Annotated in this window: 216 protein-coding genes, 1 pseudogene and 2 riboswitches (2 of these 219 only partly in view); of the genes and pseudogenes, 116 read left to right on the forward strand and 101 right to left on the reverse strand. The window is 68.7% G+C overall.

Translation table 11 applies throughout. The features are described 5' to 3' along the window. The 3 genes in view from ACFUCU_RS06135 to ACFUCU_RS06145 are tightly spaced (each overlapping or abutting the next) and all read right to left on the reverse strand, a layout consistent with a single transcriptional unit that may run on beyond the window. A protein-coding gene (locus ACFUCU_RS06135; protein ID WP_377971407.1) for an O-succinylhomoserine sulfhydrylase crosses the window boundary here: on the reverse strand, window positions 1–1076 show its 5' portion. Its footprint begins 136 nt before the window's first position; 1076 of the gene's 1212 nt are visible here — the first part of the coding sequence; the start codon lies at window positions 1074–1076; its stop codon lies off the left edge, out of view. Continuing rightward, a complete protein-coding gene (locus ACFUCU_RS06140) occupies window positions 1073–1480 on the reverse strand; it encodes a rhodanese-like domain-containing protein (protein ID WP_377971409.1) in 408 nt (135 codons plus the stop codon). The genes ACFUCU_RS06135 and ACFUCU_RS06140 overlap by 4 nt, the downstream gene beginning before the upstream one ends. Then, window positions 1477–1719: a DUF1737 domain-containing protein gene (locus ACFUCU_RS06145; protein WP_377971813.1), complete on the reverse strand. Its 243-nt coding sequence runs from the start codon at window positions 1717–1719 to the stop codon at window positions 1477–1479. The genes ACFUCU_RS06140 and ACFUCU_RS06145 overlap by 4 nt, the downstream gene beginning before the upstream one ends. 103 nt (window positions 1720–1822) lie before the next feature. Then, a riboswitch (SAM riboswitch) is annotated at window positions 1823–1935 on the reverse strand. Between the two features lie 466 nt (window positions 1936–2401). Between ACFUCU_RS06145 and ACFUCU_RS06150 the strand changes: the two genes are divergently transcribed. The 5 genes from ACFUCU_RS06150 (at window position 2402) to ACFUCU_RS06170 (ending at window position 7534) form a co-directional block, all read left to right on the forward strand. Beyond that, the gene (locus ACFUCU_RS06150; protein WP_290256410.1) at window positions 2402–3307 is read left to right on the forward strand and encodes a PIG-L deacetylase family protein; all 906 of its coding nucleotides are present in this window, start codon (window positions 2402–2404) and stop codon (window positions 3305–3307) included. After that, window positions 3304–4248 (forward strand): ATP-grasp domain-containing protein, encoded by a 945-nt coding sequence (locus ACFUCU_RS06155; protein WP_377971411.1) that lies wholly within the window; start codon window positions 3304–3306, stop codon window positions 4246–4248. Before ACFUCU_RS06150 ends, ACFUCU_RS06155 begins: the two co-directional genes overlap by 4 nt. Continuing rightward, complete coding sequence (locus ACFUCU_RS06160; protein WP_364134491.1) at window positions 4235–5530, forward strand: glycosyltransferase family 2 protein; 1296 nt, start codon at window positions 4235–4237, stop codon at window positions 5528–5530. Before ACFUCU_RS06155 ends, ACFUCU_RS06160 begins: the two co-directional genes overlap by 14 nt. After that, window positions 5527–6606, forward strand: a complete 1080-nt coding sequence (locus tag ACFUCU_RS06165) for a hypothetical protein (protein WP_377971414.1) — start codon at window positions 5527–5529, stop codon at window positions 6604–6606. The genes ACFUCU_RS06160 and ACFUCU_RS06165 overlap by 4 nt, the downstream gene beginning before the upstream one ends. A 142-nt stretch (window positions 6607–6748) precedes the next feature. Next, window positions 6749–7534 (forward strand): hypothetical protein, encoded by a 786-nt coding sequence (locus ACFUCU_RS06170; RefSeq protein WP_377971416.1) that lies wholly within the window; start codon window positions 6749–6751, stop codon window positions 7532–7534. 23 nt (window positions 7535–7557) lie between these two features. Here ACFUCU_RS06170 and ACFUCU_RS06175 read toward each other — a convergent pair whose 3' ends face one another. Next, a complete protein-coding gene (locus ACFUCU_RS06175) occupies window positions 7558–8511 on the reverse strand; it encodes an aminodeoxychorismate lyase (RefSeq protein WP_377971418.1) in 954 nt (317 codons plus the stop codon). 91 nt (window positions 8512–8602) lie between these two features. Here ACFUCU_RS06175 and cls point away from each other — a divergent pair, with 91 nt between their 5' ends. Continuing rightward, entirely contained in the window at window positions 8603–10078 is a 1476-nt protein-coding gene (gene cls / locus ACFUCU_RS06180; RefSeq protein ID WP_290256404.1) for a cardiolipin synthase, read from the forward strand. A gap of 41 nt (window positions 10079–10119) precedes the next feature. Here cls and pabB read toward each other — a convergent pair whose 3' ends face one another. The 4 genes from pabB to ACFUCU_RS06200 form a co-directional block, all read right to left on the reverse strand. Beyond that, entirely contained in the window at window positions 10120–12159 is a 2040-nt protein-coding gene (gene pabB / locus ACFUCU_RS06185; protein ID WP_377971420.1) for an aminodeoxychorismate synthase component I, read from the reverse strand. Next, on the reverse strand, window positions 12156–12737 hold the full coding sequence (locus ACFUCU_RS06190) for a low molecular weight protein-tyrosine-phosphatase (protein WP_377971422.1): 582 nt from the start codon (window positions 12735–12737) through the stop codon (window positions 12156–12158). Before ACFUCU_RS06190 ends, pabB begins: the two co-directional genes overlap by 4 nt. Window positions 12738–12831: 94 nt before the next feature. Next, window positions 12832–13182 carry a LysM peptidoglycan-binding domain-containing protein gene (locus ACFUCU_RS06195; protein ID WP_377971425.1) on the reverse strand — a complete coding sequence of 117 codons (351 nt, stop codon included), beginning with the start codon at window positions 13180–13182 and terminating at the stop codon, window positions 12832–12834. Between the two features lie 206 nt (window positions 13183–13388). Then, entirely contained in the window at window positions 13389–13919 is a 531-nt protein-coding gene (locus ACFUCU_RS06200; protein ID WP_377971426.1) for a GNAT family N-acetyltransferase, read from the reverse strand. A gap of 49 nt (window positions 13920–13968) precedes the next feature. Between ACFUCU_RS06200 and ACFUCU_RS06205 the strand changes: the two genes are divergently transcribed. Next, on the forward strand, window positions 13969–14373 hold the full coding sequence (locus tag ACFUCU_RS06205; protein WP_377971428.1) for a VOC family protein: 405 nt from the start codon (window positions 13969–13971) through the stop codon (window positions 14371–14373). A 915-nt stretch (window positions 14374–15288) separates the two neighbouring features. Continuing rightward, the gene (locus ACFUCU_RS06210) at window positions 15289–15723 is read left to right on the forward strand and encodes an NUDIX hydrolase (RefSeq protein ID WP_377971430.1); all 435 of its coding nucleotides are present in this window, start codon (window positions 15289–15291) and stop codon (window positions 15721–15723) included. Here ACFUCU_RS06210 and ACFUCU_RS06215 read toward each other — a convergent pair. From ACFUCU_RS06215 to ACFUCU_RS06225, 3 genes are all read right to left on the reverse strand, one after another. After that, window positions 15720–16394: a Type 1 glutamine amidotransferase-like domain-containing protein gene (locus ACFUCU_RS06215; protein WP_377971431.1), complete on the reverse strand. Its 675-nt coding sequence runs from the start codon at window positions 16392–16394 to the stop codon at window positions 15720–15722. The genes ACFUCU_RS06210 and ACFUCU_RS06215 overlap by 4 nt on opposite strands. Further along, on the reverse strand, window positions 16391–17068 hold the full coding sequence (locus ACFUCU_RS06220) for a M23 family metallopeptidase (protein ID WP_377971432.1): 678 nt from the start codon (window positions 17066–17068) through the stop codon (window positions 16391–16393). Before ACFUCU_RS06220 ends, ACFUCU_RS06215 begins: the two co-directional genes overlap by 4 nt. 70 nt (window positions 17069–17138) lie before the next feature. Beyond that, window positions 17139–17696 (reverse strand): hypothetical protein, encoded by a 558-nt coding sequence (locus ACFUCU_RS06225; protein ID WP_377971433.1) that lies wholly within the window; start codon window positions 17694–17696, stop codon window positions 17139–17141. Window positions 17697–17793: 97 nt separating this feature from the next. On the opposite strand from ACFUCU_RS06225, the gene ACFUCU_RS06230 reads away from it, so the two are divergent. After that, window positions 17794–18249 carry a cyclase gene (locus tag ACFUCU_RS06230; RefSeq protein WP_377971434.1) on the forward strand — a complete coding sequence of 152 codons (456 nt, stop codon included), beginning with the start codon at window positions 17794–17796 and terminating at the stop codon, window positions 18247–18249. A 5-nt stretch (window positions 18250–18254) separates the two neighbouring features. Here the strand turns inward: ACFUCU_RS06230 and ACFUCU_RS06235 are convergent, their stop codons facing one another. Continuing rightward, window positions 18255–18662 carry a MarR family winged helix-turn-helix transcriptional regulator gene (locus ACFUCU_RS06235; RefSeq protein WP_377971815.1) on the reverse strand — a complete coding sequence of 136 codons (408 nt, stop codon included), beginning with the start codon at window positions 18660–18662 and terminating at the stop codon, window positions 18255–18257. A gap of 184 nt (window positions 18663–18846) precedes the next feature. Here ACFUCU_RS06235 and ACFUCU_RS06240 point away from each other — a divergent pair, with 184 nt between their 5' ends. Genes ACFUCU_RS06240 through ACFUCU_RS06260 form a run of 5 tightly spaced genes read left to right on the forward strand, consistent with a single transcriptional unit; the run spans window position 18847 to window position 23957 of the window. Beyond that, window positions 18847–19782 carry an SDR family NAD(P)-dependent oxidoreductase gene (locus tag ACFUCU_RS06240; protein ID WP_377971435.1) on the forward strand — a complete coding sequence of 312 codons (936 nt, stop codon included), beginning with the start codon at window positions 18847–18849 and terminating at the stop codon, window positions 19780–19782. 1 nt (window position 19783) lies between these two features. Further along, window positions 19784–20677: an amidohydrolase family protein gene (locus ACFUCU_RS06245; protein ID WP_377971437.1), complete on the forward strand. Its 894-nt coding sequence runs from the start codon at window positions 19784–19786 to the stop codon at window positions 20675–20677. 1 nt (window position 20678) lies between these two features. Next, the gene (locus ACFUCU_RS06250) at window positions 20679–21887 is read left to right on the forward strand and encodes an acyl-CoA dehydrogenase family protein (protein ID WP_377971439.1); all 1209 of its coding nucleotides are present in this window, start codon (window positions 20679–20681) and stop codon (window positions 21885–21887) included. Window positions 21888–21913: 26 nt separating this feature from the next. After that, window positions 21914–22369, forward strand: coding sequence for a MaoC family dehydratase (locus ACFUCU_RS06255; RefSeq protein ID WP_290256389.1), 456 nt, complete (start codon window positions 21914–21916; stop codon window positions 22367–22369). Window positions 22370–22403: 34 nt separating this feature from the next. Beyond that, the gene (locus ACFUCU_RS06260) at window positions 22404–23957 is read left to right on the forward strand and encodes a long-chain fatty acid--CoA ligase (protein WP_377971440.1); all 1554 of its coding nucleotides are present in this window, start codon (window positions 22404–22406) and stop codon (window positions 23955–23957) included. Window positions 23958–23965: 8 nt separating this feature from the next. Here ACFUCU_RS06260 and rhtB read toward each other — a convergent pair whose 3' ends face one another. From rhtB to ACFUCU_RS06290, 6 genes are all read right to left on the reverse strand, one after another. Beyond that, window positions 23966–24589 (reverse strand): homoserine/homoserine lactone efflux protein, encoded by a 624-nt coding sequence (rhtB, locus tag ACFUCU_RS06265; RefSeq protein ID WP_377971442.1) that lies wholly within the window; start codon window positions 24587–24589, stop codon window positions 23966–23968. 50 nt (window positions 24590–24639) lie between these two features. Beyond that, the gene (locus ACFUCU_RS06270; RefSeq protein WP_377971444.1) at window positions 24640–25188 is read right to left on the reverse strand and encodes a dihydrofolate reductase family protein; all 549 of its coding nucleotides are present in this window, start codon (window positions 25186–25188) and stop codon (window positions 24640–24642) included. 135 nt (window positions 25189–25323) lie between these two features. Then, window positions 25324–25842: a hypothetical protein gene (locus tag ACFUCU_RS06275; protein WP_377971446.1), complete on the reverse strand. Its 519-nt coding sequence runs from the start codon at window positions 25840–25842 to the stop codon at window positions 25324–25326. Window positions 25843–26044: 202 nt separating this feature from the next. Further along, window positions 26045–26194: a hypothetical protein gene (locus ACFUCU_RS06280; protein WP_377971447.1), complete on the reverse strand. Its 150-nt coding sequence runs from the start codon at window positions 26192–26194 to the stop codon at window positions 26045–26047. An 868-nt stretch (window positions 26195–27062) separates the two neighbouring features. Further along, complete coding sequence (locus ACFUCU_RS06285) at window positions 27063–28463, reverse strand: hypothetical protein (RefSeq protein WP_377971449.1); 1401 nt, start codon at window positions 28461–28463, stop codon at window positions 27063–27065. Between the two features lie 139 nt (window positions 28464–28602). Then, on the reverse strand, window positions 28603–29799 hold the full coding sequence (locus tag ACFUCU_RS06290; protein WP_377971451.1) for a hypothetical protein: 1197 nt from the start codon (window positions 29797–29799) through the stop codon (window positions 28603–28605). A 288-nt stretch (window positions 29800–30087) separates the two neighbouring features. Here ACFUCU_RS06290 and ACFUCU_RS06295 point away from each other — a divergent pair, with 288 nt between their 5' ends. After that, complete coding sequence (locus tag ACFUCU_RS06295) at window positions 30088–30819, forward strand: SDR family NAD(P)-dependent oxidoreductase (RefSeq protein ID WP_377971452.1); 732 nt, start codon at window positions 30088–30090, stop codon at window positions 30817–30819. Window positions 30820–30998: 179 nt separating this feature from the next. Here ACFUCU_RS06295 and ACFUCU_RS06300 read toward each other — a convergent pair whose 3' ends face one another. Both ACFUCU_RS06300 and ACFUCU_RS06305 read right to left on the reverse strand, forming a co-directional pair. Then, window positions 30999–31814 carry a methyltransferase domain-containing protein gene (locus tag ACFUCU_RS06300; protein WP_377971454.1) on the reverse strand — a complete coding sequence of 272 codons (816 nt, stop codon included), beginning with the start codon at window positions 31812–31814 and terminating at the stop codon, window positions 30999–31001. Window positions 31815–31823: 9 nt separating this feature from the next. Then, window positions 31824–32315, reverse strand: a complete 492-nt coding sequence (locus tag ACFUCU_RS06305; RefSeq protein WP_377971456.1) for a MarR family winged helix-turn-helix transcriptional regulator — start codon at window positions 32313–32315, stop codon at window positions 31824–31826. Window positions 32316–32505: 190 nt separating this feature from the next. On the opposite strand from ACFUCU_RS06305, the gene ACFUCU_RS06310 reads away from it, so the two are divergent. From ACFUCU_RS06310 to ACFUCU_RS06340, 7 genes are all read left to right on the forward strand, one after another. After that, window positions 32506–34713: an MMPL family transporter gene (locus ACFUCU_RS06310; RefSeq protein ID WP_377971458.1), complete on the forward strand. Its 2208-nt coding sequence runs from the start codon at window positions 32506–32508 to the stop codon at window positions 34711–34713. Window positions 34714–34895: 182 nt separating this feature from the next. Next, window positions 34896–35312: a hypothetical protein gene (locus ACFUCU_RS06315; protein ID WP_290256375.1), complete on the forward strand. Its 417-nt coding sequence runs from the start codon at window positions 34896–34898 to the stop codon at window positions 35310–35312. A gap of 378 nt (window positions 35313–35690) precedes the next feature. Further along, window positions 35691–37547, forward strand: coding sequence for a molecular chaperone DnaK (gene dnaK, locus ACFUCU_RS06320; RefSeq protein ID WP_290256374.1), 1857 nt, complete (start codon window positions 35691–35693; stop codon window positions 37545–37547). 2 nt (window positions 37548–37549) lie between these two features. Next, entirely contained in the window at window positions 37550–38197 is a 648-nt protein-coding gene (locus ACFUCU_RS06325; protein ID WP_290256373.1) for a nucleotide exchange factor GrpE, read from the forward strand. 269 nt (window positions 38198–38466) lie between these two features. Beyond that, on the forward strand, window positions 38467–39447 hold the full coding sequence (locus ACFUCU_RS06330; RefSeq protein ID WP_290256372.1) for a DnaJ C-terminal domain-containing protein: 981 nt from the start codon (window positions 38467–38469) through the stop codon (window positions 39445–39447). Between the two features lie 9 nt (window positions 39448–39456). After that, window positions 39457–39879, forward strand: coding sequence for a heat shock protein transcriptional repressor HspR (locus ACFUCU_RS06335; RefSeq protein ID WP_377971461.1), 423 nt, complete (start codon window positions 39457–39459; stop codon window positions 39877–39879). A gap of 286 nt (window positions 39880–40165) precedes the next feature. Further along, on the forward strand, window positions 40166–40564 hold the full coding sequence (locus tag ACFUCU_RS06340; protein ID WP_290256370.1) for a hypothetical protein: 399 nt from the start codon (window positions 40166–40168) through the stop codon (window positions 40562–40564). 12 nt (window positions 40565–40576) lie between these two features. On the opposite strand, the gene ACFUCU_RS06345 is transcribed toward ACFUCU_RS06340, so the two are convergent. The 5 genes from ACFUCU_RS06345 to ACFUCU_RS06365 form a co-directional block, all read right to left on the reverse strand. Then, a complete protein-coding gene (locus tag ACFUCU_RS06345) occupies window positions 40577–44071 on the reverse strand; it encodes an SNF2-related protein (RefSeq protein ID WP_377971464.1) in 3495 nt (1164 codons plus the stop codon). A 107-nt stretch (window positions 44072–44178) separates the two neighbouring features. Further along, a complete protein-coding gene (locus tag ACFUCU_RS06350; protein WP_290256491.1) occupies window positions 44179–44985 on the reverse strand; it encodes a DUF1206 domain-containing protein in 807 nt (268 codons plus the stop codon). Window positions 44986–45076: 91 nt separating this feature from the next. Further along, the gene (gene trmB / locus ACFUCU_RS06355; RefSeq protein ID WP_377971466.1) at window positions 45077–46000 is read right to left on the reverse strand and encodes a tRNA (guanosine(46)-N7)-methyltransferase TrmB; all 924 of its coding nucleotides are present in this window, start codon (window positions 45998–46000) and stop codon (window positions 45077–45079) included. A 44-nt stretch (window positions 46001–46044) separates the two neighbouring features. Then, a complete protein-coding gene (locus ACFUCU_RS06360) occupies window positions 46045–47334 on the reverse strand; it encodes an MFS transporter (RefSeq protein WP_377971468.1) in 1290 nt (429 codons plus the stop codon). Window positions 47335–47385: 51 nt separating this feature from the next. Then, window positions 47386–48651 carry a M20 family metallopeptidase gene (locus tag ACFUCU_RS06365; protein ID WP_377971470.1) on the reverse strand — a complete coding sequence of 422 codons (1266 nt, stop codon included), beginning with the start codon at window positions 48649–48651 and terminating at the stop codon, window positions 47386–47388. 137 nt (window positions 48652–48788) lie between these two features. Here ACFUCU_RS06365 and ACFUCU_RS06370 point away from each other — a divergent pair, with 137 nt between their 5' ends. The 3 genes from ACFUCU_RS06370 to ACFUCU_RS06380 all read left to right on the forward strand — a co-directional run bounded on the left by ACFUCU_RS06370 (window position 48789) and on the right by ACFUCU_RS06380 (window position 53628). Further along, on the forward strand, window positions 48789–49823 hold the full coding sequence (locus ACFUCU_RS06370) for an Lrp/AsnC family transcriptional regulator (RefSeq protein WP_377971472.1): 1035 nt from the start codon (window positions 48789–48791) through the stop codon (window positions 49821–49823). Between the two features lie 9 nt (window positions 49824–49832). Beyond that, a complete protein-coding gene (locus ACFUCU_RS06375) occupies window positions 49833–51326 on the forward strand; it encodes an MFS transporter (RefSeq protein WP_377971474.1) in 1494 nt (497 codons plus the stop codon). Window positions 51327–51729: 403 nt separating this feature from the next. Further along, complete coding sequence (locus tag ACFUCU_RS06380; protein WP_377971476.1) at window positions 51730–53628, forward strand: DEAD/DEAH box helicase; 1899 nt, start codon at window positions 51730–51732, stop codon at window positions 53626–53628. Between the two features lie 109 nt (window positions 53629–53737). Here ACFUCU_RS06380 and ACFUCU_RS06385 read toward each other — a convergent pair whose 3' ends face one another. The 5 genes from ACFUCU_RS06385 to ACFUCU_RS06405 form a co-directional block, all read right to left on the reverse strand. Beyond that, window positions 53738–54388, reverse strand: coding sequence for an MBL fold metallo-hydrolase (locus ACFUCU_RS06385; RefSeq protein WP_377971478.1), 651 nt, complete (start codon window positions 54386–54388; stop codon window positions 53738–53740). 20 nt (window positions 54389–54408) lie between these two features. Next, window positions 54409–55416, reverse strand: coding sequence for an aldo/keto reductase (locus ACFUCU_RS06390; protein WP_377971480.1), 1008 nt, complete (start codon window positions 55414–55416; stop codon window positions 54409–54411). A gap of 200 nt (window positions 55417–55616) precedes the next feature. After that, entirely contained in the window at window positions 55617–56021 is a 405-nt protein-coding gene (locus ACFUCU_RS06395; RefSeq protein ID WP_377971482.1) for a DMT family transporter, read from the reverse strand. Next, window positions 56021–56344 (reverse strand): DMT family transporter, encoded by a 324-nt coding sequence (locus tag ACFUCU_RS06400; protein WP_377971484.1) that lies wholly within the window; start codon window positions 56342–56344, stop codon window positions 56021–56023. The genes ACFUCU_RS06395 and ACFUCU_RS06400 overlap by 1 nt, the downstream gene beginning before the upstream one ends. A gap of 11 nt (window positions 56345–56355) precedes the next feature. Then, window positions 56356–56419, reverse strand: a riboswitch (guanidine-III (ykkC-III) riboswitch). Window positions 56420–56465: 46 nt separating this feature from the next. After that, window positions 56466–57017 carry a HutD family protein gene (locus tag ACFUCU_RS06405; RefSeq protein ID WP_377971485.1) on the reverse strand — a complete coding sequence of 184 codons (552 nt, stop codon included), beginning with the start codon at window positions 57015–57017 and terminating at the stop codon, window positions 56466–56468. Between the two features lie 142 nt (window positions 57018–57159). Here ACFUCU_RS06405 and ACFUCU_RS06410 point away from each other — a divergent pair, with 142 nt between their 5' ends. Beyond that, window positions 57160–57759: a phosphoribosylanthranilate isomerase gene (locus tag ACFUCU_RS06410; RefSeq protein ID WP_377971486.1), complete on the forward strand. Its 600-nt coding sequence runs from the start codon at window positions 57160–57162 to the stop codon at window positions 57757–57759. A 30-nt stretch (window positions 57760–57789) separates the two neighbouring features. Here the strand turns inward: ACFUCU_RS06410 and ACFUCU_RS06415 are convergent, their stop codons facing one another. Next, window positions 57790–58836, reverse strand: a complete 1047-nt coding sequence (locus ACFUCU_RS06415) for a metallophosphoesterase (protein ID WP_377971488.1) — start codon at window positions 58834–58836, stop codon at window positions 57790–57792. Between the two features lie 218 nt (window positions 58837–59054). On the opposite strand from ACFUCU_RS06415, the gene ACFUCU_RS06420 reads away from it, so the two are divergent. Next, a complete protein-coding gene (locus ACFUCU_RS06420; protein WP_377971490.1) occupies window positions 59055–59456 on the forward strand; it encodes a YccF domain-containing protein in 402 nt (133 codons plus the stop codon). A 42-nt stretch (window positions 59457–59498) separates the two neighbouring features. After that, window positions 59499–60014, forward strand: a complete 516-nt coding sequence (locus ACFUCU_RS06425) for an SRPBCC domain-containing protein (RefSeq protein ID WP_377971492.1) — start codon at window positions 59499–59501, stop codon at window positions 60012–60014. 13 nt (window positions 60015–60027) lie between these two features. On the opposite strand, the gene ACFUCU_RS06430 is transcribed toward ACFUCU_RS06425, so the two are convergent. Then, entirely contained in the window at window positions 60028–60897 is an 870-nt protein-coding gene (locus ACFUCU_RS06430) for a DUF4031 domain-containing protein (RefSeq protein WP_377971494.1), read from the reverse strand. Between the two features lie 9 nt (window positions 60898–60906). After that, complete coding sequence (locus ACFUCU_RS06435; RefSeq protein WP_377971496.1) at window positions 60907–62241, reverse strand: FAD-binding oxidoreductase; 1335 nt, start codon at window positions 62239–62241, stop codon at window positions 60907–60909. 161 nt (window positions 62242–62402) lie between these two features. Here ACFUCU_RS06435 and ACFUCU_RS06440 point away from each other — a divergent pair, with 161 nt between their 5' ends. From ACFUCU_RS06440 to ACFUCU_RS06460, 5 genes are read left to right on the forward strand one after another with little or no spacing between them, the layout of a single operon-like run. Beyond that, window positions 62403–62813, forward strand: coding sequence for a molybdopterin-binding protein (locus ACFUCU_RS06440; protein ID WP_377971498.1), 411 nt, complete (start codon window positions 62403–62405; stop codon window positions 62811–62813). Continuing rightward, entirely contained in the window at window positions 62813–63574 is a 762-nt protein-coding gene (modA, locus tag ACFUCU_RS06445; protein ID WP_377971817.1) for a molybdate ABC transporter substrate-binding protein, read from the forward strand. Before ACFUCU_RS06440 ends, modA begins: the two co-directional genes overlap by 1 nt. Beyond that, complete coding sequence (locus ACFUCU_RS06450; protein WP_377971500.1) at window positions 63571–64425, forward strand: ABC transporter permease; 855 nt, start codon at window positions 63571–63573, stop codon at window positions 64423–64425. The genes modA and ACFUCU_RS06450 overlap by 4 nt, the downstream gene beginning before the upstream one ends. Further along, the gene (locus ACFUCU_RS06455; RefSeq protein WP_377971502.1) at window positions 64422–65513 is read left to right on the forward strand and encodes a sulfate/molybdate ABC transporter ATP-binding protein; all 1092 of its coding nucleotides are present in this window, start codon (window positions 64422–64424) and stop codon (window positions 65511–65513) included. The genes ACFUCU_RS06450 and ACFUCU_RS06455 overlap by 4 nt, the downstream gene beginning before the upstream one ends. A gap of 37 nt (window positions 65514–65550) precedes the next feature. Beyond that, window positions 65551–66630, forward strand: coding sequence for an SDR family oxidoreductase (locus ACFUCU_RS06460; protein WP_377971504.1), 1080 nt, complete (start codon window positions 65551–65553; stop codon window positions 66628–66630). On the opposite strand, the gene ACFUCU_RS06465 is transcribed toward ACFUCU_RS06460, so the two are convergent. The 7 genes from ACFUCU_RS06465 to ACFUCU_RS06495 form a co-directional block, all read right to left on the reverse strand. Continuing rightward, the gene (locus tag ACFUCU_RS06465; protein WP_377971506.1) at window positions 66627–67124 is read right to left on the reverse strand and encodes a carboxymuconolactone decarboxylase family protein; all 498 of its coding nucleotides are present in this window, start codon (window positions 67122–67124) and stop codon (window positions 66627–66629) included. The two genes, ACFUCU_RS06460 and ACFUCU_RS06465, sit on opposite strands and share 4 nt — an antisense overlap. Window positions 67125–67263: 139 nt before the next feature. Then, the gene (locus tag ACFUCU_RS06470) at window positions 67264–68283 is read right to left on the reverse strand and encodes a glycerate kinase (RefSeq protein ID WP_377971507.1); all 1020 of its coding nucleotides are present in this window, start codon (window positions 68281–68283) and stop codon (window positions 67264–67266) included. A gap of 4 nt (window positions 68284–68287) precedes the next feature. Next, on the reverse strand, window positions 68288–69220 hold the full coding sequence (locus ACFUCU_RS06475) for a 3-keto-5-aminohexanoate cleavage protein (RefSeq protein ID WP_364134321.1): 933 nt from the start codon (window positions 69218–69220) through the stop codon (window positions 68288–68290). 20 nt (window positions 69221–69240) lie between these two features. Then, window positions 69241–70005 carry an SDR family oxidoreductase gene (locus tag ACFUCU_RS06480; protein ID WP_290256343.1) on the reverse strand — a complete coding sequence of 255 codons (765 nt, stop codon included), beginning with the start codon at window positions 70003–70005 and terminating at the stop codon, window positions 69241–69243. A gap of 82 nt (window positions 70006–70087) precedes the next feature. Then, the gene (locus tag ACFUCU_RS06485; RefSeq protein WP_290256342.1) at window positions 70088–71407 is read right to left on the reverse strand and encodes an MFS transporter; all 1320 of its coding nucleotides are present in this window, start codon (window positions 71405–71407) and stop codon (window positions 70088–70090) included. A 100-nt stretch (window positions 71408–71507) separates the two neighbouring features. After that, complete coding sequence (locus ACFUCU_RS06490) at window positions 71508–72566, reverse strand: LacI family DNA-binding transcriptional regulator (protein ID WP_364134315.1); 1059 nt, start codon at window positions 72564–72566, stop codon at window positions 71508–71510. A gap of 108 nt (window positions 72567–72674) precedes the next feature. Beyond that, the gene (locus ACFUCU_RS06495) at window positions 72675–73373 is read right to left on the reverse strand and encodes a helix-turn-helix transcriptional regulator (RefSeq protein ID WP_290256340.1); all 699 of its coding nucleotides are present in this window, start codon (window positions 73371–73373) and stop codon (window positions 72675–72677) included. 64 nt (window positions 73374–73437) lie between these two features. On the opposite strand from ACFUCU_RS06495, the gene ACFUCU_RS06500 reads away from it, so the two are divergent. After that, a complete protein-coding gene (locus tag ACFUCU_RS06500) occupies window positions 73438–74085 on the forward strand; it encodes a flavin reductase family protein (RefSeq protein WP_377971511.1) in 648 nt (215 codons plus the stop codon). Window positions 74086–74189: 104 nt separating this feature from the next. Further along, on the forward strand, window positions 74190–76847 hold the full coding sequence (gene clpB / locus ACFUCU_RS06505) for an ATP-dependent chaperone ClpB (RefSeq protein ID WP_377971512.1): 2658 nt from the start codon (window positions 74190–74192) through the stop codon (window positions 76845–76847). A gap of 27 nt (window positions 76848–76874) precedes the next feature. Here clpB and ACFUCU_RS06510 read toward each other — a convergent pair whose 3' ends face one another. After that, on the reverse strand, window positions 76875–77738 hold the full coding sequence (locus ACFUCU_RS06510; protein ID WP_377971513.1) for a septum formation family protein: 864 nt from the start codon (window positions 77736–77738) through the stop codon (window positions 76875–76877). 287 nt (window positions 77739–78025) lie between these two features. Here ACFUCU_RS06510 and ACFUCU_RS06515 point away from each other — a divergent pair, with 287 nt between their 5' ends. Together ACFUCU_RS06515 and ACFUCU_RS06520 are read left to right on the forward strand one after the other, a co-directional pair. Continuing rightward, a complete protein-coding gene (locus ACFUCU_RS06515; protein ID WP_290256489.1) occupies window positions 78026–78259 on the forward strand; it encodes a DUF3073 domain-containing protein in 234 nt (77 codons plus the stop codon). A 138-nt stretch (window positions 78260–78397) separates the two neighbouring features. After that, a complete protein-coding gene (locus tag ACFUCU_RS06520; protein WP_377971515.1) occupies window positions 78398–79177 on the forward strand; it encodes a VOC family protein in 780 nt (259 codons plus the stop codon). 92 nt (window positions 79178–79269) lie between these two features. Here ACFUCU_RS06520 and purM read toward each other — a convergent pair whose 3' ends face one another. The 3 genes from purM to ACFUCU_RS06535 form a co-directional block, all read right to left on the reverse strand. Beyond that, the gene (gene purM, locus ACFUCU_RS06525) at window positions 79270–80433 is read right to left on the reverse strand and encodes a phosphoribosylformylglycinamidine cyclo-ligase (protein WP_290256335.1); all 1164 of its coding nucleotides are present in this window, start codon (window positions 80431–80433) and stop codon (window positions 79270–79272) included. Continuing rightward, window positions 80430–82118: an amidophosphoribosyltransferase gene (purF, locus tag ACFUCU_RS06530; RefSeq protein ID WP_290256334.1), complete on the reverse strand. Its 1689-nt coding sequence runs from the start codon at window positions 82116–82118 to the stop codon at window positions 80430–80432. The genes purM and purF overlap by 4 nt, the downstream gene beginning before the upstream one ends. A gap of 89 nt (window positions 82119–82207) precedes the next feature. Next, window positions 82208–82537: a hypothetical protein gene (locus ACFUCU_RS06535; RefSeq protein WP_377971516.1), complete on the reverse strand. Its 330-nt coding sequence runs from the start codon at window positions 82535–82537 to the stop codon at window positions 82208–82210. Window positions 82538–82719: 182 nt separating this feature from the next. On the opposite strand from ACFUCU_RS06535, the gene ACFUCU_RS06540 reads away from it, so the two are divergent. Beyond that, window positions 82720–83568, forward strand: coding sequence for a class I SAM-dependent methyltransferase (locus ACFUCU_RS06540; RefSeq protein ID WP_377971518.1), 849 nt, complete (start codon window positions 82720–82722; stop codon window positions 83566–83568). Window positions 83569–83637: 69 nt separating this feature from the next. Here ACFUCU_RS06540 and bcp read toward each other — a convergent pair whose 3' ends face one another. The 3 genes from bcp to ACFUCU_RS06555 all read right to left on the reverse strand — a co-directional run bounded on the left by bcp (window position 83638) and on the right by ACFUCU_RS06555 (window position 85178). Beyond that, entirely contained in the window at window positions 83638–84114 is a 477-nt protein-coding gene (bcp, locus tag ACFUCU_RS06545; protein WP_364134291.1) for a thioredoxin-dependent thiol peroxidase, read from the reverse strand. 82 nt (window positions 84115–84196) lie between these two features. Continuing rightward, entirely contained in the window at window positions 84197–85003 is an 807-nt protein-coding gene (locus tag ACFUCU_RS06550) for a hydroxypyruvate isomerase family protein (protein WP_377971520.1), read from the reverse strand. A gap of 10 nt (window positions 85004–85013) precedes the next feature. Further along, the gene (locus tag ACFUCU_RS06555) at window positions 85014–85178 is read right to left on the reverse strand and encodes a hypothetical protein (RefSeq protein WP_377971521.1); all 165 of its coding nucleotides are present in this window, start codon (window positions 85176–85178) and stop codon (window positions 85014–85016) included. Between the two features lie 73 nt (window positions 85179–85251). Here ACFUCU_RS06555 and ACFUCU_RS06560 point away from each other — a divergent pair, with 73 nt between their 5' ends. The 4 genes from ACFUCU_RS06560 to ACFUCU_RS06575 all read left to right on the forward strand — a co-directional run bounded on the left by ACFUCU_RS06560 (window position 85252) and on the right by ACFUCU_RS06575 (window position 88387). Next, window positions 85252–86235 (forward strand): aldo/keto reductase, encoded by a 984-nt coding sequence (locus ACFUCU_RS06560; protein WP_377971523.1) that lies wholly within the window; start codon window positions 85252–85254, stop codon window positions 86233–86235. A 54-nt stretch (window positions 86236–86289) separates the two neighbouring features. Further along, window positions 86290–87009: a uracil-DNA glycosylase gene (locus tag ACFUCU_RS06565; RefSeq protein WP_377971819.1), complete on the forward strand. Its 720-nt coding sequence runs from the start codon at window positions 86290–86292 to the stop codon at window positions 87007–87009. Beyond that, window positions 87006–87257 carry a hypothetical protein gene (locus tag ACFUCU_RS06570; protein ID WP_377971525.1) on the forward strand — a complete coding sequence of 84 codons (252 nt, stop codon included), beginning with the start codon at window positions 87006–87008 and terminating at the stop codon, window positions 87255–87257. Before ACFUCU_RS06565 ends, ACFUCU_RS06570 begins: the two co-directional genes overlap by 4 nt. Before the next feature lie 122 nt (window positions 87258–87379). After that, a complete protein-coding gene (locus ACFUCU_RS06575; RefSeq protein ID WP_377971527.1) occupies window positions 87380–88387 on the forward strand; it encodes a serine hydrolase in 1008 nt (335 codons plus the stop codon). Window positions 88388–88509: 122 nt separating this feature from the next. Here the strand turns inward: ACFUCU_RS06575 and ACFUCU_RS06580 are convergent, their stop codons facing one another. Next, window positions 88510–89346 carry an alpha/beta fold hydrolase gene (locus ACFUCU_RS06580; RefSeq protein WP_290256324.1) on the reverse strand — a complete coding sequence of 279 codons (837 nt, stop codon included), beginning with the start codon at window positions 89344–89346 and terminating at the stop codon, window positions 88510–88512. Window positions 89347–89550: 204 nt separating this feature from the next. On the opposite strand from ACFUCU_RS06580, the gene ACFUCU_RS06585 reads away from it, so the two are divergent. After that, window positions 89551–89700 (forward strand): hypothetical protein, encoded by a 150-nt coding sequence (locus ACFUCU_RS06585; RefSeq protein ID WP_290256497.1) that lies wholly within the window; start codon window positions 89551–89553, stop codon window positions 89698–89700. 65 nt (window positions 89701–89765) lie between these two features. Here the strand turns inward: ACFUCU_RS06585 and ACFUCU_RS06590 are convergent, their stop codons facing one another. Next, a complete protein-coding gene (locus ACFUCU_RS06590) occupies window positions 89766–90674 on the reverse strand; it encodes a serine hydrolase (protein WP_377971528.1) in 909 nt (302 codons plus the stop codon). Window positions 90675–90922: 248 nt separating this feature from the next. Between ACFUCU_RS06590 and ACFUCU_RS06595 the strand changes: the two genes are divergently transcribed. Next, window positions 90923–91843: a 2-hydroxyacid dehydrogenase gene (locus tag ACFUCU_RS06595; RefSeq protein WP_377971530.1), complete on the forward strand. Its 921-nt coding sequence runs from the start codon at window positions 90923–90925 to the stop codon at window positions 91841–91843. Window positions 91844–91878: 35 nt separating this feature from the next. On the opposite strand, the gene ACFUCU_RS06600 is transcribed toward ACFUCU_RS06595, so the two are convergent. Next, entirely contained in the window at window positions 91879–92484 is a 606-nt protein-coding gene (locus tag ACFUCU_RS06600) for a helix-turn-helix domain-containing protein (RefSeq protein ID WP_377971531.1), read from the reverse strand. Between the two features lie 121 nt (window positions 92485–92605). On the opposite strand from ACFUCU_RS06600, the gene ACFUCU_RS06605 reads away from it, so the two are divergent. Beyond that, the gene (locus ACFUCU_RS06605) at window positions 92606–93634 is read left to right on the forward strand and encodes an NAD(P)/FAD-dependent oxidoreductase (RefSeq protein WP_377971533.1); all 1029 of its coding nucleotides are present in this window, start codon (window positions 92606–92608) and stop codon (window positions 93632–93634) included. Between the two features lie 41 nt (window positions 93635–93675). Here ACFUCU_RS06605 and ACFUCU_RS06610 read toward each other — a convergent pair whose 3' ends face one another. From ACFUCU_RS06610 to ACFUCU_RS06620, 3 genes are read right to left on the reverse strand one after another with little or no spacing between them, the layout of a single operon-like run. Further along, the gene (locus tag ACFUCU_RS06610) at window positions 93676–94119 is read right to left on the reverse strand and encodes a YdeI/OmpD-associated family protein (protein ID WP_290256319.1); all 444 of its coding nucleotides are present in this window, start codon (window positions 94117–94119) and stop codon (window positions 93676–93678) included. 2 nt (window positions 94120–94121) lie between these two features. Continuing rightward, entirely contained in the window at window positions 94122–94811 is a 690-nt protein-coding gene (locus tag ACFUCU_RS06615) for a haloacid dehalogenase type II (protein ID WP_377971534.1), read from the reverse strand. Next, window positions 94808–95752, reverse strand: a complete 945-nt coding sequence (locus tag ACFUCU_RS06620) for a LysR family transcriptional regulator (RefSeq protein ID WP_290256317.1) — start codon at window positions 95750–95752, stop codon at window positions 94808–94810. The genes ACFUCU_RS06615 and ACFUCU_RS06620 overlap by 4 nt, the downstream gene beginning before the upstream one ends. Before the next feature lie 116 nt (window positions 95753–95868). Between ACFUCU_RS06620 and ACFUCU_RS06625 the strand changes: the two genes are divergently transcribed. From ACFUCU_RS06625 to ACFUCU_RS06640, 4 genes are all read left to right on the forward strand, one after another. After that, entirely contained in the window at window positions 95869–97026 is a 1158-nt protein-coding gene (locus tag ACFUCU_RS06625) for a PrpF domain-containing protein (RefSeq protein ID WP_377971820.1), read from the forward strand. A 59-nt stretch (window positions 97027–97085) separates the two neighbouring features. Then, window positions 97086–98477, forward strand: coding sequence for a C4-dicarboxylate transporter DctA (gene dctA, locus ACFUCU_RS06630; RefSeq protein WP_377971537.1), 1392 nt, complete (start codon window positions 97086–97088; stop codon window positions 98475–98477). A 181-nt stretch (window positions 98478–98658) separates the two neighbouring features. After that, entirely contained in the window at window positions 98659–99660 is a 1002-nt protein-coding gene (locus ACFUCU_RS06635) for an alcohol dehydrogenase (protein WP_377971539.1), read from the forward strand. A gap of 146 nt (window positions 99661–99806) precedes the next feature. Then, window positions 99807–100685, forward strand: a complete 879-nt coding sequence (locus ACFUCU_RS06640; protein ID WP_377971541.1) for an aldo/keto reductase — start codon at window positions 99807–99809, stop codon at window positions 100683–100685. A gap of 19 nt (window positions 100686–100704) precedes the next feature. Here ACFUCU_RS06640 and ACFUCU_RS06645 read toward each other — a convergent pair whose 3' ends face one another. Beyond that, a complete protein-coding gene (locus ACFUCU_RS06645) occupies window positions 100705–100857 on the reverse strand; it encodes a hypothetical protein (protein WP_290256312.1) in 153 nt (50 codons plus the stop codon). Between the two features lie 139 nt (window positions 100858–100996). Here ACFUCU_RS06645 and ACFUCU_RS06650 point away from each other — a divergent pair, with 139 nt between their 5' ends. The 3 genes from ACFUCU_RS06650 (at window position 100997) to ACFUCU_RS06660 (ending at window position 104910) form a co-directional block, all read left to right on the forward strand. Further along, window positions 100997–101737 (forward strand): potassium channel family protein, encoded by a 741-nt coding sequence (locus ACFUCU_RS06650; RefSeq protein WP_377971543.1) that lies wholly within the window; start codon window positions 100997–100999, stop codon window positions 101735–101737. A gap of 194 nt (window positions 101738–101931) precedes the next feature. Continuing rightward, complete coding sequence (locus ACFUCU_RS06655; RefSeq protein WP_377971822.1) at window positions 101932–103797, forward strand: amylosucrase; 1866 nt, start codon at window positions 101932–101934, stop codon at window positions 103795–103797. 96 nt (window positions 103798–103893) lie between these two features. Further along, complete coding sequence (locus ACFUCU_RS06660) at window positions 103894–104910, forward strand: DUF808 domain-containing protein (protein WP_377971544.1); 1017 nt, start codon at window positions 103894–103896, stop codon at window positions 104908–104910. Here ACFUCU_RS06660 and ACFUCU_RS06665 read toward each other — a convergent pair. Then, the gene (locus ACFUCU_RS06665) at window positions 104907–105644 is read right to left on the reverse strand and encodes an MBL fold metallo-hydrolase (protein WP_377971546.1); all 738 of its coding nucleotides are present in this window, start codon (window positions 105642–105644) and stop codon (window positions 104907–104909) included. The two genes, ACFUCU_RS06660 and ACFUCU_RS06665, sit on opposite strands and share 4 nt — an antisense overlap. Before the next feature lie 246 nt (window positions 105645–105890). Between ACFUCU_RS06665 and ACFUCU_RS06670 the strand changes: the two genes are divergently transcribed. From ACFUCU_RS06670 to ACFUCU_RS06685, 4 genes are all read left to right on the forward strand, one after another. After that, complete coding sequence (locus tag ACFUCU_RS06670) at window positions 105891–107627, forward strand: ABC transporter ATP-binding protein (protein WP_377971548.1); 1737 nt, start codon at window positions 105891–105893, stop codon at window positions 107625–107627. Beyond that, complete coding sequence (locus ACFUCU_RS06675) at window positions 107624–109738, forward strand: ABC transporter ATP-binding protein (RefSeq protein WP_377971550.1); 2115 nt, start codon at window positions 107624–107626, stop codon at window positions 109736–109738. Before ACFUCU_RS06670 ends, ACFUCU_RS06675 begins: the two co-directional genes overlap by 4 nt. A gap of 138 nt (window positions 109739–109876) precedes the next feature. Then, a complete protein-coding gene (locus tag ACFUCU_RS06680) occupies window positions 109877–110587 on the forward strand; it encodes a TIGR02391 family protein (protein WP_377971552.1) in 711 nt (236 codons plus the stop codon). A gap of 568 nt (window positions 110588–111155) precedes the next feature. Beyond that, window positions 111156–111860 (forward strand): hypothetical protein, encoded by a 705-nt coding sequence (locus ACFUCU_RS06685; protein WP_377971554.1) that lies wholly within the window; start codon window positions 111156–111158, stop codon window positions 111858–111860. A gap of 2861 nt (window positions 111861–114721) precedes the next feature. Here ACFUCU_RS06685 and ACFUCU_RS06690 read toward each other — a convergent pair. From ACFUCU_RS06690 to ACFUCU_RS06700, 3 genes are read right to left on the reverse strand one after another with little or no spacing between them, the layout of a single operon-like run. Then, window positions 114722–114886, reverse strand: a complete 165-nt coding sequence (locus ACFUCU_RS06690) for a hypothetical protein (RefSeq protein ID WP_377971556.1) — start codon at window positions 114884–114886, stop codon at window positions 114722–114724. Window positions 114887–114904: 18 nt separating this feature from the next. Then, window positions 114905–115243: a hypothetical protein gene (locus ACFUCU_RS06695; protein WP_377971558.1), complete on the reverse strand. Its 339-nt coding sequence runs from the start codon at window positions 115241–115243 to the stop codon at window positions 114905–114907. 23 nt (window positions 115244–115266) lie between these two features. Next, window positions 115267–115908 (reverse strand): GntR family transcriptional regulator, encoded by a 642-nt coding sequence (locus ACFUCU_RS06700; RefSeq protein ID WP_377971560.1) that lies wholly within the window; start codon window positions 115906–115908, stop codon window positions 115267–115269. A 140-nt stretch (window positions 115909–116048) separates the two neighbouring features. Between ACFUCU_RS06700 and ACFUCU_RS06705 the strand changes: the two genes are divergently transcribed. Continuing rightward, window positions 116049–116780 carry an alpha/beta fold hydrolase gene (locus ACFUCU_RS06705; protein ID WP_377971562.1) on the forward strand — a complete coding sequence of 244 codons (732 nt, stop codon included), beginning with the start codon at window positions 116049–116051 and terminating at the stop codon, window positions 116778–116780. A gap of 25 nt (window positions 116781–116805) precedes the next feature. On the opposite strand, the gene tcuA is transcribed toward ACFUCU_RS06705, so the two are convergent. The 3 genes from tcuA to ACFUCU_RS06720 all read right to left on the reverse strand — a co-directional run bounded on the left by tcuA (window position 116806) and on the right by ACFUCU_RS06720 (window position 119646). Then, window positions 116806–118272, reverse strand: a complete 1467-nt coding sequence (tcuA, locus tag ACFUCU_RS06710) for an FAD-dependent tricarballylate dehydrogenase TcuA (protein WP_377971564.1) — start codon at window positions 118270–118272, stop codon at window positions 116806–116808. Between the two features lie 216 nt (window positions 118273–118488). After that, window positions 118489–118911 (reverse strand): universal stress protein, encoded by a 423-nt coding sequence (locus ACFUCU_RS06715; RefSeq protein ID WP_290256301.1) that lies wholly within the window; start codon window positions 118909–118911, stop codon window positions 118489–118491. Window positions 118912–118986: 75 nt separating this feature from the next. After that, window positions 118987–119646, reverse strand: a complete 660-nt coding sequence (locus ACFUCU_RS06720; RefSeq protein ID WP_290256300.1) for a GntR family transcriptional regulator — start codon at window positions 119644–119646, stop codon at window positions 118987–118989. A 312-nt stretch (window positions 119647–119958) separates the two neighbouring features. Between ACFUCU_RS06720 and ACFUCU_RS06725 the strand changes: the two genes are divergently transcribed. From ACFUCU_RS06725 to ACFUCU_RS06740, 4 genes are read left to right on the forward strand one after another with little or no spacing between them, the layout of a single operon-like run. Continuing rightward, entirely contained in the window at window positions 119959–121101 is a 1143-nt protein-coding gene (locus tag ACFUCU_RS06725) for a PrpF domain-containing protein (protein ID WP_377971566.1), read from the forward strand. A 38-nt stretch (window positions 121102–121139) separates the two neighbouring features. Further along, entirely contained in the window at window positions 121140–122237 is a 1098-nt protein-coding gene (locus ACFUCU_RS06730) for an ABC transporter ATP-binding protein (RefSeq protein ID WP_377971568.1), read from the forward strand. After that, a complete protein-coding gene (locus ACFUCU_RS06735) occupies window positions 122234–124009 on the forward strand; it encodes an ABC transporter permease (protein ID WP_377971570.1) in 1776 nt (591 codons plus the stop codon). The genes ACFUCU_RS06730 and ACFUCU_RS06735 overlap by 4 nt, the downstream gene beginning before the upstream one ends. A gap of 37 nt (window positions 124010–124046) precedes the next feature. Further along, window positions 124047–125162 carry an ABC transporter substrate-binding protein gene (locus ACFUCU_RS06740; RefSeq protein ID WP_290256296.1) on the forward strand — a complete coding sequence of 372 codons (1116 nt, stop codon included), beginning with the start codon at window positions 124047–124049 and terminating at the stop codon, window positions 125160–125162. A 186-nt stretch (window positions 125163–125348) separates the two neighbouring features. Here ACFUCU_RS06740 and ACFUCU_RS06745 read toward each other — a convergent pair whose 3' ends face one another. From ACFUCU_RS06745 to ACFUCU_RS06760, 4 genes are all read right to left on the reverse strand, one after another. Further along, complete coding sequence (locus tag ACFUCU_RS06745; RefSeq protein ID WP_377971572.1) at window positions 125349–126551, reverse strand: glycerate kinase; 1203 nt, start codon at window positions 126549–126551, stop codon at window positions 125349–125351. Window positions 126552–126628: 77 nt separating this feature from the next. Then, window positions 126629–127486 (reverse strand): sugar phosphate isomerase/epimerase family protein, encoded by an 858-nt coding sequence (locus ACFUCU_RS06750; RefSeq protein WP_377971574.1) that lies wholly within the window; start codon window positions 127484–127486, stop codon window positions 126629–126631. Beyond that, window positions 127483–128697 carry a dihydrodipicolinate synthase family protein gene (locus ACFUCU_RS06755; RefSeq protein ID WP_377971575.1) on the reverse strand — a complete coding sequence of 405 codons (1215 nt, stop codon included), beginning with the start codon at window positions 128695–128697 and terminating at the stop codon, window positions 127483–127485. The genes ACFUCU_RS06750 and ACFUCU_RS06755 overlap by 4 nt, the downstream gene beginning before the upstream one ends. Beyond that, window positions 128697–129866 (reverse strand): Gfo/Idh/MocA family protein, encoded by a 1170-nt coding sequence (locus ACFUCU_RS06760; RefSeq protein ID WP_377971577.1) that lies wholly within the window; start codon window positions 129864–129866, stop codon window positions 128697–128699. The genes ACFUCU_RS06755 and ACFUCU_RS06760 overlap by 1 nt, the downstream gene beginning before the upstream one ends. Window positions 129867–130043: 177 nt before the next feature. Between ACFUCU_RS06760 and ACFUCU_RS06765 the strand changes: the two genes are divergently transcribed. The 6 genes from ACFUCU_RS06765 to ACFUCU_RS06790 all read left to right on the forward strand — a co-directional run bounded on the left by ACFUCU_RS06765 (window position 130044) and on the right by ACFUCU_RS06790 (window position 135736). Beyond that, window positions 130044–131165, forward strand: coding sequence for a LacI family DNA-binding transcriptional regulator (locus tag ACFUCU_RS06765; protein WP_377971579.1), 1122 nt, complete (start codon window positions 130044–130046; stop codon window positions 131163–131165). A gap of 455 nt (window positions 131166–131620) precedes the next feature. Continuing rightward, window positions 131621–132232: an ABC transporter permease gene (locus ACFUCU_RS06770; protein WP_377971581.1), complete on the forward strand. Its 612-nt coding sequence runs from the start codon at window positions 131621–131623 to the stop codon at window positions 132230–132232. Window positions 132233–132273: 41 nt separating this feature from the next. After that, complete coding sequence (locus ACFUCU_RS06775) at window positions 132274–133305, forward strand: ABC transporter substrate-binding protein (protein WP_377971583.1); 1032 nt, start codon at window positions 132274–132276, stop codon at window positions 133303–133305. An 11-nt stretch (window positions 133306–133316) separates the two neighbouring features. Beyond that, the gene (locus tag ACFUCU_RS06780) at window positions 133317–134126 is read left to right on the forward strand and encodes an ABC transporter ATP-binding protein (RefSeq protein ID WP_377971585.1); all 810 of its coding nucleotides are present in this window, start codon (window positions 133317–133319) and stop codon (window positions 134124–134126) included. A 120-nt stretch (window positions 134127–134246) separates the two neighbouring features. Beyond that, a complete protein-coding gene (locus ACFUCU_RS06785; RefSeq protein WP_377971586.1) occupies window positions 134247–134960 on the forward strand; it encodes a haloacid dehalogenase type II in 714 nt (237 codons plus the stop codon). 572 nt (window positions 134961–135532) lie between these two features. Then, the gene (locus tag ACFUCU_RS06790; RefSeq protein WP_377971587.1) at window positions 135533–135736 is read left to right on the forward strand and encodes a hypothetical protein; all 204 of its coding nucleotides are present in this window, start codon (window positions 135533–135535) and stop codon (window positions 135734–135736) included. A 10-nt stretch (window positions 135737–135746) separates the two neighbouring features. Here ACFUCU_RS06790 and ACFUCU_RS06795 read toward each other — a convergent pair whose 3' ends face one another. Both ACFUCU_RS06795 and ACFUCU_RS06800 read right to left on the reverse strand, forming a co-directional pair. Then, the gene (locus ACFUCU_RS06795; RefSeq protein WP_364134185.1) at window positions 135747–136211 is read right to left on the reverse strand and encodes a phage tail protein; all 465 of its coding nucleotides are present in this window, start codon (window positions 136209–136211) and stop codon (window positions 135747–135749) included. A 75-nt stretch (window positions 136212–136286) separates the two neighbouring features. Beyond that, window positions 136287–136778, reverse strand: a complete 492-nt coding sequence (locus tag ACFUCU_RS06800) for a hypothetical protein (RefSeq protein ID WP_377971589.1) — start codon at window positions 136776–136778, stop codon at window positions 136287–136289. A 255-nt stretch (window positions 136779–137033) separates the two neighbouring features. Here ACFUCU_RS06800 and ACFUCU_RS06805 point away from each other — a divergent pair, with 255 nt between their 5' ends. Continuing rightward, complete coding sequence (locus ACFUCU_RS06805; RefSeq protein WP_377971591.1) at window positions 137034–138014, forward strand: transporter substrate-binding domain-containing protein; 981 nt, start codon at window positions 137034–137036, stop codon at window positions 138012–138014. A 187-nt stretch (window positions 138015–138201) separates the two neighbouring features. On the opposite strand, the gene ACFUCU_RS06810 is transcribed toward ACFUCU_RS06805, so the two are convergent. The 7 genes and pseudogenes from ACFUCU_RS06810 to ACFUCU_RS06840 all read right to left on the reverse strand — a co-directional run. Next, entirely contained in the window at window positions 138202–139578 is a 1377-nt protein-coding gene (locus ACFUCU_RS06810) for an NtaA/DmoA family FMN-dependent monooxygenase (RefSeq protein ID WP_377971593.1), read from the reverse strand. Next, window positions 139575–140741 carry an LLM class flavin-dependent oxidoreductase gene (locus tag ACFUCU_RS06815; protein ID WP_377971595.1) on the reverse strand — a complete coding sequence of 389 codons (1167 nt, stop codon included), beginning with the start codon at window positions 140739–140741 and terminating at the stop codon, window positions 139575–139577. Before ACFUCU_RS06815 ends, ACFUCU_RS06810 begins: the two co-directional genes overlap by 4 nt. After that, window positions 140738–141622, reverse strand: a complete 885-nt coding sequence (locus ACFUCU_RS06820) for a DUF1684 domain-containing protein (protein WP_377971597.1) — start codon at window positions 141620–141622, stop codon at window positions 140738–140740. The genes ACFUCU_RS06815 and ACFUCU_RS06820 overlap by 4 nt, the downstream gene beginning before the upstream one ends. Next, on the reverse strand, window positions 141606–142766 hold the full coding sequence (locus tag ACFUCU_RS06825) for an LLM class flavin-dependent oxidoreductase (RefSeq protein ID WP_377971598.1): 1161 nt from the start codon (window positions 142764–142766) through the stop codon (window positions 141606–141608). The genes ACFUCU_RS06820 and ACFUCU_RS06825 overlap by 17 nt, the downstream gene beginning before the upstream one ends. Continuing rightward, a complete protein-coding gene (locus tag ACFUCU_RS06830; protein WP_377971600.1) occupies window positions 142763–143791 on the reverse strand; it encodes an ABC transporter substrate-binding protein in 1029 nt (342 codons plus the stop codon). Before ACFUCU_RS06830 ends, ACFUCU_RS06825 begins: the two co-directional genes overlap by 4 nt. A gap of 12 nt (window positions 143792–143803) precedes the next feature. After that, window positions 143804–144616: an amino acid ABC transporter ATP-binding protein gene (locus ACFUCU_RS06835; RefSeq protein ID WP_377971824.1), complete on the reverse strand. Its 813-nt coding sequence runs from the start codon at window positions 144614–144616 to the stop codon at window positions 143804–143806. 21 nt (window positions 144617–144637) lie between these two features. Continuing rightward, window positions 144638–145681: pseudogene (locus ACFUCU_RS06840) on the reverse strand (amino acid ABC transporter permease); the annotation flags it as partial. Between the two features lie 276 nt (window positions 145682–145957). Here ACFUCU_RS06840 and ACFUCU_RS06845 point away from each other — a divergent pair. From ACFUCU_RS06845 to ACFUCU_RS06870, 6 genes are all read left to right on the forward strand, one after another. Then, window positions 145958–147919: an FAD/NAD(P)-binding protein gene (locus ACFUCU_RS06845; protein WP_377971602.1), complete on the forward strand. Its 1962-nt coding sequence runs from the start codon at window positions 145958–145960 to the stop codon at window positions 147917–147919. 92 nt (window positions 147920–148011) lie between these two features. After that, entirely contained in the window at window positions 148012–148515 is a 504-nt protein-coding gene (locus ACFUCU_RS06850) for a GNAT family N-acetyltransferase (RefSeq protein ID WP_377971826.1), read from the forward strand. After that, complete coding sequence (locus ACFUCU_RS06855) at window positions 148512–149000, forward strand: flavin reductase family protein (RefSeq protein WP_377971604.1); 489 nt, start codon at window positions 148512–148514, stop codon at window positions 148998–149000. Before ACFUCU_RS06850 ends, ACFUCU_RS06855 begins: the two co-directional genes overlap by 4 nt. A 184-nt stretch (window positions 149001–149184) precedes the next feature. Beyond that, window positions 149185–150006, forward strand: coding sequence for an amino acid ABC transporter substrate-binding protein (locus ACFUCU_RS06860; protein WP_377971606.1), 822 nt, complete (start codon window positions 149185–149187; stop codon window positions 150004–150006). Window positions 150007–150042: 36 nt separating this feature from the next. Continuing rightward, window positions 150043–150708 carry an amino acid ABC transporter permease gene (locus ACFUCU_RS06865; RefSeq protein WP_377971608.1) on the forward strand — a complete coding sequence of 222 codons (666 nt, stop codon included), beginning with the start codon at window positions 150043–150045 and terminating at the stop codon, window positions 150706–150708. Beyond that, window positions 150695–151480: an amino acid ABC transporter ATP-binding protein gene (locus ACFUCU_RS06870; protein WP_377971610.1), complete on the forward strand. Its 786-nt coding sequence runs from the start codon at window positions 150695–150697 to the stop codon at window positions 151478–151480. Before ACFUCU_RS06865 ends, ACFUCU_RS06870 begins: the two co-directional genes overlap by 14 nt. Here the strand turns inward: ACFUCU_RS06870 and ftsW are convergent. The 3 genes from ftsW to ACFUCU_RS06885 all read right to left on the reverse strand — a co-directional run bounded on the left by ftsW (window position 151455) and on the right by ACFUCU_RS06885 (window position 154252). Next, window positions 151455–152660 (reverse strand): putative lipid II flippase FtsW, encoded by a 1206-nt coding sequence (gene ftsW, locus ACFUCU_RS06875; protein WP_377971612.1) that lies wholly within the window; start codon window positions 152658–152660, stop codon window positions 151455–151457. The two genes, ACFUCU_RS06870 and ftsW, sit on opposite strands and share 26 nt — an antisense overlap. Before the next feature lie 193 nt (window positions 152661–152853). After that, complete coding sequence (locus ACFUCU_RS06880) at window positions 152854–153555, reverse strand: SCO1664 family protein (RefSeq protein ID WP_377971613.1); 702 nt, start codon at window positions 153553–153555, stop codon at window positions 152854–152856. Between the two features lie 22 nt (window positions 153556–153577). After that, window positions 153578–154252, reverse strand: a complete 675-nt coding sequence (locus tag ACFUCU_RS06885; protein WP_364134173.1) for an MSMEG_4193 family putative phosphomutase — start codon at window positions 154250–154252, stop codon at window positions 153578–153580. A 93-nt stretch (window positions 154253–154345) separates the two neighbouring features. Here ACFUCU_RS06885 and ACFUCU_RS06890 point away from each other — a divergent pair, with 93 nt between their 5' ends. The 7 genes from ACFUCU_RS06890 (at window position 154346) to ACFUCU_RS06920 (ending at window position 161740) form a co-directional block, all read left to right on the forward strand. Next, on the forward strand, window positions 154346–155734 hold the full coding sequence (locus ACFUCU_RS06890) for a sigma 54-interacting transcriptional regulator (protein ID WP_377971615.1): 1389 nt from the start codon (window positions 154346–154348) through the stop codon (window positions 155732–155734). Window positions 155735–155758: 24 nt separating this feature from the next. Then, complete coding sequence (locus ACFUCU_RS06895) at window positions 155759–157762, forward strand: VWA domain-containing protein (protein ID WP_377971617.1); 2004 nt, start codon at window positions 155759–155761, stop codon at window positions 157760–157762. 23 nt (window positions 157763–157785) lie between these two features. Further along, the gene (locus ACFUCU_RS06900) at window positions 157786–158265 is read left to right on the forward strand and encodes a GNAT family N-acetyltransferase (RefSeq protein ID WP_377971619.1); all 480 of its coding nucleotides are present in this window, start codon (window positions 157786–157788) and stop codon (window positions 158263–158265) included. A gap of 19 nt (window positions 158266–158284) precedes the next feature. Beyond that, on the forward strand, window positions 158285–159169 hold the full coding sequence (locus ACFUCU_RS06905; protein ID WP_377971621.1) for an aminoglycoside phosphotransferase family protein: 885 nt from the start codon (window positions 158285–158287) through the stop codon (window positions 159167–159169). Between the two features lie 150 nt (window positions 159170–159319). Then, complete coding sequence (locus ACFUCU_RS06910; RefSeq protein WP_377971623.1) at window positions 159320–159643, forward strand: YciI family protein; 324 nt, start codon at window positions 159320–159322, stop codon at window positions 159641–159643. Then, the gene (locus tag ACFUCU_RS06915; protein WP_377971625.1) at window positions 159640–160875 is read left to right on the forward strand and encodes an RNA polymerase sigma factor; all 1236 of its coding nucleotides are present in this window, start codon (window positions 159640–159642) and stop codon (window positions 160873–160875) included. Before ACFUCU_RS06910 ends, ACFUCU_RS06915 begins: the two co-directional genes overlap by 4 nt. 64 nt (window positions 160876–160939) lie before the next feature. Continuing rightward, on the forward strand, window positions 160940–161740 hold the full coding sequence (locus ACFUCU_RS06920; RefSeq protein WP_377971627.1) for a MerR family transcriptional regulator: 801 nt from the start codon (window positions 160940–160942) through the stop codon (window positions 161738–161740). 79 nt (window positions 161741–161819) lie between these two features. On the opposite strand, the gene ACFUCU_RS06925 is transcribed toward ACFUCU_RS06920, so the two are convergent. From ACFUCU_RS06925 to ACFUCU_RS06945, 5 genes are all read right to left on the reverse strand, one after another. Further along, window positions 161820–163058: an NAD(P)/FAD-dependent oxidoreductase gene (locus tag ACFUCU_RS06925; protein WP_377971629.1), complete on the reverse strand. Its 1239-nt coding sequence runs from the start codon at window positions 163056–163058 to the stop codon at window positions 161820–161822. Window positions 163059–163221: 163 nt separating this feature from the next. Next, window positions 163222–164640 carry an MmgE/PrpD family protein gene (locus ACFUCU_RS06930; protein ID WP_377971631.1) on the reverse strand — a complete coding sequence of 473 codons (1419 nt, stop codon included), beginning with the start codon at window positions 164638–164640 and terminating at the stop codon, window positions 163222–163224. After that, window positions 164637–165473 carry a cyclase family protein gene (locus ACFUCU_RS06935; protein WP_377971632.1) on the reverse strand — a complete coding sequence of 279 codons (837 nt, stop codon included), beginning with the start codon at window positions 165471–165473 and terminating at the stop codon, window positions 164637–164639. The genes ACFUCU_RS06930 and ACFUCU_RS06935 overlap by 4 nt, the downstream gene beginning before the upstream one ends. 18 nt (window positions 165474–165491) lie before the next feature. Further along, window positions 165492–166313 (reverse strand): CoA ester lyase, encoded by an 822-nt coding sequence (locus tag ACFUCU_RS06940; protein ID WP_290256278.1) that lies wholly within the window; start codon window positions 166311–166313, stop codon window positions 165492–165494. Further along, window positions 166310–167104 (reverse strand): IclR family transcriptional regulator, encoded by a 795-nt coding sequence (locus tag ACFUCU_RS06945; protein ID WP_377971634.1) that lies wholly within the window; start codon window positions 167102–167104, stop codon window positions 166310–166312. Before ACFUCU_RS06945 ends, ACFUCU_RS06940 begins: the two co-directional genes overlap by 4 nt. Before the next feature lie 216 nt (window positions 167105–167320). On the opposite strand from ACFUCU_RS06945, the gene ACFUCU_RS06950 reads away from it, so the two are divergent. The 7 genes from ACFUCU_RS06950 to ACFUCU_RS06980 all read left to right on the forward strand — a co-directional run bounded on the left by ACFUCU_RS06950 (window position 167321) and on the right by ACFUCU_RS06980 (window position 174507). Continuing rightward, a complete protein-coding gene (locus ACFUCU_RS06950; protein ID WP_377971636.1) occupies window positions 167321–168688 on the forward strand; it encodes an FAD-binding protein in 1368 nt (455 codons plus the stop codon). Between the two features lie 52 nt (window positions 168689–168740). Next, window positions 168741–170204 (forward strand): dihydroorotase family protein, encoded by a 1464-nt coding sequence (locus ACFUCU_RS06955; RefSeq protein WP_377971637.1) that lies wholly within the window; start codon window positions 168741–168743, stop codon window positions 170202–170204. Continuing rightward, the gene (locus ACFUCU_RS06960) at window positions 170201–171427 is read left to right on the forward strand and encodes a CaiB/BaiF CoA-transferase family protein (RefSeq protein ID WP_290256274.1); all 1227 of its coding nucleotides are present in this window, start codon (window positions 170201–170203) and stop codon (window positions 171425–171427) included. Before ACFUCU_RS06955 ends, ACFUCU_RS06960 begins: the two co-directional genes overlap by 4 nt. 14 nt (window positions 171428–171441) lie before the next feature. After that, complete coding sequence (locus ACFUCU_RS06965; RefSeq protein ID WP_290256273.1) at window positions 171442–172725, forward strand: MFS transporter; 1284 nt, start codon at window positions 171442–171444, stop codon at window positions 172723–172725. Between the two features lie 135 nt (window positions 172726–172860). Then, window positions 172861–173727, forward strand: coding sequence for an SDR family NAD(P)-dependent oxidoreductase (locus ACFUCU_RS06970; protein WP_377971640.1), 867 nt, complete (start codon window positions 172861–172863; stop codon window positions 173725–173727). An 83-nt stretch (window positions 173728–173810) separates the two neighbouring features. After that, a complete protein-coding gene (locus ACFUCU_RS06975; protein WP_377971641.1) occupies window positions 173811–174152 on the forward strand; it encodes a YciI family protein in 342 nt (113 codons plus the stop codon). A 10-nt stretch (window positions 174153–174162) separates the two neighbouring features. Then, a complete protein-coding gene (locus ACFUCU_RS06980) occupies window positions 174163–174507 on the forward strand; it encodes a hypothetical protein (RefSeq protein ID WP_377971642.1) in 345 nt (114 codons plus the stop codon). Here ACFUCU_RS06980 and ACFUCU_RS06985 read toward each other — a convergent pair. The 8 genes from ACFUCU_RS06985 to ACFUCU_RS07020 form a co-directional block, all read right to left on the reverse strand. Continuing rightward, a complete protein-coding gene (locus tag ACFUCU_RS06985; protein ID WP_364134120.1) occupies window positions 174494–175570 on the reverse strand; it encodes a cytochrome b/b6 domain-containing protein in 1077 nt (358 codons plus the stop codon). The genes ACFUCU_RS06980 and ACFUCU_RS06985 overlap by 14 nt on opposite strands. A gap of 560 nt (window positions 175571–176130) precedes the next feature. Then, window positions 176131–177141: an electron transfer flavoprotein subunit alpha/FixB family protein gene (locus ACFUCU_RS06990; RefSeq protein ID WP_377971643.1), complete on the reverse strand. Its 1011-nt coding sequence runs from the start codon at window positions 177139–177141 to the stop codon at window positions 176131–176133. An 11-nt stretch (window positions 177142–177152) separates the two neighbouring features. Next, window positions 177153–177929, reverse strand: a complete 777-nt coding sequence (locus tag ACFUCU_RS06995) for an electron transfer flavoprotein subunit beta/FixA family protein (protein ID WP_377971645.1) — start codon at window positions 177927–177929, stop codon at window positions 177153–177155. 82 nt (window positions 177930–178011) lie between these two features. Next, window positions 178012–179088, reverse strand: coding sequence for a DUF2891 family protein (locus ACFUCU_RS07000; protein WP_377971647.1), 1077 nt, complete (start codon window positions 179086–179088; stop codon window positions 178012–178014). 30 nt (window positions 179089–179118) lie between these two features. Next, window positions 179119–180090, reverse strand: a complete 972-nt coding sequence (locus tag ACFUCU_RS07005) for a DUF979 domain-containing protein (RefSeq protein WP_377971649.1) — start codon at window positions 180088–180090, stop codon at window positions 179119–179121. After that, complete coding sequence (locus ACFUCU_RS07010; RefSeq protein WP_290256265.1) at window positions 180087–180803, reverse strand: DUF969 domain-containing protein; 717 nt, start codon at window positions 180801–180803, stop codon at window positions 180087–180089. Before ACFUCU_RS07010 ends, ACFUCU_RS07005 begins: the two co-directional genes overlap by 4 nt. 213 nt (window positions 180804–181016) lie before the next feature. Further along, on the reverse strand, window positions 181017–181703 hold the full coding sequence (locus ACFUCU_RS07015; protein ID WP_290256264.1) for a GntR family transcriptional regulator: 687 nt from the start codon (window positions 181701–181703) through the stop codon (window positions 181017–181019). Window positions 181704–181737: 34 nt separating this feature from the next. Further along, window positions 181738–182310, reverse strand: coding sequence for an MOSC domain-containing protein (locus tag ACFUCU_RS07020; protein WP_377971651.1), 573 nt, complete (start codon window positions 182308–182310; stop codon window positions 181738–181740). 83 nt (window positions 182311–182393) lie between these two features. On the opposite strand from ACFUCU_RS07020, the gene ACFUCU_RS07025 reads away from it, so the two are divergent. From ACFUCU_RS07025 to ACFUCU_RS07035, 3 genes are all read left to right on the forward strand, one after another. Beyond that, on the forward strand, window positions 182394–183008 hold the full coding sequence (locus ACFUCU_RS07025) for a helix-turn-helix domain-containing protein (RefSeq protein WP_377971653.1): 615 nt from the start codon (window positions 182394–182396) through the stop codon (window positions 183006–183008). Between the two features lie 183 nt (window positions 183009–183191). Then, a complete protein-coding gene (gene argE, locus ACFUCU_RS07030) occupies window positions 183192–184457 on the forward strand; it encodes an acetylornithine deacetylase (protein WP_377971654.1) in 1266 nt (421 codons plus the stop codon). Next, window positions 184454–185788 carry an MFS transporter gene (locus tag ACFUCU_RS07035; protein WP_377971656.1) on the forward strand — a complete coding sequence of 445 codons (1335 nt, stop codon included), beginning with the start codon at window positions 184454–184456 and terminating at the stop codon, window positions 185786–185788. The genes argE and ACFUCU_RS07035 overlap by 4 nt, the downstream gene beginning before the upstream one ends. 91 nt (window positions 185789–185879) lie before the next feature. Here ACFUCU_RS07035 and ACFUCU_RS07040 read toward each other — a convergent pair whose 3' ends face one another. The 3 genes from ACFUCU_RS07040 to ACFUCU_RS07050 all read right to left on the reverse strand — a co-directional run bounded on the left by ACFUCU_RS07040 (window position 185880) and on the right by ACFUCU_RS07050 (window position 189543). Further along, window positions 185880–186629, reverse strand: coding sequence for an ABC transporter permease (locus ACFUCU_RS07040; protein ID WP_377971657.1), 750 nt, complete (start codon window positions 186627–186629; stop codon window positions 185880–185882). A gap of 98 nt (window positions 186630–186727) precedes the next feature. Continuing rightward, the gene (locus ACFUCU_RS07045) at window positions 186728–188476 is read right to left on the reverse strand and encodes a phospholipase C (RefSeq protein ID WP_377971659.1); all 1749 of its coding nucleotides are present in this window, start codon (window positions 188474–188476) and stop codon (window positions 186728–186730) included. Between the two features lie 41 nt (window positions 188477–188517). Beyond that, complete coding sequence (locus tag ACFUCU_RS07050) at window positions 188518–189543, reverse strand: DUF6454 family protein (protein ID WP_377971660.1); 1026 nt, start codon at window positions 189541–189543, stop codon at window positions 188518–188520. A gap of 233 nt (window positions 189544–189776) precedes the next feature. Here ACFUCU_RS07050 and ACFUCU_RS07055 point away from each other — a divergent pair, with 233 nt between their 5' ends. From ACFUCU_RS07055 to ACFUCU_RS07095, 9 genes are all read left to right on the forward strand, one after another. Further along, entirely contained in the window at window positions 189777–190250 is a 474-nt protein-coding gene (locus ACFUCU_RS07055) for an Asp23/Gls24 family envelope stress response protein (protein ID WP_290256256.1), read from the forward strand. Continuing rightward, a complete protein-coding gene (locus tag ACFUCU_RS07060; protein WP_290256255.1) occupies window positions 190247–190438 on the forward strand; it encodes a DUF2273 domain-containing protein in 192 nt (63 codons plus the stop codon). The genes ACFUCU_RS07055 and ACFUCU_RS07060 overlap by 4 nt, the downstream gene beginning before the upstream one ends. Beyond that, window positions 190435–190776, forward strand: a complete 342-nt coding sequence (locus ACFUCU_RS07065; protein WP_364134076.1) for a hypothetical protein — start codon at window positions 190435–190437, stop codon at window positions 190774–190776. The genes ACFUCU_RS07060 and ACFUCU_RS07065 overlap by 4 nt, the downstream gene beginning before the upstream one ends. Next, the gene (locus ACFUCU_RS07070) at window positions 190773–191351 is read left to right on the forward strand and encodes a hypothetical protein (protein WP_377971662.1); all 579 of its coding nucleotides are present in this window, start codon (window positions 190773–190775) and stop codon (window positions 191349–191351) included. The genes ACFUCU_RS07065 and ACFUCU_RS07070 overlap by 4 nt, the downstream gene beginning before the upstream one ends. Beyond that, the gene (locus ACFUCU_RS07075; protein ID WP_377971664.1) at window positions 191348–191953 is read left to right on the forward strand and encodes a hypothetical protein; all 606 of its coding nucleotides are present in this window, start codon (window positions 191348–191350) and stop codon (window positions 191951–191953) included. Before ACFUCU_RS07070 ends, ACFUCU_RS07075 begins: the two co-directional genes overlap by 4 nt. Window positions 191954–192015: 62 nt before the next feature. Further along, the gene (locus ACFUCU_RS07080; RefSeq protein WP_377971666.1) at window positions 192016–192246 is read left to right on the forward strand and encodes a CsbD family protein; all 231 of its coding nucleotides are present in this window, start codon (window positions 192016–192018) and stop codon (window positions 192244–192246) included. 118 nt (window positions 192247–192364) lie between these two features. Then, window positions 192365–192955: an RNA polymerase sigma factor gene (locus ACFUCU_RS07085; protein WP_377971667.1), complete on the forward strand. Its 591-nt coding sequence runs from the start codon at window positions 192365–192367 to the stop codon at window positions 192953–192955. Continuing rightward, window positions 192952–193563 (forward strand): Asp23/Gls24 family envelope stress response protein, encoded by a 612-nt coding sequence (locus ACFUCU_RS07090; RefSeq protein ID WP_377971668.1) that lies wholly within the window; start codon window positions 192952–192954, stop codon window positions 193561–193563. The genes ACFUCU_RS07085 and ACFUCU_RS07090 overlap by 4 nt, the downstream gene beginning before the upstream one ends. After that, window positions 193560–193949 carry a hypothetical protein gene (locus tag ACFUCU_RS07095; protein ID WP_377971670.1) on the forward strand — a complete coding sequence of 130 codons (390 nt, stop codon included), beginning with the start codon at window positions 193560–193562 and terminating at the stop codon, window positions 193947–193949. Before ACFUCU_RS07090 ends, ACFUCU_RS07095 begins: the two co-directional genes overlap by 4 nt. A gap of 14 nt (window positions 193950–193963) precedes the next feature. On the opposite strand, the gene ACFUCU_RS07100 is transcribed toward ACFUCU_RS07095, so the two are convergent. Beyond that, window positions 193964–194974, reverse strand: coding sequence for a serine/threonine-protein kinase (locus tag ACFUCU_RS07100; RefSeq protein ID WP_377971671.1), 1011 nt, complete (start codon window positions 194972–194974; stop codon window positions 193964–193966). After that, a complete protein-coding gene (locus ACFUCU_RS07105; protein ID WP_377971672.1) occupies window positions 194971–195351 on the reverse strand; it encodes a hypothetical protein in 381 nt (126 codons plus the stop codon). The genes ACFUCU_RS07100 and ACFUCU_RS07105 overlap by 4 nt, the downstream gene beginning before the upstream one ends. A 188-nt stretch (window positions 195352–195539) precedes the next feature. On the opposite strand from ACFUCU_RS07105, the gene ACFUCU_RS07110 reads away from it, so the two are divergent. Both ACFUCU_RS07110 and ACFUCU_RS07115 read left to right on the forward strand, forming a co-directional pair. Continuing rightward, window positions 195540–196355: an alpha/beta fold hydrolase gene (locus tag ACFUCU_RS07110; protein WP_377971674.1), complete on the forward strand. Its 816-nt coding sequence runs from the start codon at window positions 195540–195542 to the stop codon at window positions 196353–196355. Continuing rightward, the gene (locus ACFUCU_RS07115) at window positions 196352–197311 is read left to right on the forward strand and encodes a diguanylate cyclase domain-containing protein (RefSeq protein WP_377971676.1); all 960 of its coding nucleotides are present in this window, start codon (window positions 196352–196354) and stop codon (window positions 197309–197311) included. Before ACFUCU_RS07110 ends, ACFUCU_RS07115 begins: the two co-directional genes overlap by 4 nt. Window positions 197312–197318: 7 nt before the next feature. Here ACFUCU_RS07115 and ACFUCU_RS07120 read toward each other — a convergent pair whose 3' ends face one another. The 3 genes from ACFUCU_RS07120 to ACFUCU_RS07130 form a co-directional block, all read right to left on the reverse strand. Beyond that, window positions 197319–197522, reverse strand: a complete 204-nt coding sequence (locus ACFUCU_RS07120) for a hypothetical protein (RefSeq protein WP_290256243.1) — start codon at window positions 197520–197522, stop codon at window positions 197319–197321. A gap of 234 nt (window positions 197523–197756) precedes the next feature. Next, window positions 197757–197963 (reverse strand): DUF2945 domain-containing protein, encoded by a 207-nt coding sequence (locus ACFUCU_RS07125; protein WP_290256242.1) that lies wholly within the window; start codon window positions 197961–197963, stop codon window positions 197757–197759. 54 nt (window positions 197964–198017) lie between these two features. Further along, the gene (locus ACFUCU_RS07130) at window positions 198018–199598 is read right to left on the reverse strand and encodes a carbohydrate-binding protein (protein WP_364134050.1); all 1581 of its coding nucleotides are present in this window, start codon (window positions 199596–199598) and stop codon (window positions 198018–198020) included. 214 nt (window positions 199599–199812) lie between these two features. On the opposite strand from ACFUCU_RS07130, the gene ACFUCU_RS07135 reads away from it, so the two are divergent. The 5 genes from ACFUCU_RS07135 (at window position 199813) to ACFUCU_RS07155 (ending at window position 205698) form a co-directional block, all read left to right on the forward strand. After that, a complete protein-coding gene (locus tag ACFUCU_RS07135; RefSeq protein ID WP_364134047.1) occupies window positions 199813–202128 on the forward strand; it encodes a glycosyltransferase family 2 protein in 2316 nt (771 codons plus the stop codon). A 49-nt stretch (window positions 202129–202177) separates the two neighbouring features. Then, the gene (locus ACFUCU_RS07140; RefSeq protein WP_377971679.1) at window positions 202178–202624 is read left to right on the forward strand and encodes an STAS/SEC14 domain-containing protein; all 447 of its coding nucleotides are present in this window, start codon (window positions 202178–202180) and stop codon (window positions 202622–202624) included. A gap of 116 nt (window positions 202625–202740) precedes the next feature. Then, the gene (locus tag ACFUCU_RS07145) at window positions 202741–204753 is read left to right on the forward strand and encodes an ATP-binding protein (protein WP_377971681.1); all 2013 of its coding nucleotides are present in this window, start codon (window positions 202741–202743) and stop codon (window positions 204751–204753) included. Window positions 204754–204799: 46 nt separating this feature from the next. Beyond that, on the forward strand, window positions 204800–205168 hold the full coding sequence (locus tag ACFUCU_RS07150; protein WP_377971683.1) for an ArsR/SmtB family transcription factor: 369 nt from the start codon (window positions 204800–204802) through the stop codon (window positions 205166–205168). 32 nt (window positions 205169–205200) lie between these two features. Next, the gene (locus tag ACFUCU_RS07155; RefSeq protein WP_377971684.1) at window positions 205201–205698 is read left to right on the forward strand and encodes an SRPBCC domain-containing protein; all 498 of its coding nucleotides are present in this window, start codon (window positions 205201–205203) and stop codon (window positions 205696–205698) included. 43 nt (window positions 205699–205741) lie between these two features. On the opposite strand, the gene ACFUCU_RS07160 is transcribed toward ACFUCU_RS07155, so the two are convergent. Then, window positions 205742–206284 (reverse strand): TspO/MBR family protein, encoded by a 543-nt coding sequence (locus ACFUCU_RS07160; protein WP_377971686.1) that lies wholly within the window; start codon window positions 206282–206284, stop codon window positions 205742–205744. Between the two features lie 112 nt (window positions 206285–206396). Here ACFUCU_RS07160 and ACFUCU_RS07165 point away from each other — a divergent pair, with 112 nt between their 5' ends. Further along, entirely contained in the window at window positions 206397–207176 is a 780-nt protein-coding gene (locus tag ACFUCU_RS07165) for an SDR family NAD(P)-dependent oxidoreductase (RefSeq protein ID WP_377971688.1), read from the forward strand. Between the two features lie 151 nt (window positions 207177–207327). Here the strand turns inward: ACFUCU_RS07165 and ACFUCU_RS07170 are convergent, their stop codons facing one another. After that, window positions 207328–209574: a PKD domain-containing protein gene (locus tag ACFUCU_RS07170; protein WP_377971689.1), complete on the reverse strand. Its 2247-nt coding sequence runs from the start codon at window positions 209572–209574 to the stop codon at window positions 207328–207330. Window positions 209575–210342: 768 nt separating this feature from the next. On the opposite strand from ACFUCU_RS07170, the gene ACFUCU_RS07175 reads away from it, so the two are divergent. From ACFUCU_RS07175 to ACFUCU_RS07210, 8 genes are all read left to right on the forward strand, one after another. After that, entirely contained in the window at window positions 210343–211122 is a 780-nt protein-coding gene (locus ACFUCU_RS07175; RefSeq protein WP_377971691.1) for a glycosyltransferase family 2 protein, read from the forward strand. Window position 211123: 1 nt separating this feature from the next. Further along, the gene (locus ACFUCU_RS07180) at window positions 211124–212125 is read left to right on the forward strand and encodes a glycosyltransferase family 2 protein (RefSeq protein ID WP_364134023.1); all 1002 of its coding nucleotides are present in this window, start codon (window positions 211124–211126) and stop codon (window positions 212123–212125) included. Further along, complete coding sequence (locus ACFUCU_RS07185; protein ID WP_377971692.1) at window positions 212122–213420, forward strand: glycosyltransferase family 2 protein; 1299 nt, start codon at window positions 212122–212124, stop codon at window positions 213418–213420. Before ACFUCU_RS07180 ends, ACFUCU_RS07185 begins: the two co-directional genes overlap by 4 nt. A gap of 107 nt (window positions 213421–213527) precedes the next feature. Further along, entirely contained in the window at window positions 213528–215735 is a 2208-nt protein-coding gene (locus tag ACFUCU_RS07190; protein WP_377971694.1) for a hypothetical protein, read from the forward strand. A 16-nt stretch (window positions 215736–215751) separates the two neighbouring features. Beyond that, the gene (locus tag ACFUCU_RS07195) at window positions 215752–216555 is read left to right on the forward strand and encodes a glycoside hydrolase family 16 protein (protein ID WP_364134014.1); all 804 of its coding nucleotides are present in this window, start codon (window positions 215752–215754) and stop codon (window positions 216553–216555) included. Then, entirely contained in the window at window positions 216539–217762 is a 1224-nt protein-coding gene (locus ACFUCU_RS07200; RefSeq protein ID WP_377971696.1) for an aminoglycoside phosphotransferase family protein, read from the forward strand. The genes ACFUCU_RS07195 and ACFUCU_RS07200 overlap by 17 nt, the downstream gene beginning before the upstream one ends. Window positions 217763–217842: 80 nt before the next feature. Further along, window positions 217843–219531, forward strand: coding sequence for a long-chain-fatty-acid--CoA ligase (locus ACFUCU_RS07205; protein ID WP_377971697.1), 1689 nt, complete (start codon window positions 217843–217845; stop codon window positions 219529–219531). A 284-nt stretch (window positions 219532–219815) separates the two neighbouring features. Then, entirely contained in the window at window positions 219816–221666 is a 1851-nt protein-coding gene (locus ACFUCU_RS07210; protein WP_377971698.1) for a hypothetical protein, read from the forward strand. Window positions 221667–221783: 117 nt separating this feature from the next. Here the strand turns inward: ACFUCU_RS07210 and ACFUCU_RS07215 are convergent, their stop codons facing one another. After that, window positions 221784–221871 carry the final stretch of a lipopolysaccharide biosynthesis protein gene (locus ACFUCU_RS07215; RefSeq protein ID WP_377971700.1) on the reverse strand. The gene runs 1367 nt beyond the window's last position, so the window shows 88 of its 1455 coding nt (coding positions 1368–1455); its start codon lies beyond the right edge, outside the window — the gene reads right to left on this strand; the stop codon is at window positions 221784–221786.

Here is a 221871-nt window from a genome sequence, read left to right on the forward strand (position 1 = left end):
GTGGTGGCAGGGTGCGTGATCAGAGACTTCGAGTCGCCCAGGTTGTTGGAGATGTCGATGATCCGCAGCCCGTCCAGCAGCTCGAAGGCGGCATCCTTGGCGGACCGGCCGGCCGGGGAAGCCAGCTCGAATGTCAGCACCGTCCCGCCGGACTTCATCTGCTTGGCGGCCAGCTCGTGCTGCGGGTGGGAGGCCAGGAGCGGGTACTTCACCCAGGTCACGGCCGGCTGCGCCTCAAGCCACTCTGCCAGCCGCAACGCCGAGGCGGAGGCGTGGTTGACCCGCAGCGACATGGTTTCCAGGCCCTTGGTCAGCACCCAGGCGTTGAAGGCGGACAGCGCGGGTCCGGTGTGGCGCATCAGTTGCCGGACCGGGCCCTCGATGAACTCCTTGCTGCCCAGGATCGCGCCGCCCAGCACCCGGCCCTGGCCGTCAATGTGCTTTGTGCCGGAGTAGACCACCACGTCCGCGCCGAAGTCCGTGCAGCGCTGCAGCAGCGGGGTGGCGAAGACGTTGTCCACCACCACGGTGGCGCCGGCGGCGTGCGCCAGCCCGCTCACGGCGGCGATGTCCACGATCTCCTGCATCGGGTTCGACGGCGACTCGAAAAACACGGCCGTGGCCGGCGTCGAGAGCGCGTCACGCCACTGGTCGAGGTCCGGGCCGTCGACGAAGACGGTCTCCACGCCCCAGCGCGGCAGGATCTCGTTCAGGATCACGAAGCAGGACCCGAACAGGGACCGGGCGGCGACCACCCGGTCACCGGCCCCAAGCAGCGCGCCGAGAGCGGTGAACACCGCGGACATGCCCGACGCCGTCGCGAAGCACGCCTCGGTGCCCTCGAGCAGGCGGAGCCGCTCCTGGAAGGTGGCCACCGAGGGGTTACCGTAGCGGGAGTAAACGAACCGCTCGTCCTCGCCGGTGAAGGCCCGCTCCGCGGCGGCGGCGGATTCGTAGACGAAGCCGGAGTTGAGGAAGATCGGCTCGGTGGTTTCCTGGAAGCCGGTCCGGTCCAGGCCGCCACGGACGGCCTGGGTGTCCGGGCTCCAGTCCGCGGCCTCGGGATTGAAACTCATGCGGTGCGGGTCCCGTCGGTCGGCAGGCCCACGTTTTTCCAGCCGTTGACGCGGCGGACGCCGGCCTCATCCGGCTGGCCCTCAAAGCCGTCCAGCACGTTGTAGACGGTGAACCCCGCCGCCGTCGCAGCCCCTGCCGCCGCGACGGAGCGGGCCCCGGACCGGCAGAGGAAGAGCAGCTCGGCGTCGGCCGGGACGCGCTGCCGGAGCTCGTCCAGGAAGTCCTCGTTCGGCACGCCGCCGGCCCGGGTCCACTCGATGAACACCGGCTCCGCGGCCGCCCCGCCGGTCGCCGGGATCCCGATCTGGGCCCACTCGGCCCGGGTGCGGACGTCCACCAGCACCGCGCCGGACTGCAGCCGTTCCCAGGCCGCCTGCGGGGTCAGGTCCCCGGCGTAGCTCATGCCCCCGCCTGCCCTTCGGATTCCAGACCGTCGAACTCCAGGGCGTCGACGGCGCGGGCCACCGCGGCGTCCGCCTCCGCGACGGCGGCCGGCAGCACCAGTGCCTGCGCCACGATCACCGATGTGCCATTGAAGGTTGCGGCCGGGCTGCCGTGCAGCACATACCCCTCGGCAAGGGCGGCCGAGATCCGCTCGCAGAAGCTGCGGTCGTCTGGGCCGGTCAGCAGCCGGTAGGCCAGCCGCTCCGCGGGCGCTGCGGCCTGCGCGGGAGGGTTGGCCGGGGTGCCGGCTCCGGGGGTGGGGACTGGGGGCGGGGTCGCGTCGGACACGACAAACTCCTTACGTTCACGCTTGCAGCTCGAATGGTCGATTGCCGAGTAGTCACCTGAGGCACCCCGCCGCAAAAGGAGGGTTGCCGACCGGCCAGTCAGGGCTTGGCACCGGTTCTCATTACTCTGCAAAAAACCTAACACCCCGGGGCCCGCGCCCGCGCGTCGGCCCCGTCATGTTCGGTCACGGGAGGCCGTCCGCCGTAGGCCGACCGAGTATCGCGCCCGTCGTGATCGAGTACAAAAAGCCGGTTCCGTCCGCGGTGGCCGAATGCTTTTCGGGTATTGCCTACTCGGGTTTTCCGATAGGGGCGTCACGTTTACTGAAGTGGCAGTCCAAGGTCTCAGCTGGGTCTCCACATACCGCATACGCCTTTTCAGCACCCGCTGCGCGGCCGCTTCCGGCCGTTTGCGCAGTGCCGCTGGCGCATGGGTTTTGACGTCTCCGCCGGGATACCGCGGACCGGTTCTTTGACAAGCAATCCTTCCCTCCAGAACCCGGCAGCCTCTGCCGGGCGGGTTGCAGATCCATCATTTTGTCCGGCGCAGCACTGGGGGCGGCCGGCACCTCGAAGAAGAACTGGAAAGATTCATGGTCTCGATTTACGTCTTGATAATCGTCTTGCTGATTGCGCTGCTGGTCGCAGCGGCGGTGGGGAAATCCTGGTTCCACCGCCGCCTGCGCCGTCCCGAACTTCTGCGCCGGATTTCCCTCGCCACCGGCGCGGTGCTGCTGCTGGCCAACGTCGCCGCCTTTGCCCTGGACGCCTCCGAGTTCTGGCAGACCGCTGACCTGACTGCCACCCTGGGCGGACTCACCGCCCTCGCCATCGCGCTGACCGCCCTGCGCACCGGTGGAAGCCCGGCCCGGCAGCCCCGCCGGGTGCTGGCCATCGGCGCCCACCCGGATGACCTGGAGCTGGCCTGCGGCGGAACGCTCGCCAAGTTCGTCGACTCCGGCCACGAGGTGCAGGGGCTGGTGATGAGCGACGGCAAGCGCGGCGGCAACGCCCTGGAGCGGTCGCTGGACGCACAGCGCGGCGCCACGTTCATGGGCCTGACCGGCATGATCCATCACAACTTCACGGACACCGAGTTGCACCGCCACAGCCAGGAAATGGTGGGCGCCATCGAGCACGCGATCGTGCGCTTCAACCCGGACATCATCCTCACCCACTCCAACCACGACCAGCACCAGGACCACCAGGCGGTGCACCAGGCCACCCTGCGGGCCGCGCGGCAGCACCACTCGATCCTTTGCTACGAGAGCCCCTCCGCCACCCGGGAATTCAATCCCAGCGTCTTCGTGGACATTGACGACTACGTCGACGCCAAGGTCCAGGCGGTGAAGATGCACAGCGACCAGCTCGCCAAGCCGTACATGACGCCCGAACGGGTCCGCGGCATCGCCTCCTTCCGCGGCGGCCAGGCCCGCCGCCGGGTGGCCGAGGCCTATGAACCCGTCCGCCTGCTGAGCACCGAAATGGAGAAGCTGTGAAGCCGCGCGTGCTGGTCACCGGCGTCGGCGGCCCCGCCGGCCGTGCCCTCGCCACGCAACTGACCGAACGAGGCATCCCGGTCCTCGGCACGGACATCCGCGACCTGCCCGAAGTCTCCGGGGTGCCGGTGGTCCGTGTCCCCGCGGCCACGGATCCCGAGCTGGTGTCCGCGCTGCGCAGGCTGGTCTCCTCCGAGGGCATCAACCTCGTGATCCCCACGGTCAGCGAGGAACTGCCCCGCCTGGCCGCCTTCCGGGCCGGATTCGGCCCGGACGTCCGCGTCATCATCGGGCCGCCCGGCGCCGTCGCGCTCGCCGATGACAAGCTCTACACCGCGTGGCAGCTGCATTCCGCCGGCGTTCCGGTTCCCGCCTTCGGGGTCCCCCGGGACTTCCGCTGCGCGGAGGAAGCCCTTGAGCTCCTGGGCGGACCCGTCGTCATCAAGCCCCGGGTGTCCCGCGGCGGCCGCGGCGTGACGGTGGTCCGGAGCGGCTCCGACGTCGACTGGGCCGGACTTCCCGGCGGCCTTATCGTCCAGGAATTCATCCCAGGCACCGAGTACGGGCCAATGGTCTTCGGAACCCCGGCGCACAACACCACCCCGCCGTTCGCAGTCGTCGTGGAGAAAACCGCGCTCGCGCAGGGCGAGGTCGGCAACGCCCTCAGCACCCGCCGGGTGGAGGCGGGGGAGGCGAACGACGTCGGCAACCTGGCGATGAACGCCGTCCGTGCCCTGTCCCTCACCGGGCCGGTGGACCTCGACGTCCGGCGCCGGGCCGACGGCACCCCGGTGGTGCTCGAAATCAATGCCCGATTCGGGGCGAACAGCCAGCGCGCGCCGGAACTGCTGGACGCCGTCCTCGCCTCGTTCGCGCTCCCGGCCTTCAACCCGGCGTCGTTCCGGCAGACGAGGGGAGCGTTCGCCCATGCCCTGGTATGAGAATCTCCTCGCCGGCCTGATGCCCGGCGCACAGCTGCTGCTGGTGGTGCTCGGCATTCCGGTGCTGGTCTTCGGCCTGCTGAAGCTGCTGGTCCTCCCCTTGGCCCTCTGGTTCCAGGTGCAGGTGACCCGCCGCCGCCGCACCGGCCAGGGGACCCTGCTGAACGAGTGGCCGACCGTCTCGATCATCGTCCCGGCCTATAACGAGGCCACCGTGATCGAGAACTGCGTCCGGTCCATCCAGCTCACCACCTACGACCGGTACGAGGTGGTCCTGGTGGACGACGGGTCCACGGACAACACCTTGGAACTGATGCACGAGCTCGCCGCCGGGGACCCGAGGATCACGGTCCTGACCCAGGAGAACGCCGGCAAGGGCGCCGCGCTGAACCGCGGCCTGAACTACTCGACCGGCGAGGTCCTGATGTTCGTCGACGCCGACGGCATCTTCTCCCGCAGCACGGTCAAGCGGATGCTCCAGGGCTTCACGGACCGCCGGGTGGGCGCCGTTTGCGGCGACGATCGGCCGGTCAACCTCAACCGCGTCCAGACCCGGATGCTCGCGTTCATCAGCCACGTGGGTACCGGCCTGGTCCGGCGGGCGCTGACGGTGATCGGTTGCCTGCCGATCGTCTCCGGCAACATCGGCGCGTTCCCGCGTTCGGTCCTGGCCGACGTCGGACCGTTCCGCGAGGACACCGTGGGGGAGGATCTTGAGCTGACCTGGCGGGTGCACCGGGCCGGGTACAACGTGGTGTTCGCGCCGAAGGCCCTGGTCTACGCCGAGTCGCCGTCCACGGTGCACGCACTCTGGCGGCAGCGGGTCCGGTGGGCCCGGGGGCTGCTGCAGACTATGCGGGTGCACAAGGACATGATCGGAAACCTTCGGCGCGGCCGGTTCGGCGCGTACCTGCTGTTCAACACCGTGACCATGGTGGCCCTTCCCGTCCTCCAGCTGTTCCTCCTGCTGGATTTGCTGCTGCTGGTGGCCGGCGGCCGGAGCCCGCTGGGCGCCGACGCGTGGGCCGTGCTCGGCTGGCTGGGACTGGTGGTCACGGCGGTCCTGACCCTGTTCGGGCTCTCCCTGAACCGGGCCTGGCCGGACCTGCGGCACGCCTGGACCCTGCCGCTGGTCCCCTTCTACTCCGTGTTCACCGGCCTGACCATGGCGGCGGCGCTGCTGCAGGAGACCCGAGGCAAGCAGGCGCACTGGAACAAGCTGAAGCGCACCGGAGTGGTCAGCGTCCCGACGGCGGCGGCCGTCACCGAGGTCAGGGTGTGAGGCTGCTGGCCGCAACGCTGGCCATGGCACTGCTGGCCCTGACGGGCTGCTCGACGCCGGTGCCTCCCCGGGCGGAGGCACCGGCGCCGGAGCGCACCGTGGGCGTCGGCTACGAAACCGTGGTCGAGGACCCCGGCGGTCTCCCGGCCTTGGCCAAGCGGCTCGACGAGGTCAACGCCAACAGCGTCACCATCAGCGTGGGCCGGCTGGACTGGACGGCGTTCCGGTGGGACAAGCACCCCGAGATTGAAGCCGCCGGCGGCCGCGACCACGTGGCGGAGGCCATCAAGGCCCTCGGCACCGCGGGCAACGGCAGCAAACGCCGGGTCACGCTCACCATCGACCTGCTGATCCCGGGCTGGATCGCCAAGAACCAGGGCCTGGCCGGAATCAACCTCGACGGCACCCGGTCCAAGGACTTCGCCAGCGTCACCGCCCTGACCACCGGACCCGTGGGCCAGCGGCTGGTGGACTTCGTGGACGAGGTGACCCGCCGCTACCACCCCGACGCCGTGGCGCTGACCGAGCTGATGTTCGACGACAACACCTACGGCGGGGACGACCGCGACTCCTACCTGCGCGCCACCGGCGCGAAGGACTGGCCGCGGACGGCCGACGGCGGGATCGACACCGGGGACGCCAGCATCGGCGCCTGGCGGTCCCAGGCCCTCGCCTCCGTGGTGGCCAAGGCGGCCGCCGCCGCGCACGCCAACGGCGCCAGCCTGGACATGGACGTCCGGGCGCCGTGGCAGGACCCGGCCGGGGACCGGCCAGAAAGCGGGCACGACTACGCCCTGCTGGCCAAGGCGGCGGACCGGCTGGTGCTCTGGAACTACTTCGCGCTCAACGGCAAGGGCCCGGACTACTCGCGGCAACTGGCCGCGGCCATGGCGGCGAGGCCCGGACGATTCGTCATCTCCACCGGGATGTGGGCCCGCTCCGGGACCGTGTCCGCCGCAGACCTGCAGACCGCGCTCGCCGACTCGGTGGCCGGCGGCGCGAACGCCGTCGCGGTCACCCCCTCGAGCATGCTGGACGACGCCGCGTGGGCGGCCCTGCGCAAGGCGTGGGCATGACACCGGCCGCGGGCTGTCCCGGAGGCCGGCAATGTCGTAGGCTCGCGCACAACACGCATCTCTCCACGCTCATCCGTAACGTTGGCATCCGCACCGCAACCATCCGCACCGCACTTATTGGCACAATCCTTTGGGGGACAACATGACCACGCACCGCCTCGTACCTTCCGCGCTGATCATCGCCGCGGGCCTGGCCCTGGCCGGGTGCTCCGGCGGCGGTTCCTCCGCCGCCCAATCCACCGCCGCCCAATCCACCGGCTCCGCGGAATCCTCGGCGGCCGGATCCCAGGCAACGTCAGCCGCCTCGTCGTCGGCGCCCAGCCCCAGTGCCACCGCCAGCCCCAAGGCCTACACCACCGCCGAACTCGGCACCATCCTGGCCGGCCTGAAGGACGGGGAGGGCCACCCCCTGACGGCGGTCCCGGCGGACCAGCTGGAGACGGGCATCGCCGCGGCCAAGCAGATGATTTCCGCGGCCGTCATCTCCCCGCAGGAATGCGCCGCCCTGGTGGACACCAGCGGCCAGATCCCGTCCGGCAGCACCTACACCGGCGGCGTGGCGAAGTCCTCCTCCGGCCAGGCGATGACCACGGTGACCCTGGTGTCCGTCTCGGACCCGTCCGTGCTGTCCAAGGGAGCCGCCGCCGCAAAGGACAACGCCGGCAAGTGCGCCAATTACACCATCGAACTGCAGGGCAAGAAGATCACCGGCAAGACCGAGGTCCTTCCCGTCGAGACCGGCGGGGACGCCTCCTTCGGGTCCCTGACCACGCAGGGGCTGCCGGACGGGCAGGCCACCCAGACCGCCGTCGTCACCGGCATCAAGGGTTCCCTGTCCGTCTCCGCCGTGGCCATCGGCCAGGGCGTGGGGCCGGAGTCGGCCACCACGCTGGCGAAGATCGTCAGCGACGCCCTGGCCCAGGGCTAAGCGGGAAAGCCTTCGCCTCGCAGCTACTGGACCGTGGCGAACAGTTCATTCAGTTCGGCGGTCAGCTGGCGGCGGACGTCGGCGGTGCCGATTTCCTTGCCGTCGATGTGGTTGACCGGCGCCAGCAGCCGGATGCTGGAGATCAGCCACACGGCGTCGGCGTCGTAGAGGTCCTCCGGCACCAGCGGGCCGTAGCCCAGCTCCCAGCCGGCGGCCTTCGCGGCGGCGAACAGGGCCCCCTGCGAGGTGCCGGGGAGAATGCCGCTGTCCAGCTGCGGGGTTATCAGCCGGCGCACCGTTCGGGTCCCGCCGTCGCCGTCGTCGGCGGTTTCCAGGTGCGCCAGCAGCACGGTCGACGTCGGGCCCTCCAGCACCCGTCCGTCGGAGGACGTGAAGATCACGTCGTCGGCGCCCTGGTGGTGGGCGTAGCGCAGCGCGGCCATGTTCACCGCGTAGGAGAGGGTCTTCGCGCCGAGCAGCAGCCACGGCGCGCGCTCGCCCACCTCGCTGTCATAGCCGCGGTCCAGCAGGATCACGTCGATGCCGCTCTCGCGCTGCTCGCGGCCGGCCGCGGGCGGGGTGGAGGCCTGCACCCAGCAGGTCGGAAGGGCGGAGCCCTCGACGCCGCGGGTGGCGATCAGCTTCACCACCACCTCGTCGTCGCCGTCCTCGGGGGCACCCGCACGGAACTCCCGGAGCGCCGTCCCGATGGCCTTCCGCCAGGCGTCCTCCGCCGGAATATCCAGCTCCAGCGTCCGCGCCGAACCGGCCAGTCGGGCCAGGTGCCGCGGCAGTTTGCGGGGCTGGCCGCCCACGGCCAGGAGGGATTCGAAGATGCCGTCGCCGCGGGTGGCACCCTGGTCCGTGGCCATCAGCTGTGGCTTGGAGGAGTCGGCGACGCGGCCGTCCTCGAAAGCGGGATCGAGGAAGACCAGCACCGTGGCGTTGGCGGGAGCGGATGCGGACGACGTAGTCATGCCTTCAGCTTAGTGCGGCGCGCCGGGATAGGATTTGGAAATTGCCCGTTCCGGAACTGTTCCGCGGGTCTGGAACTTGAGGGGTTCGCCTGTGCTCTGGCCTTTACCGTTCGTGGGGTCACTCCCGTCCTGGGCGATCCTGATCCTCACGCTGATCGACCTCGCCATCCGCGTGCTGGCGCTGGGCATCATCCCCGGCAACCGCCGCCCCACCACTGCCATGGCGTGGCTGCTCGGCATTTTCTTCGTCCCCTCCGTCGGGCTGGTGCTGTTCCTGCTGTTCGGCAACTTCCGGCTCTCCCGCCGCCGCCGTGCCCAGCAGGAGGCCGTGAACACCCGGATCCGCGCCGGCACCTCGGAACTGGCCGCCGTCGAGAGCCGCTACGACGGCCCGGAATGGGTGGCCTCCGCCGCGGAACTGAACAAGACCCTGGGCTCGCTCCCCATGGTCGACAACAACAGCGTGGAACTGCTGCCCGGCTACCCGGATTCAATCAAGGCGATGGCCGCCGCGGCCCGCGAGGCCAAGAGCTTCATCAACGCCGAGTTCTACATCCTCAGCTCGGACCACGTCACCGATGACCTGCTGACGGCGCTGGAGGAGGCCGCCGAGCGCGGCGTCGAGGTCCGGCTGCTGTTCGACCACCTCGGGACCTTGCGGATCAAGGGCTACAGCAAGCTGATCGCCCGGCTCAAGGCCAGCAAGATCCGCTGGCGGCCGATGCTGCCCCTGCAGCCGGTCCACGGCCAGTGGCGCCGCCCTGACCTGCGCAACCACCGGAAGATCATGGTGATCGACGGCGAGGTCGCCTTCACCGGCTCACAAAACCTGATCGAGCCGTCCTATAACAACCCGAAGCACCGCAAGGTGGGCCGCGAATGGGTGGAGCTGATGGCCTGCATGCGCGGCCAGATCGTCACCACCCTGAACGTCGTTTTCGCCACAGACTGGCTCAGCGAGACGGACGAGTCGCTTGAGCACCAACTGGGCCACCGGCCCGAGTCGGTGCCGGGCCACGTCACCGCGCAGGTGGTTCCCAGCGGTCCCGGGTTCATCACGGAGAACAACCTCCGCCTCTTCAACACGCTGATTTACTCCGCCCAGCACAAGCTCTCCATCTGCAGCCCCTACTTCGTCCCGGACGATTCGCTGCTGTACGCGGTGACCACTGCGGCCCAACGCGGCGTCGACGTCGAACTTTTCGTCTCCGAGAAGGGCGACCAATTCCTGGTCCACCACGCCCAGCAGTCCTATTACCAGGCGCTGCTGGAGGCCGGGGTGCGGATCTACCTCTACAAGGCCCCGTTCGTGCTCCACGCCAAACACTTCACCGTGGACAACGAGGTGGCCGTGCTGGGCTCGAGCAACATGGACATGCGCTCCTTCTCGCTGAACCTCGAAGTCTCCGTGATGATGCTCGGCGAGGACATCGTCAGCCGGATCCGCGAGGTCGAGGAGACCTACCGGGGCATCTCCCGCGAGCTGACGCTGGAGGAGTGGATGAAGCGCCCGCGCCGGATCAAGTACATCGACAACGTCGCCCGCCTGACCGCAACCCTGCAGTAAAGGGCTTTCAGCCGGGCTTCAGGAGGGCACCAGGCGGGGCTTCAGCCGGGCGGGAACACCGAACCGAGGGCCGAGAGCACGCCGAAGGCCTTGGTGCGGATCTCCTCGTATTCCTCGGCGGGGTCCGAGTCGGCGGTGATCGCGCCGCCGACGCCGAGGCTCAGGGTGGTGCCCGCCGCGCCGTCGTCGTGCATCACCAGGGTGCGGATGGCGACGGCGAGGTCCGTGCCGCCGTCGAGCGAGAAGTAGCCGACGGCGCCGGAGTAGACGCCGCGCGGGGCCGACTCAAGGTGGTCCAGAATGGCCATGGTGCTGACCTTGGGTGCGCCGGTCATGGAGCCTGCCGGGAAGCACGCCGCCACCGCCTCGGCCCGGGACGCGCCGGGCCGGAGCCGGGCATCGATGGTGCTCACCATCTGGTGCACGGTGGCGTAGCTCTCCACAGCGCAGAGCCGGCTGACGGAGACGGATCCGGTGACGGCGAAGTGGCTGAGGTCGTTGCGCAGCAGGTCCACGATCATGATGTTCTCGGCCCGGTCCTTTGGCGCGGCGGCCAGCTCGTCCCGCAGCGCCCGGTCCGCTGCCGGGTCCGCTGACCGGCGGCGTGTGCCCTTAATCGGTTCCGCCCGCATGGCGCCGTCGGCGGTGATCCGCAGGAACCTCTCCGGGGAGGTGCTGGCGACCGCGACGTTGTCCAGGCGCAGGAAGCTGGCGAACGGGGCGGGATTCCGGCGCCGCAGCGCCTGGTAGGTCTCCCATGGGTCGACGCCGCCGGCCGGAACCGCGGCGGTGAGGGCGGTGGTGAGGCAGACCTCGTAGCTGTTGCCCTCGGCGATCTGGTGCCCTGCCGCGGCGATCTTGGCCCGGTAGCCGGCCGCGGTGTCCCGGGCGGCGAACACCGGTGCTGCGGCGTCACCCCCGTTGTCCGCGCTTTCTAGCACGGTCGTGCTGTTAGCAATTGATGCCGCGCCCACCGCAGCGCGGGCCATATCCAGCCACCCGGCGGCGTCGGGGTCCGCCAGGGCCAGCAGCCAGACGGCACCCTCCGCATGGTCGAGAATCACGGCCCGGCCGGCGAAAATGAGCGCGGCGTCCGGGGTGTCCGCGCGCACGTCACTGCCCCCGGTTTCACGTTTGAGTTCGTAGCCGAGGTAGCCCAGCCAGCCCAGGGCGAAACCGCACCCGTATCCGTCGGGGGAGCGGAGCGGCCGCGCCTCCCACGCGGCGTCGAGCCAGCGGAAGAAGCCGCCCTCGATGGTGGCCGCGGCGCCGCCCGCGCGGATGCTGGTGCGGCCGGAGCGGTGCAGGACCGACTGGCCGTGGCTGCCGCCGTCGTCGGCCAGGATGCTGAAGCGGCCCCGGCCCGCCGGGTCGCTGGTGAGGGAGGAATCGAGCCACACGGCGCGCCCCGAGCCGCCGTAGAGAGCGTCGAAGAGGCGCGCGGGGTCCGGCACGGCGTCGATCCGCTCGGCGTGCAGGGGCACCGCGTGGCAGGCCTGTCGTTCCGGGTGCAGCAGCGTGGCCAGCGCGGGAAGGTGCAGGAGCGCCTGCAGCACCTGGCCGGGGGCGTCGCCGTCGGCGTGGTTGAGGACCCTGACGTCGGCCCGGGTGGGGACATCGTCGCCGGCCAGCCAGGCCTCTTCCTGCTCTGCCCACTGCTCCCAGTAGGGGGCGTAGGTGTCGCCGTCGCGCTCCAAGGCGCGGTCCTTGCGGGCGCCGTCGGGGGCGTCGGTCCAGATCACGGCGTCGAGGTATGGCGCGGCCGCGGCAGCCGCCGCCCCGACTCCCTCCACCAGGACGACGTCGGCCGGCCGGGTGGTGCGCGCATCGCCGTCATAGTGCCGCTCCCAGTCCCAGCTGGTCCAGTGCGCGGTGGCGCCGCGCCGGAGCGGGGCCAGGACGGTGGCGGCGTAGCGGTCGATCCCGGCGGCAAGTCCGTTCCAGCCCGGGTAGATGTCCTCAAGGTGGAAGAGCGAGACCGTGCGGTGCTCCCGCAGCCGGGCCGCGAGTTCAATGGCGAGGGTGGTTTTGCCTGCCCCGGAGCGTCCGTCGATGGCGATGATGACGGGTGCGGGGCTCATGAAATAGAGCGTACCCGCTGCTCCGTGTCGGCTTCTTCCGGGTCCGGGAGGGGACGGAGGTCGGCGGCGGCGTGGGCCAGCGCGGCCCGGACGTGGTCGAGGAGGCCGGGCAGGGATGCGTGGATCAGGTCCCAGGTGATGTCGAAGTCGGTGTGGCCGCCGTACCATGGGTCTTCGATGCCCTGGTCCAGAGGGTCCCTGCCCGCGACGGCGGGATCGAAGCTGCGGAGCATGCGGATTTTGGACAGGGAAGCGGCGTCGGGGGCCGCCTGCCGCAACCAGCCGTAGTGGTCAACGTCCATGGCAAGGATGAGATCCCGGGACTGGAACCAGTCGTTGCGCCATTCGCGCGCGATGTGGGCCGCCGAGGGAATCTGGTGGGCGGCGAGCTTACGGGCGGCCCGCGGATCGATGGGGCGTCCCACCTCGTAGGCGGTGATGCCGGCAGAGTCGACGTCCACGCCGGTCAGCTGTGCCGCGGCCAGGGCCTCGGCCAGCATCAGCTCGGCCATGGGCGACCGGCAAATGTTGCCGGTGCACACCGTGATAATCCGGTACTGGCTCCGCGTTGAGGTCATGACTAAGCATGAGGGATGCGCGGGCCCGTTGACCAGCAAAGGACGCTGTGTGACCGGTCACGCAGACAGAAGTGGCGCCGGCCCGCCGGCCGTGTCAGCGGCTGCTGGGAATGGTGATGGATTCGCCGGGCTCGACCGAAAGCACCCCATCCATGCCGCGGATGGAGGCGTTGGCCGCCCGAATGGCGTACTCGGGGACACCGAACCGGCTGGTGAGCCCCAGGAAGGAGTCCTCCGGTCGGACGGTGTAGGTTCCGGAGCCGTCGGCCTGCTCGTCAAAAGTCCCGTTGGCGCCCCGCTGCGGCAGGTTCCTGCCCCGGAGATCCAGGACAGCGCCGCTGGCGAGGGGTGCGTCGGGGTTGAAGGCCCGGAGATATGACGTCTTCATCCCGAAGGCCAGTGCGACGCCGTCCCACGTGTCTCCCTCCACGCTCGTGTAGCTCATGGGCAGATGGAACCTGTTGGTTTGGGTGGTGCCGCGCAGGGCGGAGGCCGTCGTCGACGCTTGGGCAGTCGCCGACGCCGTTGTCGGCGCTATTGCCGTTGGCCTGTCCGGCGCGGGCGCATAGTCGCAGCCGGTGAGCGCGAACAGGGCTGCGCACGCCGCAGCGATCACGCCGAGGGACGCCCGGGCGGCCCCGGAGGTGCGCGTCATTTGCTGCCGGCCGAAGACGGGATCGGGTATTTGAACCCGCGGTGGGATCCCACAAAGCCCAGGCGCTCGTAGAACCGGTGGGCATCCTTGCGGGCCTCGTCCGAGGTGAGCTGGACCAGGGACGCGCCGAGTTCCGGGGCGGCGGTGTCGGTGACCCAGCACATCATGGCCGTTCCAATACCTCCCGAACGGGTATCGCTCCGGACGCGGACGGCTTCCACCAGGAGCCGGGTGGAACCGCGCCGGGCCATGCCGGGGATCCTGGTGAGCTGCATCGTGCCCATCAGCTCACCGCCGTCGTCCGTCACGACGAGCAGCTCGTTGGCGGGGTCCGCGGTGATCTCCAGCAGCGCGGAGCGGTAGGCCTCGGTATCCGAGGCGTCGGCCTGGTCGCCCCTGGCTGCGCTGATCGGGTCGTCGGCGAGGAGCCGCATCAGGGCGGCGAGGTCATTCTCGGTGGCCCTGCGCAGGGTCAGCTCCCGGGCGGGGGTGTGCAGGGTCGCGGGCAGGGTGAGGGACGGGATCACACTGGCAGTCTGCCACGTCACCGCCGTCCTGCTGTGGGAGACTCGCACCGTGAATACACCTCCCACCGGGTCCCTGCACCACATCGAACTGTGGGTTCCCCACATCGGCCGGGCCCGGGAAGAGTGGGGCTGGATTCTCGGTCGGCTGGGATACGAGCCCTTCCAGAACTGGGATCTGGGGAGCAGCTGGCGGCTCGGCGGAACCTACATCGTGGCCGAAGAGTCCCCGGCTTTGAGCGGCCGTCTGCACGAGCGAACCTCTCCCGGCCTGAACCACCTGGCTTTCCACGCCGGACCCCGGGAGCAGGTGGACACCCTCATCAGGGAGGGGGCCGGCCACGGCTGGCAGCAGCTTTTCGCCGACAGATACCCGCACGCCGGCGGCCCCGACCACTACGCCGGGTACCTGGTGAACTCGGACGGCTTCGAAGTCGAACTCGTGGCGGCCGGGTAGTCGCGGGTCCGGTCAGGCCCGCTTTCGTCGCCACCACCGACCTCCGGATAGCCTCCAGAGCCGTCGATGTGCGCGGGCACGCGCCAGAAGCCGCCTCAACCGCTCCCGGAAGTACCATGCCAGGGCGATCCCCAGGACGGCGAACGGGAGCAGTTCGGGCGCCACGGCGAAGGTGCCGAAGAGGATGTCGAAGGCTTCGAATCCAATGGCCGAGCCGGCAGCGAGCCAGACCCAGCCCCCGAACGAGAGAGACCGCAGTGCCACGCGGCGGTAGAGGCGGCGGCCCAGGCGATACTGCAAGGCGAGGCGGCGGATGGTTCGGGAATTGAGCGGCCGGTGCATCGCAGGCACCGGGCGTACGGGGATGTGCGGGGACACGGCAATAAACTCCAGGCGGTGGTGGCGAATGACTCGGTTACGACGTCGCCCAGTGAGCCGGCGAGGAGCAGCAAGCCGGATCGGCTCTGCCCGCGAAGGGCCAGACCGTGGACTGCGGTTACTGAATGCTCAGGGGCGGTTTGCGTAACCGCCGGGAGCGCGCGGACCCGGGCCGCCGGCAGGCGGCGGCCACGCGGCTGAGAGGGGTGGCCGCCTGAGCGGCCTGTCGGTAACACCGACGACGGCGCCGCCACTGAAGACAACGCGGCGGTTGAGAAGTGCCTCAAAGGTGTGGGCCATGAGGATGGCCGTGGCAATGACCAGCGCCAAAAGCGCTACGGCCGCGATAGGAGGCAGTCCGGAAGCGAAGGTCGCGCGGACCGCGACATCCAGCTGTACAAAGCGTTCCAGCCCGTCCAAACCCGCCACAGCACCTCCCCCAATCGCCCCCACGCTAACACCGGCCGCACAGCCGGACAACGAACGCCGGGTGTGGCCAACGCGTTCCGGCATGCAGCGGCTCCTAGGATGGCGACCATGCACTCGATCCGAAACCTGGCAGTGGGACTGCCGGTCCGCAACGGATGTGTTCTCGTTTCGGATGGATCCGACTCCTCAACAGGAGAGGTTTTCCACCGAGCAATCGGGGGAGGAATCGAGTTTGGCGAAACCGCCGAAGAAGCCCTTCGCCGTGAATTCGTCGAGGAACTTGGGGTGAGTTTGGCGGCAGTGCACATGCTCGGCGTCCTGGAGAATATCTTCACCTTCGAGGGGATGACCGGTCACGAGATTGTCCATGTCTTCGCGGTTGACTCGGACTGTCTGGATGGCCTGCCGCTGGACGCAGAGCTGCGGGTACTGGATGAAGGCAGCCCCGTGGGCTGGAGGCGCATCAGGGCTCTTGACCGTCCGCTGTACCCGGCGGGAGCGATGCCAATGCTCCTGGACTGGCTTGCGGGGGTCCGGGACTAGCGGCCACAGCGTTGGCCGAACCTCCTCCACGTTCCCTCGGAAATCACGTCGACGGAGCCGTCGACCACTGCGATGGCAGTCTGCTCGTCGATGGCGTAGGCCGGGGTGCCCAGCTCCTCCGCCCACCGTTCGGCGTCGGCCATGGTGTTGGTCGGGAAGGCGTACAGGTGCGGGAAGATCGCAAAGTCCACCACTCCAAGGGTGCGGTCGTCCGGCGCGGGCGGCCAATGGACGAAGTCCTTCCCTATCCGCGGAGCCATGACCATACTCCCGGCGCTTACCCCGACCCAGACCGTTTCGGTGAGCGACGGCAGGATTTTGCCCAGCCCGGACTCGCGGATCCAGTGGGCCAGGTAGCTTGCGTCACCGCCGTCGACCAGGAGCACGTCGGCATCCCGGACCCACGGGACCCATCGTTCCTGCCCAATACTCGGCAGCGCGGTGAGTTCAAGGACGCCGACCGATGCCCAGCCCAGGCCGGACATGTGCGGCGAGCCGGCCCCCGCGGACACGAAACGCTGCGCCGACGCCGGTCCGCACGCGGGGTGCCCCCACTGCGCCGTGGGGATGGCCAGGGCGTGGCACTCCTCGATGGGCTTGTCCAGGAGGTCGAGCAGCGCGGAGCGGATGCTCGGATTCGTGACGCCGCCTGATGTCAGCAAGAGCTTCAAGAGCTACCTCCGGTGGTGGGGGATCGGATGATCTGGGACTCTCCGGGCAGTTCGATGCCGGTGGCAGTCCGGAACGCGAGGGGAAGTCCGTGCGCACGGGGCCAGTCGACGCTGTCCGTTACCTGGACATGGACATGCGGCTGGGTGCTGTTTCCTGAGTTTCCACACTGTCCGATCACCTGGCCCTGCTCGACGACGTCGCCCACGCCCACGCTGACGAACCCCTTCCGCAGGTGGGCAATCAAGACGTACGGCCCGTTGCCGTTGCCGCCCATAGCGACGACTACGTGGTTCCCCGCAATGGCGCCCGTCCCGCGCCGGATGCGCCGGGGCTGCCCTGCCATGTAGGCAAGCAGCGTCAGTTGCGACCGGCGTGCCGCGTGATCGTCCTCGCCGTCGTGGGCCACCACGACGCGCCCGGCGGCTGGCGCCATCACATCGGTCCCAAATCCCACGAAGGTTTCGGGCCGCTCCGTCGCAGCCACAGCCCGCCAGTTCAACGGCGCGGACCTCCCGTCCTCATCAACGGGGATGAAATCGATGGCGAACGTTGTCCCCATCAGGTCCGTGCCGTGGCTCGGAACCCTCCGCGCGGGGCTGTTCCGTGCCCGGAAGCTCCCGGCCAAGGGGTACCCCAGCACGACGGGAGGACCGTAGTTCGCAGCCAGGGCCATGCGGTTCATTCTGGTGTCTGCGATTCACGGAGATTAGGGTCCACACACATCCGGCCCCTGATCCGGGTGCTCACCGAACCCCGACGCGGTCCAGCGCCCTCAGCAGATCGCCAGGATCGGCGACGTCGTAAAAGGCGACGGCCTGGCCCATTCCCAGACCCATGAAGTCGAGACCGGTGTTCTGATACATGCCGACAACGCCCATCAAACCCTGTTGGCCGAACACCACATTCGCATGGCGGCCGTCGCGCGATCGGTCGATCTTGGTGGGCACATTGCCCAGCGGGGAATCCACGACGGTCCGGTCGCCGACGCAGACAATGGCCCTGCGGTCAGTAAGTCCATAGGCTGTGATCCGCTTCCTGCGCCCTTTCACGATGAACCGGCCGAAGATGAAATAAAGGCCCAGCAGGACGAACGGCACACCCCAGATCACGAAGAATGGCTGAGAGGCTGTGCGGATGGCCGTGAATTCCCAAAAGACCGCGAATCCTGCCCACAGAATGCTGAAGGGAACGAGGAATGCATCGGCACCGGTGAAACGAACCTTCGGATCAGGTTGGCCGGCCCACAACAGCTGCTCGCCTTGGCGGAGAAGGGGAAGGATGCGGCTTCGCGGATCGTCCATGCGGGCAGTCTTGCATAGGGACGGCCCGGGTGAAATAGCGGGAGCGGGATATCGAATGCGGATCAGGGCGGCGTCAAAACCCTGCAATACTCTGACGATGGCCGTCACTTTCGAATGCAGGACGCGGACCACCATGCCCCCGGCGGAAATGTTCGATCGTGCGCGGAACATCGATGTCCACAAAGATTCCCTCGCGCACTCCCGGGAAGAAGCCATCGGCGGGGTGACCTCGGGGCTCATTTCCCTCGGCGAGGAAGTGACCTGGCGGGCTCACCATTTCGGCGTTCCGCTGCGCATGACCAGCCGGATTACGGAGATGCACGCGCCCGACTACTTCGTCGACGAGCAGGTGAGGGGTCCGTTCCGGCGGTTCCGGCACGTTCATGAATTCAGGGCGGACGGGGCAGGAACCCTCATGCTGGACCGCATCGAGTTCTCGGCGCCGTTCGGCCCCCTCGGGCGTCTGGTCGAGAAAGCGGTGCTCGCCCGCTACCTCAAACAGCTGATCGAGACGCGCAACCGGCATCTTGCCGGCGGCACGCTCATTGAGTAGCCCGTTTAACCCCACAGCGCCTTCCGGAGCAGGGCCTTCAACTGACCGGACTCCTCGGCGCTGAGCCGGGCCAGGGCGGCGGCCTCGGCCTCCCGGGCGGCCGACGTCGCTTGCCGGAAGACGCCGTCGCCCTCCTCGGTGGTGGTGACCGTCTTGGCGCGCCGGTCCTGCTTGCCGGGCGCACGCATCACCAGCTCCCGGCCCTCCAGCTCATCGATCAACGCCACGATCTGGCTGGGATCCAGGCTGAGGAACTCCGCCATCTCGCGCTGGGTCGGCTCCAGCCCGGAGGCGGCAAGGGCCAGCACGGAGAAGGAGCGTTCCTTCAACCCGAACCCGGCCAGCGCCCGGTTGTTCAGGACGGAGCCGGCGACATGGAGCTTCGCCAGCAGGAACCCGGCGTCGCCAGCCATGGGCGCGGCCGTGAGCTTCTCCGCCCGGTCCGTGCCCGATGCGTCCGCGGCTTCGATCGTCATTCCGGCTCCAATGGTCGACAAAATAAATCATTGACTTTCTCAATTATCCATACTTTCATGGATCCAGAACAACGTCCCACGCCGCCGTGCAGGACGCGCGGCAGCTAGCAAAGGAGCGGCAATGAGCCTCGCAGGAAAAGTAGCGATCGTCACCGGCAGCGGTCGAGGGCTGGGCCTGGCCTACGCCCGGGAACTGGCCCGGCAGGGCGCCGCCGTCGTCGTCAACGACGTCGACGAGGCGGTTGCAGCCGACGCCGTCCGCACCATCGAGGCCGACGGCGGCCGCGCCACCGCCGTCGTCGCCCCCGTGGGCAGCTCCGGGGTGGCCAGGCAGCTGGTTCAGGCGGCGGTCGACACGTTCGGCCGGCTGGACATCCTGGTCACCAACGCCGGCATCCTGCGGGACAAGAGCCTACTGAAGATGACGGACGAGGACTTCGACGCCGTCATCAACGTGCACCTCAAGGGCACCTTCACCTGCGCCCGGGAGGCGTTCGGCTACTTCAAGGAAAACCAGGTTCCCGGCCGCATCATCACCATCGGTTCGCCCACCGGCCAGCGCGGCAACTTCGGCCAGACCAACTACGCTGCCGCCAAGGCCGGGATCGTGGGCATGGTCCGCACCTGGGCGCTGGAGATGAAGAAGGCCGGAGTCACCGCCAACGCCGTCATCCCCGTGGCCGCCACCGCCATGACCAAGACCGTCCCGTACTTCCAGAAGGCCGTAGAGGCGGACGAGCGCGGCGAGGCCATGCCGGCCTTCTTCCGCCACGAGCTGGGCTTCGGCACCGCCGACGACGTCGCCGGGCTGGTCGCGTTCCTGGCCTCCGACGCCGCCGCCGGGATCACCGGCCAGGCCATCGGCGCCGGCGGCGACCGGCTCCAGCTCTGGACCCACCCGGAGGCCGCCGCCACCGAATACCGCGAGGGCGGCTGGGGCTACCAGGACCTCGTGGAGAACTTCGACTCACTCTTCGGCGACAAGCTGCAGAGCGTGGGCGAGGAATTCCTGCCGCTGCCGGAGGAGCTGCAGCCCGAACCGGCCCAGGCCCGCTGAGATGGCCTCGACCCGGTACGAATCCGGCATCGACGCGGCCGCGCTCGACGCGATCGACATGCACGTCCACCTCGAGGTGGACAGCTGCGGCCACAACTCCCTGCCCGAAACCCTCACCGAGGCCTCTGCCAAGTACTTCAAGGCCGAGGACCGGACGCCGTCGCTGGACCGGATCGCGGAGCTCTACCGCCAACTGAACATGGCCGCCGTCGTCTTCACAGTGGACGCCCGCACCCAGCTCAAACACGAACCCAACAGCATTCCCGAGCTGATCGCCGGCGCCGCCCGCAACAATGACGTGCTGATTCCGTTCGGCAGCGTCGACCCGCGCACCGGCCCGGACGCCATCACCGGCGCCCGCCACCAGGCGGAGGAGCTCGGCGCCCGCGGTTTCAAGTTCCACCCCAGCCTGCAGGGCTTCGACCCCTCCGACGAGCAGTTCTACCCGCTGTGGGAGACGCTGCAGGAGCTGGGCCTGCCGGCGATTTTCCACACCGGCCAGAACGGCATGGGCGCGGGGCTGCCGGGCGGCTGCGGCATCAAGCTGGCGTATTCCAACCCGCTGCTGCTCGACGCCGTGGCCGCGGACTTCCCGGAACTGCAGATCATCATGGCCCACCCGTCCGTGCCCTGGCAGGATGAGGCGAACTCGATCGCCACGCACAAGTCCAACGTGTTCATCGACCTCTCCGGCTGGTCCCCGAAGTACTTCCCGGAGTCGCTGGTGCGGATGTCGAACTCGGTGTTGCAGGACAAGGTCCTCTTCGGCACCGATTTCCCGCTGATCACCCCGCAAAAATGGCTCGGCGCCTTCGCCGACCTGCCGCTCAAGGACGAGGTCCGGCCGAAGATCCTCAAGGCCAACGCCGTCCGCCTGCTCGGGCTCGGTGATTGAGATGGGCGCGGAAACCACGGGACGCCTCTACGGCGTCTGCGACTACTACGACGCCGAGGCACTGCTCACCGACGCGGAGCGGCGGGTGCTCGGCCGGCTGCGGACCTTCCTCGACAAGCAGGCACACCCGCTGCTGGCCGACTACTGGGAGCGCGGCGAGTTCCCGGACCAGCTGACCGGCCCGCTGATCGGCCTGGACCTGATGGAACCGGCCGATCTGACCGGTCCGCCCGGACCCGGCCACACCCCGGCCCGCGGGATCTACCACGGCTTCCGGATCTTCGAGCTGGCGCGCACGGACGCCTCGCTGGCCACCTTCTACACCGCCCAGGCCGGCCTCTTCCGGACGGCCATCACGGTGGGCGCCGCCCCGGAGCAGCGGGACGAATGGCTCCCAAGGGTGCTGGACTTCTCGCTCAAGGGCGTCTTCTCCCTGACCGAACCGGAGCACGGCTCGGACATCGCCGGCGGCCTGGCCACCCGCGCCCGCCGCGACGGCGGAGACTGGATCCTCAACGGGGCCAAACGCTGGATCGGGGGAGCCCTGACCGCCGACGTCTTGGCCGTCTTCGCCCGCGACGAGGCCGACGGGCAGGTCAAGGGCTTCCTGGTGGACCGGCAGGCCGAGGGCGTGACCCTGGAGAAAATCCACGGCAAGGCCTCGCTGCGGATGATGCAGAACGCCCACATCACGTTGGCGGATGTCCGCGTCCCCGAAGCGATGCGGCTGCACAACGTCAACTCGTTCCGCGACGTCGCCGCGATGCTGCGGATGATGCGCTCCGACGTCGCCTGGATTGCCACCGGCACCGCCGCCGGCGCGTTCGAGGCGGCCCTCCGCTACGTCACGGAGCGGCAGCAGTTCGGCCGGCCGCTGGGCTCGTTCCAGCTGGTCCAGGAGAAGCTCGCCCGGATGCTCGGCAACGTTACCTCCGCGCTCTCGCTGGTGGTCCGGTTGACCGACCAGCAGGACCGCGGCGTCTACCGGGACCAGGATTCGGCGCTGGCCAAGATGCAGACCTCCTTGCTGATGCGCGAGACCGTGGCGCTGGCGCGGGAGGTGGTCGGCGGCAACGGCATCACGCTGGAGGTCGACGTCGCCCGCTTCCACGCCGACGCCGAGGCGATCTATTCCTACGAGGGCACGCACGACATTAACGCCCTCATCATCGGCCGCGCCCTCACCGGCCACAGCGCCTTCACCCACTAACCACCCCGCAACCCTAGGAGCCCGCCATGCCCAACCTCGTCGTCGACTTCGACAAGCTGCTCACCCTCGCCGGAACCGACCTCGGCGTCACCGAATACCGCGAAATCACGCAGGAACAGATCAACAAGTTCGCCGACGCCACCGGGGATGATCAGTGGATCCACGTCGACGTCGAACGCGCCAAGGAAGGACCGTTTGGCGCCCCGATCGCGCACGGCTTCCTGACCCTGTCCCTGATCATCCCGTTCTGGGGCGAGCTGTTCGACGTCGAGGGCGTCACCACCAAGGTCAACTACGGCCTGGACAAGGTCCGCTTCACCTCCCCGGTGAAGGTGGGCTCGCGAATCCGGATGCAGGCCACCATCGCCGAGGTCACCGAGGTCAAGGGCGGCGCCCAGATCAAGGTCTCCAACACCATCGAGATCGAGGGCCAGGAACGGCCCGCCGTCGTCGCCGAGTTCCTCGCCCGCTTCTACAAGTAAGCCGCCCCGGCTCCGCCTCTCGAAAGGACCTGCCGTGGAGAATTTCGGCATCGGCTCATGGCTGCAACGGCGCAGCCCCAAGTCGGGCAGCAAAACCGCCGTGATCGCCGGCGAGCGGAACGTGACGTACGCGCAGCTGGCCGAGCGGGCCGCGCGGTTGGCCGACGCCCTGGGCCGCCGCGGCGTCACCAAGGGCCACCGAGTGGCCTACCTGGGCGAGAACGACCCGGCCTTCCTGGAGACGCTCTTCGCCGCCGGACTGCGGGGTGCCGTGTTCGTCCCGCTGAACACCCGCCTGGCCCCACCGGAGATCCAGTTCCAGCTGCAGGACTGCGGCGCCGCCGTCCTGGTCCACGCGGCCAGCCTGGCCGGGCTCGCCGGGCGCGGCGCGGCCGGCACCGGCGTCCGGACCCGCCTGGTGGTCGACGACGGCGGCACGACCGGCGCCGTGTCCGGCACCGTCGAGGACTACGAGCAGGCGCTCGCCGCCGGGTCTCCCCAGGCGCCGGACGTGCCCGTGACCCTCGACGACGGGGCCATGATCCTCTACACCTCCGGCACCACCGGCAGCCCCAAGGGGGCGCTGCTCACTCACGGCAACATCACCTGGAACTGCATCAACGTGCTGGTGGACTTCGACTTCTCCTCGACCGACGTGGCCCTGATGATCTCGCCGATGTTCCACGTGGCCTCGCTGGACATGGGCGTGCTGCCCACTCTGCTCAAGGGCGGCACCGTGGTCCTGGAGACCCGCTTCGACCCGCGGCGGACCCTGGAACTGATCCAGCGGCACCGGGCCACCACCCTCAGCGGGGTTCCCACCACGTTCCAGATGCTCTGCGAGCACCCGGACTGGGACGCCACGGAGCTGGGCTCGCTGAACAAGCTCACCTGCGGCGGCTCGGCCGTTCCCCTCCGGGTCCTGGACGCCTACGAACGACGCGGACTGCACTTCTCCAACGGCTACGGCATGACCGAGACCGCCCCCGGCGCCACCACGCTGCCGGCGGCACGGTCCCGGGAGAAGGCCGGTTCCTCCGGGCTGCCGCACTTCTTCACCGACGTCCGGGTGTCTGACCCGCTGGACCCGGACGCGGGCCCGGCCGCGCCCGGAACGGTGGGGGAGATCCAGATCAAGGGCCCCAACGTCATCCGTGAATACTCGAACCGGCCCGAAGCCACCGCCGAGTCGTACACCCCGGACGGCTGGTTCAGGTCGGGCGACATGGGCTACACGGACGACGACGGCTTCGTCTTCATCTCCGACCGGCTCAAGGACATGATCATCTCCGGCGGGGAGAACATTTACCCCGCCGAGGTCGAGCAGGTGATCGCCGAGCTCGACGCGGTCGGCAGCGTGGCGGTGATTGGCGTGGCCGACGAGAAGTGGGGCGAGGTGCCGCGGGCCGTGGTGTCGCTGCGGGACGGGGCGCGGCTGACCGAGGAGGAGCTGCGCGCGCACCTGGACGGGAAGCTGGCCCGGTACAAGATCCCGAAGTCCGTGGTGTTTGTGGACCAGATGCCCCGGACTGCCAGCGGTAAGATCCGCAAGGCAGAGCTGCGGAAGCTGACCCAGGGCGCGGTGTAGGGAGGCCCTTAGTGAATGAGGGCCAGCAGCACGCCGACGGCCATGAACAGCACACCGAAGACGCGGTTGAGGATCTTCTGGCCGTGAGCGTCGTGGGTGAACCGCTGGAAGGTCTTGGCGGCCGCGGCGAAGAAGAACCACATGACCAGGATGTCGATCACAATCACGGTCAGCGACAGCACCAGATACTGCGGCACCAGCGGCTGGTCGGGGCGGATGAACTGCGGCATGAACGCCAGGAAGAAGACGATCGCCTTCGGGTTCAGCAGGTTCACCCAGAGGCCGCGGCGGAACATGGAGAGCGCCGGCTCGTTCCGCAGGGCCGCGGCTTTCTCCTGGTCCAGGTCCGGCTTGTGGCGGAACTGCTGGATGCCCAGGTACACCAGGTACGCGGCGCCGGCGTAGCGGATGATGTTGAACGCCAGCGGCGAGCTGGCCACGAGGACGCCGACGCCGAGGGCCACGATCAGGATGTGCACCACCAGGGCCGCCTGCTGGCCCAGAATGCCCCAGATGGCGCGCCGGAAGCCGGAATTGAGCGAGTTGCTCATGGTGTTGATGGCGCCCGCGCCGGGCGTGAAACTGATCAGGACGCCGGCGCCGACCAGGGCCAGCCAGAGGGAAAATTGCACCCGCCAAGCTTACGGTTCGCCGGTGCCGGCGCCCGCATCCGGGCCGTTGTTCAGTCCCGGCGGCCGTAACTGAGGATCATGTTGCCCTTGCTGGTCTGCTCGGAGGACTGCAGTTCCAGCCGGCTGAGCGGGTCGCCGTCGTTGAAGAGCTTCCGGCCGCTGCCGGCCACCACCGGGTGGACGATCAGCATCAGGCTGTCCAGAAGCCCGGCGAAGAACAGCTGACGGACCAGGGAGATGCTGCTGAAGACGCCGATGTCGCCGCCATCGCCCTGCTTGAGCTCCCTGACGAAGTCCTCCAGCGGGCCCCGGATCAGCTGCGAGTTTTGCCAGGCCAGATCCCCGCTGAGGGTCCGGGAGGCCACGTATTTGGGCAGCGGATTGATGAAGGCGCCGAAGTCATCATCGGCCTGCGCGTTAGGCCAGTACTCGGCCCACTGCTGGTAGCCCACCCGGCCCAGCAACCCGGCGTCGATCCGGCCCATCATCTCGCCCATACCGGCCCCCAGTTCGGCGTCGAAGCTGTCGAACTGCCAGAGGAAAGGGTCCTCCACCACTCCGTCCACCGAGCTGAACAATCCGGCCGTTACCTTGCGCATCCGCTCTCCTTACATCGGGTCAATGCCTGCACCCTAGCGGCAGATCCGCGGCGAGGGAATGGTTTTTGGCGGCCGGGTTGCCTCCGGCTGCCGGTGGGTCGGGGTCCCGGGCCTGCGGCCGGGGACCCCGCCGCGTCAGCCGTTGGTGGCGGGAGCGCCGGCGTCGTTCTGACCCGTGCCGCCCTGGCCGCCGTCGCCGTCGCCGTCACCGGGGCCGCCGTGGCCACCCGGTCCACCCTGCCCCATGTCCTCGGTGCCGGTCACGGCGAAGTTGCCGTCCAGGAGCACCGTCGAGTGGGTGCCGTCGGACTTCGTGATGTGGGCCTCGTAGGTGGCGCCGTCGGCGTCGGTCTCCATCCGGTCGATCGTCGCACCCGGCTGGGCTGCCTTGACCGCTGCCTCCACCTTGGTTGCGGTGTCGCCGGTGAGGACCTCCTCGGTCTTCCCGTTCGCCTGGTGCGGTCCGCGCTGGCCGCCGTCGGATCCGGCAGCCCCGTAGCCGCCCGCCGATGAAGTGCCGCTGGTGGCGGTGCTCGAGGTCGCCGATCCGGTGCTGTCCGCAGCCATTGCAGGAACCGCGGCGGCGCCGACCGCGCCGCCGCCGATCACCGCTGCCAGCATGATGGCCGCCGTGGTTTTGTTGATCTTTGCCATGTGTTGCTCCTTTTCTGGAGCCCGGGGTCCGGGCCAGCCGACCTTTGCGGCTTAACCCAGCCTCGCCCGCGCAGATAGGGCAGGACTTTGGCAACACTGTGGCGTTCCTGTGCAGGTGCGGCCGCTCAGGCGCCGGGGGTTCCCTGCGCGCCCTGCGCTCGCGCGGGCGCAGACACACTAAGCGGCAGTTCAGGGAGGGACCCTAGATGGAGGTCTCCGCTTCCTGGTTCCGCTCTGCGTAGTAGGACCTCAGCCCGTGCTTTACGCCCATACGGATGATCCAGTACAAGGCAAAGATGATCACCGCCACCGGCACGACAAATACGACCACGGACATGACGATTGAAAGCATTGTTTCCCCCAGCTAGTTGCTGCAATTCATGTCAGCCTCTCATGGAACTTCCTTGCGGCCGCTGACCACAGTAAGGAGCGAAGTCGCCTGGTTAGGAATCCGGCTTTAGTAATGAGGCGAACACTGCACTGAGGCAGAGGCAGGGAGGGCCGATACGGGCAACGAGTACAGCATGACCGAGGAAGCCGGCTGGCCCGCGAACCCCTGCATGACTGAGTACGGGTGAGGTGTCGACGTCGCTCCCGCGAAGGTTCAGGATCCAGTGGCTGGCACCGCGGGTCCGGAGTGCGTCGGCGAAGGCAAACGTGTTCTGGGTGGAGCGTCGTGCCAGTCCTGAGTGGTGATGACGAGGGTGACGCCCTCGACCAGCGCGTCCAGTGCCCGGTCCAACTGAGGTGGCGACGCCTGACCCCGAGACGCCGTGGTCGACAAAAGGGTCATCCCGACGGGCGTCGGATGCCAGACGGTCTGCCTGTTGCCGGTCATTTGACTGCGGCCGCGCCGAAAAGCGCAGTAGCCGATCAGTCTCGCCTTACCTGACTACAAGGCGTCTCATAACTAACAATGGATACGCCGATTCGCCCAGACAGTTATGTGACGTAGTTATGAGAATCGCGGGCGCCGGGATGTTTCCTGAGAATCAGCGGAATTAGGGGCATCGCCGTTTCGGGACTGGTCGGCACCGGCGAGACGTCTCGTATCCCATGGGTTATGAGACGGTCAGGGTAGAGATTAGGGCACCGCACCGTGCCCAGCAGTGTGCGGTAAACGTGCAACTAAAGGCCAGGGACGGAAGGAAGAATCGGTGCTGGCTGCACTTTCAACGACCCGCTCTAATACTTCTTTGCGATGGGTGTCTGGTTACCGTCTAAGAGACGCCGATCTTGTGTTCCACGTATTTTTGTAGGATGGTCAGGCCCACGCCGAGCCCGCGGTTGCCGAGGTCCGCTAGGAAACGCTTAAGACGACCGCGCGCCGCCACACGATCGGTCCCTCGCGCACCGCTGTCCTCCAGCTCGTGAACCGCGGTTTCCAGTTGAGTGCGCTCGTGGCCGCCGAAGGTCGCTATGAGTTCTAGCAACTGTTTCGCTTCGATTCCAAGGTTGACAGTTCCGGCGATATTTTGGACAACCGGACCCATGACCTCGTTGACAAACTGAGGATTGAAATTATTGACAGTTAACGAAGGGCTTGGGTTGGTCCTTGGACCCTCTATAACCCCGATAGTCGCCGGCGGCGGAAGTAACTCGTCTAAAACAGCCTCTATTTTTCCACTGGTCAGCCCATCGACCTCAAGGACGATGTTCTCGAGTTCGTGCTTCAAGCTCAGCATCCGCTCCTCCCGTCGTTGCTTGAGGTCGAGGCTGAGACGGCGCGCCCGGGTCGCATAGCGCGACACAATGATTGTTGCTGCGTCCTCGGCTACGCCGTTCGCGATCAGCTGGGCGACAGCGGTCGCTGGCGTCGCCACGCAGTCCCCCAGGAAGGAGGAGAAATCCTTGAAGTAGCTGCTCAGTCCACCCTCAGGCTGGCCGTTGCCGCTGAAGAATTCGAACACCTGTCCGGCCGCGGTGCTGTAGCCTTCCTGGCGGACGCGGCTGTGGCCCGTTTGGCCAAGCCATTCGCGGAAGAGGCCGAGGAGAGCCTCCGCCTCTTGCGCGTAGAGACGGCCGCTGGGGACGTAGAAGCGGAAAAGGAGATGCCGCTCATTATCTTCCAAGAACCCGCTTGCGATGATCGAACGTTCGACGTTAGTGCGGTAAGGAAAGACGTTGAGTTGACGATCCCTCAACATAGCGTTCACCTGTTCCCGCGTAGCGTCGTCGATCGCTCTAAAGGGATCCTCCCATTCCTCCCTCAGAGATTCCAAGTAGACGTGGTCCTCATCGCTAAGCCCTGGGGGGACGACGTTCTCCCTCCCACGCTCGTTTGTCGGGACGTCGTTGGCCGCGCGTTGCGCGTCGGTAAGGAACACTGCTTCATGCACGAGAACCACGTGTGAACGGTGGGAGAGGGCATCCAAGAGTGCCCTAGATGCTTCTTCATACTCGGGCTTGCACATTGACTCGTAATCGTTGCGTCTCAGGACGACCACGGCACCACGACAGTGAGGCGAAGTAACCATGGTGACGATTCTTGCCCAATTTTCGGGCTTCGAGCTGAGCAGTTTCTGGTGATACAGGACACCGCTCGACCTCAATTTCGTTGTAGCTGATTCGCTGTCAGCGTCTCCGATGAAAAGGAAGTAGTCAGGCTCATCCGTGGTCATCAACTATTTCTACAGGCTTCGTGCACTGGGGCGAAGTCGAGGGGGCGTGTCCGCCATCGAGCTGCAAAATTGGTGTAGCCGACCCCTGGATGATTCCTCAGACTCGCGGCTGTGAATTTCGGATGGGCGGTGGATTGCGCTACTCGGGCCGGTATACGGTGGCGTACAGGAATTTGTCTCCCGAAGCGAGAGGCGGCCCATCTTGGCTATCAACAGCTGCCGTTTCTCGCTCCTTGACCAATGTCCGAGCGTAGTCAATGAGAGTTTCCCGCATCGCTGCTAAAGGCGTCGGAGTCCATAGACATAGCTCGGTGAGTTGGTGCGTCACCCTTGTGTACTCCGAGCCGTCTATATCGATTCGCAGCGTTTGGCGCCCCCCAGATCGCTCCGGCACTAAATTGATTACGGCACCCTCATGGACGAACTCTGCGGCGAACCCACTCATGTCAATAACCCTGATTAGGTATAGGTGGCCCTCGAGTAGCCGCCATCGTTGGTCTCCTCCTACCGGGTAACTCGAAGGGGCCATAAACCTGAAGCTGGCGGTATTTATCAGGTCCGAGTAGAAGGCAAGCGCTGGGCTCATCGACTCTATGGAATCGCGCATCAGCTCGCCCACTTGTTCCGGGGTCGCCTGCGACGTCGCAGCAACCAGAATGTCATCATGCCCGAGGGAATAGACGGCAACTCCGGAGCTCGAGTCATCACACCGGTTAAGCAGGTCGGCGACAGCGGCCCAGTCCGGAGACGGCAGAGACATCGTGTACGCCCGGCGAACAGAGTCGCCTTCGTCAACAGAGCTGGTAGTCAAATAAGTTTCGACCTGTTCGCCGCGTTGACGTTGCCGCGCCAATCGCCCGGTCGTAGCCTGGCGCGACGGGACCGGCCGGTTCTTGCATTCCAGCACCACAACGCCATCACCGTTCCAGCCCACGATGTCGCCGACACCAATAAGAGTCGTTAGGTCCGCAATAATCGGAATGAAGCCGAGGCTGCGGAGTCCTCTGGCTTGCTCGAAAACGAAATCGAAGTCGACTCCTTGCCCCGACAGAGACGCCGGCGGACCAGGATGGCGCGACAGCGATCGGATAGTGTGCTCGGGTAGTAATTGGTGCACCAACCCGTCAACGATCACGCGCAACAAATGCCGGTGCCGTTTCGCTTCTGCCTTGTCGGTGCCGATCCCTGGGCTTTCCGATGCGATGATCGCGTCAGCCAAGCGCCGCTGCCACTGAACGACATCGCCCTCGGACGGTAGCGCCGCTAATTCGAGCAATAGCTCCCTTCGGGTCTGCTCCCATGAGGCTGAGACTGACATGCTTTCCATGATCGCCAACTATCCCACTCGTACTCCTACCAACGCTATTTGCTGCTAATGAAGGGGAGTTGAGTGTGTCGACCTGATTCAGGACTTCCCATTTGGGTAAAAATCCTTCAGCCAGTGGCCAGGCTTAGCCGGCCTCGGGGAACGTGGATGTAGGCCTGCGATATTTCAATTCGACGCGATATGTCTCATAACCTCAGTGCCTCAAACCCTAGGGATTGGAGACACCGGGGAGTGGTTCTGGGAATCCGGAATTTCGAATAATTTTGGGCTTCTCTCCGCTGCGGTGAGAATGAGGTCATGGGTAGTTCTCGAGCAATCACCGCTGTGATTGGGGGTTCCCGCGGGATTGGCGCAGCCATCGTTGATCGACTGGCGGCCGACGGTCACGATGTCCTGATTGGTTTCCATACTGACGAGGCCGCGGCCCTGGAAGTGGCGCAGCGTGTTCGGGCACGAGGCCGGGATGCTGTTATCGCAGCTGTCGATGTCACCGATGAGGCCTCGATCGGCGATTTTTTCCGGGCGGGGCAGGCGCTCGGGGAGCTGACGGGAGTCGTTGCTGCGGCCGGCGCCGTACGCGCAGTGGGTCCTCTCGTCGATCTCAACACGTCTGCTATTCGCCGCGATCTTGAAGTGAACCTTCTCGGCGCCATCCTGACCAGTCATGCGGCGATTGGGTACCTCAGCGTTACGCAGGGCAGCCTCGTCCTCATTGGGTCAGCGGCGTCGACCTTGGGAAGCCCCGGCACGTACGTTCACTATGCCGCGGCGAAAGCAGGGGTCGCCGCCCTCAGCGTGGGTCTCTCCAAAGAGCTCGCCCCTTTGGGCATTCGTGTGAACTGCGTTGAGCCCGGCACCGTCTGGACCGACTTTCACCAGGACCGACAGCGTCCCGCGAAAATCGCAAAATCGGTTCCCTTGGGCCGCGCTGGTGTGCCTGAAGAAATTGCTGGGGCAGTCGCCTGGCTTATCTCTCCGGACGCGGCCTACACGACGGGCGCGACGCTGAGGGTCGCCGGCGGCCTGTAGTCGTCATCTGCCAAGCACAGTTCAGAAGCGTCGGAGACGCCCGCAGCACCGTCCGGCCAGACTGTTGCAAAGCCTTGATCCCCTAAAGCCTGGCCACGACAAGTAGTTTGTCGAGCATGCGATAGCCGTCGCCGGTCCCGGACTCGGTGCTTGGGTGAACGCGTCTGGCGCTGGCGACCTCAGGCGCGGGCGATGATCTCGCCGTTGGGGATCAGGAACCAGCCGTCGTCGGTGGATCCCCAGCGGTGCCAGCCCGCGGAGATCCGGGCCAGATCCGCGGGTGTGGCGAAGCCGTACTCCACCGCCTGCTCCGCGAAGGAGGAATGCAGCACCCGTTCGCCCCACACCCGGGCCTGCCAGCGCCGGGTCTGGCCGGTGGCGTAGAGCCAGTTGCTGCTGGAGGGCGCGACGTCGGTGAAGCCGGCGGACTGCGCCCAGGACACCAGCCGCCGCCCGGCGTCCGGTTCCGCGCCGTTCCGACGGGCTATCCGCTTATACAGCTCCATCCATTCGTCCAGTTCCGGGACGGCCGGGTACCAGCTCATGCCGTGGAAATCGGCGTCGCGGGCGGCGACGATGCCCCCGGCCTTGGCCACCCGCCGCATTTCCCGCAGCGCGGCCACCGGGTCGGTGAGGTGCTGCAAAACCTGGTGGGCGTGGACGACGTCGAAGCTTTCGTCGTCGAAGTCCAGGTCGTAGAGGTTGCCGGCCACGAAGCGGGCGTTGGCGGTGCCGCGTTCGGCGGCCAGGGCGGAGGCGTGGGCGATCACCTCGGCCGAGCGGTCCAGCCCGGTCACCTCCCCGGGCGCCACCAGTGCGGCAAAGTCGCACGTGATACTGCCCGGGCCGCAGCCGACGTCGAGCACCGAAACCCCCGGAGTCAGTTGCGGGAGTATGAACGCCGCGGAGTTCTCCGCCGTGCGCGACGCGTGGGCGCGGACCACGGATTCGTGATGGCCGTGTGTATAGACATCCTCGGGCTGTTCGGCGCTCATGGACACAGGCTACGCGCTTCCGGCCGCTTCCTCGCCTGCCCGGACCGTGGCGGCGATCATCGCGGTCAGGAACCGGGTGGCCACCTCCAGCTCCTCCGGGGTGAAGCGTTCCATTGCGGCCCCCATGTGGCGGGCCAGCGGCAGGAACATGGCGCCGCCGTCCTCGAAGGCCTTGGCCGTCATCCTCAACTGGACCTGCCGGCGGTCCGTGCCCTGACGTTCCCGCACCACGTGGCCGGAGCGGTCCAGCCGGTCGATGAGGGCCGTGGTGGCGGGGGAGCTGAGGTGCAGTTCCCGGCGCAGCACCCCGGGCGTGACCACCTGGTTCTTGGCGGTGTGCTCCATGATCACGGACAGGGCGTTGAGGTCCGTCCGGTGCATGTCGTTGCGGGCGCCGGCGGCGTCGACGTAGCGGTTGGCCTCCAGGCTGAACTCCTGGAGCAGCCGGACCAGCGGCGACGGCTCCCCGGGGCCGCCCTGCGGTGGAATCTCTGCTAACACTGGCCGCTCACCTCCTCCTGCGTTTCGTCCCCCGGCGCACCTGGCGCCCCACGGAGTTTACTCCAGGGGGCTGGACGGGTCCCGGGCAGGAAATCCGCACCAAGATATCTAGCCAGACACTTATATCCATCATGGAGATAATCTATGATTTACTGAAGTCTACTCCGTACCGCCCCCAGAGAAGGACGCCATGAAATCCAAGCGGCAAAACTCAACCCGTGTACCGTTCTGGCTCCGCTGGCTGGTGCCCGTCCTGCTGGTGGTCACTTGGCTGGCCATCGCCGGCATCGGCGGCCCCACCTTCGGCCGGCTAAGCGAAGTCTCCTCCAACGACCAAGCCTCCTTCCTTCCGGCCGGCGCCGAGGCCACGGAGGCGCAGGATTGGCAGGCCAAGTTCCGCGACTCCAAGGAGATCCCGGCCGTCGTCGTGATCGAAAGCGACGCTGCGTTCACCCCCGCCCAGCTCGGCCAGGCCGCCGCACTCAAGGGCAAGCTGGAGGAGCTGAAGGCCGGCAGCAGCGTGATCGGGCCGATCCCCTCCAAGGACGCCAAGGCTGTGCAGTTCGTGGTCCCGATCGCCTCCTCCGACGAGGTCAAGAACGTGATCAAGGAGGTCCGCGACGAGGTCAAGGCCTCCGCCCCGGAGGGCATGCAGACCTTCGTCACCGGACCGGCGGGTCTCACCGCTGACCTGGTCAGCGCCTTCGGTGGCATCGACGGCATCCTCCTGCTCGTGGCGCTCGGGGCCGTGTTCGTGATCCTCCTGGTGGTCTACCGGTCCCTGCTGCTGCCAATCGCGGTGCTGTTCACGTCCGTGTTCGCCCTCTGCGCCGCCATCCTGCTGGTCTTCGGCATGGCCAAACTGGGCTGGATCCAGCTCAACGGCCAGAGCCAGGGCATCCTGTCCATTCTGGTCATCGGCGCCGCGACGGACTACGCCCTGCTTTACGTGGCACGGTTCCGCGAGGCCCTGACGCACACCACCAACCGCACCGCCGCCGCCCTCACCGCGTGGAAGGCCGCGTGGGAGCCGATCCTGGCCTCCGGCGCCACGGTGATCATCGCCCTCCTGTGCCTGCTCTTCTCCGACTTGAATTCGAACAAGGCTCTGGGCCCGGTGGCAGCCGCGGGCATCCTCTGCTCGCTCTTCGCCGCCCTTACCCTGCTGCCGGCCATGATGGCGCTCCTCGGCCGCACCGCGTTCTGGCCATTCCGGCCCAAGGTGCTCCCCGAGGAGGAGCGCGAGCCGGAATTCGTCACCGGCCTCGAGGGCCAGAAGGGCCTGTGGCGGGCCACCGGCACGCTGGTTTCCCGGCGCCCGCGCACCGTCTGGGTGGCCTCGGTCCTGCTGCTGGTGGTCGCCGCCGCGGGCGTGCTCCAGCTCAAGGCCAACGGCGTCCCGCAGACCGCCGTCATCCTCTCCGCCTCCAACGCGGTGGACGGCCAGAAGGCTCTGGCACGCCACTTCGACGCCGGCAGCGGCAGCCCCGCGGTGATCGTCACCGACCAGGCCAAGGCCCAGGACGTGCTGGCCAAGACCAAGGACACCAACGGCGTCGGCGATGCCTACCTGGTGGCCGACGGGGGCGCCCCGGTGATCCCCGGCGCCCCCGGTGCCGCCACCGAACCGGCGGTCCGTGACGGCCGGGTCCTCATCAACGCCACCCTGAACGACGCGGCCGACTCCAACGAGGCCGAGAACGTCGTCGTCGAGCTCCGCAAGGAACTCAAGACCATCGACAGCGGCGCGCTCGTCGGCGGGGTCACGGCCACGGCGCTGGACACCAACACCACGGCCCAGCGCGACCTCGTCACCATCATCCCGGTGGTCCTGGCCGTCATCCTGGTCATCCTGATGCTGCTGCTCCGCTCCGTCCTGGCACCGGTGCTGCTGGTGGCCTCGGTGGTCCTCTCCTACGGCGCCGCGATGGGTGTCTCCGCGGTCGTGTTCAACCACGTCTTCGGCTTCCCCGGGGCGGATGCCACCGTGCCGCTCTTCGGTTTCGTGTTCCTCGTGGCCCTGGGCGTGGACTACAACATCTTCCTGATGAGTAGGGTTCGCGAGGAGTCCATCAAGCACGGCACCCGGCCGGGAATCCTGCGCGGCCTGGGCGTGACCGGCGGGGTCATCACCTCCGCCGGCGTGGTCCTCGCCGCCACCTTCGCCGCCCTGGGCGTCATCCCCATCATGTTCCTGGTGCAGCTGGCCTTCATCGTGGCCTTCGGCGTGCTGCTGGACACGGTCCTGGTCCGGTCCCTGCTGGTACCCGCCCTGGCGTACGACCTGGGACACCGGATCTGGTGGCCCAGCAAGCTGGGCCGGGCGGAGACGGACCGTGCGGCGCGGGCCCAGGTCTCCCAGCCCGAGCCGGAATCCGCAGAGGCGGGAGTCCGCTAAGACCCCCCCCGGCCGCAGCCGCCGTCTCCGCTCCTGGTTCCCCCCGCCAGGCAGCCGTGGCGGCGGCTGCCTGGTTAAGGGCATCCCCGGCGCAGGGAAACGGCCCTGTCGCCGCCCGGGGTCCCTCGATAGACTGCCCCTGCGCCCGAGCGGGCGCGCACGCCTGCAGGAGGGATCCACCCATGTCTGACAATCACGGTGAGTTTGATCGAACGGCAGCAGAAGAAGCGCGGCATGATGCGGCCGCCCCTGCCGCCGAGGAGACGGGCCTTGAGGCCGACGCCGGCCAGTACGTCGAGGGCGACTACGGCAACGCCGGCGTGACCGGGGAGAACCCGGCCGGCGCCCCGGAGGGCGAATACGCCGAGGGTGACTACGGCAAGGCCGGCGTTGCCACCGGCTCCGCGGTCGGCGCCGAGGAAGGCGACTACCCCGAGGGTGACTACGGCCGCGCCGGCGCCACGGGCCCCGATGCCGTCGCCGGCGTCGAGGGCGAATACGAAGAGGGCGACTACGGCGCAGCGGGCGCCACCGGCCACCGGGCAGCGGGCGAAGCGGCCCGCGGCGACGAGCGTCGCGACGACGAAACCGGACGTTAGGCGCGCAGAAGGACTTTTCAAGCGGGCCCGGCGGGACCGTTCTCGCAGAGCGAAACATCCGCCGGGGCACCCGCCCTGCGCACAGGCGAAATCGCAGTGGCGACGAAATCCGCGGAATCCCGGGGTTTGGCGGGACAAAACCGCCGACCTCAGCGCCGCCGTCGCGGTCGAAATCCGCACCGTTGTCCAAAGTTGAGCGGATGCGACTCAACTTTGGATTGACATCGGAATGAGCCTGCGTAGACTTGAGTGCAGAGCGCTCAACAAGTGGGCGCGCCTCGACAATCGACGGGCTCGATCCCGGGTTCACTCCCGGTCGCCGGGCCTCCGCCCGATGGCCGGGGGCAGCACGTTTCCAAGGAAAGAAGGAAGCCACACATGTCACGAGCAGTAGGTATTGACCTCGGAACCACCAACTCCGTTGTTTCCGTTCTCGAAGGTGGCGAGCCCACCGTCATTGCCAACGCCGAGGGCGGCCGCACCACGCCGTCGGTCGTTGCGTTCTCCAAGTCCGGCGAGGTCCTGGTCGGCGAAATCGCCAAGCGCCAGGCCGTCAACAACATCGACCGCACCATCTCGTCGGTCAAGCGCCACATGGGCACCGACTGGACCATGAGCATCGATGACAAGAAGTACACGGCGCAGGAAATCTCCGCCCGTATCCTCATGAAGCTCAAGAACGACGCCGAGTCCTACCTGGGCGAAAAGGTCACCGACGCGGTCATCACCGTTCCGGCCTACTTCAACGACGCCGAGCGCCAGGCCACCAAGGAAGCCGGCGAGATCGCCGGCCTGAAGGTCCTGCGCATCGTCAACGAGCCCACCGCGGCCGCCCTGGCCTACGGCCTGGACAAGGGCAAGGAAGACGAACTCATCCTCGTCTTCGACCTCGGCGGCGGCACCTTCGACGTCTCCCTGCTCGAAGTTGGCAAGGACGAGGACGACTTCTCCACCATCCAGGTCCGCGCCACCGCCGGTGACAACCGCCTAGGCGGCGACGACTGGGACCAGCGCGTCGTTGACTACCTGCTGAACCAGCTCAAGGTCAAGGGCATCGACCTCTCCAAGGACAAGATCGCCCTGCAGCGCCTCCGCGAGGCTGCCGAGCAGGCCAAGAAGGAACTGTCCTCCTCCTCCAGCACCAACGTCTCCCTTCAGTACCTCTCCGTCACCCCCGACGGCCCGGTCCACCTGGACGAGCAGCTGACCCGCGCCAAGTTCCAGGACCTGACCAAGGACCTGCTGGAGCGCACCAAGAAGCCGTTCCACGACGTCATCAAGGAAGCCGGCATTAAGCTCTCCGACATCGACCACATCGTGCTCGTCGGCGGCTCCACCCGTATGCCCGCCGTCTCCGAGCTGGTCAAGGAACTGGCCGGCGGCAAGGAGCCCAACAAGGGCGTCAACCCGGACGAGGTCGTCGCCGTCGGCGCCGCACTGCAGGCCGGCGTCCTCAAGGGCGAACGCAAGGACGTGCTGCTGATCGACGTCACCCCGCTCTCCCTCGGTATCGAAACCAAGGGCGGCGTCATGACGCACCTGATCGAGCGCAACACCGCCATCCCCACCAAGCGGTCCGAGACCTTCACCACGGCTGATGACAACCAGCCGTCCGTGGCCATCCAGGTCTTCCAGGGCGAGCGTGAATTCACCCGCGACAACAAGCCGCTGGGCACGTTCGAACTGACCGGCATCGCACCGGCCCCGCGCGGTGTGCCGCAGGTCGAGGTCACCTTCGACATCGACGCCAACGGCATCGTCCACGTCTCCGCCAAGGACAAGGGCACCGGCAAGGAGCAGTCGATGACCATCACCGGCGGTTCCAGCCTCTCCAAGGAAGACATCGACCGCATGGTCCGTGACGCCGAGGAGCACGCAGCCGAGGACAAGGCCCGCCGCGAGGCGACCGACACCCGCAACACCGCCGAGCAGCTCGCCTACTCCGTGGACAAGCTGATCGCCGACAACGCGGACAAGCTGCCCGAAGAGGTCAAGACCGAGGTCCAGGGCGACGTCGACGAGCTGAAGAAGGCGCTTGAAGGCACGGACGACGCCGCCGTCAAGGCCGCGTTTGAGAAGCTGCAGGCTTCCCAGACCAAGCTCGGCGAGGCCATCTACGCCCAGGCAGGTGCCGCTGAGGGTGCCGCCGGTGCCGAAGGTGCCCCGGCCGGCGAGAAGGCTTCCGACGAGGACATCGTCGACGCCGAGATCGTTGACGAAGACGAGAAGAAGTAATCATGCCGCACCACGGTAACGAAGCAGAGCACGGCGGCGAGGGCCCGGACGAGAGCCAGAAGCCGGTGGTCCACGACAACCGCAAGGTTGATCCGAAGACCGGACAGGCCCGGCACCCGGACCAGGAACATGCCGCGGCGGAGTCCGGATCCGGGGACGCACTGTCCCAGGCCGAGGACATCCTCAACAGCGTGGACGTCCCGGCCGCGGAATCCGTGGCGCAGGGCGTCGACGCCGGGGAGGCGGAGGAATTGAAGAACGACCTCCGCCGCCTGCAGGCCGAGTACGTCAACTACCGCAAGCGCGTCGAACGCGACCGCGCCGTAGCAGGGGAGATGGCCGTCATCGGCGTCCTGAACTCCCTGCTCCCGGTGCTGGACGACGTCGACGCCGCCCGGCAGCACGGCGACCTGGCCGACGGCCCGTTCGCCGCGATCGCCGCGAAGCTGGAGAACGCGCTCAAGACCTACGGTCTGGTGCGCATCGATGAGACCGGCGTGGAGTTCGACCCCACGATCCACGAGGCCCTCATCCAGCAGCCCGGCGCCGACGTCGAAACCGACACGGTCAGCCAGGTCCTCCGCTCGGGCTACAAGTCCGGCGACCGGGTCCTGCGTGCCGCCCAAGTGATCGTGTCCGTCCCGGCGTAGTTGGGAACCTGGCGCTACGCCGGATATGGGGCGGTGCCCGCTTCGCGGTGCCCTCCACACCGCCGCCCCATATCCGGCCTCCGCGCCCGCGGTCTTCTCGCCTAAGGTGAGTGGACACAAAGCGCGCAGCAGACGATGGGCCCCGGGAGTGGCTTCGGGCCTGTCGGAGCCGGGTGGCTGGGGATCGCAGATCCCCAGCCACCCGGCGAAGGGGCGGGGGCCCATCGTTTGCGAAGCGCACTCTGTACGACTTTTGAAAGGAAACGCCAGTGGCCAGCCAGGACTGGGTCGACAAGGACTTTTACAAGATCCTTGGTGTCGCCAAGGACGCTTCCGACGCCGACATTAAGAAGGCCTACCGGAAGCTCGCCCGGCAGCACCACCCGGATACCAACGCCGGGGATACCGCGTCGGAGAAGAAGTTCAAGGACATCTCCGAGGCCTATTCCGTGCTCTCCGACGCCGATGAGCGCCAGCAGTACGACGCTATCCGCGCGATGGGCGGCGGCGCCCGGTTCGCCCCCGGCGGTGCGGGACAGCCCGGCGGCGGGGCCGGCTTCGAGGACCTCTTCGGCGGCCTCTTCACCGGCGGTGGCGGCCGCCACTCCGGCGGCTACAGCACCGCCGGCGGCATCCCGCCCGAATTCGCCGACCTGTTCGGCGGCGGCGGTTTCGGCGGTGGCCAGTCCTTCCAGCGCGGCCCGCAGAAGGGCGCGGACCGGACCGCGTCCACCAGCATCTCCTTCGCCGGTTCCATCCGCGGCACCACCATCGGCCTGCGCGAACCCGACGGCGAGGTCATCGACGTCCGCATCCCCGCCGGCATCAAGGACGGCCAGAAGGTCCGGGTCCGCGGCAAGGGCCAGTACGGCCCCGCCGGCAACGGCGACCTGATGGTCACCGTCTCGGTCAAGCCGCACGATTTCTACACCCGCGACGGCGACAACCTGCGCATCCACGTCCCGGTCACCTTCCCCGAGGCGGCCCTGGGCGCGGACATTGAGGTTCCGACGCTCGACGGCGACAAGGTCCGGGTCCGGGTTCCCGCGGGAACCCCCACCGGCCGGACGCTCCGGGTCAAGGGCCGCGGCGTCAAGCACAGCAAGGCCACCGGCGACCTGCTCGTCACCATCGACGTCGCCGTCCCCAAGAAGCTGACCAAGGAGGCCGAGGACGCCGTCAAGGCGTTCGCCGCGGCCACCGCCGGCGAGGACGTCCGCGCGGGCCTGGCAGCCAAGGCCCGGCTGTAGGGTCCAGCCATGGACATCGAGTTCGATCAGCCGATCTTCGTCATCTCGGTCGCCGCTGAGCTGGCGGACATGCACCCGCAGACGCTGCGCCAGTACGACCGGCTCGGCATCGTCTCGCCCAGCCGCGCCCCCGGGAAGTCCCGCCGGTACTCGCAGCGGGACGTGAACATGCTCCGCGAGGTGCAGCGGCTTTCCCAGGAAGGCGTCTCGCTCGAGGGCATCAAGCGGATCCTGCAGCTGGAGAACCAGGTCGCGGCCCTGCAACACCGGGTCGCCGAACTCACCGAGGAACTCAGCCGCCGCCGGCAGCCGCTGGATTCCCGGATCTTCGCCGCCGGCGCTGCGGGCGATGTGGTCACGCTCGCCCGTGGCCAGCGGCCCCGCCCCCGCTCCCAGGCCCTCGTCGTCTGGCGCCCCCGCGACAACTCCTGACCCGCCTAGGTAGTCCGCCCGGCGGGACTGAGTAGCCGTCCGCAAAGACGGGTGGTGAAACCGCAAAGTCGAGTACCGAGACCCCCTGACGGGCCGCTTGCCCTCCCGGTTAGATGGTCTCGGCGGCGCACTGCCGCCACCGGTCGACGCCCTCGGGCGGACCGGTCACGTGCACAAGCCGGGGGGCAGCACCGATGATTCAGCACACCCGTGGTTTAGGGGATTCCACCACTTCCCGACGTATGCCCGCAACGGCGCCGGCGTCCGCACTGAGCGCGGGCCGGCCATGAACTCCGGACTGAACGCCCTGGCCCTCTTCGGCAACTCCCTGCCCGGCCTGCTGCTGCTCACCTTCGGCCAGACGATCGTCGTCGTGTGCGTCTGCACCGACATGGTCCGGGCCGTCTCGGTGCCGCGCTCCCAGCGCCGCTACCTGGCCAACACCGTCTTCCTGACCCTCGTCCCGCCGTCGATCCTGGCGTTGAGCCTGGCCGTGCTGGTGTACGCGGCGTCCGGGGCGTGGGCGCAGACCGCCGGCGGCGTCTTCGTCCTGGTGACGGTGATCTTCCGCTGGCACACGGACCCGGACGAGGACAGCTGGTGGAAGGGCAAGGGCAAGCAGCTCCGCCGCTGGTTCAAGCGGCGGCTGGCCACCGGGCGTATCACCGCGCCGGCCGCCGCCTGAGGCCCGCTCCGGCTAGTCGTCGAAGAGCCCGGCCAGGTCCTCTGCCGTCAGCGCACCGCCGGCCAGCGCGTCGCCCTCCACCACGTCGGCGAACAGCTGGGACTTCTTCGCCTTCAGGGCCATGACCTTCTCCTCGATGGTGTCCTTGGCCACCAGCCGGTAGACCATCACGTTCCGGGCCTGGCCGATCCGGTGCGTCCGGTCCACGGCCTGCGCCTCGGACGCCGGGTTCCACCACGGGTCCAGCAGGAACACGTAATCCGCCTCGGTCAGGTTCAGGCCGAAGCCGCCGGCCTTGAGGCTGATCAGGAACACCGGGGCGGCGCCGTTCTTGAACTCGCTGACCACGTCTGCGCGGTTCCGGGTGCTGCCGTCGAGGTAGCAGAACTCGATGTTCTCCTCGATCAGCCGCTCCCGGACCTTGCCGAGGAAACCGGTGAACTGGCTGAAGATCAGCGCCCGGTGGCCTTCCGCCACGAGGTCCTGGAGTTGTTCGAAGAGCACGTCCAGCTTGCTGGCCCGGATCCCGGAGAGGGACGGGTCGATCAGGGACGGGTCCAGGCTGAGCTGCCGGAGCAGGGTCAACGACTGGAAGATCGTGAAGCGGTTCTTGTTCACGTCCTCGATCAGGCCCAGGATCTTCTGCCGTTCGCGTTGCAGGTGGGTCTGGTAGACCTTCTGGTGGCGCGGATTCAGCACCACCTCGAGCACCTGTTCCTGCTTGGGCGGCAGGTCACGGATCACCTGCTCCTTGGTGCGGCGCAGCATCAGCGGGCGGACCCGGCGGCGCAGCTTGTCCAGCCGTGCCCGGTCCCCGTTCTTCTCCACCGGCCGCTGGTAGTTCTCCGCGAAGCGCTTGGGGCTGGCGAACAGCCCGGGCGCCACGATCGAGGTCAGCGCCCAGAACTCCATCAGGTTGTTCTCCAGCGGCGTGCCGGTCACCGCCAGCTTGAAGTCCGCGGGCAGCTTCCGGGCGCACTGGTAGGCCTTGGACTGGTGGTTCTTCACGAACTGCGCCTCGTCCAGCACCAGGCCGGCCCAGCGGCGGGACGCGTACGCGTCGTAGTCGATGCGGAAGAGCGCGTAGGAGGTGATGACGACGTCGGCGCCGGCCAGCGCGTCGGCGGGGTCGGAGCCGCTCTTTGCGAAGGTCTCGCCGATGGCCCGCACGGTCAGGCCGGGGGCAAACCGGGCGGTTTCGGCCAGCCAGTTGCCCACCACGGACGTGGGTGCCACCACCAGGAACGGGGCGCCACCCGCCGCGTCGCCGGAGGCCCCGTCGTCGCCGTCGTTGTCTTCCGCCCCGGGAGAAGCGGCCGCCTCCGCCGCAGCGATCTTCGCCGCGCAGATCAGCGCGAGCGTCTGGACGGTCTTGCCCAGGCCCATGTCGTCGGCCAGCACCCCGCCCAGGCCGTGGCGGTAGAGGAAGCTCAGCCAGTTGAAGCCCTCCAGCTGGTAGGGCCGCAGCTCCGCGTCCAGTGTGCCCGGCAGCGGCAGGCCCTTCACGCCGCCCTCCAGCAGGCCGCCGACGGCATCGCGCCAGGCGGAAGCCTGTTCGTCCACGATCCCCAGCTGCGCCAGCTCGTCCCAGAGCCCGGCCTGGAAGCGGCTGATCTGAAGCGGGGCGTCCTTGTTGTCCTGCAGCTCCCGGGCCTCCTCGATCAGGGCGCGCAGTTGGTGCAGCTCGGGCAAGTCCAGCGAGAAGTAGGCGCCGCTGGGCAGCAGCATCTTCGTCTGGCCGGCAGCGAGGGCGGAGAAGACGGCGGCAAAGGACACCGGCTGGCCCTCCAGCGAGATCTGGATGCCCAGGTCGAACCAGTCCCGCTGCTCGGTGGCCTTGGTGGAGATGGAGACCACCGGGGCCTCCTCCGCCTCGCGGTAGTCGGCGATCTCTCCGGCGGTATCCACGGTGACCTCGGGCAGCTCACGCAGCCGGGGGAGCACCTCCTCGGTGAACGCGAGCGTGTCCAGGCCGCTGAGCTCGGCGGAGTCCGCGAGCCGGGGCGTGCCCCAGCCGCCGGTGGCGGATTCGCCGAGCTTGGGCACCACCTCCCAGGGCTGGCCCACGGTTTCGAGGATCCGCGCCTCGGCGGTGTCGTCCCGGTAGCCGTGGTCGCCGGGGTGGCGCCAGAGCGGCTGCGCGGTGACCAGGGTGCCGGAGGTGTAATGCCACTCCCAGTGCAGCCGGACCCGGTGGTCCGCGCCGTAGTTTGCCAGCAGGGACAGTGTGGGGACGGCCAGCGTCGGCAGCTCCACCGATTCGTCCGAGGCGGTGACCCGGGCCGTCTGCTTCAGCTTCGGGTAGAAACCGGTGAGGAAGCGGGTCTCGTCCCGGGATGGGATGTGCAGCGTGGTGCCGGCGGTGACGAACGCCAGCAGTTCCTCGCTCAGCCCGGCCTCGAGCGGCGCGAGCGTGATCGTGGCGGCCTCGGGTGCCAGGCCCGGGAGGGTTCCCGCGCCCCCGGTGACGAAGATGCCGTGCGCGGGGCGGCCGATGGTGCCCACCGCCGCGGGGTCCACCTCGGTGCCCTCGACGGTGATGGTGGGGGCGAGGGCCAGACCGCCGTCGTCATTGCCGCCGGTTCCGGGGACGCTGTCAGCGCCGTTGTCGGTGCCGGCGCCCGCGCCGGCCGGGGTGCCGAAACGGGTGAGGTTGAGGCCGACGGCGGCGGGGCTGGCCGCCAGGTGCACTGGCTCGTCCGCCTTGCCGTGGACCAGGGCCAGCCCGATCTTGCGGGCCTCCTCGAGCAGGCTCCAGAGGTTCCGGCCGGCGTAGGTGTTCAGGCCCAGCCAGAGCCCGGTCCCGGCGTGCTGGCGGTTTGCCACGGAGGTGTGGGAGGCCAGGAACTCCAGCATCCACTCCACGTGGGCCTCGTTGCATTCCCGGCGGTAGTTCAGGTAGCTCAGGGTGCTCCACGAGACGTCGCCGCGGATCCATTTGCCCTTCGCGCCCATGATGACGGGCCGGGCCTTGAGCTGGCGGACGCTGCGCAGCGGGTCCCGGCGGCCGGTGTAGGAGAAGTGCGGTGCCGGTTCCTCGATCTCGAACTGCAGCGCCAGGGGCACCCCGGCGGAGGGCTGGGTGGACGCCTGCCGGGAGAGCAGCGGGCTGAGGGCCTGCTCCCAGTCCGGCAGGTCCACGGGGGCCGGCTGGCGGGAGAGCCGGGAGGTTTCTGCGGGGGCGAGCAGCTGCACGCGGGTGGCCGGGTTGTCCTCCGCCGCGAAGAGCAGCGCCGCGACGTGCTTGCAGTCCTTGCGGACCGGGCAGCTGCAGACCCCCACGGTGCAGCTCCAGCCCCCGCCCTTGCGGACCAGCTTCGCCGTCGTCGAATACGGCACGGGGGACCCGCCGCGGACCTTGCCCAGCATCAGCCCGGTGGCGGCGTCGAAGGAAATCCCGGAGACGCGGCTCCCCATGGCGTAGGCGAGCCCGGCCGCGAGGGAGCGGTCGTTGATCGCGGGGGTCTGGATCGCCAGTGCCGCATTCTCATCCGGATTCGAAGGCATGGAGGCACTACTTTCGGCAGTTGGTCATCTGATCCATCTTAGCCAGCCGGCGGTGACCCCGGACCGCGGGCGCCGCCGTGCGTGCCCGGGCCGGTTCCGGAGACGGGCTACATGCGTGCCAGGCGGGCGCGGACGGCCATGAAGATGCCGTAGCAGATTAGTCCGGCGCCGACGGCGGCGAGCATGTACATGCCCAGCGGCTGATCGCGCAGGGCCTTGAGGCCGCCGTCGAGCCCGGTCGATTCGTCCGGGTCCGCCTTGATGGTGGCGATCACGATCAGCATCCCGGTCAGCAGCAGCGCCACGCCCTTGGCCGCGTAGCCGGCGATGCCGGTGATTTTCACGGCCAGGGAGGCGTGCTCGTTGGCGGGCATGCGCAGGTACTTCACGAAGGACTTCCGGAAGCCTCGGATGGCGTAGACGACGCCGGTGACGGCGACGGCGACGCCGATCAGGATCAGCAGCAGGGTCCCGCCGGGGGTGGCCATCAGGTGCAGGGTCAGGTCGCTGGTGGACTGGCGGTGGTCGGCGTGCGCGCCCATGGCCACGGACGCGAGGGTCAGCGCGAAGCCGGTGTAGACGACGGCCTGCAGGGCGGCCTTGAGCTTCTTGGCGACCTTCTTCTTCGTCTCCAGGTGCTCGAAGTCGAACACCGCGTCGCTGGTCTGCCAGATCGCCAGGGCCACGCACGCGGTGAAGGCGCTCCAGAGCAGGTACGGTCCGACGGGCTGCTGGGCCATCTCGGCCACGGCGCCGCTGACGTCCGCCTGGCCCTGGCCGCCCATCGCGAGCCGGATCGCGACCAGGCCGATCAGGAAGTGCAGCAACCCTGAGACGGCGAACCCGGCGCGGGCCGCGATTTCAAGCGGCCGGGAGTTGGTGACATCCTCCGCAACTTCTGCCGCGTCTTTCAATTCCATGCTGCTGGTCCGTTCTTGCACTGTTGAGCTTTGCCGTAATCCTGCCACGCGGACGGCCCCCGCGGCCGCAGGCGATGGGCCCGGATCAGCGGCGACGGTAGCTGAGGTCGAAGATCAGCCGGCCGGCCTCGTGGGCCTTGTTCTCGAAGCTGGTCAGGATCCGGCCGTCGAACCGCGGTGCCCAGCCGCCGACGTCGTCGACGCCCTCGTTGGGGCCGGTGTGCTCGGTGCTGACCGGGGCGCGGCCCTCCTTGACCGGGGCGCCGCCCACCACGGACTCCACACCGGATTCCCAGACCTGGGTCAGCGGGCTGTCCGGGCCGCTGCGTTCGCCCTCGTGCAGGTTCTCGAAGTCGGTGGCGCCGGCCATGACCTCCCGGACGTGCACGGCGTAGTTGGACCAGTCCGTGGCGATCCGGAAGATTCCGCCGGGCTTGAGCGCCCTTGCGGCGAGTTCCGCGAACGCCGGCTGGATCAGGCGGCGCTTGTGGTGCCGGGACTTGTGCCACGGGTCCGGGAAGAAGACCCAGAGCTCGGTGACGGAGCTGGCGGGGAGCATGCTGGCCAGGACCTCGGGAGCGTTGGCCTCCACGACGCGGACGTTGGTCAGGCCGCGGCTGTTGATCTTGATCAGGGTGTTGGCGAGGCCGGGGGTGTAGACCTCCACGGCCAGGAAGTCGGTGTCCGGGTTCTGTTCGGCCGCGTGGCAGACCGCGTCGCCCAGGCCGGAACCGATCTCCACGATCAGCGGAGCCTTGCGGCCGAACTCTTCCTCGGCGTCGAAGACGTACTCCGGGTGGACGGAGGTGTTGGCGACGTGCCGGGGCACGTCCACGGCCCAGCGGTCCGAATGCTCGTCCCAGGCGGCCTGGCGGCGGCCCTGCAGCCGGGTGCCGCGGCGCACGAAGCTCACCGGGCGGCCGCCGTAGGTGCCGAAGGAGGCCTGGCTGCCGGGGGTCACCGGGCGCGGGGAAGGCGCCGGCTGCGGGGATTCTGGGGTTTCACTCATCCCCTCCAGAATAGTGGAGCCCCGCACCCGGCGCCGGGTCCCGGTCAGGCGGTGAGGTCCTTGCCCTTGGTCTCCGGGATGGTGAAGACGAACAGGGCCGAGACTGCCAGCAGCGCCACGGCGTAGACGTTGAACAGCTGCGGGGACTGCAGGCTGGTGCCCAGCCACTGCTGCAGGTACGGGGCGGTGCCGCCGAAGAGTGCCACGCAGATCGAATAGGGCACGCCCACGCCCACCGTGCGGATGCTGGTGGGGAACAGTTCTGCGTACACGGCCGGGACGATCGCGGCGCTCGCGGCGATGAAGATCAGCATCACGGACATGCTGACGGCCAGCTGCCACGCCGAATCCTTCAGCAGGGCGGTCATCGGGAAGTGCAGCAGGCCCGCGCCGATCGCGCCGGCCCAGAGCACCTTCTTGCGGCCGATCCGGTCCGCGAGCTTGCCCCAGAACGGCAGCGCGGCGATGAAGACGATGTTGCCTACGACGCCGGCCCAGAGCGCCTCGCCGCGGTCGATCTTCAGGGCGGTGGTGGCGTAGCTGGGGGCGACGACGCCCCAGATGTAGTAGATGACCGTCAGGCCCACGGTCAGGCCGATGACCTGCAGCGCCTGCTTGCGGTGGCGGACGATCTGCGGCCAGATCGCGGCCTTCTTCTCGGCCAGCGCCTCACCGGCGAAGACGTCGGTCTCGTGCAGCCGGGACCGCATGATCAGGGCGTACAGGCCCATCGCGGCGCCGATCAGGAACGGGATCCGCCAGCCCCAGGCATTCATCGCCTCGGTGGAGAGAGCCATGTTCAGGACCGCGCCCAGCAGGGTTCCGAACAGGATGCCGACCGTGCCGGAGGTGTAGATCAGGGTGGCCCAGAAGCCGCGGTGTTCCTTCGGGGCCATCTCCGATAGGTAGGTCTGGGAGGAGGGCAGCTCGCCGCCGTGCGCCAGGCCCTGGACCAGCCGGGCAACCAGCAGCATCAGGGACGCAAAGGCGCCCACCGCCGCGAAGGTCGGGGCGATGCCGATCATCAGGCTGCCCACCGAGGCCAGGCCCACGGCGAGGGTCATGGATGCCTTGCGGCCGATCCGGTCGCCGATCCAGCCGAAGAGGAAGCCCCCGAAGGGCCGGGCGACGAAGCCGACGGCGAAGATCGCCAGGGTGGAGAGCACCGCCGAGGCGGGGTCAGATTTGCTGAAGAGTTGGCTGGCGATGAACGGGGTAAACGTGGCGTAGATGGCCCAGTCGTACCATTCGACGGCGTTGCCAATGCCGGTGCCGATCAAGGTCTTGCGGGTGGATGTCCGGGGAGCCGTCGGCTGGGACACGGTTGCTGTCATGGGAATCTCCGGGTGGTTCTGGGTGGGGGTGCTGCTGGACGGGGGTGCCGGTTAGGAGCGGCCGGCGGGGACTGCGGCCGCCGTGGCTGTGGCGGTCGAGAGGGTGGCGAGCCGGGACAGGGCGAGTTCGGCGTAGAGCGCGGCGCCGTCGGCCAGGACGGCGTCGTCGAACGTGGCGTACGGGGAGTGGTTGAACGCCGACGTCGTGTGGTCGCCGCCGTGCGGGACGGCGGAGAGGCCGATGAAGGTCCCGGGGACCTCGGCCAGGACGCGGGAGAAGTCCTCGGAGCCGCTCAGCGGCGTGGCCCAGCGGGCCAGCCGGCCGTCGCCGAAGAGGTCCCCGATGACGTTTTCCGCGGTGCGGGTCTCGTCCTCGTCGGTGATGGTGAGCGGGTATTCCTGCTGGTAGTCGACGTCGACGTCGAGCCCGTGGGCCGTCGCGATGCCGCGCAGGAGGCGGGGGACGGCGTCCATCATCTTCTGCCGGGACTCCTCGGAGAAGGTCCGCACGGTCGCCTCGATCCGGGCGGATTCGGGGATGATGTTCCGCTTGGTGCCGGCCTGGAGTACGCCCACGGAGAGGACCACCGGGTCGAACATGTTGAACTGGCGGGTGACCATGACCTGCAGGGCCGTGACCATCTCCGCGGCGACCGTGACCGGATCCTTGGCCGCATGCGGGGCCGAGCCGTGGCCGCCGGCGCCCAGCACGGTGACGGTGAGCCCGTCGGAGGAGCTGAGCATCACACCGGGCTTGGTGCAGAAGGTGCCGTGCGGTTCCAGTGCGGAGAACACGTGCATGCCGTAGGCGGCATCCACGCGCCGGCCCGGGGCGTCAAGGACGCCCTCGCGGATCATGTAGCTGGCACCGTCGAAGCCCTCCTCGCCGGGCTGGAACATGAGGACGACGTCGCCGGCCAGACGGTGCCGCTGCTCCGCCAGCAGGGTGGCGGCCCCGGCGAGCATGGAGGTATGCAGGTCGTGGCCGCAGGCGTGCATTGCCCCGTCCACGGTGGAGGAGTAGTCGACGCCGGTCTTCTCCTGGACCGGGAGGCCGTCCATGTCGGCGCGCAGGAGCACGGCGGGCCGGCTGGCGGCATCGCTACCAGAGCCGGCGTTCCCCTGGCCGCGGAGCACCGCCGTGACGGAGGTGGTGTCCGTACCCAGGATGATCTCGTACCCCAGCCCGTCGAGTTCCTGCAGGACCTTCTCCTGCGTGCGGGGCAGGTCCAGGCCGATCTCCGGCTCGCGGTGCAGGGCGTGGCGGAAACGGGCCAGCTCCGGCTGGAGTTCCCGGGCGTCGTCGGTAATGGTCACAAACTCTCCTGGCGGTTGATTGGGGTGGTGCGTTCGGGTCTATTCTGGAGTGACCTGCGCCACAGAGGCCTGAAGGGCAGGAAATATGCATTCTTTGCCGTGTAACGCAGGATTCATGCACGAGAGGGGAGTGGGCCGTGGAGCTGAGCGAGGATGATCTGGCGCTGATCAACGTGCTGCAGATGGCGCCGCGGCTGAGTTGGGGCGACGCGGCGGAGATCCTGGGCGTCCACGCCACCACGCTGGCAGCGCGCTGGGACCGGCTGCGGGCCTCCGGGGTTTCGTGGATCACGGCCCACCTGATCGGTGACCCGCACCAGATGTGCCTGGCCTTCATCGCCGTCGACTGCGAGATGCACCGCCGCGACGAGGTCACCGCGCAGCTGGCCCTGATGCCGGAGGTGGTGACCGTCGAGGAGGCCGCCAGCAAGCGCAACCTGATGCTGACGGTCATCACCCGGTCCCTGGATGACCTGAGCGACCAGGTGATGTCCCGGCTGAAGGAGATCGAGGGCCTGACCAAGTACGAGACCGCCCTGTGCACCCGGCTGCATTCCAGCGGCGGCGCGTGGCGGCTCAACGTGCTGGACCGGGCACAGCAGGCGGCCGTGCGGGCCTTGGCCGGCGCCGACGGCGGGACCGCGGCAGCGGCGGCCGCAGCCGCTTCCGCGCGGGAACTGCCGGAAAGCCACCTGGCCCTGCTGCCGTTCCTGGCCCGGGATGGGCGGGCCACGGCCGCGGAGATCGCCCGGAGCCTGGGCCGCCACCCGGCCACCGTCCAGCGCCAGCTGAACCGGGTGCTGGCCAGCGGCATGCTGTCCTTCCGCTGCGAGGTGGCCCAGCGCTATTCGTCCTTCCCGGTCACGTGCCAGTGGTTCGTCAACGTCCCCGCCGGCCAGCACGAGGCGGCCGCGGCCGAGCTGAAGACCATGCGCAACGTCCGGCTGAGTGCCTCCACCACGGGGCCCACCAACTTTGTGATCATCATGTGGCTGCAGTCCCTGGCTGACGTGATGACGATCGAACTGGCGCTGCAGCAGAAGGTACCGGGCATCGAGCTGGTCGAAAGCGTGGTGATGCTGCGGACCGTCAAGCGGGTGGGGTGGATGCTCGACGCCGACTCCCGGGCCAGCGGCGCCGTCGTCGTCCCCGCCCAGGGGCTCGCGCCGTAGGCTACAGGTATGTCGAACGCCGCCAGTCCGCGAACCCGCCCGGACCAGGGGCCCGGGGCCGGCGGCATCTTCCAGCGCCGGTACGTCCTGGTGACCCTCGGCGCCTGCGCGCTGGTGTTCCTGGCGGCCTTCGAATCGCTGGCGGTGACCACCATCATGCCGCTGGTCAGCCGCGAACTCGACGGCGCCGGCCTCTACGCCCTGGCCTTCGCCGGGCCGCTGGCCACCGGCGTGATCGGCATGGTGGCCTCCGGCAGCTGGGCCGACCGGAGGGGGCCGGTGGCGCCACTGCTCTCCGCCGTTGGCATGTTCGTCGTGGGGCTGCTGATTGCCGGGACCGCCGCCTCCATGCCGGTCCTGGTCGCCGGGCGGCTGGTGCAGGGTCTCGGTGGCGGTGGCCTGACCGTGGCGCTGTATGTCGTGGTGGCCCGCGTCTACCCGCCGCCGCTGCACCCGAAGATCTTCGCCGCGTTCTCCGCCGCGTGGGTGGTCCCCTCGCTGGTGGGCCCGTTCACCGCCGGGCTGGTGGCGGAGGTGGCGGGCTGGCCGTGGGTCTTCCTGGGCGTGGTGGGCCTGGTGGTGCCGGCGCTGCTGCTGACCGCCCCGGCGTTGCGCGGGCTGCCGAAAAACGAGCCTGCCCCGGACGGAGCGGCCGCACCGGCGGACCCGGCGGGCCAGTCGGAACCTGGCAAGTCGGAACCCGCTCAGGCAGACCGCCAGCCCTCCCGCGTCCCCGGGGCGCTGGCCAAGCTGGGCCTGGCCGCGCTCGCCGCCGCCGCGGTCCTTGCCCTGAACCTCTCCTCGACCCTCCCGGGGATCGGCGGCCTGCTGGCCGGGGCCGCCGTCGCCGTCGCGCTGCTGGCCGTCCGCCCGCTGATGCCGCGCGGCACGCTGACCGCCCGGCGCGGGCTGCCCAGCGTCATCCTCACCCGCGGGCTGGCGTCTGCGGCGTTCTTCGGCGCAGAGGTGTACCTGCCGTATCTGCTGGTGGAGCGGTACGCCTTCGCGCCCACCTTTGCCGGGCTGACTCTTACCGCCGGTGCCGTGGCGTGGGCCTCTGCGTCCGCTGTGCAGGGCCGGCTGGGTCCGCGGCTGGAGCACCGCCGCGCCATCCGGATCGGGGCGGCAATGGTGCTCGCCGCCGTCGTCCTGGCCCTGGCCACCACCGTTCTCGGCTGGCCCGCGGCCGTCGCGATCGCGGGCTGGGTGTTCGCCGGCGCGGGCATGGGCCTGATGTACGCGCGGCTCAGCGTCATGACGCTGGCACTCTCAACCCGCGAAAATGAGGGTTTCAACAGCTCCGCGATGTCCATCTCGGACTCCCTCGGCGGCGCGCTTTCGCTGGCCACCACGGGCATCATCTTCGCTGCGTTCACGACGGCGGGAGCCGGCCCGGCCGGCGCCGCCGCACCGTTCGCCGGGGCCTTCGCGCTCACCGCCGCGATCGGCGTCGCGGGCGTCCTGGTGGCGCCGCGCGTCGCCCGCCGCGGCGCACCCAACTAACTGGCAGTTGAAGCCGTTTTGAGCCGCGATAACGGCCTTAGCTGCGAGTCAGTTGGGATGGGACCTACGGGAGGGTCGGGACCGGCCGGAAACGGGAGGAGGGTCCCGGATGATAGACTGGATGAACTTGATGTGCAGTGATGCCCACTCCTGATCCGGCTGGAAAGCCTCGGCAGACCGCCGGATCGCCCGCGTATTCCTCGGAATGTCCCCGCGGGAGTGGGTTTTTTCATGTGAGAGGCACATCCTGCGTCGATGAACGCGTTCCATTTGGTCCCGGCAATGAGCGGCTACCCGCAGACGGCCCGGTCGACCACCTGACTTTTCTTCGGCGAACCCCTGGTCCAACCGGCGCCGGGGGCCGATATCCGCACGGATACCGCCTGAAAGACCTTTGATACTTATGACTACTTTTGCTGCCCTCGGCACGCCCAAGGCCCTTGCCGACACCCTGACCGCCCAGGGAATCACCGAGCCGTTCCCCATCCAGGTCAAGACCCTCCCGGACACCCTGGCCGGACGCGACGTCCTGGGCCGCGGCCGCACCGGCTCCGGCAAGACCATCGCCTTCGCCATCCCGCTGGTGGCCCGTCTCGCCGAGCGCGAGGCCGCGCATTTCCGCAAGCCCGGCCGCCCCATGGCCCTGGTCCTTGCCCCCACCCGTGAGCTGGCCACCCAGATCAACGCCACGGTGGAGCCGCTGGCCAAGGCCGTCGGCCTGAACACCACCGTGATCTACGGCGGCATCTCCCAGGCCCGCCAGGAAAAGGCCCTCCGCGCCGGCGTCGACATCGTCATCGCCTGCCCCGGCCGCCTGGAGGACCTGATCCGCCAGCGCATCCTGACCCTCGAGTCGGTCGAGATCACCGTCCTGGACGAGGCCGACCACATGGCCGACCTCGGCTTCCTCCCGGTGGTCAAGAAGCTCATGGACATGACCCCCACCCAGGGTCAGCGCCTGCTCTTCTCCGCCACCCTGGACAACGGCGTGGACAAGATTGTCCAGCGCTACCTCTCCAACCCGCTGACCCACTCCGTGGACGACCCGCAGGCCGCGGTCACCACCATGGAGCACCACGTTTTGGTGGTCAACGACCAGACCGTCAAGAAGCAGCTGATCGTGGAGCTCGCGTCCGGCGCCGGCCGCCGCGTGCTGTTCATGCGCACCAAGCACCACGCCCGCAAGCTGGCCAAGACCCTGACCGACGCCGGCATCCCCGCCGTCGACCTGCACGGCAACCTCTCGCAGAACGCCCGTGACCGCAACCTCGCCGAGTTCTCCTCCGGCGACGTCCGCGTCCTGGTCGCCACCGACGTCGCCGCCCGCGGCGTGCACGTCGACGACGTCGAACTCGTCATCCACGTGGACCCGCCCACCGAGCACAAGGCCTACCTGCACCGCTCGGGCCGTACCGCCCGCGCCGGTTCCGACGGCACCGTGGTGACGCTGACCCTGCCGGAGCAGCAGTCCGACGTGAAGAAGCTGATGAAGGCCGCCGGCGTGGATGTCAGCTTCGAGCGCGTCACCGCCAGTTCGCCGATCGTGGCCGAGCTCGTCGGCGACATCGCCGAGAAGGTTGACCCCCGCACCCGCGCCGCGCTGCTGGCCGCCAAGGCTCCGCAGCAGGGCGGCGGCAGCTCCACCGGCGCCAACGCCGAGCGCAAGCGGGCCCGCCGCCAGGCAGCCCCCACCGCGGGTGGCCGCGGCGGCCGTGGTGGGCGCGGCAAGGTGTCCGCCGAGGCTCCGCGCACCGACCTGCCGCGTGCCGAGCGCCGCGCCGTGGCCTACGAGGGCCAGGCCGCTGCCCGCAGCGCCGCCGAGCGCATCGCCGAGCAGAACCAGGACCGGTCCGACGCCGAGCGTTCCGAGCGCCGCAATGCCCGGGGCCGTGGCCGTGCCACCGCTTACGCGCACCACAACGATGTTCCGTCCGCCGGTGGCCGTCCGGCCGCGGGTCGGGGTTCCGACGGCCGTGCAGCCGAGGGCCGGAATGACTCCCGCGGCGGGGCACCCCGTGGCGGATCGGCCGCGGGCCGGGGCGGCGCCCCGCGTACCGGCGGCTCCACCGGCGGCCAGCGCAGCGGACGTCCGGCCTCCGGCCAGCGTGCCGCGGCAGGCCCCAAGTCGGGCGGTCGCTCCGGCGGCGGTTCGGCTCCGGTCTGGTCCTCCAACACGGGCGGCACGTCCGGCGGTTCCTACGCGGGCGGCGGCAACGGCCGCTCCGGTGAAGGCCGTCCGGCCCGCAGCGGCGGTCCCCGCCGCGCGTCAGCCCCGGCGTCGAACGACCGCCGCAGCCGCTAAGGTTTTCCGCTACGCAAAGTAGCTGGCGAAGCGCAAAATGCCGGTCGCTATGGGTATTCCCGCAGCGACCGGCATTATGCGCAGCGCAAGTCTCAGGGCCTAGCGCCAGCTACCAGCCGCGGGCGCGCCACTCCTCAAGGTGCGGGCGTTCCGCGCCCAGGGTGGTCGGCTTGCCGTGGCCCGGATGAACGACCGTGTCGTCCGGGTAGACATCGAACAGCCGTGCGGACACATCGTCCAGCAGCTGGGTGAAGCGTTCCGGATCCTTGTCCGTGTTGCCTACCCCGCCCGGGAACAGCGAGTCGCCGGAGAAGATGTGCGCGGGCCCTGCCGGGTCCTGGTACACCAGCGCCACCGAACCCGGGGTGTGGCCGCGCAGGTGCACCGCCGTCACGTCGAACCCGTCGAAGTTGCCGACGTCGCCGTGGTCCAGCAGCACATCCACGGGCACCGGCAGCGCGGGGGCGTCGTCGGTTCCGGCGGCGGTCTTCGCGCCGGTCGCCTTGACCACCTCGGGCAGCGCACGGACGTGGTCCCAGTGCTGGTGCGTGGTGGCGATCAGCGCCAGCTTCGGCGTCGCCTCGGTGTCCACGGCGGCGTCGGCCAGCAGCGCCTCGATGGCGGCCGCATCATCGGCCGCATCGATCAGGAGCTGCGCGCCGGAAGCCTTCGCGGTGAGCAGGTACACGTTGTTGTCCATCTCGCTGACCGAAATCCTGCGGATGGTGACGTCGCGGAGCGAATGAATGAGTGAGTCCATGGGCATCAGTCTAGGACCGCCTATTCCCGGCCCTCGGAGACCCAGCCCGGGTTCGCCGCGCGGGAGCCGACGACGGCGTCCGCGGCGGTGTTGAGCCGGTCAAGTTGCGCCGGGCTCAGCTCCAGGGACAGGGCGCCGAGGTTTTCATCGATCCGGGCGGCCTTGCGGGTGCCTGGAATCGGGACGACGGGCAGGCCCAGCGCCTCGCCCCGGGCCAGCAGCCAGGCCAGGGCAACCTGCGCCGGCGTGGCGGGACCGTTGGCGGTCTGCAGCTCGGCGGCGACCTCGCGGACCGTAGCCACCACGGCCTGGTTGGCGTCCACGGCATCCGCGGCGAAGCGGGGGATGTTGCGGCGGAAGTCGTTGCTGCCCAGCTTCGAGGCATCCACGGTGCCGGTCAGGAACCCCCGGCCCAGCGGCGAATAGGGCACGAAGCCGACACCCAGTTCGGCGGCCGCGGGCACCACGTTGCGCTCCACGTCCCGGCTCCAGATGGACCATTCGCTCTGGACGGCGGCGATCGGGTGCACGGCATGGGCCTCCCTGAGTTCCGCCGCCGTCACCTCGGACAGGCCCAGGTGCCTGACCTTTCCGGCCTTGACCAGCTCCGCCATGGCCTCCACGGTTTCCACAATCGGAACGCGGAGGTCACGGCGGTGCATGTAATACAGGTCGATGCTGTCGGTGCCGAGGCGGGACAGGCTGCGGTCCACGGCCTCGCGGACGTAGGCGGCGTCGCCCCGGATGTCCGTGTAGCCCTCCGCCGGGTTCCCCACCAGGCCGAACTTCGTGGCCAACTGCACCTCGGAGCGCCGGTCCTTGAGCAATTGGGCGAAGAGTTCTTCATTGCTGCCGCTGCCGTAAATGTCCGCGGTGTCCAGGAAGGTCACCCCGGCGTCGACGGCGTGGTGCAGGGTGGCCAGCGCCTCGGCCGGGTCAACGTCGCCGTAGACCGGGGTCAGGGCCATTCCGCCGAATCCGAGGGGGCTGACGCTGAGGCTGTCGCCGAGCTGAACTGTGGCTGTCATCTGGAGTCTCCTGTCATTGCCGGAACCGCTGTCCCAGCCAAGAACCTCCCGCCCGGTCCCGGTATTCCGGGCGGGTTCCCGGGGGTTGCCAGCGTTCGTCCGGGCCCGGCAGCAAGCCTGCGTGCGATTCTCCCCGGTTACCTCCCGTACCCGAGCCCGCGACACGGCGTGTCCGGCCGGATCGGGGGTTGCCGGCGGGACTAACCGGGCGGGAGCGTACGGGACGACGGCTCGGGAACGGGCGGTTCGGAGTCCTCGGAACCGCCCGGCAGCAGTTTCAGCCCGGCCGCGCAGCCGACGATCCCCGCTATGAACAGCAGTTTCAGCGGGTTGGCGGGTTCGACGCCGGTGGCCATCGCCCAGCCCACGGTCAGGGCGGCGCCGATTCCTACCCACACGGCATACGCAGTGCCAAGCGGGATGCGCCGCACGGCCATGCCCAGTCCGGCCATGCTCAATGCCGCGGCCACGGCGAAGATCAGGGTAGGCACGGGACGGCTGAACCCGTCGGAGAGACCCAGAGCCGTGGCCCACACCGCCTCGAGGACGGCGGAGCCGAGCAGGATCAGCCAGGAAACACCCGATCCGCGAGTGCCGGCGCGCATTACGCCACCAGCTTCAGGCCGGCCACGCACGCCACGATCCCGCCGAGCAGCATGATCCGGGCGGCGCTGGCGGGTTCAACACGGGTGGCCATCGCATAAGCGGAGGTAAGGACGACGCCGACTCCCACCCAGACGGCGTAGGCGGTCCCGGTGGGTATGGTCTGCATGGCGATCGCGAGTCCGCCGGTGCTTGCGAGGACGGAGACCAGGAACAGTGCGCCCCGCAGGAGTCGGCGGCGGCCGGTGGCCTGCGACGTGCGGTGCAACGCGGCGGCCCACACGGCTTCTAGGGATCCGGCGGCAATGAGGATGATCCACGACATGACAACAATCCTTTGGCCAGTCTTGTCGCGTGCCGGGTACTGAACCGTCGTCCGGAGGCCGGGATCCGGCCTTGCCTTCAGCCTAGCAAAATCCGGGGGCTAGGCCTCCGGCCGGGATCAATCAGTCGACCGGGTCGATCGAGACGACGGCCAGGAAGCCGCGGCCCAGGATCTCGGGCGTCGCCGTGTCCGAGCCGACGACGGCGTCGTACCGGCCCAGCGCCTCGCCGTCCGCCGTCGCCTGGCCCTGCAGCAGGATGCCGAACTGCCCCTCGAAGACCGGGTGTGCCCGCTTCTTGGACAGTTCGATGATGGAGGTGAAGCCCTTGAAGGCGCCCCGCCGGCAGATGACGTTCAGGTCCCGGATGTCACCGGTGGGCAGGGCTCCGGCCGCGTCGGCGTCGCCGGAGAACCGGAACGGGCGGTACTTTTCCAGCGGGTGCTCGGCGCCGTCGACCGTGAGGAACAGCAGGTCGCCGTCCACCACGGTGAGGACCCGCTCCATCCCGGGGAACGCGGAGAAGTCTCCGGCCTTGCCGACCTCCGCGATGCTCACCCGCCAGTCCCAGCCGCCGTCGGCCGCGTCGAGCGGGAAGCGGGCCAGTTCACGGGTGGTGCCGCCGCCGTTGCGCCAGGGGGCGGGCTTGAGGTCGGCGTAACGGATGATGTCCATGGGGATCAGCCTAGCCGCGGCGCCGGTGGCCGGGCGCGGGACTTGCTAACGTCGAAGCAACACAGCAACACAGCAACACAGCAACACAGCAGCACAGCAGCACAGCAGTCAAAGCGACACAGCACAGCGGTAGGGAGCCGGAATGTTCGTCAAGGTATGCGGTCTCAGCACCAGCGAGGCCGTCCGGGCCGCCGTCGACGCCGGGGCGGACGCGGTGGGCTTCGTCCTGACCGCCAGCCCCCGTCAGGTGGCGCCGGACCGGGTCCGCGAACTGCTGCCCGGCGTGCCGTCAGGGGTTCCCGCGGTGGGCGTCTTCCGGCACGAACCGGCGGCCGACGCCGTCGCCGCGGCACGGGACGCCGGGCTGGACTGGGTCCAGCTGCACGGCGACCGGACCCGGGAGGACGTCCGGGTGGTCCACGACGCCGGGATGAGGCTGATCCGGGCGATCACGATGTCCGCGGCACCGGAAGCCTTCGCCGACTGGGGCGAGGACCTGCTGCTGGTCGACGCCGCCGTGCCCGGCTCCGGCGAGGCCTGGGACTATGCCTCGGTCCGCGCCCGTGGGCTGGGGGACCGGCACTGGCTGCTGGCCGGCGGCCTGGACCCGGCGAACGTGGCAGACGCTGCCGCGGCGGCCGGTGCGTGGGGCGTGGACGTCTCCTCCGGCGTCGAGGTTTCCCGTGGGGTCAAGGACCCGGCCCGGGTCACGGCCTTCGTCACCGCCGCCAAGGGGCACTGACCGCCGCCCCGGGGGCCACCCAAGGCGCGGTCACCGCGTGATGGTGAAGGTGTCCGTGAAGCTGCCCTCGGCCGGGACCAGTGCGGCGGTCAGCGCGTCCTCTCCCACGGACACCTTCAGCGTGCCGTAGGTGGGCTTGACGTTCTTGCCGGACCACTCGGCGAAGTAGCCGGCCTCGGGATCTTCCTCGCGGACGTCGTGCAGCCCCACCCCGCCGATCCCGACGCCGGCAAACACCGTCCCGCGGCCCTGGTTGAGCGTGCCGCCGGTGCCACCCAGGCACTGTTTCGAGAATTCATCCGGGACCAGGGCGGGGCAGTCCGGACTGTGGCCCAGTTGGTGCGTGCGCTGGTACAGGTGCTGATGGCCGGTGAGGACCAGGTCCACCTTCTTCTCGATCAGCAGGTTGTTGAAGTCCGCGCCGGGCTGGCAGGAGTAGGCGCCCAGGTTGAAACACGGGGTGTGCATGCCCACCACCGTCCAGGGGATGTTCCGTTCCTTCGCCCCGTCCAGCGCGTCCGCGGTCCACTTCCAGCGCTCGCTGTCGCGGCCGTAGTCCAGGGTTTTGCCGTCCCGGAACCTGATCCCGGGGGAGACCATGACGATGCGGACCAGTGGGTTCTCTTGGGGCACGTCGGCGTACCACTGCGTGCCGTACTCACCCACCAGCCCGGGCAGCCGGTTCGGCAGGCACTGGGCGAAGGTGGCGATGTCGCCGTCGTGCCCGTCGCTCTCGTGGTTGCCGGTGACGAGTTCATAGGGGAAGCCGGTGCCCAGGACGCCGGTGACCATGTCGCAGAACTGCTGTTCGAGGCCGGCCTGGTAGCTGAAGTCGCCCAGCGCCAGATTCAGTGCCGGCTTGATCTTCGCGACCGCTTCGAGCACCTTGCGGGCCTTGGAGCCGACGCCGATGTCCCCCTGGGCGGTGAACACGACGGGCGCCTGCGCCGGGGTGGAGCGGGGCGCCTTGGTCCCGGATGCCGTCCCCGACGGCGTGCCGGACGACGGCGGCTGCGGACTGCCGCCGGTGCAGCCAGCCAGCAGCCCCAGCGCCAGGAGGGCGGAGAGTGCGGCCACGGGGGATCGCCGGCGGCTCACTCCCAGCCACGAACCCACGCGTTCCGCCCTTCAGCAGGCCGTTTCCGGGCAGCAGCCCGGCCTGCCCCTAGGGTAAACCGGGGCACGCGTCCCCGGACAGTGCCCGGCGCCGGCGTCCATACCGGGGCCACGGATTCAGGGGCGGTTCAGGGCCATCCCCGAGGACAGATCGACCGTCGGCGGGGGAGAATGGTGCCATGAAGACTCTGCTCAACATCATCTGGCTGCTGTTCGGGGGACTGTGGCTCGCGCTGGGCTACTTCGCGGCCGGCGTCGTCTGCTGCCTGCTGATCGTCACCATCCCCTGGGGCCTGGCCTCCTTCCGGATCGCGTCCTACGCCCTGTGGCCCTTCGGCCGCGCCGTGGTGGACCGGCCCGGCGGCGGCGGTGCCCTGTCCCTGCTGGGCAACGTCATCTGGCTGCTGGTGGCCGGCATCTGGATCGCCGTGGGCCACGTGGTGACCGCGTTCGCCATGGCCGTGACCATCATCGGGATCCCGCTGGCCATCGCCAACCTCAAGCTGATCCCGGTGTCCCTGATGCCGTTGGGCAAGCAGATCGTCACGACGGACCGGCCGTTCGCCGGCGTCTACCGCTAGGAAACAGGCTCAACCGTCGCCGCAGCGCGGAGGGAGAGGGCAATGCTGGAGAATGCAGAATCCGCCGGTGCGGAGGCCGTGCCGGAACAGGACGAGCTCACGCTGGTGATCACCCGCGAGTTCCAGGTGCCCGCCAGCGCGGTTTGGGCGGCGCTGGTCGATCCGGACCAGGCGGCCCTCTGGTGGGGGCCGCGGGGCTTCCGGGCACTGCGCGAAACCATCGACGCGGACCTGGAAATCGGCACCCCGTACAGGGCTTGCCTCCTTGAGGACGCGACCGGCCAGGAACACTGGTTCAGCGGTGTCCTGACCGATCTCGAGCCGCCCACACTGTTCGTCTTCACCCATGCCTGGGAGAAGGTGGACGGAACCCGCGGCTTCGAAACCGAGGGCGCCTTCCGGCTCGAGGAGATCGATGGCGGCACCCGGCTGGTCTTCACCCAGGGCCCCTTCGATACCGCCGACCACCGGGACGCCCACGGTTCCGGCTGGCGCGAATCCTTCGACCGGCTCGCCGATCATCTCCGCCGCGCGGCCGGCGGGTCCGGGGACCGGTGAGGCGGCCCGGCGCCTAAGCCAGTTCGCCCGCGAGGTTCCGCCGCGCGGTGTCTTCCCAGAGGGAACGACCGCGCCCGGTGTGGAAGAGCGGCTCCTGTGCCAGCAGTTGCCGGACGACGGCGGCGCGGCCGGCGGCGAAGTCGGCGTCGCCGATGTGCGCGAAGTCCTTCCGCACGGCTGCGAGGTAGCGGGCGTACTCTGCGGGGTGGCTCCCGAGGATGGCGAGGTCGGCGTCGCTGAGGAGGGCCGCGGCGTCGTCGCCCGGCTCGGGCCGGTGGTCCGCCGTCATCCGTACCAGCCGCGCCACCTCTTCCGCCTCGCCGTCGGGCAGGCCGGTGTGGGCCAGCCGTTCCTCGGCCAGGCGAGCGGACTCCTCCTCGTCCTCGCCCGCGATCCCGTGGTAAACCGCGTCATGGAACCAGGCCGCCAGGCGCACCGTCCGGGACGGCAGGCCGGGAGCGGCCAGCCGGTCCAGCGCCTCCAGCACCGCGAGCAGGTGGGTGCGGCCGTGGTAGTTCCGGTGCTCCTCGCCCCACCGGTCCAGCAAGTCCAGGAAGAGCGCGTCGTGGCCGGGCAGGGTCTCATTCCAGCGCGTCAGGAGCGGCAGCTTCAGGGAGCCGTTGCGCCTCCGGGCGGGAATCCGGAGCCCGCTGGCGATCAGCTTGCGCACCAGGACCCGGCCCTCCACCGGGATGGCACCGGCGGCCACCAGCGCGTCGAAGCGGGCCTCGGCGACGTCGTAGTGATCGCCGTCGAACGCCCGCTCCGGGATTCCCGCCGCCCCCGCGAACGCGTGCAACTCCTCAAGGGAGCTGTCGGACACCAGGTGCGAGAAGACTGTGCCGTGGGCGGGCCAGAGCGGGGGATCGATGTAGATGGCCATTCCGGCAGTTTACGAGGCGGCCGGCAGGATGTTCTGGTTGCCGCGGAAGACGTTCTCCGGATCGAACTCGCGTTTCACCAGGGCCAGCCGCCCGTAGTTCTCCTCGCCAAAGGCGGCACGGACCCGGTCCCGGCCCTCGTCACCGACGAAGTTCAGCCAGACTCCGCCGTTGGCGTAGGGGGCGATGTCCCGGCGGAACTGCTTGACCCAGGCCTTGGCCTCCTCCGCGGCCGCCGCCGACGCCTCCATGCCGTACGGGTGGGTGACCCACTGGGCGCCGCGGTTCTGCAGCGGAGTCTGAGCCGCCGCGGGGCCGGCCACGGCGCCGCCCCACCGGGCCACGAGGTGCTGGGAGTGGGGTCCGGGAAGGCGGCTCGCCGCATCCACGATCACGTCCAGCGCGGCGTCCGGCAACTCGTCGTGGTACTCGGCGCTCCAGTAGTGGTAGAGGTCGGGCGGGTCATCGATCATGCACTGGAAGGCGGTGTAGTCCATGTCGCCCACCAGGTCGACGGCGGGCCCCAGCGCACGGAACGGGGCGGCCTCCTCGGCCCCGGCAGCCGGGGCGCCGGCGTAGAGGTATGCCAGGCCGACGGCGGGTTTGTCCACCATATCCTCGGGAACGAAGGGTTCCGGGGGCGCCGTGAGGAACACCAGTGCCGTGCCGACGGCGTCCGGTGCCTTCAGGGAGATCTCACGGTAGGCGCGGGCCAGGTCGGGTGCGTCTTCGCCACGGAAGAGCATGATGCCGGCGTGCACGGTGGGCCCCAGGTCGTGCAGCCCAAAGGTGAAGCCGGTGGCCACGCCGAAATTGCCGCCGCCCCCGTGCAGGGCCCAGAACAGCTCCGGATTCTCGGCGGCGCTCGCCGTGACCCGGTCTCCGTCCGCGGTGACCAGGTCCACCGACTGCAGGTTGTCGCAGGCGAAGCCGTACGAACGCTCCAGCCACCCCGATCCGCCGCCCAGGGTGAAGCCGGCCACGCCCGTGGTGGAGGCCCGTCCGCCGGTGCTGGCCAGCCCGTGCTCCTGGGTGGCCCGGTCGAATTCGCCCCAGGTGACCCCGGCGCCGACCGTGACGGTGCGGTTGTCCGGGTCCACCGTGATGGACTTCATCGGCCGGACGTCCACCACCAGTCCGCCGTCGTTCGTGGACATTCCCGCCACCGAGTGCCCGCCGGCCCGGACGGCGACGTCGAGCCTGTTGGCTTTGGCGTGGGCCAGGGCCTCGGCCACGTCCGCGGCGTTGGCGCAGCGGGCGATGACGGCCGGGCGCCGGTTGATCATGGCGTTGAAGAGTTTTCGCGTTTCGTCGTAGGCCGTGTCCTGCGGCCGGACCCATTCCATGGCTGTGCTCCTAGCCGACCGGAGCCCACCCCACCCTCCCATGGTAGGCCGGATGGTCCGGCGGAACCATGGTCGGGCGGGTCCCCGCGGCGCCTTTAGAAAAGGCTCAGATGCGGTCCTAACGGGTCGTGGAGTCCGTATATGCGGACTATAGTGGCGGCATGCCTACTTTTCGCGTCTCCGAAGCGGCCCGGTTCCTTGGAGTCAGTGACGACACCGTCCGCCGCTGGACCGAGAGCGGAACCCTGACCCCGCACCGGGACGACGCCGGCCGGCTGGTGGTGGACGGGCTGGAGCTCGCCGGCGTCGCCCGGGACCAGGCCAGGCTCCCCGAGGACCCGTCCCGCGGCGGCAGTTCGGCCCGCAACCGGTTCGTCGGCCTGGTCACCGGCATCACCGCGGACACGGTCATGGCGCAGGTGGAGCTGCAGTGCGGACCGTTCCGGGTGGTGTCGCTGATGAGCAGCGAGGCCGTCCGGGACCTTGGGCTGGAACTCGGCTCCGTCGCCACCGCCGTCGTCAAAGCCACCACGGTGATCATCGAGAGCCCGCACGGGAAGACCCTGTCGTGATCCGCCGCGCCGCCGCCATCCTCCTGGCCGCCGCCCTGGCCGCGGGCACCGCCGGCTGCGGCGCCACTGGCGGCTCCGGTTCCGGGGCCCGGGTCCTCACGGTCTTCGCCGCCGCCTCCCTCAAGGCTCCCTTCACGGCGCTAGCCCAGAGCTTCGAAGCCAGCCACCCCGGCACCAGGGTGAGCCTCAGCTTCGCCGGGTCCTCGGACCTCGCCACCCAGCTGGGCCAGGGCGCCCCGGCGGACGTCTTCGCCTCCGCCGACCCCGCGAACATGGCCAAGGTGACCGGAGCCGGGCTCGCCGAGGGCAGCCCGCGGAACTTCGCCAGCAACACCCTCACCATCGCGGTGCCGCCGGCCAACCCCGCCGGCATCGGCTCCTTCGCCGACCTGGCCAAACCCGGCGTCCGCGTGGTGGTCTGCGCGCGGCAGGTGCCCTGCGGCGCGGCCGCCGCCGCCCTCCAGAGCCGGAACGGGGTGATCCTGGCGCCGGTGAGCGAGGAATCCGCCGTCACCGACGTCCTCGGCAAGGTGGCATCGGGGGAGGCCGACGCCGGACTGGTCTACGTCACGGACGTTAAAGGCGCGGCGGGCAAGGTCAAGGGCGTGCCCTTCCCGGAGGCCGCATCCGCCGTCAACACCTATCCGATCGCGGCCCTGCGGGGCGGCCGTGAGAAGAACCTGGCGCAGGCCTTCCTCGACGAGGTCACCGGCGCCGAGGGCCAGAAGGTGCTGGCCGACGCCGGGTTCGGGCGTCCGTGAGGCGTCCCCGGAGGGGCCGTCGCGGCTACCATGGCATCCCCCGCTGGGTGGCCGCGCTCGCCGTCGTCGCCGCCGCGTTCATCCTGCTGCCCCTGGCGGCCGTGGTGGCCCGCGTCGACTGGCCCAACTTCCTGCCGCTGGTGACCTCGGATGCGTCCCTCACCGCGCTGGGCCTGAGCCTGCGGACAGCGGCGGCGAGCACCGTCCTCTGCATCCTGCTGGGGGTGCCGCTGGCGCTGGTGCTGGCCCGCGGAGAGTTCCCCGGGCAGCGACTGCTCCGGTCTTTCGTGCTGTTGCCCCTGGTGCTGCCGCCGGTGGTGGGCGGCATCGCCCTGCTGTACACATTCGGGCGGCAGGGGCTGTTGGGCCGTGGCCTGGAGGTGGCGGGCATCCAGATTGCCTTCTCCACGACGGCGGTGGTCCTGGCGCAGACGTTTGTCGCCCTGCCGTTCCTGGTGGTCAGCATGGAGGGGGCGCTGCGGGCCGGCGGCCAGCGCTACGAGGCCGTGGCCGCGACGCTCGGCGCCCGGCCCGGAACCGTGCTCCGGCGGGTCACGCTGCCGCTGGTGCTGCCCGGCCTGGCCTCCGGGGCGGTCCTCTCCTTCGCCCGCAGCCTGGGCGAGTTTGGCGCCACTCTCACCTTCGCCGGCAGCCTGCAAGGCATCACCCGGACCCTGCCGCTGGAGATCTACCTGCAACGGGAGACCGATGCGGATGCCGCCGTCGCGCTGTCGCTGCTCCTGGTGGCCGTGGCGGTCATCGTCGTCGGGGTCAGCTACCGCGGGCCCGGTACGCCGTCCGCCGCTCCGTCCCGCAACGCGAACGCCGAACCGGCGGAGGCGAGGCAATGACGTTCACCCTCGATGCCGTGGTCTCGGACCGGGGCCTGGACGTCTCGCTGACCCTGGGCGCTGCGGACACCGTCGCCATCCTGGGTCCCAACGGCGCCGGAAAATCCACCCTGCTTTCCGTTATCGCCGGCCTGATCCGCCCGGACTCGGGCGCGGCCGCGCTCGACGGCCGGCCGCTGTTCCGCCTCGGCGGCGGCCGCACGGTGTGGACTCCGCCGCACCGCCGCGGAACCGCGCTGCTGGCCCAGGAAGCCCTTCTTTTCCCACACCTGACCGCCCTGGACAACGTGGCCTTCGGCCCCCGCAGCGCCGGCGCCGGACGCGCCGCGGCCAGGGATGCGGCCGCGCACTGGCTGGCCGAGGTCGAAGCCACGGACCTGGCGGACCGCCGACCCGGCGACCTCTCCGGCGGCCAGGCCCAGCGGGTGGCGGTGGCGCGCGCGCTCGCGGTCGACCCGGGCCTGCTGCTGCTGGACGAGCCGATGGCCGCGCTGGACGTCCACGCCGCGCCCCTGCTGCGGCGCCTGCTGAAACGGGTCCTGACCGGCCGCCGCGCCATCATCGTCACCCACGACGTCCTGGACGCCTACATGCTCGCGGACACGGTCGTGGTGCTCGAGGCGGGCCGGATCGTGGAGCAGGGGCCCACCCGCGAGGTGCTCACGCGGCCACGGAGCAGGTTCGCCGCCGGACTGGCCGGGCTCAACCTGGTCCCCGGCACCGTGACGGCTGCCGGACTGCTGCCGGACCCGGCCGGCGGAGGGCCGGGAGGCCCGGGTGCCCAGGGTTCCCCGGTGACAGAGCTTGCTGGCCGGCACGAGGACACTCCGATCCCGGGCCAGGCAGGCGTGGCGGCATTCCCGCCGTCGGCCGTCTCCGTCTTCCCGGAGCAGCCGCACGGCAGCCCGCGCAACGCCTTCGCCGTCACCGTCACGGACCTGGAGCCGCACGGGGACCAGATCAGGGTCCGTGCGGGCGACCTCGCCGCGGACATCACCCCCGCCGCATCGGCGGACCTGGCCCTGGCGCCGGGGGTTCGGGCCTACTTCGTGGTCAAGGCGGCGGCGGTCGCGATTTATCCGGCCTAGGGTGGAGGGAGCCCCACCCGCAACCAGGAGGAATACCGTGCAGCACTCTGAAACAGGCCAAGGACAGACCGCGCTGGTGGTTGGCGCCAGCGGGATCGCCGGATCGGCCCTGGTCGACCTCCTCGCCGGCACCGGCTGGGACGTCCTGGCCCTGACCCGCAGCGGTGCCGTCCTCCCCGGTGCCCGCTCCATCGCGGCGGACCTCGGCTCCCCGGAAAGCCTTGCCGCGGCCCTGGCCGGCGAGCGGCCCACCCACGTGTTCTTCACCGCCTGGTCCAGGCAGGACACGGAACAGGACAACATCCGGGTCAACGCCGCGCTGCTGAGGAACCTGCTGGGCGCCGTCTCCCACAGTCCCGTCCGCCACGTCGCCCTCATGACCGGCCTGAAGCACTACCTCGGCCCGTTCGAGGCCTACGGCGAGGGCGACATGCCGGACACGCCGTTCCACGAGGAGGAGCCCCGGCTGCCTGTCGCCAACTTCTACTACAACCAGGAGGACGAGCTCTGGACCGCCGCGGAGCGGCAGGGCTTCACCTGGTCCGTGCACCGCGCCCACACCGTGATCGGCCACGCCGTGGGCAACGCGATGAACATGGGCCTCACCCTCGCCGTGCAGGCCTCGCTCTGCAAGGAACTCGGCAGGCCGTTCATCTTCCCGGGCTCCGAAACGCAGTGGAACAGCCTGACGGACATGACGGACAGCGGCCTGCTGGCCGAGCACATGGTCTGGGCGGCGACCGATGACGGCGCGGCGAACCAGGCGTACAACGTGGTCAACGGCGATGTCTTCCGCTGGCGCTGGATGTGGCCGCGGCTGGCCGCCTACTTCGGCGTCGAATCCGTCGGCTTCGAGGGCGCACCCCGGCCGCTGGAGGTCCAGATGCAGGGCATGGAGCAGACCTGGGCGGACCTCGCGGCCCGGAACGGCCTTGCGGAGGCGGACCTGGGCCGGGTCTCGTCCTGGTGGCACACCGACGGCGACCTCGGCCGCAATATCGAGGTGCTGGCGGATATGAGTAAGAGCCGGGTGGCCGGGTTCACCGGGTACCGCCGCACCCTCGACTCGTTCACGGATCTGTTCGAAAGGTTCCAGGCGGACCGGCTGATTCCCTAGCGGGCGCGGACCGGGTGCTGGCTGACGATCGAGACCCGGTTGAAGGCGTTCATGGCGATCGCCAGCCAGCTGATCGCGGAGAACTCGGCCTCGCTCAGCTGCTGCCGGGCCGCCCTCCCCTCGTGCTCCCGGGCCGCCTGGTCCGAAATGTCGGTGATCGCCTCGGCGAGGGTCAGGGCGGCCCGCTCCTTGGCGCTGAACAAATCCGTGTCCCGCCAGGCCGGTAGGACCGCCAGTCGCTGAGCGGTTTCACCGTTCTTGACGGCGTCGTGGACGTGCAGGTCCAGGCAGAACGCACAGCCGTTAATCTGCGAGATCCGCACGTTCAACAGTTCGATCAGTGCCTGGTCCAGGCCGGCCTCGGTCGCGGCCTCCTTGGCCTTCAGGCCCAGGCCGTTGAGGGCCCGCCACGCGGCGGGGTGCTCCTTGTCCAGAAACAGGCGGCCGGGGGAACTCTTGCGATCGCCGTGCTCTGCGGCGGAAGTCTCTTTCATGACCCCAGCGTACCGACACGCCAGACGGACCCGCAGAGCAGCATGTGACAACTTTGTCATATGTGTGACACACTCTGTGTGTAGCACTTATCCGATCCGGTCGTCGGTTCCTTGGGGGAACCGACAGCCGGATCGTTTGCTATGCGGGGGTGGACGGGGAAACGCCAGCCTGCGGGGCGCCCGCCGAACCGGCCCTGACCAATGACGCCCCGGCCGCCACGAGGTCCTTGCCGGTGCTGGCGACAGTGATCCCGGCGAAGTTCTCCGCGTAGGTGCCCAGGTCCTCGTGGAGGGAGCCGACGACGGCGTGGACCGGGGTGGCGCCGCTCCGGGCCAGGATGGCGGCGATGATCTTGCCCTGCCCGGTCTGGGAGTCCAGCCGGCCCTCGCCGACCACCACCGCCTCGCTGGCGGCGGCCAGGGCGTCGAAGCCGAGCAGGTCAAGGACATGGTCCGCGCCGGAGACCAGCCGGGCCCCGTACCGGGCCCACATCCCGCCAGAGAATCCCCCGGCGGCGCCCGTACGGTCCACGGCCCGCGGGTCGCGGCCCAGGTCCCGGGAGAACCGGTCCGCCAGGGCCTCAAGCCGCAGCGTCAACGTCTCGACCTCGGCCGGTCCGGCTCCCTTCTGGGGCCCGAAAACCCGGGCCGCGTCGCCGAAACGGGTGGTCACGTCGCTGAGGACCACCACCTCGGCGCCGTCCAGGCCGCCGCGTTCCTCAATCGCCGCGATGGCACCCGCCCCGCCGTCGGTGGTGGCGGAACCGCCGGCGGCCACCAGCAGGCGCCGCGCCCCGTGCCGGACGGCCTCGGCCATCATCACCCCGGTGCCGTACGTGCTGGCCCGGACGGGATCCCGGTCGCCGGCGGTGGGCAGGTTCAATCCGCTGGCGAACGCGAGTTCGACGACGGCGGTGCCGTCGGGGGCCAGCGCAACGACCGTCTCGACGTCGTCGCCCCAGGGACCCACGGTGCGGACCCGGACCGGCCGGGCGTCCAGGCCGCGGGCCAGCACCTCGAAGGTTCCCTCGCCGCCGTCGGCCACCGGCAGCTCGACGGCGGTTCCTCCCGCTGAACGGATTCCGGCGGCGATGTGGCCGGCGACCTCGCCGGCGGCGAAGGTGCCCTTGAAGCTGTCCGGGGCGACGAGGATGGCCACGGCCCTAGAATCCGACCTGGTCGCGGCCCTTGAGCTGCAGCATCTCGCGGGCCTCGTCCGGGGTCGCCACCTCGAAGTTGAGCGCCTCCAGGATGGTGCGGATCCGGGTGACCTGCTCGGCGTTGGAGGCGGCGAGCTGGCCGGGGCCGATCCACAGCGAGTCCTCCAGGCCGACGCGGACGTGGGATCCCATGGCCGCGCCGATCGTGGCCAGGGGCATCTGGTTCTTGCCGGCGCCCAGGATGGACCACTGGTAGTCCTCGCCCAGGAGTCGGTCCGCCGTGCGGCGCATGTGCATCAGGTCCTCGGGGTGAGCCCCGATGCCGCCGAGCAGGCCGAAGACGGACTGCACGAACAGCGGTCCGCGGGCCAGCCCGCGGGCGTGGAAGTGGGCCAGGTTGTTCAGGTGCGAGATGTCGTAGCACTCGAATTCGAACCGGGTGCCGTTGTCGTTGCCGATGCCGAGGATGGTCTCGATGTCCTGGAAGGTGTTCTTGAAGACCAGGTCGCGGCTCTTCTCAAGACCCTCCCGTTCCCACTCGTGGCCGAACTCGGTGAAACGGTCCAGCATCGGGTAGAGGCCGAAGTTCATCGACCCCATGTTCAGCGAGGCGAGTTCCGGCTTGAACAGCGCGGCCGGCTGCATCCGCTCCTCCACGCTCATGTGGGGCGAGCCGCCGGTGGTGATGTTGATGACGGCGTCGGTGTTGCGCTTGAGCTTGTCCAGGATTGGCGCGAAGTGCTCCGGGTCCTGGGAGGGCCGGCCGTCCTTCGGGTCGCGGGCGTGCATGTGCACGATCGCGGCGCCGGCCGCCGCGGCGCCGATCGCGGCGTCGGCGATCTCGTCCGGGGTGACCGGCAGGTGCGGGGACATGGAGGGGGTGTGGATGGCGCCGGTGACGGCGCTGGTGATGATGACTTTGCGTGCAGCAGCCATGGGAATCGCTCCTTCGGGACTCAGTACAGCTTCTCGGTGTTGCCGTCGACCGCGAGGGCCTGGCCGTTGACGTTGCGGGCCAGGTCGCTCGCGGCGAAGGCGGCCATGTTGGCGATGTCCTCGGCCTCGATCAGCCGTCCCAGCGAGGACTGGTTGTGGTACAGCTCGGAGACCTGTTCCTCGGGCAGGTCGAGCATCTGCGCCTTGGCGGCGATGACGGCGTCGATCCGGGGGCCGTTGACGGCGCCCGGGCAGATGGCGTTGACCCGGATCCGGTCCGGGCCCAGCTCGATCGCGAGGGTCTTGGTCAGCCCTACGACGGCCCACTTGGACGCCGAATACGCGCTGCGGCCGGCCATGCCGAGCCGGCCGGCGGCGGAGGAGAGGTTCACGATCGAGGCGTCGGTGCCCTGCCGGAGCAGCGGAAGCGCGTGCTTGATGCAGTAGAACTGGCCGTGGATGTTGACGTCGAAGGTGGCCTTCCAGGCGCCGGCGTCGAGGGTCTCCAGCGGGCCGGTGGGCCCGGCGATCCCGGCGTTGTTGACCAGCACGTCCAGGCCGCCGAGTTCCGCGGCCACCGTGTCCATGAGTTCGCGGACCTGCGCTTCGTCGGAGACGTCGCTGACGGCGGCCGAGAGCCCGTTGACCTGCGCTTTCTCGACGGCGTCGGGGTCAATGTCGGTGACGAAGACGCTGGCTCCGAGGTCCTTGAACTTGGTGGCGATGGCCAGGCCGATGCCGTTGGCACCGGCGGTGACCAGAACGCGTTTGGCGGTGAAATCCATGACTTTTTCCTTGCGGTGGGGAGTGGGACCGTTCCGCCGGCCCTTGGGGGCGGTACCGGCGGAACGGAGTGTGGGAGGCCGGCTAGTGGGCGGCGGGGACGGTGTCCGGGGTTTCGGTGCCCCGCTTGAGCAGCAGGGACAGCAGTGCCCCGACGATGCACACGGCCACGATGAACCACAGGCCCGAGAGCTTGGAGCCGGTGGCGTCCTGCATGAAGCCCATGACGTAGGGGCCGAGGAACCCGCCGAGCAGGCCGATGGTGTTGACGAAGGCGATGCCGCCGGCCAGGGCGGAGCCGCTGAGGCGCGTTGCCGGGTAGGTGAAGAGGATCGGCTGCAGGGCGAAGAAGTTGAATGCGGCCAGGCAGAAGCCGATCATGCCCAGCAGCGGACCGCCCACGGCGCCGAGGGCAAAGCCGGCGATGATGCCGGTCATGGTTCCGGTGACCAGGAGCCGGGAACGCTTGGCGTCGGTGGCGAACCGGGGCAGCAGCAGGGCTCCGGCGGCGGAGAAGATCCACGGAATGGACGTCAGCAGGCCGATCTGCAGCGGGTTGAGCTTTCCGTAGGTGCCGATGATGGACGGCAGGAAATAGGACAGGGCGTAGACGGCGATCTGGTGGGCGAAGTAGACGCCGACGACCAGCAGGATCTGCTTGTCCTTCATGGCGTCGAGGAGCCGGTGGTTGCCGGAGGCTTCCGCGCCGGCCTTCTCCTCGGCTGCGATCCGGGCCTCGAGGTCGGCGGCTTCTTCGGCGGTGAGGAAGGTGGATTTGCTGGGCCGGTCCGGCAGCTTCTTCCAGACGACGTAGGCGAGGACGCAGGCGGGAAGGCCCTCCACCAGGAACATCCACTGCCAGCCGTGCAGGCCGGCGAAGCCGTCCATGGTCAGGAGCAGGCCGCCGAGCGGGGCGCCCACGATGTTGGCGATCGAGACGCCGAGCAGGAACATGCCGTTGGCCTTGGCGCGGTCCTTGACCACGAACCACTGGGTGAGGAAGTACATGACGCCGGGGAAGAGCCCGGCCTCGGCGATGCCGAGCAGCATCCGCATGATGTAGAACGACCATTCGCCTTGGACGAAGGCCATTCCGGCGGAGATCAGGCCCCAGGTGATCATGATCCGCATGATCCAGAAGCGTGCGCCAACCTTGTGCATGATGAGGTTGGACGGAATCTCGGAGAGGGCGTAGGTCAGGAAGAACAGGCCCGCTCCGATGCCGTACGCGGTAGCGGAGATCCCGAGATCGATCTCGAGGCGGTCCTTGGCCATGCCGATGTTGGTGCGGTCCAGGAACGCCATGATGTAGGCGCCGATGAGCAGCGGCATGACCCTGCGGAGGATGACGCCGTTGATTTGTTGCGGTGTACGCATCGTCGTTGGTGCGGAAACAACTGACATGGTTCTTCGTCCTTGAATTGGGGTCAGGTTGATGGGACGCCGGGCAGCCGGAGGGCAGCCCGGATACTGGCTGGTGGTGCGGGGTGAACGGGAAGGAAGGTCAGACACCCGCCGGTGGGCAGCCGCAGGTGCGGCCGACGTGGAGCCGGTGGGGGCAGACCAGGGAGGTGTAGCTGCGGGACGGGGCGTCGATGCGCTGCAGCAGCATGGCGAAGGCCTCCTGCGCCATGTCCTGCTGCGGCTGGACGATGCTGGTGAGGTTGATCAGTCCGGAGCGGCTGTGCGGCAGCCCGTCGCAGCCGGCCACCGCCACATCCTCCGGGATGCGCAGGCCGCGTGCCATCGCATACTCCATGACGCCAATGGCGAGTTCGTCGCTGCCGCAGACCACGGCGCGCGGCGGGTTGCCGCCGGCGAAGAGCCGTTCGGCGGCCAGGCGGCCGCCTTCGTTGTTGACGCGGGTGCTGATTTTCCGGTCCCCGCTGATGACGACGCCGGCGGCGGCCGCCGTGCGGACGAACGCCTGCTCCCGGGCCAGCGACGCCGTCGAGACGCGCGGTCCGATCACGGTGGCGATTTCCGTGTAACCGTGGCCCAGCATGTGCTGCATCAGCTCGGTCGCGGCCGCGTCGTCGTCGATGCCGACGAAGTCGGCGTCGAGGAAGTCGGCCCGCCGGGACAGGCAGACGTAGGGGATGCGTGCGGCCCTCAGGGTTCGGAGGGCGCGGGCATCGTCCCGGAGTGAGGCGGCGAGGATGACGCCGTCCACCGCGCGGTTGGCGAGGGTCGCCGTAACCTGGGCCAGGATCTCGGGGTCGTCCTGGGTGGTGGCCACGAAGACTTCATAGCCGGAGTCGGCCGCGGAGGAGATGACCCCCTGGGCCCAGCGCGGGAACATCGGGTTGATGATGTTCGGAAGGATGAGTCCCACCACCCGGCTGCGCTGCAGGTCCGTGGACTGCGAGGACTTACGGGGTCTGAAGCCCAGCTCGTTGGCCACGTGGATGATGTGGCGGCGGGTTTCGGGGGAAACCCCGGCCTTGCCGTTCAAGACGTAGGACACCGACGCGGCGGACACGCCGGCGGCCCTGGCCACCGCCGCCGCGGATACCGGCGAAAGAGGGCGATCCGCGGATGCTGTGAGAGTGCGGTCCTGCATCACGGGCCTCCTTCACTGGTGTTGGCGTGATGTGACGTCAGTTACGCTATTTTGCCGCTTGAGCGTTAAGCAACGTTAAGTTGCCCCCGGCACTCCTCAGCGCCCGGCCTACAAGCCGGGGAGGGTCGTTAGCAGCCCCTCCCGGGCGAAGACCTGCGCACCCTCGGCCGTCAGGCGGATCGAGCGCGGATGGGATCCCCGCCTCAGCCACCCGTGCTCCAGCGCCGTCGTCACCAGGAGGTCGGGCAGGATTCCGGCGGCGTGGTCGAGCCGCTCGGTCCAGTCGAGGCAGGGCCGGACGAGCGGGCGGGACGGGCGTGCCGGGAGTTCGATCCCCAACGAGCGGGCCCACGCGTGTCCGGCGTCCGTGAGATCCCATCCAGTGGGAGTGACCAGCCCCGCGCGCCGCCAGTCCAGGGCCAGCGCAACCCCCAGGGCTCCCGCGAGATGGCCGTAGCAGGTCCGGCCGTGCTGCAGTTCGGCGTCGTTCTTGTGCTCCCGGTAACCCGAGGCGGCCGGGCGGCTCGCCGGGGCCAGGGCGATCAGCGCCTCAATCGACCCGGCGACGGCGGAGTTCTTGAGGCGTACGTAGCGGTGCCTCCCCTGCCGGACCTCCTCGAGCAGGCCGGCGTCCACCAACTGATTGAGGTGCGCCGTGGCCGTGCCCCGGCTGATGCCGGCGCTCGCGGCCATCTCGGCCGCGGTCCGGGCGCGGGTGTCCATCAGGGCCACGAGCATGGTTGCCCGCGACGCGTTTCCCATGGCCTGGGCAATCGACGCGAGATCCTCGGCCCACTGTGACGGCATCCTTCGATCTAATCACGGGCACGGTTTGGCCGGCGGCGAACTGTCCAGCGGTGAGGATTGACCCATGTTCAGCACCATTACGCCCGGCGCCCATTACTTCGGCTCGCTGGTGGCCCTCCTGACCACCGAGAATCCCGACGGCAGCACCAACATCACGCCCATGTCATCGGCGTGGTCGCTGGGGGACCACTTCGTCCTCGGCCTGAGTTCGCTGCACCAGGGGTTCGCCAACCTCATCCGGACGGGCGAGGTGGTTCTGAACCTCCCGGACGAGGCCATGGCCGGCAGCATCGAGCGCATCGCCATGACCACGGGCTCGCCGGAGGTCCCCCGGGAAAAGGCCGGGATGTACCGGTCGGAACCGGATAAGTGGTCCCTGGCAGGGTGGACGCCGATGCCAAGCGAGACAATGGCAGCGCAGCGCATCTCCGAAGCCCCCGTCCACATCGAGGCGGGCCTGGAGAACGCCTGGCCGCTGGATGAGGGCCTGCACGCGGTCCAAGTCCGGGTCCGCCGGGTCCATGCCCGGCATGACCTGGTGCTCGATTCCGGCCGCGTCGATGTCGCGGCATGGTCGCCGGTGTTCTATACCTTCCGGCACTACTTCGGGCAGGGCAGACACCTCGGGGAAAACCGCCGGGCCGAGCAGCGGTTTCCCGGCCGGGGCCGCCCCCGCGCGGTAGGCGGGGGTGCGGGGATCCTGCGCCCCTAGACAGCGGTTTCGCCGTGGGCAAACATGGAGCCACAGAGGGTCTGGAAAAAGTTGAGCGGGGTACACTCAACTTAACAATCAGTCCCACCCGGAAGGAGCTCTCTTTGGACGCCAAATTCACCACCAAGAGCCAGGAGGCTCTTTCGGCTGCAGCCATGAACGCCTCGACGGCCGGCAACCCGCAGCTGGAGCCGGCGCACCTGCTCAAGGCCCTCATGGACCAGCGCGAGGGCGTCGCCGTCGCGCTGTTGCGCGCCACCGGCACCGATCCGGATGCCGTCAGCGTCCAGGCGAGCTCCGCCATCAAGGCCCTCCCGTCCACCTCGGGCAGCTCGGTGCAGCAGGCCCAGCTGTCCCGCACCGCCATGCAGGCGATCAAGAACGCGCAGAACGAGGCCGAGCGCCTCGGCGACACCTTCGTCTCCACCGAGCACCTGCTGCTGGGCCTCGCGTCCGGCAACGACGACGTCGGCCGGCTGCTGCGTGAGGCCGGCGCCTCGCACGAGGCGCTGCTCGCCGCCCTGCCCGGGGTCCGCGGCGACCGCAGGGTGGACAACGCCGACCCGGAGAACACCTTCCAGGCCCTGGAGAAGTTCGGCACGGACCTCACCGCCGTCGCCCGCTCCGGCAAGCTGGACCCGGTGATCGGCCGCGACGCCGAGATCCGCCGCATCATCCAGGTCCTCAGCCGACGCACCAAGAACAACCCCGTGATCATCGGCGAGCCCGGCGTCGGCAAGACCGCCGTCGTCGAGGGCCTCGCCCAGCGCATCGTCGCCGGCGACGTGCCCGAAAGCCTGCGCGGCAAGACCCTGATCGCCCTGGACCTGGCCTCCATGGTGGCCGGGGCCAAGTACCGCGGCGAATTCGAGGAACGGCTGAAGGCGGTCCTGGAGGAGATCAAGAATTCCGAGGGCCAGATCGTCACCTTCATCGACGAACTGCACACCGTGGTGGGCGCCGGCGCCTCCGGTGACAGCTCGATGGACGCCGGCAACATGCTCAAGCCCATGCTGGCCCGCGGCGAACTGCGCCTGATCGGTGCCACCACGCTGGACGAATACCGCGAGAACATCGAGAAGGACCCGGCCCTGGAGCGCCGCTTCCAGCAGGTCTTTGTCGGCGAGCCGAGCGTCGAGGACACCATCGGCATCCTCCGCGGCCTCAAGGAACGCTACGAGGCCCACCACAAGGTCTCCATCGCCGACTCCGCCCTGGTGGCCGCCGCGACCCTCTCCAACCGGTACATCTCCGGCCGCCAGTTGCCGGACAAGGCCATCGACCTGGTGGACGAGGCCGCCTCCCGGCTCCGGATGGAGATCGACTCCGCGCCGGAGGAAATCGACCAGCTGCAGCGCCAGGTGGACCGGCTGACCATGGAGGAACTGGCCCTGACCGGTGAGACCGACCCGGCGTCGGTGGAACGGCTGGAGGCCCTGCGCGCGGACATGGCGGACAAGAAGGAAGAGCTGGCCGCCCTGAACGCGCGGTGGGAGTCGGAGAAGGCCGGCCTGAACCGCGTGGGTGACCTGCGCGCCCGGCTCGATGAGCTGCGGTCCGCCGCGGACAAGGCCCAGCGCGAGGGTGACCTGGAGGCCGCCTCCCGGATCCTCTACGGTGAGATTCCCGCGCTGGAACGGGAACTGACGGCCGCCGCCGAGGCGGAGGCCGCCGTGCCGGACAAGTCCGGGCAGATGGTGGCCGATGAGGTGACCGCCGACGACATCGCCGAGGTCATCTCCGCCTGGACCGGCATCCCCGCCGGCCGCATGCTGCAGGGCGAGAGCCAGAAGCTGCTGGAGATGGAGCATGTCCTGGGCGAGCGGCTGATCGGCCAGGCCAAGGCCGTCACCGCAGTGTCCGACGCCGTCCGCCGCGCCCGCGCCGGCATCAGCGACCCCAATCGGCCCACCGGCTCGTTCCTCTTCCTGGGCCCCACCGGGGTCGGCAAGACCGAGCTGGCCAAATCCCTGGCCGACTTCCTCTTCGATGACGAGCGCGCCATGGTCCGGATTGACATGTCCGAGTACTCGGAGAAGCACTCCGTGGCCCGGCTGGTGGGTGCCCCTCCGGGCTACGTCGGCTACGAGGAAGGCGGCCAGCTGACCGAGGCCGTCCGCCGCCGGCCGTATTCCGTGCTGCTGCTCGACGAGGTGGAGAAGGCCCACCCGGAGGTCTTCGACATCCTCCTGCAGGTGCTCGACGACGGCCGTCTCACCGATGGGCAGGGCCGCACGGTGGACTTCCGCAACGTGATTCTGGTGCTGACGTCCAACCTTGGCAGCCAGTTCCTGGTGGATCCGACCCTGGACGCCGCCGCCAAGCGGGACGCCGTCATGGCCACCGTGCACGCCTCCTTCAAGCCGGAGTTCCTGAACCGGCTTGACGAGGTGGTGCTGTTCGACCCGCTGACCGTGGAGGAACTCGCCCACATCGTGGAACTGCAGGTCAAGGAGCTGGGCGAACGGCTCAAGGGCCGGCGCCTGACCCTGGAGGTCTCCGAGGGGGCCCGCGCCTGGCTGGCCGTCACCGGCTACGATCCGGCCTACGGCGCCCGCCCGCTGCGCCGGCTGGTGCAGCGCGAGATCGGCGACCGGCTGGCCAAGGCCATCCTCGCCGGGGAGATCGCCGACGGCGACACCGTGGTGGTGGACACCGCCCCGGACCTGATGGAGCTCACGATGGGCGGCCCGGACGTCTCGGCCCGGCCCGACGGCGGCGCCTCCACCGGCAGCGGGCTCTCGGTCCGCCGCAAGGACTAGTGTCGTGGGACCAACCCGGCCGGACCGCTACGGTAGCAGGGACTCCATGATGACGTTCCCGGCGTCCGAGGCGGCGTAGCAGTCCACCCGCCGGTCTCCCGTACCCCAGCTCGATGAGCTGGGGTACGCGAGTTTGTAGCTCAGGGCGTAGTTGCCGGACTTCTCGGTCAGCTGCGCGGCCTTGCAGGCGTCCAGCGCTTTCTGCTTCAGCACGTCCCGGCCGGGGTAGGCGTCCGAGGCGGCGTAGGACTCGACCTGGATCAGCTGCGCCGAATGCGCGGTGTCGCACGCGACCACGGTGGATTTGGCGGCGTTGGCGTCGAAGTCCTTGAAGCAGTCGCCCAGCCGGTAGTCCAGCGGGCTGACGTTCTCCAGCGGCAGCGCTCCCCGCTCGGCGGTGGGGGACGCGGAGCTGCCGGCGGGCGCGGGCGCACCCGAGTCCCGGGAGCCGCCCGCCAGCGCGGCGATCCACCAGATGAGCAGTGCCAGGACGACGACGGCGGCGACGCCGGCGATCAGCTTCCCCCGGCCGGAGCGGCGCACCGCGGCCGTGGCCCGGCCCGCGAGGCCGCGGGCCTTGGCGCCGGCGCCCGAGGCGCGGAGCTGGCCCATCCGGTCGGAGAGCACCTGCCCCACCTGTCCCGTGGGGGATGAGCGGCGGGTGCGGTTCGTTGCGGTCTGCGGGTCCGGTTCGCCGGAGGGGGAAGCCGCGGGAGGGACCCTGGCGAAGGACGACGTCGGCGGGGCGGCGGGCCGGGGCGGAATGACGGTGCCGAAGGGCGCGCGGGGCGCCTGGGGTGCCCCGTCGCCGTCGGCGTTCACCGGCGGAACCGCGGGGTTACGGGTATTGCCGTCCCCGGCCGTAGCGTCGCTGTCCGGCTTTTCGCTCACTCGGAACCCACCTTTTCAGTGCATCTGGCCAGCCTGACGGTCCGGCTGGGCCCCGCTGGTGGGAGGCCCATCAGGAGACTCTATCGAATATGCCACGAAGGTTACGTTCCGGTAACCTCGCGCGTGCGCGGCGGAGAAGGCCGGGGAAGTGCCTTTAGCCTCCGCCGGCAAGCGGTACCTGCCGAAAGCATGTAATCTAGGTGTACGACAAATTGACCAATCATTCCGGGGCCTCACCGATCGCCAAGGTGACCACCTCCGGTCCAAGTACAAAAGGGGGTCACGCCATGGGGCGCGGCCGTCAAAAGGCAAAAGCTACCAAGCAGGCTCGGGACATCAAGTACTACTCCCCGAACACTGACTATTCCGCCCTGCAGCGCGAGCTGACGGGCCCGGGAAGTCGTCCCTCGAGCCACTTCGCGGATGAACCGGTTGAACCGGATTATTCGGCTTACGTGGATAAGTACGCGGACGATGTGGAAGAAGACGACGACGAGGTTGACACCCGTCGCATCGGCTAGTCGTTCCCTTTCCGGCGCGGTCCTTGAGCGCCGGACGTGATTTTCAGCCCGCCGGGCGCACCCTTACTGGGTGTGCCCGGCGGGCTTTCGCATGCCCTCACCGATTCCCGTTGCCGGGACCGTTTGAAAGGAGCCAGCATGGCGTTTCACAAGGCCTACGCCCCGGGCGAGGTGTGCTGGGCGGATCTCCAGACCCCTGACGTCGCGGCGGCCAAGGAGTTCTATGGCGCGCTGTTCGGCTGGCGCTTCGAGGACCTGCCCACCCCGGACGGCCGCAGCTATGCTCAGGCGTTCCTCGGCGGGGACCTGGTGTCCGTGATTGCCCCGCAGAACCCGGCGCAGGGCCAGTCCGGTACCCCGGCCCAGTGGAACGTGTACTTCGCCGTGGACGACGCGGCCGGGCTCGCCGCGGACGTGCCGCACACCGGAGGTGCGGTGGACTTCGGCCCGGAAGCGGTGGGTGACACCGGCACCATGGTCTTCTTCACCCCTCCCGGCGGAGGCGCCACCGGAGCCTGGCAGCCGGGCACGCACATCGGGGCCGCCCGCGCCGGTGAGGCCGGGGCACTGTCCTGGGTGGAGCTCCTCACACCTGAACCGCAGCGCGCCGTCGGGTGCTTCCAGACGCTCTTCGGCCACGAGGTCACCGAGTACCCGCAGGACGACGGCGGCACCTACACCACCCTGATGGTCGACGGCGTCGAGGTGGCCGGAATCGCCACCGTCCCGGCCGCCGAGAAGCACCTGGACCCGGGCTGGCAGGTGTACTTCGGCGTCGACAGCGTCCCCGCGGCCGTGGAAGCGGCCCGCGCCGCCGGCGCCACCGTCCTGGTCGAGCCTGAGGACGTCGAGGAAGCCGGCACCATCGCGACCATCCGGGACCCCCAGGGCGGCGTGATCAGCCTGCTGGAGGTCTAGGCACCTTCCGACGCGGACCTCACGGCCTCCACGCTTAAACGCCGCGGGCGCTCCCCACGATCTTGGGAAGCGCCCGGACGGTGGTTCAGTAACTAGCCGGCGTACGCGTTGACCATCCGCACGGCGCCGCCGTCGACGCCCTTGGCGCCCTGGACGTAATCCGGGCCGGACTTGTCGATCGAGTCGGAGTTCTCCCCGACGGTGCCCATGACCCAGGACGGCAGGCCGCGGGCGTTCAGGTGGGCCACGGCGGCGTCGGCGGCCTCAGGCGAGACGATCGCGACCATGCCGACGCCCACGTTGAGGGTCCGCTCCAGGTCGGCCAGCGGGACGTTGCCCAGCTCGGAGACCAGCTTGAAGATGGCCGGCAGCTGCCAGGTGGAGCGGTCCACGGTGGCCAGCAGGCCCTGCGGGAGGACGCGGGCCAGGTTGGCGGCCAGGCCGCCGCCGGTGACGTGGCTGAAGCCGTGGACACCCTTGGGACCATTGACCGGGAAGGTGCGGGCCAGGTCCAGGCAGTCCGCGGCGTAGACACGGGTGGGCTCCAGCAGTTCCTCACCCAGGGTGCGTTCGAACTCGGAGACCTCGCGGTCCAGCGCCCAGCCGGCGTGGTTGATGACGCGGCGGACCAGGGAGTAGCCGTTGGAGTGCAGGCCGGAGGAGGCCATGCCGATCACCACGTCGCCGGAGCGGACGCGGTCCGGGCCCAGCAGGGAGTCGGCCTCGACCACGCCGGTGGCGGCGCCGGCGACGTCGTATTCGTGCTCGCCCAGCAGGCCCGGGTGCTCGGCGGTTTCGCCGCCCACCAGGGCGGTGCCGGCCACCGAGCAGGCGGCGGCGATGCCGCGGACGATGTCCGCGATGCGCTCGGGGACCACCTTGCCGCAGGCGATGTAGTCGGTCATGTAGAGCGGTTCGGCGCCCACGACGACGATGTCGTCCACCACCATGCCCACCAGGTCGAAGCCGATGGTGTCGTGGATGTCCATGGCCTGGGCGATGGCGACCTTGGTGCCGACGCCGTCGGTGGAGGTGGCCAGCAGGGGACGCTGGTAGGTCAGCAGCCGGGAGACATCGAACAGGCCGGCGAAGCCGCCCACCCCGCCGATCACGGAGGAGTTGTGCGTGGCCTTGACGGCGTCCTTCATGAGTTCGACGGCGCGGTCGCCCGCTTCGACGTCGACGCCGGCGGAGGCGTAGGTGATGCCGGGGGTTCCGGCGTCGTTGGTGTCAGCGGCCGGGGAGGCGGAAGTCATACTGGCTCTTTCTTGTCGGCATCAAGCTGGTCGGCGGGGACGCGGTCGGCGTCGGTGAGCAGTCCTTCGAATTCGGCATCCGGGCCCGGGTCGCAGCCGGTGGCGCCGGCCTTCTCCGCCGGGTCCTCGCCGACCGGGATGGCGGCGTCGGCGTCGGCCGTGGCTCCGGAGGTGGCGCCCGGGGTCCCGGGGGTCGCGGCCATGGCGGGCAGGCTCTTGGCTTCCGTGCGCTCGAGCAGGTTCTTGCCGAGCTTCTCCGCGCCGGGGAGTTCGATCGGGTACTTGCCGGTGAAGCAGGCGGTGCACAGGCGTTCGCGCGGCTGCCGGGTGGCGCCAATCATGCCGTCCTCGGAGATGTAGGCCAGCGAGTCCGCGCCGATGGCCTGGGAAATCTCCTCGATGGTGGCGCCGTTGGCGATCAGCTCGGCGCGGGAGGCGAAGTCGATGCCGTAGAAGCAGGGCCACTTGACCGGCGGGGAGGAGATCTTCACGTGCACGGCGGCGGCGCCGGCCTCGCGGAGCATCCGGACGATCGCGCGCTGGGTATTGCCGCGGACGATCGAGTCGTCCACCACCACCACGCGCTTGCCGCGGATCACGGATTCGAGGGCGTTGAGCTTGAGCCGGATGCCGAGCTGGCGCAGGGTCTGCGACGGCTGGATGAACGTGCGGCCCACGTAGGCGTTCTTGACGAAGCCGTGCGCGAAGGGGATGCCGGATTCCTCGGCGTAGCCGACGGCGGCGGGGGTACCGGATTCCGGCACCGGGATGACGATGTCCGCTTCCTGGGTGTTCTCGCGGGCCAACTGGCGGCCCATCTCCACACGGGATTCGTAGACCGAGCGGCCGGCAATCGCGGCGTCGGGACGGGCCAGGTAGACGTATTCGAAGACGCAACCTGCCGGCGTCGCCTCAGCGAAGCGCTGGGAGCGGACGCCCTGTTCGTCGATGGCGATGAATTCGCCCGGCTCGATCTCGCGGATGAAGCTCGCACCCACCGTGGCGAGGGCGGACTGCTCGGAGGCGACTACCCAGCCGCGTTCCAGCCGGCCGAGGACCAGCGGGCGGATGCCGTAGGTGTCGCGGGCGGCGTAGAGGGTGCCCTCGTCCATGAAGACGAAGCAGAAGCCGCCCTTGATCTTAGGCAGCAGTTCCAGGGCGGTCTCTTCGAGGGACTTGCCCTCCTCACCCTCCAGCAGGGCGGTGACCAGGGCGGTGTCCGAGGTGTTGCCCTGCTTCATCTCACCGGTCAGCTGGCCGCCGTTGCGGTCCATAATCATGGCCTTGAGCTCGGCCGTGTTGGTCAGGTTGCCGTTGTGGGCCAGGGCCACCGTGCCGGTGGCAGTCGCACCCAGGGTGGGCTGGGCGTTGGCCCAGTGGCTCGCGCCGGTGGTGGAGTACCGGCAGTGGCCGACGGCGAGGTGCCCGGTCAGGGTGTTCAGCGTGGTCTCATCGAAGACCTGGGACACGAGGCCCATGTCCTTGTAGACGTTGATCCGCTTGCCGTCGCTGGTCGCAATGCCAGCCGACTCCTGGCCACGGTGCTGCAACGCGTACAGCCCGTAATAGGTGAGTTTTGCTACCTCTTCGCCGGGAGCCCAGACGCCGAAGACGCCACATGCGTCCTGCGGGCCTTTTTCGCCAGAGAGAAGGTCATGAGAAAGTTTTCCGTCGCCGCGTGCCACTGGTCGATTATCTCACGTTGAGTGGCGGTGCCGCTCCGAGGGGACCGAATGTGACCCCTCGGGGCATGAGGGGCCCTTTCGTTGCCTGCCTAGGAGCGGTCTTCGTCCTCGGTGTCCGGCACCGAATCGGGGACGGATTCGACGACGGCGCGCTCGGACCGGCGCACGCTGACCCGGTCCAGGATCAGCGCGACGATGGCGCCGACAATCGCTCCGCCGGCGATGCAGAAGGTCAGGAAGAACCCGAAGACGGCGTTGGCGTCGTAGCTCTGGTCGCTGGTGGGGATCCCGTAGGCGATCACCGCGGCCACGACGATGCCCAGCAGGCCGCCCGCGATCAGGAACGGGACGTACTTCGGAGCGCGGCGGACGGTGACGGATCGGCGTTCGGGCGCTACGGGGGTGTCTTCGGGAGCCATGCCTTTAAGCCTACTGTCCTCCGGCCGGTGCGGATCCCGCGCCGATACCGGACCGGCGCGGCCCGGACCCGGGGTGCGCCCGTCCGTTTCGGCAGCGGGAAAAGGGACCCTAGCGTGCGACGGTCCCGGGGAGCAGACTGGTCTGCGGGGGAGGGTGCGGTCCGGACTGTGAGGAAAGCACCATGTCAGTCTCCGCGGAGAACCTCCGGGATCAGCAGCGGGTCATCTGGGACTCCTTCGCCGCCGGTTGGAAGAAGTGGGACGCGGAGGTGCTCGGCTGGCAGGGTCCATTCGGCGACGCCGTCCTCGACGACGCCCGTTTGGGCCCGGACTTTGCGGTGCTGGACGTGGCCGCCGGAACGGGTGAACCCGGCCTGACCGCCGCCTCCCTTGTTCCGCGGGGCACCGTGGCGCTGACGGATATTTCCGCCGGGATGCTGCACGTAGCGGAGGAGAAGGCCGCGGCTGCGCGGCTGGGAAATGTCAGTTTCACGGTCTGCGCCGCGGTGGACCTCCCGTTTCCGGATGCCTCGTTCGACGCCGTCCTCTGCCGCTTTGGGTTCCTGTACTTCCCGGACCTTCGGGCAGCCCTGGCCCGGATGGTGCGGACGGCCCGGCCCGGTGCCCGGATCAGCGCGGCGGTGTGGGGCCGGGCAGCGCAGAACCCCTGGGCGACCCTGGTCCTGGGCTCCCTCGCCCAGCATGCCGGCCTGATGCCGCCCCCGGTCTGGATGCCGGGAGTGTTCCGTTGCTCCGCCCCGGGCTTCCTGCCGGCCCTGTTTCGGGAAGCGGGCCTGGCGGACGTGACGGAGCGGTCCGTCAGCGCCGACCTGATCCACGAGTCCCCGGAGAGCTACTGGCAGTTCATGACGGACATCGCCACCACGGTGTGCCTCGGCCTCGCCCAGGCCGACCCGGAAGCGCAGTCCCTGATCCGGTCCGACGTCTTCCAGATGCTCGGCCGTTACGAACACGAGGGCGCCATCCGCCTGCGCTCGACGGCCACCATCGTCTCCGGCACCCGGCCGTAGCCGGCGGGTGCCTGGCACGAGGCAGCTTGGGTGGGTGCCGAGCCGAACCGCCGGACACAAACCCGCGCCCTAGACCCCCAGTTCGGCCTTCAGCGCGGCGACGTGGCCGTCGGCCTTGACCTGGTACTGCGCCAGCGTGACCTTGCCCTCCGGGTCCAGGACCACGGTGGAGCGGACGATTCCCTCGGTGATCTCGCCGCGGACCAGCTTCTCGCCCCAGGCACCGTAGGCCAGCGCCACGGCGTGGTCCTCGTCGGAGAGCAGCGGGAAGGTCAGGGCGAAGTCGCCGGTGAAGTGGGCCAGGGCGTCCGGGGCGTCGGGGGAAATGCCCAGGACCTCGTAGCCGGAGCCCTGCAGCGAGGCGAGGTTGTCGCGGAAGTCGCAGGCCTCGGTGGTGCATCCGGGGGTCGCAGCCTGCGGGTAGAAGTACACGATGACGTTCTTGCCGCGGTAATCGGCCAGCGAGACGGGCTTTCCCTCGGCGTCGGGCAGGGTGAATTCGGGGGCCGGGGTTCCGGGCTGAAGCTTGACGGGGGCCTGGCTCATGGGAGCTCCTTTGGTCGGGTGGGCCTGATCTGTGGTGCACAACGCCGGCCGCCGGGACCCTATTCCGCGGGGCCGAACAGCCTCACCGAGCGTGCCGGTCCGGTTGCCGTCGCGCCCAGTCGAAGGCGGATTCGGCGGGGGCTATGTACTCCAGTCCCACCCGGCCGGCGTAGCCGAGTTCGCGGCTGCGGCCGATCCACCGTTCCAGTGGCAGCTCGCCGGTTCCCGGGGCGCCCCGGCCGGGGGCGTCGGCGATCTGGACGTGGCCGAAGTCCGCCGCGTGCGCCTCTATGACGGCGTCGACGTCGTCGCCGTTGACGGCGAGGTGGTAGAAATCGGCCAGCAGCCGGACGTTTTCGGCGCCGGTTTCCTGCTGCACCCGGCCGATCACGTCCAGCGCGTCCGCCGCGCGGCGTAGCGGGTAGTGCGGGGCGTTGCTGACCGGTTCGAGCAGCACGGTCCCGCCGATCCGGCCCACCGCCGCGGCCGCCGCGGCGAGGTTCGAGACCGCCAGCTCGTCCTGGGATTCGGGTGTGTGGCCGTCCTGCCGGTTGCCGTACAACGCGTTGAAGAGCGTGCAGCCGAGCCGCCCGCCGATGCCGGCGACGACGTCGGCGTTGTCCCGGAATTCCGCTTCCCGGCCCGGCCACGAGACCAGGCCCCGGTCCCCACCGGGCATGTCCCCGGCATTGAAGTTCAGCCCCGTCAGCTGCACCCCGGCGTCGGTGATGGCGCGCTCGAACCGGGTCACCTCGGCGTCGCCGGGCACGGACGTGGCGAACGGCCACCAGAATTCGACGGCGTCGAAGCCGGCGGCCCGCGCCGCGGCCGGGCGTTCCAGCAGCGGGAGTTCGGTGGGGAGAATCGAGCAGTTCACGGTGAACGTCATGACGGTGCTCCTAGCGCCGCTTGCGCGGGTCGCGGCGCGCGGCCAGGCCCACCAGGGCCCCGACGGCGATGCCGATAAGCAGCCCGGTGAAGGGCTTGTCCGCGGTGGCCACCCCGACCGCATAGCCGATGGCCGCACCGATGAGCATCCCGATCCACAGCGACTCGTATTTCACAGGCTCAGGCTAGCAAGCCCGGTGGCTGTCCCCGCCATGTTCCGTTGTCGGTGGCCGGGCCTATAGTCGGACCATGGAACAGCGACTCTTAGGCAAGACCGGCAGGAATGTCTCCGTGATCGGGCTGGGGACCTGGCAGCTCGGTGCGGACTGGGGCACCGTTGACGCGGCGGAGGCGCAGGCCATTCTCGCCGCCTCGGCGGAGGCCGGCGTGACGTTCTTCGACACCGCGGACGTCTACGGGGACGGCCGGAGCGAGCAGGCCATCGGCGCCTTCCTCGCGGCGAACCCGGACCTGGACATCACCGTGGCCACCAAAATGGGCCGCCGGGTGGAGCAGCGGCCGGAAAATTACACCCTGGAGAATTTCCGCGCGTGGACGGACCGCTCCCGCCGCAACCTCGGCGTTGACCAGCTCGATCTGGTCCAGCTGCACTGCCCGCCCACGGCCGTCTACAGCAACGCCGAGGTTTACGATGCGCTGGACACGCTCGTGGCGGAGGGCGCCATCCGTCACTACGGCGTCAGCGTGGAGCGGGTGGATGAGGCCATGGAGGCGCTCCGGCACGAGGGCACGGCCACGGTGCAGATCATCCTGAACGCGTTCCGGCTCAAGCCGCTGGACGAGTTGCTGCCGGCGGCGCAGGCGGCGGGCGTAGGCATCATCACCCGCGTGCCGCTCGCCTCCGGGCTGCTCTCGGGCAAGTACACGCCGGAGACCACGTTCGCCCCGGACGATCACCGCAATTACAATCGGAGCGGCTCGGCGTTCGACGTCGGCGAGACGTTCTCCGGCGTGGATTTCGAAGAGGGGCTGAAGGCGGTGGCGGAGTTCGAGCAGTTGGTGCCCGACGGCGTCAGCACCGCCCAGGCGGCGCTCGCCTGGGTGGCGGCGCAGGACGGCGTCAGCACGGTGATCCCGGGCGCCCGCAGCGTAGAACAGGCCCGAGCCAACGCGGAGGCGGCATCCGTTGGGGGCATCGACGCCACGTTCGACGTCGGCGTCCACGAAATTTACGACCGCTACTTCCGGGCGGCGATCCACCCGCGCTGGTAGCGGCTCATCCCGCTGGCACTTCCCATGACGACGCAGCCGAAGACGACGGTGGCGATGACGACGGCGGCGATCCACGGTTTCGTGCGGCGGCTGGCCGCCGCGGAAACAGGCCCTGCCTGCAACAACTTCTTCGCCGACACCGTTCCCGCGAACGCCGTCCGGCGCCGGAACCTAGAGCTCTACCTGCAGGCGCTGTTGGACCGGCGGCCACCGGTGTTGCTGCTGGGTGAGGCGCCGGGTTTCCGCGGCATGCGGCTCACCGGCGTGCCGTTCACCAACCGCTCGATGTTCACCGGAGCGCCCAACCACTTCGGCCTGTTCGGCAAGGACCAGGGCTACGAACTCCCGCCGGAGGCCGTGGGGGTTGCCGCGGAGCCGACCGCCACCGTGATGTGGGAGGTCCTGGCCGAGCTCGACTTCCTGCCCCTGCTCTGGAGCGCCTGCCCCTGGCACACCCACAAGCCGGGCCAGCCGCAGTCCAACCGCACCCCGTCGGCGGCCGAAGCGGCGGCGGGCATCCCCTTCAGGGAGGACCTCGTGGCACTGTTCGGAATCTCCACCGTGGTGGCCGTCGGCAACATCGCCCACCGGAGCCTGCTTCGCAGCGGCGTCCACGCCCCGAAGATCCGTCACCCCGCGCACGGCGGCCGGGCGGAGTTCAAGCGCGGGCTGGAGGAACTGTTCGACGCCGGAATGCCCCGGGAGCCGGCCGCCCCGGGGCCCACGGGACTAGGGTGGGGTAAACGCCCGCCGCGGACGAAAGGCACACCATGAGCGACCCCAACCAGCCCGAAACTGAGCCCGCCGACCTGCGCGGTCCCGGCGACCCGGACGCCGCCCCCAACGAACAGCCGCAGCCGCAGCCGCACCCGGAAGCGGGAACCGCCGGGAACATCCGCGAGGAGCAGATGACCCAGGCCGCGGGCACCGTCCCGGCAGCCTATGTCGGCCCGGAAGACGAGCAAGCGGGAGGCCAGCCCGAGGACGCCGCGGCCGAGGGCACGTGGGACGACGAGGTCTAGCCGCGGGGCATTGCGGGTCCAGCCACCCGGCCCGCGAGTGGGCTCGAAGCGCCGCGGTGACAGGCGGCCAAGCTCCAGCCGTTTCATAGCTCCGGCATAGCTTCGAGGGCTAGCTTGTCCCCATGGAAAACAGCACGTCCCGGCAGGGCCGCACCACCACGTCGGCCCGCAGACCCGGGACGCTGCCCTCCCGGACTTTCCGGCGCCGACGGGCTGTCGTCCTGGCGGGCTCGACCCTCCTGCTGGGCGCGCTGCTGACCACCGGCATCCATGCCCTCGCCAACTCCGGCGTGGCGCCGTCGTCGCCCGTGGCTGCGGCCGCCCCGACGGTGAACGCCCCGGCCCCCGCGTCCCCGGCAACTCCGGCGCCCGCCTCCGCCGTCGCCGCCCCTTCAGTCGCTCCCGCAGCAGCCGCTTCCACCGCCACCCCTGCTGGCACGATCGACGCCGGCCTCGATGCGAAGATCAACGCCATTATCGATGCCAACCCGCAGTACCAGATCGGCGTCGCGCTGCAGGACATCACGGCCGGCGACGCGGTGCACCAATACGGCGTGGAAGAGCAGTTCGAAGCCGCCAGCACCGCCAAGGTCCTGGCCGCGGCCGCCTACTACCATCTGGTGGAAACCGGCGAGGCGACCCTGACCGGAACACTCGGCGCCTACTCCGCCGGCTTCCAGCTCCAGGCCATGATCCAGCAAAGCGACAACGACTCCTGGTCGCTGATCATGGACGCGATCGGCCACAGCAACCTCTCCGACTACGCGTCCGCCCTGGGAATCCAGTACACACCGGAGAGCAACACCCTGGCGCCGGCGGACACGGCCCGCATCCTGACCGACCTCTACTCCGGCAAGCTCCTGGAGCCTGCCGACACCTCCCAGCTGCTGTCAACCATGCAGGACACCAACGACGAGACCCTCATCCCGGCCGCCGTCCCCGCCGGCATCACCGTGTTTCACAAGTACGGCCTGCTCGGCGGCGAACTGCACGACGCCGGCATCCTCGCCAAGGACGGCCGCGCCTACGCCCTGGTGGTTTACACCAAGGGCGATGACCTGGACAGCGTTCCCGAACGGACCGACATCATCCACCAGATCACCGGCGCGGTGACCGGCGCCTTGTTCTGACCGCGGTTGTGGTCCCTAACCGCGCCGGAAACGGAAAACCGCGCCGGTTCCGGACCGGCGCACCCCGGGTCAGGGGCGCACCGGTCCGGAATCGGTGCGGAATGCGGGAATCGGCGCGGAAGTTACTTCGCCAGGAAGCCCAGCAGCGCCTCGTTGACCTCGGCGGCGTGGGTCCAGAGCATGCCGTGCGGCGCGCCCTCGATCTCGACGTACTCCGCGCTCGGCAGGGCCTTGGCGAAGCGCCGGCCGGTGGCATCGATCGGCAGGATGTTGTCGGCGGTGCCGTGCACAATCAGGGAAGGCACGTCGATCTTGGCGACGTCGGCGCGGAAGTCTGTCAGCCAGGTCGGCTGGGCGGCGACGGACGCGGTGGGGCTGGCCGAGCTGGCCAGGTTCCAGCCGGCACGCATGACCTCCTCGCTGAGCCGCGGGGTGCCCAGGAAGGAGTCGCTGTTATAGAAGTTCTTGAAGAAGTCGGTGAAGAACGCGTACCGGTCCGCGGTGACCGCTTCGAGCAGGCCGTCGAACACAGACTGCGGGACACCGTCGGGGTTGTCGTCCGCCTGCAGCAGGTAGGGCTCCAGCGAGCCGAGGAAAACGGCCTTCGCCACCCGGGAGGAGCCGTAGCGGCCCAGGTACCGGCCTACCTCGCCGGTGCCCATTGAGAAGCCGACCAGGACGGCATCGTTCAGGTCCAGCCCGTTCATCAGGGTGTCCAGATCGGCGGCGAACGTGTCGTAGTCATAGCCGTCGGTGGGCTTGCTGGACTTGCCGAAGCCGCGGCGGTCATAGGTGATTACACGGTAGCCTGCGGAGAGCAGCGCAGTGGTCTGCTTCTCCCAGGATGAGCCATCCAACGGGTAGCCGTGGATCAGGATGACGGGCTGGCCGCTGCCGTGATCCTCGTAGTAAAGCTCGACGTCGGTGGTGTTCTCGGTGCCAACCTTGATGTAAGCCATGGAGCGGTCCTCTCGGTACTGTCGTGCTCTGATCTGTTCGGTCTGACGTCTCTGCGGGCAGCTGCGCCGCTGAAGGGAAGCGCCCACTGAAGGGAACCAACGACCGGTGGCTGCCGGCCGTTCCGTCACCTTGCAGAAAATACCCCTGGGGGTATACTGAAGCTACGAAGACCATCAACAAGGGAGTAGCGAATGTGCCGTGCAGTGACCTGCAGGAAGTGCGGAAAGACCACTTGGGCCGGCTGTGGCCAGCACGTTGACCAGGTGATGCGCGGCGTCAAGGCCGCGGACCGCTGCAAGGGCCACGAGAACGAGCCCAAGACCGGCTTCTTCGCCAAGCTCTTCGGCCGCTGATCCCTCGGTGCGGGCGCCCCTGAGGGCGCCCGCAGCGTAGCGACGCCGGGGCCAGCTAGCTCGCCCTACCGCCGGAACAGCGCCCCGGTGACCGCCGTCGTCAGTTCGTGGAAGACCTCGATCCGCTCCGGACTGTCGGCGTCGGACCCGCCCCAGGTGTAAATCGCCACGGCGTAGGCGGCGTTCCCGGAGCTGAGCACGGCGGCGTCGTGCACGAACCCCTCCAGCAGCCCGTACTTGTGGCTCACCGTCACGCCCTCCGGGACCGCGGCGGGGATGAGCTCCTCGTCGTTGGTGTGCTGCATGAAGCCCAGCAGTTCCTCGGTGTGCTCGGGGCTGAGCAACTGCCCGGCGTAGAGCTGCTTGAGCAGTGACGCCATCTCGACGGGGGTCAGCAGGTTCTGTTTCGGGTCGTAGCTGATGCCGATCGACGCCGCGTACGTGATCAGCTCCGGGTAGCCGATGTCCTTCATCAGCAGCAACCAGGAGTCGTCGCTGCTGGTGTTGACCATCGCCTGGATCTGGAAGCCGGCGTCGTAGCTGCCCAGCCGGGTCTCCAGCGAGCGTTCGCCCCGCTCCACCAGTGCGTAGTACGCCACCGCGGTCAGGATTTTCGCGGTGCTGGCGGCGGTGTAATCGGCGGTGTCGCCGAAGCGCTGCGGCTCGCCGCCCCGGGTGTCCTGCACGACGACGCCGATCCGGTAGTCGGGATTCTCGGCCAGGATCCGCTTGATCTCGCTGGAGAGGTCGACGGCGGCGGGCGGCGGCGTGCTCACCTTGACGTCCCGGGCGGGCAGGGGCTGCAGCTGGCTCTTCAGCGTGGCCCAGAAGTCTGTCTTTGGATCCGGCCCGGTGCGCACCGTTCCCACCGTGATCGCCCCGGCCAGGACCAGCGCCGTCGTGGACCACACCGCCAAAATCCGGCGCCGTGCCTGGACCCGCGGGCTGACCCGCGGCCCACCGGATGGCGCCATTCCGGCACCCCGGGTGCCCGCCCGTGAGCTTTCCGGAGCGGGCTTGCCGGGGGCGGGGGAGTCCATGGTGCGGGGCCTTTCACGTGCTGGCCTGGGCGGCAGGCCGGGGGATGCCTCGAATCTAGGCCCGGGTGGCGGCGAAGTCCACGCCCCACGCGGCCCGGACCGGCGGGTGTGGGCTAACTCCCAGCTTCCCGTCTGGCGGACGCTGCGCGCCGTGGTCGGACCGTACGGTTAGGCTGGCTGCCATGCCTAGGAAAATCACTGTCTCCCTGCCGGATGCCACCCTGCGCGACTACCTCACCCCGGACCCGAACGTCACGGTCCTGGAGTGGGACCTCTCGGGCGAACCGCCCGCGCCGCGGCTCGACATTGTGGTGCCGCCGTACATGGGCGGCCCGGCGGTGCTGCGCGGCCTGGAGGGCGTGGAGACGGGGCTGGTGCAGAGCCAGTCGATCGGGTACGACGGCGTGGCGGAGTTCCTGCCGGACGGTCACGTCTTCGCCAACGCCGCCAGCGTGCACGAGACCTCCACCGCGGAGCTGACCCTGGCGCTGGTCCTGGCCAGCCAGCGCGAGTTCCCCCGCATCCTGCAGAACCAGCGCGAACGCCGTTGGGAGGGCCGGGCCACCGCCAGTCTGGCGGACCAGCGCGTGATGATCGTGGGCTACGGCGGCGTGGGCAAGGCCATCGAGGACCGGCTCCTGCCCTTTGAGACCATGGTGACCCGCGTGGCCAGCCGCGCCCGGACCGATGACCGCGGGCACATCCACGGCATCGACGAACTCCACGCCCTGCTGCCGGAACACGACATAGTGATCGTGGGCGTCCCGCTCAGCGACTCCACCCGGCACCTGATCGACGACGCGTTCCTCTCCGCAATGCCCGAGGGCGCCCTGCTGGTCAACATCGCCCGTGGCCCGGTGGCTGACACCGACGCACTGGTCAAGCACACCTCCGCCGGCCGTATCCGCGCCGCCGTCGACGTCACCGACCCCGAACCGCTGCCCGCCGACCACCCGCTCTGGGAGATTCCCGGCGTCATCATCACTCCGCACGTGGGCGGCGCCTCTGCCGCGATGCGTCCCCGCATGGGCAGGCTGCTGCAGCGCCAGATCGACCTCATGCTGGCCGGCGAATCGCCCGTCAACGTGGTGCTGAACGGCTAGGCCCCACCGGAAACCATCAGGAGCCCCCTGCCGGGTTAGTCCCGCCCGTGCCCGGGTGAACCGGCCTTCGGCCGGGCACGGACGTGCATCCGCTCGCCCTGCTGGCCGAACAGGCTGATCAACTCGACCGGCCGGCCGTCGGCGCTGGCAAACCAGTGCGGTGTGTGGGTGTCGAACTCGGCGGCCTCGCCCGGGCGCAGGACGAAGTCCTTGTCGCCCAGGACCAGACGCAGCCTCCCGTTGAGCACGTAGAGCCACTCGTAGCCCTCGTGGACGCGCGGATCCGGTTCCTCCCCCCGGGCGTCGCCTTCCAGGACCATCTTGAAGGCCTGCAGACCGCCCGGCCGGCGGGTGAGCGGGACGGCCGTCATCCCGGCGTGGGTAATGGGCTTGAGATGGATTCTCGGATCCCCGGTGGACGGGGCGTCAACCATGTCATCGAGGGGCACCCCGTAGAGCCGCGCGAGGGGGAGCAGGAGTTCCAGGTTGGGCCGCCGCTGGCCCGCCTCGAGGCGTGACAGGGTGCTGGCGGACACCCCGGAGGCGGCGGCAACCTCGGTGAGGGTGAGGTTTCGTTCGACGCGGAGTGCCTTGAGCCGCGGGCCCACCGCTCCGAGGACGGCGTCGAGGTCGTTTGTCATGCGCCTATTTTGCCAGAATGGCAAACTTCTTTGCCAGTTTATGCGCAGGAGTATCAGGCTGTTGCTATGCCCCGCCCGCGGAGGCGGGGAGGTTTAGCGACAGATCGAGAGGCTCAGCAGTATGGAAAACACGCGATGTGACGTTGTGATTGTGGGCGGCGGCGCGGCCGGCCTTAGCGCCGCCACCACCCTGGCCCGGGCGCTGCGCTCGGTGGTGGTCATTGATTCCGGTGCACCCCGCAATGCGCCGGCGGCGGGCGTGCACGGGTTCCTCTCCCGGGACGGGATCAGGCCCGGCGAGCTGCTGGCCGCCGGCCGGCGGGAAGTGCTTTCCTACGGGGGCACGATGATCGACGGCGAGGCGGTCTCGGCCCGGCGCACCCCCGACGGTTTCGATGTGACGACCGGCGACGGGCGCCGGATTTCGGGGCGGCGGCTTCTGGTCACCACCGGCCTGACCGACGAGCTGCCCCCGATCGAAGGGCTCCGGGAGCAGTGGGGCAAGGGCGTGGTGCACTGTCCCTACTGCCACGGCTGGGAAATCCGCGGGCAACGGATCGGGGTGCTGGGTACGGGGCCGCTATCCATGCATCAGGCCTTGCTGTTCCGCCAGTGGTCGCCGGAAATTACCTTGTTCCTCAACGACACGGTGGAACCCACCGACGAGGAATGGGAAAAGCTGGCGGCACGCTCCATCACGGTGGTGGATGGTGCGGTGGCCTCGGTCGACGCCGCGGACGGCGTGCTGCGGGGCGTCACCCTCCGCTCGGGACACGCCTTCGACGTCCAGGCGGTGGCGGTCGCGTCCCGGCTGGAGGCCCGGTCCCACCTTCTTGAATCCCTCGGGCTGGTGCCCCAGCCGCACCCGTCGGGGGCAGGCCGGTTTGTGGCGGTTGATCCCATGGGTGGCGCCACGGCCGTCCGCGGCGTGTACGCGGCCGGCAACGTCTCGAACCCGATGGCGCAGGTGGTCACCGCCGCAGCCGATGGTGTGATGAGCGGTGCCCGGATCAACGCGGACCTCATCGACGAAGAAACCCGCTGGGCCGTGGAGGGGCGCTTCGGCCCCTTCTCCGCCGCCTCGGAGGACGCGGTCTTCAAAGCCGTGCTGGGGCAGCGGCGCTATGGCCTGGAGGTTAGCGACCGGTAGGAAAGCGGGAACCACGCCGGGGAACGCCACCGAGGAAGAAGCTACTTCTTTCCCGCCCGGAGGTCGGCGACTACCTTCGCCACCCGGCGCGCCCGCGTCTCCGCGGTCTTCGCGTCGGCCAGCGGCTCCACGTACCGGCGCTGGCTGCTGTAGTTGAGCGTCGCGTAGAACGCCTTCGCCTCCGGGTCCGCCTCCAGCGCGGCGGCCAGGTCCTCCGGGACCTCGACGACGCGGGGCTGGGTATCCACCTCGACGTCGACCTCCACGGTGTCGCCGCCGGCCACGCCCGTCAGGGCCCGGTTGGCGGCGCTGACGCCGATCATGTTTTGCCCGCCCATCACCGCGATGCTGCTGCGGTAGCTGGCGCCGTTGATGGTGACCACCACGGGCGGTTTCCGTCCGGCGCCCAGTGCGTCGACCACTTCCTGCGGCACGACGATGCCTGTCTTGGTGCCGCTGCCCTGGATTGTGGTGGTGAATTTCATGCTCACAGTATGCCCCGGGCGGGCGCCAGCGCGGAGGGAAGTTCGGTCAGAGCCGCCACGGTGATGTCCGGCGCCTCGAAGTGGGCGGGGTAGCCGCCGCCGGACCGGTTCAACCACGCGGTCCGGAGGCCGGCCCGGGCGGCGCCGTGGATGTCCCACGGGTGCACGGCCACCAGCAGCATTTCTCCCGGCTCCACGCCTAACCTGGAGGCCGCGTACTCGTAGGACGCCCGCGCAGGCTTCCAGGCGGGCGCGTCCTCCACCGAGAGCAGCGCCTCGAACGACTCCCGGATCCCGGCGTCGTCCAGCAGTTTCCCGGCGATCCGCGCCGAACCGTTGCTGAGCGTGACCAGCCGGTACCCGGCGTCGGCCAGAGACCGGATCCCGTCGGGGACGTCGGAGTGGACATCCAGGCTGCCGAAACCGTCCATCACGTGTAGCACCGCGTCGTCCAGCGGACGGTTCAACTCAGCACGGGCGAACAACTCGCGGAGGACGGCCGCGCCGATCGCGGCGAAGCCCTGGTTGCTACCGGCCGCGGCCAGTGCGAAGCCGTCGCGCAGCAGGGAGGCGAACCAGAGCTTTGCCAGCTCCACCGGCGCTCCCACCTCCTCGAAGCGACCGCCCATCGGCGACATGTCGGACAGGGTTTCGTTGACGTCAAAGACGATGACGGAAGGCGTTGCGGTCATGCCTGCTCCTCGGTTGCCGGTATCTCCGTTATACGCCCCGCGGCCCGGCGCTTCGCCGTCGACCGGAAGACCGCGGCCGCCTGCTGCGCCGCCGGGCTCAGTCTGCGGTTGGCCAGCTGGGCCAGGAGGATCCGGCGTTTCGGGGCGCCGGCGAGGGGAACGGCGACGACGTCGGGCCGCAGGGCGCTGAGCGCGAGCTGTGGGGCCAGAGCGATTCCGATCCCCGCCGCCACCATGCCCTGGGTCTCCTGGTAGTCGTTGGCGTCGAAGGCGATCCGGGGCTCGAACCCGGCCTCGCGGCAGACGCGCCGGAGCACGTCCGCCACAGGGTGCTCATCCCGGACAATCCACTCCTGGTCCCGCAGGGCCTCGATCCGCACCGACTTCTTCCCGGCCAGGGGGTGGTCGCGCTGCACCAGCAGCATGGTGGGGTCGTTCATCAGCCGGACCAGGGAGAGGTCCTCGTCCGCGATCTCCTGCCACGGGTAGTCCCAGAGCAGGGTCAGCTCGACGTCGCGCCGGCGCAGCGACTCCAGCAGCCCCTCGCGCCGGGCGCTGATCACCGTCACTGCCACGTCCGGGTGCCGGGCCCGGAACGCCAGCACCACATCCGGCATCAGCGAGGCGCCCACCGTGGGGAAGGTGCCCATCCGCAGCTGTCCCCGGCGGAGTCCGGCGAACTCGTCCATTTCCGCCCGGGCCGCCTCAATGGTGCGGTCGATGCTGTCCGCGTAGCCCACGAGCGCCAGCCCTGCCTCGGTCAGGACAACGCCGCGCGGCTGCCGGTCCACCAGGGAGACGCCCACCTCGTGTTCGAGCTTCGCGATCTGCTGCGAGACGGCGGAAGTGGTGAAGGACAGGGCCGCCGCCGCGGAGGTCAGGGACCCGGAACGGTGCACTTCGCGGAGCAGGTGGAGCCGGTGAAGATCAAGCTTTGCCATTCCCTGACTTTAGCAAAAGTGAATAGGTGTGGAATTTATCGTGATTGTGCTGAAGCCTCCGCTGCCGGATCGTAGAGAGGGAAGCGCAGGGATGCGCGATGAACCATCTGCACCACATGAAGGAGAACACCGTGGGACTGCGAGGCCACTGGTATCGGGGCGGGACCAGCAAATGCTGGTTGTTTGACGCGAAAGACGTCGCCCCGTTCGCCACCAACCGGGAAGAGATCCGCGAACTGCTCGCTGACGCGTTCGGCGCGGCGGACGCCCGGCAGCTCGACGGCGTCGGCGGCGGCACCTCCACCACCTCCAAGGCGGCCGTCATCTGGGCCACCCCGGGGGAGGACACGGACCTGGACTACCTGTTCGCCCAAGTGGGGATCGGTGACCGGACCGTGGAGCTCGGCTCCAACTGCGGCAATTGCGCCACCGCTATCGCCCTGTTCGCCGTGCAGACGGGCATCGTCCCCGCCGCGGACGGACTCACCCGGGTCCGGATGCGCAACCTCAACACCGGCGCCGTGCTCAGCGGCACCGTCCCCACCCCGGGCGAGACCGTCCCGAAGTCCGGACTGGCCCGGGTTCCCGGCAGCTCCGCTGTCGGCGTCCCCGTCAGCTTGTCCTTCCACGGCCCCTGGGGCCGCAGCACCGGCGCCGTCCTGCCCACCGACGCCCCGGCGGACAGTATCGACCTCGGCCCACGCTCCGTGGCGGCCACTCTGGTGGACGCCGGTGCCCCCGCGGTCCTGATTCCGGCGGACCAGGCCGGCGTGGACCTCTCCGACATGACCGGCAACCTCGCCGGGCAGCTCGGAACCCTGGTGGCGGCCCGGGCCGCGGCGGGCCTGATGATGGGCCTGCGGAGGCCCGAGGACCCGCCGCAGAACGCCGTACCCAAGGTCGGCGTCGTCGACGAACCGGGCGACTACACCGCCGCGGACGGCACCCTCGTCCCCGCGGACGCGCATGACCTGCGGGTCCGCATGCTGTCCATGCTCGCCCCGCACCCGGCCATCGGCCTCACCTCCGCGGTGGCCGTCTCCCTGGCCGCGGCCCTGCCCGGCTCCGTTCCGGCCGGGCTGCTCCGCCAGGCCACGGAACTCGCCCCGGGCACCTCCCGCCTGCTGCGCATCGGCACTCCCGCCGGCGTGGTCACCACGGAAGTCGTCGCCGGGGACGACGGCTCCATCACCGAAGTCGCTCTGCACCGAGCGGCTCGGCACCTCGCTACGGCCGATATTGACGTCGCCAGGTCATCTGGCATCTCCGCCTAGCACCCGTACCTGTTGCCCTGTCATCATGAGAGGGCCGCATTCAGCAAGGAAGTTGTTCAATGAAGATCAAATTCATCCTCGGGCACCTCTACGTCCAGGTCCTCATCGGCGTCGCCCTCGGCGTCCTGGTGGGCTCCCTCTGGCCGGACCTCGGCGCCGGCCTCAAACCGATCGGCGACGGCTTCGTCAAGCTGGTGAAGTTCATGATCGCCCCGATCGTCTTCTGCACCATCGTGGGCGGCATCACCTCCCTGACGGACACCAAGAAGGTCCGGCCTACCCTGCTCCGCTCCCTCGGCCTGTTCTACGCGCTGACCGCGGTGGCCCTGGCCCTGGGCCTCGCCGCTGTGATGATCATCCAGCCCGGCACCGGCATGCACATCAACCCGGCGCACCTGGACTCCTCGGTGGCCGCGAAGTACACCAGCCAGCTGCCCAGCAGCAACCCCGTGGACTTCTTCCTGAACATCATCCCCACCACGTTCGTGGGTGCCTTCGCCGACGGTGAGGTGCTGCCCGTCCTGGTCATCGCGATGCTCTGCGGCTTCGCGTTCAGCAAGCTCGGCGCCCCCGGCCAGGTGGCCCTGACCGTGGTGAACAGCTTCAACAAGATGCTGTTCGTGGTCTTCGGCTACATCATGAAGGTCGCCCCGCTGGGTGCCTTCGGTGCCATGGCCTTCACCGTCGGAAAGTACGGCGCGCACTCCATCGGCAACCTGGGCATGCTGATCGTGGCCTTCTACGCTGCCTGCATCGTGTTCGTCGTCGTCGGCCTGGGCCTGCTCGCCCGGATCTCCGGCTTCAGCCTCTGGCAGACCCTGCGCTACTTCAAGGACGAGTTCTTCATCGTCCTGGCCACCTCCTCCAGCGAGCCGGTGCTGCCGCGGCTGCTCTCGAAGCTGGAGCGGATCGGCTGCGACCGGAGCGTCGTGGGCCTGGTGGTCCCCACCGGCTACAGCTTCAACCTCTCCGGCACGGCCATCTACCTGACCCTCGCCTCCATGTTCATAGCCCAGGCGTGCGACATCCAGCTCAGCTGGGGCCAGATCCTGGTGATGCTCGGCATGATGCTCCTGACCTCCAAGGGCGCGGCCGGCGTGACCGGCAGCGGTTTCGTGGCCCTGGTGGCGACCCTGACCGTCATGCCCACCCTGCCCGTGGCCGGCGTGGCGCTGATTGTCGGCATCGACCGCTTCATGAGCGAGGCCCGCGCCCTGACCAGCACGGTCTGCAACATCGTCTCCTGCATCGCCGTCGCCAAGTGGCAGAAGTCGCTGGACACCGCGACCCTGCACCGCGAGCTCAAGGCCGGGTTTGTTCCCACCGAGGCCGATGCCGACGCGGCCCACGCCGAGCACGTCACCGAAGCTCCGGCGGGCGCCGTCGCGACCCCCGCCGCCGGACACCCGGCGGAGCCGGTCAAGGCGCCGCAGCCGGCGCTGGTGCACTAGGACAAATTTCACCCTGCCCACGCCCAGCCTCCGGTCGTAAACTGACGGTCGGACGCGCGGTTTCCGCGGTGCCGGTTGGCCATGACGGCCGGCCGGCACCGTTGCCGTGTGCCCCCGCATGACTGAACGGCCCGGCTCTCCCCACCCGGGCCGCCACCGAGAACTATGGAAAGGCACCCCCATGAAAGCCATCCAGTTTGCAGCCCCCGGCTCCTCCTTCGAAACCGTCGACCGTGACATCCCCGAGGTTCCCCGCGGCCACGTCCTGGTCAAGGTCCACGCCAGCGGTATCTGCCACTCCGACGCCATGGCCGCGGCCGGTTTCGCGTCCTCCTACCCCCGCGTCCCCGGCCACGAGGTTGCCGGCACGGTCGAGTCCGTGGGCGAGGGCGTCACCCGCTGGGAAGCCGGCCAGCGCGTGGGCGTCGGCTGGTTCGGCGGCGCCTGCTTCGAGTGCGATTCCTGCCGCCGCGGCGACTTCATCACCTGCTCGGTGGGCAAGACCACCGGCCTGAGCGCCGACGGCGGCTACGCCGAGTACCTCGTGGCCCCGGCCGACGCCCTGGCCGCCATCCCGGAGGGACTGAGCTTCGAGGAGGCCGCGCCCCTGATGTGCGCCGGCGTCACCACCTTCAACGGCCTGCGGCACAGCGGCGCCCGCGCGGGCGACGTCGTCGCCGTCCTGGGCCTCGGCGGCCTGGGCCACCTGGGCGTGCAGTTCGCCGCGAAGATGGGCTTCGAGGTCGTTGCGATCGCCCGCGGTTCGGAAAAGGAGACGTTCGCCAAGGAGCTCGGCGCGCACCACTATATCGACAGCACCTCATCCGACGTCGCCGAGGAACTGAAGAAGCTCGGCGGCGCCAAGGTGGTCCTCGCCACCGTCACGGACGCCGCGGCGATGTCCGGCACCGTCGGCGGCCTGGCACCGCGCGGGCGCCTGGTGGTCCTTGGTGTCCCGCACGAGAACCTGGAGGTTTCCGCGGCCAGCCTGGTGATGGGCAGCAGCTCCGTCAACGGCCACGCCTCCGGCACCGCGAAGGACTCCGAGGACACCCTCCGCTTCTCCGCACTCACCGGCGTCCGCCCGATGATCGAGACCTACCCGCTGGAGAAGGCGGCGGAGGGCTTCGACCACATGATGTCCGGCAAGGCCCGCTTCCGCGTGGTCCTCACCACCAACTAGGACGGGCGTCCCTCAGGCTGTCCGCCGTGCCCGGTCCGCGGTGCACGGCGGATAGCCTGAGGGCGGGGAGCGTCAACGCTTCCCCAAGAGACTGATGACCGGCCCACCCCGCGAGGGTGGGCATGGCCGGAGACAAGGGAGCAACAATGCTGGAGACTAGGCCGTTCGGCGATACCGGATTGAACGTTTCCATCGTGGGGCTCGGTGCCGGCCAGATCGGAGAATCCGACGTCACCGAGCGCGATGCCGCTGACGTGCTCAACGGGGCACTGGATCTGGGTGTCACGCTGATCGACACGGCGGCCAGCTACGGGCTCAGCGAGGAGCGCATCGGCAGGCACCTCGGCCACCGGCGGGACGAGTTCGTCCTCTCCACCAAGGGCGGCCCAAAGATCAACGGCCAACGGGACTGGTCGCCGGGCAGCGTGCGGGAGAGCATTGAACGGTCGCTGCGACTGACCCAGTCCGAACGCCTGGACATCTTCTACCTGCACTCCTGCCCGCTCGAGGTCCTGCGGCGCGGAGACCTGCAGGACACCCTGGACCAGGCCGTCGCGGACGGCAAGATCGGCGTCGCCGGCTACAGCGGGGACAACGAGGCGCTGGCCTTCGCAGCGGAGTCGGGCCGGTTCGGCGCGATCGAAACCAGCGTCAACATCGCCGATCAGTGGAACCTGCGCAACGTCGTGGGCCAGCGGCCCGAGCTGGGGGTCATCGCCAAGCGTCCGATCGCGAACGCACCCTGGCGGTTCCCCGAGCGGCCGTTGGGAAACTACGCCGAGCTGTACTGGGAACGGCTTCGGGCCCTCAAGCTGGACCCCGGGGCCCTGGACTGGGCCGAATTAGCCCTGCGGTTTACGGTGTACGCGCCCGGCGTGCACACCGCCATCGCGGGGACGGCCAAGCTGGAGCACCTGCGGCACAACATCGCTGCGGTGGCCGGCGGACCACTGGACGCTGACACCCTGGCGGGCATCGACCGTGCGTGGCTCGCCGTGGGGTCCGACTGGCCGGCTTCGACCTAGGAAGCCCGCCAGGCGCAGGCTACAGCGGGTCGGAGAACTGCGCGGCGACCTTGGACGGATCCAGGCCGGGAACGACGACGGCGGTGACGACCTCGGGTTCGGAAAAGAGCGCTGCGTGGGCGGAAGCCGCGGCCGGGGTTTCCAGCGGAGACGGTGTCTGGGTAGAGGTCATGGTCCTCATGTCTACGCCATCGGGGAGGCTGGGTCGAACCGGCGCGCGGTGGAGGTAGTAATCAGGCTGATTATTCCCGCCTCTCGACGCAGGATCCCGGGCCGTGGGGCGAACCCATCCGTCGCCCTAAACTTCAGGAATGACCCAACAGGAGTGGAACCGGCGTTCGGAATGGCCGTTGATCGTTGCCTCATTGATTTTCCTGGCGGCCTACTCCGCCCAAGTCATTTCCAACACTGAGTCCATTGTCTTCGAGGTCATAATCTGGGCCACGTGGGCAGTGTTCGTCCTGGACTATGCGGTGAATCTGTATTTGGCGCCGCAGCGCGGGCGTTGGTTCGTCCGAAACCTCCATGAGCTGGCCATCGTGGCCCTTCCTGCCCTGCGACCCCTTCGGTTGCTGCGGCTGGTCACCCTGCTGCGGGTCATGCACCGGGTCGGCGGAAATGCGCTCCGGGGGAGGGTGCTCACCTACGTCTTGGGCGCGGCCACTCTCCTGATCTACGCCGGAGCCCTGGCCGTGCTCGACGTTGAGGAAAATGCTCCGGGCTCCAACCTGGCCTCCTTTGGCGATGCGCTCTGGTGGGCCATGACTACCATCACCACGGTCGGCTACGGCGACCACTACCCGGTCACCGTCATGGGACGGTGTGTCGCCGCAGGACTCATGATCGGCGGTGTCGCCGTCTTGGGCGTGGTCACTGCGTCGGTCGCCTCGTGGATGGTCGAGACGGTGGCGGAGGAAGCCCAAGCTGAGATCGACGCCGCTGAGGCGCCCGTCCACCTGGAACTTCAACGGCTCTCCGAGCAGGTGCAGCGACTGACCGCACTGTTGGAGGCCGCCGACCGCGGCCGCACGGAGCCTCCGGCGACGGAGTGAGCCGTATCGGCCACAGCCAGAGGCGGGTGCCTTTTGCGTGCCCGGCCCGCGGTCCGGGATGGACAACGCCGCCCCGCAGGCCACAGCCTTATCTCCAGGGCCGCACACGCCGTCGGCCGCCACCGCAGCGAAGGAGCACCGTGCCGCCCACCACCTCCCCCGGAACCGTGCCCGGGGACGGCATCCGCGCAAACTTGGCCCCCAAATTGGCCTCCGCCCGCCGGCCCGGCACCACGGACCGGGACTGGGCAGCCTTCCAGGAGCGGTTCGACGCCGAGTTCCCGCGGCTGGAGTCCCTGTTCCGGCGGCTCTACGGCCCGGACGGCGACGCCGAACTGCGGCAGCTGGTCCTCGACGCGGCGGCGTCCTGGCAGGAGCGGCCGGCTGACCTGAAGGCGTTGGACGCGGCCCGCGCGGCGAACCCGGACTGGTTCCAGTCCAACGGGATGCTGGGCGGCGTCTGCTACGTGGACCTCTACGCCGGCGACCTCTCCGGCCTGCGCGCCCGCATCCCGTACTTCCGGGAGCTGGGCCTGACGTACCTGCACCTGATGCCGCTGTTCCGCGCCCCGGAGGAGAACTCGGACGGCGGCTACGCCGTCTCCAGCTACCGCGAAGTGAACCCGGCGCTGGGCACCATGGCCGAGCTCGCCGCCGTCGCCCGCGAACTCCGCGAGAACGGCATCGCGCTGGTGGTGGACTTCATCTTCAACCACACCTCCAACGAACATGAGTGGGCGCGCAAGGCTGTGGCGGGGGAACCCGGCTTCGAGGACTTTTACCTGATCTTCCCGGACCGGACCATGCCTGACGCGTACGAAGAGACCGTCCGGGAGATCTTCCCGGATGACCACCCCGGCTCCTTCATCCAGCTGGAGGACGGGCGCTGGATCTGGGCCACCTTCCACTCCTTCCAGTGGGACCTGAATTACCGCAACCCGCGGGTGTTCCGCGCCATGGCCGGGGAAATGCTCTACCTGGCCAACCAGGGCGTGGACATCGTGCGGATGGACGCGGTGGCGTTCATCTGGAAGCAGCTGGGCACCCCGTGCGAGAGCCTGCCGGAGGCGCACCTGCTGCTGCAGGCGTTCAACGCCGTGTGCAGGCTCGCGGCGCCGTCGCTGTTGTTCAAGTCCGAGGCGATCGTGCACCCGGACGAGGTGGTGCAGTACATCAGCCCGGGGGAGTGCCAGCTCAGCTACAACCCGCTGCAGATGGCCCTGATCTGGAACACCCTGGCCACCCGCGAGGTGAACCTGCTGGCCCAGGCCCTGGAACGCCGCCACCACATTCCGGAGGGGACCGCGTGGGTGAACTACGTCCGCAGCCACGACGACATCGGCTGGACCTTCTCCGACGAGGACGCCGCGGAATTCGGCATCAACGGGCACGATCATCGCAGCTTCCTCAACGCCTTCTTCGTCAACCGGTTCCGGGGCAGCTTCGCCCGCGGCGTGCCGTTCCAGGACAACCCCCGCACCGGGGACTGCCGCGTTTCGGGCACGACGGCGTCCCTCGCCGGGCTCGAGGCGGGCGACGGTTCCGCCGTGGCGCGGATCCTGCTGGCCCACTCGATCGTCCTCAGCACCGGCGGCATCCCGCTGCTGTACCTCGGCGACGAGGTGGGGCAGCTGAACGACTACGCCTACCGGCAAGACCCGGCCAAGGCCGAGGACAGCCGCTGGGTGGGACGTCCGGAGTACCCGGTGGAGCGGTACGCGGATCGCACGGACCCTTCAACGGACGCCGGGAAGATCTTCGCCGGGCTGACCCACCTGATCGACGTGCGACGGCGGACCCCCGAGTTCGCGGGCGGCCGGCTGGTCCCGTTCCACACCCACAACCCGCACGTGCTGGGCTACCAGCGCCCGGGGACTTCCAAAGGCGGGGAATCCATTATCCTGGTGCTCGCCAACTTCGGCGACACCGCCCAGCACCTCGAGGCCGCGACGCTCGGCGGGATGCCGGACACCGCGGAGGACCTCATCAACGGCGGACGGGTCCCGCTCCGGGACGGCCTGACCCTAGAGCCGCACGGCCTCCGCTGGCTCCGCGTCTGAGGAGACGCCCGCATATACTTCGGAGATGCCGACAACGTGCCTGGACAGAGGCTGCCGCGACCTTCCTTCTGACTCTCAACAGCCCGGAAGCGCCCGGTGAGCGGCGGCCTGGTCGCCCTGCTGGACGACATCGCCGCCCTGGCCCGGATCGCCGCCGCCTCCGTTGACGACGTCGCCGCCGGCGCGGCCAAGGCCGGTGCCAAGGCCGCCGGCGTCGTGATTGACGACGCCGCCGTCACCCCGCAGTACGTGTCCGGCGCGGACCCGTCCCGCGAACTGCCGATGATCTGGAAGATTTTCCGGGGTTCGCTGCGCAACAAGCTCCTGATCATCCTGCCGGCCCTGCTGCTCATCAGCGCCTTCATCCCGTGGATCATCCCGTTCATCCTCATGGCCGGCGGCACCTACCTCTGCTACGAGGGCGCCGAGAAGATCTGGCACAAGCTCCGCGGCCAGCACGAGGCGGACGAGGACACCCCGGCGGTGGACCGGGGCCCGGAGGCCGAAGCAAAGGTCACCAAGGGCGCCATCACCACCGACTTCATCCTGTCCTGCGAGATCATGGTCATCGCCATGAACGAGGTGGCGGCCGAATCGCTGTGGGTCCGCGCCGTCGTTCTGGTGGCCGTCGCAATCGGCATCACCGCGGCCGTGTACGGCGCCGTCGCGCTCATCGTCAAGATGGACGATATCGGCCTGCACCTGACCACCAAGGACTCCGCAGGCACCAAGCGCTTCGGGGAGCTCCTGGTCCGGGGGATGCCGAAGGTGCTGACCACCATCACCGTCATCGGGACGGGCGCCATGCTGTGGGTGGGCGGGCACATCATGCTGCAGGGCGCCCACGACCTCGGCTGGCATGGCCCCTACGACCTGGTCCACGCCCTCGAGCACCCCGTCGCCGGCGTCGCCGTGGTGGGCGGGTTCCTTGCCTGGCTGGTGAATACGCTGTGTTCGGCCGTGCTCGGACTCGCCTGGGGCCTGGTGGTCATGGCCGTCCTGACCCCGCTGCTCAAGGTGCTGCCCTTTGGGAAGAAGCACGACGGCGGCCACGAAGGCGACGGCGCCGGCGGCCGTCAGCCTGCACAACAGGACGCCGACCCCGCCTCCTAGCCCGTACCGCCGGCCGACCCGGGCGCGCCGCCGGTGCGAAGGCCCTCCACGAAGGCGCGGTCCCGGCTGATCCGTTCCCGCAGTTGCCCGGCCCCGCCCACCGAGCCGTGCCCGGGGATGACCGCATCGACCTCGTCGGCCACGCCGTCGAACAGCTGCAGCGCCGCGAAGTAGTCGGCGATCGGATCCTCGGCGTTGAGGTCGAGGAACGGCGTCAGCACGTCGGAGACCATGTCGCCTGCAACCAGGACGCGGCGGTCCTCGATGAGCAGCGCCGCATGGCCCCGGGCGTGGGCCCGATGCTCGACGATGCGGATGGAGGGGCCGTCCCAGGGAATGTGCGATGCGTCGCCAGGCAGGCCGGTGATGAGCCCGAACAGCTCCATCGGGATCTCGTCGGCGAACTCGGGCGGCAGGACGCCGGCAACGCGGTCCTGCCAGTCCCGCGTGGACAGCAAGGCCTGCAGCGAAGCCGCGCACCGGGCCGTGCCGTAGCGGGGCGCGTCGCCGAAGGCCTCGTGCCAGAGGACATGGTCCCAGTGCGGGTGCGTGGCGAAGCCTGCCACGACGGGCTGGCCCAGGTCACGCACGTCATGCGCGAGGCCGGCCAGTTCGGTGCGCGTGATGCCGGGGTCGATCAGCAGAACCCCCTCGCGGCCCTGGACGACCACGCAGTTGCTTTGAAGGAACTCGCTCCCGTGCACCAGAACGCCCTCCGCGACCTGCTTCAGCATGGACTGCCTCCCGTGTGGTGGTGAACCGCTGGTTGGGAGGCTATTCCTGGCCCGCGTGGAGCACAAGCACCCGGGGGCCCTGCTCATTCCACGGGGGCGACGGCGGCTCCCTGATCGGGGGCAGTTCCAGCGGTACGTCCGCCCAGAGAATAACCCGGTTCACGCCCAGCATCCGGACGTAAACTGGCGTTCGAACCAGCAGCGCGTGGGGACGCTGCGAGTGGCGCTTTCAGAAGTGGAGACCGGATGCTCTGGAAACTGCTCGTCCAATACCTGCGGCCGCAGCGCGCGCTGCTGCTCGCCGTCGTCGTCTTCCAGCTGGCCGCCTCCATCGCCTCGCTGTACCTGCCCACCCTGAACGCGGACATCATCGACCAGGGCGTGGCGCGCGGGGACACGGACTACATCCTGCGCACCGGCGGCCAGATGCTGATGATCACGCTGCTGCAGATCGCCTGCACCATCGCCGCCGTCTACTTCGGCGCGAAGGCAGCGATGGCGCTGGGCCGCGACGTGCGGGGGGCGATCTTCACCCGGGTGGCCGAATTCTCCGAACAGGAGGTCACCCGGTTCGGCGCGCCCAGCCTGATCACCCGCTCCACCAACGACGTCCAGCAGGTCCAGCAACTGGTGCTGATGTCCGCCACCCTGATGGTCACCGCTCCCATGCTCAGCATCGGCGGCGTCATCATGGCCATCCGGCAGGACGTGCAGCTGTCCTGGCTGATCGCCGTCAGCGTCCCGGTGCTGCTGCTGGCGGTGGGCCTGATCGTGAGCCGGATGGTGCCGCTGTTCCGGCTGATGCAGACCCGCATCGACACGGTGAACCGGGTGCTGCGCGAACAACTCACCGGCATCCGGGTGGTGCGCGCGTTCGTCCGGGAGGACATCGAGACGGAGCGCTTCGGCCGCGCCAACGCGGACGTCACGGACACCGCCCTGCGCGCCGGCCGGCTGATGGCGCTGGCGTTCCCGTCGGTGATGCTGGTCCTCAACGTCTCCTCCGTGGCGGTGATCTGGTTCGGCGCGTACCGGATCGAGGACGGGTCCATGCAGGTGGGCACCATGATCGCGTTCCTGAGCTACCTCATGCAGATCCTGATGTCCGTCATGATGGCCACGTTCATGGCCGTGATGATCCCGCGCGCCGCCGTCTCCGCGGACCGGATCGGGCAGGTGCTGGGCACCAAATCCAGCGTCCGGCCGCCCGCGCAGCCGGTCAGCCTCGCCGGCGCCGCCCGCGGCGAGCTGGAAATGCGCGACGTCGGGTTCGCCTACCCAGGTGCCGAGGCTCCGGTCCTCTCCGACGTCAGTTTCACCGCCCGTGCGGGGCAGACGACGGCGATCATCGGCTCCACCGGTTCGGGCAAGACCACCCTGGTGAACCTGATGCCGCGGCTCTTCGACGCCACCTCCGGCTCGGTCCTGATCGACGGCGTGGACGTCCGCGAACTGCACCCGGACCTGCTCTGGGGGCACATCGGCCTGGTCCCGCAGAAGCCGTACCTGTTCTCCGGCACGGTCCGCAGCAACCTGCTCTACGGCAAGCCCGACGCCACCGAGGACGAGCTCTGGCAGGCCCTCGCCATCGCCCAGGCCGAGGACTTCGTCCGCGAGATGGAGGGCGGCCTGGACGCGCCCATCTCCCAGGGCGGCACCAACGTCTCCGGCGGGCAGCGGCAGCGGATCGCGATCGCCCGGGCGCTGGTGAAACGGCCCGAGCTGTACATCTTTGACGACTCCTTCTCCTCGCTGGACACCGCCACGGACGCCCGGCTGCGGCAGGCGCTCAAGCAGCACACCGCCGGGGCCACCCTGGTGATCATCGCCCAGCGGGTCTCCAGCATCGCGGACGCGGACCGGATCCTGGTGCTCGACGACGGCCGGATCGTCGCGCAGGGCACGCATGAGGAGCTGCTGGAGACCTCGGAGACGTACAACGAGATTGTGAACTCCCAGCTCGCGGCGGAGGAGGCGGTATGAGCAAGGTCGAATCGCAGACGCCGACAGCGGGCGGCGGGGCAGGCGGGCCCGGCGGCAGCGCTGGCGGCGGCAACGCGGGCGGGCACGGCGCGGGCGGTCCGCGACCCGGCGGCGCCCCTTCCCCCGACGGTTCCGGAGGTCCCGGCGCCGGCAAGGACGCCCCGCTCCGGATTCCCCGCCCCGCCGGCGGACCCGGCCGCGGCGGCCCGTTCGCCGGGATGAACGTCCCCGCGGAGAAGGCGATGAACTTCGGCCCGTCCGCGAAGCGGCTGCTGGGCGAACTCCGCCCCGAACGGCTCTGGCTCACGCTGGTGCTGCTCCTCGCCGTCGTCAGCGTAACGTTCTCCGTGATCGGCCCGCGGCTCCTGGGCGAGGGCACCAACCTGATTTTCGCCGGCGTCGTCTCCAAGCAGCTACCCGCCGGGGTGACGAAGGACCAGCTGATCGACCGGCTGCGCGCCGCGGGGGAGAACCAGAAGGCGGACATGCTCGGCGCCATGAACCTGACGCCGGGCACCGGGATCGACTTCACGGCGCTGTCCTCGGTGCTGCTGTGGGCGCTGGCGCTGTACGTGCTGGCGTCCGCGTTCATGTGGATGCAAGCCTATATCCTCAACGGCGTGGTGCAGCGGACCGTATACCGGCTGCGCGAGCGGATCGAGGCGAAGATCAACCGGCTGCCGCTGCGCTACTTCGACACCGTGCAGCGCGGCGAGCTGCTCAGCCGCGTCACCAACGACGTGGACAACATCTCCCAAAGCCTGCAGCAGTCCATCAGCCAGGCGGTGACCTCGCTGCTGACCGTGGCCGGGGTGCTGGTGATGATGGTGATCCTCTCGCCCACGCTGGCGATTATCGCGCTGGTGACCATTCCGCTGACCCTGGTGACGACGGCGCTGATCGCCAAGCGCTCGCAGAAGCTGTTCGTGGCGCAGTGGAAGAACACCGGCGAACTGAACGGCCAGATCGAGGAGACGTACACCGGGCACGCGCTGGTGAAGGTGTTCGGCCGGCAGCGCGAGGTGGAGGAGACGTTCCGGCAGAAGAACGCGGAGCTGTACCAGGCGAGCTTCGGCGCGCAGTTCATTTCCGGGCTGATCATGCCGGCCATGACGTTCATCGGTAACCTGGTGTACGTGGGGATCGCCGTGGTGGGCGGCCTGCAGGTGGCGTCCGGGGCGATGCAGCTGGGCGACGTGCAGGCGTTCATCCAGTACTCGCGGCAGTTCACCCAGCCGCTGGCCCAGCTGGGCTCAATGGCGAACCTGCTGCAGTCCGGGGTGGCCTCGGCGGAGCGGGTCTTCGAGCTGCTGGACACCGAGGAACAGCTGACCGACCCGGACGCGCCGGTCACGCCGGAGTCGACGCGCGGACGGCTGGTGTTCGAGGACGTGTCCTTCGCGTACTCGCCGGACAAGCCGCTGATCTCTGACCTGTCCCTAGTGGCTGAGCCGGGGCAGACGGTGGCGATCGTGGGGCCCACCGGGGCGGGCAAGACCACGCTGGTGAACCTGATGATGCGCTTCTACGAGCTCGACGCCGGCCGGATCACTTTGGACGGGGTGGACGTGGCGCTGATGTCCCGGCACGAGCTGCGCTCGCGGATGGGCATGGTGCTGCAGGACACCTGGCTGTTCGGCGGGACCATCCGGGACAACATCGCCTACGGCCGGCCTTCGGCCACGGAAGCGGAGATCCTTGAGGCGGCGAAGGCGACGTACGTGGACCGGTTCGTCCGGTCCCTGCCGCAGGGTTACGACACTGTGCTCGACGACGAGGGTTCTAACGTGTCCGCGGGGGAGAAGCAGCTGCTGACCATCGCCCGCGCGTTCCTGGCCCGGCCGTCGGTGCTGATCCTGGACGAGGCAACATCGTCGGTGGACACCCGCACGGAGGTGCTGGTGCAGAAGGCCATGAGCGCCCTGCGGTCCGACCGGACCTCATTCGTCATCGCCCACCGGCTCTCCACCATCCGCGACGCCGACCTCATCCTGGTGATGGAGGCCGGCCAGATCGTGGAACAGGGCACGCACGCCTCGCTGCTGGAGGCCGGCGGGGCGTACGCGCGGCTGTACGAGGCCCAGTTTGCTGCTCCGGTGGCGGAGGTTTAGGGCAAATGGTGCTCCGATCCAGTGGGGGCGCGTTGTTGACAGAATTTTCTGGGAGCTGGTGGCCGTGGTCATGGCGCTCCCGTGAGCACGCTGCTGGGGGCTGGCCAGCCTTGTCTTCCTTACGCATATTCTTGTCTCATGGATTTAGTCTGGGCCGAGAAAAAGCTTGAGGAATATCTGCAATTGTGCGAGGCGGTCCGCAACGCTGTCCCGCGAGGAGAGATGTGGAACGATCGTGCGACAAGCTTCAATCAGCAGGCAGAACTGATGCTGCACACGATAGAGCAAATCGTCCGCTGGATCGACCCGTCTGACACGGAAAAGCTGCTGCCTCCCTCATACAGCGGATCCTCGAACGGAGAACAACGAGTACGCAGAGCTTTGGGGGCGGTCCGCGACCTTGAAGAAGTCGAGATGCGAATGACCCCAACGGCGCCGCGACTTGCTGCCGACACCCTGCATCCCGTTGTCTGGCAGTCAGCAGCCGTCATATGGGGCACGGGCCAGTATCGCGTGGCCATCGGCCAGGCATCGCTAGCACTGGCCACACACATCAAAGCGCGAGCCACGTCGAAACTGAGCGATCGCAGGCTCGTGCAGGACGTGTTCAGCCCGTCATTGCCAACCGCTGACCGGGTAAGGCTCCACTTTCCAGGTGACAAGGCTGAGGACACTTGGCGGTCACGGCAGGAGGGGCTTCACCTGTTGGCGCAGGGAGCCTACGCCGGAATTCGCAACATATCCGCACATGAAGACGAGGAATGGACCGAGCAGCAAGCACTGGAGTACCTCGCTGTGCTTTCGGTCTGTGCACGCTGGGCAGAGGAAACTGAGCTCGTCGGAGGGTAGGCGAGGGCCACTAATTTCCCTCGGCAGAGTCGGCTTCGCATTTGGGCGAGCAGGGACTCGTAATCCGTCGGGACTGCGAGCATTGCCTCAGACATCGGTAGCTGAGGGAAAGCATCAGCGACTAGACAATGATGACCTTCTAACCGTCAGGGATCAGCAAATCCAGAACCCGTACTGCGGCCCCGATCCGGCTCCATGCCGCCCCAGACGGCTTCGGCTTTGCTGGGAAAGTAGCGGTCCAGGCTCTTGCGTCCGATGCCGGCCTCGCGTGCAATGTCCCCCCACGGAGGTCTGCTCAGAACCGCGGTCCGCGAAACTCGTAAGCCTTGCCGTCGAGTTCCGGAGCTGGGACTTGGAACTGTCAGCATTGTGGGTCGAACGTACCCATCTACTGAGAGAGAACAACACCCATCTGCCGGCGTAATGCTCAGCCTGTTCCGGAACCTCCGACGGGTATCAACCATCTTTGATGTTGCCACCGGCTACACGGGTCCCCGTCTTATTGCTTCGCTCTAAAGACCTCACGCCCGGACTCTGTGTCCCGCCCCTATATGCTTTGACGGTGCCATTGAAGGACTTCGTAACTCAGCCCAGCATCAAACGAGACCTCGTGCTCTACGGCACGCTCCTCGTCGCTCCGTTTACATTTCAGGCCGGGGTCGCTGCTCTGTTATTTGAACACAGCCAATTCTTCGCTGAAAAGGGTGTGTGGAAATCGTTGAGCGCGGAGCAGCAGGGGACTATGGCCCTTCAGGTCGTAGCTGCTTGGGCCGCACTTGTGACAAGTATGGCACTTGTATTCACCTTCTTCCTGAGACGGTGGCAAGAAATCATTTGGCTCCCAATTGGCAGAGCGCTGAGGTGGGTCAGAACTTGGATTGGAAAAAAGCTTGTCGGTAGGAATGAACTCAGCAGATTGGCCGACGAGGAGATAAAAGACCGAGCCCGAAAGAGGGTCGAGTCCGGGCCTCCAAAAGGGAGGCAAGGTCGCCGACCGCTGGAGATGGTGTACGGCGAGATCAGAACGATCGGCAACTTGTATGATCCGAACCTTTCGGTCGAGTGGCGCAACTCCGGAGTGCAGTTCGGGTTGCTCACTCCTTCTCCGGGCAACCTTTGGGAGGTTCATCACGGCCATGAGCGATACGCTGGAATACCAGGGTTTGTGCCGGTAGAGGACCTCGGCCGCGTCGAAGAAGAATGGCAGGGTGTTGAAAAACTTCGGCAGCGCGAGCAACGTGAGAGGCAACGACTTCTGAAGGCCGACTCATAGCAAGGCGCTACAGCTGGGTTTAGAATCCGCGGAAACTTTCGGGCCGTGTACGCCGGCTCCAGCGTGAGGCAAGCTGGCTCAAAGTACTGGGCTGCTTCCGCCGCGATGCCAACCTGGCCACGGAACCTCACGCGATCGTTTAGGCCGACGATGATGATGCGCTGCACCCAACGGTGAAGTGCGGGCGGGTGCCCCGGAATGACTTGACACGCGTGCAGTGACGTAACCCGAATTGACCGGCATCTACTGCGCCGTGACGAACACCTGATTCATCCCTGTCCTTAATCCGCACTTCGTAGGCATGGCACCGCGGCTCGGTCTTCTGGACCTGGACGCCGCAACCCTTAGGGTGTCCGGCCACGCGAACTGACCCAGACGGTCGCCGGCTGCTTCTACGAGGGAACAGGCCTCGAGGGGGTTACCTTTGCGTCCCGGCGTTGCGACGAGGTGAGGCTCTGGGCAATCTTCGAACGGCCATGCGACCCGTGCATCAGTCCTATGCTGAGGCACTCCAAGCCCGAGGCGTTGCGCAGTGACAGTGGTGTGTTCGAGGACGCCTTCCCGATGCTGGGCCTGACGCTGATCAGTGAGTTGGCAGCTCCCCCGCTACTCCGTGCCCCAGCTTGACAGAACCTCCATTATCGGCGCTTTAGTAACGGAAGTAGTCGAGCTTTGAGAGCTCCGCTGAAGACCTTGTCTACGCGGGCGTTCTTCGTACCGCAGATTAGGATGCCGACAAATAAGCCTGACGCCGGCGGCGGAGATCAGGGGTTGCCGACTTAAAAGAAGTAGGGAGTGGCCCCTGAGGGCGACTCCCGTACTTTAGACTCTGGATCGCCGAAGCGATGACACCACTGTAAGGCATCATGGACGCAATGAGCAACTTTTCGGCCACGGCCGCCCCCCTTGTCTCCAGGCCGGCCAATTCTCAAGGTGTAATCGGCCAGGCCTGGTTCGCAACCCACGTTGCAGTGCGGTTGCAGGATTTCTTCTTTGAGACGGCGCCCTGGCAAAGACGGCTTTGGGATGCTGGTACCTTATCGGCCCTCAAGGAACTTCTAGACGCGTCTTACTGGCAGAGCCAGAATGTGCTGAGTCCGGGGGCTGTTTCTTGGCTAGCCAAAGAGCTTGAAAGAATCGTCGGCCGTGATCACGGCCTTGGCGGACGTGAAATGAAGAAGAAGTTCACAGTAGAACTCGCGTCCTCAGTGCCGTATGACAGCAGGCATTGGCGTACTCTGCAGCAGCTGACTTTGCAGGCAGAGAAGCATTACTTGGGTAGGTGGTTGAAGGCTGTTGATCTGGAAAATTTCCCCGGCGCAGAGCGTACGGCTCGGGCAATCGCAGGTCTCCTCCTTGATTCGGGACTTAGCATGCCATTCCTCCACTCTTGGATAGGAAGGCATATCAGCGCAGGTAGTCGATTGGAAGAAGTTTTTCACGATGCAGAAGTGCTGCGAACTCAAGGTATATATTCGTTTGAGGCGGTAATTCCGTTCGCAGTCATGCCAAACATGCCAGTAGCAGAGGCGCACGAGCGGTGGCTTTCGGCTCCAGACGTGAGCAAGTGGCTGGCGGGCGGTAGCCCCAACCCTAAGAACGGTGTCAGACAGGTAGGCGGGTTCAAGTACACGATTGAGGCCAAGGATCCATATGCGGCAGCCCGGACAGCCGCTGGGATCGTCGACCGTCTAATCGCCCGAGCTAGCTATGCTCCCAGGTATAAGAGAATGTCCCCGTCGGGAAATGTCTGGGTGCGCTCTCCGACTGAGTCGGTGGCGCGAGAATACCCGTTGACACAACCCCACAGGGGCACTTACGTGCGCTCTCTCGTCTCAGAATTCAAGGTGCATGATGTTGGTGTGACGTCTACGTCACTTGACGATGCTCTTGAGCTTGCGGCGTCCCTAAACAACAGCAGCTCTGCTGGACCCGCCCTCGCTAGCGGTTGGTCGGCCCTTGAGTCGCTGCTCTTTTCGCCAGGGGATCCTCAAGATTCCAAGGATGGGAGAGGCGTCATTGTCGCTTCCCGGGCTGCGTCACTGGCGGCCTGCTCGTGGCCGAGGGCAGAGTTGACCAGCTTGGCGCACGCACACAACCGCAAGCCTGCCCACCAGAGCCACGCTGGCCAATATGCCCAAGCTCTGAAGCCTTCTGGCGCCGGCATCACTGGTGTCCCGGATAGGACTGCAGTGGAAACAATGATTCGCAACGCAGCTGGCAACAAGGAACGCTGTGATATCGTCTTGGCGCATTTCGATGCTGGCCACAGGCTTCACTTACCCGCGGCCAGCGATGCGGCAGCGCAAGAGAGGATGTTAGGGCTACTTGCCGACGCGGCCGGGACCCTGGGAGACGTCCGGACCCAGGTTAATCATGCATTCCGTCGTATGTACAGAAACCGGAACATGGTCGTCCATGGAGGCGCCGCTAATGCGGGCACTCTTGAGGTGGCACTAAGGACATCAGCACCGCTTGTTGGTGCTGTCTTGGACCGCATTGCTCATGCGCAACTGGTGGATAGCGTGTCCCCGTTGGATCTTGCCGCCTTAGGCGACATTAGCTTGGAGTCGGTCCGCCTACCTGAGGGACCTAAGCTAACGCAACTACTGGAGTGAACTCGCTGAACATGTAGTTCGCCCGGTCGGCGGAAGATTGACGAACAGGTCCCTTATCGGTGACGAAGGCGTGGGGGTTGAATTGCCAGCTGGCGTTCATGGTCGCCGTGGTCCGGCCGGTGGGGGCCACCCCAGCGGTAGGTGCTAAGCCATTGGTAGCGTGGGCGGGGTGAGAGCTTGGGGGAAAACCAAACATCAACCTATGCCGGTGGGTAAAAGGTCCACTGTCGGCATTCAGGCTGGCTATACCAGCGGCCGGGGGTACCGCATGCCGGTGCGGTCTACCGGCATGGACCCGGCGAGCATCATCCGCTGACCTCGGCGCTGCGGTGCGGTGACCTCGTCGGCCTCCAGAAGTTTCGCCATCTCGGCGGGGTCGGCCTCGGCAAGCGGGGCGATGTCCGCCAAAAAGGGCTCGAAATGGGGTCACCGGCGAAATCCCAGATCACGATGCGGAGCTTGAAGGCTGCTGAGAAGCACGGCCCGTGGTCGATGCCCGAAGATGCGGCCGTCGTCGCCGCGGAGGACGTGGCCGCTCTTGCGGTCGGTGTTGGTGGCGACGAAGTCGAACAGGGCGATCCGGGCAAGCTCGGTGTGGGATTCGGGGGCGTCCTCGAACAGGGTGAAGTAGTGCTTCTGGAAGTCGCACCGGACAAACCACTGCAGCGACCCGACGCCCAGGGGCGCGTCCTCGCGGATCACCGTCGGCGGGACGAAGCTCCAGCCCAGCGATTCACTGAGCAGGTAGGCGGCGCGTTCGCACATACGCAGCCACGGCTTAAAAGCCCCTACAACCGATGCGGGTCCTCGGCGTACATCTGCAGGCGGATCTCGAGTGCCTCGGTCATGTGGCGGGCGGCGATGTCGCCGGCTGTGGTCGCGTCGCCGGCTTCGATGGTGGCAACCAGGGCCTCGTAATCGGCCAGTACCGCGTCCCAGCGACCCGGGTGGGTGAGGGTGGTCAGGGTATAGCGGCGGACCTGCTGATCCAGGCCGGTCAGCAGCCGCATCAGCGACGGGCTGTGCGCCGCGGTCCAGATCAGGCCATGGAACTCCCGGTTCGCCTCGGCCAGCGCCGGCCCATCGGCCGGATCCAGCGCCCGCATGCTTTGGTACTTGGCCCGCAGCAGCCGGACGTCCAGGTCCGTCCGCTTCCGCGCCGCCTTGGCCGCCGCCGCCTCTTCGAGCACGATCCGCGACTCGTAGATATCCACGATCTCCTCGGCCGTGTGGGTCCGGACGGCCAGGATCTTGCCGCGGCGCTCGAGCAGCCCGTCCTGCTCCAGCCGTTGCAGTGCCTCGCGGACGGGCGTGCGTGAAGCGCCGTACCGCTCCGTCAGTTTGACCTCGGTGAGGGTCTCCTCCGGCGTGATCGCCGAGCTCAGGATGTCCTCCCGCAGGCGGCTGTAGACGGACTTCTCCAACACCATGCACGCTCCTAGCCGGGCCCGGACCGGACGTCCGGAGGTGATCATCCGGGTTCCCATCACCCAGCCTGCAGTATACATTTGCATTCAATCGTGGCGCCGGAGCCCAGGCGGCCGCACCCAGCCCCACCGAAGGAGCGACCATGCCCGCCGAAATCCTGCTGGTCCACGGAAGCATGCTTGGCGCGTGGTGCTGGGAGGACACCATCGCCGAACTCACCGCCCTCGGCACGGAGGCCGCCGCCTTCGACCTCCCCGGCCACGGAGAGGACGCCACCCCGCGGGGCTCCGTGACAGTCGCGGACTACGTGGCCGCCGTCGTCGAGCGCCTGGACGCCGCCCCGGAACCCGTGGTCCTCGCCGGGCACAGCATGGCCGGGTACCCAATCGCCGCCGCGGCCCTGCAGCGCCCGGACAAAGTCCGGCACTTGGTCTACTTCAGCGCCCAGGCCCGGAAACCCGGCCAGTCCTGGGCGGACACCCTGGACCCCGCCATCCGCGAGACCTACGAGCGGGAGGCCGCCGAGCGCGGGGACGGCAGCTACGTGGTCCCCGCCGAGGTGGTGGCCTCCCGCTGGCTCTCCTCGCTGGACCCGGAAGACCAAAGGATCGAGGCGATCCGCTCCCGCCTCACGCCGCAGCCCGCCGGGCCGCTCTTCGAACCATGGACCCTGCCCGCCGGCGCCCTGGACGGCATCCCCGTGACCTACATCTGGCCCGAGGAGGACCGGCAGAACACCGAGCGGCGGATGCGGATGTCCCTCTCCAACCTGCCGGCCGCCACCCGGCTGCTCACCATGGGCGGGGACCACTGCGCCATGCTCACGGACCCCGCGGGAACCGCCGCCGCCCTCCACGCCGTCGTCGACGGGTAAGGAAGCACATGGAGCCGGAGAGAACTTAGGCGACGGACCCGGCCCGCCGGCCGAACACCGCGCCGGCCGCCAGCCCGCTGCCGCCCGGGTAGTTGCCGCTGAAGAGGCCGCCGAGGGCCTCGCCGCAGGCCAGCAGGCCCGGGATGGGCGCGCCGTCGTTATCCAAAACCCGGCCGAAGGTGTCCGTCTTCAGCCCGCCGAACGTGAACGTCACGCCGCAGGTGACGGGGAAGGCGTAGAAGGGGGCCGTCTCCAGCGCCAGCGCCCAGTTACTCTTGGGCGGGACCACGGCGGCGGCGCGCCCGTCCTTGACGTTCGGGTCGAAGGACCGGCCGGTGTCGAGGCCGGCGTTGAACTCCGCCACCGTGTGCTCCAGCCCGGCCGGGTCGATGCCCGCCCGCTCGGCCAGGGTGGCCAGGTCATCGGCCTCGATCACCGAGACGCCGGGCATCTGGTACTCCTCGGCGCGGAGCATGGGCCGGGTGGTGGCGTCGAAGAGCTGGTACGCCACGGCGCCGGGTTGCTGCAGGATGTCCCGGCCGTAGCGGGCGTAGGTGTAGTTGCGGAAGTCCGCGCCCTCGTCCACGAACCGCGCGCCGTTCCGGTTCACCACGATCCCCAGCGGGTAGCCGCCGCGGGTGAGCTGGTTGGTCAGCTGGTAGTTGCTCTCGTTCTCCGCGAATCCCGCGTCCCAGGCGACGCTGTGGCAGGTGGACCAGTCGCCGCCCTGCGCCGCGCCCGCGTCCAGGGCGGCGCGGATCATCTCGCCGGTGTTCCCCGGGGTGCCGCGGACCTTCGCGTTCTGCCAGCCCTCGCCCAGGTAGCGCTGCCGCATCTCCGGATTCGCCTCGAAGCCGCCCGAGGCCAGGATCACGGACTCCGCCCGTACCTCCCCGGTGCCGCCGTCGGCGTCGTGGAACCGCACGCCGGCCACGCGCCCGTCCTCGACGATCAATTCGGTGACGGCGTGGCCGTAGCGGACGCTGACGCCGGCGCGTACGGCTGCCGACGCGTGGTCCGCCATGAGGCCCTTGCCGCCGCCGACGTTGCCGATGTGCAGGCCGCCCCAGAACAGGTACGACCCGTCCGGCTGGCTGTACGCCTGGCGCTCATACATGAGCCGGTACTTCAGTCCCTGCCGCTGCAGCCAGCGCAGCGTCCCGTGGCTCTCCTCCACCAGCACCCGGGACAGCTCCGGATCGTTCCGGCCGCCGGAGACCTTCGCCAGGTCCGCGAGGTAGTCCTCCTGCGTGTACGGCGGCACCTCGGTGACGGCGTGCCGCTCGTCGGGTTCGACGACGTCGGCCAGGTCTTCCAGCCCGCCGTGCGGGATGCGGGTGGCGCCGGCCGTGTAGTAGCTGTTGCCGCCGGCGCGGTCCTTGTCCGCCTTCTCCAGCAGCAGCACCGAGCGGCCGTTCTCCGCCGCCGCCAGCGCCGCCGTAAACCCGGCGTTGCCGCCGCCCACCACCAGAACGTCTATGTTCTCCACCATTGTCTAAGCTCCTCAGTCGATGTTGAATACGAATGTATACAACAGAATGCAATCCGACAAGAGGTGGTCCAAAGTGTTGCGGGGGAGCGGCGTTAGAAGCACGGAACGCAGCAGGGAGCCCGGCCGCGGTCTGGATTTCTCCAGTCCGGCCGGACTCCCTGCTTGATGCGCTGCGCCCGTGAGGGGCGCGCTTGGTCGGTTCTAGTTGGCGTTGCTCTAGTTCGTCTTGGCGATGTAGACGTCGCACGGCGCGTTGTGGGCCACCGTGTTGGCCACGCTGCCCAGGACGCGGCCCAGGCCCTGCATGCGCCGGTTGCCCACCACGATCACCTTCGCCTCGAGGCGCTCGGCCTCGCTGATAAGCACCTCGTGCGGCTTGCCGCGCGCCGCGGTGTAGGTGGTGCTGACGCCGGAGGCGCCGAGCAGGGCCGCCACGCGCTGGGCCACCTTGTGGGCCTGCTCCGAGTCGGAGACGGTCCAGTCCTCGCCCGCGATCTCCACCACCTCGGTCTTGTCGCTGGCGTACGCGGTGACCACGTTGAGTGTGGCGCCCATGGCTTGGGCCAGGTCCGCCGCGGTGCGCGCTGCCTTCATGGCTGTTTCTGATCCGTCGACGCCGACGATGACAATGCCTGACACTGGTCGATCTCCTTCGTTAGTTCCTCATGGCTGTGCTCCCGGTGCCCCGCGGGCACCGGGTGACGTGCGTGGGTCTTACGGCGCAGGGATCTCCTGGGCGTCGATGTACATCTCGATGCGGATGTTCTTGGCCACTTCCAGGTGGGCGCTGGCGATCTTGCCGGCGCGTTCGGCGTCCCGGTCCCGGATGGCGGCGACGAGTTCCTCGTGTTCCTTCAGCACCTGGCTCCAGCGCGCCGGCGTGGCCAGTGTGGTGCCGGGGTAGCGGATGAAGTGGACCAGGATCCGGTCCAGCAGATCCAGGAGGGCAGCGCTGTGGCTCGCGGCCCAGATGCGCTCGTGGAAGGTGCGGTTCACGGCCGCCAGCTGCGCCGCGGTGGCCTCCTCAAACTTCAGGTCCACCATGCTCTGGTGCGCGCGCTCGATCAGCATGAGGTCCATGTCCGTGTGGCGCAGCGCGGCGGTCTTCGCCGCGGCCTCCTCCAGGAAGGAGCGCACCTCGTACAGGTCCAGCATCTCCTCGGGCCGGTACTCCCGGACCTGCATGCGCGAGCCGATCCGCTCCACCAGGCCCTCGGTTTCCAGGCGGCGCAGGGCCTCGCGGATGGGGGTGCGGGAGACGTTGTACTTCTTGGCCAGGGCGGTCTCCACCAGCTGGGCCTTGGGCGGGAGCTCCTGGGCAATGATCGCGTTGCGGATCATCAGGTACGGGCTCATCAGGGCCGGATTGCTCATCGCTGGTCTCTTCCTCGTGGCAGCAACGGTGTGAACATCAGGCGGGCCTGATGCAACTCACCATACAGTCGAAGGCCATTTTAACACACGGTATACAGCTGGCCCTTTTCGTGAACAGCAAGCCCGGATGACAGCGAGACGGCCGTCACATTTCGGTAACGGGTGTGTGCCAACACACATTTTTGTTGCTCGCTTCTTTCAAACGGTATACATTCGACCGAAAGCGAGGACAGTTTCTTAAAACTGTACCGAAAGTGCTTCAAAGATCGACCGGTACCAACGACGGTACGCAGGCACCATTGAGGAGACACCATGACCAGCCCCACCGGCACGGTCCAACTGGGGGAATCGGACTCCCCGCGAACGTCAGTCATTCAGGTCCCGGCCGCTCTGGTCCGCGGCGGGACGAGCAAGTGCTGGATCTTCCGCCAGAGTGACCTGCCGGCGGACACCGCGGACATCGAACGCCTGTTGATCCGTACCTTCGGCTCCCCGGACCTCCGCCAGATCGACGGCGTCGGCGGCGCGTCCTCCACCACCAGCAAGGCGATCATCGTGGACGATCTCGGCTCGGCGGACGGCGTGGTGAACTACCGCTTCGCGCAGGTGGCCATCGATACGCCCTCCGTGGAATGGGACAGCAACTGCGGCAACTGCGCCACCGGCCTGGGCCTGTACGCGCTCCACGCCCGGCTGGTGCCGCCAGCCGACGGCGTCTCCCGGGTCACGATCGTCAACACGGTCACCGGGTTGAGCCTGGTCTGCGAGGTCCCCACCCCCGGCGGCGAGGTCCCCACCTACGGCTCGCGCCAGATCCCGGGCCAGTACTATCCGGGCGTCCCTGTGGACATCATCTTCGAGAGCAGCAGCTGGACCAGCTTCGAGACGGAAATGCCCACCGGCCACGCCGTCGACGAGGTCACCGTCCAGGGCCGCACCTTCCACGCCACGCTGATCGACGCCGGCGCCCCGGCGGCGATCTTCGATCCGCGGGACTTCGGCTTCACCGGCAGTGAAGACGCGGAAGAGCTGGAGGAACTGGTGGCCCTGGCGCCGGAGCTGCGGGCCGCCGCCGCCAAGGTCATGGGCATCCCCAGCCACCTGACCTCCATCCCGAAGGTGGGCATCGTGGGCCCGCCGCCGGCAGGGGAGACCGGCGTCTCCGCGCGGATGATCTCGATGGGCGCCCTGCACCCGGCCATCGGACTCACCAGCGCCGTCGCGATCGCCGCCGCCTCCGGACGCGCCGGCTCCATCGTCGCCAACGCCGCCGTCGGCACCTCCGGTAACTCCGGCGACGCCGAAAGCGCAAACGACGGCGGGGACACCCTGGCGATCCACCTCCTCAACGGCGCCACCAGGACAGCCCTGGACGCGCCCGTTCCCAGCAAGGTCGCCTTCCAGCGGTCGGCCCGGGTCATCAGCGAAGGAACCGTGCTCGTCCCCGGCGACTGACCGGGCGGCAGGCAAACCACCATTCACAAGGACGTGTCATGAAAATCAGCATCCAGAATCTGCAGCTCAAATACGGTGACTTCGTCGCCATCGAAAACCTCAACCTCGAGATCGGCGACGGCGAGGCCCTGGTCCTGCTGGGCCAGTCCGGCTGCGGCAAGACCAGCACCATGCGCTGCCTGGCCGGGCTGGAGGAGCCCAGCTCCGGCCGGATCATCATCGACGACGTCGTGGTGTTCGACTCGGAAAAGGGCATCAACCTGCCGCCGAACAAGCGCAACGTGGGCATGGTCTTCCAGTCCTACGCCGTCTGGCCGCACATGACCGTCTTCCAGAACGTGGCCTACTCCCTGAAGCTGCAGAAGCTCTCCAAGTCCGAAACCCGGGACCGGGTGATGGAGGTCCTGACCCTGGTGGGCCTGGAGAAGTTCGCCGACCGGGGTGCCAGCCTCCTTAGCGGCGGGCAGATGCAGCGCGTGGCCCTGGCCCGCAGCCTGGTGATGCGCCCCAGCGTCCTGATGCTCGACGAGCCGCTGTCCAACCTGGACGCCCGGCTCCGTGACCGGCTCCGCGTGGAGCTCCGTGAAATCCAGCTCCGTCTGGGCCTGACCTGCGTCTACGTCACCCATGACCAGCATGAGGCCTTCGCCCTGGCGGACCGGATCGCGCTGCTGCAGGGCGGAAAGATCGTCCAGATCGGCGGCCCCCGCGAGATGTACGAGACCCCCGCCAGCGCCTCGATCGCGCACTTCCTCGGCGTCTCCAACGTCATGGACTGCGAGTCGGTGCCCGCCCCGGACGGCTCCGCCACCGCCAAGGTGACCGACCACGGCCTCACCATCCACTCCGCCCAGCGCGCCGCCCCGGCCCCCCAGCAGATGAAGGTCTGCATGCGCGCCGAGGACCTGCAGCTGTCCGCCCAGCCCACCTCGGCCGCCAACGCCTGGAAGGGCAAGGTCCGGGTGGCCGGCTTCCAGGGCAACGACGTCCGCTACGCCGTGGAGCTCGACGGCGGCCTGGAACTGGACGCGCTGGGCACCATCAAGCGCGGCGAACAGCACGAGGTGGGCGACTCCGTCTGGGTCAGCATTGATCCCGCCCAGGTCCAGATCCTCCCGGCGGAGGTGCTGGTATGAGTCTCAAGACCCCGCTGGCGGATCCCGCCGTCGCGGCTTCCCCCGTTCCGGCGTCCTCCCGCGGCACCAAGGCCCTCGGGAACCTGCGCAAGAGCACCCCCGCCATGATCATCATCGCGATCTTGGCCGTCCTGGTGCTCCTGCCGCTGGCCCTGGTGCTGCTCGCCGCGTTCTCCGACGCCGTGCCCCGGCCGGGCAATATCTCCCTGGGCGGCCTGACCCTGGACAACCTGATGCTCCTGGCCAGCCCGGAGGCCCTGGGCGCGCTGGGCAACTCGCTCATGGTGGGTGCCGGGTCCGCCGTCGTCGCCCTGGTGATCGGCGCGTTCCTGGCCTTCGTCTGCGCCCGCACGGACGCGCCGATGCGCAAGTTCATCTTCTTCATCGGCATGGCCCCCATGTTCATCCCCGCCCTGGTGGGTGCGCTGGCCTGGTCCCTGCTGTCCTCCCCGAGCGCCGGCTACCTGAACATCCTGCTCCGCGATCTCGGCATCGACTTCGTCATCAACATCTACAGCCTGCCGGGCCTGATCTTCGTCCTCGGGATCTTCTACGCCCCGTACGCGTTCCTGCTGATGCACAGCTCGCTGTCGATGATGAACGCCGACCTCGAAGAGGCCGCCACCGTCCACGGCGCCACCCTGAAGACCATGCTCCGCACCGTCACCCTGCCGCTGGCCCTGCCGGCCGTGCTGGGCTCGGCGATCCTGGTGTTCGCCCTGACCATGGAGAACTTCCCGGTGGCGCAGGTGATTGGCAACCCCGCCGGCATCGACACCCTGCCCACCTACATCTACCGCCTGATGAGCGCGACGCCGGCCAAGAGCAACCAGGCCGCCAGCATCGCGATCGTCCTGACCGCGGCCCTGCTGGTCATCACCGTGATCCAGCAGCGCATCATCAACAAGCGCAAGTTCACCACCGTCACCGGCAAGGGCAACCGGCCCCGCCAGGTGCCGCTGCGGAAGCTGCGCTGGCCGTTCACCATCATTGCCCTGGCGTACTTCGCCGTCGCCGTCGTCCTGCCGATGCTCGCGCTGCTGGCCGCCTCCATGCAGGCCACCCCGTTCGTCGCCTCCATCTCCCAGCTCTTCGAGACCGGGGCCATGAGCTTCGCCAAGCTGGCCGACGTCCTCGCCTCGCACGACTTCCAGCTGGCGCTGCGCAACAGCGTGATGGTGGCACTGCTGGCCGCGATCGCCGGCACCACGCTCAGCTTCATCGCCTCCTACGTCCGCTACCGGACCAAGACCCGCGGCGGCCAGCTGATTGAACTGATCGCCATGACGCCGCTGGCGGTCCCCGCGATCGTCATGGGCATCGGCCTGCTCTGGACCTGGCTGCTGCTGCCGGTCCCGGTCTACGGCACCCTCCTGATCCTGGCGATCGCCTGCGTGGCCGTGTTCCTGCCGCAGGGCTACCGGGGCATCTCGGCGTCGATGCTGCAGATGGACCAGGACCTGGAAGACAGCGCCGTCATGCTCGGCGCCCGCCGCTCCAAGGCGATCGTGAACGTGACCCTGCCGCTGATGCGGGTGGGCATCACATCCTCATTCCTGCTGTTCCTGATGCTCTCGATGCGTGAACTGAGCGCCTCGATCTTCCTGTTCACCTCGAACACCCGGATCCTCTCGATCCTGGTTTTCGACAACTTCGACAACGGCCAGAGCCAGTCGGCCGCGGCCGTCAGCGTCCTGTACATCGTCGTGATCGCGGTGCTGGCGGTGATCGCCCAGAAGGTGGGCGCCGACCGCAAGCTCGAGACCAAGTAACTCTTCCCGCACCACACCATTTGAAAGGGTCTAAACAATGAAGTTAGCGTCCAAAATCCCCCTGCTCGGCCTCGGCGTCGTCCTCTCCCTGAGCATGGCTGCCTGCGGCGGCGCCGCCGCAAGCAACAGCGTGGTCACCGCCACGGCAGAGGTCAAGACCGACGACGGGCTGGTGATCAACGGCGAGAACATCGCGGACAAGGCCACGTATGACAAGGCCAAGACCCAGACCCTGAGCCTGTACTCCGGCTACACCGAATCGTCCGAGAGCGCCCTGGTGGCCGCCTTCACCAAGGACACCGGTATTAAGGTCAACGTGGTCCGCCTGACCCCGAACAAGCTGGCCGAGCGCGTCCAGTCCGAACAGGGTGCCGGCAAGCTGGGCGCCGACGTCATCCGCACCTCCGACTACCGGATCGCCAAGACCCTGGAGGACGCAAAGGTCTGGAAGGCCTACGACGTGCCGGGCGCCTCGCAGTTCAAGGACGTCTCGGTGGACGGCGGGCAGTTCACCCGCATGTTCAACTCCGTCTACACGCTGGGCTACAACACCCAGCTGGTCAAGGAAGCGGACGCGCCGAAGTCCTGGAACGACGCCGTCAGCGGCAAGTGGCAGGGCAAGCTGGGCATCGTCCAGGGTGGCTCCGGCGGTAGCACCGCCTCGCTGAACCGCTTCATGGAATCGAAGCTGGGCGCCGACTACTTCGCCAAGTACGCCGCGCAGAAGCCCACCATCTACGACTCCCTGGGCGCCGAGGCCACCGCGCTGGCCCGCGGCGAGGTGGCGGTGGGAACCGTGACCATCAGCGGCACCAACATCTCCGCCGTGCAGGACAAGGCTCCGGTGAAGTTCATCGTCCCGGACGAGGGCCTGGTGGCGTACGACTACTACCTGGGTATGGCCGGGTCCGCCACGAACGTTGAGGCGGCCAAGGTGTTCATGAACTACAACCTGTCCAAGCAGGGCCAGAAGGTTTTCGCACAGCTGGGCGAATACCCGGCCCGCACCGACGTTGAGCCGCCCACCATCATGGGTATCAAGCTGCCGGCCGCCGACTCCGGCAAGGTCTACCGTATGGCCAACACCGATGCGATCAGCTTCGGCAAGGACGACCTGGCCAAGTGGAACAAGGTCTTCGGCTACAGCAAGTAACCCGCAAGCTGCCCGGGCCTCTACGGGGGCCCGGGCTACGAACCGCAGTGGGGCGGCGAATGATGGTCACCGGGACCATCGCCTATTCGCAACGTGCGCCGCCCCGCTGCGGCTTCTTTGTGCCGTTTTGCTGTCCCCCGTTCGAAGTCGCTGCCGGGGGCGGACCAGAGAATGGCGACGGAGTGCCTATCGTCCCGCGGGGAGGCCTTCGCGGCCCCTTTGAGGAAGCGGCCAGAGGCCGGATGCATCGAGCTTGGTAAGTAGCCGTTGTGTCGCGACTTCCAAGTACCAGTTCGCGTTCGCCATGGCATCTGCCGGATCAGGCTTACCGTGCGTATCGCTAGCCAGATCTAGTAGCTGGGCCGACATGGTTACGCCGTGATGTGCCAACTGCCCCGTCGTCACCGAAATGCGTCCGGCCACCACTGCCACGGGGATTCCACATTCCGCGGCAGCTTGGGCCAGGGCGATTGGTGCTTTGCCCTCCAACGACTGAAGATCGAGGGAGCCTTCTCCCGTTATAACCAGGTCGGTCCCGGGCAGCCGCGTGTTCAATCCCGTCATGGCAGCCACCAGTTCGTATCCGCTTTCGAGGGTGGCGTTGGTGAAGGCGAGGAAAGGCGCCGGGAATCCGCCCGCAGCGCCTGCCCCGGGAACATCGGTGCTTCCCCCACCCGCCTCGGTCAGTGCAGCCGCCCACTGTCTCAGCCCGGCGTCGAGGAGTTCAACGGCCGCTCGATCTGCACCCTTTTGCGGCCCAAAAATGTGCGCGGCACCGTTAGGCCCATGCAGGGGATTGCGGACGTCAACAGCCAAGCGCAGGCGGACCCGGCTTAGCCGCGGATCCACTTTGGAAGCGTCCACCGCTGCCACCGCTCCGAGTGCCTCCCCGCCGAGCGTCACATCGTTGCCATCGGTATCCAGGGCCCGGAGGCCTAGGGCCATCATTGCTCCAAGGCCTCCGTCTGTCATGGCAGATCCGCCCAACCCGACGATGATTTCGGATGCACCTGCGTCGAGGGCCGCATGGATCAGCTGCCCGCAGCCAAAACTATGCGCCCGCAAGGCAGAGTGCGGAGACTTCCGGACGTAACGCAGTCCTGATGCCTCGGCCGTTTCGATGACGGCGCTGACGGTGCCCACGGCATCACTCCGCAATGCCCAGCGGGCCGCGACCGATTCTCCGGTAGGCCCAGATACCAGGGCAACCTTCTCCTCGTACCCCGCGCTGTACGCTGCTTCCAGGGTTCCCTCGCCGCCGTCCGCCAACGGCAACTCGGAGATTGCAGCGTTCGGAAAGACTCGCAGGACGCCCTCGGCCATGGCTGCGGCGGCTTGGCCCGCGGTGAGTGAACCTTTGAACTTGTCGGGTGCGATCAAAATGCGCATGGCCTGTCCTCTTGTCATTGCGTTCCGGCTGCCATCGGCGTCCTGGGTCTTACCCCGGGTGCTCTATGACGCCTCGCCTATGCGAAAGGCTGCACGAGTGCGGCGTAGCGGTCCTTCATGGCGGCCAGGACCGTGTCTCCGGCGGCGTCCCAGATGTCCTGGTTGAAGATCTCGACCTCGATGTCGCCGGTGTAGCCGGCGTCCCGGATCCACGTGCCGATCGTGGCGAAGTCAATGACGCCGTCGCCCATCATGCCCCGGGACAGCAGGGCGTCCGCGGCGATCGGTAGGTTGAAGTCGCACACCTGGTATGAGGCGATCCGCTGTTCCCGGCCTGCGCGTTCGATCTGCGTCTTCAAGTCAGGGTCCCACCAGACGTGGAAGGTGTCGACGGCGACGCCTACCGCCTTGGCGTCGTAGGGCGCGGCCAGGTCCAGGGCCTGCCCCAAGGTCGAGATCAGTGCCCGGTCCGCGGCGTACATCGGATGCAGGGGTTCGAGCACGAGCCGGATGCCATTCTCCACGGCGAACGGTACCAAGTCATCGAGACGGTCGGCGACGCGCTGGCGGGCGGCAACAACGTCCCTCTCTCCAGGTGCGAGACCGCCGACTACCAGGAATAGTTCCCGCGTGTCCAGGGTAACCGCTTCGAGGATGGCGGCCCGGTTATCGGCCAGGGCCGAGGCCTGCCCGGCGGCGTCCGGAGAGGTGAGGAACCCGCCCCGGCACAGCGAGGAAACGCGCAGGCCGGCATCCTTGATCAGGCGGGCGGCCTTATCCAGGCCGGCGTCGTGCACGATGTCCCGCCACGGACCGATGGCGGGGATCCCGGCGCGGACGCACCCGTCGACGGCCTCGCTGAGGGTCCATTTCTTGGTTGTGGCGCTGTTCAGTGACAGACGTGAAAAGTCCGGGACGCGGGGAAAATCGCTCATGCCCCCACCCCGTTGATCCGTAGGAAGTCTGACATCCGGAAAGCGGCCAGGGCAGGGTTGGTGATCAACCCGGCCCGGTCTGCCAGTTCGAAAGTCCTGGCCAGGTGCACCACGGACCGGCCGGAGTGCAAGCCGCCGACCATCTGGAAGCCGGGCTGCCTGCCGTTGAGCCAGGACAGGAAGGCAATGCCGGTCTTGTAGTAGAAGGTCGGGGCACTGAAGATGTGCTTGCCCAAGTCCCGCGTGGAGTCCAGGATGGCGCGCGCCCGAACGGGATCACCCGCATCGTAGCTTTGCAGGGCTGCCGACGCTGCCGGGTAGATGGCGGCGAAGATGCCCAGCAGGGCGTCCGAATGGTGCGCGCCATCGCCGTCGATCAGTTCGGGATAGTTGAAGTCGTCGCCGGTATAGAGGCACACACCTGCCGGCAGGGCGGCCCGCAGGGCGACCTCGTGGGCTGCGTCCAAGAGTGAGACCTTGACCCCATCGACTTTGTCCGCGTGGGCCTGAATCAGGGACAGAAACGTGTCCGTCGCCGCGGCGACGTCGTCTGAGCCCCAGTAGCCGGCGAGGGCCGGATCAAACATGGTGCCGAGCCAGTGCAGAATGACCGGGCGGTCGGCCTCCTGCAACAGGGTGGAGTAGACGTGTAGGTAGTCATCGGGTCCGTCGGCCACGGCGGCCAGCGCCCGCGACGCCATGAGGATGACCTTCGGCCCCGCTTCGGTGACGACGGCGATTTGCTCGCGGTAGGCGTCAAGGACGGCCTGAAGGCCGCCCGGACCCGAGGGGAGGGTTTCCAGATCCAGCTGGTCGGTCCCGGCGCCGCACGCGACGAGGTCCCGGACGGTCTTGCCGGCAATGGCGGCGGCACCGGAGGAGACCACGGAGGCAGCTTCGACTCCGGTTCGTTTGATGAGCTGCTGGGTGGCGTCCCAGTCCAGGCCCATGCCGCGCTGGGCGGTGTCCATGGCGTCCGCCACGCCAAGCCCGTAGGACCACAGCTCGTGCCGATAGGCCAGAGTGGCATCCCAGTCCAACCGGGCCGGAGCTCCCGAGGTGTTGTCGGCGGTGACTTCGGGAATGACGTGGGCCGCGGCGTAGGCCCGACGCGAGGTGAGCGGCGCAGCGGGCCGGTTCCAGCGGGGGGCGTCACCGAGGCTGTATTCGCGGGTGCCGCCGTCGTAGTTGGGAAGAATCAGGGACGTCATCAGAGCGTGATCTCCGGGATATCGATGGTGCGGCGTTCGTCGTTCGATTGGAGACCCAGTTCGGCGAGCTGGACGCCGCGGGCGGCCGAGAGTAGGCCGAAGCGGTGTTCGCGGCGGGCGACGACGTCGCGCAGGAATTCCTCCCACTGGAGCTTGAATCCATTGTCCAGCTCGGCGTTGGCGGGGACGTCCTGCCACTGGCTGCGGAAGGATTCGGTTACCGGCAGGTCCGGGTTCCACACCGGCTTGGGCGTGTGGGCGCGCTGCTGGGCGACGCACTTGTTGAGACCGGCGACGGCGGATCCGTGCGTGCCGTCGACCTGGAACTCCACAAGTTCGTCGCGGTAGACCCGGACTGCCCAGGAGGAGTTGATCTGGCCAATCACCGGATCACCGTCCGGGGTCTCAAGTTCGAACATGCCGTAGGAGGCGTCGTCCGCTGTGGCGGCGTATTCTTTGCCCGCCTCGTCCCAGCGGGTCGGGATGTGGGTGGCAGTCTTGGCGTTGACGCTCTTGACCGTTCCGATGATGTTTTCCAGGACGTAGTTCCAGTGGCAGAACATGTCCGTGGTCATGCCGCCGCCGTCCTCCTTGCGGTAGTTCCAGGATGGCCGTTGGGCCGCCTGGACGTCACCCTCGAACACCCAGTAGCCGAACTCGCCGCGAATCGAGAGGATCCGGCCGAAAAAGCCCTCCTCCACGAGCCGGCGTAGTTTGACCAGGCCCGGTAGGTACAACTTGTCGTGCACAACTCCGGCGGTGACCCCGGCCTCCTTGCCGATCCGGGCCAGCTCGATCGCCTCCGACAGAGTTTCCGCCGTTGGCTTCTCGGTAAAGACGTGCTTTCCGGCGGACATCGCCTTCTTCAGCGTCGCGGCCCTGAGACTGGTCATGGAAGCGTCAAAGACGACGTCGACACTGGGATCATTGATCACCGCGTCCAGGTCCGTGGTCCATTCGGAGACCTTGTGCAGCTCGGCCAATTCCCGGATTTTCGCCTCGCTGCGCCCTACCAGGATTGGCTCTACCTGTACCTTGGTGCCGTCCTCGAGCGTGAAGCCCCCGGCGTCGCGGATCGGAAGGATGGAGCGCAGCAGGTGCTGGCGGTAGCCCATGCGGCCGGTGATGCCGTTCATGGCGATGCGGATCGTCTTCGTTTCGAAACCCATGAGTCCTCTTCACGTTGTGTGGTCGGGGTGGCCCCGACATCGGGAAAGCGCATTCCCGCTGCACTCATGATGCAGTGTGCGGAGTGTCATGGCAAGCGCTTTCCGGCATTTTGTAAGCTGTCAGGCGGAGGGGCAGGTCTGAGCCCTCTGCCGAAGATGTCAGGACAGGAGCTTTCCGTGACCGCTAGCACTCTCGCCGAGGTGGCCCGACTTGCCGGGGTATCGCCCGCCACAGCCTCCCGGGTACTCAACGGTTCAGACCGGAAGCCGGGCCAGGAAATTGCAGACCGTGTCCGGCAGGCGGCCGCTTCGTTGGGCTACGTCCCCAACGCCCAGGCGCAAGGGCTGGCGAAGGCCAGCTCCGGCCTGATCGGCCTGATCGTGCACGACATCGCCGACCCCTACTTCGCCGCGATTGCCCGCGGCGTGCAGGCCGCCGCTCGGGAGCAGCGCAAGATGGTCCTGCTCGCGACCACCGAGGGAACGCCCGCCGATGAGCTTGCGGCCGTGGCGGCCTTCGCTGCCCGCCGCGCCGACTCCATCGTGATTGCCGGGTCGCGTTCCGTCCGGCCGGAGGACGCTGAGACCAATGCCGAGCTGGCCGCGGAGCTGGACCGCTACTGCCGAAATGGCGGCCGGGTTAGCGTCATGGGACACCCCGTCGTCGATGCGACGGAGGTTGGCTGTTTTCACGTGGTGGCAGTTCCGAACGAGGAGCTCGCCGCAGACCTGGCTCGTGCACTAGCGCTAGCGCGCGCCGGCAACTTCGTAGTACTGGGCGGCCCGGAGGGCTTGCTCACCTCGGACGACCGGATCCGGGGTTTTCAGCGCGGACTGGTCGCGGCCGGGCTGCCGCCGGCCGAAGTCGTGCGCACTGGCTTCGATCGCGCCGGTGGCTACGAAGCGGGACTCGCGCTGGCCCGGCGGATCCTGGAAGGCCGGCAGCGGAGCGGTGCGGCAACGGGTGCTGCGATCGGCGCGGCAGCGAATGACAGTCCCCGCCCGTGCATCTTCGCGGTGAACGACGTCATGGCAATTGGCGCGGTAGCGGCGCTCCGCTCGAAGGGGTTGCGGATTCCCCGTGACGTACTGATCGCGGGATTCGACGACATTGAGACGCTGCGGGACTTCCGCCCGGCGCTCACTACGGTCCATCTTCCGCTGGAGGAGTGCGGCCGGCTTGCCGCAATGGGTTCCACGGGAACCGCGTCGGACAACGAATCCGACTCCTCATCCCCGGTGGGCGGCCGGATCATGTTGCGTAGGAGCACCGCCGCGCGGGCCAAGGCCCGGAAGTAGGCGGTCGGCCAGGCGCCTGGCCCCGCAGGGCGCCCGGTCCTGTCGGCCGCTACGGCATCCCGGCAGTGAACCGGGGTTGACATGTGATGCATGACACCCTAGTTTTATCGGAATTGGAAAGCGCATTCCCAAATCCGGAATGGCCATTCCCTTACGACCTCAATCCAGCAATGATGCGGAGAAGCAGCATGACAGTCGTTGTTAACGAGACTCAGCGGAGCGCCGGGTCATCAGGCCGGCCGACGCGTCAGTCCCGACCCCCTCGCAGTGCCTCGGCGGTCGCGGTCAAGTGGCTGGGCGAGCTCTGGCGGCCGGCCTTGTTCGTCGTCGTACTCCTTGCCGCATGGTGGTTCGTAACCGCCCGGGAACTTGTGCCGCCCTTCATCCTCCCAAGCCCCCAAGAGACAGTAAAAACGGCCCAAGAGCATGCGGCCTATCTCCTTCAGCACACCGGCGTGACCACCCTTGAAACGGTACTCGGCTTTGCTATCGCCTTCATCGTCGGTGAACTGGTGGCGGTCCTGATGATCTACTCCAGCTCCCTGGAAAAGACCATGTATCCCCTGATCCTCTTCGCACAGGTGATCCCCAAAATCGCCATCGCCCCGCTGTTCGTCGTATGGCTCGGCTTCGGGCTGGAACCCAAGGTGGTTGTCGCCGTCCTGATGGCCTTCTTCCCCATCGTCATCTCCGGCGTCGCAGGGCTGAAATCCGTTGATCCGGAGATCTTGGAGCTGACCTCCACCATGGGCGCCAACCCGTTCAAGACTTTCTGGAAGATCCGGCTCCCGGCATCCCTGCCGCAGCTGCTGTCTGGCCTCAAAGTCGCCGCCACCCTGGCTGTCACCGGCGCCGTCGTCGGCGAGTTTGTGGGCGCCAACGAAGGACTCGGCTACGTGATTCTGCAGGCAAACGGCAACGTCGACACCGCAATGCTTTTTGCCGCCCTCATCATCATGTCGCTGCTCGGGGTGCTCCTGTTCGCCCTGATCCAGATCGCGGAATGGTTCCTCATCCCCTGGCACGCCTCGCGGCGCAGGCTCGGCTCCGCCACCGTTACCTCCTAATCAGCCCAGCTATTGCTTGCCTCCAGCATTAAGGACCCGACATGAAAATTGTTCGCAGATCGATTCTGACCGCCGGCATCGCCGCCGCGGCACTAGCACTGTCCGCCTGTGGAGGTGGTGCCGGCGCGGCAAACAACGCGCCGGGCGGCGCCGGCGGAGACGCCAAGCCCGTCACCCTCATGCTCAACTGGTACCCATATGGCGAACATGCCCCGTTCTACTACGGCGTGGAACAGGGCATCTTCAAAAAGCACGGCATCGACCTCACCATCAAGGCCGGGCAGGGATCCACTAAAACGGTGCAGGCCACGGGACAGGGCCAAGTGGACTTCGGCTGGGCGGATACGCCCGCCGTGTTGGCCAACATCGACAAGGGCGTGAAGGTCAAGAGTCTGGGCGTCTACCTGCAGACCACCCCGTCGGCGGTCCAGGTGTTCAGCGACTCCGGGATTAAGACCGCGGCGGACCTCAAGGGCAAGACCATCGCCGTTTCCGCCGGCGACGCTCCCACCGTCACGTTCCCGGCCTTCCTGAAGGCCGCAGGCCTAGCCCCCGAAGACGTGAAGCAGCAGAACCTGGATGCGGCGGGCAAGATAGCCGCCGTCATGTCGCACAAGGTTGACGGGCTCATCGGGTTCGCCCACGACCAGGGCCCGACCATCGCCAATAAGAGCGGCAAGGAGATGACCTACCTGCGGTACGCCGACGCTGGCGTTAACTTCTACTCCAACGGTCTGATCTCCTCCGAGTCGTACCTGTCAAAGAACAAGGATTTGGCCACGCAAATGATGGCTGCCGTGTCGGAGTCCTTCGAGGCCGCGGTCAAGAACCCGGAAGCCGCAGCCAAAGCGATGGACGGAAAGGACCCACAAATTCCGCCGGCCTCGGTTGTCTTGGCCCAATGGACGGAAACCATCAAACTGCTCCACACCACCGCCACGGTGGACAAGAAACCGGGCGTGAACGATCCCGCCGACTGGGACGCAACGATCAAGACGCTCAACGGTGCCGGACTGCTCGGTTCCGCCGGCGACGTCGCCAAGTACTACGACTCCCAGTACCAGCCGAAGTAGGAGAGGACGCTATGACCGCGACAATGCCGGAACTCCGCAGCACGGGCACTCAGCCGGTGGTCGGGATCGAGAACATGAATGTCACGTTTTCCTCCAAGCGCGGAACCGTGACCGCCCTTGAGGGGATCAACTTGTCCGTGGCGCCGGGGGAGTTTCTCTCGATCGCCGGCCCCTCCGGATGCGGAAAGTCGACGCTGCTGAAGGTCGTTGCCGGCCTGACCAGGGCCAGCAACGGCTCGGTTCAGCTCCGCGGCCAGCAGGTCAAAGGCCCCCGGAGGGACATCGGCTACGTGTTCCAGCGGGCCGCCCTGCTGGAATGGCGGAATGTGCGGGGGAACATCCTGCTCCAGGCCGAGATGCGGGGGATGGACAGGGCGAAGGCAGCCCGACGCGCGGATGAATTGATCGAGATGACCGGCCTGGCCGGATTTGAACATTCGATGCCGCATGAACTGTCCGGCGGCATGCAGCAGCGGGTTTCGCTGTGCCGCGCACTGCTCCATGAACCGGACGTGCTGCTCATGGACGAACCATTCGGCGCCCTCGATGCCCTTACTCGCGAGCGGATGAATATCGAGCTACACCGGATCTGGCGCGAAACCGGGACCACGGTGATTCTTGTGACCCATTCGGTCGCCGAGGCTGTCTTCCTCGCCAACCGGGTGGTGGTCATGAGCCCCCGCCCGGGCCGCATCCTGGAGACGCTTGAGGTGCCGCTGGGAAACGACCGGGACTACGGCGAAACTATGGAAAGCCCGGAATTCGTGCAGATTGCTGCGCGCGTCCGGGACCTCCTCGGAGCCACCCACACCGGGGACTAGGCCCGGCCGTACTTCTCCGAGTCAGCACATCTAAAAATAGCACTGAGGTGGCCGGCGGTCGATTAAGCTCAGGACATCCGCGGCGCAGCCGAGGAGTCGCCCGTCCGTGAAGGAGCATTGATGCCCCGCGAGCACTACAAAGCCGTCCTGTTTGATGTCCAGGGCACCCTCACGGACTTCCGGACCACCCTGCTGGACCATGGCCGGTCCGTCCTGGACGGCAGGTCCGCGGCGCTCGACTGGCCGTCGGTGGTGGACGAGTGGCGGGCGGTCTACCGGACCGTGGTGGCGGAGCTCTCCGAGGCGGGGGAGTGGCGGTCGGTCCGGTCCATCTATGCCGACGGGCTGGCGGACATCCTTCGACGGCGTGGGCTCGAGGATGTGGTGACGGCCGACGAGATCGCTCTCCTCACGGACGGGTGGGAGCAGTTGGGTCCCTGGCCGGACGCGGCCGCAGGACTGCGGCGGTTACGGCGGTCGCATCTCGTTGCCGCCCTGTCCAATGCCGACCTCTCCGCCGTCATCTCAACCTCACGAACCTGCGGCTTCGACTGGGACGCGGTCCTTTCGGCGCAGCAGTTCAGCGCCTTCAAGCCGCACCGGTCAACCTACCTGGGTGCGGCGGGCCTGCTGGGAGCGAAGCCGGCAGAGATCCTCATGGTGGCCTCGCACCGGTATGACCTGGATGCCGCTGCGGTGTTGGGTCTGGGAACGGCCTTCGTCTCCCGGCCCGATGAATACGGGCCAGACGGGCACGCGGACCACGCGTCCGACGGCGACTACGACGTCGTCGTGGATTCGATCGAGGAACTCGCCGGGAAGCTCAACGCGTGAGGCTAATTAGCGCCCCCTAGTACTCCCCTTGATCACGAAGTACGAGCCGCGGATGGTGCTCCGCGGCGGTCTGATCATTGACCGGGCGGCTGGCGGCCGCCCGGTCAACGATCAGATGCCTCTCATGAACTGGCGGTCAGCTATGCTGCGGCGGATTTGTTGCACCGGCCATTGCGGCGCAGCCAAAAATAAAGCACGATCGAGGCGCCAACGGACAGCAAGGGAACAGCCCACAGCGCGGAAGTCTTACCACGCAGCAGGACGGCACAGGCAACGACGGTAGCCGCCCCGATACCTACGCCCGGTGACGCCGTCGAAAGGCTGCCTACGACATCTTTCCTGAACTGTCCGTGCACGGACGTCAAGATAACAATGGCCGTCAGGAGCGCCAGCGACGCCCCGAGGAGAATGAACCCCTCGGCAAGGCCGATGATAGCGACTCCTGCTGCGAAAAAATGCTGAGAAGAACCCAGTAAGAGTCTCTTGCTGGACCTTTTCGATTTCTTTGGTTCATTGATTCGATCCTAACAACCGCGGTTGAAGTCGAGGGCTGTTCCGCCTGCCTGCTGGGAGTGGACCCGGCAGAGATCCTCATGGTGGCCTCCCACCGCTATGACCTGGACGCCGCCGCGGCACTGGGCCTGGGGACGGCCTTCGTCTCCCGGCCAGACGAATACGGGCCAGACGGGCACGCGGACCAGGCGTCCGACGGCGACTATGACGTCGTCGTGGATTCGATCGAGGACCTCGCCGGGACGCTCGGGGCCCGAGGCTAATTAGCGCCCGTTAGTACTCCCCCTTGATCACGAAGTACGAGCCGCGGATGGTGCCGGCCAGCTTGGACTTCTGCCGGGCGAACTTGAACTTGTCCGCCAGTTCCTCCGGAACCTCCATGCCGTCCGAGAGCTTGAACCCGACGGCCCGCTTGCCGCCGTCCTCGATGCTGTACATGACGTTGATGGACAGGCCCGACTCGTAGAACACGTAGTCCATCCGCAGCCCGTCCACCTCGAAGCTGGTGGCCTCCAGCGGCCGGGACCCGATGACCAGGTCCCGCTCCTCCTTGAGGATCCGGGCGACCCGGTCCACGGTGTCCTGAGCCTCCCCGGCGGGGCTGACCGTGAAGGCGTGGCCGTACTTGGTGTTGTAGTAGCGGGCCTCGTTGGCGCGCAGCCCGGCCAGTGCCTCCGCCACCGGGGAGGACTCGAGCCCTGCGGTGGACACGTCCTTGAAGTCGACGACGTACGGCATGGGGTTCCTCCCGGGTTTGTCCTGTAGTGGGACTAGGGTAGCGCCGCTTGGTGCCCGCGCGGCACCCGGCCCGGCTCACCTGCCGAAGTGCCGCTGAAGCAACTGAAGGCGTTCGCAGCTGCGCCGAAGCGCGGCCAGCTCCCGCCGGGCGTACTCGTCGAAGATTTCCTCGGCCCACACTTCCTCGGAGCCTTCCTCGATGAGGTACTCGTGCACCAGGGTGACGACGGAGGCGCCCGGCCCGGGCGTTGGGTCGTCGGCGGCCAGATCCACATGCCAGCTGCCGGACACCTGGTAAGGGGTCGTGTCCGGCCCGGAATGCTGGAACCGGATGCTGCGTTCCTCGGCGTCGATCAGGCGTCGGAAGTGTGTGGACATGAGGGCGCCGTCGACCGCGAAGGAGATCCGGACTTCGTTGTCCCGCTCGTCGCCGCCGATCTGCTCGGCGTAGACGGTGACGCCGTCGAGATCCGGCCAATGGGACGCGGCGCTGAGCAGGCTGAAGACCAACTCGGCGGGGGCGTCGACCACCAATTGGTGGGTGGTCGTCCGCGTGGCGTGAGACAAGGCCTGCCCTCCTCCTGCTGTCGGTGTTATTGCAGGCTATGCGACTGAGGGGACACCGCGGCCGTGCTCCCGTCGCGGTGCGTCACCGTAGGCAACGGGAGGTAACACTGGGACCCGGGAGGCTACCGCCGGTGACGCGGCGTGTCCGCGTGTATCGCCGGGTTTCCCTTGGTTTCACGGGGTTTTGACCGGCCCGGCACCCGGCCGGATAGTTGCTGGCACCAGCACAGAATCCGAATCTTCCGAGGGGTATCCATGTCCAAACGTTCGTTCAATCCCGGTCCGGCAGCGGCCGTCGCCGCCATCGCTCTGTTGGGCCTGACCGCCTGCTCCGACCCCGGCGCGGCGGCGGCGTCCAACGTCGGGGCGACGTCGTCGGCCGCGGGAACCAAACAGTTCAATCTCTCGCCACAGCAGGACCGGGTGGCCGTGACCGTGGACAAGGACGCGGCAGCCCTGGTGCCGGAGGCCGTCAAGAAGGACGGAAAGCTGACCGTGGCTGTCAGCCCGTTTGCCGCGCCGCTGGCCGTCTACGCCACGGATAACAAGACGCCGGTGGGCAACGAGGTGGACCTGGCCGTCGCCCTGGCCCAGACACTGGGTCTCGAGCCGGAGATTGTGCCGACGGCTTGGGCCGACTGGCCTCTGGGTGTGGAATCCGGCAAGTATGAGGCCGTACTCTCCAACGTCACGGTGACGGAGGAGCGCAAGCTCAAGTTTGATTTCGCGAGCTACCGGGAAGACAAGCTGGGCTTCTACGCCAAGGCGGACAGCGCCATCACCACGGTGGAGTCCGCTCCCGACGTCGCCGGCAAGCGCGTGATTGTCGGCTCCGGAACCAACCAGGAGTCCATCCTGCTGCGGTGGGATGCGGAGAACAAGAAGAACGGCCTGAAGCCGGTGGAGTTCCAGTACTTCGACGACGACTCGGCCTCCCAGCTGGCACTCCAGTCCGGCAGGGCCGACCTGACCTTCGGCCCGAACGCGACGTCCTCGTTCAAGGCGGCCACGGACGGCAAGACCAAGCTGGTGGGACTGGTCGACGGCGGGTGGCCGCTGAAGGCGAGTATCGCCGCCACCACGAAGAGGGGGAACGGGCTCGCGGCGGCAGCGCAGGCCGGGCTTAACCACCTGATCCAGGACGGCAGCTACGCCAAGATCCTGGAACGGTGGGGCTTGTCCTCCGAAGCGGTGGCCAAGTCAGAGCTGAATCCCGCCGGGCTGCCTAAGAGCTAGCGTCCAGGCACACAAAAGATCCCCGCCAGGCGATTCGCCTGGCGGGGATCTTTTGTGTGCCGTATGGGCGGGAAGGCCTCGTGGGTTTAGAGCAACTGCGCCCAGACCGTGAGCTGGAGCCGGATCAGCCCCGAGCTGTCTGCTTCCCCGCCGTGGTCCGCGTGCCCGGACGTGGACTGGGTTTCCTTCATCGGCCCGCCCCCGCCGTGGCTTCGGATGCCGCCGGTTCCGGCGAACGGGTGGGGGTGCCCAGGCCCAGGTTTTCCCGGAGCGTGGATCCCGCATAGTCGGTAGGGTATACCCCGCGGTCCTGAAGCGCCGGCACCAGGTGGTTGACGATGTCGTCGAGGCCGGAGGGGATGAGCCACGGCGAGATGTTGAACCCGTCGACGGCGCCGGTGCGGGCGTACTCGGCCAGCCGGTCCGCGACCTCGGAGTAGGATCCGGTGAAGCTGGAGTCGCCGCGGCTGGTCTTGGCCGACACGAACTGGCGGATGGACAGTCCCTTGTCCCGCGCCTCGGCCCCCCACTGGTCCGCCAGCTGACGGGCCTTGGCGCCGTGGAAGCCGCTGCCGCGGGTTTCGGAGGTTTCCTCGACCACCGGGTCAATGTCGGGGAGGGGTCCGTCCGGGTCGTAGCCGGACAGCTCCCGGCCCCAGAACTGTTCGAGGTACGCGATGGCCTGCTGCGGCCCGATCTGCAGGTCCCGGACCCACTCCTTCTTCTCGATGGCCTCCCGCGGGGTGGCGGCGAGGATAAATTCACTGGCGGGCATGATTTTGACGTCGTTCGCGCCGCGGCCGGCCCGGACGGTGCGTTCGACGATGTCCTTACGGAAGGCCAGGGCGTCGTCGAGCTGGGGGTGGGCAGAGAAAATGACGTCCGCCTGGCGGGCGGCGAAGTCGCGGCCCTCGGGGGAGTCGCCTGCCTGGAACAGCACCGGCCGGTATTGGGCGCTGCGCGGCAGCCGGGGCGTGACGTCAACGGAGTAATGCTTGCCGTCGTGGCGGACCCGGCGGACCGTTCCGTCCCCGTGGGAGTCCCAGATGCGCTTGGCGGTCTCGACGAACGCCTCGGCGTGCGTGTACCGGTCGGCGTGGTCGAGGTAGCCGCCGCGGCGGAAGTTGGCCCCGGTCCAGGCGTTGTCCGTGGTGACGATGTTCCAGGCGGCCCGGCCGGCGGAGAGCAGGTCCAGGCTGGAGAGCCGGTGGGCCAGGTCCGCGGGGTCGTTGTAGGTGGTGTTCTGGGTGGCGACGAGGCCGATGTGGGTGGTGATGGCGGCCAGCGCGGCCAGGGCGGTCTGCGCGTCGGGGCGGCCGGCGACGTCAAGGGCGTGGGGCCGGCCGAGGTGCTCGCGCAGCCGCAGGCCCTCGCCGAGGAAGAAGGCGGCAAAGAGCCCGCGCTCGGCCGTCTGCGCGACCCGGCGGAAGGATTCGAAGTCCGTCTGGGACCCCGAGGCCTCCGTTTTCCAGATGGTTCCGGAGTTGACGCCTTGGAAGAAGACGCCCAGCTGCAGTTGGCCGGAGGGAGTGAATTCGGTGGCCGGAACGGTGGGATGGCTCATGAGGTTGCTCCTTGGATTGCTGCGGCTGCGTAGCGGCTCGCGGGCCGGGACAGGCCCAGCCGGTCGCGGAACGTGGCGTCCGGGGTGGTGGGGGCCAGGAGGTCCCGGCGGCGCAGCCCGGGAAGGACCACCCGGCTGAGTTCTTCGACGTCGGTGTCCAGGACGGCGGGGTGGAGACGGATGCCGTCCGCGACGGTCAGCAGCTCGGCGAGCAGGCCGGTGAGTTCCGCTGCGGTGCCGGCAAAGCGTGCATGCGGGCTCACCCACGTGGCGTGTTCCTCCAGGGCGGCCAACCGCTCCGCCGCGGTTTGCCCCCGGGAATCCAGAATGACGTCGAGTTCGACGATCAGCGCCGGGCCGGCACCGCCGGACGGAAGCGATGCAGCCAGCCCTGCCCGGGTGGCGGAGACTTCGGAGGCGAGAAGTTCCGGCGTGGGAGCGGAAACCAAGAGGGCATCCGCGGCGCCGGTGGCGAGAGCCTCGGCCTCCAGCAGCCCTGCGGGAACCAGCACGGGAAGCTGGCCCTGGGGTGGGCGGGGGATGATCGAGGGCCCCTTGACCGAGTAGTTTTCGCCCTCGAAGTCGGCGTAGTGCAGCTTGTCGACGTCGAGGTACCGGCCGGTCGGGACGTCACGGATGACCGCATCGTCTTCCCACGAGTCCCAGAGCCTCCGCCCAACCTCGATGGCATCGGCGGCTTCCCGGGCAAGCCTGTCGCCGCTTACGGGCTCCCGTCCTACGGCCGCGGCGTCAGCGGCGTGTGGAGATGCGGTGACGAGCCATCCCGCTCGGCCGGCGCTGACGTAATCGAGACTGGCGAGCTGGGTGGCGATGTGGAAGGGCTCGGTGTAGACGGTGTCCACTTCAGGGATCAGGGCGAGGGACCGGGTGAGGGGACCGGCGAAGGCTGCGCGATGCAGGGCGTTGAGGCGCCCGATTTTTTCGGGCTCCCGGTCTTCCGGCAGTCCGGGGTCGGGGAAGGTCACGGCATGGAAGCCCGCCGATTCCGCGGCCTGGACGGCTTGGCGCAGGTAGCCCGGGGTCAGGGCTGCGGCGACGTTTGCGGCCGGTGCCCGGTCCGCGCCGGGGTGACTTCCGGGTCCGTCGATGTCCAGCAGCAGGAGGCCGCGGTTGCCTGGGTGGGTGGAGGAGTTGGAGGTCATGAAGCGGCCTGACGTTCGTAGGGAATCTTTTCGCCGGCTTCGACCGGAACGGGGAGGCGGTTCCCGGCCGGAGGCAGGGGGCAGGTTGCGAGGTCCGTATAGGCGCAGGGCAGGTTCACCGCCCGGTTGAAGTCGAGCAGGACCGTCCCATCGGCGCCGGGTGCCGGAACGGTGAGCGAGCGGTTGGCCCCGTAGGTGGTCTGGCCCGACGTCGCGTCGGTGAAGAGGACGGTCAGCGTTCCAGGGGTGTAGCCGTTGAAGGCGATGAGGCCCAGGTCCCGTCCGTGGAGGCGGAATCGGATCTCCCCGGGTGCCTCGTAGACGTGGTGGATGCCCTCGACGGCCGCGCCCACGGTGGTGGCGCGGGGTTCGGGAAAGGGAACGAAGACCCCGGAAACGGAATAGGCCGGGTCGGGGGCGTAGGCCGGCGTGCCGCGGTAGCGGGCCAGCAGGGGATTCAGCGGGTGCCGCGGCCGCACCACGTAGCGGCCGCCGCGCTTGGCGACTTCGATCACCGTGTGACCGGCCCCCGCGTCCGGGACGCGCAGGGACAGGCCGGCGCGCTCCGCGATCGGGCCCAGAACTGCCGTGGTTCCTTTCCCGTCCGGGTTCAGGTCCTGCCCATCGTGCAGGACGCGGTCGCCGGGTCCCAGGACGAGGCGGACGACGTCGTCGTCCACGCTCCATGTGCCGGGTGCGCCGTCCAAACGTGCCGGTGTCTGTTCCAGCCAGTGAAGGTGGGTGACGGCGAGGAAGCCGTGCGGGTCGGCCCGGTGACGTTCGTGGGCTGAATGCCAGTCCGCCCAGTCGGCGGCGAACGCTGCTGCATCCGTGTCGAAGGTGCGCTGGATCGGGGCGGGGCGATCAATGTGTGTAGACATGGGACCTCCTGTGGTTGCTGTGATCGGCAGTGACGCGGGCGGCGGCGTCGGGTTCGGTACCGCCTGATACCTGCGGGCGGTTCGCGTACGGGTCCCCGGCGGACCAGAGCGTGGTGGGTGCGGCCGCCCGGACAGCGGGAATGATGTCCAGGGCGAATCGCTCGAGAATCTCCAGCTGCTGTTCGAACGGCAGCGTGGTGGGCAGCGAGATTGACTGGAGATCGTGGCCGTAGAGCGCGTGGTAGCTGAGGATCTTGTCGATCACCTGCTCCGGGCTTCCCACCAGGGCCGGACCTTCGGCGACGGCGTGGTCGATGTCCCGGTAGGGGGAGTTGTTGCCGGGAACGTTCCTGCCCTTGGTGAGCGCCTCATAGACCGGTCCGAACTGCCGCTTGGCTTCCTGGGTGGTGTTGGCGATGAAGATGCCGCCCGCACCGGAGCCGGACCCCAAGTACTGGTGCCGGGGGTCGTGGCCGTGGCGTTCGTATTCTTCGCGGTAGTGGTCGATCAGGACCTTGTAGTTCTCCCGGGGCTGGATCGCGTTGGCGGTGAACAACGGGTCCCCCCACCGGGCTGCCAGCGCCGCGGATGCCAGGCTGGTGGCCGACCCGTGCCATACCCTGGGCGCGCCGGCGTAGGGACGCGGCGTGGTGGTGACCGGCTCTGCCAGCGCGGGCCGGAATCGTCCCGACCAGGTGACGTTCTCCTCGGTCCAGAGCCTGCGCAGGAGTCCGTATTTCTCGGCGAGCAACTCCCACTGGTCTGCGAGGTCCAGCCCGAAGAGCGGGTATTGGAGCACCTCGTTGCCTTTGCCGATGACCAGTTCCAGCCGTCCGCGGCTGAGCTGGTCGATGGTGGCGTAGTCCTCGGCCACCCGTACGGGGTCCAGGACCGACAGGACGGTCACGCCGCTCTGCAATCGGATCCGGGTCGTGACCGCGGCGATCGCCGCCAGGACGGTGGTGGGCGATGAGGAGATGAACTCGCCGGCGTGGCGCTCGCCGACTGAAAAGCTGTCGAAGCCGAGCTCTTCGGCCCGGCGTGCCGTGTCGATGACCTGGTTGAGCCGGTCCGCCGTGGAGACGATCCCGCCGGTGAGCGGGTTCTTCAGGTGCGGGATGATGTCGAGGACCTGGAATTTCATGGTGTTTTCCCTGCCGGCGCAGCCCCGAAGTTGGCCTCGGTAACGGTCTTGGACTCGGGAAGGGCTTCCTCAGTGAGTCCCCAGCGCTGTAGGACCTTGGCGTAGGAGCCATCCTTGATGACCGCGTTCAGCGCGTCCGTGATGGCGGGGGCCAGTCCGTTGCCCTTGAGCGTGGTGGCGGCGACCAGGGTTTCGGAGGGCCAGCCGGCATTGACCTTGCCGACCACCTTGAGATCGTCGCGGGTGTTTTCGCGGTAGGTCACGGATGGATACGGTGCGAGGTTCAGGTCGGTCCGTCCGGAAGAGAGCGCCAGGATGGTGTCGGCGTCGGAGGAGTAGTACTGCAGCACGGCCGGTGCCTTGCCCTTGGCTTCGAGCTCCTTGTTCCAGGCGAGGAGGATCTTTTCCTGGTTGGTTCCGGAGCCCACCGAAATTTTCAGGCCGGAGATGTCGTCCGATCCCTTGATGGTGTAGTTGGAGCTCTTCTTCGCCTCAAATCCCATGAACGCGGCGCGGTAGGTGGAGAAATCAAAGAGCTTTACCCTGGCGGCGTTGATGCCGACATTCGAAAACACGGCTTCGAAATCTCCGGACTGCGTCTTGAGCGGCCAGTTTTCCCATGAGGTGACCTGGACGTCGAGGGCGAGGCCCAGCTTGTCTGCGACGAGCTGGGCGAGGTCCACCTCGACGCCGATGGGCGTCTTGTCGTCCGTGGCGTGGAAGGACAGCGGGATGGAACCGGCCGTCGTGGCCACCGTGAGTTTGCCGTCCTTGCTGATCAGGGCGGGGACCTCGGCCGCCAGGGCAGGGTCCTTTTCGACGCGGATGCGTTGCTGGTCCGGTGAGGTGTTGTAGACGACGCCGTTGCGGGCGGGGGTGCTCTGCTGACCGCCGGGGGCGGCTGCGGCTCCCGGATCGGAGCAACCGGCCAAGGCCAGCGCGCCGGCGAGGGTGCCCAGCACGATGGCGGCCGGCAGCCTGGGGCCGGTGCGGGGCCGGGCGGGGACGAGGGAGGAGTGGGCCATGGGAGTGCTTCCTTAGATGTTGAAGGCGGGTTCGATCACCTTGGAGAAGAAGCTCCTGGTGCGTTCTTCGCGCGGGCTGGTGAAAATCTGCTGGGGTGTTCCGTGCTCGACGATCTGGCCCTGGTCCATGAAAACGACCGTGTCTGCCACATCGCGCGCGAAACCCATCTCGTGGGTGACGATCACGAGAGTGGTTCCGGAGGTGGCCAGTTCCCGGATGACGTCCAGGACTTCGTTGACCAGCTCCGGATCCAGCGCGGAGGTTGGCTCGTCGAAGAGCAGGATTTTAGGGTCGAGGGCCAGGGCCCGGGCGATGGCGACGCGTTGCTGCTGGCCGCCGGAGAGCTGCCGCGGGTAGGCGCCGGCCCGGTCTTTGAGCCCCACCCGGTCCAGGAGTTCCAGCCCCCGTTCCCGGGCGGCTGCCTTGGAGCGGCGCTGGGCGACGATGGGGGCTTCGATGACGTTCTCCAGGGCGGTCAGGTGCGGGAAGAGGTTGAAGTTCTGAAAGACCATCCCCACCTCGGTGCGCTGCTTGAGGATGTCTTTTTCGCGCAGTTCGTGCAGCCGTTGTCCGCGGACTGCATACCCGACCAGCTGGCCGTCAATGGCGATGTATCCGCCGTCGACCTTTTCGAGGTGGTTGATGGTGCGCAGCAGGGTCGACTTGCCGGAACCCGAAGGGCCGACGATGACGGCGACGCCGCCTGGTTCTACCGTCAGGCTGATGCCCTTCAGGACTTCCACCGCGCCGAAGCTCTTCCTGACGTCGGTGACTTCGATCAGGCCGCGGGTTACGGGCGGCACGGCCTCGAGTGCGGTGGTCATCGGTTTCCCTCCTTGGGGATGCGGTTGGCGGGGGGTGTGCAGCGACAGATACTTGCGTGCCCTCTGCAGCGGGGTCAGGGGCAGGGTGCGGACGGCGCCCTTCGCGTAATGCCGCTCGATGTAGTACTGGAAGACGCTGAGGACGGAGGTAATCACCACGTACCAGAGGGTGGCCACGAGCAGCAGCGGCAGGACCTGCTGGGTCCGGTTGTAGATGACCTGGACGGTGTAAAAAAGCTCCGAATAGGCCAGGACGTAGACGATCGAGGTGCCCTTGACCAGGCCGATGATCTCGTTGAAAGCCGTCGGCAGAATCGCCCGCATCGCCTGGGGCAGCACGATCCGGGTTGAACGGCGCCATGCCGGGATGCCCAGCGCGGCCGCTGCCTCCAGTTGGCCCTGGTCCACGGACAGGATGCCGCCCCGGATGATCTCGGCAGAGTAGGCCGCCTGGTTCAGCGTCAGACCGAGCACGGCCGCCGCGAACTGGCTGATCAGAGTGGTGGTCTGGGCTTCGAAGAAGCGGACGTCCGTAAAGGGAATGCCGAGGCTGATCTTTTCGTAGAGGTAGCCCAGGTTGTACCAAAGGAGCATCTGAACGAGCAGCGGTGTGGAGCGGAAGATCCAGGAGAACGTCCATGAGACCGAGACCAGCAGCGGGGATGCGGACAGGCGCATGAGGGCCAGGACGAAGCCCAGCACGAAGCCGAGGACGCCGGCGATGGCAGTGAGTTTGAGAGTCTCGACCAGTCCGTTGACGATCGACTGCGCGGTGAACCACTGCGCGACGACGCCCCATTCCCAGCGCGGGTTGGTGGCCAGAGACCACGCCACGCCGAGCACTCCAAGGGCAACGACGGCGGTGCCGACCCAGCGCCACGGGTGGCGGGCCGGGACAACCCGGTACCCGGTGTAGTCGGGGGCCTGGCCGGGCCGTGCCGCGGCGCTTCCGTGGTCCGAACGTCGGCCGGACGCCGCGGCAGTTGTTGCGGTGCGGGTTCCGGCGGCGGATACCTCTTCCGGGGGTGAAGCGGGGGCTGTCTTTCCGGGTGCAGACTGGGCCACCTCGGTTGCTGGAGAACTCACGGGACACCTCACTTTTCGGGTCGGTCGGGGGTTGAATTCCTGCAAATCTAGGGGCGTCGGATGAGGGCTTCAAGGCGCCCGGTTGCATTGCTTCACGGGGCTTCGCACGGCGTCACACGACGTTTCATTGCGCCGTTTTACGTCCCGTGACGCGCGGTGAACGGCGGTGACTCGCCCGTCGCCCCGGGCCCTTTCCGGTGCCTAGCATGAGGGCCACAACGAGTCCGAAGCAGGTCGTCCCGATCAGGAGTTCCGATGCCAGCGAATGTTCCCGCCGTGGTGATCATCGGCGGCGGTCCGCGCGCGGCCGGTGTCTTGGAACGGCTTGCGGTCAACCGTGCCGGGCTCTTCGCCGGCCGCTTCGACGTCCATGTCATCGAGCCCTACCAGCCGGGGTCCGGCAGGATCTGGCGCTACGACCAGCACCCCGGCCTGCGGCTCAACTCAACGGCGGCCGACGTCACGATGTTCACCGACTCCTCGGTGCAGTGCGAGGGGCCGGCGGCGCCCGGACCGGGGCTGGCCGAATGGGCCGCCGGCGTCCTGGACGGGAGCATCACCGACGTCCCGGCAATGGCACCGGCGTTGCACCGCCAGCTGAGGTCGTTGACTCCGGGCACCTTTCCCACCCGGCAGCTTCACAGCCAGTACCTGGAATGGTTCTTCCGCCGGGCGGTCTCCGCGCTCGGGACGGACGCCGCCGTCACGGTTCACCGGGACGTGGCGGTCAGCATCGACGCCAGGAGCGGCGAAGGCCATCGCGTCTCGCTTGCCGGCGGCGCCAAGATCGAGGCCGACGTCGTGCTCGCCGCCCTCGGCCACACCGACGCCGTTCCCGACGGGCAATCGGCGGCGTGGTCCGCGTTCGCTGTCCGCCACGGCGGTTTCCACGCACCCCCCAGCTACACCGCCGACGTCGACTACTCGCGCCTCGGCCAGGGACAGGACGTGATTGTGTCCGGCATGGGACTGGCCTTCGTCGACCTGCTGGTCCTGCTGACAGAGGGCCGCGGCGGACGGTTCGAGGACGTGCCCGGCGGCGGGCTGCGCTACCATCCCTCCGGCCGGGAACCCAGGTTCTGGGCCGGATCGAGGCGCGGAGTTCCCTACCACTCCAAGATTTCCACGACCCTGCGGGGGACTCCCGCCGGGGAGCTCCGGTTCCTCACCGCGGATGCCGTGGACGCGCTGCTGGCCGTCACGGAGGAACTCGACTTCTGGACCCAGCTCTGGCCGCTCATCGCCAAGGAGGCCGGCTACGCGTATTACCGTGAGCTGATTACCGGGTACCCCGAGCTGGTCAGCTCGGGGTGGGAGGACTTCGCGGCGCGCTATGCGGAGCTCGACTGGTACAGCCCGGAACGCATCGCCCTGGTCGCGCAGGCCGTGCCGGATGAGGGCCTTCACCTGGATTTCGAACGGTTGGACCGGCCCTTCGAGGGCCGCCGCTTCGCCTCGGACCGTGAGGTTCAGGCAGCCATGGCCGACTACATCGAGGCCGACCTGCGGCTCCGCACCGGCCCGGACCATTCCGAGACGCTCGCACTGTTCACCGCGCTGCTGAGAATCTACATGGACCTCGGCCGGCTGCTCCCGCCGGAGCGGCTGAACTCACGCTCCCAGCAAACCATCCACGGATGGTGGCACGGCTTCTTCAGTTTCGTGGACTCCGGTCCGCCGCCCCGGCGTCTACATGAGATCCTGGCGCTCCACCGGGCCGGTGTCCTGCAGTTCATCGGCCCCGGACTGGTGGTCTCCGCCGACGAGGCGACCGGTCAGTTCGAGGCCCGCTCGACCCAGTCCGGCATCACGGTCCGCGCCAGGGCCTTGGTGGAAGCCCGGCTGCCGCCACCCGCAGTGGCGGCGTCGGCGAATCCGTTGCTGCGGGCACTGCACCGCTCCGGACTTGGCACGGAACAACAACTGATCAGCGCGGACGGATTGAACTCCACCGGACGGCTGCTGATCTCGGCGCGCAACGAAGTGCTCAACACCGACGGCCTTGCCGTGCCGGGCCTCTTCGGCATCGGGCCCGGCACCTCCGGATGGGGCGCCGGGGCTTTCGCCCGGCCCGGCACCAATGCAGCCCCGTTCCGGGAAAACGACGCCGTCGCCCGCCGCATCCTTCACGCGCTGGCGGACAGTGCCGGCGCACGGCCGCTTGCGGCCGCGGCATCCACCCAAACAGCCACCGACCGCGGAAAGGACCAGCAATGACCCTGCCCACAGCCGCACCCGACCACCCAACACCTCCGGCGCCCTCCGCAGGGCCCGGAGCCACGGGGGAGTGGAGAGTGCTCGAGCTGCCCATGCACGACCACAGGGTCCAGCCCCTCCTCGAGGAACTGGCCGTCGAATACGACACCAGGTACGGGACGCTCTTTGGCCACAAAGCCGCGTCCGAGGAACTCAACCGGTACCCGGCCGAAGTGTTCGCGGCCCCCGAGGGGGCACTGCTCATCGTCCAGGAACGGGGCGAATCGATCGCCGGCGATGCCTTCCGGCGACACGATGCGGAAACGGCCGAATTCAAACGCATCTGGACCCATTCGGCCCACCGGCGCCGCGGCCTGGGCCGCTTCGTGCTGGACAGGCTGGAGACCCTCGCCGCGGAGCGCGGATACCGGTCGATCTACCTGACTACCGGTCCGCGGCAGCCCGAGGCGAAGCACCTCTACCTCAACACCGGCTACCGGCCCCAGTTTGACCTGAACGCCGACCCCGAAACCATCGGCGCCCTGGCCTTCACGAAGGACCTCCGGCAGGACCCTGAAGCCACCAGCCGCCGCCCACTGACCAAGGAGCAGCCATGACCGAACACTCGGACCTCAGCCCCCTCAGACTCCGATCGATCCTGGGGCACTTCGCCACGGGACTCACCGTGATCACCTCCCACACCGACGAGGGCCCGGCAGGGTTCACCTGCCAGTCGTTTTCGTCCCTATCGCTGGAACCGGCATTGGTGACCTTCAGCCCGTCTCGGACCTCCAGTACCTGGCCGCGGCTTCGCCAGGCCGGGCAGTTCACCATCAACATCCTCCCCACCGAGCACCGGCACCTGGCCGCCCAGTTCGCGCGGTCCGGGACCGATAAATTCGAGGGCGTCGCCCACACGCCGTCGCCCTTGGGCCACCCCATCCTCGAGGACGCCCTGGCCTGGATTGACTGCGAGCTGTACCAGGAGCACGACGGTGGTGACCACACCATCGTCGTCGCCGCGATACGGGCCTTGGGCGCCCGATCGGACGGAGATCCATTGCTCTTCTTCAGGGGAGATTACGTCGGCCTGTCGGCGTGAGGGGAGTGCTCCGGAGGGTCGCCGCTTACCGCGAAGTTACCCTCGAAGCAACACGTTGCATGGGACGGCGTCACAAGCCGTCACCCGGGCTCTTCCGTCCTCCGCAGGTCTTGCTATCGTCGCAAGTACGAAGCCGGCCATTTGGCTAAGATAGCTGCCCCCGGCGCCTGGACGAAGGACCACCATGAAGCGCACACGAATTTCCCTCATCGGTCTGATCGCAGCTGCGGGGCTGGCGTTGGCCGGCTGCGGGTCTGCCTCCACGACCCCCGCAGGTTCGGCGCCGGCGGGCGGCGCTGACACCTCGTTGAGTGACGTCAAGAATGCCGGCGTGCTCAAGGTCGGCACCGAGGGCACGTACAAGCCCTTTACCTTCCATGCCAACGGCAACGGTGAGCTCACCGGCTACGACGTCGAGATCATCACCGCCGTCGCCGGCAAGCTTGGCGTCAAGCCGGCGTTCCAGGAGACGCAGTTCGACGCGATCTTCGCCGGCCTCGAAGCCAAGCGGTTCGACGTCGTCGCGAACCAGGTCTCGATCACGGACGAGCGCAAGGCAAAGTACGAATTCTCGACCCCGTACACGGTGAGCACCGGCGTCATCGTCACCAAGTCCGACAATTCCAGCATCACCTCCTTCGACGGGCTCAAGGGCAAAACCACGGCCCAGTCGCTGACCAGCAACTGGTACAAGCTGGCCCAGCAGAGCGGCGCCAACGTGCAGTCGGTGGAGGGTTGGGCGCAGGCGATCACCCTGCTGAAGCAGGGCCGCGTCGACGCGACCATCAACGACAAGCTGACCTACCTGGACCAGCAGAAGACGGCCAAGGACGACGGCATCAAGATCGCGGCCGAGACCACCGATAAGTCCCTGAGCGCGTTCGCCTTCCGCAAGGGCTCCAGCAGCCTCACCGAAGCCGTCAACAAGGCCCTGTCCGAGCTCCAGGCCGACGGGACCCTGACGAAGATCTCACAGAAGTACTTCGACGCCGACGTCACCAAGTAACGGCATGGGTACCCTCGGCGTAGATCGGGTCAGGCCATGACTGTGAACTGGGAGCTGGTCTGGAGTTCGCTCGGACCGATCCTCATGGGCGCCGTCACCGGAACAATCCCGGTGGCGCTGGCCTCGTTCGGCCTGGGCCTGGTGCTGGCCCTGCTGGTCGCCTTGATGAGGCTCAGCCGCAACGTGGTCCTCTCATCGATCGCCCGCGTCTACATTTCGGTGATCCGCGGGACCCCGCTGCTGGTCCAGCTCTTCGTCATTTTCTACGGACTGCCGTCCGTCGGCATCACCATCAGTCCCTGGCCCAGCGCAATCATCGCCTTCTCCCTCAACGTGGGCGGCTACGCGGCGGAGGTCATCCGGGCTGCCATCCTGTCCGTGCCGAAGGGACAGTGGGAGGCCGGTCACACGATCGGCATGTCCCGCCGGCAGGCCCTGGTGCGGATCATCCTGCCGCAGGCGGCAAGGGTCTCGGTCCCGCCCCTGTCCAATACCTTCATCAGCCTGATCAAAGACACCTCCCTGGCGTCGTTGATCCTGGTGACGGAGCTGTTCCGGCAGGCGCAGCAGGTGGCGGCCTTCAGCCAGGAGTTCATGCTGCTGTACCTGGAAGCCGCCGTGATCTACTGGGTCATCTGCCTTGTCCTCGCCGGCGGACAGTCGGCCCTCGAGAAGAGATTGGACCGCTATGTCGCCCACTGAATCCGCACTCCCGGACGACGGCGCCCTCCTGGCGGTCCGCGGACTCCGCAAAGCCTTCGGCCAGCACGAGGTGCTGAAATCCATTGATCTCACCGTGCGCCGCGGTGAAGTCGTCACGCTGATCGGGCCCTCCGGGTCGGGGAAGACCACCGTGCTGCGCTCCCTCAACGGCCTGGAAATCCCCGACGCCGGGGTCGTGGAGTTCGCCGGCGGTTTGAGTGTGGATTTCTCCGCCCCTGTTTCCAAGAAACAGCTGGCGGCGGTGCGGGATCGAAGCGCGATGGTGTTTCAGCATTACAACCTCTTCCCGCACAAGACCACCCTTGAAAACGTGATCGAGGGCCCGGTCCAGGTTCAGAAGAAGCCCAAGGCCCAAGCGGTTCAGGAGGCGCGGGAACTCCTTGCCCGCGTCGGGCTCGCGGACAAGGAAAACAGCTACCCCTTTGAGCTGTCGGGCGGCCAGCAGCAGCGGGTCGGCATCGTCCGCGCCCTGGCCCTCCGCCCGCAGCTGCTGTTGTTTGACGAGCCGACGTCGGCCCTGGACCCGGAACTGGTCGGCGACGTCCTGACCGTCATTAAGGAACTGGCGGACGAGGGATGGACCATGGTGGTGGTCACCCACGAACTGGCCTTCGCCCGGGAAGTTGCCGACGAGGTGATCTTCATGGAGGGTGGCGTCGTCGTGGAACGGGGACACCCCGACACGGTGTTGCGGGATCCCCGCGAGGAACGTACCCGGCAGTTCGTTAACCGGCTCCTGAACCCGTTTTAGGCCCGGCCGGAGACCGGGTCACGGCGAGGATCATGCCGATGCCGGCGAGGGAGGACACCATCGCGGAACCGCCGTAGGAGATGAACGGCAGCGGCACGCCGATCACCGGGAGCAGGCCGCTGACCATGGCGATGTTGATGACGGCCTGGCCGATGATCCAGGTGACGACGCTGCAGGAGAGCGCCCGGGCGAAGGTCCCCTCGGTCCGGGCGATGGTCTTGAAGATGGCGACGGCGAGCACGGCGAAAAGTGCCAGCACCAGCAGGGTGCCGGCGAATCCGAGTTCCTCACCCAGGATGGTGAAGATGAAGTCGTTGTGCGCCTCCGGGATCCAATTCCACTTTTGCCGGCTCTGGCCCAGCCCGGTGCCGAACCAGCTCCCGGAGGCCAGGGCGTACTGGCCGTTCAGCGCCTGATACCCGAGGCCCTGGGAATCGTCGGCGGAGCCGCCGCCCAGCCAGGAGGAGATCCGCCCCATGCGGTTGCCGCTGGTGGCGGCGAGGATCAGCGCCGCGAAGGCGGAGATAGACCCCGTCACCGAGATCACCTTCATGGGCACCCCGCCGTAGAACAGCGTGGCAGCCAGGATGAGCATGACGATCATGGTGGTGCCGAGGTCGTGGCCCAGCGCGACGAGTCCCATAATGATGCCTCCCACGGGCAGTAGGGGGACGACGGCGTGTTTCCACTGGCCGAGGAGCTTCTGCTTCCGGGTCAGGATGTCCGCGGCCCAGACGATGAGGGCGAGCTTGGCGAATTCGGACGGCTGCGCGGTGAACCCGCCCACGCTGAGCCAGTTGCGGTTGCCGTTGACCGTCATGCCCAGCGGGGTGAAGACCAGGACAAGGGAAACGACGGCGGTGATCAGCATGGGCCAGGCCAGCCTCCGGATGTGCTGCTCCCTGAGCCCGGCCAGGAAGAGCATGAGCACGATCCCGGCCACGGTCCACATGCCCTGTTTCAGCGGCAGGTCGTAGGGGTTCGCGCCGGCGGCGACGGATTCCACGGAGGAGGCGGAGGCCACCTCCACCAAACCGATGGCGGCAAGCGTCAGCACCACGGCCAGGATGATGGGCCGTTGCCGATCCGAGGGGTCATCCCCGATCCAGGTACGGATCCGGCCGGGTTCCCGCCGCGCGCGGGCCGGCCGCGGGTGGGGTGTCCTGATGAGGGTGCCCATCGCTGTTCTCCTTGATTCATGCCGGCCGTGCGGGGTGTCTGCGGCGTCCGGCGCGTGAGCTCACGGAAGCCGGGCAGGAACGGCAGACTATCCGGCAGCCGCCGTCCGCGATGGCGTACACGCCGTAAAACGGCTAACTCCCGGGCAATTCACTGCCGGGCACGGCGACTCACTGCAGGAACGGCGACGCCGCCTACACCAGCGGCCAGGGGTACCGCATGCCGGTGCGGTCCACCGGCAGGGACCCGGCCAGCATCATCCGCTGGACGCGTCGCTGCAGGGCGGTGACCTCGTCGTCGTCCAGTAGTTCCGCCAGCTCCGCGGGGACCGCCTCGGCCAGCGGGGCGATGTCCGCCAGCAGCTCCTCCGGGATGGGTTCGCCGGCGAAGTCCCAGATCACCGTGCGGAGCTTGAACACGGCGGAGAAGCAGAGCCCGTGGTCGATGCCCCAGATGCGGCCGTCGTCGCCTCGGAGTACGTGGCCGCTCTTGCGGTCCGTGTTGTTGGCAACGAAGTCGAACAGGGCCATCCGGGACAGCTCGGGATGCGTCTCCGGGGCGTCCTCGAACAGGGTGAAGTAATGGTGCTGGAAGTCGCACTCGATGAACCATTGCAGCGAGCCGACGCCCAGGGGTGCGTCCTCCCGGATTACGGTGTGCGGGATGAAACCCCAGCCCAGCCACTCGCTCAGCAGGTAGGCGGCGCGCTCCCGCTTGTAGAGCCCGGGGGCAAAGTCGGAGAGCGGCCGCTCGCCGGACTCCGGCTTGTACACCGCGAAGCCCACGTCCTCGCCGAGGGACACCTGCACCAGGAAGGTCTGGTTGCTGCTGCGCGGGATGACCCCCACGAGCTCGATGCTGCCCTCGGTCAGCAGGGTCACTTCGCGGCCGGCCACGGATCCACCCGTCGAGAAGCGGTCATTCCGGCCTCAGCCCGCTGAGCGGCTCCGCCGTCGAATTCACCATCAGCACCGCCGGGTCCTGCCCGTCCGTGTAGGAGATCGCCGACACCGACCCCGGGCTGATGTAGATGCGCTGGAACAAATCCAGCGGGGTACCCAGGGCATGGGCGACGGCGGCCTTGATGGGGTCTGCGTGCGAGAAGCAGACCACCACCCCGCCGGCGTGGGCGTCCCGGGCCCGCTCCATCGCCCCGACAATCCGGGCCTGCATCTCCGGGAAGCTCTCGCCGTCCGGGAAACGGAACTGCGACGGGCTGTGCTGCACGGTCTGCCACTCCGGCAGGGCCGCCAGGTCCGAGATGGCCGAGCCGGTCCAGCCGCCGAAGTCGCACTCCAGCAGCCCCTCCTCGGCGGTGACGGCCAGGCCGGTCCGCGCCGCCGTCGGCGCCGCCGTTTCCTGCGCCCGTTCCATCGGCGAGGAGTAGAGGGCGTCCACCCGCAGCCCGGCGAGCCGTTCCGCGACGCGTTCGGCCTGCTCCCTGCCGCGGTCAGAGAGGTGCAGTCCCGGCGCCCGGCCGGGAAGGACGCTGCCGGTGGTGGGCGTCTGTCCGTGCCGTACCAGCAGCAGGAGCGTCGCCGGGCGCGCCGGTGCCGGGGGAACGGGGGCGTTGTCTGCTGTTGCGGTAGCCATCGCTACCAACCCTAACTTCCCGGCCCGAGGAAGCGCCGAGGTTTCTCAGGAAATCCCTCGATTACGCCCCGGGTGCAGGTCTACGGTGGAGGAGTGAGTGAACGCCCCGAGATCTACACCGTTGGTGAACTGCGCGCCTCCGGCCACGTCCAGAAGGACCTGCGCCGCGAGATCCGCGACAACCTGCTGGCAGCGCTCGCCGCCGGCCGCGATCCCTGGCCCGGCATGTTCGGGTTCAGCCGCACCGTCCTGCCGCAGCTCGAACGCGCCCTGCTGGCCGGGCACGACGTCGTCCTCCTCGGCGAACGCGGCCAGGGCAAGACCCGCCTGCTGCGCACCCTGGCGGGGCTGCTGGACGAGTGGTCGCCGGTGATCGAGGATTCCGAACTGAACGAACACCCCTACGAGCCCATTACCGAGCACTCCCGCGCCCTGGCGCTCACCGAGGGGGACCGGCTGCGGGTGGCGTGGCGGCACCGGTCGGAGCGGTACGTGGAGAAGCTCGCGACGCCGGACACCTCCGTGGCGGACCTGATCGGCGACGTCGACCCGATGCGGGTGGCCGAGGGCCGCCGCCTGGGCGACCCGGAAACCATCCACTACGGCCTGATCCCGCGCTCGAACCGCGGCATTATCGCCATCAACGAACTCCCCGACCTGGCCGAACGGATCCAGGTGTCCATGCTCAACGTGATGGAGGAACGGGACATCCAGATCCGCGGCTACGTGCTCCGGCTGCCGCTGGACGTGCTGGTGGTGGCCTCCGCCAACCCGGAGGACTACACCAACCGCGGCCGCATCATCACCCCGCTGCGGGACCGCTTCGGCGCCGAAATCCGTACCCACTACCCGATCGAACTCGAGGACGAGGTGGCCGTGATCGAACAGGAGGGCCACCTGGTGGCGGCCGTCCCGCCGGTCATCCTGGAGATCCTGGCCCGCTACACCCGGGCGCTGCGGGAGTCCCCGGCGGTCAATCAGACCTCCGGGGTTTCGGCCCGGTTCGCGATCGCCGGCGCCGAGACCGTGGCCGCCGCGGCGCTGCGCCGGGCCAGCGTGCGCGGCGAGGACAACGCGGTCGCCCGGATCATCGACCTGGAGGCGGCCGTGGACGTGCTGGCCGGGAAGATCGAGTTTGAGTCCGGCGAGGAAGGCCGGGAGCAGGACATCCTGGACCACCTGCTGCGGATGGCCACGGCGGAGACGGTCCGGGCGCATCTGCACGGCATTGACCTCGGCCCGCTGGTCTCCGCCCTGGACGGGTCCTCCACGGTCACCACCGGGCAACTGGTCACCGCCCGCGAATTCCTCGAGGGCCTGCCCTCGCTCAACGGCTCGCGGCTTTACGACGAGGTGGGTGAGCGGCTGGGCGCAGAGAACGACGGCCAGCGCGCCGCCGCCGTCGAACTGGCCCTGGAGGGCCTCTACCTCGCCCGCCGGATCTCCAAGGACTCCGACGACGAGGAAACCATTTACGGGTAGCTCCGTCCTGACACGGGAGACCAGATGAGTGCTCACAACCGGTCCCGGTACGGCCGCTACAGCGGCGGGCCGGATCCGCTGGCGCCCCCGGTGGACCTGACCGAGGCCCTGGACGCCGTCGCCGAGGACGTCATGGCCGGGTACTCGCCCCGGCGGGCCCTGCAGGAGTACCTGCGCCGCGGCGGCAGGAGCCGGGACGGCCTGGACGATCTCGCCGGCCGGATCCAGCAGCGGCGCAAGGACCTGCTGGGCCGGCACAAGCTGGACGGGACGCTGGAGGAGGTCCGCAAGCTGCTGGAGACCGCGGTGCTGGAGGAGCGCAAGCAGCTGGCCCGTGACGTCCGGATGGACGACACGGACCGGGCTTTCCGCGACATGCAGATGCAGAACCTGCCCAAATCCACGGCCGCCGCCGTCAACGAGCTCTCCTCCTACGACTGGCAGTCCAGCACCGCGCGGGAAGCCTACGAACAGATCAAGGACCTGCTGGGACGGGAGGTGCTGGAGCAACGCTTCGCCGGGATGAAGCAGGCGCTCGAGGGCGCCACGGACGAGGACCGGGCCGCCGTCGCCGCCATGCTGGGCGACCTGAACGAACTCCTGGACAAGCACCGCCGCGGCGAGGACACGGACCAGGACTTCCAGGACTTCATGGCCAAGCACGGTGACTTCTTCCCGGAGAGCCCGCAATCCGTCGAGGAACTGATCGACGCGCTCGCCCAGCGTGCTGCCGCCGCGCAGCGGATGATGCGCTCCATGACCGCCGAGCAGCGCGCCGAACTGATGCAGCTCTCCGCCCAGGCCTTCGGCTCCCCGGAGTTAATGGCACAGCTGGACCAACTCGACGCGAACCTGCAGGCGCTGCGTCCCGGCGAGGACTGGTCCGGGTCCGAGCGCTTCGAGGGCGAGGAGGGACTGGGGCTCGGCGACGGGACCGGGGTGCTGCAGGACCTTGCCGAGCTGGACGAACTGGCCGACCAGCTTTCCCAGTCCTACAGCGGTTCCAGCCTGGACGACGTGGACCTGGACGCCCTGGCCCGGCAGCTGGGGCAGGACGCCGCCGTGTCCGCCCGGACGCTGGCGGAGATCGAAAAGGCCATGCACGACGGCGGCTTCCTGCGCCGCGGCGCCGACGGTGACCTCAGCCTCTCGCCGCAGGCGATGCGCCGGCTGGGCCGTTCGCTGCTGCGGGACACCGCCAAGCAGCTCTCCGGCCGGCAAGGCCGCCGGGAAACCAGGGCAGCCGGTGCCGCGGGGGAGCAGACCGGGTCCAGCCGGCCCTGGCAGTTCGGCGACGCCGAGCCGTGGGACGTCACCCGGACCATCACCAACGCGATCCGCCGCACGATCGGCGACGGCGGCGACCCGCGCCACGGGCTGCACCTGGCCGTTGACGACATTGAGGTCATCGAGACCGAGGCCCGCACCCAGGCCGCGGTCGCCCTTCTGGTGGATGTTTCCTTCTCGATGGCCGCGGAGGGCCGCTGGGTACCGATGAAGCGCACCGCCCTGGCCCTCCACCACCTGGTTTCCACCCGGTTCCGCGGCGACCGGCTGCAGCTGATCAGCTTCGGCCGGTACGCCCAAACCATGGACATCGGCGAGCTCACCGCCCTGCCGGCGGTGCGCGAACAGGGCACCAACCTGCACCACGGGCTGCTGCTGGCCGGCCGGTTCTTCCGCAAGCACCCCTCCATGCAGCCGGTGCTGCTGGTGGTCACCGACGGCGAGCCCACCGCCCACCTGGAGGCCGACGGCGAGTCCTGGTTCAACTGGCCGCCGGACGCTGAAACCATCCGGCTGACCGTGGCGGAGCTGGACCGGCTGGGCCGCGCCGGTGTCCAGGCGACGTTCTTCCGGCTGGGCGACGACCCCGGACTGGAACGGTTCGTGGCCCGGATGGCCCGCCGGGTGGAGGGCCGCGTGGTGGCGCCGGACACCGGGGACCTGGGCGCCGCCGTCGTCGGCGAATACCTCCGCGCCCACTTCCGCGGCCGGGCGTTCGGCGAGGAGGACTGGGCAGGGTAGGACCTCACTAAGCGGTGAAAGACATGACTTCCGACGATGTTGCAGGCGACCCGGCGCCACGGCGGGCGACGCCGGACGATGCCGCCGCCGTTGCCAGGCTGCTCCATGACTTCAATACCGAGTTCTCGACGCCGACGCCCGGCACCCAGGAGCTGGAATCGCGATTGACGCAACTGCTGACGGGCGACGATGTAGTGATCCTGCTGACCGGCGAGCCAGCAAGTGGGGTTGCTGTGCTGAGTTTTCGGCCTAACGTCTGGTACCGGGGGCCGGTCGCGATCCTCGACGAGCTTTACGTCCGCCCTGAGCTCCGTGGCCACCGCATGGGCAGCGCACTCCTGGACGCGGCCCTGGATCTGGTGCGGGGCCGGGGCGGCGAACTCCTTGAGATCAACGTGGACGGCGAGGACACCGATGCGCGCCGTTTCTACGAGGCCCGCGGGTTCACCAACACGGAAGCGGGCCGGGCAGACCCAATGCTTTACTACTATCGCGAGCTTTGAAGCGGAAGAGGGGTCCTGAATGGCGGTCATGCCAAGCGCCACGCTGGAAGTGGATGCCGCCGTCGTCCGTTCCCTGCTCCGCGCCCAGCGTCCAGACCTCGCCGACCTCTCCTTGGTCCGGAACGCCCATGGCTGGGATAACGTGACGTTCCGCCTCGGGGACGATCTGGCCGTCCGATTGCCCCGCCGTGCCGAAGCCGTGCCGCTGATCCTGCATGAGCAGCTGTACCTGCCCGGTATCGCCAAGCGATCGCCGGTTCCGGTGCCTTTCCCGGTCCACGTTGGCCAGCCGACGGCTGACTTTCCGTGGCCGTGGAGCGTCGTGCGGTGGATTCCCGGTGCCCCGGCGGCCGATGCCGGGGCAGCTGATCGCGGACCGGCCGCCGCTGGCCTTGCCGCGTTCCTGCGGTCCCTCCATATTCCGGCCGGCGCCGGAGTCCCGGTGAACCCCGTCCGCGGTGTGCCGCTGATGCACCGCGATACGGCGGTTCGCGAGCGGCTCCGGGACAGGGAACGCTATCCCCGGGCCGCGGAACTGGAGGCAGTCTGGGCAGCGGCCTGCGAGGCCAGCGCATGGGACGGTCCCGCGATGATGCTGCACGGCGACCTTCACCCGGCCAACATCCTCCTTGATGCTTCCGGCTCGCTGGCCGGCGTGATCGATTTTGGCGATGTCGGCGCCGGGGATCCGGCCGTGGATCTTGCCGCCGGGTGGTTGATGTTCGACGCCGGCGCCCGTCGGCGCTTCCGTGAGGCCCTTGGCCCGTCCGCTGACGAGGAAACGTGGACGCGGGCGCGTGGCTGGGCCCTAGTGCTATCCACTGCCATGGTCACCACGTCGGACGACAATCCGCGCATGTTCTCCGTGGGGGCCTTCGGGATCGGACAGGTCCTGGACGGCTGATTCTGTAGGGCCAAGCTCGGAGCCAGAATTGGGTTGCCGGCTGATGCCGGAGAATTATCCGCCCCTTCCTGTCGGATCGGGGCAAAGTGGTTCGTAGTAAGGGTGAGAGGTCCCCGCCGGGTGGGCCCCAACCACAGGAGATGATGCGTGATGCAGTATTTGCTTTCCGTGATCCACGACGAGCGTGAGCTCGCCCCCTCGGACGAGATGGCGGCCATCGACGAATTCAACGATCGGCTGCAGGCTGACGGCCACTGGGTCTTCGCCGGCGGCCTCGGCTTTCCCGACACCGCCACCGTCATTGACAACCGTGGCGCCGCTCCCGTGGTGACCGACGGTCCGTTCGTCGAAACCAAGGAGTTCCTCGCGGGTTTCTGGATTATCGAGGCCCCAGACCTCGAAGCGGCGCTCAAGCTCGCCGCCGAGGGATCCAAGGCCTGCAACCGCAAAGTCGAGGTGCGGCCGTTCCTGTGAACGGAAGCGACGTCGGGGATGCAGTCAACCGGGCTTACCGCGCCGAGTGGGGCCGGCTGGTGGCCCTGCTGGCCCGCCGTTTCGGCGACCTCGACCTCGCGGAGGACGCGGCGGCCGAGGCATTTGCGGCCGCCGTTGAGCGGTGGCCCTCCGACGGCGTACCCGCCAACCCCGGGGCCTGGCTGACCACCACTGCCAAGCGCAAAGCCATTGACCGGCTCCGCCGCGAAAGCAAACGCGCCGGCAAGCACCAGGAGGCGCAGGTGCTGTTCGATGATCAGCCCCCTGAGCCGCTTGGCGCCGTCGAGGACGAACGGCTTCGCCTGATCTTCACCTGCTGCCACCCGGCGCTGGCGATGCCTGCGCGGGTGGCACTGACACTGCGGATGCTGGGCGGACTGACCGTGGCCGATATTGCCCGCGCCTTCCTGATCCAGGAGAGCGCCGCGGCGCAGCGAATCACTCGGGCGAAGACCAAGATCAAGGCCGCCAGGATCCCCTACCGGGTGCCGTCCGAGGAGGACTTCCGGGAGCGGGTCTCCGGCGTGCTCGCCGTGCTTTACCTGATCTTCAACGAGGGGTACCTTTCAACCGGCGTCGGATCGGACCCCGTCCGCTCCGAGCTGACCGACGAGGCAATCCGGCTCACCCGCCTGGCCCACGCCCTAATGCCCGACGACGGGGAAACGGCGGGCCTGCTGGCCCTGATGCTCTTCACCGAGGCCCGCCGGGCGACACGTCTTTCGGCCACCGGTGAGCTCATCACCCTCGAGGAACAGGACCGGGGGAGCTGGAACGCGGCACTGATCACCGAAGGCCGGGCCTTGATGCGTGCCCGCCTGGCCACGGGACAGAAGCCCGGCCCCTATCAGCTCCTTGCCGCCATCAATGCTGTCCATACCTCTGCCTGCTACGTTCGGGACACTGACTGGTCACAGATTCTCGACCTCTACGACATGCTGACCTGCCTCGACCCGTCGCCGGTGATTGCCCTCAACCGTGCCGTGGCAGTGGCCGAAGTGGATGGGCCCGTGGTGGCGCTGGCCGCCGTCGACCGGCTGGCCGAGGAACTGGCCGGTTACCACGCCTACTACGCCACCCGCGCCGAGCTACTTCGGAGACTGGACCGCCACGCCGAGGCGCGTCTCGCGTACGACGAGGCCATCGAACTGGCAGGCAATTCTGCCGAGGCCGCCACGCTGAAACGCCGCCGCGACCTGCTGGCTTCCTGAGCCGGAGATTCCGTTGGGCCGCGATACTTGACTCTGACACTGTGGAAGGCAGGAGAACTGAGTCATGTTATCCATTGGAGCGTTCGCGCAGATCGGCCAGGTCACCCACCGCATGCTGCGGCACTGGGACACCTCCGGGCTGCTCGTTCCCGCGCATGTGGATGAGTTCAGCGGTTACCGCTCCTATGATCCCGCCCAGCTGGAACGGCTGCACCGGATCGTCGCGCTCCGCCAGCTCGGGTTCGGCCTGGCGGACGTTGCCGCCATGCTGGAGGCCGGGGTTGATGCGGAGCGGATGGCCCGGCTGCTGCAGATCCGGCGCGCCGAAGTGGCGGAGGAACAGCGGCTGGCCGCGGCACGGCTCATCGACGTCGAGCGGAGGCTCCACCTGATTGAGAAGGAAAAGCACATGACCCAGATCGAAATCATCGAAAAGTCCCTCCCCGCCGTCCGTCTCGCGGCACGGACCGCCGCCGTTGCCGAACAACCCGAGGTGGCCGGCGTCGTCGGGCCGCTGTTCGACGGCGTGGCCGGGGTGATCCGCGCCGCCGGCGGGTCCCTCGAGACGCCCATCGCCCAGTACGAGGCGGGCGAGGACGGCATGCGCATCACCGCCGGGTACGCCGCCACGGGCAGCATTCCCGACGGCGTCGAGGCGGTGGAGCTTCCCCGCGTCCCGACGGCGATCTGCGGCGTCCACCTGGGCGCGATGGACCGCATCGGCGAAAGCTGGCAGGCCGTCCACGCCGAGATCATCGCCCGCGGCTTCACTCCCTCCGGACCGTGCCGCGAGGTGTACCTGCGGGCCGAGTCGGAGGACCAGGCGGACTGGGTGACCGAGTTGCAGCAGCCTGTCACGCGCTAGGTCAGGTACCGCGGCGCGTCGGGGAACGACGATGGCGGCCTTTCGGAGAGGCAGGAGGGCCGTGCCGGGCGCCTCGGACCTACGCGCGGCCCTTGAGGATCAGGTTCCAGTACACCTGCGGGAAGATGTCGCGGTCCACAATCCAGGACGCGCGGCTCTCCTTCCAGGTCGGCACCTTGGGAATCGTGGGCATGGGCCGGTACTGGGCATCGAATTCGGCGAAGACCACCGTGGAGCGGGACACCGTGAAGGGGCAGACGGAGTAGCCCTCATACCGTTCCGGAAGAGCCTTCCCTTCGCGGCCCGCCATCAGGTTCGCAGCCAACACCTTGGCCTGCTTGCGCAGCGCGCCGCCCGACTTGGAGTTGGCGGTGCCGGCCGCATCCCCCAGCGACCAGACGTCCGGGAACCGCACATGGCGCAGCGTCTCCGGATCCACCTCCACAAACCCGCCGTCGTCGCCGGCCGCAGGCAGATCGGTGGCCTTGAGCCAGTCCGGTGCCGACTGCGGCGGGACAACGTTGAGCACGTCGTAGTGGAGTTCCTCGGCGATTCCGGTGCCGTTGTTCTTGACCAGCACGGTCCGGGCCGAGGGCTCCACCAGGACGACCTCAGTGTTCAGGCGCAGCTCGATGCCGTATTCGGCGATCTTGCGATTGAGCTCCTCGTCCACACCCGGTACGCCGAAGACCGTTGCGGTGGGCTGCACCATAATCACCCGGATGTCCTTCAGGACTCCCTGCTTCCGCCAGTAGTCACAGGCCAGGTACATCGGCTTTTGCGCCGCGCCGCCGCATTTGATGGGCCCGGACGGCATGGTGAAGATGGCTGTCCCCGACCGGAGACCCTTGAGCAGCGTCCAGGCCTTCGTTGCCAGGGACAGCTCGTAGTGGGAGGCGCCCGAGGGTGACTGAACGGCCGCGGCCAGCCCCGGGATACTGTCCCAGTCAAGCTGCAGGCCCGGGCAGACGACCAGCTGGTTGTATCCCAGCGGGCCGCCGTGGTCCAGGGAAACAGTCTTGGTCGCAGCGTCGATGTCCACGGCCCGGTCTTGGATCCAGTGCACCCCGCGCGGTATGACCGAGGACTGCCTCCGGACCGCGGACGCGGCCTTCGCCCGCCCACCGGCAATATGGGAGAACAATGGCTGGTACTGGTGTTCGGCCGCGGGTTCGACCAGGGCCACATCGTTGACTCCGCCGCGCTGAAGGCGAGCGGCCAGCGAGACGCCGGCATTGCCGCCGCCGATCACGACCACGTCGTGATGTTGCCTGGCCGCGGACTCAGGTCCCCCGGGTGTTTCCTTGCTCAGCGACATCGGCACTCCTTGGATGGTGCGAACTGACCTGCAACTGGATCCTCAATGTTAAGCACGGTGAGCTTTCCGCGGAACCGACGGCCCGTGCGCCCAATCCTTCGGAGGGGACGACGACGGCGGCCCGCATCCCGGGTGGGGTGCGGGCCGCCGTCGTGGGTGGGTATTAGTCCCGGACCGCCGCCATCAGCTCGGCGACGTCCAGGGCGTCCCCGAGCCCGAGGGCCAACGCGGCCACCTGGTCCGTGTCTTCCGAAGTGCGCCGGCCGCCGACGTTGAGGCGGAACTTCTCGGCCAGCTCGTCATCACTCAGCGGGTTTCTCGGGCCGCCGCGATTGAACTCCACCCGCGCCTCATGCCATTCGCCGTCCCGGGTGTTGACACGCAGCACCCCCGGGAACTGGTGCGGGTAGATCTCACTGCTGCGCTCATCGGCGTGGCAGCGGACCAGCCCGGCCAGCCGCAGGGTTTCCGGATCCTTCGCCATCGCGTCGGCGAAGTCGTGATGCCCGACGCCCAGGCCGGAGCCGCCCAGGAGGGCCCGGGCAACGGTGAAGGGGCCGGAGAAGGCGGCGTGGTAGCCCGATTCCGGTTTGGCCTTGGACTCGGCGGGCTCGGCGATGGTCCGCAGCACGGGCGCCGGAACGCCCAGTTCGATGCCGACGATGTCCTCCGGCCGGACGCCGCGGTCGCGGAGCTCGCGGGCGGCGTCGATGCCGGCGTGGGTGAAGTGGTTGCACGGGTAGGGCTTGAAGAAGATGCCCGGGAGTTCCCATTGCTCGCCGAGACCTTCGACCACCTTGGCGGCATCGGCACGGTCCCCGCAGAAGGCGTGCAGGAAACCGAACCTGCCCTCGATGACCGTAGGCGGCCCGGTGAGCCCGTGCCGGGCCAGTTCGGCGGCCGTGATCCCGGAGTGCGCCGCCCAGCCGCAGTGCGTTCGCTTGACGCTCCCGCCGGTCCGGTTTGCCTCGAGCAGGCCCGCCCCGAAGCTGGCGGCGATGCCCATCGCGTCGGCGATGCCCTCGGCGTCGAGCCCGTAGAGCATCGCGGCGGCGGCAGCCGATCCAATAGCGCCGCAGATGGAGGTGGCATGCTGGCCGCGCTCGAAAAACTCCGAGTTTCCCAGGGTCTCGTCATAGCCGCCCATGCCCAGCCGCACCGTGATTTCGATGCCGACGCCGGCCGCGTCCAGGAGTGCCGCCCCGCTGGCGCCGGTGGCTTCCGCCACCGCCAAGGCCGCCGGGATGACGGAGGCGGAAGGGTGCAGGACCGAGGGCAGGTGCGTGTCGTCCGAGTCCATCGAGTGGGCCAGGGTGCCGTTCACCAGGGCCGCCGTCGCCGCGGGGAAACGGCGGCCGGTGCCGATGGCAGTGGCATCCTCGTTTCCGCCCCAGCCGGTGGCGACGCCGATCACGGCGGCCGCGGAGGGCTGGCTGTGGGCGGCCAGCGAGTTGCCCAGCAGGTCAAGCACCCGGCGGGCCACGTCCTTGCGCAGGTCCGGGGCAAGGCCGTCTTTTCGGGTATGGTCCGCCAGGGCGGCGAGCCGGCCGACGACGGTGCCGGTGAAATCGTGCCGGCTCATCGGGTCACCACCGCGACCGGGCGGATCGGGGAGCCGGTGCCGCCGACGATCCGCAGCGGGGCCATGACGAAGGTGAATTCGGTCAGCCCGTGCCGGGAGGCGTCCTCAAGGTTCAGGTGCTCGATGATGTGGATGCCGTTCTCCACCAGCATGATCCGGTGCACCGGCAGCACGCTGTGGCCCTTGCCGGCGGGGATGTGTTCGAAGGCGGTGGTGTCCGCGCCCGCGGCGACAATCCCGGCCGAAGCGAGCCAGCGGGCCGCTTCCACATCGGGACCCGGGACGCCGTCCGTCTGGCCGAGATACCGTGCAGGGTCCTCGAAGTGCCGCGCCCAGCCGGTCCGGATCAGGACCACGTCGCCGGAGCGGGGCGAGACCCCGGCGGCGTCGGCGGCATCCTGCAAATCCTTCGCGGTGATTGCCTGGCCCGCCTCCAGGGCCTCCACCCCGTGCAGTGCGGCCATGTCCAGGAGCAGGCCGCGGCGCAGCAGGAACGGGATCTGGTCCGCCCCGAGCTGGGAGAACTTCCCGCCGCGCTGGGCGTCCGCCGCGTCCACGCCGCCGTGCAGCATGCCCTCGTGGCTGACGTGGGAGAGGGCGTCGACGTGTGTTCCCACGTGTCCGCCGGTGACGATGATTTCGTTGGAGGCGGACCCTCCGTCGGGCCGGACCATGTCACCGTGCCGGCGGATCAGGGTCATCCGGAACCCGGGGTGGTTGGGGGAGCAGGGCATGCCGGTGAAGTGCGGGTGGCCGAGTTCGACCACTTCCTGGGTGCTGCCCGTGACGGCGCTGAGCAGGGCATCGGTGGTGGACGTGGTGGCGTTATGCATGGAACTCCTCGTAGGGGACTAGTCGCGGATGGCGAGGTCGAGGACCAGCCGGGCGTTCTCCACGACGGCGGGGTCAATGAAGCGCCCGTCGGAATCGAGAACGGCCGTCTCTCCGGCCTCGGCGGACGATTGGGCGAGGGCAACGACGCCCTCGGCGCGCGCCACTTCCTCCGGAGTGGGAGTGAACGCGGTGTTGACGACGTCGATCTGGCGGGGGTGGATCACGGTGCGGCCGAAGAATCCCTGCCTCCGGCCCTGCAGGCTGCTGCGGCGCAGGCCCTCAAGGTCGGCGACGTTGGTGTAGACACTTTGGACCGGGGAAGCGAGGCCGTGGGAGCGGCTGGCGGTGACAATCCAGCCGCGCGCCCACTCCAGGCCTTCCGGCGAAACCCGCAGATCAGCGGCGAGGTCGGCCTCGCCGAGGGCCAGTCCGGTGACCCGGGGATGGGTGCCGGCCAGCAGCGGGGCGTCGCGGAGTGCGGCCGCCGTCTCAACCAGGAGATGAAGCTGGCAGCCCAGGGCGTCGCCGGCCCGGCGGATCGCGGCGGGATCCTCGGCCTTGGCGATTCGGACGCCCGCCGGTTTGCGCTCCGCCCGGCCCAGCGTCTCAAGCTCCTGCGCGGACCACGGCGTGTCCAGCGGGTTGATCCGGATCCAGACCTGGCGCCCGGCCCCGGCCGTTTCGAGGGCACCGACCGCATTCGCCAGGGCCGTGTCCTTGGCCGTGGACGGCACTGCGTCCTCGAGGTCGATGATGACGGCGTCGGCGGCCGACTCCAGCGCCTTGGCAATCCGGTCCTCACGGTGGCCCGGGACGTAGAGCCAGCTGCGCGGAATCATGAGGCGGCCTCCCGGCCGGCGGCCTGGGGGTTGTAACCGAGGTTGCGGGAGACCTTGGCGGCCGCTTCCAGCAACGCTTCCTCGTACCGGGAGCGCTTTTCCTCGGACATCCGGTAGCTCGGCCCGCAGACGGAGATGGAGCCAACCACCTGTGCGTCGTCGGAGAAGACGGGGGCGGCCAGCGACGCCGCACCCTCCTGGCGTTCACCCTCGGAATGGCACACGCCCCTCGCCCGTGCGTCCCGGAGGGAAGCGCGCAGCGCCTCGGGGTCGGTCACCGTCGCCGCGGTCTGCCGGGGCAGCGGCCTGGAGAGGATGTCCTCCTGCTCGTCCTCGGACAGGAATGCCAGGATGGCGCGGCCGGAACTGCCGCTGTGCAGGTCGAAGCAGCGGCCGATCTCCACGGTCATCTTGATTTCCTGGATGCTCTCCACCTGGTCGAGGTAGACCCGGCCGCCCGGGATCCGGGCCGACACCGTTGCGGTTTCGCCGGTCTGCCGCTGGAGTTCCACCAGGGCTTCCCGGGCGGCCCGCCGCAGCGGCGAGGTGTCCAGCGCCCGCGCCCCAAGGGTGACGGCGGCTGGCCCCAGCCGGTACCGGCGGCTGCTTGCCTCATAAGTGAGGAGGCCGCGTTCGACGAACGTGGACACGATGCGGTGCACCACAGCCTTGGACAATCCGGTGGAGCGGGCGATCTCGGAGATCCCGAGGGCACTGTTCCGGCGGCCGAAGGCCACGAGGACGTCGGCCGCACGGGCCGCGGAGGTGGTCCCGCTGGACGTGGTTTCCATAGTTGGCTCCCTGATGACTGACGAAGTCCGGATTGACGACTTTTACCATTTGTACCGCCTAACGGAACGCTTGTCGAGACTTCCACCCGAGAGAAAACCGCAAATTATCGGAAGTTTGTGAAAAATAACCCTTGCGCACTGGAATGTGATCGGGCAAAGTGTTCCACGACACAGACCAAATATGTTCCGCCAAGCGGAACAGGCAGGGAGGTGAGAATGCCCGAGTACGATTTCGATCTGGCCGTGGCAGGTGCGGGCGGTGGTTTGATCGCCGCGCTGCGTGCCGCGGATCTGGGCCACGACGTCGTCGTCATCGACGCGGATGACCAGTTCCAGCGCGGAAACAACACCTCGATGTGCACCGCCATGATCCCCGCGGCCGGCACCCGTTGGCAGGAAGCCGCCGGAATCGACGACAGCCCCGGCCGTTTCCTCGGAGACATCGACCGAAAGACCGGCGGCAGCGCCGACCGGCGGCTCGCGGAGGCCCTGACCGCGGCGAGCGCCCCCATGGTGACATGGATGGCCGACGAACTCGGGCTGCCTCTTGAACTGGTGACCGACTTCCACTACCCCGGACACAGCGCCGACCGGTGCCACACCATCTCCGGCCGGCACGGATCCACCCTCCTGGCCCACCTCGTGGACCGCGCCCGCCGCCACGAGCGGATCGAACTCATTACCCCCATGACCCTCGAAGAGGTCGAGGTCAGCGGCGGAGCGGTCTCCGGCATCGTCGCCTCCACCCCGGACGGTTCCACGGACCGGCTGTCCGTCCCGGCCGTGCTGCTGGCCACCAACGGCTACGGCGGCGCGCCGGAACTGGTGGAGCGGTGGATCCCGGAAATGGCGGGCGTCCACTACCACGGCGGGTTCTACAGCCGCGGGGATGCCCTGCGGATCGGCGCCGGCCTTGGCGCGGACTCGGCCTACCTTGACGCCTACCAGGGGCACGCCGCCCTCTCCGCCTCCAGCCAGACCCTCGTGGGCTGGGCCACCGTCCTGCACGGCGGCCTGATCGTGAACACCGAGGGACGGCGCTTCGCGGACGAGACGACCGGCTACTCGGAGTTTGCGGCGATCCTGGCCGCCCAGCCCGGACAAACCGGCTGGATCATCATCGACCAGCACATCGAACAACAATGCCTGGCCTTCACGGACTTCCAGCAGGTCGCCGACAGCGGGGCGCTGGTGCGGGCCGGGACCCTGGCCGAGCTGGCGGAGCGCCTCAATGTTCCCGCGGACGCGCTCGCCGACGACGTCGACGCCGCCGCGAGGGCAGCCCGGGGTGAGGAGCCCGACCGGCAGGGCCGCAGCGACGAGCGTCACGCCCTGACCGGCCCCCTCGCCGCCGTCCGCATCGTTCCCGCACTCTTCCACACCCAGGGCGGCCTGGTGGTCGATGACCACGCCCGCGTGCTGACCCGGGAGGACCAGTCGCCCATCCCCGGCCTCTACGCCTCGGGCGGCGCCGCCACCGGAATCTCCGGCCACGGCGCCGCCGGATACCTGGCCGGCAACGGCCTGCTCACCGCCTTCGGCCTGGCCTGGCTGGCCGCCGAAGACCTGGGCGAACGCACCTGACCGCGTTCCGCGCGGCCCCACCTTTCCATCACCAGAGCATCAGGAGTTTCACGTGAGTACCTTCCTCATCAAGAACGGCACCGTTGTGCGGCCCGAGGAGAACGCCCCCGACGACGGCGAATTCTTGGACATCCTCGTCACCGACGGCAAGATCACCGCGATCGGGCCGAACCTTTCCGCCGACGGCGCCGAGATCGTCAACGCCGCGGGCAAGCTGGTCTTTCCCGGCGTCGTGGACGCCCACCAGCACTGGGGTATCTACAACCCGCTCGGCGAGGACACCGTCACCGAGTCCCGGGCAAGCGCCCAGGGCGGCGTGACCTCCGCGATCACCTACATGCGGACCGGTCAGTACTACCTGAACAAGGGCGGCCCCTACAAGGAGTTCTACCCCGAGGTGCTGGCCACCTCCGAGGGCAAGGCCTACATTGACTACGCCTTCCACCTGGCCCCGATGTCCAAGCAGCACATCGAGGAAATCCCGTCGCTGGTCGAGGACCACGGCGTCACGTCCTTCAAGATCTTCATGTTCTACGGCAGCCACGGCCTGCACGGACGCTCCACCTCGCAGAGCGAATTCCTGATGATCCCCGAAGACGAGAACTACAACCTGGCCCACTTCGAATTCGTCATGCGCGGCATCCAGGCCGCCCGGGAGAAGCTGCCCGAGTTGGCCCCGCACATCTCCCTCTCCCTGCACTGCGAGACCGCCGAGATCATGAGCGCCTACACCAAGCTCGTGGAGGAGGAAGGCACCCTCACCGGTCTCGCCGCCTACAGCGCGTCCCGGCCGCAGCACTCCGAGGGCCTGGCCGTCACCATCGCGTCCTTCCTGGCCGACGAGACCGGCCTGCCCAACATCAACCTCCTGCACCTGAGCTCGGCCAAGGCGCTGAAGGCCGCGATGAAGATGGCGGAGGCGTTCCCGCACGTGGACTTCCGCCGCGAGGTAACCATCGGGCACCTGCTCGCCGACATCGACACCGCCCATGGCCTGGGCGGCAAGGTCAACCCGCCGCTGCGTCCCCGCGACGACGTCGAGGCCCTCTGGGAGCACATGCTCGCCGGCAACATCGACTGGGTGGTCTCGGACCACGCGTGCTGCAAGGACGAGCAGAAGTTCGGTGACGACCGCGACGACATCTTCGCCGCCAAGTCCGGCTTCGGCGGCACCGAGTACCTGCTGCCCGGCCTGATCACCGAGGGCCGCAAGCGCGGACTGTCCCTCCGCCGCATTGCCGAGCTGACCTCCTCGAACCCTGCGTCCCGCTACGGCCTGCCCGGCAAGGGCCGGCTGGTGGAAGGCGCCGACGCCGACATCGCGATCGTGGACCCCGACGCCGTCTGGACCGTGCGCGCCGAGGACTCAGAATCCACCCAGGAGTACACGCCGTTCGAGGGTTTCGAACTCGGCGCCAAGGTCACAGACACGTTCGTCCGCGGCCACCGCGTGCTGACCGACGGCGTCATCACCGGCGAACCCGTCGGCCGCTACCTGCAGCGCCCGTACCTGTGAGCGCCAACGCCTTCGGCGCCGTGGCCGAGACCAACCACGGGCCGCTCCGCGGCCTGAAGGTCCTGGACGCCTCGACCATTCTGGCGGGTCCGCTGGCGGCCCAGATCCTCGGTGATTTCGGCGCCAACGTCATCAAGATCGAGCACCCCACCAAGCCGGACGGCATGCGGGGCCACGGGCTGGACAAGGACGGGATTCCGCTCTGGTGGAAAATGGTCAGCCGCAACAAGCAGACCGTGACCCTTCACCTCGGAACCCCGGAGGGCCAGGAGATCTTCCGGGAGCTCGCCGCCACCGCGGACGTCGTCGTCGAGAACTTCCGGCCCGGCACCTTCGAGCGCTGGGGCCTCGGCTATGACGTGCTGTCCAAGGACAACCCCGGCCTGGTGATGCTGCGGGTCAGCGGCTTCGGTCAGCGCGGCCCGTACTCGTCCCGGCCCGCGTTCGGGACCCTGGTCGAGTCGATGAGCGGGTTCGCGCACCTCACTGGCGAACCCGATGGACCGCCTACCCTGCCTGCGTTCGGGCTGGCGGATTCGATCGCCGGCGTCGCCGGGTCCTCCGCGGTCGCCATGGCCTTGCTGGAGCGGGACCGCAACGGCGGTGAGGGCCAGGTGATCGACCTGGACCTGCTCAGCCCGATCATGACCGCCGTCGGACCCGCCGTGATCTACGCGGACCAGTTGGGACTGGACCAGGACCGCACCGGCAACCGGTCCCAAAACAACTCCCCGCGCAACCTGTACCGGACCAAGGACGACCACTGGGTGGCCGTCTCGACCAGTGCGCAGGCGATCGCCGAGCGGGTGCTGCGCCTGGTGGGCCACCCCGAGGTCATCGACGAACCCTGGTTCGCCACCGGCAGGCAGCGTGCCCAGCACGCCGAGCTGCTCGACGGCTACGTCGGCAGCTGGGTCGAACAGCGCACCCGGGACGAAGTGGTGCAGGAATTCGAGGCCGCCGGCGCGGCCGTGGCGCCGGTCTACCGTCCCAGCGAGCTGCTCGTGGACGAACAAATTGTGGCCACGGAGATGATCACCCGAGTCCCCGACCCAGATCTTGGATCGGTCCGCATGCAGAACGTGATGTGGCGGATGACCAAATCCCCCGGCTCCATTCGGCATACCGGGCGCCCGCTCGGTGCCGACACCGACGAGGTCCTCACCGCCCTCGGACACGATCCCTCCGAACTCCGCGATCTCCGTGAACGCGGCGTCATCTGACCCCTAGGAACCCTATGAAATCGCGTTGGTTTACGCTCTGCATTGTCCTTGGACTGGTGCTGGTCAACTACATCGACCGCAGCGCCATCTCGTTCGCAGCGACGCCGATCCGGGAGCATTTCGGTATCTCCGCCGCCGAATATGGCATCATCAGCTCGGCCTTCTCCGTCGGGTACATGGTCTTCGCCCTGCTCTCCGGACCCCTGGTGGACCGATTCGGCTCCCGCAAGATCCTCATCTGGGGGATGATCGTGTGGGCCGTGTCCTCCGCGCTCACCCCGGCCGCCGGCGGCTTCCTCGGCCTCATCCTGGTCCGGATCGTGCTCGGCGCCGGTGAGGCTCCCTGCTTCCCGGCCGCTACCCGCATCGCCAGCCGGTGGCTCCCGGCCCAGGAGCGCGGCAAGGCACTGGCCCTGGTGGGCGGCGTGGCCGTCTCCGGCAGCCTGCTGATCGGCGGTCCCATCCTCACCCAGCTGGTGAGCCTCACCGGGTGGATGGGCATGTTCTGGATCCTCGCCGCCGCGGGCGTCCTGTGGGTCCTCATCGCGGTGCCGTACCTGAAGAACTCCCCAGCCGAGGCGGCTTTCTGCTCCGAGGAGGAGCGCGCCTACATCAAGAGCGGCCAGACCGAGGGCGAAGCCTCCGGCAGGGAAGAAAAGATGGAGTGGGGACCCATCCTGCGGAACCGGAACCTCTGGATCGTGGGGCTGGGCTACTTCGCCTGGGGCTTTATGTTCTGGGCCTTCATGTACTGGCTGCCGCAGTACCTCCAGGCAGGATTCGGGCTCTCGCTCAAGGCAGTCGGCGCCTTCTCCGTTGCTCCCTGGGCGGCCGGCGTCGTCGGCGCCCTGGTCGGCGGCGTGCTGGTGGACCGCATCTACAAGCGCACCCAGCAGGTCCGCTCCCGCTTCACCATCATCGGTGTGGCGCTGCTGCTGGCCGGCGCCTCGCTGGTTCCGCTCCTGGTGATGCCGGTGACCCTGACGCTCGCCCTGGTCTGCATCTCCCTGGGTGTGGGCTTCGGCTTCATCACCGGCGGTATCTGGTGGGTTGCCTCTATTGACGCCGCTCCCAAGCAGCCCGGCACCGCCGCCGGGTTCGCCGATGCGTGCTTCGCGCTCTCCGGCATCATCGCCCCGAGCGTCATGGGCTTCATCGTCTCCGAGTCCGGCAGCTACACCGGCGGCTTCGTGATCATGGCCGTGCTCTGCGTCATCGCCGCCGCAGCGCTCCTGTTCTTCACCAAGGAACCGGCCCGCGTCACGGCCGAGCAGGAGGCGGCTCCGGTGCGTGGCTAGTCTCCCGGAGACGCCCTGAAGGGCCGGGCAGCCGAGGGGCTGCCCGGCCTTTCTGTTGGCATCCGGCGGCCGGCGATGGATGATCGGGGCAGGGGCATCCGCCCGCCGTTGCCGCTTCCGACCGACAGGAACCCCATGAGCAGCCAGCAGCCCGAAACCACCGCACGGACCGTCCTGATCACCGGAACCTCCTCCGGCATCGGACTGGCCACCGCCGTCGCCGCCGCGCAGGCCGGCTGGACCACCGTCGCCACCATGCGCAACCTCACGAAGGCGGATGCCCTGCGCGCCGCCGCCTCGGCGGCGGGGGTGGAGCTGGACATCCGCGAACTGGACGTCACCAGCCAGGCGGCCATCGACCGGGAGATCGCCTACTGCTCCGAGCGCTACGGCCGGCTCGACGCGGTGGTGAACAACGCCGGGAGCGCAACCCTCGGGACCGTGGAAACGCTGACCGTCGATGACATCCGCGCGGCCATGGAGGTCAACTTCTTCGGCGTCGTGGCCCTGACCCGGGCCGCGATGCCCCTGCTGCGGGCCAGCGGCGGACGGCTCATCACCATCAGCTCGGTAGGCGGCGCCGTCGGCCAGCCCTTCAACGAGGCTTACTGCGCGGCCAAGTTCGCCGTCGAGGGTTTCATGGAGAGCCTCCAGCCGCTGGCGGCCTCGGTGGGGGTGGGGGTGCACCTGATCGAACCCGGGCCGGTCTCCAGCGAGTTTGTCGCCAACGCCGGCATCGACCCGAAGACCATGCTCGCCGACGCGGGACCCTACGCCCCGGCCCTGACCGCCTACCTTAACCGGACCACCCAGCAGTTCGGCAGCTCCAATGCGCAGACACCCGAGGAGGTCGCCGAGGTCATTCTGTCCAGCCTCCGCGACGAGGGCACGCCGTTCCGTGTGCAGACCTCCGGCTGGGCACGCACCTTCGTGGGCACCAAGCTCAAGGACCTTGACGGCAGCCAAGTAACCGGGATGACCGCGGGGTGGGTGACCGCCTGAAAACAGGGGCGGCCGCTCCTTGCGCACTGCCGGGGCATCCACGAGGATAAAGCCCTCCCCGCCGCGACAAAGGAGTCAGCGCCATGACCAAATATCTGATCTCGTTTCCGAGCGCCGCCATGGACGTCCCGCTTGAGGAACTTCCCGCCGTCGCCGACGCCGCGCACGCCGTCGTCCGCGAGGCCAAAGCCGCCGGGGTGTGGGTGTTCGGCGGCGGCATCGACGAAAGCGTCCCGCCGGTGGTGGTCGACGGCGGCGGCGAGGCCCGGGCGGGCACCTACCCGCAGACCGCGCACCTGGAGGGCGGCTACTCGATCCTGGACCTGCCCTCCCACGAGGCGGCCATCGAATGGGGCGCCAAATTCGCCACTGCGTGCCGCTGCCCGCAGGAAATCCGCGCCTTCGGCGACGACGCGGAAGCTTGACCCGCTGTTCATGGCGGACATGGACTGCCTGGTGATCTACGTGCCCGCCGCCGACGCCGATGCGGTCCGCCGGGCGATCGGCGACGCCGGCGCGGGACGGCTGGGCAACTACTCGCATTGCTCTTTCAGCACAGCCGGGACGGGCCGGTTTACCCCGCTGCCCGGGGCGGCGCCCGCCGTCGGCGCCGTGGGCATGCCGGAGGAGGTCGCCGAGGTCAGGATCGAGGCCATCTACCCACGGGACCGGCGCGACGCCGTCGTCGCAGCCGCGCTGGCCGTGCACCCGTACGAGACTCCCGCCTTCATGACCTTCCCGGTGAACGTGACCCGGCCCGGGGAACTTAGCGGCTGCTGACCTTCCCGGACAGCCGGGCCAGCGGCGCCAGCACCAACGGCCGCGCCGCGAACCAAGCGCCCGCCGTGACGGCCAGGCCCGCCGCGAAGAGCCAGAAGCCCACCCAGTTCACCTCGTCCGAACCGGCGAACATGTGGTTCAGGTTCCGCAGCGCCCCGGTGGCGAACACCAGGAACACGTGGACCAGAATGAACAGCACGAAGAACAGCATGGTGGGGAAGTGCAGCGCCCGGGCCACCTCCACGGGATAAATCCGGTTCAGGGTGGCGGCGTTCTTCGGCCAGAGTTCGCTCATCCGCACCCCGGTGATTACGGCGAGCGGCGCCGCAATGAACACCACCACGAAGTACATCAGCTGCTGCAGGCTGTTGTAGTTCACCCAGCCGTCGTCCACCGGCCAGTCGAGAGTCAGGTACTGCAGCAGGGCCGACGCGGCGTTGGGGAACACCTCCCAGCTGGTGGGCACGATCCGCAGCCAGTGTCCGGAGGCGAACAGCAGCACCGCGAAGATCAGCCCGTTCGCCAGCCAGAGGATGTCCAGCGACTGGTGCAGCCACAGCGTGATGCTGATCTTCTTCCCGCCCCGCGCCGGCGTCCAGTAGGCGGGCGGTTTCTGCTGGGTCCGCACCTGGTAGCCGGAGCGGATGATCAGCACCATCAGGAAGAAGTTCAGGAAGTGCTGCCACTGGGCCCACCACGGGAAACCGGCCTGCGCGGTGTCCGGCAGCTCGTAGGCGCCGGGGTAGCGGCGGAGGAACTCCGGAACGCCCGGCAGCGTGGTGACGCCGCGGGCGGCGAGAATCAGGATTCCGGCGGCGACGACGGCGCCCAGGGCTATGAGCGCGACCCGGCGGATCCAGCCGGCCAAAGTCCGCGACCCGTAACGGCGGGGTTCGGGCTTCGGCGCGGCGGGCTTCTCCTTGGCGGGTGCAACCGGGGCAGCGACCGGTGCGGGCGCCTCGGCGGCCGCCGGGGCAGGAGCCTGAACAGGGGCCGCCGCGGGAGCCTGGGCCTCGGGCGCCGAGTCGACGACGGGTTCCGGGACCACGGGTTCCGGGGCCACGGGAGCCGCCGGTTCGCCGGCGACAGCGGGAACCGAAACCGGTGCCGCTGAAGTGGCATACCGGGCCGGGGCGGTGCCTGCCGGGGGCCACGGCTCGCCACCGGCAACCCGCGGGAGGCCACGGCGCAGGGGAGTGGTACCGGCCTGAGCGGGGGCCGGAGCCGCGGCGGCGGGTGCCGTTGCCGCGGGAGCAGGAGCCGGGACGGGTGCGGATGTGGCCGCTGCCGGGGCGACCGCTGCGGGGGCCGATGCCTCGGCCGGCGCGCTAGCAGCCGCTGACAGCGGCGTCATTCCGGCGGGTGGCCAGGGCTCACCGCCCGGGACGCGGGGGAGGCCTCGCCGAAGCGGCCGGCCACCGCCGGACACAGGGGCAGTTGCCGATGCGGGAACGGGCTCGGCCACGGGAGCAGCCGCGGGCGCCGAAACTTCCGGAGCGGACGCGGGCGCCGAGACAGCCACCGATGCAAAGCGCTCCGGGGCCTCGCCCGCGGGGGGCCAGGGCTCGCCGCCCGGCACCCGGGGCAGTCCCCGGCGCAGCGGTCGTGAGGGGGCCGCCACCGCTACTTCTTCCGCGCTTCGAGGGCGCTGATCAGCTGGGGGACCACCGTGAAGACGTCGCCCACCACGCCGAAGTCGGCGATCTCGAAGATCGGTGCGTCGGCGTCCTTGTTCACGGCCACGATCGTCCTCGCGGTCTGCATGCCCGCCCGGTGCTGGATGGCCCCGGAGATGCCGAGCGCCACGTACAGCTGCGCGGACACGGACACCCCGGTCTGGCCCACCTGCTGGGACTGTGCGACGTAGCCGGCGTCCACCGCTGCGCGGGAGGCTCCGACGGCCGCGCCGAGGGTGTCGGCGAGTTCCTCCACCAGGGCGAACTGTTCCTTGGAGGCCAGGCCCCGGCCGCCGGCCACCACCTTGGCGGCCCCGCGGAGTTCGGGCCGGGTGGAGGCCGCCGCCGCGCCCTCGAAGGACTCGATCCGTGCCGCGGGCTTCCCGGAGGCGGTCACCGTGAGGGTCTCCGGGGCCGCGGTCCGCGCTTCGGCGCGGGCCTCGATGGACCCCTGCCGGATGGTGATGACGGGCGGCCCGAAGGTGGCCGTGGCGGTGACGTTGTAGGCGCCGCCGTACACCGAGTGGTGCGCCACCACGCCCTCCTCGTCGCGGGAGACCCCCACGGCGTCGACGCAGACGGCGGAGCGGGTCCGGGCGGCGAAGCGGCCGGCCAGGTCGCGGCCGTTGAGGGAATGCGAGATCAGCACGGCGTCCGGCCGGACCAGCTCCAGGGCAGCGGCCAGGGCGTCCACGGCCGGGACACCGAGAGATGCCGGGTCCGTGCTCTCCGCGACCAGGACGTGCACGGCGCCGAGGGCCGCGGCGTCCGCGGCGGGATCACCGGACGGAGAACCGTCGCCGGGATAGTTCCCGGCTTGCGCAGCGGGAAGCGCCAGCGCCACGGGGGTGCCCACGGCGGCAGCGGCGCCGAGCAGTCCGGCGGCGGCCTTTTCCAGCGCTCCGGTGGCGGTGGTTTCGAGCGCCACCAGGATGGCGTCAGTGGGAAATTCAGTCATGTCGGTGCTCCCTACGCCAGGCGATTTTCGATCAGGAATGCGGCGATCTTCTCGCCCGCGTCGCCGTCGTCGACGATCTTGACGCCGGCCGCACGCGGCGGCCGTTCCGCGACGGAGAGCATGATGGACCGCGCCGCCTCCGGATCGTCGGCCGCGACGCCCAGGTCCGCGAGGGTGATGACCTCCAGCGGCTTCTTCTTGGCCGCCATGATGCCCTTGAAGTTGGGGAACCGCGGCCCGGGCAGCGCCTCGGTGATGGAGATGACCGCCGGAAGTTGCGCGGAGACCTGCTGCACGCCGTCGTCCACCGGGCGGGTGCCGGATACGCTGCCGTCCCCGATCGAGACGGAGCTCAGGCCGGTGGCGTGCGGGACGTCGAGGAGTTCGGCGAGCATCGCGGGGATCATGCCGCCGGTGCCGTCGGTGGAGAGGTTGCCGGTGACCACCAGGTCGAAGCCGGTGCGGCGGATGGCGGAGGCGAGGGTCTCGGCGGTGAGGCCCAGGTCCGCGCCGCGGAGCGCCTCGTCGCAGACGTGCACGGCGCTGCCGGCACCCATCGCCAGGCCCTTGCGGAGGGTGGCGGTGGCGGATTCGGGGGCGAGCGAGAGGACGACGACGTCGATTCCCTCGTGCGCGTCCGCGTGGCTCAGCGCCAGTTCCAGGGCGCGCTCGCCGATCTCGTCTATCACCGCCTCGTTGGCCCCGCGGTCCGCGAGGCCCGTTTCGAGGCTCAGTTTCCGGTCCCCGTAGGTGTCCGGGACTTCCTTGACTAGGACGACAATCTTCATTGATGGCTCTTCCTGTGGCGGGCATGCCGCCGGGAGGCGGCACGCCGAATCTCCCTAGAGTCTACGAAACGTGCCGCCGTCCTCAGCGCGCCGAGGCCAGCGCGTCCCAGGCGAAGCTGGCCAGCCAGTGGCTGGACATGAATTCGTCCGTGCTCACCGCGGCCAGGCCGGCCTCCAGCAGCGGACCCGCGGCGCCGTCGAGAACGCCGCGCAGCTCCTCCGTCGAGGACCCGGACGCGGATCCGGAGTCGGAGAGCGCGGCGCTGATCCGGATCAGCTGCCCGGCCCGGCTGAGGTTCAGGCCGTTCAGGTGCGCCAGGTAGCCGTCGGTTTCGTCGGTGACGGTGAACGGCGCCAGGATCCGGGACCCGGGCGCCAGGTCCGGCAGGAAGCGGGTGAACCAGGCGGCGAAGTCCCCGCCGTCGAGCACGCGCGCCATCAGGTCCGCCTCGCTCAGCCCGGCGGAGAGGAAGTCCTGGCCGCTGAGCTCCCACTCGCCGGGCCAGCCGGCGTCGCCCTTGAACCACCGCAGCGCCGCCTCCTCGCACACGGCGGCGGCCCGGTCCCGGCCCAGCACGCGAAAGGCATCCAGCATCAGACCCAGGCCGAAGGCGGCATTGGTGTGCAGTCCGTGCCGGACCGGGAACTCGGCCTTGGCGGTCCAGTCCGCCACCAGCGACGCCACGATGTCTACCAGCGGTTCCAGGGCAGCGCCCCAGTCCCGGACCTGCGCGTCCTCCGCCGTGATGGCGGTGGCGGCGAGCCGCACCAGCCAGGCCCAGCCGTAGGGGCGCTCCCAGCTGGGGTTGGCCTGCAGGTAGGCGCCCTCCGCGGCGAGGTTCTCCGGGGTGAGGTTAGCCGCCAGCACCCGGCGCAGCGCCGCGTCGCGGTCCGGGCTGACGCCGTGTTCCAGCAGGGACACGCCCAGCCAGGTCATGTGCACGCAGGAATGCCAGTCGAACGAGGTGTAAAACGCCGGGTGGAGCTCGCGGGGGCTTGGGCGGTCCTCAAGCGACGTCTCCACGTGGTGCGAGGCATACGGGTACGGCCGGCCCAGGTTCTCCAGCACGATGTCCGCGTAGGTGTCGGCCAGCCTGTCCATCTCTTCGGTTCCGGCGGTGACTACGGTGACGGCGGACGGTGCGGCGGAGTGGCTCATGGTGCCCCTAACGGGTGGTGGCGGACGGGATCAGTTGAAGGCCAGGAAGTACATCAGGCCGATGTTGGCGGCCAGCAGCGGCACGGCGGTGGCGACCTGCGCCTTGATGACGCCGTACTTGTTCTTCATCTCCAGCAGCGCCGAGGGCACCAGGTTGAAGTTGGCCGCCATGGGGGTGCAGAGCGTGCCGCAGAAGCCGGCCAGCATGCCGATCGCGAAGATGATGGCCGGGGTGCCGTGGAAACCCTGGACCAGCACCGGCCAGCCGATGGCCGCCGTCATGATCGGGAACGCAGCGAACGCGTTGCCCATCAGCACCGTGAAGAGGAACATGCCCACGGAGTAGACGATCACGGCGGCGATCAGCGAACCCTCCGGCAGTACACCCGTGGCCAGGGTGCCCACGGCCTTGCCCACGCCGGCCTTGGTGAACAGGATGCCCAGGGTAGAGAGCATCTGCGGCAGCAGCGCGGCCCAGCCGATGGATTCGAGGATCCGGCGGCCCTCGAAGATGGGGGTCAGCTTGTTCTTAGGCTTGAGTAGCACGACGGCGACGACGGCGGCCGCGATGGCGCCGACGGCCAAGGCCAGCAGGGTGGTGTTGGCCGGGTCGAACAGCGGCTGGCCGCCGACCTTCAGGACCGGGGCGAGCAGGACGATGATCACGGTGACCACCGGCAGGGTCAGCGCCGGGATGAAGAGCTTGTTACCGAACCGGGCGGCGAACGCAGTGCGTTCGGCCTCGCTGGTGGTCCGGGACTTGCCATCACCGAGGGGCCCGGTGCTGGCCAGGACCACCAGGACCAGGACGGCCACGCCCAGGACCCAAGCCGGGGCGGTGTTCGCCTGCACCCAGGAACCGTAGAAGAAGCAGAGGCCCAGTAGGCCCCAGAAAGCCGAGCTGCCCCAGCGCTTAGGGTGGGAGGTATCCCGGGAAATCAGGAACGCCCAGGCGATGAAAAGAATGCCAATCAGCCAGAAGACGGCTTCAACCTTGATCATGCGGTCTCTCCTACGGTGACGGCGGACTTCTCTTCCTCGACGGCGGCGCGGACGTCCTTGTCCAGCTGGCGGTCCAGCCGCAGCAGCCGGAAGCCGTGGATGAGGAAGGCGATGATGGCGGTGGGGATGGCCCAGACGGCCAGCTCCAGGGGTTCGAGGTGCAGCTTGTAGGTGGTGTCCACAAACGAGGTGATCAGCAGGATGGAGCCGACCGCCACGAAGATGTCCTCACCGAAGAAAACGCCCACGTTGTCCGCCGCGGCGGAGTGGCCCTTGATCTTCTCCCGGACCTTCTCCGGGACGTGGCCGTAGCGGCGCAGCGCGGCGCCCTCGGCCATGGGGAACACCAGCGGCCGCACGGTCTGGGCGTGGCCGCCGATGCCGGTGAGGCCGACGGCGGCGGTGGCCTGGCGGACCAGCAGGTAGCCCAGCAGCACGCGGCCGGCGGTCAGCCTGGCCAGCTTCGCGATCAGCGTCTTGGCCTGCTCCTGCAGCCCGAAACGTTCGATGATGCCGATGACCGGCAGGACCACCACGAAGATCGTCACGGACCGGCTGCTGGCGAAGCCGGAGCCGAACGCGTTGAGGATCTCGAGTGGGGACAGGCCGCCCAGCAACGCCGTGACGATGCCGGAAACGGTGACAACAATGAGTGGGTTGAGGCGGACGGCGAAGCCGACGATGACCAGCAAGACCCCGATGAGTACGAGCATATCCATCCATCCCCGCAGAACGCAGCAGTGTTCCGCGGACGAGAGTAGTTAGGGGCATGGCCGGCCCGGCCGAGCTGAAAGGGGTGACTTCCGCAAAGTGATGCCCATCACTGTGATCCACAGCTTATGGTTTTGTTGAACAATGCGCAAGAGGGGTGGCGGACCGTGCCGTCCGGGCCCCGGCGGCCGCCCCGCTTCCGGTGGGAATCCGGCTTAGTGCTGCTCGTGCGCCATCGCGGCCAGCAGCTGCGCCTCGGCCCGGTTGAGGTAGTCCCGCATCAGCTCCGCCGCCTCGGCGTTGTGGCCGGCGGCAATCAGCTCCAGGACCCGGGCGTTGTCCGCGACATAGGGTTCGTGGAAGGCGGGGTCCGAGCCCATCGAGTGGAACACCAGGCGCATCTCGGCCAGCACCTGCTTCATCAGTGAGTCCAGGCGCTCGCTGCCGGCGCGGGCCACCAGGGCGCGGTGGAACTCCTGGTTGGCGCCCGCCATCCCGGCGATGTCGCCGCGGGCGCGGGCATCCTGGGCATCGGCGACGACGGCGCGCAGCTCATCCACCGGCGCGGCCTCGTGCCAGAGGACGGCGGCGGGTTCGACGAAGCGGCGGACCCGGTAGATTTCGCGGATGTCCTCGGCGGCGGGCCGGGCCACAAACACCCCGCGGTTGGGGATTCGGGTCACGATGTGCTCGGCATGCAGGGCGGTGAAGGCCTCGCGGAGGGTGTTGCGGCTGACGCCGAGGGCCTCGCCGAGGGCCTCCTCGGAGAGCTTGGTGCCCGGGGTGAGGTCGCCGGCGGCGATCCGCTGGCGCAGCTGGTCCGAGACCCACAGTCCGGTGTGCGAGTGGGTAGACCCCTTCGCCACGCCGCGAAGGGACTCCAGGACCGCTTCAAATGTCATGGCGCCAAGCCTAGTGGAGCGGCCGGGCTGCCCCTTACGGCAGGCGTGACGGGCGCAGGACCGACGCCTCGCCCGCCCGCGACGGGTCCAGTGGCACCGGGCTGACCAGGGCCGCCGGACCCCGGTGCAGCACGCCGTCGGACACCACCCGGCAGCGCACGCCGCCCCGCCCGCGCATCGCCTTGTGGGCGCCGGGGGCCAGCATCGAATCCATCCAGGCGCAGGGGTGGGCGGGCCGCCCGGCCTTGAGCCGGACCGTGTCCCCGCCCGACTCCAGCACGAACTCGTGGCCCAGCAGCGGGGCCAGTTCGGCGCCGCGGATGATTACGTTGCGCCGGGTCAGCAGCGGGTTCAGGGGTGGCGTGCCTAGCTCCGCGGCGATCGCTTCCAGGCCCTCGACGGCGAACAGGGTGGCGGCGGCGTCCATGTGTGCGGCCTTGCCGAAGAACCGGTCCCCGGCGATCCCCTTGCCCGCGACGAACTGCGCCTTTTCGGTGTCGTGGGTCGGGACGTCGGCCGCGCCCTCCCTGGCCCGGCCGAAGTAGGCGTGGGCGGGGGAGACCAGCAGGTGCAGGATCTCGACGTCGTAGCGGTAAGCCTCGCTCATGCCTCCACGCTACCGTCGGCGCCTCCGGTCCAGGCGGGCTTCATTATCTTGACGATAACTTCACTATGGCGGAGCATCGAGGCATGGACAATCTTGGCGGCCACCCGGGCCTGACGCTGGAGTCTCCCGGGGTCGAAGACCAGGCCGAGCGGGCGATGACCGCCGTCGGCGCCCTGGTGCTGCACCTGCGCCGCGAGGCCGGCTTCAGCATCGGAGGGCTCGCCGCCGCGGCCGGGTTGAGCCCGGGCCTGCTGAGCCAGATCGAGCGCGGCCAGGGCAACCCCTCGCTGACCACCCTGATCAAGCTCTCCCAGGCGCTCAAGGTGCCGGTGGGGCGCTTCTTCGACACCGGGGACCAGGGCGGTGCGCTGGTCCGCCGCGACGAGCGCCGCCGGCTGGAAGTGGCCGAGGACAACCTGATCTACGAGCTGCTGACCCCGCACATGAACGGGCAGCTGGGCATGCTGCGCGCCCAGATCGCCGCCGGCTGGGACAACAAGGACGCCCCGTTCAAGCATGCCGGCGAAGAGTGTGTGACCGTGGTGCAGGGGCGGCTCTACGTTTGCGTCAACGGCGTGGGGTATGAGCTTGAGGAGGGTGATTCGCTGACCTATGACTCCTCCCTGCCGCACTGGTACCGCAACCCCACCGACCAGGATGCGGTGCTGATCGGGGCGATGACGCCGCCATCGTTCTGAGGGGCACGCCCCCGGGTTTCGTTCAATAAAATGAATAAATACGGCTCAAAGTGTTGACAGGCGTTGTCCGGGGGCCAAATACTGGGGACAGCGGGGCCGTTTGGCCGCCGCCGCGCCGGGCCGGAGACCGCAACCGGACCCCCATGGCGCAGCACTCCAACACCGTTCCGGGGGAATCCACCCATGACGCCTGCCACCTCACCGGCTGCCACGACTTCGCCTGCCACCTCTCTGCCTGCCACCTCCGGGGCCGTTGCGCCCAGCGCCGCCGCCGTTGACTGGTCCGCTACGCTGATCGGCTTCGACACCACCAGCCGCAACTCCAACCTCGAGCTCATCCGGTTCATGGCTGACGAACTCTCCGCCCGCGGCATCACACCGCTGGTGGTCCCCAGCCCCGACGGCCGCAAGGCCAACCTCTTCGGCACCATCCCGGCCGCCGACGGCACCGTCACCGGGGGCATCATGCTCGCCGGGCATACCGACGTCGTCCCCGTCGACGGCCAGGACTGGCATAGTGACCCCTTCGCCGCCGAGATCCGAGAGGGCCGGCTTTACGGCCGCGGCGCCACCGACATGAAGGCTTTCAGCGGCGCCATCCTGGGGTTCCTGCCCGAGTTCCTGTCCCGGCCCCTCGCCGAGCCGCTGCACTTCGCCTGGACCTACGACGAGGAGGTCGGCTGCCACGGCGCCGTCGTCCTGCTCGCCGAACTGGAAGCCCGCGGCATCCGGCCTCGGCTCGGCTTCGTGGGGGAGCCCACCAGCATGCGGCCGGTCTCCGCGCACAAGAGCAGCCAGCTCTTCCGCGTCACCGTCTCCGGCATCGCCGCGCACTCCTCGATGACCTCCACCGGCGTCAACGCGATCGAATACGCCGCCCGCGCGATCGCCGCGATCCGGTCCCTCGCCGACGAGCACCGGCTCTCCGGCCCCTTCGACCCGACCTTCGTGGTGCCCTACACCACCGCCAACGTCGGCGTCGTCAGCGGCGGCGCGGCCGTCAACACCGTCGCCGAGCACTGCGCCTTCGAATTCGAATTCCGGACCATCCCCGGCGTCGACCCGGAGGGCGTCATCGCCCGGATCCGGGAAGCCCTCGAGGGGCTCCGGACCGAGATCCAGGCCGAGAAACCCGGCACGGACATCGTCATGGAACAGCTGGGCGCCGTCCCCGGCCTCAGCCCCGAGGGCCCGCGCGCTGCCCTGGACCTCGCCCAGCGGCTGACCGGCAACGCCGTCGAAGAGACAGTTGTCTACGCCACCGAGGCCGGCCTGTTCCAGCGCGCCGGCATCGACACCGTGGTCTGCGGACCCGGGTCCATGGACCAGGGCCACACCGCCAACGAATACATCGAACTGAGCCAGATCGCCGCCTGCGAGGACTTCCTCCGCGCGCTGGCCGACCACCTGACCTCCACCGAGCCCACCGAAGGGACCCCGCAGCCATGAGCCAACCCACCACCACCGGCCCGGCCGCCACGGGAGTCGCCGCCGACGCGGACAGCCAGGCCGCCCCGCGCACCCTCAACGCCGTCGAACGCGGCAACGCCCGCAAGGCCGTCGTCGCCGCCTCGATCGGCAACGGCCTCGAATGGTTCGACCTGATCGTCTACGGCACCTTCGCCGTCACCATCTCCAAGCTGTTCTTCCCCACCACCAGCGACGCCGCCTCCCTGCTGCTGACCTTCGCCTCGTTCGGTGTCTCCTTCATCATGCGGCCCCTCGGCGGCATCCTGATCGGGCGCTACGCGGACAGGGCCGGAAGGAAGGCCGGAATGCTGGTCTCCATCCTGGTGATGTTCGTGGGCACCCTGCTGATCGTCGTCGCGCCCACCGCTGCCATGATCGGCGTGACGGCCAGCATCATCGTCCTGGTGGCCCGGCTGCTGCAGGGCTTCGCCACCGGCGGCGAATTCGGCACGGCCACGGCCTACCTGATCGAATACGCACCCACCCGGAAGGCGTTCTACGGCAGCTGGCAGGTGGCCACCCAGGGCGGCGGCATCCTGCTGGCCGGGATCTTCGGGTTCGTCCTGAACAGCTACCTCAGCACCCAGCCGCTGGAGTCCTGGGGCTGGCGGCTGCCCTTCATCTTTGCCCTCGCGATCGGCCCCGTGGGCTGGTACATCCGCTCCAAGATGGAGGAGACCCCGGAGTTCCTCGCCACGGAAACCTCGACCGCGCCGCTGCGGGAAACCTTCGTCGGCAACGGCGGGCGGCTCTGGGCGATCGTCGGCGTCGTCTCCCTGGGCTCCGTGGGCGTGTACATCGCCCTCTTCATGCCCACCTACGCGATCGTGAACCTGAACATGCCCAAGGCGGTTGCGTTCCTCTCCACCCTGATCTTCGGCATCGTGATGAGCGCAGGCTCCCCGTTCATCGGCATGCTCTCGGACAGGGTGGGCCCGGCCCGGGTGATGACCTGGGCCGCCGGCGGCACGATCGTCGTCGGCATCCCGGCGTTCCTGGCCCTCATCGCCGCCCCGGAGCTGCCCACCATGATCGTGGTGGAACTGGTGCTCTCGGTCCTGGCCACCGCCTACTTCGCCCCGCTTCCGGCGATCATGTCCTCGATGTTCCCGGCCCGGATCCGCTCCACCGGCCTCTCGCTGGGCTACAACATCGGCGTGACCGTCTTCGGCGGCTTCGCCCCGTTCATCCTCACCGCGCTGATCGGCAGCACCGGGTCCCTGCTGGTGCCCGGCTACTACCTGGTGGCCATCGCCATCATCGCCGCGGGCAGCCTGACCGTCGCCCGCAAGGTCTACAAGCAGGCGTAACGCTCTTCCACCGCTGAGGGAGCCCGTCCCGGCCGTGTGCCGGGGCGGGCTTCCTTGCTGCGGGGGCATTGTTGTCCAGCGTCCTGGCGCCTCACGCCGCCGGAACCGGCTTGACCCGCAACGGGGCGAGGAACAGCACGATCACCACGGCCGTGATGGCACCCGCGGCCATGATCGAGGCCAGCACCACCACCTGGAACACCCCCGCAGACAGCGGGGAGATGCCGCCGAAGATGGCGCCCACGAAGGCGCCGGGCAGGGTGACGAGGCCGGTGGTCTTGCTTTGGTCGGTGGTGGGGACCAGCCCCGCGTGCACCGCCTCGCGGGCCAGCTCGGTGGTGGCCTGGCGTGGCCGGGCGCCCAGGGCCAGCCACCCCTCCACCTCCTCCCACCGGGCCGCGGCAGTCTGTTGGAAGTGCCGGCCGGCCAGGGTGGTGATGGACATGGCGTTGCCGATGACGATGCCGCCGATCGCCAGGGCATAGCGCGGCGAGAACTCGATGGCGCCGGTGGCGAAGACGACGGCGAGGGTGACGGCCACCCCGGCACCCATCGCGGCGCTGACCCGGCCGAACATCCCCCGGTCCCGGCCCAGCCGGCGGGTGGCCGTCCAGGTGGCCACCGTGAACATCACCAGCAGTGCCAGGGCCACCAGGTAGCCGTTGGTGATGACGCCGCTGAGGATCAGGCTGATGGCCGCCAGTTGCAGGGCGCCGCGCAGGATCGCCCACGCCGGCGCGAACCGGGCGGGGACACGGTAGGCCGTGAGCACCGCGAGGGTCACCGCCACCAGCACGGCGACGCCGGCCAGGGCCGGCAGCAGGTCTGCGGGAGGGGTCATGCGGCCAGCCTATCCGGAGGCAAAGAAAGCGCCGCCCGACATCAGCCGGGCGGCGCTTCCAACAGGGACGGGGCAGGCGGCGGCCTGCTCCGGAGGGGCTACTTGCCTGAGTTCTCTCCCTTGGAGGTCTCTCCCTGCGCGTCGCCGCCCTGGTCGTCATCCTTCGGGCCGGTCGTGGCCTCGACCGCCCCGGTCTGCTCGTCCAGCAGCACCTTGCCGGGACGCTTGTGCTCGAAGTTGAACATCGCCTTCAGGGAACCCGCCCCGGCGTCCGCGGAGGCGTCGCCGACCTGGCCGGTGTGCCAGTTGTCCTCGATGAAGCGCAGGATCGAGGCCTGGTCCGTCTGGGTGTGGTCCACGAAGTTTTTCTTCGCGTACGGGGAGATGACCACCAGCGGCTGGCGCGGGCCGGGTCCGCAGCGGTCGGCGTAGCCGCCGGCCATCGGGACACCGGCGGCCGCGGCGTTCTGGCACCACGCGGCGTCGTCGGCAGTGTTGGAGGAGTTCTTCACCTTCGCGGCGGCGTGGTCGTACCAGCCGTCCGAATCGTCGTAGGCCAGAACCACGGCGGTGTTCTCCCAGTTCTTGGACTTCTGGATCTGGTTGACCGTGGCGGTGATGAACCTCTGCTCATCGATCGGGTCGGAGTAGGCGGCGTGCCCGTCCTGGAACATGCCCGCCTTCAGGAAGGAAACGGCCGGCATGTTGTCCGTGTTCACCACCTTGCCGAAGTCGGTCAGGTCGTACTGGTGGTTGGCCTGGCCGTCGTGGCCGATTTCCGCGTCCGAGGCCGGGGCCAGGTGGTGCGGGTTGGCCGTGGACTTGTAGTACTGGAACGGCTGGTGGTGCGGGGAGTAGTCCACCACGGAGGCGCCGGCGGCGTTGGTGTGGCTGGTCAGGCACGACGCCGGGGCCGTGGCCGTCGCGGGGGTGCTGGGGGTGAAGCCGCCCTGGAACCAGCCCCAGGAGGTGCCCTTGGCGCTGAGCAGGTCACCGATGTTCTTGCCGGTCATGCCCGCCAGGTTGTTGGTCTTGGCGTGGCTATTGTTGGAGCAGTCGTCGTAGACAGGGTCCGGGTCGTTGATGACCGTGCCCACGCCGTTGGCGTCGGGCTGGCGGACGGTGTAGCTGCCGGCGGCGGGGGTGGCCACGGGCCTGCCGTCCGCGGTGAACTCGGTGGCGCCGTGGGTCTGGCCGGAGACCAGGTTCAGCGCGCCCGGGGTGGAGGGACCGAAGACGGTGCTGTAGTGGTTGTCGCTCATGGCGTAGTTCTGGGCGTAGTTCCAGATGCCGGTGACGGTGTTGCCGTCGTAGTAGTCCATGGTCAGCCCGTTGCGGCCGTACTGGTTGGGGCCGCATGCGTCCCGGCTGGTGTACTCGACGAACTTATCCATCAGGCCGCCGTTGTAGGCCTTCTGCTCGGCGCCGTAGTTGTGGTCCTGGTCGCAGGTGACGGCCTGATGCGGGGTGAGCCGCTCCGGCTGCTTGGCGTTGGGGTTGTTCGGTGCCAGCAGGCCGGCGGAGGCCAGGGTGTCGATCTTCTTGGGCGTGTTCTTCGCGGCCGTGAAGGTGGCCGCCTGGGCGCCCGAACCCTGCTGAGTCTCGCCGGGGATGTTCGCGGCCTTCGGGTAGGTGGCGAAGTAGTGGTCGAAGGAGACGTTCTCCTGGAAGATCACGACGACGTGCTGGATGGGCGTCGCCGTGCCGCGGTGGTCATCGCCGCCGGCGGAGGCGGGACCGGCGCCGACGCCGACCAGGCCAGCGGTGAGGGCCGTGGCGGCCAGGGCGGTGGCACCGGTAGCGGCGGCGATGCGCCGTCGGGTGGAGCGGTGGGATGGGGGAATCATGATTTTCCGATCGGTTCGGGCCTGCATTGGGGCTGGTGCCGCTAGTTGGCGGCTTTGATGGTTGCTTCGTAGGTGAGGATTTCGGTGCCGTTGCCTTCGTCGCCGTTGTCCGGGGCCACCTTCAGGGTCAGGTGGTCGCCTTCGGCGGTCATTTTGAACGGGTTGCGGGTGGCCACGTGGCCGGCGGTGGACCACTGCTGGAACGGCACATCGCGGGTCACGGCGTGGGACTTCAGGTCGATCATCGCCATCCCGCCGAGTTCGTAGGCTCCGGCGGTCCCGCCGGCGGCGGGCGTCTGCGGGAGGTTGGTGATGCCGCCGCAGAGCATCTTGGAGGAGGGGACGTACTGGCAGTCCTGGTAGTCGATGAAGTAGTTCGGGTTCTGCCAGGTGGCGAGCTGATTGCCCTGGAGATCCCATTCGGCGAAGCGCCGCGATCCCCAGGTGTTTCCCACCAGGTGGCCGGTCTGCTTGTCCATGACGATGCCGCCGAAGTGGTCCTTGACCTCGAACTGCTTGTGCACGTCCAGGGTTTTGGCATCCACCCGGTAGATGATCGCGCTGCTGTCCGGGCGGTACTGCGCCACCGGCACCCAGACGTTGGTGCCGTCAAAGTCGATGCCGCCCGGGTGGTACATGTCGCCCTCGCCCAGGGTGATGTCCTTCTGCAGGTTCCCGGCCTTGTCCATGACGAACAGGTGCCCGATGCCCTTGCCGGGGGTCCGGTCGAAGCCGTTCTGCGGGGTGGCGAACTTGGTGGTTGGCTCGGTGATCTGGACGGCCGAGAGGAAGATGTGGTCCCCGCTGAACGCGATGCCCTCCGTGTGGTACGTCGGGAAGTTGAGCTTCAGCTTGGAGGTCTGCTGCCAGGCCGTCCCGCGGTCCACGCGGTTGAACGCGTCCGCCAGGGCACTGTCACGGCCGTCCTGGGCGTGGGAGCCGGGGTCCGATCCACCGCGGTGGTCGTCGTCCGCGGCCTGGGCGACGGCGGTGCCGCCGATCGCGGATGCGGCCAGGACGATGGCTGCGGCGGCGGTAAGGATGCCTCGGGTACGAGTCGCGCTCATGGTGAGCCTCTCAGGGTTGGATCTCCGGCTGACCCGGCCAAGCTACCCGCAGGTAATGAACCGGGCGTGGAGCGAAGATGAACGCCCGGGGGGCCGGTTTCGGCCCGCTCCTGACTGCGCACCAGACTGTGATGCAGCTCACGCAAAGCCGACCGTGAGGTTTCCCGTGCCCGCCCCGTCTTCCTAGTGACGGCGCATCAGTGCGCCTCCCTCAATGAACAGGAGTGATAGCAATGACCAACCAGACGCACACCCCCGCAGACGTTCCGGCCAAGACCACGTCCACCGCGGTCGCCACCACCAACCAGCACACCAAGAACGACGGCCGCGGCAACACCACGGTGGCCGACGGCGTCGTCGCCAAGATCGCCGGCATCGCCATCCAGGAGATCGAGGGCGTCCACGCCCTCGGCGGCGGCGCGGCCCGGGCCCTCGGCACCCTGCGCGAGAAGGTTGGCCAGAAGGACCTCACCCAGGGTGTCAGCGTCGAGGTCGGCCAGACCCAGGTTGCCGTCGACGTGACCCTCGTCGTCGAGTACCCCTACCCGCTGCAGCAGGTGGCCGATAACGCCCGCGACGCCGTGTACAACGCCGTCGAGGACCTGGTCGGCATGGAGGTCACCGAGGTCAACATCACCATCACCGACATTCACGTCCCCTCGGATGACCAGGATGACGACGACAACAACGAGCCGAGGGTCGCATGAGCCCGACGGTAGCCGGCGTCGCCGTCGGCGCCGTCCTGGCGGTCGTCGCCTTGGCGTTCGGCTTCTGGGGACTGGTCCTGACCGCCCTGTTCATGGGCATCGGTGCCATCCTCGGCCGCAGCGCCGAGGGGCGGCTGGACCTGGCCGGAGTGCTGGACGCCCTGCGCGGCAAGCGCTCATCGTCATGACCCGCACCGGCCACACCCGGATCACCGGGACGGCCCTGCGGCACACCATCGAAGCGGTCACAGCAGAAGCCTTCGGGGTTCCCCGGGGCAACGTCTCCGCCCAGATGGACGACGACGCCGGCCAGCTGGCCGCCGCGGTGACCGTGCAGCTGGCCGTGCCGCCGCTGCTCGGCCCCCGGCCGGACCAGCCGGTCAGCCTCTTCGACCAATCCCGCGCAGCGCGGCAGGCCATCCTTGATCGCGCCCCGCAGCTGACCGGGATGCAGCTGGGCCGAGTGGACATCCGGCTGAGCGGCGCCAAGACCCCACGCGAGCACCAGGAAAGGAGAGTGGCGTGAACCAGAACCAGGCAACACGGATTCTCCGGCGGGAAACCCACTCCTCCCGAGCGACAGTCTCGGCCGTGACCGCGATCCTGCTGGCCGTCCTCTTCCTCTGGCTGGCGCTGGAGACCGTGCTGGGACTGCTCGGCGAACCCGCCCTGCTGGCCGCTCCGGGACAGCTGTGGCGCTGGCTGACCGGACTGCCCCAGGCCACCATCCCGGCCGGGCTGGCCGCGGCCGGCGCGGGCGTGGCGCTGCTGGGCCTGGCCCTGCTCCTCACCGCGCTCGCGGGCGGCCGCCGCTCCCGGCGGGCCCTCGAAAGCGACCGCACCGCCGTCGTGGTGGACGACGAGGTTATAGCCGCCGCCGTCTCCCGGCGGGCACGGCTGGCCGCCGGGCTCACTCCCGGCCAGGTGACCTCCACGGTTTCCTCCCGGTCGGTCACGGTCCAGGTCCGCCCCACCTCCGGTGTGCCCGCGGACCGGGATGCCATCCACGCGGCGGTGGGCGGCGAACTCGCCGCCTACCGCCTGGACCGCCGGCTCGCGCCCTCGGTCCGGATCCTCAAGGAAGGAGTGCTGGGACAGTGAGCAACACGAACAGGGCACTGAACCGCATCCTGCTGGCGCTGGCCGGGCTGGTCCTGCTGGCCGCCGGCGCCGTGACGGCCGCGGCCGGCCTGGTCCCGGACATCGCTGCCGGCTGGACCGCCACCGGCACGTTCCTGGCGGACCAGGCCCGGTCCGCACTGGGCTCGGCGCCCCTGCCGGGACGGCCCGGGAGCTGGTGGTCGGTGGCCGCGGTGGCCGTCTTCCTCATCGCAGCCGCGCTTTCCGTGGCCTGGCTCGCCTCCCAGGGCGGCGGCCGGACTCCCCGGCTGGCCCGCGACGACGACGGCGACCGGGGAGCCACCACCATCGACGCCCGTCTCATCGGCACCGCCGTCGGCGAGGCGCTGGACGGCAACCGCCTGGTGGTCGGCAGCAACGTCTCCGCTTGGGAAAACCGGCGCGGCACCGGACTGCGGCTCCGGCTGGAGGCCCGGAAGGGCGCCTCACCGCGGGAACTCGCGGACACCGCCGAGGAACTGGTCCGCGGCATCGACGCGCTGATCGGGCATCCGGTCCCGGTCCTGGTACGAATCACCACCGGAGTACGGTCCCGGGTGGCCGGCGCAGACCGCGCCCGCTGACCGGTACCGGAACAGAGCACCACCCCTCACGCGAGCACGACCGATAGGAAAGGAACACCATCATGGGGATCGATGACAAGGCCAACATCGCCGTGACCAACCACCCCGGCGCCGCCAAGGAGGGTGCCGGCAAGCTGACCGGCAACGAACAGCTGGAACGCGAGGGCCAGCAGGACCAGGCCAAAGCCCAGCTGCAGGACGCCGGCGAGAAGATCAAGGACGCCGCGGCCGACGTCGGTGGCAACCTCCGGGAAGCCGCGCGCAAGATCAAAGAAGGCTTCAGCAAGAACTAGTTCCACCGGCCGCACCCGGCCCGGGCCGCCCCCTGCGGGTACCCGGGCCGCCCCCTGCGGGTGCCCGGCCCACTTTTATGGCCCGCTCTCTACGGCCCGCGATGAAAGCGATAGACACGTGACTGGTTCACCCCCGGCGCCGCACCACCTGGACGCCGTCCCGGATGCGCTGCTTGCCGGCCGCGCCGCCGACGGCGACACCGCGGCCTTCGAAACCCTCGCCCGGCGTCACGGGCCCGTGATGCGGGCCGCCGCACGCCGCCTGACCGGCTCCCTCGCCGACGCCGACGACGTCGTGCAGGAAGCGCTGATGCGGGCCTGGCGCCAGATCGACACCCTGCGGGAACCCGCGGCGGTCCGCGGCTGGCTGCTCCGCATCACCGGCAGCCGCAGCATCGACCACCTGCGCCGCCGCCGCTTCCACACCGACGTCGACTCGGTCGAGGAGACCCTCGACGCGGGCATGGCCGGACGGCCCGCCAGCCCGGACCCGGAATCTTCGGCAGTCAGCGGCTCGCGGATCGAAGCACTCAAGCGGGCGCTGGCAGCACTGCCGGAGGAACAGCGCCGCTGCTGGGTGCTCAAGGAATTCAACGACCAAAGCTACGAGGACATCGCGCAGACCCTGAACATCAGCACCGCGAGCGTCCGCGGCAGGCTGGCACGGGCGCGGGTCACCCTGGCGCGCGAAATGGAGGAATGGCGATGAGTACACCCAACGACACCCTCGACTGCGGACATACCCTGGCCGAACTCAGCACGTATCTGGACACCGGCGACTTCGCCGACCCCGGACACCTCAATCAGTGCCCGGAATGCCAGGCGGGACTGGCGGCGCTGGGCAGCATCTCGGCGCTCGGCACCGACCTGCGCGACGCCGACATCGCGGCGGCGGGATCCGGGACCGACGACTGGATGCAGTCCATCCTGGACAACCTGCGGCTGGAACTCAGGCCCGGGCGGAGCATTCCCGTCCGCGGCGGCCATGCAGACGACATCCTGTCCGAGACGGAAGGCGCCATTTCAGCGGTGATCCGTTCCGTGGCGGATGCGTTGCCCGGGACCGCGGCGGGAAAATGCCGGCTGCACGGGGACGTAGGAACCCCGGGGGCGCCGGTGACAGTCTCCGTGGACCTGGCCGTGGTGTACGGCCACCCGTTGGAACAACGGGCGGCCGAGCTCCGCAGCCAGCTGGCGGAAACGCTGTCACAGCAAACCGAATTGAACATCACGTCGATCGACGTCACCATTACCGACATCCTGGCCCCGTCCCCATCGGCGGACCGGACCCAGACCACACCGGAGGAGAAGCCATGACCGAGCCCCTGCGCCCGAGCGCCAGCGCTTCGGACCACGCCCCGGCCGTCGCACCGGACACTGCTGTCAACGGCGTGCCGGACAGTGCCGTGGCACGCGAATTGCACCGGGTCCTCGAACAGGTCGACGGCGTCCAGACGCTCTACCCGGCCCACCCGGTGTGGCAGAACATTGTCGGCGCCGCCCACGCCGCGGTCACCGGCGAGGCTCCCAACCCGGTGGCTGTGGACGCCTCCGGCGACGTCGTCACGGTCAAGGCCCGCATCGGCGTGGCCACCGGACACCGCGCCCCCGACGTCGCACGCGCAGCGGCAGCCGCGGTCCGCGCACACCTGGAACCTCGCCGCTGTGCGGTGGAGGTTGCCGTCGTCCACATCGCCGGATGAGCGCCCGGCCGGCATTACCGGTCGATGCGCTTCAGGGCGCGAGCGACGGCCGCGGCTGTGGGCCGGCGGGAGGGTTCCGGATCGGTCATCGCATGCAGCAGCACGGACCAGCGTCGCCCGACCGTCGACGGGAGCCGCGGCAGCCGCAGCGTCCGGGCCACCATCGATTCCAGCGCCGGACCAGGGAAAGCCTTGATGCCGGTGAGGCATTCGAAGATCACCAGGCCCAGGGCATAGATGTCGCTGGCGCTGCTGGTCCCGGTGCCGTGGACCGCCTCGGGGCTGAGGTAGTGGGGCGTGCCGGACGTGGCGCTGTTGGCCCGGTGCCGGGCGCTCGTGGCGATGCCGAAGTCTGTCAGCATGGCCCGGCCTCCTGTGCCGGTGTCCCCGGATTTGAGGCCGCCCAGGATGATGTTGGCCGGCTTCACGTCGTTGTGCACGATGCCGCGGCGGTGAAGATGGGCCAGTGCCCCGGCAATGTCGGCCGACCATACGGTCACCTGCCGGGAGCTGAGGGTGTTGCCGTGCAGGTGGGAGCGCAGGTCGGGGCCGTCAACCAGCTCGGTGACGACGTAGCCGCGGCCGGCCTCCGTTGCGGCGTCGTCGGCCGCCCGGCCGTGGCCCAGCACCCGAACGATCGCGCGGTGCCGCAGGGGGCCGTGGAGGTCCCTTTCGCGGATAAACGGCGAGGCGGCGTCTACGGTCCCGGCGCGGAAGATTTTGACTGCCAGCTCGGGGGCGGAACCCCGGGCTGCCAGGTCGGTGGCCTGGTAGACGTCCGCCTCGGAACCGCGGCCCAACAGGTCCCCGAGGCGGTAGCGGCCGTCCAGGAGGCGTTCGCCGGCGCCGATGCCCGTGGCGGCGGGGGTGCCCGCCGGCCGGCTGACGATGCCGGGGGTAGCCGCGGGGCAGGTCCCGGGCTTGGCGGGGAGCGGCGTGTGCGTGGCCGGAGCTATGCCGGGCGTCCGACGGTGCAGGGGGCGGGCCGCACGGTGTTGGTCGCCGAGAACTTGGGCGAAGGTCACAGCAGGAGACGGGCGAACTCGTCGTCGGGCAGTCCGGCAGCCTCGACGAGCTCGGTGCTGGTGGAACCGCTGGCGGCCGCGGCCCGCAGGGCGGACAGCAGTTCGTCCTGCGCAGCGTCAAGCTCCCATTGCAGGCTCTCGATCCGGGCGGCGGCGGTGCGGACGGCGTGCAGCGGTTCTCCGGCGGCGGCCGCGTCCTGCCGGAAGCCGCAGGGGCAGATCCACTCCGCGGAGCCCGGCAGCTGGAAGCCCCAGAGCAGGGAATCCAGCGACGCTTTCCGTTTCACCATGGCCCCACCGCAGTGCTGCGGGGCGGCGTCGACGGGCACTGATGAGGCGGCGGGGGCCGCCTGCTGGGGTTCGAGGACTGCCGTCATGGGATCACCGATCTATTAGCTAGGAGACAACGTAGCTAGTCTAACTAGTATTATTGTCTTGTCCAGCCCGGCTCCATGGCCGGGGGCAGGCCGGGGCTAGGATGGTACGACTCATCCGCCGTTTTCAGGCCGGCCGGCAGGGGCAGCAACGAGACCGACGAGGGTCGGTGAGAAGGCGGGATGATCACGTGGTAACCGATGTGCTGGTCCGCAACAACGTCCGGACCCTGGGTCCTGAGGACGGCCCGGCTCTGGTCTTCGCGCACGGCTTCGGAACGCATCAATCGATCTGGCGCCGGATCCTTCCCGCCTTCACGGACCGGTACCGCGTGGTGCTGCTGGACCACGTCGGCTCGGGCGGCTCGGACAAGGCGTCCTACGATTCCGGCCGCTACGCCTCGCTGGAGGCCTACGTGGACGACCTGCTGGAGGTCTGTGCCCGGCTCGAGCTGCGGGACGCGACGCTGGTGGGACACAGCGTGGGGTCCATGATGGCGGTCAGCGCCGCGGCACGCGACGGCGCGGACCGCTTCGGGCGCCTGATCCTGTTGACCGCCTCGCCCTGCTACCTGGACCACCCGGACCAGGGCTACGAGGGCGGGTTCAGCCGCGGCGACCTTGACGATCTTTTCCGGTCCCTGGATTCGAACTATCTGGTGTGGGCAGAGTCCATGGCGCCGGTCTATATGAACGTCCCCGACGCCCCCGAGCTGGACCGTGAGGTCCAGGGCAGCTTCGGCCGCATCGGGCCGCGCGTGGCCCGGGACTTCGCCCGGGTGGCCTTCCTCTCCGACACCCGCCACCTGCTTTCCGGGGTTCTGGTTCCGACCCTGGTGCTGCAGGCGACGGACGACGTCGTCACCCCCGATTCGGTGGGCGCCTACCTTCAGGAGAACCTGGCCCACGGCACGCTGGTCCGCCTCGCCGCCACCGGCCACTTCCCGCAGTCCAGTGCGCCCGAGGAGACCGCGGCCGCCATGCTCGACTTCCTGGCAGCGTCGTGACCGGGCCCGCGCCGCTGGACTACGGCGAACTCTTCCACGCCGCGCCGGCCGGATACGCCGTCGCCGGGACCGACGGCGTGATCGAGGCCGCGAACGCCACCCTCACCCGCTGGGCCGGGGCGTTGCCGGGCGCCCTGGCGGGGACGCGGCTGCTTGACCTTTTCCCCGCCGGGGACCGGCTGATGTTCCGGACCCACGCCGGCCCGGTCCTGGACCGGGAAGGCCAGCTGTCCGAGCTGGCGGTCTCCCTGCTGGGGCCGGATGGGGAGCGGCGGCCAGTCTTGCTCACGGTGACGCGGACCGAAATCGGGGGAGCGATGCGGGACCTGGCGATTTTCTACGCCGCACCGGAACGGCGGCGTTACGAATGCGAGCTGGCCGCCGCCCACCGGCAGCTGGAGGACGCCGCCGCGGAGCGGGCTGCCCTGTTGCGGGAGGCGCACCACCGGGCGCTCCACGACCCGCTCACGGGGCTGCCGAACCGCCGGCACCTGCAGGAGAGCCTGATTGCGGCCCTGGCGAGGGCCGGGGACGACGGCGGGCGCGTGGGGCTGTTGTTCTGCGACGTCAACGACTTCAAGCTCGTCAATGACTCCCTGGGCCACGCCGCGGGGGACCGGGTGCTGGAGCACGTGGCCCGGATGCTGTCCGGTGCGGTCCGCGGTTCCGACATGGTGACCCGGTACAGCGGGGACGAGTTCGTCATCCTGGTTCCGGACCTGGTGACCGCGGCAGAGCTCGACGCCGTGGCGGCACGGGTCCGGGGCTGCCTGGCGGCCCCATTGGCGGTCGAAGGCGCCACGCTGCCGTTGTCGATCGCAGTGGGCCAGGCGGAAACGGCAGTGGACCCGACCGCCGGAGCGGACCGGGTCCACGATCTTGCCGCCTCATTGCTTGCCGGCGCTGACCAGGATATGTACCGGGCCAAGACGGCCATGCGGTCAGCGGCCGGTTAGCCGGATCCTAGGCGGACGCCGCCTCAAGGTTGCCCGCGCCGTGCTGCACGCTGAGCGTAAAGGTGTTGGGGCCGCTGGCGTGGACGGCGACGTTGGACTTGGCGGTGTTGTGCCGGACCGAGTGCTCGTGGACCAGGGCGTCCAGCTCGTGGTGCATCGTGGCACGGTCCCAGAATTTGTGGGTCACGGTGGTGGCAGTTTCAAACGTCATTGTTCAGGCTTCCATTCTTGATCCGGATCTCCGGCTGCCGCACCGATGCGGAGCCGCCGTCAGTCCACACCGGAAACACCCGGGACCAGGGCGGCTGGAAAGCCCACCGGTGTGGCCCCGTTGCGTCCACCAGTATGGATTTCCATGATGCACAGCGGCCGGAAGGGCCCTCAAGCCAGAAGTCGAATATTGCAGGTGAGACTGGTCACATGCCCGGGCGGGACGGCCCGGCGGCTACTTCTTTTCGGTCAGGGCCGAGGCCTTGTGGGCTGCGCGGGCGCCGGTCTTGGCCGACTCCACTACGTACTGCGGCTCGTCCTCGCTGGCCCGGTGCGTATTGCCGTCCAGCTCGAAGTCGCTGGTCTTCTTTTCCACGATCTTGCCGTGGGTCTTTCCCTGGGGCGAGTTCCACTCCACGGACATTCCTTTGCGCAGTGACACGGGTGCTCCTTCGGTTGGACGGATCGGGCGGACGGAAAAGGGGGTTGGCGGCCGCTACTTCCCGGACGCGGTGGGGGAGGCAGTCGCCGACGCCGTTGCCGATGGCGACTGCAGCTGGGCTGCCGTGAGCTTGAGCCAAGGGGAGTCCGGGGCGCCCTCCAGCATGGCCTGCGGGCTGTCGCCTTGGCTCCACCACTTGGCCTCGAAGGCGTACCCGTCGAAGAGAATCCGGGTGCCGCGCTGGTACACGGTGGTCGGAGACCAGTCCGGGTAGGTGCCAGCCGGGACCGTGGCGCGGGGGCTGGGGCGGTCGCCGGGCAGAACCGGGCCGATCAGCTTCCACGGCACGGCTGCGCCCTGTTCCACGGGGTTGTCAGGGCTGTCGCCCTGGGTCCACCACTTGGCCTCGTAGACGTTGCCATGCCAGACGATCCGGTCGCCGCTGACGTAGCGGGACGTCTGGTTCCACACCGGGTACGGGCTGGTGGAGGGGTCATCGGTGGCAGTGGGGGTCGCGGAGGCCGCCGGTGCGGGTGCGTCGGCGCTGCGGGTCGGGATGACGTCGGCACCGAGGACCGTCGAGAAGGAGGAGCTGCCCTGGTTGATGCCGCTGCAGCTGTCCGAGACCTTGGTGACGTCGGGGTAGTTGCTGCCGCAGGTGCGGTCGCGGTTCAGGGACCACATGGACACCCGGCCCACGCCCTTGGACTTGGCGTAGGCGTTGAGCGCTGCCGCGTCGTCCAGGGTGAAGATTTCGCCGGCAATGTCGTTCTGGCCGATCATCGGCGTCAGTCCCAGCCGGCGCCAGGTGGTGTCCGTGCCGAGGTCCTCGCCGTTGTCGCGGTACAGGGCCTGAAGCTGCTTGTGGGCGGCCTCGGCGGCGGACGCGGAGGCCTGGTACATGGACTGTCCCGGCTGCTTGCTGCCGCCGAAGTCCATCGTCATGATGTTCACGCCCGTCAGCTTTACGCCGGCCCGGAGGGTGCGGGCCACGGCGTCGCGCCCGGCCTCGGTCAGGCCGTTGGGGTCCGCCGGGAGGGTGAGCCAGACGTCGAGGTTCTTGCCGGCGCCCGAGCGCTGCTGCTGGAGGGCGGCGACGGCCTTGCCGCGGCGGTCCAGCGAGGCGGTGTCACTGAGCGCGGCACCCTCGACGTCGAGGTCGATCGAGGCGAGGTCGTAGCGTTCGACGACGTCACGGTAGGCGCCGGTCAGCCGGTCCTGGTCCGTGCAGGCGACCGCCAGTTCGCTGTTGGTCAGGCCGCCGAAGGACACGGACACCGTGCCCCCGGCCTGGCGCAGCCGGGCGATGCGGCGGTCCAGGTCAAGGTCCGACTCGGCCTGGGCCAGGCCGTAGGCGGCGCCCCAGGACGGGACGCAGGGGTTCTGCTTGTCCGCGACGATGAAGGACAGCACGGTGCCCTTCGCCTCGGCCGTGGTGGGGGTCTCGAACGCGAACCGCGGCGTGGCCGTCACATCCACGTAGCCCGAGAAGACGGAGGGGATGGAGGAGGCGGCGTTGGCGTCCTGGAAGGAACGCAGGCCCAGGTAGGAGCCGCCGGCGAGGACCGCCACGACCAGGATCAGGATCCCCAGCCGCAGCTTGGAAAGGCGGCGTCCGGGAAAGCGGTTAGACACAGAATTACCCCAATGCTTGTCGGAGAGCTGTCCGGCAACCCCCTAATGCGGATACGCCGCCAAATCAAGGGTCTCCCGCCGGTAACGATCTTCGGCCGGGGGACTGATAATTCGGGGTCGTGCGCTTAGTATAAGGGCAGATCGCGGTGTGCAATGGCGGACAGCGCGGCCTGACGTGTGTCCGCTGGGGGTACACATATGCAGATGGGGAAGTATGACTGACGTCCTGGCCGCGCCTCGGCCCGAAGACCTGGACGCCGATGACGCGGCGTCGAAAACCCGGAAACGCCAATGGGGTGCGGAACGGCGGTCAGAGCCCCTGGCCATCGTCCACCCCGAGCCGTCGCGCCGGAAAATCATCCTTGGCCGGGTCGGCATCGTCGTCACCGTCCTGGCCTGGCTCGCCTATGTGGTGACCACCGTGCTGCGGCAGCTCATCAACGACCCCACCGCCGGGTTCCGGTTCCGTGCCGAATCCGTCTCCTACGTCGTCGTCGTAACATTCCTGACTTTTTCGGCGCTGATGTACCTGCTGGCCCGCCAGGGCGCGCTTAACCGCTTCCGCGACCACCGCAGGATCCCCCGCGGCGAACTGGACCGCCATTTCGCCGACTACCACTCCTCCGTCACCGTACTGGTCCCCTCCTACGCCGAGGAGCCGCAGGTGGTCCGGGCCACCCTGTGGTCCGCCGCGCTGCAGGAATTCCCCGACCTTTCCGTGGTGCTGCTGCTCGATGACCCGCCCTTCCCGACCGACCCGGCGGACCAGGAACGGTTGCAGGCCACCCGCGACCTGGCCGCCAACATCACCCGGACGCTGAAGGAACCCGCCACCCGGCTGAACGCGGCTCTGGCGGCCTTCGAAGCGGGCGGGGAGCACGGCGACGCCGGCCTGCGCGCGCTCATCGACGAATACGAATACGCCGCCGGCTGGCTCGAAGGCATGGCCGAGGCCGAACGCGTCGAGGACCACGTCGATGAGTTCTTCGTGGACCTGGTCCTCATGGGCCTGGCCCGCGAACTCCGGCTGGTCCTGACCGCCCTGCACGCCGCCCAGGCCCAGAGCGCCGTCCCCGAGCGTCCGCGGATGCGCGAGCTCTACGCCCGCCTGACCTGGATCTTCAACGCCCGGGTCGCCTCGTTCGAGCGCAAGAAGTACGTCAGCCTCTCGCACGAGGCGAACAAGGCGATGAACCTGAACTCCTACCTGAGCCTGATGGGCCACCGCTGGCGGCAGGAACAGACCGCGGACGGGACCGTCTTGCGGCAGGCCACAGAGCCGGCGCCCGGCGACCTGGTCGTGGCCGACAGCACCTACGTCCTGACCCTCGACGCCGACTCGCTGCTGCTGCGCGACTACTGCCTGCGCCTGGTCGCGTTCCTGGAATCCCCGGGCAACGAACGGGTCGCCGTCACCCAGACCCCGTACTCCTCCTTCCGCGGCGCCCCGACCCGTATCGAGCGCGTCGCCGGCGCCTCGACCGACCTCCAGCACATCCAGCACCAGGGCATGACCCGCTACGGCGCGACCTTCTGGGTGGGCGCCAACGCCGTGATCCGCAAGGTGGCGCTTGAGGACATCGTGGAGATCTCCTCCGAGGGCGGCTTCGAGGTGCGGACCTATATCCAAGACCGGACCGTCATCGAGGACACCGAATCCAGCGTGGACCTCGGCCGCGAGGGCTGGGACCTGGTCAACTACCCCGAACGCCTCAGCTACAGCGCCACCCCGCCGGACTTCGGGTCCCTGGTGGTGCAGCGCCGGCGCTGGGCCAACGGCGGCCTGCTGATCCTGCCCAAGCTCTGGGACACCATCCGGCGCCGCCGCGGCACCGACCGGAACGTGCGCGGCCGCGAGGTCATGCTGCGGGTGAACTACATGGCCTCCATCACCTGGGCCAGCTTCGGCCTGCTCTTCCTACTGGCCTACCCCTACGACAGCCGACTGCTCAGCCCGCTGGTGTTCCTCGCAGCCCTGCCCTACTTCCTGGCGATGGGCAGCGACCTCCGCGATTCCGGCCACCGTTTCAGCGACATCTTCCGGATCTACGGGTTCAACCTGGTGCTCATGCCGGTCAACCTGGCCGGCGTCATCAAGTCGCTGCAGCAGGCACTGACCGGGGACAAGATCCCGTTCGCCCGCACGCCCAAGGTCAAGGACCGGACCGCCGCCCCCGCGATCTACGTCCTGGCCCCGTACGCGATCGTGGCGTTCTCCCTCTTCACCGTCTGGCGGGACGTCTCCCTGCAGAACTGGGCCAACGCGGTGTTCGCGGCGTTCAACGCGGTCATGGCCACCTACGCGATCGTGGCCTACATCGGGGTCCGGAACTCCATCGTGGACATCTTCCTGGGCGTGCTGAACTGGCTTTACGTCAGGCCCAAGGCCCCCCGCGCCGAGGCTCCGGCCATCGTGCCGAAGGCTCCCGAGGAGATCGACTGGGAGTCCATTCTGTACCACGGCGACCGCCGGCTGAACCGGGACCTGCGCGGCAAGAAGGACCGCCGCAAGCGTGCCGGCGTCCGCTGACCGGGGTGTTGACACGCTGCCACTGCGCGCCGCGCCTACAATGGGCCGGATGACGGCCGAAACGATCCTCGCTGCGAACGGGAAGAACTCGCTGACGGTCACCGACGGCATCATCGAGTCCTCCTGGGCGCCGGGCTCGTTCGTGGACATCGCCGACGCGCGGGACGCCCTCAAGGCGACCGCCGCGATCACCGGGAGCGGCCGCATGCCGATGCTCTCGGTGATGACCGACGTCGAAATCAGCGCGGCGGCCCGGTACGAGTTCGCGAAGTCCTCCGACGTCCTGGCCATCGCGGTGCTGGGCTCCAGCGCGGTGGACCGGGTGATCGCCGCGGCCACCAGCCGGGACACCGACTACCCGCACGAGTTCTTCACCTCCCGGGCCGAGGCGCTGGCCTGGCTGCGCGGGTTCCTCGAGGACTCCGACGGCCCGGAAATCGGCGGCCTGGCCGCGGGAAACCCGGCCCCGGGATACTCTGACGCCGCGAACCGCTGAACTGGTAGCCTCCCCGTAACGGCCGTCGCACCGCCCCACGACCGGGGGCCCGCCCGGCCGTGACCCGCCGCGCTGTGATCCGCCGCCTGCGGCGGGCCGCCGAGCGAGGGAGTGCCATGGGCGTCGCCGAAATACAGGTTGACCAGCGCGTGATCGGGATCGATTCGCGGCGCTTCGCCTCGGTGGAGAAGGCGCTGGTGGAACTCATCACCAACAGCGACGAAAGCTACGCCCGGATGGAGCGCACCGGCGCAGCGGTCCCGGGCCGGATCCGGGTCAGCTACGAACGGCACCTTACCGGCGCCGTGCTCACGGTCGCCGACCAGGCGGAGGGCATGAGCTTCGGGCAGGCCCGCAGCATCCTCAGCTACGGCGGGGCGCACAGCCCGCTGGCCCGCGGCGAGGGCAACGGCCGCGGCTACTTCGGCCGGGGCCTGAAACAGGCAGTCTTCGGGCTGGGCCACGGCTGGCTGGAAACCGTCCAGGACGGGCGCTTCACCCGGATCGACATCTTCCGCGGCGGCAACGGCGGGTACCTGTACGACGACGGCGGCGGGAGCCGCCCGGCCCTCCCCGCGGACTATGCGCGGCTGGGGCTGATGACGGACGGGCCGACGGCGGGGCACGGTACCCGGGTGACGATCGTCGTCGAGAACCCCCGTGTGGTGATCAGCCAGCACCACACCCTGCGTCAGTCCCTGGCCAACAACTTTTACCTGCGGGCGGTGCTGGGCCGGCGCACCGTGGAGCTGTCCGCCGGCCACCCCGGCTCCGGCGAGGACAGCCCCGAGCCCGTCGTGTTCACCGAGCCCGCGGCCGAGGTCCTCATCGGACCCGGGCAGACGGGGAGCGTGCCCTTCGAGGGCCGGGACTACCCGTTCACCCTGACCGTGAAGCGGACTTCCGGGACCGAGCTCATCAGCCGCGGCGACGAACGGACCAACGGGCTGGTGGTGCTCTCCGGCCAGGCCGTCCTGGACTGCCAGCTGTTCGACTTCGAGAACCAAGTGGGTACGGAGTACCTCTTCGGGGAGGTCCGCTGCGATGCCCTGACCGACATGCTGGGCCACGGCCGTGCGGTCATCAGCGACGAACGGGAAGGCCTCAACGCCCGGGATCCCTTCGTGGAGGCCTTCTTCCGGGCCGTCAGCGCGGCGCTGGCCCCCGCCGTGCTGGCCGAGCGGGAGAAACTCTCGCATTTGGAGCGGGCCACCACGTCGGGCCGGACCGCGGAAATGATCGAGGAGCTGCTGCGGCACATGAACCGCGCCGCCGTCGTCGACCTCGGTCTTCAGACGGAGCCCGAGGCTCCTTCTTCCAAGCCCGGCACCGGACAGGCCGACGCCGGCGTCCCTGCCCCAGGGGCCTCTCCCGCCACCCAGGGCGCCGACGCACCCGGCGCGGGCCCGGCGCTGCGGTTCACGACGCCGTTCTACTACCGCCCGCCGGGGCATGCGTTCCACGTGGGACTGCTGCTCGACCCCCTCCTGTTGCCGCCGGGAGCGGACTTCTCCGCCGCGGATCTTTCCGTCGAGGCGGAACTGCCGCCGTCCATCCATCTGGGGGACCTGCCCGCCATGGTTCCGGACACTGCGGAGATCGGCCCGGGGCGGCTGGTCTGGACGGTCACCGGGGACCGGGCGGGGGATCGGGGCACCCTCACCGCGAGGGCCGGGGATCACTGGGCCACCTGCGAGATCGTCATCGCCGAGCAGGCGTCCCGGCACGCCGGGAGTCAGCCGGCGCACGCCGGGGCCGTGGCCACGCCGGCTGACTCCCGGGGCCGGCAGCGGCCCAACCGGGACCACGGCACGGACCTTTTCACCGGTTACGAGTTCCGCAGCCTGCCCGACGGCGCGGACCGGGCGGTGTACAGCGCCGCGGAGCGCAAGGTCACTATCAACACCGCTGCTCCCACCGTGCGGCTCTACGTCGACGGTCGAGGCCGGTTCCGCGACTCGGCCAGGCTGCTGCTGGCCGAACTGTTCCTGGACGTCATCGCGGACGAACTAGCCCGGCGCCGGGCGGCCCAGCACGGCCACGGCGGCGACCTTGAAGCGTTCCAGGCCGCCCGGCGGGACATCATCCGCCGCTACGGCAGCGACGTCCATCGGACTTTCCTGGGCTGACAGAAACCCTTGACGGTCATCAGGAAGCGGCCTATTCTACAACCAAATGGTTGTAGATCAGTTGAGTGAAGAGGCGGCGGACCGGGTGTTTCAGGCCCTCGCCGACGCCACCCGGCGGGACATCGTGCGGCGGGTGACGGCGTCGGAGTCCTCGGTCTCCGGCCTCGCCGAGCGTTACGCGATGAGCTTCGCCGCCGTCCAAAAGCACGTTGCCGTCCTGGAGCGCGCCACCCTGGTGACCAAGGAGAAACGCGGACGGGAGCAGATCGTGCGGGCCAACCACGACGGACTGCAACGGGTCAGACGCCTTCTGGACGACTACGAAAACATCTGGAGGCAACGCTCGGACCGGATCGCGGACCTCCTCGCGGAAGGCACGCCGCCCGCGCCGGGGAGTGACTCCACCGTGGACTAATCAGCACCATCAATCGCAGGGAAGGGGACACAATGACCGTCATTAGTTCAGCCCAGGATCCCGGGGCGCTCAGCCTCACCGTGATCGCGGAGTTCGACGCCGGAGTCGAGCGCGTCTGGCAGATCTGGGAGGATCCGCGGCAGCTCGAGCGCTGGTGGGGTCCGCCCACCTGGCCGGCGACCTTCGAAAAGCATGACTTCGTCCCCGGCGGGGAGGCTACCTATTACATGACCGGACCCGCGGGGGAGAAGGCCCGCGGCTGGTGGCGCTTCGTCTCCCTGGAGGCCCCGCACCGCCTGGTGTTCGACGACGGTTTCGCCGACGACGACGGCGAGCCGGTCGCGGAGATGGGCACCATCCACGGCGTCGTCACCCTCGAGGACCTGGGCGGCCGCACCCGGATGAGCGTGGTCTCAACCTTCGAAACCCAGGAACAGATGGAAAAGATTGTCGCCATGGGCATGGAGGAAGGCATGAAGGGCGCCCTCGGCCAGGTCGACGCGCTCCTTGTCGAACCTGCGCGCGCCTGAGCGGCGCGCCCTGAACCGGTCCCCCTGAACCTCTACGCCGCGCTCAGTTGTTGATGGCGGCGTACAGGTTCAGGCTGGCCGAGAAGACCAGCCAGGACAGGTACGGGAGCATCAGGAGTCCGGCCGCGGTGCTGATCGGCCCGAAGCGGAATACCGTGGCGGCGGCCAGGGCAGCGTGCGCCGCGATCAGCCCCAGGGCCAGCCACAGTGCGGCCGACCCCAGCAGCGGATACATGCCGAAAAACATCAGGGGCCACGCCAGATTCAGCACCAGCAGGCCGCCGTAGGCGAACAGGGCCTGGCGGCGCGGGAAAAGCCGCTGCCGCCAGACCAGCCAGGCCGCCACGGCCATGCCCGCGTAGAGCAGCAGCCAGACGGAACCGAAGACCAGCGCAGACGGCGTCCACGGGGCCGTCAGGGCGGTGGGGTACCAGCCGGCAGCGTTGGCCCGGATGGGCAGGGACCCCACGAAGGACACCACAAAGGAGACGGCCAGGAAGGCGGCCAGGGCGGCTGCCTGCCGACCCCGCGGGAGGGCGCCGGGGGCGGACGTGCCCGGAGCGCTTGGTTCGACGTTCAAGAGCACTCAATCACTGTGAACAACACCCGGCGCTCCCGTCAAACCGTGACCCATGTTCCCCCGGCTTCCCCTGCCCTAAGCTGGCGCTGTCAAGGACTGCTGCGTCTGGAAGGACATCATGGGCAACGAAGCTGCATGGCAGGAAAGCATCACCCCCGGCCGGTTCTCGGGGAGGACCGTCATCGTCACCGGGGCTGGTTCGGGCATCGGGCTGGCCACGGCCCTCCGGGTCGCGAAGGAGGGCGGCCGGGTAGTTGCCGCTGACGTGAGCGCGGAGCGCCTCGATGAGCTGGTGGCCCGGCACGGGGAGCTGGAGATCGTTCCCGTCGCGGGGGACATCTCCGCCGCGGAGACCGTCGCCGCCGTCGTCGAGGCCGCCGCGGGCCGCGTGGACGCCCTGGCGAACGTCGCCGGAATCATGGACAACTTCGCCCCGATCCACGAGGTGGACGACGCGGTCTGGGACCGCGTGTTCCGGATCAATGTCACCGGGCTGATGCGCCTGACGCGGGCCGTCCTGCCGCTGATGCTGGAGGCGGGGACGGGCTCGGTCGTCAATGTCTCCTCCGAAGCCGGCCTGCGCGGCTCCGCTGCCGGCGCCGCGTACACCGCTTCCAAGCACGCCGTCATCGGGCTGACCAAGAACTCGGCGGTGATGTATGGGCCCAAGGGGCTGCGTTTTAATACGGTTGCCCCCGGTGCGACCATCACCAACATCGTCGCCGAATGGGGTTCGCAACTGGCGGTCGAGCGGCTGGGGCCGCTGATGGGCGCGAACATTCCGACACCCGCCACGGCCGCCCAACTGGCGGCCTCCATCACCTTCCTGCTCAGCGACGACGGCACCAACATCAACGGCGCGGTGCTCGCCTCCGACGGCGGCTGGTCCGCCCTCTGACGCCCTACTGACTACAGCTGAGGCCGTTTTTATGCCCCAAAACGGCCCCAGTTGCCGGTCAGTTGGGGAACCTGCACAACGCAAGAGAATGCCCCGGCCGGATCCGGCCGGGGCATCGCCCTGTGTGGATTGCTTGGTGTTGCTGCCGCGGCTAGGCCGGCTTCAGCGCGGTGCGCCAGACGCCCACGGCCTTGGCCGTGCCGAACGTCCAGGTGGCGGTGCCGGAGGCCCCGGCGTTGGCCTGCGGCGCATCGGCGAGTTCACCGATCTGACCGCCGCTGGATTCCCAGCGTTCGGTCCAGCCGCCCGGCGGGGTGGCGCCCGGGCTGGAGCTGTCAAAGCCGACCCCGCCGATCAGCATGGCCCCGTTGCTGGCGGTGGTAATGCTCGGGGCTGTGATGCTGGTGGCCGAGTACGTGGTGTTGACCGTGGTTGCGACCGAGCTGTCCAGCGGCGTCGTGGTGTTGACGCCGCGGTAGGCGGTCACCCCGGCCCCCCATTTGACGGCTGTGCTCAGTGTCCAGCTGTAGCTGGCCGGGTCCGCGGATCCCACCACGTGGTAGTAGCTGAAGACCTTGGCCCCGCTGCTGGCGGAGCTGTTGATGCCCAGCCCGTTGACGATCGGCGTCCAGCCTGCGGGTGCGGTCACGGACGGGCCGAGGTCTGCGGTGATGGCGGCGACCAGGACGTCACCGGCTGCCACCCCGGAGGGCTTGGCCAGGCTGACCGTGGAGCTGGCCGTGGTGGCGACCGCCGTGGACGAGGCGCCCACCGTGATGCCCGACGACGTCGGCGGCGGGGGCGGTGGCGGTGGAGCGGAGCCGACCGTGATCACGGCGCTGGAGGTCGAGGACCCGGCGCTGTTGGTGGCGGTCAGCTTGGCCGTGAACGTTCCCGCCGCGTAGGTGTGGGAGGGATTCTGGGTGGTCGCGGAAGTTCCGTCACCGAAGTCCCACGCCCACGAGGTCGGGGAGCCGGAGGAGGTGTCGGTGAAGGCAACGTTCAGCGGTGCGGTGCCCGACGTCGGCGTCGCCGTGAAGGATGCCACCGGTTTCGGGGCCGGCGGCGGGGTGCTTCCCAGGCCGCGGTAGGCGAACCAGTAGGTTTTGGTGACCATGTTGCTGGCCATGATCGCCATGCCGCTGGTGCTGTTCACGCTTTGCTTCGTGGTGGTGACGTCGTTCATATTGAATGATGCGCCGTCCTGAATTACCGGGGTGCCGCGGCCCGAGCCGAAGACCGGGTTGTCCATCGGGGCGGTCTTCTCGTAGATGGCGCCGGCGACGCCCGAGTACGCGCATCCGGTCACGGTGCTGCCCGGGGCGGTGTGGAAGGCGTGCACCACGTTGTTCTGGGTATCCAGCAGGATCTGCGGCCGCGACACGCAGTCGCCGACGGAGGCGATGGTGGACTGGCTGAAGGACCCGGTGGCCGGCTTGAAGACCAGCAGCAGCAACTGCGGCAGGGTCTTATCCGTGGAGGTGTCGTTCAGGCTGGTCTTGACGGCCGCAAAGACACGGCCGCTGTTGTCCGCCTGCAGGGTCTTGATGTTCAGGTGGTCGTCCGCCTGGCCCTTGCCCTTGATGGCGTCCTGGAAACGCCATGACGATGTAGCGGTCGGATTGGTGCCGTCGGTGCGGATGGCCCAGTGCACGCTGTCCGTGAGCTGGTCACTCCACATCACGCCGATCTTGTTACTGCCGAACGCCACGATCGCGGAGATGTCGTCCGCCGCGGCTGTGGGATTGGCAACCGGGATGACAAAGGGGGTGTTCCAGCTGGTCCCGCCGGGCGCCGAATTGTTGACGTAGACCGTGCTCTTGTAGCCGTTGGTCGAGTCGCCGGTCACCTGCGTCCAGGTCGCCCAGATGGCGCCGGTGGTGTCCTTATCGATCGTCATCGACTCACTGCTCTGGTTGGTGATGGTGGTGGGGAATCCGGCGTCCAGGGTGTACGTGCCGCCCGAGTAGCTGTAGCGGTAGAGCTTGGCCGGCTGCCCGGAGAGGGAGGGCTTCGGCGTGGAGTCCGTGGAGACGGTCACCACGTGCGAGGCGATGTAGAGCTTGCCGCCGTCCCACAGCACGTCAGCCAGGGTGTTCGCCCGGCTGTCGTTGAGCAGCCCCGTGTCCACCCACTTGTTGGTGGGGACGTCCAGCCGGAAGATGTGCCAGCCGCTGCCGGAGGTCCACATGTCAGCCCACCAGGAGCCGTCATTCCACCACAGCTTGCTCTGGGGCTTGTCCGAAGTGGGAGGGTTGCTGACGCCGCTAAAACTGATGCTGGGAGTTCCGTAGCTGTCCGCAGCCGATGCGCTTCCGGCGACCCCCAACATGCCGCCGGCGACGGCCAGGGCCACCACCAGGGACCGGCTAAGCCAGTGCGATATTCGTTTCATCATTGGGACCATTTTCTTTGATGCCGCGACAATCATTGGCGCGGGAGGGTTTTGGACGCGGGCCCTCATGCGGGCACAATTGTCCGGTGTTGAATGAGGCCATGGTAGCTACCGGCCGACCGGCTGGATAGATCCTTTTGCTAATTCTTTGTAAACTAATTTAGGCACTCAAGCGTTGTCGTCTTAGGGGCGCGAATTGAGGGTCTCGACCGGGAATGCCAGGTGGGCTGTCCGGGCCGGCGTACGCAGGCCGGCGGTCCCGGAAGGGAGTGGCCCGCCCCCGGCCGCGCATGCCGGGCAGTTGCCGGCACGGCTGGCGCCCGGACTGGAGTGATTCCGCGGAAACGGGACGGCGGTGCGGCTTCAGCCCCGTCATTCCGCTGTTTCCCGCGGCCTGGCGGCCGGCCACGGGCGGCTGAGTAGTCCAACGCGGAACCTGCCGGGCGGCCCGAGTAGCCAGGTCGGGGGACCCAAGTAGGGGTCCATTGCTACTGCGGATATGAGTACACACGCCCAAGTAACAGCCACTCGTGACACAACTTTAGGTGAACTTTAGGCTTCGGATATGGCCACAGCCCAGTGGCAAAGCTGGGATATGGGTCGGTACAGGTTTGTGAAATTCTCTCCGAATTTGTCCGATAGGTTCTCAATCGCTGGGGGTAATTCCCGGGCGTCTAAATTCATGAAGTGGTGAGGCTTTTGTCAGTTCAAAATTTGGCCCCAAGATCTGTCTCAACAACCGATAGTTCCGCGCTCCGGGCGACCGTCAGCGTGGTAATTCCAACCCTCAATGAGGAAATGAATCTGCCCTGGGTGCTGCGGCGCATGCCGTCGTACGTAGACGAGGTGGTGATCGTCGACGGACGCTCGCGGGATCACACCGTCGACGTCGCCCGCGCCCTGCGGGTCGACGTCGTCGTGGTCAAGGAGCCGCGTAAGGGCAAGGGCATCGCGGTCCGGGCCGGCTTCGCCGCCGCCTCCGGGGACATCATCGTGATGCTCGACGCCGACGGCAGCATGGATCCGCAGGAGATCGGCTGGTTCGTCTCTCCGCTCCAGCACGACTACGACTTCGTCAAGGGCTCCCGGTACGTCACCGGCGGAGGCTCGGAGGACCTGACCTGGCTGCGCAACACCGGCAACCGGGTGCTCACCGGCCTCGCCAACACGGTCCTCCGCAGCAACTACTCGGACCTCTGCTACGGCTACATCGCCCTGCGGCGCGAATGCCTGGAGGTACTGCAGCTCGAATCGGACGGCTTCGAAATCGAGACCGAGCTGATCGTCCGGGCGGCCCGCGCCGGCCTGCGGATCGCTGAGGTGCCCAGCTTCGAGCTGGACCGCATCTCCGGGGTTTCGAACCTGCAGACCTTCCGCGACGGCTGGCGCGTACTGCGCACCCTGGCCAAGGAATGCACCAGCTGGGAGGCGCCCTCCGCCGGCGCCCGGCCCGAGGCGCTGCGCCGGGTGAAGTACACCTACCCGGACGTCCGCTTCGCCCGCACTCCCACGGACCCGCGCAGCGTGCTCACGGTGGCGGAAGGGGCTTGAGATGCTCAACGCCAACTTCCGTCCGTCGGTTTCGGTGGTGATCTGCTCCTATACCGAGCAGCGCTGGGACCTGCTGATGCGCGTGATCGACTCCGTCCACGCCCAGACCCTCCGGCCCGAACAGGTGATCGTGGTGGTTGACCACAACGTGGACCTGTACAAGCGGCTCGTGGCGACTGTCCAGGACGTGACCCTCGTCGAGAGCACCGGTCCGAAGGGACTCTCCGGGGCCCGGAACACCGGCGCCGCGCTCGTGACTTCCGACATCGTCGCCTTCCTGGACGACGACGCCGAGGCCGAGCCGACGTGGCTGGAGCGCCTCACGGCCCTCTACGACGACTCGGATGTGCTGGCCGTCGGCGGTCGCGTCGAACCCGTCTGGGAAGGCGGCCGGCCCGGCCACTTCGGTCCCGAGCTGGACTGGATCGTCGGCTGCAGCCACCGCGGCCTGCCCACAGTGGCCTCCGAGGTCCGCAACGTGGTGGGTGCCAACATGTCCTTCCGTCGCGAGATCCTCCAGCACGTGGGCGGCTTCAATGTCAGCCTTGGCCGGCAGGCAACCAAGCCCCTGGGATGTGAGGAGACCGAGATCTGCATCCGTGCGGCCATCGGATCCCCCGGCTCGCGGGTTGTCTACGAACCCGCTGCCGTGGTCCGGCACCACGTTCCGGTCCAGCGGGGAACGTTCCGGTACATGCTCGAGCGCGCCTGGTCCGAGGGCCTCTCCAAGGCCCAGGTCAGCAAGGTCGTGGGCCACAAGCGGGCCCTGGGGCCGGAACGGCGGTATGTCCGCAGCGTCCTGCCCCGGGCGTTCGTCGGGGCCCTGTCGGACTGGGGCCGCGGCAAGGACCCGCAGGGCCTGCAACGAGCCGGCGCCTATGTGGCGGTGCTGGGCGTGACCGCCGCCGGCTACGTCAGCGGCCGCAGGCTTGGCACCGGTGAGGGCTCCCCCCTGGCTGCCGCCGCTCCTGCGGCCCAGCAGCCTTGGCGGGAAGCCACGTGATCGACGTCGCCGCGCCGCGCCGGCCAGAACCGGCGGGCGCGGTCCTCGAGCTGGCCCCGGCCATGGGGGCCGAAGCGGCCCCCGACTGGGCCGGTGCCCTCTGGGTCGGAGCCGTGGACCTGGGATCCCTGGGCGGGTGCAGCGAACTGCGGCTGCAGGACGCGCACGGTTACCGGCGGGCGCGTCTGCTGGTCAGGGACGGTGCCGCCGTCCGCGGCTTCGTCGACCTGGAAACGGCCGACGGAACGCTTTCCCGGACCCGGCTCGAGGAGGCAGCCGCCGACCTCCCGAGGGTCCCGGCGTCGGTTTCCACCACCACGCCACCGATCAGTGTCGTCGTCTGCACGCGGGACCGGCCGGAGCTGCTCCGGAAGGCACTGCACGCCATCCTCCGCCTCGATTACCCGGACTTCGACGTCATCGTCGTGGACAACGCCGCCCGGACCAGCGCCACCCGTGACCTGGTCCGGACCGAGTTCTCCGACGCGCGGCTGGTCCTCATCTCCGAGCGGCGCCCCGGACTATCCAACGCACGCAACGCCGGACTCCGGCACGCGCGCGGCGACATCGTCGCCTACACCGACGACGACGTCGTGGTGGACCCGGGGTGGCTGAGGGGGATCGCCGCCGGCTTCGAGCAGGCCTCCGACGTCGCCTGTGTCACCGGGCTGGTCCCGGCGGGCGAGCTGCGCTCGCTGGCGCAGGGATACTTCGAGGGGCGGGTGAGCTGGTCCAAGGCCGTGGCGCCCAAGGTTTACTCCCTGGCCGACCCGCCGGCGGACATGCCGGTCTTCCCGTTCTGCGTGGGGGCCTATGGGACGGGAGCGAACTTCGCCCTCGACCGCCGGACGGCCCTGTCGCTCGGCGCCTTCGATCCTGCCCTGGGGGTAGGCACTCGGACCGGCGGGGGCGAGGACCTGGACATGTTCACCCGGGTCATCCTGTCCGGGCGGTCGCTGGTGGTCCAGCCCTCCGCCGTCGTCTGGCATCGGCACCGCGCCGAACTCGACGACCTGATCGTCCAGGCCCGGGGCTACGGCAACGGCCTGGGAGCATGGCTGACCAAGATCATGCTCAACCCCCGGACCGCCCGGATGGCGCTGGTCCGGGCTCCCCGCGGCGCCGTCTACTTCCTGCGCAACACCCGCGCGCATGCCGACGGCGAGACGGCCGACGAAGTCCCGAGGAACCCGGTGATGGCAAAGGCGCTGCGCACCGAGCTCGTCTCGGTGGCCCGCGGCCCGTTCAACTACCTGCTGCAGCGCCGCTCCTGCCGGCGCCGACGAGCCGCGTAGGCAGCCGCAACGCAGCACACGACGCACAGTTTTGAGGGGAATTCGGCGTCACCATGGAACACCGTTTTCCCCTCGCCACTTTTTCAACAAGCGAGGAAGTCAAGTTCATGAGTCTCATTATGGAAAACGAGAAGCCGGCGCCCAGGGCGCCCCTCTCGTCGGTGAACAGGCTCCGTACGGAGCGCCCCCTGGATGTCGGCCTGGCCATTGCCGGAGTCGTCCTGGCAGCACTGATCCTGCTCGGGCTGGGAGGACCCGCGCTGGCCCCGGTGACGCTGCTCGGCTGCCTGATCCTTCCGGGGTGGGTGGTGGTACGGCGGCTCACCGGCGTTGATCCGCTCGCGCGGGCCATCGGCACCCTGGTACTCAGCGCCGCCGTCTACACCATCCTGTCGCTGGCGATGGTGTGGACCCACCTGTGGCAGCCGCGGCCCGTCGCGGCCGCGGTGCTGATCGCGTCCTCCGTCCTGGTGATCGTCCTGCCCGCCCCGGCCACGGACCGGGAGCCGCAGCAATGGCGGCGGCTCCTCAGCCTGGAGGGCCTGCGGAACAGCAGCCCCGCCAGCCACATCCCGTGGGCCGTGCTGGCTGCGGCCCTGGTCCTCTGGGGCGTGGCCCTGTCCGTTACCGGCGAGGGACTGAAGGGCGACGCCGGGCTGCTCTCGACGTTCCCGCCGATCTGGTTCGTGGCCGTCGCCGCCGTAGCCGGGCTTTGCATCTGGGCGGTTGCGGCCCGGGAAATGGCATCCACCCCCTTCCTCGCGGTCTCCTTCACCGGCCTCGTGGCCATGCTCTACGCATCGGCGGCCATGGTGGTCAGCGTTCCCCGGCTCCCGTGGACGTACAAGCACATCGCCGTGACCGACTACATCGGGGCCTCCGGCCAGGTGGACGCCTCGATCGATATCTACAACCGCTGGCCCGGGTTCTTCTCCGCCAGCGCCTTCCTGGGTGACGCGGTGGGTTACCCGGACGCCATCGGCTACGCCTCGCTGGCAGAGTTCAGCTTCGCGGTGCTGGGTGTGGCGCTGGTTCTGGCGATTGTCCGGGTCCTGTCCAGCAACCGCAGGATCCAGTGGACGGCGGCCCTGGTGTTTGCACTGACCAACTGGGTCAACCAGAACTACTACTCCCCGCAGGCGTTCTCCTACACGCTGTACCTGACGATGTGCCTGATCGCCCTGACCTTCCTGCGCGGCACCCCGGCCCGGTTCGCCGTCGCCTGGGAGGAGAAGCTGAGCCGCCGCCGGGCCGAACGGGCGGCTACGGCACAGGATGAGGCGCAGCCCCGGCCCTTTGCCCAGACCCTGGTGCTGCCGGCGGTGATTGTCCTGCTGGTCCTCCAGGCGGTCTCGGTGGCCAGCCACCAGCTCACTCCCTACCTGGCGAGCCTGGCGCTGTTGCCGCTGTTCGTCTTCGGCTACTTCCGGCCGCGGTGGGCGGGCCCGGTCCTGGCGGTGCTTGCCGTCCTGTACCTGCTGCCCAACCTCGACTTCGTGGCCGGCAAGTACGGACTCTTCGGCTTCGACTTCCTGAAGAACGCCAGCTACGAACCGCCGGACGGCGGGCCCACCGGCCTGCTGGGCCGGGCGCCGGAGGCCTTGTCAATCCTCATCGGCGTGCTGGGCGTGGGCGGTTTCGTTCGCAACCTGCTGCGCGGCAACGTCCGGCAGACGATCATGGTGGCCTGGCTGGCCGTCGCGCCGCTGTTCTGGCTGCTGATCCAGTCCTACGGCGGCGAGGCGAAGTTCCGGGTCTACCTGTTCGCCCTTCCCTGGCTGGCCGTCGGCGCCGCGTGGCTCTTCTGGGCCGGTCCTCTGCGGACCCGCCGGGCGGCCATCGGTACCACCGCAGCGCTGACCGCCATGGCCCTCCTGTTCACCATCACCTACTTCCAGAACGAGGCCAAGTTCCGCGTCCCCAAGGAAGACGTCGCCGCGGCCCAGTGGCTGGACTCGACGGTCAACCCCAAGGACGCGGTGATGGAAACGAACGCCTTCTTCCCGCTGCTGGTGGGCCCGAACTACCCCAGCTACCTGGATGCGGGACGGACGGCTTCGCTGACCAAGTTCATCCAGTCCTCCGGCCACGGCCTGACCTCGGTGGACGTAGCCCGGTATGCGGACCGCAACTTCAAGCCGGACCGGATCTTCGTGGTCTTCTCCGACTCGCAGATCGCGCAGGCCGCCAAGGATAATCTCTTCGATCCTGGCACGCTCCCCACCCTGGAGCGGCAACTGGCCGGATCCTCCAACGTCCAGCGGGTGTTCGAGAACGGCGCAGTCCGGATCTACGAACTCGCCAAGACCGGCTAGCGTGACGAGGAGCGGCATGGTGTTGATCAGGGTGATCGTCGTCCTGCTCGCCGCAGGGATCACCATGACCATCGCCATGCTGCTCAAACCGTCGCCCCCGGCAACGGCCATGCCGGTGGGGGACCTCCCCGGCTGGAAGCAGACGGGGACGCAGGACTTCACCCGGGCGGCACCGATGGGCGCGGTCGGCGACGTGTACGGACCGGACATGCGGGGCTACCACGACCTGCCCGACACATCGGGCCAGGGCGTCTACACCCCGGACAAGGTCCTGTCGGTCAAGGACGGAAAGCTGGACTTCTTCCTCCACAGCTCCGGGGGGAAGCCCAGGGTGGCCAGCGTGGTGCCCTTCGGCTACGACGGGCAGCGCTATGGCCGCTATTCCATCCGGTTCCGGGCCGACACGATGCCCGGGTACAAGATCGCCTTCCTGCTGTGGCCCACTAGCGATAACTGGCTGGACGGGGAGATCGACTGGCCGGAGGGGGAACTCAACGGCCCGTTTTACGGGGTATCCGCCATCAAGGATTCCCCGCTGAAAGGTCCGGACCGCTTCGACCCGACTACCCGGAACACCTCCGCCACGGACGGAACCGGGTGGCACGTGGCGACGACGGAATGGACTCCAGGCAAGGTCAAGTGGTTTTGGGACGGTGAACTCGTGGGGGAAACAACAATGCCGGACGGCGTTCCCAACACCGGCATGAGGTGGACGCTGCAGGCCGAGACGAAGGACGGGGCCGACGCCGGAACGCCGGCGCCGTCGGTCTCCGGCCACATCGAGGTGGACTGGGTGGTGCAGTATGCGTACGCCCCGTAAGGCCACGGCGACGCCGTTCCCGGTCCTTGCCGCCGGCGGCAGCTTCATCGACGCCGTCCTTCGGGGCCACTATGACGAATGGGACCTCGCCGGCCTCGGCCTGGGCCGGGACTGGACCACGGTCTTCATCACCCCGCAGTTCACCACCTCCCGGCACGTTGTCGCCCTCATCTTCGCCCCCGGCGCGCGGCAGCCCTCGCTCGTGGTGAAGGTGCCGCGCTGCCCCGGTGACAACGAGGGGGTGCTCCGGGAGGCGGACATGCTCTGGCAACTCGGAGTCCTCGGCGGGGATCAGGTCGAGGGTGTGCCCCGTGTCGTCGCCGCCCTGGATCTGTCCGGACACACCGTCCTGGTCGAAACCCCGCTGACCGGCCCGGCCCTGGACCCCGACCGGGTGGCCGCGGACCTGCCGGTAGCCGTCGCCCTCGGCGTGGACTTCATCGATTCGCTGCCCTGCACCCGGCCCGCAGCGGGAAACGAGGGTTGGTACGAGCGCACCGTGCAGCGGCCCCTGCAGGCGCTGGAGCTGCTGCTACCCGGCGAGGACGAACTCGCGGACCTGGTCGGCCGGACCCACGAGGCGTTGGAGCCGCTGCGTTTGGCTCAACTGCCGTCCGTGTTCGAACACGCCGACCTCAGCCACCCCAACCTGCTGATCGGCCCGGCCGGGCGGCTCCAGGTGATGGATTGGGAGCGCGCGTCCGCCTACGGGTTGCCCGGACACGACCTGACCTTCTACCTGCAGTACCTCAGCGAGTCCGCCGAGCAGGCGTTCGAACGGCCGGCCCAGCTGGCGGCTTTCGACACCGCCTTCGGCCGGGACGGCTGGGCGCGCGAGCCCCTGCGCCAGCACCTGGTCCGCCGCGACATCGACCCCGCGCTGCTGCCCGCACTGGTGCTGGCCACCTGGGCACGGTCCGCCTCCACCCTCGCCTTTAGGCTCGCCGCGGAATCGGCAGAGCCAGTGGGACAGGCCCAGGGTGCTGAGGCCGGACGCGGCGGGGCGGTACCGGGGGGACCGGAAGTGCAGGCGGCCCAGCCCGGCGCCGCCGCCGACCACCCTGCGCACGCCGTCGACGCCGGCGCGGGACCCGTGTCCGCACCTGCCGGACACGCGCCGTGCGGCCCGGCCGAGGTGCGGCAGGCGGTCTTCGGGGACCGGGACTTTTGGCTGTGGCGGCACGCCGCCACCGCCGGGGTGCTCTGACCCGGCGCGGGCCCCGGCACGCAACCGGCGGTGACCCGGGAAATTTAAGGTCCGCTGCGGGTTCACGGCAAGATGTGAACATGCACAACACGGACTCCCGGCCCTGGCTGAAGAACTACCAGCCGGGCGTCCCGGCCGACATCGAGCTGCCCACGGAGTCGCTCGTGTCCATGTTCGAACGGTCCGTGAGCGAGGCCGGTACCGCACCCGCCATGGAGTTCTTCGGCCGGCGGACCAGCTACACCGAGCTCGGCGAGCAGGTGGACCGGGCAGCCGAGGGGCTGCGCCGCTTGGGCGTGCGCGCCGGCGACAGGGTGGCCCTGATCCTGCCCAACTGCCCTCAGCACGTCGTCGCGTTCTACGCGGTCCTCCGCCTGGGCGCCGTCGTCGTCGAACACAACCCGCTGTACACCTCCCGCGAGCTGCGCCACCAATTCGAGGACCACCAGGCACGCGTGGTGATCGCCTGGGACAAGGCCGCCGCCGCCGTCCGCGAGTTCCCGGCCGACATCGAAATCGACCACGTCGTGTCGGTGAACCTCCTCGAGGCGTTCCCGGCCGTCAAACGGCTGGCCCTCTCCTTGCCGGTGAAGAAGTTCCGCCAGACCCGGGAATCGCTCACCGCGCCGGCCCCCGGCACAACGCCGTGGAAGGAGCTACTGGGCCACGGCCGGATCGACCCCTCGCACCCCCGCCCGGCGGTCACGGACCTCGCCGCGATCCAGTACACCTCCGGCACCACCGGCCGGCCCAAGGGCGCCATGCTGACGCACTTCAACCTCTACGCCAACGCGCTGCAGGGTGAGGCCTGGATGGCCGGCGCGGAATACCGCAAGGAGATCTTTTACGCGATCCTGCCGATGTTCCACGCCTTCGGCATGACGCTCTACCTGACCTACGGGATCCGCAAGCAGGGCCTGCTGGTGCTCTTCCCCAAGTTCGACCCGGACCTGATCCTGGCCGCCATGAAGAAGTCGCCCGCCACCGTCTACTGCGCCGTTCCGCCAATCTACGAGCGCACCGCCATGGCGGCGAAGGAGAAGGGCATCTCCCTGCGCTCCTGCAAGTACTGCATCTCCGGGGCCATGAACTTGCCAGACCACGTGGTGGAACTCTGGGAATCGGTCTCCGGCGGCCTGCTGGTTGAGGGCTACGGGATGACCGAGTCCTCCCCGGTGGCGCTCGGCAACCCCTTCCACCCCACCCGCCGCACCGGGACCATCGGCGTGCCGTTCCCGTCCACGCTGATGAAAGTGGTCGACGTCGACGATCCCTCCGTGGAGGTCCCGCAGGGCCAGCCCGGGGAGCTGTTGATCAAGGGCCCGCAGGTCTTCCAGGGCTACTGGAACAACCCCGAGGAAACAGCCAAAACCCTGACGGCGGACGGCTGGCTCCGGACCGGCGACGTGGTGACCGTCGATGCCGACGGGTTCACCACCGTGGTGGACCGCGCCAAGGAACTGATCATCACCGGTGGCTTCAATGTCTCGCCCACCGAGGTGGAGGCCGTGCTGCGCCTGCACCCGGACGTCCGCGACGCCGCGGTGGTGGGCAAGCCGCTGGAACGCGGCGGCGAGATGGTGGTGGCCGCAGTCGAACTCGAACCCGGCACCGCCCTGGACGAGGAGGCGCTGCGCGCCCACTGCCGGGACCACCTGGCCGGCTACAAGGTTCCGCGCCGGGTGGTGGTTGTCCCCGACCTGCCCCGGTCCATGCTGGGCAAGATCCTCCGCAAGCAGGTCCGCGAGGACGCCCTGCCGCGGCTCTGATCTTCCGGCGCCGGGGGCCGGGTGCGCGTTTACGGGTAGCGGCCAAGTACCCGGGCACCGGCATCCCCGTGCCGCTACTCGTGACAGGCGGGGCCGCCGCTCCTAGGCTGGAGACACATTTTCCGGCGGCGGCAACGCCGTGCCAGCCCCCTGCGGGCTGATTGTCCCCGGGCTGACAGCGGCCGTCTTTGCGGCCGTGGGCGGGAGTCCGCGGGACTGGCCGGATCCGGTCTAGGAGGTCTCGCGGACATGGCACACTCGACGGACGACGGCGGGTGCGCGCCGTGAGCATCCACCCCCAGACACGCCTCCCGGCCGCCCACCCCACCGTGCTTGAAGCGTTTCGCGCCCTCGAGGACACCGGCCTGCCATGGGTGCTGCTGCGCGGCGAGGACGATCTGGCCTGCCCGGACGGCGACGTGGACCTGCTGGTGGATCCGCGGATGCTGCCCCAGCTGGACGGGCTGATGGCACGGATCGGGCTGTGCCGCGTGCACGCCACCGGGCACGGCAGCCACCGGTTCTACTTCGGCTACATGGACGCCGACGAATTCTGGCTCAAACTCGACGTCGTGTCAGAGGTTTCCTTCGGCCGCTTCCAGCAGTGGAGCACACCGCTGGCCGCCGGCTGCCTTGACCGCCGTGTCAGGCAGGATGGCCTGTGGCTCCCCTCACCGGCCGACAAGGCCTGGCTGCACCTGTTGCACCTGGTCCTGGACAAGGGCGGGATAGCGGCGGACCGCCAGGCCGCGGCGCTCGCGTCCGCCGGAGTCGCCTCTGCCGCCGGACCCGTCGCCGAGTACGTGGACCGGCGAAGTGGCACCGGCGCGGCGTTCGCCCTGCTCGACGCCGTCAACGCGGGGAACTTCGACGGCGTCCGCGATCTCGCCGGACGGTGGCGGCGTGCCTGGACCCGTACCCAGCCGCTGGCCAGCCGCGGCCGCTGGCTGGGCCACAGGACCCTCCGGCTGATGACCCCGCGGCTCCCCGGCCCCGGCCCGGTGGTGGGCGTCATGGCGCCGGACGGTGCCGGCAAAACCACGCTCCTGCACGGGCTCCGCGCCGACTTTCCCATCCCCACGTCCTATGTCTACATGGGGCTCTGGGGCGCGGGCCCGTGGGACCGGTGGCTTGAGCGGCTGCCCGGCGGCCGGACCGCCAAGAAGATGTTCCGGGTGCTCAAGGGCGGCACCAAGGCCCGCTACCACAGCCTCCGCGGCCGGGTGGTGCTGATGGACCGGGTGGCTTACGACGCGCTCCTGCCGCAGGTCGGCGGCGGCCACACCAGTGCGGGCCTGACCAATACCCTGGCGGTGAAACTGGGACCGGCGCCCGACGTGCTGCTGGTGCTCGATGCCCCCGGCGAGGTGATGTTCGCCCGGAAGGGCGAGCACACGGTGGAGCTGCTGGAGCACTGGCGCAAGTCTTACCTGCAGCTGGCCACTAGGCTGCCCGGCGCCCGCGTGATCGACGCCGGGCTGTCCCGTGAGCTGGTCCGCCGCCTGGCCACCGAAACGGTCTGGAACAGCATCTCCTCCCGGACCCTTCCGGCCCCGGAGGCGGATCCGGGCGGACGTCCCGGACTGACCCTGCACCGCTGGCGGATGCTGGACTGGCGTTTCCTGACCCCCGTGCTGCAGCCCCGGCACCTGGGCTACGGGGGATCGATCGACCCGGAGCTGCTGGCCGCACTCCAGCTGCTGGACCCTGATGCCCGGCCGGTGGGCACAGGCACGGGCGCGCCCGGGGCGCAGTTCGACGTCGTGCTCCTGCGTGAACCCGACGCCGGCCTCTTCGAGCGGGCGGCAGCGGACGTGGAACCCGGGGGATGGGTCTGCGCCCAGGTCCGGCGCACCGCCGCCGGGCGCGGACCGCACACGGTGGCGGGCTGGAAGCAAACGTTCCGCAAGCACGGCTTCGAGGACATCACGGTGCACTGGAACGTCCCCGGCCTCGACGGCCCGGCCCGGCTGGTGCCGGTCGACTCCCCGGAGGCGGTACGCGGTACCCTGGCGCTCCGGCAGGGGGTCCGCTTCGGCCTGCTGAAGGCCGTCGCGGGGCGGGTGGCACTGGGGCTGCGGCTGTTCCCGGTCGCCATCCCGGCCGGTACCGTCACGGGTCGGCGGCCGGCCTAGCAGCACTGCCTGCCGCCGGATCATCACGGCGGGTCGACATAGCGGTCCCGCCGGACCGCCTCAGCGGGTCCCTAGCCGGTAAGTCCTCCTCCTAGGAGCTGCGGACCATGCCTGCTACTAGGAGCGGCGGACCATGCCCAGCAGCTCGTCATGCAGCGGCCGGTAGGCGAACCGCACTATCGCGTAGACCACCCCGACCGCCACC

Source organism: Arthrobacter sp. NPDC057259, from assembly GCF_042668995.1.
Taxonomy (GTDB): domain Bacteria; phylum Actinomycetota; class Actinomycetes; order Actinomycetales; family Micrococcaceae; genus Arthrobacter.

What these genes read in the sequence shown, in the direction of transcription:
- ACFUCU_RS06140 (WP_377971409.1), bottom strand. Translation starts at nt 1,480, where the DNA reads ATGAGCTACGCCGGGGACCTGACCCCGCAGGCGGCCTGGGAACGGCTG.
- ACFUCU_RS06150 (WP_290256410.1), top strand. Translation starts at nt 2,402, where the DNA reads ATGGTCTCGATTTACGTCTTGATAATCGTCTTGCTGATTGCGCTGCTG.
- ACFUCU_RS06160 (WP_364134491.1), top strand. Translation starts at nt 4,235, where the DNA reads ATGCCCTGGTATGAGAATCTCCTCGCCGGCCTGATGCCCGGCGCACAG.
- ACFUCU_RS06170 (WP_377971416.1), top strand. Translation starts at nt 6,749, where the DNA reads ATGACCACGCACCGCCTCGTACCTTCCGCGCTGATCATCGCCGCGGGC.
- ACFUCU_RS06175 (WP_377971418.1), bottom strand. Translation starts at nt 8,511, where the DNA reads ATGACTACGTCGTCCGCATCCGCTCCCGCCAACGCCACGGTGCTGGTC.
- pabB (WP_377971420.1), bottom strand. Translation starts at nt 12,159, where the DNA reads ATGAGCCCCGCACCCGTCATCATCGCCATCGACGGACGCTCCGGGGCA.
- ACFUCU_RS06190 (WP_377971422.1), bottom strand. Translation starts at nt 12,737, where the DNA reads ATGACCTCAACGCGGAGCCAGTACCGGATTATCACGGTGTGCACCGGC.
- ACFUCU_RS06195 (WP_377971425.1), bottom strand. Translation starts at nt 13,182, where the DNA reads ATGAGCTACACGAGCGTGGAGGGAGACACGTGGGACGGCGTCGCACTG.
- ACFUCU_RS06210 (WP_377971430.1), top strand. Translation starts at nt 15,289, where the DNA reads ATGCACTCGATCCGAAACCTGGCAGTGGGACTGCCGGTCCGCAACGGA.
- ACFUCU_RS06220 (WP_377971432.1), bottom strand. Translation starts at nt 17,068, where the DNA reads ATGGCCCTGGCTGCGAACTACGGTCCTCCCGTCGTGCTGGGGTACCCC.
- ACFUCU_RS06225 (WP_377971433.1), bottom strand. Translation starts at nt 17,696, where the DNA reads ATGGACGATCCGCGAAGCCGCATCCTTCCCCTTCTCCGCCAAGGCGAG.
- ACFUCU_RS06230 (WP_377971434.1), top strand. Translation starts at nt 17,794, where the DNA reads ATGGCCGTCACTTTCGAATGCAGGACGCGGACCACCATGCCCCCGGCG.
- ACFUCU_RS06235 (WP_377971815.1), bottom strand. Translation starts at nt 18,662, where the DNA reads ATGGCTGGCGACGCCGGGTTCCTGCTGGCGAAGCTCCATGTCGCCGGC.
- ACFUCU_RS06240 (WP_377971435.1), top strand. Translation starts at nt 18,847, where the DNA reads ATGAGCCTCGCAGGAAAAGTAGCGATCGTCACCGGCAGCGGTCGAGGG.
- ACFUCU_RS06245 (WP_377971437.1), top strand. Translation starts at nt 19,784, where the DNA reads ATGGCCTCGACCCGGTACGAATCCGGCATCGACGCGGCCGCGCTCGAC.
- ACFUCU_RS06250 (WP_377971439.1), top strand. Translation starts at nt 20,679, where the DNA reads ATGGGCGCGGAAACCACGGGACGCCTCTACGGCGTCTGCGACTACTAC.
- ACFUCU_RS06255 (WP_290256389.1), top strand. Translation starts at nt 21,914, where the DNA reads ATGCCCAACCTCGTCGTCGACTTCGACAAGCTGCTCACCCTCGCCGGA.
- ACFUCU_RS06270 (WP_377971444.1), bottom strand. Translation starts at nt 25,188, where the DNA reads ATGCGCAAGGTAACGGCCGGATTGTTCAGCTCGGTGGACGGAGTGGTG.
- ACFUCU_RS06275 (WP_377971446.1), bottom strand. Translation starts at nt 25,842, where the DNA reads ATGGCAAAGATCAACAAAACCACGGCGGCCATCATGCTGGCAGCGGTG.
- ACFUCU_RS06280 (WP_377971447.1), bottom strand. Translation starts at nt 26,194, where the DNA reads ATGCTTTCAATCGTCATGTCCGTGGTCGTATTTGTCGTGCCGGTGGCG.
- ACFUCU_RS06285 (WP_377971449.1), bottom strand. Translation starts at nt 28,463, where the DNA reads ATGACCACGGATGAGCCTGACTACTTCCTTTTCATCGGAGACGCTGAC.
- ACFUCU_RS06295 (WP_377971452.1), top strand. Translation starts at nt 30,088, where the DNA reads ATGGGTAGTTCTCGAGCAATCACCGCTGTGATTGGGGGTTCCCGCGGG.
- ACFUCU_RS06300 (WP_377971454.1), bottom strand. Translation starts at nt 31,814, where the DNA reads ATGAGCGCCGAACAGCCCGAGGATGTCTATACACACGGCCATCACGAA.
- ACFUCU_RS06310 (WP_377971458.1), top strand. Translation starts at nt 32,506, where the DNA reads ATGAAATCCAAGCGGCAAAACTCAACCCGTGTACCGTTCTGGCTCCGC.
- ACFUCU_RS06315 (WP_290256375.1), top strand. Translation starts at nt 34,896, where the DNA reads ATGTCTGACAATCACGGTGAGTTTGATCGAACGGCAGCAGAAGAAGCG.
- dnaK (WP_290256374.1), top strand. Translation starts at nt 35,691, where the DNA reads ATGTCACGAGCAGTAGGTATTGACCTCGGAACCACCAACTCCGTTGTT.
- ACFUCU_RS06325 (WP_290256373.1), top strand. Translation starts at nt 37,550, where the DNA reads ATGCCGCACCACGGTAACGAAGCAGAGCACGGCGGCGAGGGCCCGGAC.
- ACFUCU_RS06335 (WP_377971461.1), top strand. Translation starts at nt 39,457, where the DNA reads ATGGACATCGAGTTCGATCAGCCGATCTTCGTCATCTCGGTCGCCGCT.
- ACFUCU_RS06340 (WP_290256370.1), top strand. Translation starts at nt 40,166, where the DNA reads ATGAACTCCGGACTGAACGCCCTGGCCCTCTTCGGCAACTCCCTGCCC.
- ACFUCU_RS06345 (WP_377971464.1), bottom strand. Translation starts at nt 44,071, where the DNA reads ATGCCTTCGAATCCGGATGAGAATGCGGCACTGGCGATCCAGACCCCC.
- trmB (WP_377971466.1), bottom strand. Translation starts at nt 46,000, where the DNA reads ATGAGTGAAACCCCAGAATCCCCGCAGCCGGCGCCTTCCCCGCGCCCG.
- ACFUCU_RS06360 (WP_377971468.1), bottom strand. Translation starts at nt 47,334, where the DNA reads ATGACAGCAACCGTGTCCCAGCCGACGGCTCCCCGGACATCCACCCGC.
- ACFUCU_RS06375 (WP_377971474.1), top strand. Translation starts at nt 49,833, where the DNA reads ATGTCGAACGCCGCCAGTCCGCGAACCCGCCCGGACCAGGGGCCCGGG.
- ACFUCU_RS06380 (WP_377971476.1), top strand. Translation starts at nt 51,730, where the DNA reads ATGACTACTTTTGCTGCCCTCGGCACGCCCAAGGCCCTTGCCGACACC.
- ACFUCU_RS06385 (WP_377971478.1), bottom strand. Translation starts at nt 54,388, where the DNA reads ATGGACTCACTCATTCATTCGCTCCGCGACGTCACCATCCGCAGGATT.
- ACFUCU_RS06390 (WP_377971480.1), bottom strand. Translation starts at nt 55,416, where the DNA reads ATGACAGCCACAGTTCAGCTCGGCGACAGCCTCAGCGTCAGCCCCCTC.
- ACFUCU_RS06395 (WP_377971482.1), bottom strand. Translation starts at nt 56,021, where the DNA reads ATGCGCGCCGGCACTCGCGGATCGGGTGTTTCCTGGCTGATCCTGCTC.
- ACFUCU_RS06400 (WP_377971484.1), bottom strand. Translation starts at nt 56,344, where the DNA reads ATGTCGTGGATCATCCTCATTGCCGCCGGATCCCTAGAAGCCGTGTGG.
- ACFUCU_RS06405 (WP_377971485.1), bottom strand. Translation starts at nt 57,017, where the DNA reads ATGGACATCATCCGTTACGCCGACCTCAAGCCCGCCCCCTGGCGCAAC.
- ACFUCU_RS06410 (WP_377971486.1), top strand. Translation starts at nt 57,160, where the DNA reads ATGTTCGTCAAGGTATGCGGTCTCAGCACCAGCGAGGCCGTCCGGGCC.
- ACFUCU_RS06420 (WP_377971490.1), top strand. Translation starts at nt 59,055, where the DNA reads ATGAAGACTCTGCTCAACATCATCTGGCTGCTGTTCGGGGGACTGTGG.
- ACFUCU_RS06425 (WP_377971492.1), top strand. Translation starts at nt 59,499, where the DNA reads ATGCTGGAGAATGCAGAATCCGCCGGTGCGGAGGCCGTGCCGGAACAG.
- ACFUCU_RS06430 (WP_377971494.1), bottom strand. Translation starts at nt 60,897, where the DNA reads ATGGCCATCTACATCGATCCCCCGCTCTGGCCCGCCCACGGCACAGTC.
- ACFUCU_RS06435 (WP_377971496.1), bottom strand. Translation starts at nt 62,241, where the DNA reads ATGGAATGGGTCCGGCCGCAGGACACGGCCTACGACGAAACGCGAAAA.
- ACFUCU_RS06440 (WP_377971498.1), top strand. Translation starts at nt 62,403, where the DNA reads ATGCCTACTTTTCGCGTCTCCGAAGCGGCCCGGTTCCTTGGAGTCAGT.
- ACFUCU_RS06455 (WP_377971502.1), top strand. Translation starts at nt 64,422, where the DNA reads ATGACGTTCACCCTCGATGCCGTGGTCTCGGACCGGGGCCTGGACGTC.
- ACFUCU_RS06465 (WP_377971506.1), bottom strand. Translation starts at nt 67,124, where the DNA reads ATGAAAGAGACTTCCGCCGCAGAGCACGGCGATCGCAAGAGTTCCCCC.
- ACFUCU_RS06475 (WP_364134321.1), bottom strand. Translation starts at nt 69,220, where the DNA reads ATGGCTGCTGCACGCAAAGTCATCATCACCAGCGCCGTCACCGGCGCC.
- ACFUCU_RS06480 (WP_290256343.1), bottom strand. Translation starts at nt 70,005, where the DNA reads ATGGATTTCACCGCCAAACGCGTTCTGGTCACCGCCGGTGCCAACGGC.
- ACFUCU_RS06485 (WP_290256342.1), bottom strand. Translation starts at nt 71,407, where the DNA reads ATGTCAGTTGTTTCCGCACCAACGACGATGCGTACACCGCAACAAATC.
- ACFUCU_RS06490 (WP_364134315.1), bottom strand. Translation starts at nt 72,566, where the DNA reads ATGCAGGACCGCACTCTCACAGCATCCGCGGATCGCCCTCTTTCGCCG.
- ACFUCU_RS06495 (WP_290256340.1), bottom strand. Translation starts at nt 73,373, where the DNA reads ATGCCGTCACAGTGGGCCGAGGATCTCGCGTCGATTGCCCAGGCCATG.
- ACFUCU_RS06500 (WP_377971511.1), top strand. Translation starts at nt 73,438, where the DNA reads ATGTTCAGCACCATTACGCCCGGCGCCCATTACTTCGGCTCGCTGGTG.
- ACFUCU_RS06515 (WP_290256489.1), top strand. Translation starts at nt 78,026, where the DNA reads ATGGGGCGCGGCCGTCAAAAGGCAAAAGCTACCAAGCAGGCTCGGGAC.
- ACFUCU_RS06520 (WP_377971515.1), top strand. Translation starts at nt 78,398, where the DNA reads ATGGCGTTTCACAAGGCCTACGCCCCGGGCGAGGTGTGCTGGGCGGAT.
- purM (WP_290256335.1), bottom strand. Translation starts at nt 80,433, where the DNA reads ATGACTTCCGCCTCCCCGGCCGCTGACACCAACGACGCCGGAACCCCC.
- ACFUCU_RS06535 (WP_377971516.1), bottom strand. Translation starts at nt 82,537, where the DNA reads ATGGCTCCCGAAGACACCCCCGTAGCGCCCGAACGCCGATCCGTCACC.
- ACFUCU_RS06540 (WP_377971518.1), top strand. Translation starts at nt 82,720, where the DNA reads ATGTCAGTCTCCGCGGAGAACCTCCGGGATCAGCAGCGGGTCATCTGG.
- bcp (WP_364134291.1), bottom strand. Translation starts at nt 84,114, where the DNA reads ATGAGCCAGGCCCCCGTCAAGCTTCAGCCCGGAACCCCGGCCCCCGAA.
- ACFUCU_RS06550 (WP_377971520.1), bottom strand. Translation starts at nt 85,003, where the DNA reads ATGACGTTCACCGTGAACTGCTCGATTCTCCCCACCGAACTCCCGCTG.
- ACFUCU_RS06560 (WP_377971523.1), top strand. Translation starts at nt 85,252, where the DNA reads ATGGAACAGCGACTCTTAGGCAAGACCGGCAGGAATGTCTCCGTGATC.
- ACFUCU_RS06565 (WP_377971819.1), top strand. Translation starts at nt 86,290, where the DNA reads ATGACGACGGCGGCGATCCACGGTTTCGTGCGGCGGCTGGCCGCCGCG.
- ACFUCU_RS06570 (WP_377971525.1), top strand. Translation starts at nt 87,006, where the DNA reads ATGAGCGACCCCAACCAGCCCGAAACTGAGCCCGCCGACCTGCGCGGT.
- ACFUCU_RS06575 (WP_377971527.1), top strand. Translation starts at nt 87,380, where the DNA reads ATGGAAAACAGCACGTCCCGGCAGGGCCGCACCACCACGTCGGCCCGC.
- ACFUCU_RS06580 (WP_290256324.1), bottom strand. Translation starts at nt 89,346, where the DNA reads ATGGCTTACATCAAGGTTGGCACCGAGAACACCACCGACGTCGAGCTT.
- ACFUCU_RS06590 (WP_377971528.1), bottom strand. Translation starts at nt 90,674, where the DNA reads ATGGCGCCATCCGGTGGGCCGCGGGTCAGCCCGCGGGTCCAGGCACGG.
- ACFUCU_RS06595 (WP_377971530.1), top strand. Translation starts at nt 90,923, where the DNA reads ATGCCTAGGAAAATCACTGTCTCCCTGCCGGATGCCACCCTGCGCGAC.
- ACFUCU_RS06600 (WP_377971531.1), bottom strand. Translation starts at nt 92,484, where the DNA reads ATGACAAACGACCTCGACGCCGTCCTCGGAGCGGTGGGCCCGCGGCTC.
- ACFUCU_RS06605 (WP_377971533.1), top strand. Translation starts at nt 92,606, where the DNA reads ATGGAAAACACGCGATGTGACGTTGTGATTGTGGGCGGCGGCGCGGCC.
- ACFUCU_RS06610 (WP_290256319.1), bottom strand. Translation starts at nt 94,119, where the DNA reads ATGAAATTCACCACCACAATCCAGGGCAGCGGCACCAAGACAGGCATC.
- ACFUCU_RS06615 (WP_377971534.1), bottom strand. Translation starts at nt 94,811, where the DNA reads ATGACCGCAACGCCTTCCGTCATCGTCTTTGACGTCAACGAAACCCTG.
- ACFUCU_RS06620 (WP_290256317.1), bottom strand. Translation starts at nt 95,752, where the DNA reads ATGGCAAAGCTTGATCTTCACCGGCTCCACCTGCTCCGCGAAGTGCAC.
- ACFUCU_RS06625 (WP_377971820.1), top strand. Translation starts at nt 95,869, where the DNA reads ATGAAGGAGAACACCGTGGGACTGCGAGGCCACTGGTATCGGGGCGGG.
- dctA (WP_377971537.1), top strand. Translation starts at nt 97,086, where the DNA reads ATGAAGATCAAATTCATCCTCGGGCACCTCTACGTCCAGGTCCTCATC.
- ACFUCU_RS06635 (WP_377971539.1), top strand. Translation starts at nt 98,659, where the DNA reads ATGAAAGCCATCCAGTTTGCAGCCCCCGGCTCCTCCTTCGAAACCGTC.
- ACFUCU_RS06640 (WP_377971541.1), top strand. Translation starts at nt 99,807, where the DNA reads ATGCTGGAGACTAGGCCGTTCGGCGATACCGGATTGAACGTTTCCATC.
- ACFUCU_RS06645 (WP_290256312.1), bottom strand. Translation starts at nt 100,857, where the DNA reads ATGACCTCTACCCAGACACCGTCTCCGCTGGAAACCCCGGCCGCGGCT.
- ACFUCU_RS06650 (WP_377971543.1), top strand. Translation starts at nt 100,997, where the DNA reads ATGACCCAACAGGAGTGGAACCGGCGTTCGGAATGGCCGTTGATCGTT.
- ACFUCU_RS06665 (WP_377971546.1), bottom strand. Translation starts at nt 105,644, where the DNA reads ATGCTGAAGCAGGTCGCGGAGGGCGTTCTGGTGCACGGGAGCGAGTTC.
- ACFUCU_RS06670 (WP_377971548.1), top strand. Translation starts at nt 105,891, where the DNA reads ATGCTCTGGAAACTGCTCGTCCAATACCTGCGGCCGCAGCGCGCGCTG.
- ACFUCU_RS06675 (WP_377971550.1), top strand. Translation starts at nt 107,624, where the DNA reads ATGAGCAAGGTCGAATCGCAGACGCCGACAGCGGGCGGCGGGGCAGGC.
- ACFUCU_RS06680 (WP_377971552.1), top strand. Translation starts at nt 109,877, where the DNA reads ATGGATTTAGTCTGGGCCGAGAAAAAGCTTGAGGAATATCTGCAATTG.
- ACFUCU_RS06695 (WP_377971558.1), bottom strand. Translation starts at nt 115,243, where the DNA reads ATGTGCGAACGCGCCGCCTACCTGCTCAGTGAATCGCTGGGCTGGAGC.
- ACFUCU_RS06700 (WP_377971560.1), bottom strand. Translation starts at nt 115,908, where the DNA reads ATGGTGTTGGAGAAGTCCGTCTACAGCCGCCTGCGGGAGGACATCCTG.
- ACFUCU_RS06705 (WP_377971562.1), top strand. Translation starts at nt 116,049, where the DNA reads ATGCCCGCCGAAATCCTGCTGGTCCACGGAAGCATGCTTGGCGCGTGG.
- tcuA (WP_377971564.1), bottom strand. Translation starts at nt 118,272, where the DNA reads ATGGTGGAGAACATAGACGTTCTGGTGGTGGGCGGCGGCAACGCCGGG.
- ACFUCU_RS06720 (WP_290256300.1), bottom strand. Translation starts at nt 119,646, where the DNA reads ATGAGCAATCCGGCCCTGATGAGCCCGTACCTGATGATCCGCAACGCG.
- ACFUCU_RS06725 (WP_377971566.1), top strand. Translation starts at nt 119,959, where the DNA reads ATGACCAGCCCCACCGGCACGGTCCAACTGGGGGAATCGGACTCCCCG.
- ACFUCU_RS06730 (WP_377971568.1), top strand. Translation starts at nt 121,140, where the DNA reads ATGAAAATCAGCATCCAGAATCTGCAGCTCAAATACGGTGACTTCGTC.
- ACFUCU_RS06735 (WP_377971570.1), top strand. Translation starts at nt 122,234, where the DNA reads ATGAGTCTCAAGACCCCGCTGGCGGATCCCGCCGTCGCGGCTTCCCCC.
- ACFUCU_RS06740 (WP_290256296.1), top strand. Translation starts at nt 124,047, where the DNA reads ATGAAGTTAGCGTCCAAAATCCCCCTGCTCGGCCTCGGCGTCGTCCTC.
- ACFUCU_RS06745 (WP_377971572.1), bottom strand. Translation starts at nt 126,551, where the DNA reads ATGCGCATTTTGATCGCACCCGACAAGTTCAAAGGTTCACTCACCGCG.
- ACFUCU_RS06750 (WP_377971574.1), bottom strand. Translation starts at nt 127,486, where the DNA reads ATGAGCGATTTTCCCCGCGTCCCGGACTTTTCACGTCTGTCACTGAAC.
- ACFUCU_RS06755 (WP_377971575.1), bottom strand. Translation starts at nt 128,697, where the DNA reads ATGACGTCCCTGATTCTTCCCAACTACGACGGCGGCACCCGCGAATAC.
- ACFUCU_RS06760 (WP_377971577.1), bottom strand. Translation starts at nt 129,866, where the DNA reads ATGGGTTTCGAAACGAAGACGATCCGCATCGCCATGAACGGCATCACC.
- ACFUCU_RS06775 (WP_377971583.1), top strand. Translation starts at nt 132,274, where the DNA reads ATGAAAATTGTTCGCAGATCGATTCTGACCGCCGGCATCGCCGCCGCG.
- ACFUCU_RS06780 (WP_377971585.1), top strand. Translation starts at nt 133,317, where the DNA reads ATGACCGCGACAATGCCGGAACTCCGCAGCACGGGCACTCAGCCGGTG.
- ACFUCU_RS06785 (WP_377971586.1), top strand. Translation starts at nt 134,247, where the DNA reads ATGCCCCGCGAGCACTACAAAGCCGTCCTGTTTGATGTCCAGGGCACC.
- ACFUCU_RS06795 (WP_364134185.1), bottom strand. Translation starts at nt 136,211, where the DNA reads ATGCCGTACGTCGTCGACTTCAAGGACGTGTCCACCGCAGGGCTCGAG.
- ACFUCU_RS06805 (WP_377971591.1), top strand. Translation starts at nt 137,034, where the DNA reads ATGTCCAAACGTTCGTTCAATCCCGGTCCGGCAGCGGCCGTCGCCGCC.
- ACFUCU_RS06810 (WP_377971593.1), bottom strand. Translation starts at nt 139,578, where the DNA reads ATGAGCCATCCCACCGTTCCGGCCACCGAATTCACTCCCTCCGGCCAA.
- ACFUCU_RS06815 (WP_377971595.1), bottom strand. Translation starts at nt 140,741, where the DNA reads ATGACCTCCAACTCCTCCACCCACCCAGGCAACCGCGGCCTCCTGCTG.
- ACFUCU_RS06820 (WP_377971597.1), bottom strand. Translation starts at nt 141,622, where the DNA reads ATGTCTACACACATTGATCGCCCCGCCCCGATCCAGCGCACCTTCGAC.
- ACFUCU_RS06825 (WP_377971598.1), bottom strand. Translation starts at nt 142,766, where the DNA reads ATGAAATTCCAGGTCCTCGACATCATCCCGCACCTGAAGAACCCGCTC.
- ACFUCU_RS06830 (WP_377971600.1), bottom strand. Translation starts at nt 143,791, where the DNA reads ATGGCCCACTCCTCCCTCGTCCCCGCCCGGCCCCGCACCGGCCCCAGG.
- ACFUCU_RS06835 (WP_377971824.1), bottom strand. Translation starts at nt 144,616, where the DNA reads ATGACCACCGCACTCGAGGCCGTGCCGCCCGTAACCCGCGGCCTGATC.
- ACFUCU_RS06845 (WP_377971602.1), top strand. Translation starts at nt 145,958, where the DNA reads ATGCCAGCGAATGTTCCCGCCGTGGTGATCATCGGCGGCGGTCCGCGC.
- ACFUCU_RS06850 (WP_377971826.1), top strand. Translation starts at nt 148,012, where the DNA reads ATGCACGACCACAGGGTCCAGCCCCTCCTCGAGGAACTGGCCGTCGAA.
- ACFUCU_RS06855 (WP_377971604.1), top strand. Translation starts at nt 148,512, where the DNA reads ATGACCGAACACTCGGACCTCAGCCCCCTCAGACTCCGATCGATCCTG.
- ACFUCU_RS06860 (WP_377971606.1), top strand. Translation starts at nt 149,185, where the DNA reads ATGAAGCGCACACGAATTTCCCTCATCGGTCTGATCGCAGCTGCGGGG.
- ACFUCU_RS06865 (WP_377971608.1), top strand. Translation starts at nt 150,043, where the DNA reads ATGACTGTGAACTGGGAGCTGGTCTGGAGTTCGCTCGGACCGATCCTC.
- ACFUCU_RS06870 (WP_377971610.1), top strand. Translation starts at nt 150,695, where the DNA reads ATGTCGCCCACTGAATCCGCACTCCCGGACGACGGCGCCCTCCTGGCG.
- ftsW (WP_377971612.1), bottom strand. Translation starts at nt 152,660, where the DNA reads ATGGGCACCCTCATCAGGACACCCCACCCGCGGCCGGCCCGCGCGCGG.
- ACFUCU_RS06885 (WP_364134173.1), bottom strand. Translation starts at nt 154,252, where the DNA reads ATGGCTACCGCAACAGCAGACAACGCCCCCGTTCCCCCGGCACCGGCG.
- ACFUCU_RS06895 (WP_377971617.1), top strand. Translation starts at nt 155,759, where the DNA reads ATGAGTGCTCACAACCGGTCCCGGTACGGCCGCTACAGCGGCGGGCCG.
- ACFUCU_RS06900 (WP_377971619.1), top strand. Translation starts at nt 157,786, where the DNA reads ATGACTTCCGACGATGTTGCAGGCGACCCGGCGCCACGGCGGGCGACG.
- ACFUCU_RS06905 (WP_377971621.1), top strand. Translation starts at nt 158,285, where the DNA reads ATGGCGGTCATGCCAAGCGCCACGCTGGAAGTGGATGCCGCCGTCGTC.
- ACFUCU_RS06910 (WP_377971623.1), top strand. Translation starts at nt 159,320, where the DNA reads ATGCAGTATTTGCTTTCCGTGATCCACGACGAGCGTGAGCTCGCCCCC.
- ACFUCU_RS06920 (WP_377971627.1), top strand. Translation starts at nt 160,940, where the DNA reads ATGTTATCCATTGGAGCGTTCGCGCAGATCGGCCAGGTCACCCACCGC.
- ACFUCU_RS06925 (WP_377971629.1), bottom strand. Translation starts at nt 163,058, where the DNA reads ATGTCGCTGAGCAAGGAAACACCCGGGGGACCTGAGTCCGCGGCCAGG.
- ACFUCU_RS06930 (WP_377971631.1), bottom strand. Translation starts at nt 164,640, where the DNA reads ATGAGCCGGCACGATTTCACCGGCACCGTCGTCGGCCGGCTCGCCGCC.
- ACFUCU_RS06935 (WP_377971632.1), bottom strand. Translation starts at nt 165,473, where the DNA reads ATGCATAACGCCACCACGTCCACCACCGATGCCCTGCTCAGCGCCGTC.
- ACFUCU_RS06940 (WP_290256278.1), bottom strand. Translation starts at nt 166,313, where the DNA reads ATGATTCCGCGCAGCTGGCTCTACGTCCCGGGCCACCGTGAGGACCGG.
- ACFUCU_RS06945 (WP_377971634.1), bottom strand. Translation starts at nt 167,104, where the DNA reads ATGGAAACCACGTCCAGCGGGACCACCTCCGCGGCCCGTGCGGCCGAC.
- ACFUCU_RS06950 (WP_377971636.1), top strand. Translation starts at nt 167,321, where the DNA reads ATGCCCGAGTACGATTTCGATCTGGCCGTGGCAGGTGCGGGCGGTGGT.
- ACFUCU_RS06965 (WP_290256273.1), top strand. Translation starts at nt 171,442, where the DNA reads ATGAAATCGCGTTGGTTTACGCTCTGCATTGTCCTTGGACTGGTGCTG.
- ACFUCU_RS06970 (WP_377971640.1), top strand. Translation starts at nt 172,861, where the DNA reads ATGAGCAGCCAGCAGCCCGAAACCACCGCACGGACCGTCCTGATCACC.
- ACFUCU_RS06975 (WP_377971641.1), top strand. Translation starts at nt 173,811, where the DNA reads ATGACCAAATATCTGATCTCGTTTCCGAGCGCCGCCATGGACGTCCCG.
- ACFUCU_RS06980 (WP_377971642.1), top strand. Translation starts at nt 174,163, where the DNA reads ATGGCGGACATGGACTGCCTGGTGATCTACGTGCCCGCCGCCGACGCC.
- ACFUCU_RS06990 (WP_377971643.1), bottom strand. Translation starts at nt 177,141, where the DNA reads ATGACTGAATTTCCCACTGACGCCATCCTGGTGGCGCTCGAAACCACC.
- ACFUCU_RS06995 (WP_377971645.1), bottom strand. Translation starts at nt 177,929, where the DNA reads ATGAAGATTGTCGTCCTAGTCAAGGAAGTCCCGGACACCTACGGGGAC.
- ACFUCU_RS07000 (WP_377971647.1), bottom strand. Translation starts at nt 179,088, where the DNA reads ATGAGCCACTCCGCCGCACCGTCCGCCGTCACCGTAGTCACCGCCGGA.
- ACFUCU_RS07005 (WP_377971649.1), bottom strand. Translation starts at nt 180,090, where the DNA reads ATGATCAAGGTTGAAGCCGTCTTCTGGCTGATTGGCATTCTTTTCATC.
- ACFUCU_RS07010 (WP_290256265.1), bottom strand. Translation starts at nt 180,803, where the DNA reads ATGCTCGTACTCATCGGGGTCTTGCTGGTCATCGTCGGCTTCGCCGTC.
- ACFUCU_RS07015 (WP_290256264.1), bottom strand. Translation starts at nt 181,703, where the DNA reads ATGACATTTGAAGCGGTCCTGGAGTCCCTTCGCGGCGTGGCGAAGGGG.
- ACFUCU_RS07020 (WP_377971651.1), bottom strand. Translation starts at nt 182,310, where the DNA reads ATGAGCGAGGCTTACCGCTACGACGTCGAGATCCTGCACCTGCTGGTC.
- ACFUCU_RS07025 (WP_377971653.1), top strand. Translation starts at nt 182,394, where the DNA reads ATGGACAATCTTGGCGGCCACCCGGGCCTGACGCTGGAGTCTCCCGGG.
- argE (WP_377971654.1), top strand. Translation starts at nt 183,192, where the DNA reads ATGACGCCTGCCACCTCACCGGCTGCCACGACTTCGCCTGCCACCTCT.
- ACFUCU_RS07035 (WP_377971656.1), top strand. Translation starts at nt 184,454, where the DNA reads ATGAGCCAACCCACCACCACCGGCCCGGCCGCCACGGGAGTCGCCGCC.
- ACFUCU_RS07040 (WP_377971657.1), bottom strand. Translation starts at nt 186,629, where the DNA reads ATGACCCCTCCCGCAGACCTGCTGCCGGCCCTGGCCGGCGTCGCCGTG.
- ACFUCU_RS07045 (WP_377971659.1), bottom strand. Translation starts at nt 188,476, where the DNA reads ATGATTCCCCCATCCCACCGCTCCACCCGACGGCGCATCGCCGCCGCT.
- ACFUCU_RS07050 (WP_377971660.1), bottom strand. Translation starts at nt 189,543, where the DNA reads ATGAGCGCGACTCGTACCCGAGGCATCCTTACCGCCGCCGCAGCCATC.
- ACFUCU_RS07055 (WP_290256256.1), top strand. Translation starts at nt 189,777, where the DNA reads ATGACCAACCAGACGCACACCCCCGCAGACGTTCCGGCCAAGACCACG.
- ACFUCU_RS07060 (WP_290256255.1), top strand. Translation starts at nt 190,247, where the DNA reads ATGAGCCCGACGGTAGCCGGCGTCGCCGTCGGCGCCGTCCTGGCGGTC.
- ACFUCU_RS07065 (WP_364134076.1), top strand. Translation starts at nt 190,435, where the DNA reads ATGACCCGCACCGGCCACACCCGGATCACCGGGACGGCCCTGCGGCAC.
- ACFUCU_RS07080 (WP_377971666.1), top strand. Translation starts at nt 192,016, where the DNA reads ATGGGGATCGATGACAAGGCCAACATCGCCGTGACCAACCACCCCGGC.
- ACFUCU_RS07090 (WP_377971668.1), top strand. Translation starts at nt 192,952, where the DNA reads ATGAGTACACCCAACGACACCCTCGACTGCGGACATACCCTGGCCGAA.
- ACFUCU_RS07095 (WP_377971670.1), top strand. Translation starts at nt 193,560, where the DNA reads ATGACCGAGCCCCTGCGCCCGAGCGCCAGCGCTTCGGACCACGCCCCG.
- ACFUCU_RS07105 (WP_377971672.1), bottom strand. Translation starts at nt 195,351, where the DNA reads ATGACGGCAGTCCTCGAACCCCAGCAGGCGGCCCCCGCCGCCTCATCA.
- ACFUCU_RS07120 (WP_290256243.1), bottom strand. Translation starts at nt 197,522, where the DNA reads ATGACGTTTGAAACTGCCACCACCGTGACCCACAAATTCTGGGACCGT.
- ACFUCU_RS07135 (WP_364134047.1), top strand. Translation starts at nt 199,813, where the DNA reads ATGACTGACGTCCTGGCCGCGCCTCGGCCCGAAGACCTGGACGCCGAT.
- ACFUCU_RS07140 (WP_377971679.1), top strand. Translation starts at nt 202,178, where the DNA reads ATGACGGCCGAAACGATCCTCGCTGCGAACGGGAAGAACTCGCTGACG.
- ACFUCU_RS07145 (WP_377971681.1), top strand. Translation starts at nt 202,741, where the DNA reads ATGGGCGTCGCCGAAATACAGGTTGACCAGCGCGTGATCGGGATCGAT.
- ACFUCU_RS07150 (WP_377971683.1), top strand. Translation starts at nt 204,800, where the DNA reads ATGGTTGTAGATCAGTTGAGTGAAGAGGCGGCGGACCGGGTGTTTCAG.
- ACFUCU_RS07155 (WP_377971684.1), top strand. Translation starts at nt 205,201, where the DNA reads ATGACCGTCATTAGTTCAGCCCAGGATCCCGGGGCGCTCAGCCTCACC.
- ACFUCU_RS07165 (WP_377971688.1), top strand. Translation starts at nt 206,397, where the DNA reads ATGGGCAACGAAGCTGCATGGCAGGAAAGCATCACCCCCGGCCGGTTC.
- ACFUCU_RS07170 (WP_377971689.1), bottom strand. Translation starts at nt 209,574, where the DNA reads ATGATGAAACGAATATCGCACTGGCTTAGCCGGTCCCTGGTGGTGGCC.
- ACFUCU_RS07180 (WP_364134023.1), top strand. Translation starts at nt 211,124, where the DNA reads ATGCTCAACGCCAACTTCCGTCCGTCGGTTTCGGTGGTGATCTGCTCC.
- ACFUCU_RS07190 (WP_377971694.1), top strand. Translation starts at nt 213,528, where the DNA reads ATGAGTCTCATTATGGAAAACGAGAAGCCGGCGCCCAGGGCGCCCCTC.
- ACFUCU_RS07195 (WP_364134014.1), top strand. Translation starts at nt 215,752, where the DNA reads ATGGTGTTGATCAGGGTGATCGTCGTCCTGCTCGCCGCAGGGATCACC.
- ACFUCU_RS07200 (WP_377971696.1), top strand. Translation starts at nt 216,539, where the DNA reads ATGCGTACGCCCCGTAAGGCCACGGCGACGCCGTTCCCGGTCCTTGCC.
- ACFUCU_RS07205 (WP_377971697.1), top strand. Translation starts at nt 217,843, where the DNA reads ATGCACAACACGGACTCCCGGCCCTGGCTGAAGAACTACCAGCCGGGC.